This is a genomic window from Bradyrhizobium sp. WSM1417, from assembly GCF_000515415.1.
Taxonomy (GTDB): domain Bacteria; phylum Pseudomonadota; class Alphaproteobacteria; order Rhizobiales; family Xanthobacteraceae; genus Bradyrhizobium.
Map to the genome: position 1 here is coordinate 4,125,574 of NZ_KI911783.1, position 222,949 is coordinate 4,348,522.

The 222,949-nt window shown below is 64.1% G+C and carries 219 protein-coding genes, 1 tRNA gene and 5 pseudogenes (1 of these 225 cut by a window edge); 148 read left to right on the forward strand and 77 right to left on the reverse strand.

The genetic code is table 11. The features are described 5' to 3' along the window. From BRA1417_RS0119615 to BRA1417_RS0119625, 3 genes are all read right to left on the reverse strand, one after another. On the reverse strand, positions 1–298 hold the 5' portion of the coding sequence (locus BRA1417_RS0119615; RefSeq protein ID WP_027517264.1) for a class II glutamine amidotransferase. Its footprint begins 530 nt before the window's first position; only the first 298 of its 828 coding nucleotides appear in the window; it begins with the start codon at positions 296–298; its stop codon lies beyond the left edge, outside the window. Between the two features lie 92 nt (positions 299–390). Further along, on the reverse strand, positions 391–1,017 hold the full coding sequence (locus BRA1417_RS0119620) for an FMN-binding negative transcriptional regulator (protein ID WP_027517265.1): 627 nt from the start codon (positions 1,015–1,017) through the stop codon (positions 391–393). Positions 1,018–1,090: 73 nt separating this feature from the next. Then, on the reverse strand, positions 1,091–2,557 hold the full coding sequence (locus BRA1417_RS0119625; protein ID WP_084462490.1) for a PLP-dependent aminotransferase family protein: 1,467 nt from the start codon (positions 2,555–2,557) through the stop codon (positions 1,091–1,093). Positions 2,558–2,687: 130 nt separating this feature from the next. Between BRA1417_RS0119625 and BRA1417_RS0119630 the strand changes: the two genes are divergently transcribed. The 5 genes and pseudogenes from BRA1417_RS0119630 (at position 2,688) to BRA1417_RS0119650 (ending at position 5,417) form a co-directional block, all read left to right on the forward strand. Next, entirely contained in the window at positions 2,688–3,068 is a 381-nt protein-coding gene (locus tag BRA1417_RS0119630) for a nuclear transport factor 2 family protein (protein ID WP_027517267.1), read from the forward strand. Between the two features lie 261 nt (positions 3,069–3,329). Then, a complete protein-coding gene (locus BRA1417_RS0119635; RefSeq protein WP_027517268.1) occupies positions 3,330–3,803 on the forward strand; it encodes a TerB family tellurite resistance protein in 474 nt (157 codons plus the stop codon). Between the two features lie 2 nt (positions 3,804–3,805). Beyond that, positions 3,806–4,167, forward strand: a pseudogene (locus tag BRA1417_RS0119640) (hypothetical protein). Beyond that, positions 4,164–4,799 (forward strand): TerC family protein, encoded by a 636-nt coding sequence (locus BRA1417_RS0119645; RefSeq protein WP_027517270.1) that lies wholly within the window; start codon positions 4,164–4,166, stop codon positions 4,797–4,799. Before BRA1417_RS0119640 ends, BRA1417_RS0119645 begins: the two are co-directional and overlap by 4 nt. A 33-nt stretch (positions 4,800–4,832) precedes the next feature. After that, positions 4,833–5,417, forward strand: coding sequence for a TIGR00645 family protein (locus tag BRA1417_RS0119650; RefSeq protein ID WP_027517271.1), 585 nt, complete (start codon positions 4,833–4,835; stop codon positions 5,415–5,417). A gap of 36 nt (positions 5,418–5,453) precedes the next feature. Here the strand turns inward: BRA1417_RS0119650 and BRA1417_RS0119655 are convergent, their stop codons facing one another. Both BRA1417_RS0119655 and BRA1417_RS0119660 read right to left on the reverse strand, forming a co-directional pair. After that, on the reverse strand, positions 5,454–6,401 hold the full coding sequence (locus tag BRA1417_RS0119655; protein ID WP_027517272.1) for a helix-turn-helix domain-containing protein: 948 nt from the start codon (positions 6,399–6,401) through the stop codon (positions 5,454–5,456). Between the two features lie 95 nt (positions 6,402–6,496). Beyond that, positions 6,497–7,435: a LysR family transcriptional regulator gene (locus BRA1417_RS0119660; RefSeq protein WP_027517273.1), complete on the reverse strand. Its 939-nt coding sequence runs from the start codon at positions 7,433–7,435 to the stop codon at positions 6,497–6,499. 155 nt (positions 7,436–7,590) lie between these two features. Between BRA1417_RS0119660 and BRA1417_RS0119665 the strand changes: the two genes are divergently transcribed. Then, the gene (locus tag BRA1417_RS0119665; RefSeq protein WP_027517274.1) at positions 7,591–8,166 is read left to right on the forward strand and encodes a hypothetical protein; all 576 of its coding nucleotides are present in this window, start codon (positions 7,591–7,593) and stop codon (positions 8,164–8,166) included. Positions 8,167–8,199: 33 nt separating this feature from the next. Here the strand turns inward: BRA1417_RS0119665 and BRA1417_RS0119670 are convergent, their stop codons facing one another. Further along, positions 8,200–9,282, reverse strand: a complete 1,083-nt coding sequence (locus tag BRA1417_RS0119670; protein ID WP_027517275.1) for a substrate-binding domain-containing protein — start codon at positions 9,280–9,282, stop codon at positions 8,200–8,202. A gap of 113 nt (positions 9,283–9,395) precedes the next feature. Here BRA1417_RS0119670 and BRA1417_RS0119675 point away from each other — a divergent pair, with 113 nt between their 5' ends. Together BRA1417_RS0119675 and BRA1417_RS0119680 are read left to right on the forward strand one after the other, a co-directional pair. Next, the gene (locus tag BRA1417_RS0119675; protein ID WP_027517276.1) at positions 9,396–10,880 is read left to right on the forward strand and encodes an aldehyde dehydrogenase family protein; all 1,485 of its coding nucleotides are present in this window, start codon (positions 9,396–9,398) and stop codon (positions 10,878–10,880) included. A gap of 187 nt (positions 10,881–11,067) precedes the next feature. Next, positions 11,068–11,331, forward strand: a complete 264-nt coding sequence (locus BRA1417_RS0119680; RefSeq protein WP_027517277.1) for a hypothetical protein — start codon at positions 11,068–11,070, stop codon at positions 11,329–11,331. A 7-nt stretch (positions 11,332–11,338) separates the two neighbouring features. Here the strand turns inward: BRA1417_RS0119680 and BRA1417_RS0119685 are convergent, their stop codons facing one another. After that, a complete protein-coding gene (locus tag BRA1417_RS0119685) occupies positions 11,339–12,235 on the reverse strand; it encodes an alpha/beta fold hydrolase (RefSeq protein WP_027517278.1) in 897 nt (298 codons plus the stop codon). A gap of 181 nt (positions 12,236–12,416) precedes the next feature. On the opposite strand from BRA1417_RS0119685, the gene BRA1417_RS0119690 reads away from it, so the two are divergent. The 3 genes from BRA1417_RS0119690 to BRA1417_RS0119700 are packed head-to-tail and all read left to right on the forward strand — an operon-like array spanning position 12,417 to position 15,944. Further along, positions 12,417–13,805, forward strand: coding sequence for a class II 3-deoxy-7-phosphoheptulonate synthase (locus tag BRA1417_RS0119690; RefSeq protein WP_027517279.1), 1,389 nt, complete (start codon positions 12,417–12,419; stop codon positions 13,803–13,805). A 4-nt stretch (positions 13,806–13,809) separates the two neighbouring features. Beyond that, positions 13,810–14,163 (forward strand): diacylglycerol kinase, encoded by a 354-nt coding sequence (locus BRA1417_RS0119695; protein WP_027517280.1) that lies wholly within the window; start codon positions 13,810–13,812, stop codon positions 14,161–14,163. 23 nt (positions 14,164–14,186) lie between these two features. Then, positions 14,187–15,944 carry an NAD+ synthase gene (locus tag BRA1417_RS0119700; RefSeq protein WP_027517281.1) on the forward strand — a complete coding sequence of 586 codons (1,758 nt, stop codon included), beginning with the start codon at positions 14,187–14,189 and terminating at the stop codon, positions 15,942–15,944. A gap of 164 nt (positions 15,945–16,108) precedes the next feature. Here BRA1417_RS0119700 and BRA1417_RS0119705 read toward each other — a convergent pair whose 3' ends face one another. Next, a complete protein-coding gene (locus BRA1417_RS0119705) occupies positions 16,109–17,293 on the reverse strand; it encodes a DUF2865 domain-containing protein (RefSeq protein WP_027517282.1) in 1,185 nt (394 codons plus the stop codon). Positions 17,294–17,423: 130 nt separating this feature from the next. Next, positions 17,424–17,729, reverse strand: a complete 306-nt coding sequence (locus tag BRA1417_RS0119710; RefSeq protein ID WP_007592521.1) for a hypothetical protein — start codon at positions 17,727–17,729, stop codon at positions 17,424–17,426. Positions 17,730–18,021: 292 nt separating this feature from the next. Between BRA1417_RS0119710 and cysS the strand changes: the two genes are divergently transcribed. From cysS to BRA1417_RS0119735, 4 genes are all read left to right on the forward strand, one after another. After that, positions 18,022–19,404 carry a cysteine--tRNA ligase gene (gene cysS / locus BRA1417_RS0119715; protein WP_027517283.1) on the forward strand — a complete coding sequence of 461 codons (1,383 nt, stop codon included), beginning with the start codon at positions 18,022–18,024 and terminating at the stop codon, positions 19,402–19,404. A 115-nt stretch (positions 19,405–19,519) separates the two neighbouring features. Beyond that, positions 19,520–20,029, forward strand: a complete 510-nt coding sequence (locus tag BRA1417_RS0119725; protein WP_027517284.1) for a GNAT family N-acetyltransferase — start codon at positions 19,520–19,522, stop codon at positions 20,027–20,029. Further along, a complete protein-coding gene (gene cimA / locus BRA1417_RS0119730) occupies positions 20,026–21,624 on the forward strand; it encodes a citramalate synthase (protein ID WP_027517285.1) in 1,599 nt (532 codons plus the stop codon). The genes BRA1417_RS0119725 and cimA overlap by 4 nt, the downstream gene beginning before the upstream one ends. Before the next feature lie 124 nt (positions 21,625–21,748). After that, entirely contained in the window at positions 21,749–22,126 is a 378-nt protein-coding gene (locus BRA1417_RS0119735) for a VOC family protein (RefSeq protein ID WP_027517286.1), read from the forward strand. Here the strand turns inward: BRA1417_RS0119735 and BRA1417_RS0119740 are convergent. After that, positions 22,123–22,728, reverse strand: coding sequence for a TIGR00730 family Rossman fold protein (locus tag BRA1417_RS0119740; RefSeq protein WP_018459347.1), 606 nt, complete (start codon positions 22,726–22,728; stop codon positions 22,123–22,125). The genes BRA1417_RS0119735 and BRA1417_RS0119740 overlap by 4 nt on opposite strands. A 202-nt stretch (positions 22,729–22,930) precedes the next feature. Here BRA1417_RS0119740 and BRA1417_RS0119745 point away from each other — a divergent pair, with 202 nt between their 5' ends. The 4 genes from BRA1417_RS0119745 to BRA1417_RS0119760 all read left to right on the forward strand — a co-directional run bounded on the left by BRA1417_RS0119745 (position 22,931) and on the right by BRA1417_RS0119760 (position 27,521). Next, a complete protein-coding gene (locus BRA1417_RS0119745; RefSeq protein WP_027517287.1) occupies positions 22,931–24,886 on the forward strand; it encodes an ABC transporter ATP-binding protein/permease in 1,956 nt (651 codons plus the stop codon). Between the two features lie 77 nt (positions 24,887–24,963). Next, positions 24,964–25,668 carry a phosphatidylserine decarboxylase gene (locus tag BRA1417_RS0119750; RefSeq protein ID WP_256379233.1) on the forward strand — a complete coding sequence of 235 codons (705 nt, stop codon included), beginning with the start codon at positions 24,964–24,966 and terminating at the stop codon, positions 25,666–25,668. 87 nt (positions 25,669–25,755) lie between these two features. Next, positions 25,756–26,634: a phosphatidylcholine/phosphatidylserine synthase gene (locus BRA1417_RS0119755; RefSeq protein ID WP_027517289.1), complete on the forward strand. Its 879-nt coding sequence runs from the start codon at positions 25,756–25,758 to the stop codon at positions 26,632–26,634. Between the two features lie 167 nt (positions 26,635–26,801). Further along, positions 26,802–27,521: an RraA family protein gene (locus BRA1417_RS0119760; RefSeq protein ID WP_027517290.1), complete on the forward strand. Its 720-nt coding sequence runs from the start codon at positions 26,802–26,804 to the stop codon at positions 27,519–27,521. Positions 27,522–27,539: 18 nt separating this feature from the next. Here the strand turns inward: BRA1417_RS0119760 and BRA1417_RS0119765 are convergent, their stop codons facing one another. Next, positions 27,540–27,851 (reverse strand): hypothetical protein, encoded by a 312-nt coding sequence (locus BRA1417_RS0119765; protein ID WP_245286253.1) that lies wholly within the window; start codon positions 27,849–27,851, stop codon positions 27,540–27,542. Positions 27,852–28,169: 318 nt separating this feature from the next. Here BRA1417_RS0119765 and BRA1417_RS0119770 point away from each other — a divergent pair, with 318 nt between their 5' ends. From BRA1417_RS0119770 to BRA1417_RS0119800, 7 genes are all read left to right on the forward strand, one after another. After that, complete coding sequence (locus BRA1417_RS0119770) at positions 28,170–28,943, forward strand: motility protein A (protein WP_027517292.1); 774 nt, start codon at positions 28,170–28,172, stop codon at positions 28,941–28,943. Between the two features lie 23 nt (positions 28,944–28,966). Then, the gene (locus tag BRA1417_RS0119775; RefSeq protein ID WP_007608835.1) at positions 28,967–29,797 is read left to right on the forward strand and encodes a flagellar motor protein MotB; all 831 of its coding nucleotides are present in this window, start codon (positions 28,967–28,969) and stop codon (positions 29,795–29,797) included. Between the two features lie 273 nt (positions 29,798–30,070). Next, positions 30,071–31,969, forward strand: coding sequence for a potassium transporter Kup (locus BRA1417_RS0119780; RefSeq protein WP_027517293.1), 1,899 nt, complete (start codon positions 30,071–30,073; stop codon positions 31,967–31,969). A gap of 141 nt (positions 31,970–32,110) precedes the next feature. Further along, positions 32,111–34,039 carry a potassium transporter Kup gene (locus BRA1417_RS0119785; protein ID WP_027517294.1) on the forward strand — a complete coding sequence of 643 codons (1,929 nt, stop codon included), beginning with the start codon at positions 32,111–32,113 and terminating at the stop codon, positions 34,037–34,039. A 171-nt stretch (positions 34,040–34,210) separates the two neighbouring features. Continuing rightward, the gene (locus BRA1417_RS0119790; protein ID WP_015686918.1) at positions 34,211–34,537 is read left to right on the forward strand and encodes a rhodanese-like domain-containing protein; all 327 of its coding nucleotides are present in this window, start codon (positions 34,211–34,213) and stop codon (positions 34,535–34,537) included. Positions 34,538–34,545: 8 nt separating this feature from the next. Continuing rightward, positions 34,546–35,724: an aminotransferase gene (locus BRA1417_RS0119795; protein ID WP_027517295.1), complete on the forward strand. Its 1,179-nt coding sequence runs from the start codon at positions 34,546–34,548 to the stop codon at positions 35,722–35,724. Positions 35,725–35,727: 3 nt separating this feature from the next. Next, on the forward strand, positions 35,728–36,834 hold the full coding sequence (locus BRA1417_RS0119800) for a polyamine ABC transporter substrate-binding protein (protein WP_027517296.1): 1,107 nt from the start codon (positions 35,728–35,730) through the stop codon (positions 36,832–36,834). 10 nt (positions 36,835–36,844) lie between these two features. On the opposite strand, the gene BRA1417_RS0119805 is transcribed toward BRA1417_RS0119800, so the two are convergent. The 6 genes from BRA1417_RS0119805 to BRA1417_RS0119830 form a co-directional block, all read right to left on the reverse strand. Continuing rightward, complete coding sequence (locus BRA1417_RS0119805) at positions 36,845–37,777, reverse strand: lipid A biosynthesis lauroyl acyltransferase (protein ID WP_027517297.1); 933 nt, start codon at positions 37,775–37,777, stop codon at positions 36,845–36,847. Positions 37,778–37,785: 8 nt separating this feature from the next. After that, positions 37,786–39,063 (reverse strand): beta-ketoacyl-ACP synthase, encoded by a 1,278-nt coding sequence (locus tag BRA1417_RS0119810; protein WP_027517298.1) that lies wholly within the window; start codon positions 39,061–39,063, stop codon positions 37,786–37,788. Between the two features lie 99 nt (positions 39,064–39,162). Beyond that, on the reverse strand, positions 39,163–40,368 hold the full coding sequence (locus BRA1417_RS0119815) for a beta-ketoacyl-ACP synthase (RefSeq protein WP_027517299.1): 1,206 nt from the start codon (positions 40,366–40,368) through the stop codon (positions 39,163–39,165). Continuing rightward, positions 40,365–40,835, reverse strand: a complete 471-nt coding sequence (locus tag BRA1417_RS0119820; RefSeq protein WP_027517300.1) for a 3-hydroxyacyl-ACP dehydratase FabZ family protein — start codon at positions 40,833–40,835, stop codon at positions 40,365–40,367. Before BRA1417_RS0119820 ends, BRA1417_RS0119815 begins: the two co-directional genes overlap by 4 nt. Before the next feature lie 10 nt (positions 40,836–40,845). Continuing rightward, positions 40,846–41,133 (reverse strand): acyl carrier protein, encoded by a 288-nt coding sequence (locus BRA1417_RS0119825; RefSeq protein ID WP_007592476.1) that lies wholly within the window; start codon positions 41,131–41,133, stop codon positions 40,846–40,848. A 209-nt stretch (positions 41,134–41,342) separates the two neighbouring features. Next, positions 41,343–41,684, reverse strand: coding sequence for a hypothetical protein (locus BRA1417_RS0119830; RefSeq protein WP_007592473.1), 342 nt, complete (start codon positions 41,682–41,684; stop codon positions 41,343–41,345). A 270-nt stretch (positions 41,685–41,954) separates the two neighbouring features. Between BRA1417_RS0119830 and BRA1417_RS0119835 the strand changes: the two genes are divergently transcribed. From BRA1417_RS0119835 to BRA1417_RS40605, 3 genes are all read left to right on the forward strand, one after another. Further along, on the forward strand, positions 41,955–42,578 hold the full coding sequence (locus BRA1417_RS0119835; protein WP_027517301.1) for a ParB-like protein: 624 nt from the start codon (positions 41,955–41,957) through the stop codon (positions 42,576–42,578). 149 nt (positions 42,579–42,727) lie between these two features. After that, complete coding sequence (locus BRA1417_RS44850) at positions 42,728–42,871, forward strand: hypothetical protein (RefSeq protein ID WP_007608861.1); 144 nt, start codon at positions 42,728–42,730, stop codon at positions 42,869–42,871. Between the two features lie 122 nt (positions 42,872–42,993). Then, positions 42,994–43,233: a hypothetical protein gene (locus tag BRA1417_RS40605; RefSeq protein ID WP_035968662.1), complete on the forward strand. Its 240-nt coding sequence runs from the start codon at positions 42,994–42,996 to the stop codon at positions 43,231–43,233. 14 nt (positions 43,234–43,247) lie between these two features. On the opposite strand, the gene BRA1417_RS0119850 is transcribed toward BRA1417_RS40605, so the two are convergent. From BRA1417_RS0119850 to BRA1417_RS0119860, 3 genes are all read right to left on the reverse strand, one after another. Then, positions 43,248–44,189: a hypothetical protein gene (locus BRA1417_RS0119850; protein WP_027517302.1), complete on the reverse strand. Its 942-nt coding sequence runs from the start codon at positions 44,187–44,189 to the stop codon at positions 43,248–43,250. A gap of 199 nt (positions 44,190–44,388) precedes the next feature. After that, positions 44,389–44,967 (reverse strand): peroxidase-related enzyme, encoded by a 579-nt coding sequence (locus BRA1417_RS0119855; protein ID WP_027517303.1) that lies wholly within the window; start codon positions 44,965–44,967, stop codon positions 44,389–44,391. Between the two features lie 103 nt (positions 44,968–45,070). Then, a complete protein-coding gene (locus BRA1417_RS0119860) occupies positions 45,071–46,810 on the reverse strand; it encodes an ATP-binding protein (RefSeq protein WP_027517304.1) in 1,740 nt (579 codons plus the stop codon). 439 nt (positions 46,811–47,249) lie between these two features. Between BRA1417_RS0119860 and BRA1417_RS0119865 the strand changes: the two genes are divergently transcribed. Then, positions 47,250–48,212 carry a catechol 2,3-dioxygenase gene (locus BRA1417_RS0119865; RefSeq protein WP_027517305.1) on the forward strand — a complete coding sequence of 321 codons (963 nt, stop codon included), beginning with the start codon at positions 47,250–47,252 and terminating at the stop codon, positions 48,210–48,212. Positions 48,213–48,215: 3 nt separating this feature from the next. Here BRA1417_RS0119865 and BRA1417_RS0119870 read toward each other — a convergent pair whose 3' ends face one another. Both BRA1417_RS0119870 and BRA1417_RS0119875 read right to left on the reverse strand, forming a co-directional pair. Further along, entirely contained in the window at positions 48,216–51,746 is a 3,531-nt protein-coding gene (locus BRA1417_RS0119870; RefSeq protein WP_027517306.1) for a molybdopterin cofactor-binding domain-containing protein, read from the reverse strand. After that, positions 51,746–52,228, reverse strand: a complete 483-nt coding sequence (locus BRA1417_RS0119875) for a (2Fe-2S)-binding protein (protein WP_027517307.1) — start codon at positions 52,226–52,228, stop codon at positions 51,746–51,748. Before BRA1417_RS0119875 ends, BRA1417_RS0119870 begins: the two co-directional genes overlap by 1 nt. Before the next feature lie 281 nt (positions 52,229–52,509). Between BRA1417_RS0119875 and BRA1417_RS0119880 the strand changes: the two genes are divergently transcribed. From BRA1417_RS0119880 to BRA1417_RS0119925, 9 genes are all read left to right on the forward strand, one after another. Beyond that, the gene (locus tag BRA1417_RS0119880; protein ID WP_027517308.1) at positions 52,510–53,967 is read left to right on the forward strand and encodes a hypothetical protein; all 1,458 of its coding nucleotides are present in this window, start codon (positions 52,510–52,512) and stop codon (positions 53,965–53,967) included. Beyond that, positions 53,964–54,860, forward strand: a complete 897-nt coding sequence (locus BRA1417_RS0119885) for a UPF0280 family protein (RefSeq protein ID WP_027517309.1) — start codon at positions 53,964–53,966, stop codon at positions 54,858–54,860. Before BRA1417_RS0119880 ends, BRA1417_RS0119885 begins: the two co-directional genes overlap by 4 nt. A gap of 27 nt (positions 54,861–54,887) precedes the next feature. Beyond that, on the forward strand, positions 54,888–55,472 hold the full coding sequence (locus BRA1417_RS0119890; protein WP_027517310.1) for an amino acid synthesis family protein: 585 nt from the start codon (positions 54,888–54,890) through the stop codon (positions 55,470–55,472). A gap of 25 nt (positions 55,473–55,497) precedes the next feature. Continuing rightward, entirely contained in the window at positions 55,498–56,700 is a 1,203-nt protein-coding gene (locus BRA1417_RS0119895; protein WP_027517311.1) for an ABC transporter substrate-binding protein, read from the forward strand. 149 nt (positions 56,701–56,849) lie between these two features. Further along, entirely contained in the window at positions 56,850–58,739 is a 1,890-nt protein-coding gene (locus BRA1417_RS0119905) for an ABC transporter permease (RefSeq protein WP_027517312.1), read from the forward strand. Then, entirely contained in the window at positions 58,736–59,527 is a 792-nt protein-coding gene (locus BRA1417_RS0119910; protein ID WP_027517313.1) for an ABC transporter ATP-binding protein, read from the forward strand. The genes BRA1417_RS0119905 and BRA1417_RS0119910 overlap by 4 nt, the downstream gene beginning before the upstream one ends. Beyond that, positions 59,524–60,228 carry an ABC transporter ATP-binding protein gene (locus BRA1417_RS0119915; RefSeq protein ID WP_027517314.1) on the forward strand — a complete coding sequence of 235 codons (705 nt, stop codon included), beginning with the start codon at positions 59,524–59,526 and terminating at the stop codon, positions 60,226–60,228. The genes BRA1417_RS0119910 and BRA1417_RS0119915 overlap by 4 nt, the downstream gene beginning before the upstream one ends. A gap of 20 nt (positions 60,229–60,248) precedes the next feature. Beyond that, entirely contained in the window at positions 60,249–60,704 is a 456-nt protein-coding gene (locus BRA1417_RS0119920; protein ID WP_027517315.1) for a MarR family winged helix-turn-helix transcriptional regulator, read from the forward strand. 42 nt (positions 60,705–60,746) lie between these two features. Then, positions 60,747–61,136, forward strand: a complete 390-nt coding sequence (locus BRA1417_RS0119925) for a hypothetical protein (protein WP_027517316.1) — start codon at positions 60,747–60,749, stop codon at positions 61,134–61,136. Positions 61,137–61,141: 5 nt separating this feature from the next. Here BRA1417_RS0119925 and BRA1417_RS0119930 read toward each other — a convergent pair whose 3' ends face one another. Next, the gene (locus BRA1417_RS0119930; RefSeq protein ID WP_027517317.1) at positions 61,142–61,831 is read right to left on the reverse strand and encodes a hypothetical protein; all 690 of its coding nucleotides are present in this window, start codon (positions 61,829–61,831) and stop codon (positions 61,142–61,144) included. A gap of 108 nt (positions 61,832–61,939) precedes the next feature. Next, a complete protein-coding gene (locus tag BRA1417_RS0119935) occupies positions 61,940–63,136 on the reverse strand; it encodes an amidohydrolase family protein (protein ID WP_027517318.1) in 1,197 nt (398 codons plus the stop codon). Between the two features lie 156 nt (positions 63,137–63,292). Here BRA1417_RS0119935 and BRA1417_RS0119940 point away from each other — a divergent pair, with 156 nt between their 5' ends. From BRA1417_RS0119940 to BRA1417_RS0119970, 8 genes and pseudogenes are all read left to right on the forward strand, one after another. Beyond that, positions 63,293–64,066, forward strand: coding sequence for a ferredoxin--NADP reductase (locus tag BRA1417_RS0119940; RefSeq protein ID WP_027517319.1), 774 nt, complete (start codon positions 63,293–63,295; stop codon positions 64,064–64,066). Between the two features lie 106 nt (positions 64,067–64,172). Continuing rightward, the gene (locus tag BRA1417_RS0119945) at positions 64,173–64,499 is read left to right on the forward strand and encodes a hypothetical protein (protein WP_027517320.1); all 327 of its coding nucleotides are present in this window, start codon (positions 64,173–64,175) and stop codon (positions 64,497–64,499) included. A 90-nt stretch (positions 64,500–64,589) separates the two neighbouring features. Continuing rightward, positions 64,590–65,845, forward strand: a pseudogene (locus BRA1417_RS40610) (cytochrome P450). A 133-nt stretch (positions 65,846–65,978) separates the two neighbouring features. Next, positions 65,979–66,161 (forward strand): hypothetical protein, encoded by a 183-nt coding sequence (locus BRA1417_RS0119955; RefSeq protein ID WP_027517321.1) that lies wholly within the window; start codon positions 65,979–65,981, stop codon positions 66,159–66,161. A gap of 9 nt (positions 66,162–66,170) precedes the next feature. After that, positions 66,171–66,371 carry a hypothetical protein gene (locus tag BRA1417_RS42895; RefSeq protein ID WP_007592432.1) on the forward strand — a complete coding sequence of 67 codons (201 nt, stop codon included), beginning with the start codon at positions 66,171–66,173 and terminating at the stop codon, positions 66,369–66,371. Between the two features lie 3 nt (positions 66,372–66,374). After that, positions 66,375–66,602: a hypothetical protein gene (locus tag BRA1417_RS0119960; RefSeq protein WP_027517322.1), complete on the forward strand. Its 228-nt coding sequence runs from the start codon at positions 66,375–66,377 to the stop codon at positions 66,600–66,602. Between the two features lie 15 nt (positions 66,603–66,617). Then, positions 66,618–66,881: a hypothetical protein gene (locus BRA1417_RS0119965; protein WP_027517323.1), complete on the forward strand. Its 264-nt coding sequence runs from the start codon at positions 66,618–66,620 to the stop codon at positions 66,879–66,881. Positions 66,882–66,915: 34 nt separating this feature from the next. Then, complete coding sequence (locus BRA1417_RS0119970) at positions 66,916–67,158, forward strand: hypothetical protein (RefSeq protein ID WP_027517324.1); 243 nt, start codon at positions 66,916–66,918, stop codon at positions 67,156–67,158. Between the two features lie 37 nt (positions 67,159–67,195). Here the strand turns inward: BRA1417_RS0119970 and BRA1417_RS0119975 are convergent, their stop codons facing one another. Further along, the gene (locus BRA1417_RS0119975) at positions 67,196–68,446 is read right to left on the reverse strand and encodes a DUF763 domain-containing protein (protein ID WP_027517325.1); all 1,251 of its coding nucleotides are present in this window, start codon (positions 68,444–68,446) and stop codon (positions 67,196–67,198) included. 127 nt (positions 68,447–68,573) lie between these two features. Here BRA1417_RS0119975 and BRA1417_RS0119980 point away from each other — a divergent pair, with 127 nt between their 5' ends. Then, on the forward strand, positions 68,574–69,722 hold the full coding sequence (locus BRA1417_RS0119980; RefSeq protein ID WP_027517326.1) for a mechanosensitive ion channel family protein: 1,149 nt from the start codon (positions 68,574–68,576) through the stop codon (positions 69,720–69,722). A gap of 1 nt (position 69,723) precedes the next feature. Here the strand turns inward: BRA1417_RS0119980 and BRA1417_RS0119985 are convergent, their stop codons facing one another. Together BRA1417_RS0119985 and BRA1417_RS0119990 are read right to left on the reverse strand one after the other, a co-directional pair. Then, a complete protein-coding gene (locus BRA1417_RS0119985; protein ID WP_027517327.1) occupies positions 69,724–70,524 on the reverse strand; it encodes an ABC transporter substrate-binding protein in 801 nt (266 codons plus the stop codon). A gap of 10 nt (positions 70,525–70,534) precedes the next feature. Beyond that, positions 70,535–71,515: a tripartite tricarboxylate transporter substrate binding protein gene (locus BRA1417_RS0119990; protein WP_027517328.1), complete on the reverse strand. Its 981-nt coding sequence runs from the start codon at positions 71,513–71,515 to the stop codon at positions 70,535–70,537. 116 nt (positions 71,516–71,631) lie between these two features. Here BRA1417_RS0119990 and BRA1417_RS0119995 point away from each other — a divergent pair, with 116 nt between their 5' ends. The 6 genes from BRA1417_RS0119995 to BRA1417_RS0120020 are packed head-to-tail and all read left to right on the forward strand — an operon-like array spanning position 71,632 to position 76,515. Next, positions 71,632–72,339: a TetR/AcrR family transcriptional regulator gene (locus tag BRA1417_RS0119995; RefSeq protein ID WP_027517329.1), complete on the forward strand. Its 708-nt coding sequence runs from the start codon at positions 71,632–71,634 to the stop codon at positions 72,337–72,339. 29 nt (positions 72,340–72,368) lie between these two features. Beyond that, the gene (locus BRA1417_RS0120000) at positions 72,369–73,253 is read left to right on the forward strand and encodes an amidohydrolase (protein WP_027517330.1); all 885 of its coding nucleotides are present in this window, start codon (positions 72,369–72,371) and stop codon (positions 73,251–73,253) included. 51 nt (positions 73,254–73,304) lie between these two features. Next, entirely contained in the window at positions 73,305–74,018 is a 714-nt protein-coding gene (locus BRA1417_RS0120005) for a PIG-L deacetylase family protein (protein ID WP_027517331.1), read from the forward strand. Beyond that, positions 74,015–74,698, forward strand: a complete 684-nt coding sequence (locus BRA1417_RS0120010) for a 4-carboxy-4-hydroxy-2-oxoadipate aldolase/oxaloacetate decarboxylase (protein WP_027517332.1) — start codon at positions 74,015–74,017, stop codon at positions 74,696–74,698. Before BRA1417_RS0120005 ends, BRA1417_RS0120010 begins: the two co-directional genes overlap by 4 nt. A gap of 24 nt (positions 74,699–74,722) precedes the next feature. Then, positions 74,723–75,592 (forward strand): ABC transporter substrate-binding protein, encoded by an 870-nt coding sequence (locus BRA1417_RS0120015; protein ID WP_027517333.1) that lies wholly within the window; start codon positions 74,723–74,725, stop codon positions 75,590–75,592. Then, a complete protein-coding gene (locus BRA1417_RS0120020; protein ID WP_027517334.1) occupies positions 75,592–76,515 on the forward strand; it encodes a DUF1932 domain-containing protein in 924 nt (307 codons plus the stop codon). Before BRA1417_RS0120015 ends, BRA1417_RS0120020 begins: the two co-directional genes overlap by 1 nt. A gap of 12 nt (positions 76,516–76,527) precedes the next feature. Here the strand turns inward: BRA1417_RS0120020 and BRA1417_RS0120025 are convergent, their stop codons facing one another. Together BRA1417_RS0120025 and BRA1417_RS0120030 are read right to left on the reverse strand one after the other, a co-directional pair. Further along, a complete protein-coding gene (locus BRA1417_RS0120025; RefSeq protein ID WP_027517335.1) occupies positions 76,528–76,839 on the reverse strand; it encodes a hypothetical protein in 312 nt (103 codons plus the stop codon). 213 nt (positions 76,840–77,052) lie between these two features. Beyond that, positions 77,053–78,294, reverse strand: coding sequence for an amidohydrolase family protein (locus BRA1417_RS0120030; RefSeq protein WP_027517336.1), 1,242 nt, complete (start codon positions 78,292–78,294; stop codon positions 77,053–77,055). Positions 78,295–78,437: 143 nt separating this feature from the next. On the opposite strand from BRA1417_RS0120030, the gene BRA1417_RS0120035 reads away from it, so the two are divergent. From BRA1417_RS0120035 to BRA1417_RS0120055, 5 genes are all read left to right on the forward strand, one after another. Beyond that, complete coding sequence (locus tag BRA1417_RS0120035) at positions 78,438–78,857, forward strand: nuclear transport factor 2 family protein (RefSeq protein WP_027517337.1); 420 nt, start codon at positions 78,438–78,440, stop codon at positions 78,855–78,857. A gap of 178 nt (positions 78,858–79,035) precedes the next feature. Continuing rightward, positions 79,036–79,944: an amino acid ABC transporter substrate-binding protein gene (locus BRA1417_RS0120040; RefSeq protein ID WP_027517338.1), complete on the forward strand. Its 909-nt coding sequence runs from the start codon at positions 79,036–79,038 to the stop codon at positions 79,942–79,944. 213 nt (positions 79,945–80,157) lie between these two features. Next, positions 80,158–82,209, forward strand: coding sequence for an FUSC family protein (locus BRA1417_RS0120045; protein ID WP_027517339.1), 2,052 nt, complete (start codon positions 80,158–80,160; stop codon positions 82,207–82,209). Then, a complete protein-coding gene (locus tag BRA1417_RS0120050) occupies positions 82,206–82,412 on the forward strand; it encodes a DUF1656 domain-containing protein (RefSeq protein WP_027517340.1) in 207 nt (68 codons plus the stop codon). The genes BRA1417_RS0120045 and BRA1417_RS0120050 overlap by 4 nt, the downstream gene beginning before the upstream one ends. Then, complete coding sequence (locus BRA1417_RS0120055) at positions 82,409–83,275, forward strand: HlyD family secretion protein (RefSeq protein ID WP_027517341.1); 867 nt, start codon at positions 82,409–82,411, stop codon at positions 83,273–83,275. Before BRA1417_RS0120050 ends, BRA1417_RS0120055 begins: the two co-directional genes overlap by 4 nt. Before the next feature lie 21 nt (positions 83,276–83,296). On the opposite strand, the gene BRA1417_RS0120060 is transcribed toward BRA1417_RS0120055, so the two are convergent. Next, a complete protein-coding gene (locus BRA1417_RS0120060) occupies positions 83,297–84,508 on the reverse strand; it encodes an acyl-CoA dehydrogenase family protein (RefSeq protein ID WP_027517342.1) in 1,212 nt (403 codons plus the stop codon). Positions 84,509–84,545: 37 nt separating this feature from the next. Then, positions 84,546–86,171 carry a long-chain fatty acid--CoA ligase gene (locus tag BRA1417_RS0120065; RefSeq protein WP_027517343.1) on the reverse strand — a complete coding sequence of 542 codons (1,626 nt, stop codon included), beginning with the start codon at positions 86,169–86,171 and terminating at the stop codon, positions 84,546–84,548. 178 nt (positions 86,172–86,349) lie between these two features. Here BRA1417_RS0120065 and BRA1417_RS0120070 point away from each other — a divergent pair, with 178 nt between their 5' ends. The 14 genes from BRA1417_RS0120070 (at position 86,350) to BRA1417_RS0120145 (ending at position 98,179) form a co-directional block, all read left to right on the forward strand. Then, entirely contained in the window at positions 86,350–88,203 is a 1,854-nt protein-coding gene (locus BRA1417_RS0120070) for an NAD(P)/FAD-dependent oxidoreductase (RefSeq protein WP_027517344.1), read from the forward strand. Positions 88,204–88,242: 39 nt separating this feature from the next. Then, positions 88,243–89,058: a lytic transglycosylase domain-containing protein gene (locus BRA1417_RS0120075; protein ID WP_027517345.1), complete on the forward strand. Its 816-nt coding sequence runs from the start codon at positions 88,243–88,245 to the stop codon at positions 89,056–89,058. 198 nt (positions 89,059–89,256) lie between these two features. Beyond that, positions 89,257–89,478, forward strand: a complete 222-nt coding sequence (locus tag BRA1417_RS0120080; protein WP_007592399.1) for a hypothetical protein — start codon at positions 89,257–89,259, stop codon at positions 89,476–89,478. Between the two features lie 12 nt (positions 89,479–89,490). Beyond that, a complete protein-coding gene (locus BRA1417_RS0120085) occupies positions 89,491–89,913 on the forward strand; it encodes a hypothetical protein (RefSeq protein ID WP_007592397.1) in 423 nt (140 codons plus the stop codon). 383 nt (positions 89,914–90,296) lie between these two features. Then, on the forward strand, positions 90,297–90,743 hold the full coding sequence (locus BRA1417_RS0120100; protein ID WP_027517346.1) for a MaoC family dehydratase: 447 nt from the start codon (positions 90,297–90,299) through the stop codon (positions 90,741–90,743). A gap of 90 nt (positions 90,744–90,833) precedes the next feature. After that, entirely contained in the window at positions 90,834–91,346 is a 513-nt protein-coding gene (locus BRA1417_RS0120105; RefSeq protein ID WP_027517347.1) for a hypothetical protein, read from the forward strand. Positions 91,347–91,588: 242 nt separating this feature from the next. Beyond that, positions 91,589–92,746 (forward strand): LuxR C-terminal-related transcriptional regulator, encoded by a 1,158-nt coding sequence (locus BRA1417_RS0120110; RefSeq protein WP_027517348.1) that lies wholly within the window; start codon positions 91,589–91,591, stop codon positions 92,744–92,746. 229 nt (positions 92,747–92,975) lie between these two features. Next, entirely contained in the window at positions 92,976–93,947 is a 972-nt protein-coding gene (locus BRA1417_RS0120115) for an AraC family transcriptional regulator (protein WP_027517349.1), read from the forward strand. 82 nt (positions 93,948–94,029) lie between these two features. Then, complete coding sequence (locus BRA1417_RS0120120) at positions 94,030–94,278, forward strand: hypothetical protein (protein WP_027517350.1); 249 nt, start codon at positions 94,030–94,032, stop codon at positions 94,276–94,278. A gap of 151 nt (positions 94,279–94,429) precedes the next feature. Beyond that, on the forward strand, positions 94,430–95,548 hold the full coding sequence (locus BRA1417_RS0120125; RefSeq protein ID WP_027517351.1) for a helix-turn-helix transcriptional regulator: 1,119 nt from the start codon (positions 94,430–94,432) through the stop codon (positions 95,546–95,548). Positions 95,549–95,660: 112 nt separating this feature from the next. Further along, positions 95,661–96,779, forward strand: coding sequence for a helix-turn-helix transcriptional regulator (locus BRA1417_RS0120130; RefSeq protein ID WP_027517352.1), 1,119 nt, complete (start codon positions 95,661–95,663; stop codon positions 96,777–96,779). A gap of 230 nt (positions 96,780–97,009) precedes the next feature. After that, the gene (locus BRA1417_RS42900; protein WP_084462262.1) at positions 97,010–97,267 is read left to right on the forward strand and encodes a hypothetical protein; all 258 of its coding nucleotides are present in this window, start codon (positions 97,010–97,012) and stop codon (positions 97,265–97,267) included. Then, entirely contained in the window at positions 97,260–97,436 is a 177-nt protein-coding gene (locus BRA1417_RS0120140) for a hypothetical protein (protein WP_245286255.1), read from the forward strand. Before BRA1417_RS42900 ends, BRA1417_RS0120140 begins: the two co-directional genes overlap by 8 nt. Before the next feature lie 14 nt (positions 97,437–97,450). Further along, entirely contained in the window at positions 97,451–98,179 is a 729-nt protein-coding gene (locus tag BRA1417_RS0120145; RefSeq protein ID WP_027517354.1) for a sulfite exporter TauE/SafE family protein, read from the forward strand. Here the strand turns inward: BRA1417_RS0120145 and BRA1417_RS0120150 are convergent. Beyond that, complete coding sequence (locus BRA1417_RS0120150; RefSeq protein WP_027517355.1) at positions 98,176–101,364, reverse strand: efflux RND transporter permease subunit; 3,189 nt, start codon at positions 101,362–101,364, stop codon at positions 98,176–98,178. The genes BRA1417_RS0120145 and BRA1417_RS0120150 overlap by 4 nt on opposite strands. Before the next feature lie 148 nt (positions 101,365–101,512). Further along, positions 101,513–102,754, reverse strand: coding sequence for an efflux RND transporter periplasmic adaptor subunit (locus BRA1417_RS0120155; protein ID WP_027517356.1), 1,242 nt, complete (start codon positions 102,752–102,754; stop codon positions 101,513–101,515). Positions 102,755–102,955: 201 nt separating this feature from the next. Between BRA1417_RS0120155 and BRA1417_RS0120160 the strand changes: the two genes are divergently transcribed. After that, complete coding sequence (locus BRA1417_RS0120160) at positions 102,956–103,561, forward strand: TetR/AcrR family transcriptional regulator (RefSeq protein ID WP_027517357.1); 606 nt, start codon at positions 102,956–102,958, stop codon at positions 103,559–103,561. 22 nt (positions 103,562–103,583) lie between these two features. Here the strand turns inward: BRA1417_RS0120160 and BRA1417_RS0120165 are convergent, their stop codons facing one another. Continuing rightward, positions 103,584–105,086: an amidase gene (locus BRA1417_RS0120165; protein WP_156948824.1), complete on the reverse strand. Its 1,503-nt coding sequence runs from the start codon at positions 105,084–105,086 to the stop codon at positions 103,584–103,586. A 263-nt stretch (positions 105,087–105,349) separates the two neighbouring features. Between BRA1417_RS0120165 and rnz the strand changes: the two genes are divergently transcribed. Next, on the forward strand, positions 105,350–106,252 hold the full coding sequence (rnz, locus tag BRA1417_RS0120170; RefSeq protein ID WP_027517359.1) for a ribonuclease Z: 903 nt from the start codon (positions 105,350–105,352) through the stop codon (positions 106,250–106,252). A gap of 60 nt (positions 106,253–106,312) precedes the next feature. Here rnz and BRA1417_RS0120175 read toward each other — a convergent pair. Then, positions 106,313–106,386 (reverse strand) — tRNA-Gln (locus BRA1417_RS0120175). 299 nt (positions 106,387–106,685) lie between these two features. Between BRA1417_RS0120175 and BRA1417_RS0120180 the strand changes: the two genes are divergently transcribed. The 6 genes from BRA1417_RS0120180 to BRA1417_RS0120205 all read left to right on the forward strand — a co-directional run bounded on the left by BRA1417_RS0120180 (position 106,686) and on the right by BRA1417_RS0120205 (position 111,867). After that, positions 106,686–107,048, forward strand: a complete 363-nt coding sequence (locus BRA1417_RS0120180) for a DUF1428 domain-containing protein (RefSeq protein ID WP_027517360.1) — start codon at positions 106,686–106,688, stop codon at positions 107,046–107,048. Positions 107,049–107,229: 181 nt separating this feature from the next. Then, positions 107,230–108,483, forward strand: a complete 1,254-nt coding sequence (locus BRA1417_RS0120185) for an ABC transporter substrate-binding protein (protein WP_027517361.1) — start codon at positions 107,230–107,232, stop codon at positions 108,481–108,483. Between the two features lie 65 nt (positions 108,484–108,548). Beyond that, complete coding sequence (locus BRA1417_RS0120190) at positions 108,549–109,412, forward strand: branched-chain amino acid ABC transporter permease (protein WP_027517362.1); 864 nt, start codon at positions 108,549–108,551, stop codon at positions 109,410–109,412. Positions 109,413–109,425: 13 nt separating this feature from the next. After that, entirely contained in the window at positions 109,426–110,394 is a 969-nt protein-coding gene (locus BRA1417_RS0120195; protein ID WP_027517363.1) for a branched-chain amino acid ABC transporter permease, read from the forward strand. After that, the gene (locus BRA1417_RS0120200; protein ID WP_027517364.1) at positions 110,384–111,151 is read left to right on the forward strand and encodes an ABC transporter ATP-binding protein; all 768 of its coding nucleotides are present in this window, start codon (positions 110,384–110,386) and stop codon (positions 111,149–111,151) included. The genes BRA1417_RS0120195 and BRA1417_RS0120200 overlap by 11 nt, the downstream gene beginning before the upstream one ends. Continuing rightward, positions 111,148–111,867, forward strand: coding sequence for an ABC transporter ATP-binding protein (locus tag BRA1417_RS0120205; RefSeq protein WP_027517365.1), 720 nt, complete (start codon positions 111,148–111,150; stop codon positions 111,865–111,867). Before BRA1417_RS0120200 ends, BRA1417_RS0120205 begins: the two co-directional genes overlap by 4 nt. A gap of 75 nt (positions 111,868–111,942) precedes the next feature. Here BRA1417_RS0120205 and BRA1417_RS0120210 read toward each other — a convergent pair whose 3' ends face one another. The 3 genes from BRA1417_RS0120210 to BRA1417_RS0120220 form a co-directional block, all read right to left on the reverse strand. After that, a complete protein-coding gene (locus BRA1417_RS0120210) occupies positions 111,943–112,515 on the reverse strand; it encodes an invasion associated locus B family protein (protein ID WP_027517366.1) in 573 nt (190 codons plus the stop codon). A 66-nt stretch (positions 112,516–112,581) separates the two neighbouring features. Further along, a complete protein-coding gene (locus BRA1417_RS0120215; protein ID WP_027517367.1) occupies positions 112,582–115,728 on the reverse strand; it encodes an efflux RND transporter permease subunit in 3,147 nt (1,048 codons plus the stop codon). Then, the gene (locus BRA1417_RS0120220; RefSeq protein ID WP_027517368.1) at positions 115,725–116,897 is read right to left on the reverse strand and encodes an efflux RND transporter periplasmic adaptor subunit; all 1,173 of its coding nucleotides are present in this window, start codon (positions 116,895–116,897) and stop codon (positions 115,725–115,727) included. Before BRA1417_RS0120220 ends, BRA1417_RS0120215 begins: the two co-directional genes overlap by 4 nt. Positions 116,898–117,258: 361 nt before the next feature. Here BRA1417_RS0120220 and BRA1417_RS0120225 point away from each other — a divergent pair, with 361 nt between their 5' ends. From BRA1417_RS0120225 to BRA1417_RS0120250, 6 genes are all read left to right on the forward strand, one after another. Beyond that, positions 117,259–117,498 carry a hypothetical protein gene (locus tag BRA1417_RS0120225; RefSeq protein ID WP_027517369.1) on the forward strand — a complete coding sequence of 80 codons (240 nt, stop codon included), beginning with the start codon at positions 117,259–117,261 and terminating at the stop codon, positions 117,496–117,498. A gap of 217 nt (positions 117,499–117,715) precedes the next feature. Then, positions 117,716–120,109, forward strand: coding sequence for a TonB-dependent siderophore receptor (locus BRA1417_RS0120230; protein WP_027517370.1), 2,394 nt, complete (start codon positions 117,716–117,718; stop codon positions 120,107–120,109). Positions 120,110–120,111: 2 nt separating this feature from the next. Continuing rightward, positions 120,112–120,801 carry a Fe2+-dependent dioxygenase gene (locus tag BRA1417_RS0120235; RefSeq protein ID WP_027517371.1) on the forward strand — a complete coding sequence of 230 codons (690 nt, stop codon included), beginning with the start codon at positions 120,112–120,114 and terminating at the stop codon, positions 120,799–120,801. Then, entirely contained in the window at positions 120,798–121,712 is a 915-nt protein-coding gene (gene exbB / locus BRA1417_RS0120240) for a tonB-system energizer ExbB (RefSeq protein ID WP_027517372.1), read from the forward strand. Before BRA1417_RS0120235 ends, exbB begins: the two co-directional genes overlap by 4 nt. Before the next feature lie 3 nt (positions 121,713–121,715). Then, complete coding sequence (exbD, locus tag BRA1417_RS0120245; protein WP_018459254.1) at positions 121,716–122,171, forward strand: TonB system transport protein ExbD; 456 nt, start codon at positions 121,716–121,718, stop codon at positions 122,169–122,171. A gap of 10 nt (positions 122,172–122,181) precedes the next feature. Further along, positions 122,182–122,997: an energy transducer TonB gene (locus tag BRA1417_RS0120250; protein ID WP_027517373.1), complete on the forward strand. Its 816-nt coding sequence runs from the start codon at positions 122,182–122,184 to the stop codon at positions 122,995–122,997. Here the strand turns inward: BRA1417_RS0120250 and BRA1417_RS0120255 are convergent. From BRA1417_RS0120255 to BRA1417_RS0120265, 3 genes are all read right to left on the reverse strand, one after another. After that, the gene (locus BRA1417_RS0120255; RefSeq protein ID WP_027517374.1) at positions 122,985–123,407 is read right to left on the reverse strand and encodes a hypothetical protein; all 423 of its coding nucleotides are present in this window, start codon (positions 123,405–123,407) and stop codon (positions 122,985–122,987) included. The two genes, BRA1417_RS0120250 and BRA1417_RS0120255, sit on opposite strands and share 13 nt — an antisense overlap. A gap of 65 nt (positions 123,408–123,472) precedes the next feature. Then, positions 123,473–124,153: a site-2 protease family protein gene (locus BRA1417_RS0120260; protein ID WP_027517375.1), complete on the reverse strand. Its 681-nt coding sequence runs from the start codon at positions 124,151–124,153 to the stop codon at positions 123,473–123,475. Positions 124,154–124,225: 72 nt separating this feature from the next. Next, positions 124,226–125,092 (reverse strand): LysR substrate-binding domain-containing protein, encoded by an 867-nt coding sequence (locus tag BRA1417_RS0120265; protein WP_027517376.1) that lies wholly within the window; start codon positions 125,090–125,092, stop codon positions 124,226–124,228. Between the two features lie 90 nt (positions 125,093–125,182). On the opposite strand from BRA1417_RS0120265, the gene BRA1417_RS0120270 reads away from it, so the two are divergent. Beyond that, on the forward strand, positions 125,183–126,094 hold the full coding sequence (locus BRA1417_RS0120270) for a DMT family transporter (protein WP_035969432.1): 912 nt from the start codon (positions 125,183–125,185) through the stop codon (positions 126,092–126,094). 2 nt (positions 126,095–126,096) lie between these two features. Here BRA1417_RS0120270 and BRA1417_RS0120275 read toward each other — a convergent pair whose 3' ends face one another. The 5 genes from BRA1417_RS0120275 to BRA1417_RS0120295 form a co-directional block, all read right to left on the reverse strand. Next, a complete protein-coding gene (locus BRA1417_RS0120275; protein ID WP_027517378.1) occupies positions 126,097–126,489 on the reverse strand; it encodes a GFA family protein in 393 nt (130 codons plus the stop codon). 7 nt (positions 126,490–126,496) lie between these two features. Next, positions 126,497–127,243 (reverse strand): SDR family NAD(P)-dependent oxidoreductase, encoded by a 747-nt coding sequence (locus BRA1417_RS0120280; RefSeq protein ID WP_027517379.1) that lies wholly within the window; start codon positions 127,241–127,243, stop codon positions 126,497–126,499. A 27-nt stretch (positions 127,244–127,270) separates the two neighbouring features. Beyond that, entirely contained in the window at positions 127,271–128,002 is a 732-nt protein-coding gene (locus BRA1417_RS0120285; RefSeq protein ID WP_027517380.1) for an SDR family oxidoreductase, read from the reverse strand. 132 nt (positions 128,003–128,134) lie between these two features. Further along, positions 128,135–129,964, reverse strand: coding sequence for an IlvD/Edd family dehydratase (locus BRA1417_RS0120290; protein WP_027517381.1), 1,830 nt, complete (start codon positions 129,962–129,964; stop codon positions 128,135–128,137). 122 nt (positions 129,965–130,086) lie between these two features. Continuing rightward, positions 130,087–131,187, reverse strand: coding sequence for a LacI family DNA-binding transcriptional regulator (locus tag BRA1417_RS0120295; RefSeq protein ID WP_027517382.1), 1,101 nt, complete (start codon positions 131,185–131,187; stop codon positions 130,087–130,089). Between the two features lie 202 nt (positions 131,188–131,389). Between BRA1417_RS0120295 and BRA1417_RS0120300 the strand changes: the two genes are divergently transcribed. From BRA1417_RS0120300 to BRA1417_RS0120370, 14 genes are all read left to right on the forward strand, one after another. After that, the gene (locus BRA1417_RS0120300) at positions 131,390–132,451 is read left to right on the forward strand and encodes an ABC transporter ATP-binding protein (protein ID WP_007592328.1); all 1,062 of its coding nucleotides are present in this window, start codon (positions 131,390–131,392) and stop codon (positions 132,449–132,451) included. 78 nt (positions 132,452–132,529) lie between these two features. After that, complete coding sequence (locus BRA1417_RS0120305; protein WP_027517383.1) at positions 132,530–133,843, forward strand: ABC transporter substrate-binding protein; 1,314 nt, start codon at positions 132,530–132,532, stop codon at positions 133,841–133,843. A gap of 66 nt (positions 133,844–133,909) precedes the next feature. Beyond that, the gene (locus tag BRA1417_RS0120310; protein WP_027517384.1) at positions 133,910–134,857 is read left to right on the forward strand and encodes a carbohydrate ABC transporter permease; all 948 of its coding nucleotides are present in this window, start codon (positions 133,910–133,912) and stop codon (positions 134,855–134,857) included. A gap of 1 nt (position 134,858) precedes the next feature. After that, on the forward strand, positions 134,859–135,734 hold the full coding sequence (locus BRA1417_RS0120315) for a carbohydrate ABC transporter permease (protein ID WP_007592322.1): 876 nt from the start codon (positions 134,859–134,861) through the stop codon (positions 135,732–135,734). A gap of 79 nt (positions 135,735–135,813) precedes the next feature. Further along, positions 135,814–136,800 (forward strand): D-erythronate dehydrogenase, encoded by a 987-nt coding sequence (gene denD, locus BRA1417_RS0120320; RefSeq protein WP_027517385.1) that lies wholly within the window; start codon positions 135,814–135,816, stop codon positions 136,798–136,800. A gap of 23 nt (positions 136,801–136,823) precedes the next feature. Next, positions 136,824–137,804 carry a sugar kinase gene (locus BRA1417_RS0120325; protein WP_027517386.1) on the forward strand — a complete coding sequence of 327 codons (981 nt, stop codon included), beginning with the start codon at positions 136,824–136,826 and terminating at the stop codon, positions 137,802–137,804. Positions 137,805–137,817: 13 nt separating this feature from the next. Further along, entirely contained in the window at positions 137,818–138,468 is a 651-nt protein-coding gene (eda, locus tag BRA1417_RS0120330; RefSeq protein WP_027517387.1) for a bifunctional 4-hydroxy-2-oxoglutarate aldolase/2-dehydro-3-deoxy-phosphogluconate aldolase, read from the forward strand. Between the two features lie 59 nt (positions 138,469–138,527). Continuing rightward, on the forward strand, positions 138,528–139,697 hold the full coding sequence (locus BRA1417_RS0120335) for an acetyl-CoA acetyltransferase (protein WP_027517388.1): 1,170 nt from the start codon (positions 138,528–138,530) through the stop codon (positions 139,695–139,697). A 114-nt stretch (positions 139,698–139,811) separates the two neighbouring features. Beyond that, on the forward strand, positions 139,812–140,018 hold the full coding sequence (locus BRA1417_RS0120340) for a hypothetical protein (RefSeq protein WP_027517389.1): 207 nt from the start codon (positions 139,812–139,814) through the stop codon (positions 140,016–140,018). A 121-nt stretch (positions 140,019–140,139) separates the two neighbouring features. Continuing rightward, positions 140,140–141,363 (forward strand): CaiB/BaiF CoA-transferase family protein, encoded by a 1,224-nt coding sequence (locus BRA1417_RS0120345; protein WP_027517390.1) that lies wholly within the window; start codon positions 140,140–140,142, stop codon positions 141,361–141,363. Beyond that, a complete protein-coding gene (locus BRA1417_RS0120350) occupies positions 141,360–142,496 on the forward strand; it encodes a thiolase family protein (protein ID WP_027517391.1) in 1,137 nt (378 codons plus the stop codon). The genes BRA1417_RS0120345 and BRA1417_RS0120350 overlap by 4 nt, the downstream gene beginning before the upstream one ends. Next, positions 142,493–142,852 carry a Zn-ribbon domain-containing OB-fold protein gene (locus tag BRA1417_RS0120355; RefSeq protein ID WP_027517392.1) on the forward strand — a complete coding sequence of 120 codons (360 nt, stop codon included), beginning with the start codon at positions 142,493–142,495 and terminating at the stop codon, positions 142,850–142,852. Before BRA1417_RS0120350 ends, BRA1417_RS0120355 begins: the two co-directional genes overlap by 4 nt. Positions 142,853–143,399: 547 nt before the next feature. Continuing rightward, entirely contained in the window at positions 143,400–143,927 is a 528-nt protein-coding gene (locus BRA1417_RS0120365) for a carboxymuconolactone decarboxylase family protein (RefSeq protein WP_027517393.1), read from the forward strand. A gap of 26 nt (positions 143,928–143,953) precedes the next feature. Next, positions 143,954–144,256: a nucleoside triphosphate pyrophosphohydrolase family protein gene (locus BRA1417_RS0120370; RefSeq protein ID WP_026233761.1), complete on the forward strand. Its 303-nt coding sequence runs from the start codon at positions 143,954–143,956 to the stop codon at positions 144,254–144,256. A 5-nt stretch (positions 144,257–144,261) separates the two neighbouring features. Here the strand turns inward: BRA1417_RS0120370 and glsA are convergent, their stop codons facing one another. From glsA to BRA1417_RS0120390, 4 genes are all read right to left on the reverse strand, one after another. After that, entirely contained in the window at positions 144,262–146,109 is a 1,848-nt protein-coding gene (gene glsA / locus BRA1417_RS0120375) for a glutaminase A (RefSeq protein ID WP_027517394.1), read from the reverse strand. Between the two features lie 22 nt (positions 146,110–146,131). Continuing rightward, positions 146,132–148,207 carry a TRAP transporter permease gene (locus BRA1417_RS0120380; protein ID WP_027517395.1) on the reverse strand — a complete coding sequence of 692 codons (2,076 nt, stop codon included), beginning with the start codon at positions 148,205–148,207 and terminating at the stop codon, positions 146,132–146,134. A gap of 35 nt (positions 148,208–148,242) precedes the next feature. Then, positions 148,243–149,409: a TAXI family TRAP transporter solute-binding subunit gene (locus tag BRA1417_RS0120385; protein ID WP_027517396.1), complete on the reverse strand. Its 1,167-nt coding sequence runs from the start codon at positions 149,407–149,409 to the stop codon at positions 148,243–148,245. Positions 149,410–149,575: 166 nt separating this feature from the next. After that, positions 149,576–149,797, reverse strand: coding sequence for an acetyl-CoA carboxylase biotin carboxyl carrier protein subunit (locus BRA1417_RS0120390; RefSeq protein ID WP_027517397.1), 222 nt, complete (start codon positions 149,795–149,797; stop codon positions 149,576–149,578). A 94-nt stretch (positions 149,798–149,891) separates the two neighbouring features. Here BRA1417_RS0120390 and BRA1417_RS0120395 point away from each other — a divergent pair, with 94 nt between their 5' ends. The 6 genes from BRA1417_RS0120395 (at position 149,892) to BRA1417_RS44855 (ending at position 158,822) form a co-directional block, all read left to right on the forward strand. Beyond that, positions 149,892–150,866: an IclR family transcriptional regulator gene (locus BRA1417_RS0120395; RefSeq protein ID WP_027517398.1), complete on the forward strand. Its 975-nt coding sequence runs from the start codon at positions 149,892–149,894 to the stop codon at positions 150,864–150,866. Beyond that, positions 150,796–152,355, forward strand: a complete 1,560-nt coding sequence (locus tag BRA1417_RS0120400) for an acyl-CoA carboxylase subunit beta (protein ID WP_027517399.1) — start codon at positions 150,796–150,798, stop codon at positions 152,353–152,355. The genes BRA1417_RS0120395 and BRA1417_RS0120400 overlap by 71 nt, the downstream gene beginning before the upstream one ends. A gap of 420 nt (positions 152,356–152,775) precedes the next feature. Then, positions 152,776–154,473 (forward strand): GMC family oxidoreductase, encoded by a 1,698-nt coding sequence (locus BRA1417_RS0120405; RefSeq protein WP_027517400.1) that lies wholly within the window; start codon positions 152,776–152,778, stop codon positions 154,471–154,473. Positions 154,474–154,736: 263 nt separating this feature from the next. After that, positions 154,737–156,251 carry an ATPase domain-containing protein gene (locus BRA1417_RS0120410; protein ID WP_027517401.1) on the forward strand — a complete coding sequence of 505 codons (1,515 nt, stop codon included), beginning with the start codon at positions 154,737–154,739 and terminating at the stop codon, positions 156,249–156,251. Further along, entirely contained in the window at positions 156,248–157,957 is a 1,710-nt protein-coding gene (locus tag BRA1417_RS0120415; RefSeq protein WP_027517402.1) for a response regulator, read from the forward strand. The genes BRA1417_RS0120410 and BRA1417_RS0120415 overlap by 4 nt, the downstream gene beginning before the upstream one ends. A gap of 301 nt (positions 157,958–158,258) precedes the next feature. Beyond that, on the forward strand, positions 158,259–158,822 hold the full coding sequence (locus BRA1417_RS44855; RefSeq protein WP_027517403.1) for a hypothetical protein: 564 nt from the start codon (positions 158,259–158,261) through the stop codon (positions 158,820–158,822). Positions 158,823–159,040: 218 nt separating this feature from the next. On the opposite strand, the gene BRA1417_RS0120425 is transcribed toward BRA1417_RS44855, so the two are convergent. The 3 genes and pseudogenes from BRA1417_RS0120425 to BRA1417_RS0120435 form a co-directional block, all read right to left on the reverse strand. Continuing rightward, positions 159,041–160,336, reverse strand: coding sequence for an MFS transporter (locus tag BRA1417_RS0120425; protein WP_027517404.1), 1,296 nt, complete (start codon positions 160,334–160,336; stop codon positions 159,041–159,043). 110 nt (positions 160,337–160,446) lie between these two features. Further along, positions 160,447–161,642 (reverse strand): annotated as a pseudogene (locus tag BRA1417_RS40615) (acetyl-CoA C-acyltransferase). Positions 161,643–161,784: 142 nt separating this feature from the next. Further along, complete coding sequence (locus BRA1417_RS0120435; protein ID WP_027517405.1) at positions 161,785–162,555, reverse strand: enoyl-CoA hydratase; 771 nt, start codon at positions 162,553–162,555, stop codon at positions 161,785–161,787. A gap of 148 nt (positions 162,556–162,703) precedes the next feature. Between BRA1417_RS0120435 and BRA1417_RS0120440 the strand changes: the two genes are divergently transcribed. After that, positions 162,704–163,243 carry a PaaI family thioesterase gene (locus BRA1417_RS0120440; RefSeq protein WP_027517406.1) on the forward strand — a complete coding sequence of 180 codons (540 nt, stop codon included), beginning with the start codon at positions 162,704–162,706 and terminating at the stop codon, positions 163,241–163,243. Positions 163,244–163,302: 59 nt separating this feature from the next. Beyond that, positions 163,303–163,923 (forward strand): TetR/AcrR family transcriptional regulator, encoded by a 621-nt coding sequence (locus BRA1417_RS0120445; RefSeq protein ID WP_027517407.1) that lies wholly within the window; start codon positions 163,303–163,305, stop codon positions 163,921–163,923. Between the two features lie 3 nt (positions 163,924–163,926). Here the strand turns inward: BRA1417_RS0120445 and BRA1417_RS0120450 are convergent, their stop codons facing one another. Then, the gene (locus BRA1417_RS0120450) at positions 163,927–164,835 is read right to left on the reverse strand and encodes a LysR family transcriptional regulator (RefSeq protein WP_027517408.1); all 909 of its coding nucleotides are present in this window, start codon (positions 164,833–164,835) and stop codon (positions 163,927–163,929) included. A gap of 101 nt (positions 164,836–164,936) precedes the next feature. Between BRA1417_RS0120450 and BRA1417_RS0120455 the strand changes: the two genes are divergently transcribed. The 8 genes from BRA1417_RS0120455 (at position 164,937) to BRA1417_RS0120490 (ending at position 174,209) form a co-directional block, all read left to right on the forward strand. Further along, the gene (locus BRA1417_RS0120455) at positions 164,937–166,433 is read left to right on the forward strand and encodes a CoA-acylating methylmalonate-semialdehyde dehydrogenase (protein WP_027517409.1); all 1,497 of its coding nucleotides are present in this window, start codon (positions 164,937–164,939) and stop codon (positions 166,431–166,433) included. Between the two features lie 24 nt (positions 166,434–166,457). After that, entirely contained in the window at positions 166,458–167,603 is a 1,146-nt protein-coding gene (locus BRA1417_RS0120460) for an isobutyryl-CoA dehydrogenase (protein ID WP_027517410.1), read from the forward strand. Then, positions 167,600–168,667: an enoyl-CoA hydratase/isomerase family protein gene (locus tag BRA1417_RS0120465; RefSeq protein WP_027517411.1), complete on the forward strand. Its 1,068-nt coding sequence runs from the start codon at positions 167,600–167,602 to the stop codon at positions 168,665–168,667. Before BRA1417_RS0120460 ends, BRA1417_RS0120465 begins: the two co-directional genes overlap by 4 nt. A 30-nt stretch (positions 168,668–168,697) precedes the next feature. Continuing rightward, positions 168,698–169,588 (forward strand): 3-hydroxyisobutyrate dehydrogenase, encoded by an 891-nt coding sequence (mmsB, locus tag BRA1417_RS0120470; protein ID WP_027517412.1) that lies wholly within the window; start codon positions 168,698–168,700, stop codon positions 169,586–169,588. Then, entirely contained in the window at positions 169,588–171,306 is a 1,719-nt protein-coding gene (locus BRA1417_RS0120475; RefSeq protein ID WP_027517413.1) for an AMP-binding protein, read from the forward strand. Before mmsB ends, BRA1417_RS0120475 begins: the two co-directional genes overlap by 1 nt. Next, a complete protein-coding gene (locus tag BRA1417_RS0120480; RefSeq protein WP_027517414.1) occupies positions 171,307–171,786 on the forward strand; it encodes a MaoC family dehydratase in 480 nt (159 codons plus the stop codon). A gap of 282 nt (positions 171,787–172,068) precedes the next feature. Then, entirely contained in the window at positions 172,069–172,986 is a 918-nt protein-coding gene (locus BRA1417_RS0120485) for an SDR family NAD(P)-dependent oxidoreductase (protein ID WP_027517415.1), read from the forward strand. After that, positions 172,983–174,209 carry a TIGR03862 family flavoprotein gene (locus tag BRA1417_RS0120490; protein ID WP_084462265.1) on the forward strand — a complete coding sequence of 409 codons (1,227 nt, stop codon included), beginning with the start codon at positions 172,983–172,985 and terminating at the stop codon, positions 174,207–174,209. Before BRA1417_RS0120485 ends, BRA1417_RS0120490 begins: the two co-directional genes overlap by 4 nt. Positions 174,210–174,220: 11 nt before the next feature. Here BRA1417_RS0120490 and BRA1417_RS0120495 read toward each other — a convergent pair whose 3' ends face one another. After that, positions 174,221–175,435: an MFS transporter gene (locus BRA1417_RS0120495; protein WP_027517417.1), complete on the reverse strand. Its 1,215-nt coding sequence runs from the start codon at positions 175,433–175,435 to the stop codon at positions 174,221–174,223. Positions 175,436–175,526: 91 nt separating this feature from the next. Between BRA1417_RS0120495 and BRA1417_RS0120500 the strand changes: the two genes are divergently transcribed. Next, positions 175,527–176,429, forward strand: a complete 903-nt coding sequence (locus BRA1417_RS0120500) for a LysR family transcriptional regulator (protein ID WP_027517418.1) — start codon at positions 175,527–175,529, stop codon at positions 176,427–176,429. Here the strand turns inward: BRA1417_RS0120500 and BRA1417_RS0120505 are convergent, their stop codons facing one another. From BRA1417_RS0120505 to BRA1417_RS0120515, 3 genes are all read right to left on the reverse strand, one after another. Continuing rightward, entirely contained in the window at positions 176,430–177,509 is a 1,080-nt protein-coding gene (locus tag BRA1417_RS0120505) for a D-TA family PLP-dependent enzyme (protein WP_027517419.1), read from the reverse strand. Between the two features lie 63 nt (positions 177,510–177,572). Further along, positions 177,573–179,378: an ABC-F family ATP-binding cassette domain-containing protein gene (locus BRA1417_RS0120510; protein WP_027517420.1), complete on the reverse strand. Its 1,806-nt coding sequence runs from the start codon at positions 179,376–179,378 to the stop codon at positions 177,573–177,575. 8 nt (positions 179,379–179,386) lie between these two features. Then, entirely contained in the window at positions 179,387–179,884 is a 498-nt protein-coding gene (locus BRA1417_RS0120515) for a YaiI/YqxD family protein (protein ID WP_027517421.1), read from the reverse strand. A 141-nt stretch (positions 179,885–180,025) separates the two neighbouring features. On the opposite strand from BRA1417_RS0120515, the gene BRA1417_RS0120520 reads away from it, so the two are divergent. Continuing rightward, entirely contained in the window at positions 180,026–180,826 is an 801-nt protein-coding gene (locus tag BRA1417_RS0120520) for a hypothetical protein (protein WP_027517422.1), read from the forward strand. A 183-nt stretch (positions 180,827–181,009) separates the two neighbouring features. Here the strand turns inward: BRA1417_RS0120520 and BRA1417_RS0120525 are convergent, their stop codons facing one another. Further along, positions 181,010–183,382 (reverse strand): xanthine dehydrogenase family protein molybdopterin-binding subunit, encoded by a 2,373-nt coding sequence (locus BRA1417_RS0120525; protein WP_027517423.1) that lies wholly within the window; start codon positions 183,380–183,382, stop codon positions 181,010–181,012. Positions 183,383–183,593: 211 nt separating this feature from the next. Between BRA1417_RS0120525 and BRA1417_RS0120530 the strand changes: the two genes are divergently transcribed. Beyond that, positions 183,594–184,661, forward strand: coding sequence for a Ppx/GppA phosphatase family protein (locus tag BRA1417_RS0120530; RefSeq protein ID WP_027517424.1), 1,068 nt, complete (start codon positions 183,594–183,596; stop codon positions 184,659–184,661). Position 184,662: 1 nt separating this feature from the next. Further along, a complete protein-coding gene (locus BRA1417_RS0120535; RefSeq protein ID WP_027517425.1) occupies positions 184,663–185,349 on the forward strand; it encodes an RlmE family RNA methyltransferase in 687 nt (228 codons plus the stop codon). Positions 185,350–185,449: 100 nt separating this feature from the next. Here BRA1417_RS0120535 and BRA1417_RS0120540 read toward each other — a convergent pair whose 3' ends face one another. Next, positions 185,450–186,940 (reverse strand): MFS transporter, encoded by a 1,491-nt coding sequence (locus tag BRA1417_RS0120540; RefSeq protein WP_027517426.1) that lies wholly within the window; start codon positions 186,938–186,940, stop codon positions 185,450–185,452. A 400-nt stretch (positions 186,941–187,340) separates the two neighbouring features. Here BRA1417_RS0120540 and guaB point away from each other — a divergent pair, with 400 nt between their 5' ends. The 4 genes from guaB (at position 187,341) to BRA1417_RS0120560 (ending at position 192,027) form a co-directional block, all read left to right on the forward strand. After that, a complete protein-coding gene (guaB, locus tag BRA1417_RS0120545) occupies positions 187,341–188,831 on the forward strand; it encodes an IMP dehydrogenase (RefSeq protein WP_007609139.1) in 1,491 nt (496 codons plus the stop codon). A gap of 347 nt (positions 188,832–189,178) precedes the next feature. Continuing rightward, the gene (locus BRA1417_RS0120550) at positions 189,179–190,384 is read left to right on the forward strand and encodes an IS30 family transposase (protein WP_027514986.1); all 1,206 of its coding nucleotides are present in this window, start codon (positions 189,179–189,181) and stop codon (positions 190,382–190,384) included. A gap of 175 nt (positions 190,385–190,559) precedes the next feature. After that, complete coding sequence (locus BRA1417_RS0120555) at positions 190,560–191,582, forward strand: NADP-dependent oxidoreductase (RefSeq protein ID WP_027517427.1); 1,023 nt, start codon at positions 190,560–190,562, stop codon at positions 191,580–191,582. Between the two features lie 151 nt (positions 191,583–191,733). Next, positions 191,734–192,027, forward strand: coding sequence for a hypothetical protein (locus BRA1417_RS0120560; RefSeq protein ID WP_084462494.1), 294 nt, complete (start codon positions 191,734–191,736; stop codon positions 192,025–192,027). Positions 192,028–192,074: 47 nt separating this feature from the next. On the opposite strand, the gene BRA1417_RS0120565 is transcribed toward BRA1417_RS0120560, so the two are convergent. Continuing rightward, positions 192,075–192,722, reverse strand: a complete 648-nt coding sequence (locus tag BRA1417_RS0120565) for a hypothetical protein (protein ID WP_027517429.1) — start codon at positions 192,720–192,722, stop codon at positions 192,075–192,077. A gap of 168 nt (positions 192,723–192,890) precedes the next feature. Here BRA1417_RS0120565 and BRA1417_RS0120570 point away from each other — a divergent pair, with 168 nt between their 5' ends. Further along, positions 192,891–193,313: an MAPEG family protein gene (locus BRA1417_RS0120570; protein ID WP_027517430.1), complete on the forward strand. Its 423-nt coding sequence runs from the start codon at positions 192,891–192,893 to the stop codon at positions 193,311–193,313. Positions 193,314–193,347: 34 nt separating this feature from the next. Continuing rightward, positions 193,348–194,646 carry an RsmB/NOP family class I SAM-dependent RNA methyltransferase gene (locus tag BRA1417_RS0120575; protein WP_027517431.1) on the forward strand — a complete coding sequence of 433 codons (1,299 nt, stop codon included), beginning with the start codon at positions 193,348–193,350 and terminating at the stop codon, positions 194,644–194,646. A gap of 114 nt (positions 194,647–194,760) precedes the next feature. Here BRA1417_RS0120575 and BRA1417_RS0120580 read toward each other — a convergent pair whose 3' ends face one another. The 3 genes from BRA1417_RS0120580 to BRA1417_RS0120590 form a co-directional block, all read right to left on the reverse strand. After that, positions 194,761–194,970 (reverse strand): cold-shock protein, encoded by a 210-nt coding sequence (locus BRA1417_RS0120580; protein WP_007592195.1) that lies wholly within the window; start codon positions 194,968–194,970, stop codon positions 194,761–194,763. A gap of 258 nt (positions 194,971–195,228) precedes the next feature. Beyond that, positions 195,229–195,561, reverse strand: coding sequence for a DHCW motif cupin fold protein (locus tag BRA1417_RS0120585; RefSeq protein ID WP_027517432.1), 333 nt, complete (start codon positions 195,559–195,561; stop codon positions 195,229–195,231). Between the two features lie 157 nt (positions 195,562–195,718). Further along, on the reverse strand, positions 195,719–196,090 hold the full coding sequence (locus tag BRA1417_RS0120590; RefSeq protein ID WP_027517433.1) for a nuclear transport factor 2 family protein: 372 nt from the start codon (positions 196,088–196,090) through the stop codon (positions 195,719–195,721). A gap of 148 nt (positions 196,091–196,238) precedes the next feature. On the opposite strand from BRA1417_RS0120590, the gene guaA reads away from it, so the two are divergent. Together guaA and BRA1417_RS0120600 are read left to right on the forward strand one after the other, a co-directional pair. Beyond that, positions 196,239–197,837 (forward strand): glutamine-hydrolyzing GMP synthase, encoded by a 1,599-nt coding sequence (gene guaA, locus BRA1417_RS0120595; protein WP_027517434.1) that lies wholly within the window; start codon positions 196,239–196,241, stop codon positions 197,835–197,837. 17 nt (positions 197,838–197,854) lie between these two features. Further along, a complete protein-coding gene (locus BRA1417_RS0120600; RefSeq protein WP_027517435.1) occupies positions 197,855–198,244 on the forward strand; it encodes a hypothetical protein in 390 nt (129 codons plus the stop codon). Positions 198,245–198,439: 195 nt separating this feature from the next. Here BRA1417_RS0120600 and BRA1417_RS0120605 read toward each other — a convergent pair whose 3' ends face one another. After that, the gene (locus BRA1417_RS0120605) at positions 198,440–199,021 is read right to left on the reverse strand and encodes a DeoR/GlpR family DNA-binding transcription regulator (protein WP_245286367.1); all 582 of its coding nucleotides are present in this window, start codon (positions 199,019–199,021) and stop codon (positions 198,440–198,442) included. A gap of 99 nt (positions 199,022–199,120) precedes the next feature. Next, a pseudogene (locus BRA1417_RS45680) lies at positions 199,121–199,243 on the reverse strand (DeoR family transcriptional regulator); the annotation flags it as partial. Positions 199,244–199,500: 257 nt separating this feature from the next. Here BRA1417_RS45680 and BRA1417_RS0120610 point away from each other — a divergent pair. The 5 genes from BRA1417_RS0120610 to BRA1417_RS0120630 are packed head-to-tail and all read left to right on the forward strand — an operon-like array spanning position 199,501 to position 204,442. Further along, on the forward strand, positions 199,501–200,520 hold the full coding sequence (locus BRA1417_RS0120610) for an ABC transporter ATP-binding protein (protein WP_027517437.1): 1,020 nt from the start codon (positions 199,501–199,503) through the stop codon (positions 200,518–200,520). 57 nt (positions 200,521–200,577) lie between these two features. After that, a complete protein-coding gene (locus BRA1417_RS0120615; RefSeq protein WP_027517438.1) occupies positions 200,578–201,831 on the forward strand; it encodes an ABC transporter substrate-binding protein in 1,254 nt (417 codons plus the stop codon). Between the two features lie 12 nt (positions 201,832–201,843). After that, positions 201,844–202,797 (forward strand): carbohydrate ABC transporter permease, encoded by a 954-nt coding sequence (locus BRA1417_RS0120620; protein ID WP_371259999.1) that lies wholly within the window; start codon positions 201,844–201,846, stop codon positions 202,795–202,797. Next, positions 202,794–203,603 carry a carbohydrate ABC transporter permease gene (locus BRA1417_RS0120625; RefSeq protein WP_027517440.1) on the forward strand — a complete coding sequence of 270 codons (810 nt, stop codon included), beginning with the start codon at positions 202,794–202,796 and terminating at the stop codon, positions 203,601–203,603. Before BRA1417_RS0120620 ends, BRA1417_RS0120625 begins: the two co-directional genes overlap by 4 nt. Next, positions 203,603–204,442, forward strand: coding sequence for an endonuclease/exonuclease/phosphatase family protein (locus BRA1417_RS0120630; RefSeq protein ID WP_027517441.1), 840 nt, complete (start codon positions 203,603–203,605; stop codon positions 204,440–204,442). Before BRA1417_RS0120625 ends, BRA1417_RS0120630 begins: the two co-directional genes overlap by 1 nt. Before the next feature lie 23 nt (positions 204,443–204,465). Here BRA1417_RS0120630 and BRA1417_RS0120635 read toward each other — a convergent pair whose 3' ends face one another. The 5 genes and pseudogenes from BRA1417_RS0120635 to BRA1417_RS0120655 form a co-directional block, all read right to left on the reverse strand. Then, positions 204,466–205,098 carry a class I SAM-dependent methyltransferase gene (locus tag BRA1417_RS0120635; protein WP_027517442.1) on the reverse strand — a complete coding sequence of 211 codons (633 nt, stop codon included), beginning with the start codon at positions 205,096–205,098 and terminating at the stop codon, positions 204,466–204,468. A 40-nt stretch (positions 205,099–205,138) separates the two neighbouring features. Beyond that, positions 205,139–205,518 (reverse strand): annotated as a pseudogene (locus tag BRA1417_RS40620) (nuclear transport factor 2 family protein). 85 nt (positions 205,519–205,603) lie between these two features. After that, positions 205,604–206,203 carry an NAD(P)-binding domain-containing protein gene (locus BRA1417_RS0120645; protein WP_027517443.1) on the reverse strand — a complete coding sequence of 200 codons (600 nt, stop codon included), beginning with the start codon at positions 206,201–206,203 and terminating at the stop codon, positions 205,604–205,606. A gap of 32 nt (positions 206,204–206,235) precedes the next feature. Continuing rightward, positions 206,236–206,988 carry an SDR family NAD(P)-dependent oxidoreductase gene (locus BRA1417_RS0120650; protein ID WP_027517444.1) on the reverse strand — a complete coding sequence of 251 codons (753 nt, stop codon included), beginning with the start codon at positions 206,986–206,988 and terminating at the stop codon, positions 206,236–206,238. Positions 206,989–207,038: 50 nt separating this feature from the next. Continuing rightward, positions 207,039–207,773 (reverse strand): SDR family NAD(P)-dependent oxidoreductase, encoded by a 735-nt coding sequence (locus BRA1417_RS0120655; protein ID WP_027517445.1) that lies wholly within the window; start codon positions 207,771–207,773, stop codon positions 207,039–207,041. Positions 207,774–208,036: 263 nt separating this feature from the next. Between BRA1417_RS0120655 and BRA1417_RS0120660 the strand changes: the two genes are divergently transcribed. From BRA1417_RS0120660 to BRA1417_RS0120670, 3 genes are all read left to right on the forward strand, one after another. Further along, a complete protein-coding gene (locus tag BRA1417_RS0120660) occupies positions 208,037–208,933 on the forward strand; it encodes a LysR family transcriptional regulator (RefSeq protein ID WP_027517446.1) in 897 nt (298 codons plus the stop codon). 106 nt (positions 208,934–209,039) lie between these two features. After that, positions 209,040–209,282: a type II toxin-antitoxin system Phd/YefM family antitoxin gene (locus tag BRA1417_RS0120665; RefSeq protein ID WP_027517447.1), complete on the forward strand. Its 243-nt coding sequence runs from the start codon at positions 209,040–209,042 to the stop codon at positions 209,280–209,282. A 3-nt stretch (positions 209,283–209,285) separates the two neighbouring features. After that, positions 209,286–209,723 (forward strand): type II toxin-antitoxin system VapC family toxin, encoded by a 438-nt coding sequence (locus BRA1417_RS0120670; protein ID WP_027517448.1) that lies wholly within the window; start codon positions 209,286–209,288, stop codon positions 209,721–209,723. A gap of 45 nt (positions 209,724–209,768) precedes the next feature. Here BRA1417_RS0120670 and BRA1417_RS0120675 read toward each other — a convergent pair whose 3' ends face one another. Further along, the gene (locus tag BRA1417_RS0120675; RefSeq protein WP_027517449.1) at positions 209,769–210,674 is read right to left on the reverse strand and encodes a LysR family transcriptional regulator; all 906 of its coding nucleotides are present in this window, start codon (positions 210,672–210,674) and stop codon (positions 209,769–209,771) included. 111 nt (positions 210,675–210,785) lie between these two features. Between BRA1417_RS0120675 and BRA1417_RS0120680 the strand changes: the two genes are divergently transcribed. The 6 genes from BRA1417_RS0120680 (at position 210,786) to BRA1417_RS0120710 (ending at position 215,565) form a co-directional block, all read left to right on the forward strand. Further along, entirely contained in the window at positions 210,786–211,430 is a 645-nt protein-coding gene (locus tag BRA1417_RS0120680) for a DsbA family protein (RefSeq protein ID WP_027517450.1), read from the forward strand. A gap of 72 nt (positions 211,431–211,502) precedes the next feature. Continuing rightward, entirely contained in the window at positions 211,503–212,399 is an 897-nt protein-coding gene (locus tag BRA1417_RS0120685) for an MBL fold metallo-hydrolase (RefSeq protein ID WP_027517451.1), read from the forward strand. 1 nt (position 212,400) lies between these two features. Beyond that, positions 212,401–212,805: a nuclear transport factor 2 family protein gene (locus BRA1417_RS0120690; RefSeq protein ID WP_027517452.1), complete on the forward strand. Its 405-nt coding sequence runs from the start codon at positions 212,401–212,403 to the stop codon at positions 212,803–212,805. Positions 212,806–213,126: 321 nt separating this feature from the next. Further along, on the forward strand, positions 213,127–213,633 hold the full coding sequence (locus BRA1417_RS0120695) for a suppressor of fused domain protein (RefSeq protein ID WP_027517453.1): 507 nt from the start codon (positions 213,127–213,129) through the stop codon (positions 213,631–213,633). Between the two features lie 124 nt (positions 213,634–213,757). After that, positions 213,758–214,639, forward strand: coding sequence for a GyrI-like domain-containing protein (locus BRA1417_RS0120705; RefSeq protein WP_027517454.1), 882 nt, complete (start codon positions 213,758–213,760; stop codon positions 214,637–214,639). 167 nt (positions 214,640–214,806) lie between these two features. Next, positions 214,807–215,565 (forward strand): SDR family oxidoreductase, encoded by a 759-nt coding sequence (locus tag BRA1417_RS0120710; RefSeq protein WP_027517455.1) that lies wholly within the window; start codon positions 214,807–214,809, stop codon positions 215,563–215,565. An 81-nt stretch (positions 215,566–215,646) separates the two neighbouring features. Here the strand turns inward: BRA1417_RS0120710 and BRA1417_RS0120715 are convergent, their stop codons facing one another. Continuing rightward, complete coding sequence (locus BRA1417_RS0120715) at positions 215,647–215,997, reverse strand: ethanolamine utilization protein (protein WP_027517456.1); 351 nt, start codon at positions 215,995–215,997, stop codon at positions 215,647–215,649. A 237-nt stretch (positions 215,998–216,234) separates the two neighbouring features. Between BRA1417_RS0120715 and BRA1417_RS0120720 the strand changes: the two genes are divergently transcribed. Continuing rightward, the gene (locus BRA1417_RS0120720; protein ID WP_027517457.1) at positions 216,235–217,494 is read left to right on the forward strand and encodes a serine hydrolase; all 1,260 of its coding nucleotides are present in this window, start codon (positions 216,235–216,237) and stop codon (positions 217,492–217,494) included. A 6-nt stretch (positions 217,495–217,500) separates the two neighbouring features. Here the strand turns inward: BRA1417_RS0120720 and BRA1417_RS0120725 are convergent, their stop codons facing one another. Next, entirely contained in the window at positions 217,501–219,051 is a 1,551-nt protein-coding gene (locus tag BRA1417_RS0120725) for a carboxylesterase/lipase family protein (protein WP_027517458.1), read from the reverse strand. A gap of 249 nt (positions 219,052–219,300) precedes the next feature. On the opposite strand from BRA1417_RS0120725, the gene BRA1417_RS0120730 reads away from it, so the two are divergent. The 3 genes from BRA1417_RS0120730 to BRA1417_RS0120740 are packed head-to-tail and all read left to right on the forward strand — an operon-like array spanning position 219,301 to position 221,179. Next, positions 219,301–220,098, forward strand: a complete 798-nt coding sequence (locus BRA1417_RS0120730) for a helix-turn-helix domain-containing protein (protein ID WP_027517459.1) — start codon at positions 219,301–219,303, stop codon at positions 220,096–220,098. Positions 220,099–220,154: 56 nt separating this feature from the next. Beyond that, positions 220,155–220,817, forward strand: coding sequence for an SRPBCC family protein (locus tag BRA1417_RS0120735; protein WP_027517460.1), 663 nt, complete (start codon positions 220,155–220,157; stop codon positions 220,815–220,817). Then, positions 220,817–221,179, forward strand: coding sequence for a helix-turn-helix transcriptional regulator (locus BRA1417_RS0120740; RefSeq protein WP_027517461.1), 363 nt, complete (start codon positions 220,817–220,819; stop codon positions 221,177–221,179). Before BRA1417_RS0120735 ends, BRA1417_RS0120740 begins: the two co-directional genes overlap by 1 nt. Positions 221,180–221,216: 37 nt before the next feature. On the opposite strand, the gene BRA1417_RS0120745 is transcribed toward BRA1417_RS0120740, so the two are convergent. From BRA1417_RS0120745 to BRA1417_RS0120755, 3 genes are all read right to left on the reverse strand, one after another. Further along, on the reverse strand, positions 221,217–221,621 hold the full coding sequence (locus BRA1417_RS0120745; protein ID WP_027517462.1) for an MAPEG family protein: 405 nt from the start codon (positions 221,619–221,621) through the stop codon (positions 221,217–221,219). 25 nt (positions 221,622–221,646) lie between these two features. Next, positions 221,647–222,060, reverse strand: a complete 414-nt coding sequence (locus tag BRA1417_RS0120750) for a GFA family protein (protein WP_027517463.1) — start codon at positions 222,058–222,060, stop codon at positions 221,647–221,649. A gap of 110 nt (positions 222,061–222,170) precedes the next feature. Further along, the gene (locus tag BRA1417_RS0120755) at positions 222,171–222,668 is read right to left on the reverse strand and encodes a peptide deformylase (protein WP_027517464.1); all 498 of its coding nucleotides are present in this window, start codon (positions 222,666–222,668) and stop codon (positions 222,171–222,173) included. Positions 222,669–222,949: the final 281 nt, after the last annotated feature.

The following is a 222,949-nucleotide window of genomic DNA, read 5'->3' on the forward strand; positions in this document are numbered from 1 at the left end:
GACAGTTCTGCCGCGTCACCGCCGTGCCGGTGGCGGCGCGCACATGGGCGAAGAACAGATGCGAGCGCAGATGGCGGCAGAGGTAGCGGAGATTCTCGTCCGACCAGGCCGGGCGTGTTTCACGATAAAGACCAGGCTCCGGATGCTCGCCGTACCAGCCGAGACCAAAGCCGTCGCCATTCGAGCCGGCGGTCGACTGGAGCGAGCGGATGCTTTGCGCGATCAGCGAATGCTCGGGCTCGGTGACGTAGGGCTCGAAGGACGTGGTCTCGCCCCGGTATGCGATCCAGCGACACATGGGAATCCTGTCAGGAGATGCTTGCTGAAATGCATCAACGAACCTGACAGGACGATGGTTCCCGACAGCGAGCGTCGGGAACCAAGTGGCCACTACACCGGAACCGGAATCAATGGCGCAACCTCGCGATCATCTGCATTCTCGCTCGCCGCGAGACCTTGCGCGACGCCGACACGGTCGGCCTCGGGACGGTTCTGGCTCATCTTGCGCTTGCCTTCGAACCGGGCGACCGGAATGCGCACGCCGACAATTCCACGCAACTGCGCAGCGATGAAATCCGCAGGGGCATCCGTAACGGCCCAAGGCTTGGCACGCGATCCTTCGTGCCGGTTCGTGAGCCGCGTCACGGCCTCGAGCAGGCGCTCGGGTTCCTGGAAGAATTCGACCGGGCCGTAGGCATGCACCGCGACGTAGTTCCAGGTCGGCACGACCTTTTCGGTTTCCTGCTTGGTCGCGTACCACGACGGCGTCACGTAGGCGTCGGGACCGCTGAAGATTGCCAGCGCATCTCCGATCGGTGGCAGTTTCCATTGCGGGTTGGCTTTCGCCACATGTCCGTACAGCACGCCATGCTCACCTTCGCCCTCGTCGAGAAAGAGCGGCAGCGGCGTGGCGACCGGGCCTTCGGTGGTGGCCGTGACCAGACTGGCGAGGCGGGCGCCGTGAATGGTCGCCCGGATGCTCTCGATGTCGTCCTTGAAGGCGGGAGGGATGTACATGGTCTATCTCCAGTGTTGTCTGGAGATAGCCGGAATCTGGCCTGTAAGAAACTGCCAGTTAGCGTCTATTTGATCAGTCCAGTTCGGCGACGGCCTGCGCGAGAAGCCTGCAGCCGCGCTCGATCTGTGCCACCTCCAGCGCCGAATAGCCCATGACGAGGCCGACTGTCTTGCGCGCTCGGCGAGGTCCGACGAACAGTGCCGAGACAGGATAGATGCCGACGCCCTTTGCATGGGCCGCCTTGATCAACGCGTCCTCATGTTTCCTCGGCAGGTCATCGAACCACGCCACGATGTGCAGGCCGGCGGCGGTGCCCTCGATCCGGACGCGATCCCCGAACCGGCGGCGGAGCGCGTCGAGCAGCGCCCGCTGGCGTTCGGCGTTGCGTCGGCGCACGCGCCTGATGTGGCCGTCATAGGCGCCGCTTTCGAGCATCGACGCGAGTGCGTCCTGCTCGATCAACGGCGTGTGCCGGTCCATGATCTGCTTGGCGGCGGCGAACAGGGATCGCAGGGCGGCGGGCACCACCAGATAGCCGATCCGCAAGGTCGGCGAGAGCGTCTTGGAGACGGTGCCGAGATAGATGACATTGCCGCCGCCTGCCAGCGCGTGCAGGGGCGGGATCGGCTTGGTGTCGTAGCGATACTCGCTGTCGTAATCGTCCTCGATCACGTAGGCGTCGTTTGCCCTGGCCCAGGCGAGCAATTGGTGCCGGCGTCCGATCGGCATGACGCCGCCGAGCGGATATTGGTGCGACGGCGTGACATAGGCGAGGCGGGCTTCGACGCCGTCGAGCCGCGTGGTCTCCAGTCCATCCGCGTCGACGGGAATCGGGATCGTCTCGGCGCCCGTCGCCGCAAAAGTGTGCCGCGCCATCTGATAGCCGGGATCCTCCATCACGAAGCGGTCGCCGGCGTCGAGCAGCAGGCGCGCGCAGATGTCGAGGCCCTGCTGCGAGCCGTTCACGACGACGATCTGATCCACCTCGCAGCGGACGCTGCGCGACCGCCAGAGATAGCCTTGCAGCGCGGTCCGCAGCCGCAGCGCGCCGCAGGGATCGTCATAGGCCAGCCGCTCGGGCTTGCGCGCCATCGCGGCAGTCACGGCCTTCTTCCATGCCAGCACCGGGAAATCCGACGGCGCGAGCTCGCCATAGCGGAAGTTGGCGACGAGCCCGCGCGGCGGCTCGGTCCAGCGCGGCGGGTCCCGAAGCAGCCGCTCGCCGAAGGCCGACAGCCGCACCTTCCGCACCGACGCTCGCGACACTACGCGCGCGTGTCCCCGCTCAACGACGGCGCGGGCCACCCGCGGCCGCGCGCCATGGCGTGTCTCGATGAAGCCCTCGGCGGCGAGCTGTTCGTAGGCGATTGTGACGGTCGAGCGCGCCACGCCCATTTCGCCGGCCAGCGCGCGGGAGGACGGCAGCAACCCGTCGATCCCGTACACCCGCGTCAGGATCTGATCTCTCAAAGCCTCGTAGATCTGGCGCGCGCCCATGCGGTCGGCACGGGGAGCGGGATTGGTCTTCATCTGGATCATCCACATTCCAAGCCGGCATTCGCCCGAGCGGACGATGTCGGAAAATGCGTCTGGCCCCGTTCACCGGGATTGCCTGCACGCCAATCTGAATGGTGTAGCATGAGCGCAGTCGGAACAACGGGAGATCACGATGGATGATCAGGGCAAGCTGGCCGCGCTCCAGCGCCATTGGGACGCTTCGGACGCGAACGATTTCGAGGCCGAGCACGACATCTATCGCGAGGACGCGGTGCTCGACTATCCGCAATCCGGCGAGCGCATCCGCGGTCGCAGCAACATCCAACAGAGCCGGTTCGTGCAGCCGAACACGAAGCGCTTCACGGTTCGGCGCATCGTCGGCGGCAACGATCTCTGGGTGAGCGAATTCGTGCTGACCTATGACGGGGTGCCGTCTTACGTCGTGAGCATCATGGAATTCCGCGACGGTCTGGTGGCGCACGAGACGCAATATTTCGGCGACAAGTTCGAGCCCTCGCCCTCGCGGGCGCATCTTGTCGAGCGGGTGGGGTAACACACGGAACCCGATGCGGCGGCTGGTCGCAGTCTCGTCGTCTTGATTCCGACAGCCCCATCTTTAAGTGTGGGAGGAACAAGAATCCGGGCCCCTCTGGCGAGGACACCGACGCTGTCGGCAAAACCTCGTGATGTCGGATGACCTGTCCCGCGCGAATGCGATGGATCGGCCGATCGTCGGGCCTTCTTGAGAGTCTCTCCGACCCAATCGTCCCCATCGCAGCTCCGTGCGGTCATTTCGCAAGATAAGGGAGCAACGATGTCCGACGCCAAGCATTCAAGTCCGCTCGAAATCGAGATCACGGAGCCGTCCAGCCTGAACGAGCAGGCTGCGGTGGCGCTGGTGATCGTCGGCGCGCTGGTTGCGGTTGCCGACCGCCAAGTTTCGCCGGTCGAACGCGACGAGGTCGTCCGTTTCATCCGGGATCGCAAGCTGGCGCCGCACATATCGGACGACCGGCTCTACGCGATGTTCGACGAGCTTGCCGAACGACTCGAGGAACCGGATTTCGCCAATGTGGTGATCGAGAATTTGCGTCCGGTTTCGGACCTGCCGCTGTCGGCTCATTTGATGGAACTGTCGGAGCGCGTCGCGGCCGCGGACGAGGACGTGCATCCCCACGAAGTGCAGGCGATCAAGCTGTTGCGCCTGCTGACGCTGGTGCTGCCTCGCGCAAAGCAGGTGGCGCCGGGGGCCGTGCCCGCCGAACAGCGCATCGCCGCCGAGGAGTAAGCATGAGCGTAGTTTCGGACGAGGATAAGACAGGGACTGCGGGCGCTACCGGCCAGATGGCTGGCGGTGACCCGCGCCTCGACAAGCTTGTCCATCGCCTGCCGCCGCGCATGGGCGACACCGTCACCTATCTGCTCAAGCCGTCGAGCCGCTGGGTGAGAATCCCTTCGGGCGCGTTGCTCATCGTCGGCGGCGTGCTCTCCTTCCTGCCGGTGCTCGGCGTCTGGATGCTGCCGCTCGGCCTCGCTTTGCTCGCGGAAGACGTGCCCGCGCTGCGATCCTCGCGCGGCAAGGTTTTGGATTGGGTCGAGCGGAAGAAGCCGCAATGGCTCGATCCGTCCGCCCGAAAAATGACCAATCATGACTGAATTCATCACCACCGAAGCGCTGACCGCGCTGCTTCAGGTCGTCCTGATCGACCTCGTGCTCGCCGGCGACAACGCCGTCGTCATCGGCCTTGCCGCAGCCGGTCTGCCGGCCGAACAGCGCCGGCGCGCCATCGTCGTCGGCATCATCGCCGCCACCGCCCTGCGCATCGTCTTTGCCGGCGTCGCGACCCAGCTTCTGCAAGTGATCGGGCTGTTGCTCGCCGGTGGCGTGCTGCTGCTCTGGGTCTGCTGGAAGATGTGGCGGGAGCTGCGCGAGCAGTCCACGCATGCGAACGAGCTCGCGTTCAGCCATGGCGGCAGCAGCGTTGCTCCTGCCTCCCGAAAGACCTTTAGGCAGGCGGCCGTGCAGATCGTCGCTGCCGACGTGTCGATGTCGCTCGACAACGTGCTCGCGGTCGCGGGCGCCGCGCGCGAGCATCCCTACATCCTCGCCTTCGGCCTGTTATTGTCGGTCGCGCTGATGGGCGTCGCCGCCGATTTGCTTGGCCGCGTGCTCCAGAAGCAGCGCTGGATCGGCTATGTTGGCCTCGCCATCATCGTTTACGTCGCCTTCGAGATGATCTATCGCGGATCGCTCGAGCTCGCGCCTGTGATCGCGAGTCTCTGAGGCAACGTGCCTGTCCATCATCCGGAGTGATCAATGACGTCCGAACCCAAAGCACCTTCGGCGGTTTCCGTGCCGGCGCCGCAAATCGGCGCGTTTGCCCAACTCATCTTTGGCTCGCGCTGGCTGCAAGTTCCGCTTTATGTCGGCCTGATCGTCGCGCAGGCCGTTTATGTGCTGCTGTTTCTGAAGGAGCTCTGGCACCTGGTCGTCCACTCGTTCGACGCCAGCGAGCAGCAGATCATGCTGGTCGTGCTCGGGCTGATCGACGTCGTGATGATCTCGAACCTGCTGGTGATGGTGATCGTCGGCGGTTACGAGACCTTCGTCTCGCGCCTGAACCTCAGCGGTCATCCGGATGAGCCGGAATGGCTCAGCCACGTCAATGCCAGCGTGCTCAAGATCAAGCTTGCGATGGCGATCATCGGCATCTCCTCGATCTCGCTGCTCAGGACCTTCATCGAGGCGGGCAATCTCGGCACGACGCGCAGCAATTTCACCGAGAGCGGCGTGATGTGGCAGGTGCTGATCCACCTCACCTTCATCATCTCCGCGATCGGCATCGCCTGGGTCGACCGCCTCGGCGATAGCGGCCAGCGCAAGGGAGCCGGCCACGGCTGAGCGTGACACACGGCCGCTCAAAGACCGAAGCTGCGCTCAGGGACGTCGGCTCCGCGCCAGCGTCTCGGAGGGTGTCTCGCCGAACGCCAATCTGTAGCCGCGCGAGAACTCACCAAGATGCCAGAAGCCGTTGCCGAGCGCTGCGGCCTTGACGCTCATGCCGCCGCCTCCCACCATGAGCTGGATGCGGGCTGACCACAGCCGCTTGAGACGCAGATAGTGGTGCAGGCTCACGCCGTGCACCGCGTGCGCGGCGGTCTGGAGCGTACGCACCGATACGCCGAGCGCAGAGGCGAGGTCGTCACTGTAGAGTGCCTTGCTGCCGGACCACATGACCATCTCGTCGAGGCGCGCGATCAGCTTGCGGTGCTTGGCGAACGATCCGCGTCGCGCAGTCAGCCCGCCTGCCGGCGCCAGGGCGTCGTCGAGGCAGGCGAGCAGCGTCTCCTGGATTGGGCGGTTGAGCGCCTCGAACTGCCGGGGATCGTTGCACGCCGAGGCGAGCGAGAATATCTCCAGGATAGCGGCGCGCAATCGCGCCATCGGATCGTCCTGCGTGCGAACATATGCGAGGCCCGTGTCGAAATCCGTCCAGCCGCGATGACGCATGTCCGAGTTGAAGCGCAGCATCAGGTAAGTGTTGGGATGATGCTCGATCGCGTCTACGGGGGCTTTGCCGCGCATCATGGCAATCGTTGAATTGTCGACCTCGCGGCCGTTGGAGGTGGAGTGAAACGCGAGGGGGACAACGAGGCCGACACCATTGTCCGTGCCGATCTCGGCCTCAAACCGCCGTGCAAAGGAGCGCTGGAGCACGAACAGCCCATCCTGGAGCGGCAGGATGGCGCGAGACAGCGAGAATTCGCGCGGGCGGAGCGGCGTGCTGATGCCGAGGCCGAGCACCTCGTTGGCGCGAAACTCGGCGAAATCCGAGAAGCGCTCGATGCCGAGGATTCGCGAAGGCTTCAGCCGACATAGCGGCATTTCGGGATCCTGGCGTGAGGGATGAGCCGCAAAATACAAACGGTATCAGATGGTCGACCAACGGCCCTATCCCGGAAGACTACTGCGACGCATCATCACGCAACTTTCGGATAGGCCGCGTTCTCCCGCCGCTCGCGCTCGCCCAATTCGCGGACCAGCTCCTGGAGAAAGGATTCCGTGTGGGCGGGCAGGGTGCGCTCGGCGCGAACGTAGATGCCGAGGTCGGACCACACCGGACTGCCGGCGTTGTCGAGCGGCAGGAAGACGAGCCGGCTGTCGCGCGACAGTCGGTCGATGCCGAGCTGGGTCTGGAAGGCGACGCCGACGCCGCGCGCGGCGAGCTCGCGCATCAGGTCGATCGAGTTGGCCTGGATCGCCGGCTCCGGCGTCTCGGACAGCTGTGCGATCAGCGGCTGGAGCAGATGGTAGATCGATAGCTCCGGCAGCGCGTGGATGACTGGAAAGGCGAGACATTGGGTTAGCGTGACCGTCTTGCCGCGCGCCAGCGGATGCTCGCGCGCCACGACCGCGCCGAGGCGAAATCGTTTCAGGGCGACCTGGCGCAGGTCCGGCGGATGCCGCAGCGCCATGGCGATGCCGATGTCGGCCTCGCCGCGGCTCAGGGCCTCCAGTACATCCGACGATCCCTTCACCTCGGTGGTGAAGCTGACGCGCCGGGCGCGGCCACGATGGGAGGCGATCAGGTCCGGCAGCACCGACTCCGTGAGCGACTCGATGCAGGCAATGCTGACGGTGCCGTGCCACGTTCCCGGCAGGGACGCGACGTCCGAGCGGAAGCGGTCGAGGTCCTGGAGCACGTTCATGACGTGCCGGGCCAACATCTCGCCGACCGTCGTCAGCGTCAGGCCGCGCGCATTGCGCTCGAACAACGGTGACCCAACCTCTTGTTCAAGCTTGAGAATCTGGCGGCTTACGGCCGACGAGGCAACGTTCAGCAAACGCGCCGCGGCCCGGATCGAGCCGGTGCGCTGGACGGCGTGGAAGTACTGGATGGCCGGTGAGTGAAAGCGCATGGGACCCCTTGGACTATAGCTGTTGCCGAAACGGCATCAACATGTACGAAATTCTGTGCTTTTCGAGCACGTTCCTCCCACCTAGGTTCGGCGCCGGCTTGGCCGGTCCCGCCGGACTGCCACGCCATGCGCAACGAGGCGCCGGGGGATACGAGGTGGACGAGAACATTGTTTGCGAGGTCGCGCCGGACACGCGCCTGGTCGATCGCCGTCGCGCGGCCACCTATGTCGGCGTGACCGCCGGACGCTTCGAGCAACTGGTGCGCGACAGCGTCGTGCCACCGCCTGTCATGGTGGACAACAAGCGGCGCTGGCCGCTCGCGTTGCTCGACGTTGCGAAGGACGCGGTTGTCGGCAGCAGCATGCCGTGCCTGCCGCAGGTGACGGTCGAGATTGCGCAGGACGCGCGTCCCTGCGAACGGACCCCCGCACCAGCCTCGCACGAACTGCCGGACCAGGCCTGGTTCGAGCAGCGCGCGCGGTTCGTTCAGCGCGTGCGCCGGTCGCTGCTGTCGGGCAACGAGATCCGTCTCTTGCGCGAGTTCAAGCTGCTCAGGCAGAACCAGCTCAGCATGTTCGGCTATTACGGCAGCTTCGAAGCCCTGATGGTGCGCGGCTACATCGTCGAGCTCGCGCGAAAGCCGCCGTCGAGCCGTCCGCTGGTGACGTACCGGCTGACCGCGCAGGGCGAGCAGGTCATCTCTGCGCTGAAGGACGAGCCGGCGATCTGACCGGCGCGGACAAGGCGACGGCATCCTTCGGCATCATCGCACGGCGTGCATCTCCAGAAACGCCTTCACGCCGGTGACGGTGCCCGTGTCCGACGGCACATAGCCGGGTAGCGTAGCGACAGCCGCGCGAAAATCCGCGCTGCGGATGATCTCCAGGATGCGCTGCATCGGCCCGGTGTCCAGGAACGCGCGCTTGCAGACGAAGAAATAATCCTCGGTCAGGAGCCGGATGAAATCGAGGCCGAAATGCCGGGCGGCGGCTTCGACGCCGAAACTCGCATCAGCCATGCCACTCGCGACATAGGCAGCGACCGCGGCGTGGGTGAATTCGATCTGCTGCGCACCGTTGATGCGGCTCTCGTCGATGCCGTTTGCCGCGAGCAGTTGGTCGAACAGAAGCCGCGTGCCGGAATCGTGATCGCGGTTCACGAAGCGGACTTTGGGTCCGGTGAGATCATCAAGCGAAGCGATGCGCAGCGGATTGCCGCGCGCGACCATCAATCCCATTTCGCGTGTGACGAAGCTGATGATGCGATCCTCGCGTGGATCGAGCCATTCGCGCGCAGCCTTGATGCCCTGGGCGCGCAGCGCGCCGTGCGGCAGATGCAGGCCCGAGAGATCGCAGGCGCCCTGCGCCAGCGAGACCAGCGAATGCTGGTTGCTGACATAGCGCAGATCGACGCCGATGCCCGGCTCGCGGTCGAGGAATTCGCGCAGTTTTGCGACCGCAAAGCCGTGGCTGGCATGCACGCGGATCACCGACGGGCGCTGCTCGAGGAATGGCTTGATCTCGCTCGCCAATTCCTGCGCCAGATTTTCGAGCTGAGGTCCGAGCCGGGCCTGCATGCGCTCGCCCGCCCACACCAGCCGCTCGCCGAACGGTGTGAGCTTTGAGCCCTTGCCGCGCTGGGTCTCGACCAGCGGCGTGCCGAAGAACTCCGACCATTGCTCGATCAGATTCCAGACATGGCGATAGGAGAGATGCGCGTCCTTGGCCGCGCTGGTGATCTTCCCGGTTCTCCTGATCTCGTTGAGGACGCCGAGCATGACGATGGCGGTGCGCGGATTGCCCTCGCGGCGAAACCGCCAGACGGCCTCGATCTCGATCTGAAGCATTGATCTTCCTTATGAACTGTACTTCATATGCCGACCGTCCACTTGCAATTCATATCATATTTTACTCCCGCGTAAGGGCGCCTAGTCTGGTATACCAGAATTGGAGGAATATGATGTCTGTTGCATATGACTTTGCCCACTCGCCGGCCACCGAGTTCATGTCCCGGCCACAGCATCTGCTGATCGACGGTCGCCGCGTCCCCGCAAGCTCCGGTCGCACCTTCAAGTCGCTCAATCCGGCCACCGGGCAGGTCATCGCCGTCGTCGCCGAGGGCAACGAGGCCGATGTGGAGTATGCGGTCGCCGCCGCGCGCCGGGCTTTCGAAGGTCCTTGGCGCACGATGCGGGCGTCCGAGCGCGGCCAGATCCTGCTGCGCTGGGCTGACCTGCTGAAGGCTCACGCCGAGGAGATCATCGAACTCGAGTCGATCGATGCCGGCAAGCCGATCGCCGCGACATCGCGGCAGGATTTTCCGGCCGCCGTCGACACGCTGATCTACTACGCCGGTTGGGCCGACAAGATCAGCGGCGACGTCGTGCCCGTGCGCGATGATGCCCTGACCTACACCGTGCGCGAGCCGGTCGGCGTGGTCGCGGCGATCGTGCCGTGGAATTTCCCGCTGATGATCGGGATGTGGAAGCTCGCGCCGGCGCTGGCCTGCGGCTGCACCATTGTGATGAAGCCGGCCGAGCTGACCTCGCTGTCGGCGCTGCGTATCGCCGAGCTCGCGCTCGAAGCCGGCCTGCCGGCGGGCGTCTTCAATGTCGTCACAGGCCCCGGCCGCGTCGTGGGCGACGCGCTGGTCAATCACCCTGATGTCGACAAGGTCACCTTCACCGGGTCTCCCGGTGTCGGGCGGGGAATCATGAAGGGCGCCGCAAGCAACTTCAAGCGCGTCTCGCTCGAGCTGGGCGGCAAGTCGGCCAACGTCATTTTCGACGATGCCGATCTCGAAGCCGCATCGAAAGCTGCGGCTTCCGGCATCTTCTTCAATGCCGGCCAGGTCTGCTCGGCCGGCTCTCGCGTGCTGGTGCAGGAGAAGGTCTATGACGAGGTCGTCGAGCGGCTGGCGGCGCGCGCAAAGTCGCTCCGGATCGGCGACCCGCTCGACCGCAAGACGACGCTCGGCCCCGTCATATCCGAGAAGCAGATGAAATCAGTCCTCGATTACGTCGACATCGGCCGGAAAGAGGGCGCGACCCTTGTCACGGGTGGCGAGAAGGTCGGCGACCGCGGCTACTTCATCAGCCCCGCGGTGTTCGCGAATGTCGCCCACGAGATGCGGATCTCGCAGGAGGAGATCTTTGGGCCCGTCGTCAGCGTCATCAAGTTCAAGGATGAGGCCGACGCTTTGAGGATTGCCAACGGCACGGCTTACAGCCTCGCCGCCGGCGTCTGGAGCCGCGACATCGGCAAGCTGCAGCGCTTCGCCAAGCGGGCGCGCGCGGGCACGGTCTGGATGAACACTTATGGCTATACCGACGTGCGCCTGCCCTGGGGCGGCGAGCGCGACTCCGGCCTCGGCCGCGAGCACGGCACCGCCGCGCTCGACAATTTCACCGAGCCCAAGGCTGTCTGGATGAATCTGGCCGTTTGATACCTCCCGAGCGGCCAAGCCTGGAGCCCGCCTGACCACCCGTGCAGGCGGGCTCATTTTTCGAGATCGATAAAATTGTCTGCATTCCGCTCAGCGGCGGCAAACCCTGCGGACAAGAACTGTGCGGCCTTAAACCCCGGCTTTGGAACCGGCGTGCATCCTGCCTGCAACAGGGTGGGGCATCAGCATGTCAGTTCTCAGGGAGGTCGTCGTCGCGGTCGCGGGAGTCTATGCGCTCCTGTTCGCGTGCGACGCAGTGTTCGGGGTCGGCGAGGCACGCTTCGACGACGCCTATTACAGCGCCAGCTTCTACGCGCCGCGGCCGAAGGAGTTTCGTTTCGCCGGCGATACGCCGCCGGCCGTCCGCGTGAGCGAGGCGTTTGCGCAATTCGCGCCGGGCGAAGCCAAGCCGAACAAGCGCTACTCGTCGCTGACCACGATCCTCCGGTAAGCGCCGTCTACTCTCCCTGGATCCATTCCGCGACGCCACGCCACAATGTATCGCGGTGGTCGGGGCGGAAGAAGCCGAAATGGCCGATCGCCTTCGCGCCGACGTCGGACGGCTTCACGTTGAGCACCTCCGGCTTGATCGCGGTAAATCCGCTCGCGAGCAGCTCGACCGCGGGCCGCGTCGCCCAGGGATCGTCGGAGAAGCAGAGTGTGCGCAGCTCACCCTTGAACCTGGCGAAATTCTCCAGCGCCGGCAGCTTTGAATCGAAGAGATAACGGGGGCTCGAGACCCACTCGGCCCATTGCAGGAAGACGCCCTTGGGCAAATCCTCGCCGATGCCGGCCCAGCCCGGCGCGTAACCGAGCGCGTGGACGAGCGGCACGCCGACAAAATTCATGAAAGCGAAGACACGGTATTTTTCCGGCGACGTCATCAGCCGCCAGGTCGCCGCCTGCGAAGCCACGAACGCGGCGCGCGAAATCTCCGTGTTGTTGGCGATCAGCCCGAGCGCCTGACCGCCAAAGGAGTGGCCGACATAGGTCAAGGGCAGGGTATTGTAGCGCTCGCGCATCCAGTGCACTGCGGCGGTGACGTCGAGCGCGGCCCAGTCCGACATCGAGGCCTTGAAGCCGACCAGCGATTTCGGCTGGTTGTAGCCGACCATCGCCGGCAGCCGGGAGTCGCCGATGCCGCGATAGTCGTAGGTCAGGACCGCGCAGCCGCGATGGGCGAGATAGGAGGCAAAGCCGCGATAGATTTTTCGCGGGACGGCCGTCGCCGAATTGACCAACACGGCATGACGTTTGGTGCCGCGCGGCAAGAATAGCGTACCGCTCAGCGCATACCCGTCGGTCGCCGGGAAGCTGATCTCGTCGATGAAAACGTCGTCCAGTGCCACGTCCATGGGCCGAAGGTATCTTGCCAGTTTCCGAGCCGTTTCCCAGCAAATGCGAATTTGGCTTTCCCCGCAAGGCTTTGCAGTGCCAGATGGATTTACAACTGGCGGCCGGTGGTCAGCCTGTGTATAAGGCGACCCTCGCAACCCACAGATCAGGTTGTGCTTTTTGCTTCACGGAGAGATTGCGATGTCCGAGCGGTGGACGCCCGAATCCTGGCGCAGCAAGCCGGTGCTACAGGTGCCCGATTATCCCGACGCCAAGGCCCTGGCCGACGTCGAGGCGCAGCTTGCGACCTTTCCGCCGCTGGTGTTCGCGGGCGAGGCGCGCAATCTGAAGAAGGCCTTAGCGCGGGTCGCGGCCGGAGAGGCCTTCCTGCTGCAGGGCGGTGACTGCGCCGAGAGCTTTGCCGAGCACGGCGCCAACAATATCCGCGACTTCTTTCGCGTGCTGCTCCAGATGGCGGTGGTGCTGACCTATGCCGGCGCCGTCCCGGTGGTGAAGGTCGGGCGCGTCGCCGGCCAGTTCGCAAAACCGCGGTCCTCGCCGATGGAGAAGATCGACGGTGTTGAGCTGCCGAGCTATCGCGGCGACATCGTCAACGACATCGCCTTCACCAAGCAAGCGCGAATCCCTGATCCGCAGCGCCAGCTGATGGCCTATCGCCAGTCCGCCGCGACCCTGAACCTGCTGCGTGCGTTCGCGACCGGCGGCTACGCCAATCTCGGCAGCGTGCATCAGTGGATGCTCGGCTTCCTGAAGGACAGCCCGCAGTCCCGTCGCTACAAGGAATTGGCCGACCGCATCTCGGACGCGCTCAACTTCATGCGCGCCTGCGGCCTCGATCTCGAGGCCCATCCCGAGCTGCGCGCCACCGATTTCTACACCAGCCACGAGGCGCTGCTGCTCGGCTACGAGCAGGCCATGACCCGCGTCGATTCCACCACCGGCGACTGGTACGCGACCTCGGGTCACATGATCTGGATCGGCGACCGCACCCGCCAGCTCGACCACGGCCATATCGAATATTTCCGGGGCATCAAGAATCCGATCGGGCTCAAATGCGGCCCGTCGCTCAAGCCCGACGAGCTGTTGAAGCTGATCGACGTGCTCAATCCCGATAACGAGCCGGGCCGGCTGACGCTGATCGGCCGCTTCGGCTCCGACAAGATCGGCGAGCACCTGCCGAACATGATCCGCGCCGTGAAGCGCGAGGGCAAAGTGGTGGTCTGGTCGTGCGATCCCATGCACGGCAACACCATCACCTCGACCTCGGGTTACAAGACGCGGCCCTTCGACCGCATCCTGTCCGAGGTGAAGTCGTTCTTCGCGATCCACGCCGCGGAAGGCACTCATGCCGGCGGCGTGCATCTGGAGATGACCGGCCAGGACGTCACCGAGTGCCTCGGCGGCGCTCGCGCGATCACCGACGAGGATCTCAACGACCGCTATCACACGGTCTGTGATCCCCGGCTCAACGCCGAGCAATCCATCGACATGGCTTTCCTGGTCGCAGAACTGCTCAAGCAGGAACGCGCCGGCAAGGTCAGGCCGATGCCGGCCGCAGCGGGGCTCTAAGACCTTGCTGCGGATCTGGAAGGCCACGATCAATTCCCGTAACGGTCTGGCCTTTGCGTTCCGCTCGGAGCAGGCCGTCCGCGAGGAAATTGTTGCGCTTCTCTTGTCGCTGCCGCTCGCGTGGTTTGTCGGCGCGACCGCGATGCGCGCGGTCGAGCTTGTCTGTGCGGTCGCGTTCGTGCTGGTGGTCGAGCTCCTCAATACTTCGATCGAGAAGCTTGCCGACCGGCTGACCATGGATCACGACAAGCAGATCGGACGGGTCAAGGACATGGGCTCGGCCGCGGTCGGTGTTGCGCTCCTGATGGCCGGCGCGTTCTGGATCATCGCCATCATCGAGCGATTGGGTTTCGTTTAGCGACAACATCGGACAAGGCGCATATGACCGAACGTCTCAACGCATTCGCGGTCACGCTCGCCCAGCTCAATCCGACCATGGGCGACATCGACGGCAATGCCGCCAAAGCGCGCGCGGCGCGCGTGCGGGCAGCCGCCGACGGCGCCGATCTCGTGCTGTTTCCGGAATTGTTCATCGCCGGTTATCCGCCGGAAGATCTGGTGCAGAAGCCTTCGTTTCAGGCCGCCTGCCGCGCTGCGATCGAAACGCTGGCGCGCGAGACCGCCGATGGCGGGCCGGCCATGCTGGTCGGCACGCCCTGGGTCGAGGAGGGCAGGCTCTACAATGCCTGCGCGCTGCTCGATGGCGGCCGTATCGCGGGCCTGCGATTCAAATGCAATCTGCCGAACTACGGCGTGTTCGACGAGAAGCGGCTGTTTTCGCGCGGCCCTGCGGCCGGCCCCGTCACCGTGCGCGGCGTGCGCATCGGTGTGCCGATCTGCGAAGACATCTGGCTGGAGGAGTCCGAGGACTACGAGAACGTGGTCGAGACGCTGGCCGAGACCGGCGCCGAGATCATCCTTGTGCCGAACGGATCGCCTTACGCCCGCAACAAGGCTGACGTGCGTTTGTCGGTCGCGGTCGCGCGCGTCACCGAGAGCGGTCTGCCGCTGGTCTATCTCAACCAGGTTTGCGGCCAGGACGAGCTGGTGTTCGACGGTGCTTCCTTCGCGCTCAACGGCGACCTTTCGCTCGCAGCGCAATTGCCGGCGTTCGCGGAGAGCGTCACCACACTGGGCTTCACGAGGAACGGCAACGATTGGCGCTGCTCCGGTCCGATCGCCGCGCAGCCCGAGGGTGACCACGCCGACTACGCCGCCTGCGTGCTGGGTCTCCGGGACTACGTCGCCAAGAATGGCTTTCCCGGCGTGCTGCTCGGCATTTCCGGCGGCATCGACTCTGCCCTCTGCGCAGCGATTGCGGTCGATGCACTGGGTGCTGATCAGGTGCACGGCGTGATGCTGCCTTATCGCTACACTGCGGCAAGCTCGATTGCGGACGCCGGCGAGCTCGCCGGCCATCTCGGCATCCGCTACGAGGTGCTGCCGATCGCGGAAGCGGTGAACGGGTTCGAGACTATCCTGTCCGGCGTCTTCAAGAATCTGCCGCCCGATGTCACCGAGGAGAATCTCCAGGCCCGCACCCGCGGCACGCTGCTGATGGCGATCTCCAACAAGACCGGCCTGATGGTGGTGACCACTGGCAACAAGTCGGAAATGTCGGTCGGCTACGCCACGCTCTACGGCGACATGAACGGTGGCTTCAATCCGATCAAGGACATCTACAAAACGCAGGTGTTTCGGCTGGCAAGCTTGCGCAATTCGTGGAAGCCCGAGGGGGCGCTGGGGCCGGACGGCGAGGTGATCCCGCCCGACATCATCACGCGTCCGCCGACCGCGGAGCTGCGTGAGAACCAGACCGACCAGGATTCGTTGCCCGCTTACGACGTGCTCGATGCCATCCTGGAGCGTCTCATCGAGCGCGAAGAGCCGCTCGACAACATCTTCGCGGCCGGCTTCGACCGTGAGACGGTGACCCGCATCGACCATCTTCTCAACGTCGCCGAATACAAGCGCCGCCAGGCCGCGCCCGGCGTCAAGGTGACGGCCAGGAATTTAGGCCGCGACCGCCGCTATCCCATCACCAACCGTTTTCGCGACAAAGGCGAGCAGCTCGCCGTCCCCGACGAGACGTTGGTGTCGCGTGGCAGCAAAGCCTCAATCGACGCGTTCGAGGGGTGAGGCTGACCAAGGTCGTCGGATGACGGTGTCGTCAACATACGACGCTGTCATCATCCGCGAAGGCGGATGATCCAGTACGCCGCGGCGGACGTTTTCGAAAACAATTGGCACTGCCGAGTACTGGATGCCCGCCTTCGCGGGGCATGACAGTTCTAGGTGGCGACTTACTTCTGCTGTTGCGGCAGGAAGCTTGGCCCGACCGAGCGGATGGGCTTGTTCTCGGACGAGGTCGTCGCGGCGCCGGTATCCGCAGGCGGAGGCGCGACAGGTGCAGTCGCCGTGGTCGGCGCCGCACCCTTCTTGCCATTGGCGGCTGGCGTGCCCTTGTTGAGCTGCCGCTGCTGCATTTTCTTGGCGCTCTCCTCGGTGACGATGATGTCACCCTGCTGCTCGGCCGATGCCTTGTCGTCTGCCGATTTGAGCGCGTCGGCCCAGGTCTGGCCCGCGGCCTTGCAGGAGCAGGACGGGTTGAACTCGCTGCGGAATTTGAACGCGGTCGGCAGCGCGGTGTAGGGCTGGCCGCTGGTGGAGACCGCGGAGTTCATGTCCTCGCCGGGATTGCGATGGGTATAGAGCACGGCTTCGGCGGCCGGGCACAGCGCCTTGCAGGTCTTCTCGTCGTCGGGGAAGCGCGCCGGCACGGTCGCAAACGAGACCGGGAAGTAGGCACCGTCGCAGGTGCGCACGCACACAGTGCGATAGGTGCCTGATTGCGGGCCGAGATCGGACGGCGGCACGCCTTGCGGATTGTTGGGGTTGTTGCCGCCGAACAGATTGCTCAGGAAATTGCCGCCGCCTTGCGACTGCGCGGCGTTGGCATATTGCGGGCCGCAATTGTTCTGCGCCAGCGCTGCCAGCACCGAGCGGCGCTGGTTGTCACGCTCGGGACTGAAGCCGCCGGCGCCGCCGCGCAGGCGTTCGAGATTGCCGGTGATCTGGTCCAGATTGGCGCGCATCTGCTGGATCTGGGTGTTGACCGGACCGCATTGCGCCGACTGGCCGCTGAACAGCGAGAAGAAGCCGGAGGAATCGCAACCCATGCGCTTGGCCTGCATGGTGACGCGGTCGAGCTCGGCCTGCTGCTTGGTCTGGGACTCCTGATAGCGGCGGATCTGGTCTTCGCGCGCGGGATCGCCGCCGCCGCCACGATCGAGCCCGGCGAGCTGGCCTTCCAGGCGCGCGCACATCGGGTTCGGTCCGAAACCGTTCTGGCCGGGCTGAGGCGGCGGTCCCGGCGGGCCGGCCTGTGCGGAAGCACCATTGGCGAGCGCGACCGTGCTCAAGAGCACGGCGCAGGCAAGGATCGAGCGAGCACGGGAGAGAGATAAAAGTTCAGGCATATCCGCCATTCTAGCGAGGTCACGGCCACGCGTGATGTGGGGGGCCGAAGCGCGCCCTCCCATAGCCGCTTCCTGCGGCATCGTCACGTCGTTTCAGAGGCCAGGGATTGGACCTAAGGTATGCCAGTTCCGAGCGAATTCAGCGCTGGCAGGTGATTGCGACATATTCATCGCAATGCCCATGGGAGCAGTTTGCGCCGGATTTGGGGACAGAGCCGGTAATTTCGTCGGGATCGACCCGGCGATAGGCCGAAGCCTGGGCAAAATCGCGTGACTGGCAGTAGGTGCGGGCGACCTGCGCGCCGCATTTGTCGCTTTTGGCCAGGCACTGATCGACGCCGTAGCCGTCCGCCTGGTTGGGGATGATGAAGACGCGGGTCTCAGCGAGAGCGCTGGAAACGACGAGGATGGAGGCGCAGGAAATGAGCGCGAGCAATGATCGCATGAAAACACCGGGGGCAAAAAATAGGAACTGCCAGTTCCAGAATGGGCTGAAATGGTTAAGGATCTGAACCATCTATGCGCGGCGACTGCGCATTGCGGAGATAAAGCGGCATTTTCGCGGCTCTCTTGACGCGGGGCCGCCTCATAGCCCATATGTTCCGTCATGAACGGTCTCCTCGTCATTTGCGCCATTTGCCGCGAGATTACGAGCTAGCGATTCGCTGGCTGGAGCCGTCTTTTCTCAAAACCATTGAGAGCCTTGGACGCCCGGCCAACAGCCGACGGGTATCCTTATGGAATTGCGCCTTTACGATACGCTGAGCCGGGACAAGCGCACCTTCGTGCCGCTCGATGCCAAGGACGTCCGCATGTATGTCTGCGGACCGACCGTCTATGACTTCGCCCATATCGGCAACGCCCGGCCGGTGATCGTGTTCGACGTGCTGTTCCGGCTGCTGCGCCATCTCTACGGCGCGGCGCACGTCAAATATGTCCGCAACATCACCGACGTCGACGACAAGATCAACGACCGCGCCGCGCGTGATTTCCCCGGCCTGCCGCTGAACGAGGCGATCCGGAAAGTCACCGAGCAGACCGGCAAGCAGTTTCACGCCGACGTCGACGCACTCGGTGCGCTGCGGCCGAGCGTCGAGCCGCGCGCCACCGAGCATATCGGCGAGATGCGCGAGATCATCGAGCGGCTGGTTGCCGGCGGCTTTGCCTATGTTGCCGAGGATCATGTGCTGTTCTCGCCGCAGGCGATGAACGCGGCCGATGCCGGGCTGCCGCGCTATGGCGCGCTGTCCAATCGTTCGCTGGACGAGATGGTTGCCGGCGCCCGCGTCGATGTCGCGCCTTACAAGAAAGGCAACACCGACTTCGTGCTGTGGAAGCCGTCCAAGCCCGGCGAGCCGTCATGGCCGTCACCGGCCGGTATCGCCGCGCAGGGGCGCCCGGGCTGGCACGTCGAGTGCTCGGCCATGGCCTGGAAGCATCTCGGCGAGCACTTCGACATCCATGGCGGCGGCATCGATCTCGTGTTTCCGCATCACGAGAACGAGGTCGCGCAAACCTGCTGCGCCTTCCACCAGGAGCGCATGGCGAACTACTGGATGCATAATGGCTTCCTGCAGGTCGAGAGTGAGAAGATGTCGAAATCGCTCGGCAACTTCGTTACGATTCACGAGCTGCTCGCGGACTGGCCGGGCGAAGTGCTGCGCCTGAATATGCTGAAGACGCATTACCGCTCGCCGATCGACTGGACGATGAAATCGCTGGAGGAGAGCGCCAGGACGCTCGACGACTGGTATCGGGTCGCGGCTGACGTCGCGCCCGGCAAGCCGGCCCCGTCAGTGATCGAGCCGCTGCTCGACGACCTCAACACGCCGCTGGCCATCGCGGCGCTGCATGGCCTGCGCGGTGGCGACGTTGGTGCCCTCGCGGGTTCGTTGCGGCTGCTCGGCTTTCTCTCCGAGAGCGCGGCGCAGTGGGAAGGACGCAAGCAGCAGGCGAGCGGCGTCGATGCCAAAGAAGTCGAGCGCCTGATCTCGGAGCGGACGGCGGCGCGTGCGCGCAAGGACTTTGCGGAGTCCGATCGTATCCGCGATCTGCTTGCCGCGATGGGCGTTGCGATCAAGGATTCCAAGGAAGGCACGACGTGGGAGGTCGCACGATGAAGCGGCCCGACACGCCTTTTCCGCGGCACTGGTTCTATTACATCGCGCTGAAAATCCTGCTGCTCGGCGCTGCCGTGGCGCTGGCACTGAAACTCTATGGGATGTGGTGAAGACGATGGCACAAGCACTCCCAAAACCTGGCTTGCGGCCCTTCCTGCCGGAGGACGTGCCGGTTCTCGCCGCGATCTTCACCGCCAGCATCGAAGAGCTGACCGGCGACGACTATAGCGAAGCGCAGCAGCAGGCCTGGATGGCGGCGGCGGAGGACGAAGAGTTCGGCAAGGGGCTCGCCTCCGACCTGACGCTGATCGCAACGCTGGAGGGATCACCGGTGGGCTTTGCCTCGCTGCGCGGCAAGGATCATATCCGCATGCTCTATGTGCATCCGGCCGTAGCAGGGCAGGGCTTGGCGACGATGCTCGTCGATGCGCTGGAAAAGCTTGCGGGCGGCCGCGGCGCCGACAAGCTGACGGTCGACGCCAGCGACAACGCACAGGGCTTTTTCGCGAAGCGCGGCTATGTCGCCATGCAGCGCAACAGCATCACGGTCAACGACGAATGGCTGGCCAACACCACCATGCAGAAGACGCTCGGCAGCAGCCCCGCGTCGGGAGCGCTGCAATGAGCAAGGAGCGCCTCTATCTGTTCGACACCACGCTGCGCGACGGCGCGCAGACCAATGGGGTCGATTTCACGCTGACCGACAAGCAAATCATCGCCCAGATGCTCGATGAACTCGGCATCGACTATGTCGAGGGCGGCTATCCCGGCGCCAATCCGACCGACACCGAGTTCTTCGGCACCAAGCCGAAGTTTTCGCATGCGCGCTTCACCGCCTTCGGCATGACACGGCGGGCGGGGCGCTCGGTCTCCAACGATCCCGGTGTGGCCGGGCTGCTGGAGGCCAGGGCCGACGCGATCTGCTTCGTGGCGAAGGCGTCGGCCTACCAAGTGCGCGTCGCGCTGGAGACGACGAAGGAGGAGAACCTCGCCTCGATCCGCGACAGCGTCGGGGCGGCCAAGGCCGCCGGCCGCGAGGTGATGCTCGACTGCGAGCATTTCTTCGACGGTTACAAGGAGGATTCCAGTTTCGCGCTCGCCTGCGCGAAAGCCGCCTATGAAGCCGGCGCGCGCTGGGTGGTGCTGTGCGACACCAACGGCGGCACCATGCCGAACGAGGTGGAGGCCATCGTTACTGAAGTGACGAAGCACATCCCCGGCGATCATCTCGGCATCCACGCCCATAACGACACCGAGCAGGCGGTGGCGAATTCGCTCGCCGCGGTGCGCGCCGGCGCGCGCCAGATCCAGGGCACGCTGAACGGCCTCGGCGAGCGCTGCGGCAACGCCAATCTCTGCTCGCTGATCCCGACCTTGAAGCTGAAGGCCGCGTTTGCCGACGCCTTCGAGATCGGCGTCACGGCGGAAAAGCTCGCGACCCTGGTCAAGGTGTCGCGCACGCTCGACGACATGCTCAATCGCGTGCCGAACCGGCATGCAGCCTATGTCGGCGAGAGCGCCTTCGTCACCAAGACCGGCATCCATGCCTCCGCCGTGCTGAAGGATCCGCAGACCTACGAGCATGTCTTGCCGGAGCTGGTCGGCAATCATCGCAAGGTGCTGGTATCCGACCAGGCCGGCCGCTCCAACGTCATCGCCGAGCTCGATCGCGCCGGCATCGCCTATGAGAAGAGCGATCCGAAGCTGTCGCGGCTGGTCGAGGAGTTGAAGGAGCGCGAGGCGCAGGGCTACGCCTATGAATCCGCCAACGCCTCGTTCGAGCTGCTGGCGCGGCGCACGCTCGGCAAGGTGCCGCACTATTTCGAGGTCGAGCAGTTCGACGTCAATGTCGAGCAGCGCTACAATTCGCATGGCGAGCGCGTCACCGTGGCGCTGGCGGTGGTCAAGGTCGACGTCGCCGGCGAGCATCTGATCTCGGCGGCCGAAGGCAACGGTCCCGTCAACGCGCTCGACGTCGCGCTGCGCAAGGATCTCGGCAAGTACCAGAAATATATCGAAGGCCTGACGCTGATCGACTATCGCGTGCGTATCCTCAACGGCGGCACCGGCGCGGTCACGCGCGTCCTGATCGAGAGCGAGGACGAGAACGGCGACAGCTGGACCACGGTCGGCGTGTCCCCCAACATCATCGACGCCTCGTTCCAGGCGCTGATGGATTCGGTGATCTACAAGCTGGTGAAGTCCGGCGCGCCGGCGTAGGCGTTGCCACAGATACCGTCATTGCGAGGAGCGAAGCGACGAAGCAATCCAGACTGTCTCCGCAGACACACTCTGGATTGCTTCGCTTCGCTCGCAATGACGAGGAGAGAGGGGAGCGCGACCCATGATCGACCACATCTCTGTCGGCGTCAGCGATCTGCAACGCTCGGCGACATTTTACGAAGCGGCGCTCGGGGCCCTCGGACTCGCGCGCGTCGTCACGCGACCGCGGACGATCGGCTTCGGCAAGGCCTATCCCGAATTCTGGATCAATCTGCGCGAGGGCATGCCGCGCGTGCCGCCGGAGAGCGGCGGGCATATCTGCCTGCGAGCTAAAACGACCGCCGAGGTCGATGCATTTCACTCCGCAGCGCTGTCCGCGGGCGGCGCGTCCGACGGCGCGCCGGGTATCCGCCCGCACGATCGCGTGCGCTATTACGCGGCCTTTGTCGTCGATCCCGATGGTAACCGGATCGAGGCGGTGACGTTTCCTGCGGACTAAAGCTTGCGCGCCATTTCCGGTGCGAGCTGCTTTTCCGCGTCTTCGATCTGCGCCGCAGCCGATTTTAGCTTCGGCAAAATCTCTTCGATCCGATCGGCCTTGAGGATGTCGACCGAAAGCCCGGCGCGGATGAATTCCGTCTGGCGCATGTGCGACAGCAGCGAGAACAGCGGCTCCCAGAAATTATCGATGTTGGCCAGCAGCACCGGCTTGGCGTGACGTCCGAGCTGCTTCCAGGTCAATTGCTCGACCAGCTCTTCCAGCGTGCCGACGCCGCCCGGCAGCGCCACGAAGGCGTCGGAGCGTTCGAACATCAAGCGCTTGCGCTCGTGCATGTCGGGGGTGACGATCATCTCCTGCACGCGGGTCAGCGCGTTTTCGCGCATCCGCAGGAAATCGGGGATGATGCCGGTGACGGTGCCGCCGTGATCGAGTACGGAGGTCGCGACCGAGCCCATCAGGCCGAGCGAGCCACCGCCGTAGACGAGGCGGATGTTGTTCTCGGCGAGCGCCTTGCCGAACGCCTTGGCGCCTTCGGTGAAACGGGGATTGGTTCCTGGGCCGGAGCCGCAATAGACACAGACGGTTTTGATCGTGCTCATTGGTGCCATGATGCATTGCAGCGAAGAGGCGTCAAGCCCAATCGGTGATTCGGGACTTCCGGAAATCTACCGGTAAACGACGGCGAACAATCGAAGATTCGCCATCTGGCGGGGTGCATGGGCAGCGGTAAGGCTCTATATGACAAACGAAAATCCTTAATGGCAACACAGCCCGCATCCGACGGGCTTTTCAGGCTTCTTGATGGACCAAGCTCAATCGCCCGCCGGCCCCAACGTTCCTGATCCCGCCGGGGGGCCGCTGGAGCGGGCCACGCTGATGGGCACGTTGGCGCATCTGTGGCCCTATATCTGGCCGGGCGACCGCTTCGACCTGAAGATGCGCGTGGTCTGGTCGATGGTGCTGCTGCTCGCCGCCAAGCTGATCACGCTGACGGTTCCTTTCAGCTTCAAATGGGCGACCGACGCGCTGACCGGCGCCAACACCGCGCCGGTTCAGGCCGACAATTGGCACCTCTGGGTGATCGCCTCGCCGCTGCTGCTGACCGCCAGCTACGGCGTGATGCGCATTGTGATGGCGGTGCTGACGCAATGGCGCGACGGCATTTTCGCGCGCGTCGCCATGCACGCGGTGCGCAAGCTTGCCACCATCACCTTCATCCACATGCACGAGCTGTCGCTGCGCTTCCACCTGGAGCGCAAGACCGGCGGCCTGACGCGCGTGCTCGAGCGCGGCCGCGAGGGCATCGAGGTCATCGTGCGCATGGTGATCCTGCAGTTGATCCCGACCATCGTCGAGGTCTCGCTGCTGATGGCCGTGCTGCTGTGGCAGTTCGATTGGCGCTACGTGCTCGCGACCCTCGTCACTGTCGCGGTCTACATGTACTACACCTACATCGCGACCGAGTGGCGGATCGGCATCCGCCGCAAGATGAACGATGCCGACACCGAGGCGAACACCAAGGCGATCGACTCGCTGCTCAACTACGAGACCGTCAAATATTTCAGCGCCGAGACCCGTGAGTCGCAGCGCTACGACCGATCGGTCGCGCGTTACGAGGAGTCGAGCGTCCAGGCTTATACTTCGCTTGCCGTGCTCAATACCGGGCAAGCCGTGATCTTCACGCTGGGGCTGACCGCGACCATGCTGATGTGTGCGATCGGCGTGCGCAACGGCACCAACACGGTCGGAGATTTCGTGCTGGTCAACGCCATGATGATCCAGCTCTACCAGCCCTTGAACTTCATGGGCATGGTCTATCGCGAGATCAAACAGGCGATCATCGACATTGAGAAGATGTTCAACGTGCTGGGGCGCGAGGCCGAGATCAAGGATACCCCTGGCGCGAAGCCGCTGGTGGTCTCAGCGGGCAATGTGCGTTTCGAGGACGTGCGCTTTGCCTATGAGCCGTCCCGTCCGATCCTCAAGGGCATCAGCTTCGAGGTGCCGGCTGGCAAGACGGTCGCGATCGTCGGCCCGTCAGGTGCGGGCAAGTCGACCATCTCACGGCTTTTGTTTCGCCTCTACGACATCTCCGGCGGCAAGATCCTGATCGACGGCCAGGACATTCGCGAAGTCACGCAGGCGAGCTTGCGGGCTTCCATCGGCATGGTGCCGCAGGACACCGTGCTGTTCAACGACACCATCCGCTACAACATCCGCTACGGCCGCTGGGACGCCAGCGATGCCGAGGTCGAGCAGGCGGCGCAGCTGGCGCAGATCGATCATTTCATCCGCATGGCGCCGAAAGGTTACGAGACCCAGGTCGGCGAGCGCGGCCTGAAACTGTCCGGTGGTGAAAAACAACGGGTCGCGATCGCGCGCACCGTGTTGAAGGCGCCGCCGATCCTGGTGCTGGACGAGGCGACCTCCGCGCTTGACACCCACACCGAGCACGAAATCCAGGGTGCACTCGAGCGCGTGGCGAAGAATCGCACTTCACTGGTGATCGCCCATCGGCTCTCGACCATCGTCGGCGCCGACGAGATCATCGTGCTGGACCAGGGCCGCATCGCCGAGCGCGGCACCCACGCGAAACTGCTCGCGGAGGGGGGGCTTTATGCCAGCATGTGGAACAGGCAGCGCGAGGCCGAGGCGGCGCGCGAGAAACTGGCCAGGATGGCCGATTCCGGCGAGGCGCCCAACCGGGAGCCACCGCCGGTCGCCGATCTCCTGACCACGCCTGCGGCGGCGGAGTGACCTTGTCTCCGGTCCCAACTCTGGCCTAAACAACACCACCGCGCGGGACGACCTGCGCCATCAACCCTGAGCGGCAGATAGCGATGTCCATTCTCGATTCGATCCAGCGTCAGATCCCGCCGATCCGCAAGGAGGGTTATCCCTTCATCGGTGGCTTCGCGCTGGCTAGCCTCGTCCTGTTCTGGCTGTGGTCGCCGTTGGGGTGGATCGGCACCATCCTGACCGTGTGGTGCGCGCTGTTCTTCCGCGACCCCGTGCGTGTGACCCCGGTGCGCGAGGGGCTCGTGGTGTCGCCCGCCGACGGCCGCGTCTCGATGATCACCATGGCGCTGCCGCCGGCCGAGCTCGGGCTGGGCGACCGGCCGCTGCCGCGCATCTCGGTGTTCATGAGCGTGTTCAACTGCCACGTGAACCGCAGCCCGATCGCGGGCCGGGTGGACCGTATCGCCTACCGCCCCGGCCTGTTCATCAATGCGGAGCTGGACAAGGCGAGCGAGGACAATGAGCGCAACTCGCTGGCGATCACGACGCCGACGGCGCGGATCGGGGTGGTCCAGATCGCAGGGCTCGTCGCCAAGCGCATCGTCTGCTTCGTCAAAGAGGGGCAGGCGATCGGCGCCGGTGAGCGCTTCGGCCTGATCCGCTTCGGCTCGCGGCTCGACGTCTATCTGCCGCTGGGCACTAGGGCGCTGGTCTCGGAAGGCCAGACCGCGATCGCCGGCGAGACGATTCTGGCCGATCTCGCCGGAGACGACCCGAGCCGCGCCTACCGCTCCAATTAACCCAATAAGTCGGCCTGGGGGGGCTTCCGCCGCAATGGCGGAGGGGAACGCGGCTTGCTATATCTCGCCCCAAGGTGAGGACGAGCCATGACGCCCTACGACTCTAGAGATCCTGATGTGCGCCGGCGGCGGTTCCGCCCAATCCCGGTGCGCATGCTGGTGCCCAACGTCATCACGCTCCTGGCGATCTGCGCCGGCCTGACCTCGATCCGGCTCTCGATCGAGGGGCGGATGTCGCTCGCGGTCTACGCCATCGTGTTCGCGGCGGCGCTCGACGGCATCGACGGCCGCATCGCGCGCATGATCAAGGGCCAGTCCAAGTTCGGTGCCGAGCTCGACAGCCTCGCCGACTTCGTCAATTTCGGCGTGGCGCCCGGCCTGATGCTGTATTTCTGGCAGCTGCACGAGCTAGGCAATGCCGGCTGGATTGCCGCCATGGTGTTCGCGATCTCCGGTGGCCTCCGCCTGGCGCGTTTCAATGCCACCATGGACGATCCCAACAAGCCGGCCTTTGCCGCGAACTTCTTCACCGGCGTGCCGGCGCCGGCCGGCGCGATCACGGTGCTGCTGCCGATCTATGTCGCCTTCCTCGATCTCGGCCGGCTGCCTGCGGCGGTGACGGCTGCGTACACGCTGCTGATCGCCTTCCTGATGGTGTCGCGCCTGCCGGTGTTCTCCGGCAAGACCAAGCGCATGCGCGTGCCGCCCGAACTGGTGCTGCCTGCGTTCGTCGCGGTGGTCGTGTTCATCGCGATCCTGATCGCCTATCCTTGGCACGTGCTGTCCATCGGAACGGTGCTGTATCTCCTCGCTTTGCCGCTCGGCTACAAATCCTATCGCGACCAGGCGCGCGCGTTGGAAACCACCGCGCCCGCGGGAGGCGAAGTCTCGTCGCCACCGTCGGCACCGACGCTGGACCTGTCGGAGCCGCCGCGCGACGACGACCGGCCCGACCGCTTGCACTGAGCAGGAAGACATTGAGCAGCAAGGCACCGAGCACCAAGGCACTGAGCACCAAGCCTTGAATATCTGCCATGAGCCGCCCTGAGTTGGGTTGAGACCCGATCTCGGCTATATCGCCTGGTGCCGGCGGCACCGCGCCAACAGCGGCCGCCAATCTGGGAGAGAACGCCGTGACCGATACCGCGACCGGGCCGCTGCCCGCTTCCGTCCTCGAAGCGCTGGGCCGCTATGACACGCCGACGATCTGCAATGCCATGGAGATCGTGGCGCCCGAGCGCCGGCTGATTGGCTACACCACCAAGCCACTGGTCTGCCCATTTCCCGATCTGCCCCCGATCGTCGGCTACGCCCGCACGGTCGCGATCCGCTCGGTGCTGAAAAATTCGCTACCGCCGGAAGAGCAGTCCAAGCGCCGCATCGACTATTACGAATATGTCGGGACCGGCCATGGTCCGCGCATCTCGGTGATCCAGGACATCGACGGTCCCGACGTCGGCTACGGCGCGTTCTGGGGCGAGGTGCAGAGCAACGTGCACAAGGCGCTCGGCTGTCTCGGTGTCGTCACCGACGGTTCGATCCGCGACATCCCGCAATGGGCGCCGGGCTTCCAGGCGCTGGCCGGGTCGATCGGCCCGTCGCATGCCTGGGTGCATGCCGAGAGCTTTGGCGGCGAGGTGCGCGTTGCCGGCATGACCGTCAAGTCGGACGATCTGATCCACGCCGATCTGCACGGCGCCATCGTGATCCCGCGCGATATCGCCGCAAAGCTGCCCGAGGCCGCCGAACTCTGCGGCCGCCGCGAGACGCCGATCCTCGAGATCGCCCGCAGCCCCGACTTCTCGCTGGAGAAGTTGAAGGCTGCGCTGAAGCGTTCGGCGGAGATTCACTAACGGCGGGACCGGAACGATCTACGGTTGCGACGCCGCTCGCAGGCTGCCCTGTTCCGTCAGGAACAAGGCGGCCTGATCCGGCTCGCCGAGCATCGCGGCAGCGCATCCGATCAAGGTGAAGCCGCCGGCAAGATCCCACAGGGTGATATCGTTCGCATTGTCCGGACGTTGGATCAGGCGCGCTGCGATCACGGTCGAGGCCGCCTCGATAAAGAGCAGCACGCTGAACGCCGGCAGGACGAGCCCGGGTTCGAGCACGTGGAGCGCCAGCACTGCGGGAAGCGCGGTGAAAAGACTGAACAGCGTCACCATTGCGATGCCTTCCGCCATGAGGAGCCGGCCCGCTCCAGAATACCAACTGATCGGTCGCCCCCGATGTGGCGCAGGGCCGCAGCCGAAGGGATCGCGCGCGCACGGCCTTGCGTGATGGGTTGCTCGCGAAGCCGTATGGTTAGCAAAATGTTGAAATCCCTGTCGGCACTCGGCAAAAGCCGGCGCCTTTCAGCGCGCTGCGGCCGCCGGGTGCGTCGGCTCAACTTAACCTTTACGCGTCTTTAATCGCGGCTCACTAGGGTTTCCGATGCGGTTCGGGGTTGGGCCGCGCCATCGGCCAGGACGGCCGTTGTTGCGTTCGCGTTGGAGTCTCCCATGGATATCATGACGAGCATCGGGCTCGTGGCGGGCGTTGTCGTCATCGCGACGATGATGCTGCTGGGCGGCGATCTCCACATGTTCATTTCCGAGCATGCGATGATCATCATCTTCGGCGGCTCGACGGCTGCGACCATGATCCGCTTTCCGCTCTCGACACTGATCCACGGCCTGCCGCTCGGCGCCAAGTTTGCCTTCACGATGAGCCGTCTGTCGGCGCATGATCTGGTCGACGAGCTCGCTCGTATTGCCGAGATCGCCCGCAAGCAGGGTCCGGTGGGGCTGGAAAAAGTCGAGACCGACGAGCCGTTCCTCGCCAAGGGCATCCGCTACGTCGCCGACGGCTACGACCTCGATTTCATTCGCGACAATCTCGAGCGCGATCGCGACAATTTCCTGATGCATCTGGACGAAGGCAGCAAGATCTACCGCGCCATCGGCGACTGCGCCCCGGCCTTCGGCATGGTCGGCACGCTGATCGGCATGGTGCAGATGTTCGCCAACATGACCGACCCGTCAAAGCTCGGCCCGTTCATGGCGACCGCGCTGCTCGCGACGCTCTACGGCGCGCTGGTCGCCAACCTGTTCTGTATCCCGATCGCCGACAAGCTGCATGGCAAGCTCCTGGACGAAGAGACCAACCGCACGCTGATCATCGACGGCATCCTGATGATCCGCGACTCCAAGAGCCCGACGCTGGTTCGCGAAATGCTGCTGGCCTATCTACCCGAGAAGCACCGCCACGCTGAAGGCGAGCCGGTTCCGGCCTGAGGCCGCGCGCCGGGATTTGAGACATGGCCAAGAAGAAGCGAGGCGATTCACACGGAGGCGGTCACGGCTGGTTCGTGACCTTCGCGGACTTGATGGGCCTGATGATGAGCTTCTTCGTGATGCTCGTCGCGTTTTCGACCCAGGATGCCAACAAGCTGAAGGTCGTCGCAGGCTCCATGCGCGACGCCTTTGGTGTCCAGACCGAAGCGCGCTATTCCGGCATCGTCGAGTCCGACGGTCTGCCGACCCGTCCACGGCTGAAGAACGTCGATCACATTCAGCCTGAGGACTCCTCCAACACGCCTACGCCGGACCAGGAGGATCGTGACCGCACGTCGGGCGCGAAGATCAAGGTCGACCGCAATTTTGCGCTGGCGGCGGCCTCGCTGCGCCAGGCGTTGCAGGACATGCCGGAACTGACCGAGATGTCCAAGCACATCATGTTCGAGGAGACCAAGCAGGGCCTCAACCTCGAGATCGTGGACCAGGACGGCCGCTCGATGTTCGCCGACGGCTCCAAAGTGCCCTATGACCGCACCCGGCGCCTGATCGAGAAGCTCGCTGTCCCGCTCAAGGCGACGCCGCTGCGCGTTTCCATCGCCGGCCACACCGCGGCTGGATTCGTGCCGACCCGCAGCGACTACGGCGCCTTCGACCTGTCGGCCGACCGCGCCAACGCCGTGCGTCAGATCCTCGAACGCGAGGGCCTGCCGGGCGCCCATGTCTTTGCCGTCTCCGGCAAGGCGGACACCCAGCCGCTGTTTCCGGACGATCCCTCGCTCGCGGCCAACCGGCGGGTGACCATCACCCTGATGCGCGAAGATCCGCCGCTGCCGCCGAATCTGAAGCCGTAGGACACACTCGAGCGAAGCGGACCCTGTTTCGTGCGAAGAAAGTGCGACAAAACAAGGATATAGAGCCAACTCCGCTTCAATCGGGGATGGAAAGGCTCAGGGCTCTTGTGCCACCATCTTACCTGAGGCATGTCGTCGCGTGGGCAACGACCGTTGCTGCGCCGTCACAGCATCTGCCCCGGCGCCTGCTATGGTGATGTGCCGATTGACAGGGGCGCCGGAACCGTCAAAAGGCGCCGGATCAATTCTCGGGCAAAAGCGTTCCAGTTTCATATGACGGCGAGCATCACATCGACCGAAGCTCCGGACGGACCGGTCAGCTCGGGTTTCTGGGGCCTGACGCTCGGGAGCATCGGCGTCGTTTTCGGCGACATCGGCACGTCGCCGCTCTACGCATTCCACGAGGCAGTCAGGGGCGCGGCCCACGGTCAGCCGGTCTCGCGGGTCATGGTGCTCGGCGTGCTCTCGCTGATCCTCTGGGCGCTGCTGATCGTCGTCACCGCCAAATACGTTCTGCTGCTGCTGCGCGCCGACAACAACGGGGAGGGCGGCACGCTTTCCCTCATGGCGCTCGGTCAGCGCGCGCTCGGGCGGCGGAGCTGGTTCCTGACGGCGCTTGGCGTGGTCGGCGCCTCCATGTTCATCGGCGATTCCATGATCACGCCGGCGATCTCGGTGCTGTCGGCGGTCGAGGGTCTGAAGCTCGCAACACCCGCCTTCGAGCACTATGTCGTTCCCCTGACCGTTCTCATCCTGGCGCTGCTGTTCGCGGTCCAGAGCAAGGGGACCGCGCTGGTCGCCTCGGCTTTCGGGCCGGTGATGGTCGTCTGGTTCACCGTCCTTGCCGTGTTGGGCGCCGTTCACATCGCCGACGATCCGTCGGTGCTGGCAGCGATCAATCCCTATTACGCGCTGCAATTCCTGCTGTCGCACGGCACGATCGGCCTGGTGACGCTGGGCGCGGTGTTCCTCGCGGTAACCGGCGGTGAGGCGCTCTACGCAGATCTCGGCCATTTCGGCCGCAAGCCGATCCAGTCAGCCTGGATGTTCTTCGTGCTGCCTGCGCTCCTGATCAACTATTTCGGGCAAGGCGCACTGGTGCTGTCCGATCCCAGCGCGATCGAACACTCCTTCTATCGCATGGTGCCCGAGCATTTCGTGCTGCCGCTGGTCGGACTTGCGACCGCGGCGACCGTGATCGCGAGCCAGGCGGTGATCACCGGGGCCTATTCGCTGGTCTATCAGGCTGTGCAGCTCGGCCTCCTGCCGCGCTTCGAGGTGCGCTTTACCTCGGAAACTCATGCCGGCCAGATTTATCTGCCGCGTGTAAACCGGCTGCTCCTGATCGGTGTGATGCTGTTGGTGCTGTTATTCCACACCCCCAGCAACCTGGCTTCGGCCTACGGCATTGCGGTCTCCACCACCATGGTCGCCGACGGCATCATGGGCTTCATCGTGATCTGGAAATTGTGGAACTGGCGCGCCGCGACGGCCGCAGCCGTGATCCTGCCCTTCGTCGTGGTCGACATCAGCTTCTTCAGCGCGAATCTTCTGAAGCTGCTCGAAGGCGCCTGGGTGCCGCTGCTGTTCGGCGTGATCATGGCCGGGACAATCTGGACTTGGCGGCGAGGGTCCGGGATCCTGATCCAGAAAACGCGCCGCATCGAGGTGCCGCTGGACGATCTGATCCGGAGCCTGGAGAAGCGGCCGCCGCACATCGTCAAGGGCACCGCGGTGTTCCTGACCAGTGATCCCTCCTTCGTGCCGACCGCGCTGCTGCACAATCTCAAGCACAACAAAGTGCTGCACGAGCACAACGTGGTCCTGACCATCGAGACCGCGCATACGCCGCGGGTCGATCTGTCGGAGCGTTTCCGGATGGAGAAGATCAGCGACAAGTTCTTCAAGGTCCGCCTGCGCTTCGGCTACATGGAGCAGCCCAACGTGCCCAAGGCGCTCGCGATCGCGCGCAAGCAGGGCTGGCAGTTCGACATCATGTCGACCTCGTTCTTCGTGTCGCGGCGCTCGCTGAAGGCGTCGGCGCAGTCGGGCATGCCGCTTTGGCAGGACCATTTGTTCATAGCGCTGAGCCGGTCCGCCAACGACGCCACCGACTATTTCCAGATTCCCACCGGGCGGGTGGTTGAAGTCGGAACTCAGGTCACCATCTAAGCAGCGACTGGCGGAGCCATGCAAAATTGCATGCCAAAGCCCCGAAATCGGGCTAGGCTATGCCAGTAGCGCAGGCCTATAAGCCGCGCGCCCTTCTGCCGTTGTGCAGTGAAGCATTTTTAGAGGCCATCAGGCTCTCCCATGACAAGTGATGTAGCGATTTCCGCCCCGGAAACGGCGGCGGCCAATGGGCATGGCGATGCCCACACCACCGCCGGCTTCGGTGCGCTGACACTCGGCAGCATCGGCGTCGTCTACGGCGATATCGGCACCAGCCCGCTCTACGCGTTCCGCGAGGCGGTCATGGCGGCTTCTGGCGCGGAGGGGCTGCCGACGCCGGCGGCCGTGCTCGGCGTGCTCTCCCTGATCCTGTGGGCGCTCATCATCGTGGTGACGCTCAAATACGTCGTGATCCTGCTCCGTGCCGACAACAATGGCGAGGGCGGCACGCTGGCGCTGATGGCGCTGGCCCAGCGCGCAGTCGGCACCCGTGGAACAACCATCGTCCTGCTCGGCATCATTTCCGGCGCCCTATTCTACGGTGACGCCGTGATCACGCCGGCGCTCTCGGTGCTGTCGGCGATTGAAGGCATGAAGGACGTCACCCTGCACTTCGAGCCCTACATCGTACCGCTGACCGTGATCATCCTGGTCGGTCTGTTTGCCGTGCAGTCCCGTGGCACCGCTCGCGTCGCCGCCTTCTTCGGGCCGATCATGTGCGTCTGGTTCGCTGTGATCGCGATCGCGGCGATCCACCCGATCATCGAGCAGCCGCAGGTGCTGTTCGCGCTGAACCCGCTCTACGCCGTGTCCTTCATGATCCACCACGGCATCATCGGCTTCGTGACGCTCGGCGCGGTGTTCCTGGCGGTCACCGGTGCCGAGGCGCTCTATGCCGACCTCGGCCATTTCGGCAAGCGGCCGATCCAGACCGCCTGGCTGTTCATCGTGGTGCCGTCGCTGGCATTGAACTATCTGGGGCAGGGCGCCCTCGTGCTCGGCGATCCCGGCGCGATCGTCAGCCCGTTCTTCCAGCTCTTCCCGCAAGGTTTTTTCCGCGGCTGCATGGTCGTGCTGGCGACCGCCGCAACGGTCATCGCGAGCCAGGCGGTCATCACCGGTGCCTATTCGCTGACGCGTCAGGCGATCCAGCTCGGTCTGTTGCCGCGCTTTGAAATTCGCCATACGTCTGAAGCCCATTCGGGCCAGATCTTCATCCCGCGCATCAACCAGCTCCTGCTGGTCGCGGTGGTCCTGCTGGTGCTCTTGTTCCGCTCCTCCAGCGCGCTGGCCTCGGCCTACGGCATCTCCGTCACCGGGACCATGGTCGTCACGGCAATGATGGGCTTCGTGGTGATCTGGAAGGTCTGGCGGTGGTCGCCGTTCACGGCTGCCGCCCTGATCGCGCCGTTCCTGTTCCTCGACCTCACCTTCCTGGCCGCCAATCTGCTCAAGGTGTTCGAGGGCGGCTGGGTGCCACTGGCACTCGGCGCGCTCATGATCATCCTGATGTACACGTGGCGGCGCGGCAGCCGGCTGCTGTTCGAGAAGTCGCGCAAGCTCGAATTCCCGCTCGCCGACCTCGTCGCGATGTTGGAGAAGCGGCCGCCGCAGCGCGTGCCCGGCACGGCCGTGTTCCTGACCAGCGATCCCCTCAGCGCGCCAACCGCGCTGATGCATAGTCTGAAGCACTACAAGGTGCTGCACGAGAAGAACGTCATCCTCACCATCGAGACCGCACAGACCCCGCGTATCGATCCGGCCGAGCGGGTGAAGCTGGAGCAGATCTCGCCGACCTTCTCCAAGGTGACGCTGAAGTTCGGCTTCATGGAATCGCCCAACGTGCCGAAGGCGCTGGCGATCGCCCGCAAGCTCGGCTGGCAGTTCGACATCATGTCGACCTCGTTCTTCCTGTCGCGGAGGGCGCTCAAACCAGCCGCCCATTCCGGCATGCCGCGCTGGCAGGACCGGCTGTTCATCTCGCTCAGCCGTTCCGCCAACGATGCCACCGACTATTTCCAGATCCCCTCTGGCCGGGTCGTCGAGGTCGGCACCCAGGTCACCATCTGAAGTGAGGATATGATCCTCCTTTTGCAGGTCGCGCTTCAAGTCGCTGCGATTTAGCTTTAACTTGCGCAAGGCAGCTCAAGCCTTTGTAGCGCTTGATTTTCGTCGGCCGAGAGGCGAGGTTGCCGCCCGCCGGGATCGCCCCGGCAGCGGCCCGCGACGTTGGAGGATGATGTGGCAAATCAAGTACAGGATCTGACCCCGGACGAGGTCTCCAAGGGTGTCGCGGAAGGGCGCTATCTCCTCGTCGACGTGCGCGAGCCGAACGAGGTCGAGGCCGAGGCCTATCCCTACGGCGTGGTCGTGCCGCTCTCGACCTTCGATCCCAAAGCGATCCCCGATCCCGCCGGCAAGGAGGTCGTGTTCGCCTGCCGCTCGGGCAAGCGTTCGGTGACGGCCTCGCTGGCGGCGCAGGCCGCGGGCCTGCCTTACGACAAGCATCTGGCCGGCGGCATGCTGGGCTGGAAGGCGGCGGGTCTTCCCAGCAAGGTCGGCGGCTGACCCCGCCGATGTCCAAGAGCTCGTCCCTCAACAAGGTCTTCGCGGACCTTCCCGTCACCATCTTCGAGGCGATGTCGCAGGCCGCGCGCGACAATGCCGCCATCAATCTCGGCCAGGGCTTTCCCGATGATCCCGGGCCCGAGGACATCCGCCGCGCCGCGGCCGAGGCCTCACTGAACGGCTACAACCAGTACCCGTCGATGATGGGTCTGCCGGAACTGCGCCAGGCGATCGCGACCCATTACGGCCACTGGCACGGCCTCGAGCTCGATCCGATGAGCGAGGTGATGGTGACCTCCGGCGGCACCGAGGCCCTGACCTCGGCCATCCTCGCCGTCGTCCAGCCGGGTGACGAGGTGGTGTGCTTCCAGCCGGTGTACGATTCCTACCTGCCGATCATCCGCCAGGCCGGCGGCATTCCGCGCCTGGTCCGGCTCGAGCCGCCGCATTGGCGGCTGAATCAGGACATGCTGAAAAGCGTCTTCAATTCAAAGACCAAGGCGGTGCTCTTCAACAATCCCCTGAATCCGTCCGCGGTGGTGTTTCCGCGCGAGGACCTCGAGCTTTTGGCGCGCTACTGCCAGGAGTTCGACGTCATCGCGATCTGCGACGAGGTCTGGGAGCACGTCACCTTCGACGAGCACAAGCACATTCCGCTGATCACCATCCCCGGCATGCGCGACCGCACCATCAAGGTCGGCTCGGCCGGCAAGATATTCTCGTTGACGGGCTGGAAGATCGGCTTCGTCTGCGCCGCGCCGCCGCTGCTGCGCGTTGCCGCCAAGGTGCACCAGTTCCTGACCTTCACCACCGCGCCGAACCTCCAGGCGGCCGTCGCCTACGGGCTCGGTAAGCCGGACGAGTATTTCCTGTCGATGCGCAAGGACCTGGCGCGGAGCAGGGACCGCCTCGCCAAGGGACTGGAGAGCCTCGGCTTCCCGGTGCTGAAGTCGCAGGGTACCTACTTCCTGACCGTCGACCTGTCCCCGCTCGGGCTGAACGAGAGCGACACCGAGTTCTGCTGGCGGATTGTGAAGGACTACAAGGTCGCGGCAATCCCGGTGTCGGCCTTCTACGAGCAGGACCCTGTGACCTCGGTGGTGCGCTTCTGTTTTGCCAAGAAGGACGAGACGCTCGACACCGCGCTGGAGCGGCTGTCCGACGCGGTGCGCGGGCGCAAGAGGTAGGGGATGACGAACGTCGGCCGCTTTGGTTTTGGCCTCGCGATCGCCGCCGCGCTGACGTTGCTCTCCGCCCCCGCAGGGGCCGAGGAGCGGGTCGTCAATTTCTACAACTGGTCAAACTACGTGGCGCCCGACGTCCTCGAGGCCTTCACCAAGGAGACCGGCATCAAGGTGGTCTACGACACCTTTGACGCCAACGAGACGCTGGAGACGCGCCTGATGGCCGGCAAGTCCGGCTATGACGTCGTGGTGCCCACCGCCTATTTCCTCCAGCGCCAGATCAAGGCCAACATCTTCCAGAAGCTCGACAAGTCGAAGCTGCCGAACCTGGCCAATGCCTGGTCAGTGGTGACCGAACGTCTCGCGATCTACGACCCCGGCAATGTCTACGCCGCCAATTACATGTGGGGCACGACGGGCATCGGCTACAACGTCGCCAAGCTGAAGCAGATTCTCGGAGCGGATGCGAAGATCGATAGCTGGGACATTGTGTTCAAGCCGGAGAACCTTGCCAAGTTCAAGGATTGCGGCGTCCACATGCTGGATTCCGCCGACGACATCTTTCCGGCGGCGTTGAACTATCTCGGGCTCGATCCGAACTCGACCAAGCAGGCCGACCTCGAGAAGGCCGCCGACGTCGTCGCCAAGGTGCGGCCCTCCGTGCGCAAGTTTCATTCGTCCGAATATCTAAGCGCGCTCGCGACCGGCGAGATCTGCTTCGTGGTCGGCTGGTCCGGCGACATCATGCAGGCCCGCGCCCGCGCTGCCGAAGTCAAGAGTGGCATCGAGATCGGCTACGCCATCCCGAAGGAGGGCGCGCAGATGTTCTTCGACAATCTCGCGATCCCGGCGGATGCGAGGAACGTCAAGGAAGCCTACGAGCTGATCAACTATCTCTACCGTCCGGACGTGGCCGCCAAGAATACGGATTTTCTGTCCTACGCCAACGGCAACCTCGCCAGCCAGAAGCTGGTCGATCCGAAAATTTTGAACGACAAGAACATCTATCCGGACGAGGCCACGCTCGCAAAGCTGTTCGTCATCACGGCGCGCGAGCCGGCGACGCAGCGGGTCATCAACCGGCTGTGGACGAAGGTGAAGACGGGACGGTAAGGCCTGTCCGCTACCGCCACCTGCGGTGCAGCCACAGCCACTGCTCGGGATGCTCGCGGACCCAGCCTTCCACCACGCTGGTGATCGCCTGCGTGGTGCCCTGGACGTCGATCTTGCCGTCGGCGTCGCGCACCGGCTGGACCTCTTCGGTGATCTCGGCGGTGAAGCGGCCGCCGGGCAGGCGGATGACGCGCACGCCGTGGATGGGGCATTCGACCTGGCGCAATAGGCGCGCCAGCATCGGATTGGCGCGGGTCTTGCGGCCGAAGAAGGTGACCTCGACGCCGCCGGTCAGATACTGGTCGATCAGCATCGCGACGTGCTTGCCGTCCTTGAGTGCCTGCGCGAGCCGCAGCGGCGCGTCGCGCCCCGCGGGGATCAGCGTGCCCATGTTGACCTGGCGCATCTCCTGGATGATGCGGTCGGCGGAGGCGATATTCGGGCGACGGTAGAGGATCGCCGCATCGAGCCCGTGTGCGACGGCGGCGAGCGCCGGCAATTCCCAATTGGCCAGATGCGCCGCGAAGATCAGCGCCGGCTTGCCGTCGTCGCGGATGCGGTCGAACAGCTCGATGCTGCGGCTGGGCAGGTCGATCCGACTGGTTTCCGGATGATCGCGGTCGTAATCCCACACGTGATCCATATGGGCGAATTCGGCGCCGACGCGACCGAGATTGTCCCAGACGCCCATCAGGATGGATTCGATTTCCTCGGGCGACTTGTCCGGAAAGGCGGCGGTGAGGTTGGCGCGGCCGATGCGGTGCTCGCGAAGGCGGGGCCCGATCAGCCGGGTGACGCGTGCGAAAAAGTCCGAGGTCTTGGCCGGATCGAAATAACGCGTGGTGCGCAACATGCCGACAGTGGCGGCGCCGATCAGGCCTCCACCGATCGACTTGGCCGTCTCCCGCGCGCGGGCCTTCGTCCTCGAAGGAAGCAGCGCCATGCGTCCGGTCAGGCCGGTTCGCGGGTCAGGATCAGCGAGGCGTTCTGGCCGCCGAAGCCGAACGAGTTCGACATCACCGCGGTGACGCGGGCATCACGTGCCTTGTTGCCGACGACGTCGAACAGGATCGTGGGATCCGGATTGTCATAGTTGATCGTCGGCGGGATGCGCTGATGCTCCAGCGTCAGCAGCGAGAAGATCGCCTCGACCGCGCCGGCGGCCGAGATGGTGTGGCCGACCATCGACTTGTTGGAGGTGACCGGAATCTTCGAGACGAGATCGCCGAACACGGCCGATGTCGTATTGTATTCCATCTTGTCGTTCTCGGGCGTCGCGGTGCCGTGCGCGTTGATGTGGTCGATCTGGTCCGGCGTCATGCCGGCATCGGCCAGCGTCTTGTTCATGCAGCCGATGATCGGCTTGCCGTCGGGGGACGAGCGGGTGCGATGGAAGGAATCGGTGAGCTCACCGCAGCCGGCGATCACGCCGAGAATTTTTGCGCCGCGCGCGGTGGCGGCTTCATAGCTTTCGAGCACCAGCGCACCTGCGCCTTCGGCCATGACAAAACCGTCGCGGTTTTTGGAGAAGGGACGGGAGGCCGCCTGCGGCGGGTCGTTCTGGGTCGACAGCGCCGAGAGCAGCGAGAAGCGCACCAGCGCCTCCGGATTCACTGTGCCGTCGGTCGCCACGCACAGCGCGGCATCGGTTTCGCCGCGGCGGATCGCCTCGACGCCGAGCTGGATCGAAGTCGCGCCCGAAGCGCAGGCCGTGGACAAGGAGATCGGCGAGCCCTTGGTGCCGAAGGTCTCGGCGAGGTAGGCCGCGACCGAACCGAACATGAATCTGTGGTGATAGGCGCTGTACTTGCCGCCGCCGGAGATGCGCAGCAGATCGTCGTAGTTGAAGTCGAGCTTACCGACGGCGCGGCCGAGCTCGCGGCGCTGCGGCCATTCGACTTCGACAGGTGCGACCGCGAGGAAGAGAGGACCCGGGAAATCCGCCTTGGTCCCGATGCCGGCCTGGTCCAGCGCCTCCTGCGTCACCAGTTCGGCCATCCGCTCGGACAGGCCGGTGGAGGAGAACGGATCGACGCTGACGAAATCCACCGTGCCGGCCATCGTCGTTTTCAGGCCGTCGACCGGAAAGCGGGTGATGGTGCGGATGCCGGATTCGCCGGCGACGAGCTTCGCCCAATTGTCGGTCTTGCCGTTGCCGAGCGAGGTCATGATGCCCATGCCGGTGACGACGACGACGGGACGCCCGAGTTTGTCGCGTGGTGCAGTCATGTCGATCCCCGCTTGAGCTGGAGCATGATCCGAAAAAGCGTGACGCGATTTTCCGAGAAGATCATGCCCAAACAATAACCTGCCAAAGCGCAGCGCGCTTTAGCTTACTGCCTCGACCAGCGCCATGCCTTCGCCGCGCCAGTGTCCGGCCCCCACCACCACAATCTGGGTGGGCGCTCCCTGCATTTCAATCTCGGTGCCCGTGGAATCGTTCGGCGGAAACAGCGCGCCGCGCGAGATCGACAGCGCGGCGAGTGCGATGCCGAGCGGGAATTGCGTCTCCATGGTGTGGCCGAACATCGTGCCGGTCGAGCGCACCGGGAACTCGGCGTGGCCCTTCAGGAAGCCGCGCTCTTCCGATGTCGCCGGCTCAGCGCCGGTCGCACCGGATATGATCGCGCCCTTGCCGTCGCGCTTGGGCAACTTTGCCCAAAGCTTCTCCAGCGTCGCGGCCATATCGCCGGGGGTCTTGCGCCGGGCAAGGTCGGCAACGACGCTCGACAGCTTCGCGAATGGCTTTGCGCCGCGTGCTTCCGCATGCGCCTTCGACTCCAGCACCAGAAACGCGCCAGCCGAGCCGAGGGCGAAGCCGGCGTGGTCCCTGCGCGCCCACACGGGAGCGAACTTGTCCTTGAGGTTGAAGTCGCCGAATTCGTAGAGGACCATCAGGTCCTTGCGCTCGCCGTTGTGCGAGCCGCCGATCAACGCGATGTCGCTCTCGCCGGAGGCGATGCGCGACAATGCAATGCGCGCGGCATCGGCGCCGGCAACCTCTTCACCCATGAAGGTGCGCGAGGTGCCGCCAATGCCGTGCACGATGGCGATGTTGCCGGCGAGCAGGTTGGAGAGCTGGGCCAGGAACAGCGTCGGCCTGAGATCACTCATCAGCCGCTCGTTGAGGAAGCCGGGCGCGTTGGCACCCTTAGCCTCGGCCGTGAGCACGCCGGTGTCGACGTTGAGATCGCGCTCGCCGCCGCCGGCGGCGACCACCATGTCGATCTTCGACAGGATGTCCTTGTTGCCCTTGATCCCGGCGGAATCGAGCGCAAGCCCGGCCGCATAGGTGCCGATGCGCTGCCAGGCTTCCATCTGGCGCTGGTCGCCCTTCTTCGGGATCTGGCTGTCGAAGGTAACAGGCATCAAGGGGTGCACGATGTAGGGCGCAAAGCCCTTCTCGTCGACATTGATGCGCTTCTCCTGAAGCGCGGCCCAGTTGGCGTCCAAGCCCTCGCCGAGTGAGGTGGCGAGGCCAATGCCGGTGATCCAGACTTCCGTCTGGGCGGGCTTCGAAGCAGTCTCGGTCATGACGATACGGCCTGTTGCGGAAAGCCGACGCGCTCGGCGACCTTCGCCATGTATCCGCGCATGTCCGCGTTGGGGAAGGGGATCAGGGTGAAGGTGAGCGCCGAATTCGCGCGCAGCTTGCCGCCGACCTTAATCTTGGCCTCGGTCATGGCATAGCCCGAGCCCTCGTGGACGAGGCTCGCTTCGATGCTCATGAGATCCCCAGGGTACACCGAGCCGCGGACCTTGGCCTCCTTCACGGCGGCCAGGATCGGCATGCGCTCGAATTTGAGCACGCCAAGCTGAAGCCAGCCTGAGGCCTGCGCCATCGATTCGATCAGGAGCACGCCTGGCATCAGGGGATAGCCCGGGAAGTGCCCCTCGAAGATGGTGCTCTCCATCGGGACCTGAGCCTCGACGACAATCGTCTTCGCGTCGACGTTGAGGTCGACGACGCGATCTATCATGTGGAAGTATTCGAGTTGCATGACCGCGCGCTTAGGCGCTCGCGCCCTTGGCCGCAACCAGTTCGTCGATGCGGGCGCACAGGTTTTTCAGCACGAAATACTGCTCGGTGGTGGCTTTGCCGTCGTTGACCTCCTGGGTCCACTTTTCCAGCGGCAGCTTGATACCGAACTGCTTGTCGATCGCGAACGCGATGTCCAGGAAATCGAGGCTGTCGATGCCGAGGTCATCGATGGCATGGCTATCCGGCGTGATCGTGTCGCGCGGGATGTCGCAGGTTTCAGCGATGATCGTAGCGACCTGATCGAATGTGGAGGACATCACTAAGCCTTTGATATATTGCAGATGTTTGTCAGATTTTCCAGAGTGGAACGGTGGGTGGGCATCGCGCCCCGATGACGCCCTCAACCCCCCTCTGGCCGGGTCGAAAGCCCGTATATCGGAGCGCCGCCCTGAGTTCAATGGAGCCGGCGGGTGTGGGGGCAGGGCTGGGGACGCCCGGCTGAGCCGCTTCGGCCGAAGGACCGTCGCTAGATGTGCGGCGTCGTGATCTTGACGCAGTCGCGGCGGCCCATCAGCACGCAATCCTGGGTCCGGCGCAGGTCGGCGATGCTCACCGCGAGCCAGATCCCGATCGCGGTCAGTGCGATGGTGAAGGCCAGCGCCGCAATGTTGGCGAGCATGCGATGGCGGAAATCGTCCGGTTCAGTGCGGGGCTGCTCGTAGCGCGACAGGTCGAGTGGCTCGGGCGCGACGCGCAATTGCTGCACGCTACCGTTGCCGCGGTAGCCCGTTGGGGAAGGCGAGGTGCGCGGCCTGAACTGGAGCACCCGGTGCTCGTCATCCGAGCTTATGGGCCGCTGGGTTGTCATGGTGCAGGGATCACTCCGAAGCAGCAATTTTTAGATAGCATACGTGGTGAACACGTTGCAGAAAATCTTCTCAACGCGCACGTGCATTGCGCGTTCGCACTATCTTGCAGGGTTGCGAACGAAGGACCGTGGAACCGTGGCCCTTCCGGGCCTGCAGAGGGTGCAATGCAGTAATCTCGGCCCAGCCGAATGCATTGCCGGCGCAATGCCCATGGCATAGTCCAGGGAACCTGATCACGCAGCTGCAACCATGTGAAGGGCTCTCCAACCATGACCAATACGCGCGAACCGAGAGTGCATCCGGTGTCGATCCTGTCGCTGCGGCCGACACAGATGACGGTCGGGATGCGCGAGGTCAAGGAGAAGCGCAAGCGCTGGCGCGAGCACGACAAGAAAAAGCAGGCCGATTTGCTCGGCAAGCATATGATCCCCGTCGTGCATGGCCCTGACGAGCGCTATTACGTGATCGACCATCATCACCTCGGTCGCGCGCTGCATGACGAGGGCGTCAAGGAGGTGCTGGTCACCATCGTCGGCGACCTCAGGATGGTCGAGCGCGAAGCGTTCTGGGGCGTGATGGACAACAAGCGCTGGGTTTACCCCTACGACGTCAAGGGCGAACGGCGACCGTTCCGCGATTTGCCGAAATCCGTCGTCGATCTCAAGGACGATCCCTTCCGGAGCCTTGCCGGCGAGCTGCGCCGCATGGGCGGCTTCGCCAAGGACACCACGCCGTTCTCCGAATTCCTGTGGGCCGATTATCTGCGCCGAAAGCTGTCGCGCAAGGCTGTGGATGCCAATTTCGACAAGGCGCTCGAGAAGGCGATGTCCTCAGCCAAGAGCAGGGACGCGATCTATCTGCCTGGCTGGTGCGGTCCGGCTGACGATGATTAGGCGCAAAGCTCACGTCAGTACGGCATGCGGCTCCGCAAACCGGATCTGATCACAGCCTCTTGAGCGAAACCATCTTCTGTCCGCGCGAAGCAGTGCTGAAACAAAGCCGTGCCATGTGTTGAAGTGTCGAGCTCACACAGGAGGCCGAAATGCGCCGTTTGGTTTTCGCCGTTGCCCTGCTCGTGGTCGCTTCAGCCGGGATATCGGCATCGTTTGCCGCAGTTCACCATGCCAAGACGTTGACGTTTTCAGAGCGCTTTGCCCCGGCGCTCGAGTTGATGGCGAAGCGCTAGTCCAGCGGCATGGTGCTGCGCAGCCGCTGGGAATGCAGTTGCGATAAACCTGCTGCCCAACGGCGTCGCGCGCTTGACGTATCGCAAACAGGTTTTGATGCCGGCCGCTAAGGTCCGCCGGCATGACCGCTGAACCAGCCTTGCGCATCCGCGTCACCAGGTGGCTCCAGATCATGCCATCTGGAGACATGATGATGAGCCTGATTCTTCGCATTGTGTTTGTGTTCGCCGGAGCTGTCACCGCTCTGTTCGTCGCGCGTGACGCCCTGAACTTCACGATCATCCAAACTTTCGTCGCCGTCCTGCTGATGACCGCCGTGGTGGCTCTCGGGACCCTTTGGAGCCTGCGGCGCAGGGCATGAGCGAGGCCGTCAGTTCAACCAGCAGCGTCGCGATCGATTTTGCGCAGCCGCACAAAGGCGGCCCAGGCCTGCGGATAATCCTTGTCCGTGGGATCAATCGTAAGTAGCGCGCGGCATGCTTCCTTGATCTCCTCAGGCGAAGGACGCTTGGCCGGAACCCCGGATGATTTGGCGTCTTCCCAGCGAGCCTCGACATCTCTTGCAAAAGCCAGGGCCTCCGCGCTGGTCCGCTTCTGCGCCGATTTCGCCAGCGGATCGTCCGAGCGGAAATTCGGCCATGCGGCCGGCGGCTGGTCGACACGCCACGTCAGTTCATCTGCTTGTCGTACCTCCACGCCCGAACTCGAATGTTGCGCTGCTGGCGCCCATCCTGCCCCTGCTGAGGCTGCCGAACCCGACGAGCCGGCCGATCTCCGCGGGACCGCCGAACCTGGCGCCACCGCCGCTGTCTGTCCGGCGAGCTGGCCAAGCTGCTGTTCCATCGTTCCGCCGCTGGACTTGGGGATGATTTTTTCGACGGTCTTGATCATCGACAGCGCGCCTGGCGATATCAGCGTGTTCTGGTCGGCAATTTTGTCGTCGGCCGCGCTTGGGCAGGGCCTGTAAGGAGAGCGCTGCGACGTCATCCGGCCGTCGTCGTCGATACGGGCAAAATCGATCGCGATGGTGTAAACGAACGCGGCCTCGACATACTGCCTCTCCTTGTCCATCGCTTTTACGGAGCCGCATACGTATCTTGCCTGGTCTACATCAATCGTTCGCAGGCCGTTGAAGTGAGCTGAATTCGGCGCAATGAGGACGCGCAACACGGCAGCCCGCGCCTTGCCATGCTCCGATTCAAACATGCTCCATATCTCGTCCGCGTCGACGATCTCGGGCTGATAGTTCCACGCGTATCCGGCCGCGAAGAACGCCGTGCCAATACAGGTCGCGACAACAAATGCCCGCACGTTCATGAGAAGCCCCTCGACAGGCACGACTCATCAGCGTCTCCGGTGACGGAAACTGCGCAAGTTGTGCCAAAGCGTTTGTGCTAGTTGAGGGTGAGATTCTTAATAAAACGTATGCGATTGCAAAAACGTATAGTTCCCGTCAGACGGGAACTTTCCACTGCGTTCGTCGGCTACGCGTTCCTTCCGCGTTCGCGGCAGTCGGTCATTTCTTCGGCACCCGTCCCATCAGATAGAATTCGTCATTCGGCCGCATGCCGGTGAAATTCGCCAGCCGGTTCGACAGCGCGAAGAAGGCGGCGATTGCGGCGATGTCCCAGATGTCGTCGTCGCTGAAGCCGTGCGGCGCGAGCGCGGTGAAATCATCCTCGGAAATCCGCTGCGCATCGGCCGAGACCTTCATCGCGAAATCGAGCATCGCCTTTTGCCGCGGCGTGATGTCGGCCTTGCGGTAGTTCGTGGCGATCTGGTCGGCGATCAGCGGGTTCTTGGCGCGGATACGCAGGATCGCGCCATGCGCAATCACGCAATACTGGCACTGATTGGCTGCCGATGTCGCGACCACGATCATCTCGCGCTCGGCCTTGGTGAGGCCGCCCTCCTTCTCCATCAGCGCGTCGTGATAGGCGAAGAAAGCGCGGAACTCGTCCGGGCGGTAGGCGAGGGTCAAGAACACGTTCGGCACGAAGCCGCTCTTCTCCTGCACGGCGAGGAGACGCGTGCGGATGTCGTCAGGGAGCGCATCGAGGGCGGGAGCGGCGAAGCGTTGCGCGGGCTTTGTCATGGGCATGGATTCCGGCTTGGGGCCGGCAACCATAGTCGATGCCGGCGCCATGCTCAACGTGACGCCAGGCTCGCAATGCCGGAGCTGGAAAACGAGCCTTGCTCTACCGCAGCGGCTTCTTCAGCAGCGAGAAGCGGTCCGGATCCAGCCCCATCGACGGTTGCAGCAGCGGGGCTTCGACATTGGAGAGCGTCTTCGCGGGCGGCGCCGAGAATACCGGATCGTTCGGCACGTCGCGCTGCGAGGTGGCACCGCGCCAGCGCTCGAGCACGGCGCCGACGAAATGCATGTCGTGACCGGAGGTGACGGACGGCACGCTGCTGATGGTGGCTTCGCCGCGCGGCAATTGATGCGGCGGCACCTCCTTGAAGCGCAGCCGCGTCGGCAGTGCGACACCTTCGCCGAATGCCAGCACTTCGCGGGTGCCGAGCGAGGGCACGAACGAAAGCAGATTCGCGGCCGCATCCGAAACCGCGGCGCGCAGCAGCGCCTGGTCGCGCTCGTTGGCTAGACGCATCGTGAACAGCGTGTTGCACTGGGAGATGATGGTTGCATCGAGCTCGGCCGGACGCTGGGTGATGAGGCCGAGATAGACGCCGTATTTGCGGCCTTCCTTGGCGATGCGCGACACCGCCTTGCGGGTCGGCCCGAAGCCGACATTGCGATCGGCGGAGGCGTAGCGGTGAGCCTCTTCGCAGACGAACAGCATCGGCGAAACGCCGTCGCTCCATAGGCCGAAGTCGAAGGCCATGCGGCAGAGCACCGAGACGACGGAATCGATGACTTCGGCCGGGAAGCCGGCGAGCTGCATCACCGTCATCGGCTTGCCGTTGGCCGGCAGGCGGAACAGATGGCTGATCACCTCGGCCATGGTGTCACCGCCGACATTGGCGTTGTCGAACATGAAGGCGTAGCGCGGGTCGTTGCGGACCGCCTCGATGCGGGAGATCAGCTTGTGATAGATGATGCGCGAGGAGCGGTTCTCGAGCTTGCCCATGCGCTCGTCGATCAACGACATCAGATCGACCAGGCGATAGGGCACCGGCGTATCGACGGTGTAGCCGATCTGCTTGGGATCGATGCGCTTCAGGCCAATGCGGTCGGCGTTCTGGTACTGGGTGTAGACGCCCTTGGCGAGCGGAATGACCTCGGCGAGGACGTCGAGCTCCTCGGGCACGCCGGCGCGGCCACCGAACAGCACGTCGACGATTTCCTCGAAATTGAACAGCCAGAACGGCAGTTTCAGATTGCGCGGGTTGAGCACCAGCGCGCGTTCGCCGAAGCAGCGGCCATATTCGTTGTGCACATCGAGTAGGAAGATGCGCAGGTTCGGGCGTGCCTTGAGGATCTCGTTGAGCAGCAGCGACACACCGGTCGATTTGCCAACGCCGGTGGATCCCAGCACCGCAAAGTGTTTGGAGAGCATTTCCTCGATGTCGACATAGGCGACGACGGAGCTGTCCTGCTGAAGGAAGCCGACATTGATCTGGTCGGAACCGGTGGGCGCGTAGATCGTGCGCAGCTCCTGGCTCGTGATCAGGTCGACGGAATCGCCGATGGTCGGATAGTTGGTGACGCCGCGCTGGAATTTGGCCTTGCCGGTGGCGTTGAGAATTTCGCCGAGAAGGTCGACCGAGGCGATGGCGATCAAATTGTCGTTGCTCGAGAGGTTCTCGCAGGACACCTCGGTGATCATGGCGACGATGACCGAGCTGGCGCAGCGGATACTGACGAAGCGGCCGACGGTTGCCCGCACTTCCGAGACCGGCATCCGGCTTTCAGCCAGCAGCCCGACCCGGGCGAGCGATCCGCGAACCGAAATCACGCGTCCAAAGGATGTCACGATGAATGAACCTGGCAAGAGCAACGGGTTGCCCGGACTATGCACGGCCGTCGCTGGACAAACGGTTAAGCGGCAGGCGCCGGCGCTTCGTTAAATCTGCGACAATTCGGGTGCGAGGTTTGTTCCGAATGCATACTCCCTGGCAGAAGCGGCCGGAAAATGCTGCTTTTTCCCGGCCGACGGGCCCTGGGAGTACTTAAGGAAGATTTTACCATTCGGGCAGTCGGTCCGCGGTTCCGGACGGTTGGTCATCCTGGACGGCCCGTCATTCGCTCTCGGGGGCGATCTTTGGTTTGTTGACGGGACCTAATTATTTGTACATTGGTACAAATAAAACCGGCGGCCTTGTGCCGCCCCGCCGGCGCGTGAGCGGGTTGCCGCTTGCGCCAGATCGCGGGATCCGGTCCAGCGGATCGCAAGCCACGTCTTGGAGGACACCATGCAACCCGAACCGATCCTCGATCTCGCTCATCTTGGCCACATGGAGCTGTTGACACCGAAGCCGGACGAGAGCCTGAAATTCTTCGTCGACGTCATGGGCATGACCGTCAGCGGACAAAAGGGCGAGTCGGTTTATTTGCGCGGCTGGGACGATTACGAGCGCTATTCGCTCAAACTGACGGCCTCGAAGACGTCAGGCATGGAGCACATGGCGCTGCGCGCGCGCAGCCAACAGGCGCTCGAGCGCCGCGTCGCGGCGCTTAAGGGGTCCGGCTTCGACATCGGCTGGATCGACGGCGACATGGGGCAGGGGCCGACCTTCCGCTGCCGTGATCCCGACGGCCACATCGTCGAGCTCTATTACGAGACCGAATGGTATCAGGCGCCGCCGGAGTTGAAGCCGGCGTTGAAGAACCAGGCGCAGCGCTTTCCCGCGCGCGGCGTCAATGTCCGCCGCCTCGACCACCTCAATTGCCTCGCCGTCGACATCAAGGCCAACCGCGAGTTCTTCGAGAACTATCTCGGCTGCCGGCTCACCGAGCAGATCGTGCTCAACGACGGCCGCGAAGCGGCGATGTGGCTGACGGTGTCCAACAAGAGCTACGACTTTGCCTACTCGCTCGACCATTCCGGCACGCCCGGCCGCTTCCACCACGTCACTTACGCGCTCGACAGCCGCGAAGAGATCTTGCGCGCCGCCGACATCTTCCTGGAGAACGGCATCCACATCGAGACCGGCCCGCACAAGCACGCGATCCAGCAGACCTTCTTCCTCTACGTCTACGAGCCCGGCGGAAATCGCGTCGAAGTCGCCAATGCCGGCGCGCGCCTCATCCTTGCGCCCGACTGGAAGCCGATCGTGTGGACGGAAGAGGAACGCAAGAAGGGGCAGGCCTGGGGCCTGAAGACGATCGAGTCGTTTCACACGCACGGCACGCCGCCGGTGGAGCACAAGAGGTAGCGCTTAGTTCGCGGCGGCTCTCACACGCGCAATCGTCTCCTTCACGTCGATCCATGCGGGCCTGTCCGGGGCGAACTGCTTGCGCAGGAACGTGACGAGTTCCTCGATCTGTGCATCGCTCATGCTTTTCTTGAAGGCCGGCATGTAGCCGAGATCGCTCGACACCGGCTCGGCGATGCCGTGCAGGACGATTTGCACGAGATTGTCCGATGTCGCGCTGTGCAGATTGCTGTTGAGTGCCAGCGAGGGCCGGCTGCCGAACAGCGGCAGGCCGCCGACCTCGTGGCAGACGGCGCAGGCGCCCTGATAGAGCCGCGCGCCGGTGGAGGACGCCATCGTGACTTGCGTTGAAGCTTCGAGCTTCAGGGCGACCGTATCCTGTGCTTTCCCGTTGGTCGCGCTGTCATTGAACGAGTTGAGATAGACGGCCATGGCGCGGATGTCCTGGTCGGGCAGGGCATTGAGGTCCCTGACAACAGGCGCCATCGGACCTGCGGCGACGCCATGGTATCGCGAGTGGCCGGTGCGCAAATAGACGAAAAGCTCGTCCTCGCTCCATGGGACCGGCGCGTGCGAGAGTGAGGTCAGCGGCGGCGCCTCCCAGCCCTCGGCAAAGCCGCCGGCGAGATAGGCGCCACGCTGCTCGGCGCCGAGTGCGTTGCGCGGCGAATGGCAGGCGCTGCAATGGCCGAGGCCTTCGACCAGATAAGCGCCGCGATTCCAGACTTCGGATTTGGCGGGATCGGGCTTGAACTCGCGTGCCTGGTGGAACAGCGCATTCCATCCGGCAAGTAGCGGGCGGAAATTGAACGGGAAGGCGAGCGTATTCGCAGGCTGCGTCGCGCGCACCGACGGCTGCGCCATCAGGTAGGCGTAAAGCGCCTGCATGTCGGCATCGCCAGTCTTCGAAAAGTGCGTGTAGGGAAAGGCGGGATAGAGCTGCCGTCCGTCGCGATGAAGCCCGTCGCGCATCGCGCGCTCGAACGCGGGATAGGACCAGGCGCCGATTCCGGTTTCGACATCTGGCGTGATGTTGGTCGCGTAGATCGTGCCGAACGGCGTCTCCAGGGCGCGGCCACCGGCGTTGAGCGCTCCGCCGGTCATGGTGTGGCACTCCGCGCAATTGCCGAGTGCGGCCAGTTGTTGCCCGCGCGCGATGGTCGCTGCGGAATAGACTGATGGATCGGGTCGGGTGATCGGCGCGATGGCGCGGCCAGGCAAAAGCGCCGTACCGATGCCGATCGCCGCGGTGCAGACGGCCGCGATCGTCGCGAAGATGCCGGCGCGTTTGGCGAAGGGATTTTCCCAGATGCGGGATGGCTGTGGCGTAGCGGGAGCCGGCAACGCCTGCGGCGTGGCCGGCGCGCCGCGGTGCAGCCCCTTGAGGATACGCTCGGGCGTGAACGGCGGCTCGCGAAAGCGCACGCCGGTGGCGTCGAAAATCGCGTTCGCAATCGCAGCCGCGCTCGGGAACGAGGCGGATTCGCCGACGCCGAGCGGCGGCTGGTCCGGCCGAGGCAGCAACAACACGTCGATCTTGGGCACGTCAGGGAACGGGATGATCGGATAGGCGCCCCATTCCCGCGCCGCGACTGCACCGCGGTCGAACGAGACCTCCTCCATCAGCGCGCGGCTGGTGGACTGGATGACATTGCCATGGATCTGGTGGCGCACCCCGTCCGGGTTGATCATCAATCCGGAATCCTGCCCGGCGACCACGCGCGTCACGCTGACCTCGCCGGTCGCCTTGTTCACGGCAACGTCGGTGACCCAGGCCGACCACGCCGCGCCATAGCCGGGGAATTTGCTGTGGACGTAGAGCGCATAGGCAAAGCCGCGCCCATGCACGATCTCGCCGTCTTTCTCTTGTCGCACCGGCCGCGGCGTCCAGCCCGCACGCTCGGCGACCGCATGGACGAGATCGACGGCGCGCTGATCCCTCAGGTAACGCAGGCGATATTCGATCGGGTCGACGCCGGCCTCGGTCGCGGCCTCGTCGATATAGGATTCATGCGCAAAGGTGTTCGGCAGGGCCGAGACGCCGCGAAACCAGGACGCGCGCACGATCGGCGCCATGTCGTGGGCGACGACGCGCATGTGGTCGTAATCGTAAGGCGGGATCGCAGTGCGGTCGCCCATCTGGAGGACGTCCGGCTTCGGCGATATCCGCCCCGTCAGCAACAGCGCCAAAGTCGGGGCGGCATTCGACGGATAGCGCGTGGCGAGATCGTAGGCGGCGACGTCGCCCTTCGCGTCCAGGCCGCCATTGACGTCGATGAGCTGCGCGGCGCCTTTGGGCTCCCAGGCGTGCTCCTGCTCGCGCGTCAGCTGCACGCGCACGGGCCGGCCGACAGCGCGCGAGAGCAACAGCGCGTCCGCGGTGACATCGTCGGCGCAGTTGCGACCGTAACAGCCGGCGGCCTCCAACCTGATCACCTCGATCTCGCTCTCGGGACGCTCGATCAGCAGCGCCAGGTCTGCGCGCAACACGTGCGGATTTTGCGTGCCCGACCAGACGCGGATGTTGCCGTCCTGGAAGTCGGCGACCGCGCAGGACGGGCCGATCGAGGCATGCATCTGATATGGCCAGACGTAAGTGCGCCGCATCGGCTTTGCCGCGCCGGCAATGGCAGCATCGACGTCGCCCTTGTCGATCAGCGTGCGCGGCGTCGATGGATTGGCGCGCAGCGCGTTCTCGACGTCGGCGAGATCGGTCAGTTCAGGCGTCGGTCGCCAGCTCACCGCAAGCTGCTCCGCCGCGCGGATCGCGTTCTCCTCGCGCTCCGCGACGATTCCGACGAAATCGCCGATGCGCACGACGGCTATGATGCCGGGAATGCCGCGCACCGAGGATTCATCGACCGAAATCAGGCTGGTGCCGACGAACGGGCCGGCGTCGACGCCGGCATAGGGCGGTCGCACCACGCGGCCGTGCAGCATGCCGGGCATACGGATGTCGTGCACGAAGGTCAGCTCACCCGTGGCCTTGGCCGGCAGGTCGACGCGGGGCATCGATTGGCCGACAATGGCGTAATCGCTGACCGGCTTGACGGCGATGTCGTCGGCAAGCTCGAGACGAATGGTCTCTCCGCCGATCAACTCGCCATAGCTGACGCTGCGATTGTCGTGCCCGCGCACGAGGCCGTCTTCGATTCTGAGATCGGCTGCCGGCAGCTCCAGGCGCTCGGCCGCACGTGCGATCAGGAAGTGTCGCGCCTGCGCGGCGGCCTTGCGCAGGGGATTGGCGGTGATCTGGATGGTCTCGCTCGCGATCGTAGCGCCCTGGTTCGGCACCGTTGCGGTGTCGCCGAGCACCACGACCACGCGGGCAAAGGAGACGTCGAGCTCTTCAGCAACGATCTGGCCAAGCGCCGTGCGGATGCCGGTGCCGAGATCGACATGACCATTGTAGGCGGTGACTGAACCGTCCGCGGTGATGCGGACGAAGGTCTCGGATGTGCACTCGTGCACGGTGCGGACGACGACGAGCGAGCCGGATTGCAGCTCAGCTCCGTTCGGATGCGGGGAGGCCATCAATCACCGGCCTCGGCGAGCTGACCAGACGCACGCATCACGGCGCGAAGGATTTCGATATGCGTGCCGCAGCGACAGAGATTGTAGCGCAGCGCCGCCAGCGCCTCCTGTTCGGTGGGCCGCGGGTTGATCGCAAGCAGCGCCTTGGTGGTCATGATCATGCCGTTGAGGCAATAGCCGCATTGCGCGGCTTGTTCGTCGATGAAGGCCTGCTGCACCGCATCCGGCTTGGCGCGGGTGCCGAGCCCTTCAAGCGTCACGATGTCGCGGCCGGCGCAGCCACCGATCGGAATGACGCAGGAGCGCGCCGCCGCACCATCGATCAGGACAGTGCAGGTGCCGCATTCACCGAGGCCGCAACCGTATTTCGGACCGTTGAGCGCGAGATCGTTGCGCAGCACGTAGAGCAGCGGCGTGTCTCGCGCCGCAGTGATCTCGTGGATCCTGCCGTTCACGGTGATGCGGATCGGTGTCTGCGTCATCCTCGTTCCCAAATCGACTCGTTGAGCGCCGCGGCCAAAGCTTCGCGAATTCCAAGCCCGCTCAAAATCTACGTTGCGACGATACCGTTTGTACACAAACGTGCAAGCCGTGCATGCCGCAGTGCAGCGCGAATGCCTTCTTTGTGGACAGAGCGGATAGGCAAATGAGGTTTTATGCGGCAGGCGTATGTTTTGCGCCGCACCGCCGCTTGACAGTCATCGGGAGGGCGCGCAACATCGTTCGTGTACAAATGATAACTGCACTGTCGGCTGGCTTTGACATGGTGACTGAACCTACGACCGCCGCCATCGACAAGATCCGCTGCGATGCGTGTCCGGTGATGTGCTACATCAAGCCGGGCGCGGCGGGCGCCTGCGACCGCTACGCCAATCACGAGGGCAAGCTCGTCCGCGTCGATCCGCATGTGATCCTGGAGCGCACCGTGTCGCATGGCGGCAAGCTCGTTCCGTTCAGCCGCACCGAAGATTGGGACGGCAAGATCGTCCACGAGCCTTCAACCTTTGTGACGGCGATCGGCGCGGGCACGACCTATCCCGACTACAAGCCGGCGCCGTTCATCGTCTCCGCTGAGGTCGACGGCGTCGACATGGTGACTGTCGTCACCGAGGGCATCTTCTCCTATTGCGGCATCAAGGTGAAGATCGACACCGACCGTTATCTGGGGCCGGAGACGGCGACCGTCCGTGCGCAAGGCGAGGCGGTCGGTCACGTCACCACCAGCGAATACGGTTCGCAGATGCTATCGCTCGGCGGCGTGCATCATCTGACCGGCGGCTCCAAGAAGGAAGGCCGCGTCACCTGCGACGCGCTGATGGACCTCGCAAATTGCAAGGCGGTCGAACTCACCATCGACGGCGGCGCGAGCGTGGTGGTGCAGGCCGGCCAGCCGCCGATCGTCAACGGCATAAAAGAAGAGCGCATGCGCGTCGGCTGCGGCTCGGCGACGATCGGCATGTTCGCCAAGCAATGGCACGGCAAGGTCGACGAGGTTGTCGTGGTCGACGACCACATCACCGGCGTGCTCTCGGAGCACCAGGCCGGCAAGCTGCTCGATATCGCCGACACCGGCATCAAGATGAAGGGGCGCCGCTCGACGCCCGGCCGCTATTTCCAGGTCGCCGATCCCGGCACGGGTTGGGGCGGCACCAATATCTCCGATCCGCTCGCAATCCTGGGACCGTTCGACGCCAAGGAAGCCAGGGCCGGCCTCTCCATGCTGATGGTCTCCACGACCGGCGAACATTCGTCCTATTACGTGCTCAATGAGGCCCTGAAGCCGGTCGAGACCGAGATGCCTGATGATCTGAAGTTCTCGGTCGAGCGTATTCAGGAGAATTGCGAGCCGGCGCTGTGTACGGTGCTGTTCATGGCGGGCGCCGGTGGTTCCTTGCGGGCGGGCGTGACCGACAATCCGGTGCGGCTGACGCGCTCGGTCAAGGATGCGCTGACGCGCGTCACCAGTGGCGGCGCGCCGGTCTATGTCTGGCCAGGCGGCGGCATCACCTACATGGTGGACGTGACGCAGATGCCGGCGGGGGCATTCGGTTACGTGCCGACGCCAGCGCTGGTCGCGCCGATAGAATTCACGATGAAGCTGTCGGACTATGCGGCGCTCGGTGGGCACATGGATTATGTCAAGCCGCTCTCCGAGGTCCAGCGCGGCGACGATGTCCGCCAATTGCCCTGGCAGAACCCGATTCCGGGACCTCGGGCATGACAAGGCTCCCGCAAATCGCGTTGCTGTCTGATGGCCGGCGGCTGCATTTGCAGGATGGACCGATTGATTTGGTCGTCGAAGCGACGGGGGCGGCCGACGCAGTGCGTGCGGCCTATGAGGCTGCCACCCGGCGCTTCACGGGGTTACTCGACGAACTCTGCGCGGAACTGCCGGAGCTGCGGACTGCCGTCGAGGGCCGGACCTCGTTGAGAGGCGTTGTGGCGCGTCGCATGCACGCCGCCGTGGCGCCCTATGCCGCTGATGGCTTCATCACGCCGATGGCCGCTGTGGCCGGCAGCGTGGCGGAGGAGGTGTTGGGCGCGATGCTGGGCGCGGCATCGCTCGATCGGACCTATGTCAACAATGGCGGCGACATCGCCCTGCATCTCGGCGACGGCCAGCATTTTTCGGTCGGCCTGATGGACCGGCCCGATGGCGACGGGGTGATGCGGACAATCAGGGTGGACGCCGATGATCCCGTGCGCGGCATCGCGACCAGTGGGCGGCACGGCCGCAGCTTTTCGCTCGGCATTGCCGATGCGGTGACCGTGTTGGCCGGAACGGCGTCGCAAGCCGATGCCGCCGCGACGATCGTTGCGAATGCCGTCGATCTGCCGGGGCACCCCGCCATCATCCGAAAGCCAGCGAGCGAGCTTCAGCCCGACAGCGATCTCGGCGCGCGGCTCGTGACCCGCAACATTGGTGGATTGTCGCAGAACGAGATCTCGACCGCGCTCGAATCTGGCGCGGAATGTGCACGGCAATTATTCGATCGCGGATTGATCGAGGGTGCCGTGTTGCAGCTTTGTGGTGATATGCTTGTCATCGGGACCAAGGATATTGAACGGCAACGATCGCGCCCGCTTGTACAAGAGAACGCGGTTCATGCCTGAACAGGGAAGCGGCTTGAGGAAACAATCATGAGCGCGATCATCCGCAAGATCGTCACCGTTGTCGAAGAGACGCAGATGGAGATGGGCCGCCAGGTCTCGCCGCCGACGCGGCGTGCGGCGGCAATCGCCGTGATCGAGAATCCGTTTGCCGGAAAGTATGTCGAGGATCTCTCGCCGCTGATCGCGATTGGCGAGGAGCTCGGCGAGCTGCTCTCGAAGCGCGCGGTGGCGGCGCTGGGCATCGAAGGATCGAAGGCTCAGAGCTATGGCAAGGCCGCGGCGGTCGGCGAGAACGGCGAGCTGGAGCATGCCGCTGCCATCCTTCACCCGAAAATGGGCGCGCCAGTGCGCAAAGTGCTGAGCAAGGGCGCTGCGTTGATCCCGTCGTCGAAGAAGCGCAGTGGACCCGGCACGACGCTGGACATTCCGCTGGGCCACAAGGATGCAGCCTTCGTGCGCAGTCATTTCGACGGCATGGAAGTGCAGATCAACGACGCGCCGCGCGCCAACGAAATCATGGTCGCGGTCGCCGTGACCGACAGCGGCCGTCCTTTGCCGCGCGTCGGCGGGCTGACGGCTGCGGAGATCAAGGGCGAAGACGGACTGCGTTAATCTTTTCAGAAAAGTGGAGGTTGGGATGCGAGCAAAGAATTATTTCGCCGGCGCGGCATTTGCGCTGTTGGCGAGCGGCATGGCTCATTCGGCCCTGGCGCAGGATATCAAGATCGGCGAAATCAACAGTTATTCGTTGCTGCCGGCGTTCACCGAGCCCTATCGCAAGGGCTGGCAGCTCGCGGTCGAAGAGATCAATGCGGCCGGCGGCATCAACGGCAAGAAGCTCATCGTCGTCTCCAAGGACGACGGCGGCAAGCCGGCGGATGCGCAGACCGCGGCCAACGAACTGGTGTCGAGCGAGGGCGTGGCGATGCTGACGGGTACGTTCCTGTCGAACATCGGCCTTGCGGTCAGCGACTTCGCCAACCAGAAGAAGGTGTTCTTCCTGGCGGCCGAGCCGCTGACGGACGCCATCACCTGGTCCAAGGGCAACAAGTACACCTTCCGACTGCGTCCTTCGAACTACATGCAGGCGGCGATGCTGGTGGAAGCAGCCAGCAAGCTGCCGGCAAAGCGCTGGGCGACAATCGCGCCGAACTATGAATACGGCCAGTCGGCGGTCGCCGTGTTCAAGAAGCTGATGTCGGAAAAGCGGCCCGACATCCAGTGGGTCGACGAGCAGTGGCCGCCGCAGGGCAAGATCGACGCCGGTCCGGTGGTGCAGGCGGTTGCCGCGGCCAATCCCGAAGCGATCCTCAACGTCACCTTCGGCGCGGATCTCGTCAAGCTCGTGCGTGAAGGCAACACCCGCGGTCTGTTCAAGGGACGCGAGGTCGTCTCGTTCCTGACCGGCGAGCCCGAATATCTCGACCCGCTCAAGGAGGAGACGCCCGAGGGCTGGATCGTCACCGGCTATCCCTGGTACTCGATCAAGACGCCCGAGCACGACGCGTTCCTGAAGGCCTATCAAGCCAAGTACAACGACTATCCGCGGCTCGGCTCGATCGTCGGCTACCAGACCATCAAGTCCGCAGCGGCGATCCTGGCGAAGGCGAACTCCACCGATCCGGAGAAGCTGATTGCTGCCGCGGAGGGCCTGTCGATGCCGTCGCCGTTCGGCGAGATCACCTTCCGCAAGATCGATCACCAGTCCACGCTGGGTGCCTATGTCGGCAAGACCGCGCTGAAGGATGGCAAGGGCGTGATGGTGGACTCGTCTTACAAGAAGGGCGCGGACTATCTGCCAAGTGACGCCGAAGTCGAGAAGCTGCGTCCGAAGGATTGATGCAAGGAGACCGGGGCCTCGTGGTCGAGACGCGCGGCGCTGCCGCGCTCCTCACCATGAGGTCCCCGGACCTCATCCTGAGGAGGCGCGTAGCGCCGTCTCGAAGGATGAAGCCCAATACTGAGATTTATGCTTAACCCGGACCGCAGATGGCCTTTTACGTCGTACAGTTTCTGACCGGTCTCGCCAGCGCAGCGTCGCTGTTCCTGGTGGCGTCGGGCCTGTCGATCATCTTTGGCGTGACGCGGATCGTGAATTTTGCGCACGGTGCCTTCTACATGATCGGTGCCTATATCGCCTTCACGCTGACGGAACGCCTATCGGGGACGTTCGGCTTCTGGGGCGGGATCGTCATCGCAGCGCTTGCCGTGGCAGTGATCGGCGTCATTGTCGAGATGGTGATGCTCCGGCGCATCTATCACGCGCCCGAGCTGTTCCAGCTGCTTGCGACCTTCGGCCTGACCTTGATGGTCGAGGACCTCGTCGTCCTGATCTGGGGGCCAGACGATCTCGTCGGGCGCCGTGCGCCTGGCTTCAAGGGCGCGATCGACTTCTTCGGCCAGAACATTCCGAGCTATGATTTGTTCCTGATCGTGCTCAGCCCCGTCGTGCTCGGCATTCTCTGGCTCTTGTTCCAGCGCACGCGCTGGGGCGTGCTAGTGCGCGCAGCGACGCAAGACCGCGACATGGTGGCGGCGCTCGGCGTCAATCAGAAATGGCTGTTCACGAGCGTGTTTGCGGTCGGTGTTTTCCTCGCCGCCCTCGGCGGTGCGCTCCAGATCCCACGCGACGCCGTGCACCATGCGATGGATCTGCGCATCATCGTCGAGGTCTTCGTCGTCGTGGTGATCGGAGGCCTCGGCAGCATCATCGGCGCTTTCGTCGCGGCGGTGCTGGTCTCCGAGCTCAACGCCTTCGGCATCCTGATCTTTCCAAAAATCTCCATCATCCTGGTCTTCCTGGTGATGGCGGCGGTGCTGATCGTGCGGCCATGGGGTCTGTTCGGCAGGCCCGAGGCGCCGGCACGCAAGACACCGGGCCTCACCGTCAACCCCTGGCGACCGCTGACGTCGAATGAGCGGTTGGCTGCGCTTGCAACGCTCGTCATCGCGGCGACGCTGCCGCTGTTTGCCGGCAATTATGCATTGACCGTCGGCTCGGAGATCGCGATCTCCGTGATCTTCGCCGTCAGCCTGCACTTCCTGATGTCGGTCGGCGGGCTCGCCTCCTTCGGCCATGCCGCCTATTTCGGGCTGGGCGCTTACGGAGTCGCTTTCCTCGCCAAGATGGCGGGACTGCCGATGATCGTCTGCCTGTTGCTCGGGCCGCTGCTCGGCTGCATGGGCGCTGCCGTGTTCGGCTTCTTCGCAGTGCAGCTCTCCGGTGTGTATTTCGCGATGTTGACGCTCGCCTTCGCGCAGATCGTCTGGTCGATCGCGTTCCAGTGGGTGAGCGTCACCGGCGGCGACAACGGCATCCTGGGCGTCTGGCCCGCGAGCTGGGCGGCGAGCCCATCGCATTTCTATTGGCTGTCGCTCGGCGTTGCGGCGCTCGTGACGATCGCGTTGCGGGCCATGGTGTTCTCGCCGTTCGGTTATGCGCTGAGGGCGACGCGCGACTCGCTGCTGCGCAGCGAAGCGGTCGGCATCAACGCCAAGCGCATCCAGTGGACGGCCTTCGTGATCGCGGGCACGACCGCCGGCATCGGCGGCGCGCTGTTCGCCTACCTCAAGGGCAGCGTCTTCCCGGACAATCTCGGCATCTCGCTCTCGGTCGATGCGCTGGTCATGGTCCTGCTCGGCGGCGTCGAGACGGTGTCGGGCGCGGTGATCGGCGCCATCGTCTACAAGGCCTTGAACATCTGGCTGGTCAGCCAGACCGACCTGTCGAAACTCGTGCTCGGCGGCTTCATCGTTCTCATCGTCGTCGTCTTCCCCAAGGGCATCGTCGGCATGCTGGAGATGCTGGCGCAGCGTCGCAGGAAGGCATCGCCGCCGGGGTCCCCCTTGCTTGCCAAGCCGATTGAGTCCGCCGAATGAGCGTCGCCCCCCCACTTCTCGCGGTCGAAGGACTGACCAAATCCTATGGCGGCGTTCACGCCGTGCGCGGCGTCTCGTTCTCGCTGCGATCAGGCGAGATCCTGGCGTTGATCGGACCGAACGGTGCGGGCAAGAGCACCTGTTTCGACATGCTCAACGGCCAGAACAGGCCTGATAGCGGCCACGTCCGCCTGCTCGGCGAGGACACAACCGGCAGGAAGCCGCGCGAGATCTGGCGGATGGGCGTGGGCCGCACCTTCCAGATCACCGCGACTTTTGCGACCATGACGGTGCGCGAGAACGTGCAGGTCGCGCTGATCTCGCACGGCAAGCAATTGTACAATGTTTGGGGCTCGGCGCCGAACTTCGACCGTGCCGAGGCCGGGCGACTGCTCGAGCTGGTCGGCATGGGTGGCTATGCGGATCGCCCCTGTGGCGAGCTTGCCTATGGCGATCTCAAGCGGCTCGAGCTCGCCGTCGCGCTCGCCAACCAGCCAAAGCTGCTGCTGATGGACGAGCCGACCGCCGGCATGGCGCCGCGCGAGCGCGTCGATTTGATGCGGCTGACCGCGCAGATCGCTCGGGAAAAATCGATCGGCGTTCTCTTCACCGAGCACGACATGGACGTGGTGTTCGAGCACGCCGATCGCATCATCGTGCTCAACCGCGGCACGTTGATCGCCGAGGGCTCGCCCGCCGAGGTCCGCGGCAATCCGCAGGTACAGGCGGTCTACCTCGGCGAGGGCCTGCTTTACGATGCCGGCCATCGCGAGGGAGCATCGGCATGAAGCTCACGGTCGAGGGGCTCAATAGTCATTACGGCCCGGCCCATATCCTGTTCGACATCGGATTCGAAGTCGGCGAGGGGGAAGTCGTGGCGTTGCTCGGTCGCAACGGCGCCGGCAAGTCGACGACGTTCCGCTCGATCGTCGGGCTCGTCGCGCAGCGCTCGGGGCGGATCATGTTCGAAGGCAAGGACGTCTCGGCACGTCCCACACATGAGATCGTGCGGGATGGGCTTGGTTACGTGCCAGAGGAGCGGCGTATCTTCACCGATCTGACGGTGGAAGAGAATCTCGAGGTCGGCCGCCAGCCGAAGCGCCCGAACGCGCCGCACTGGACCCGTGACAAGCTGTTTTCGCTGTTCCCTAACCTCGGCGAGATGAAAAATCGTCCGGGCGGGCGCATGAGCGGCGGCGAGCAGCAGATGCTCACCATCGCACGCACGCTGATGGGCAATCCGTCGCTGGTGCTGCTGGACGAGCCCTCGGAGGGCCTGTCGCCGAAGATCGTGGAGCAGATGGTCGATGCCATCCTGACCATGAAGAAGGAGGGCGTCAGCATCGTCGTCTCCGAGCAGAATCTGCACTTTGCGCGGCTGATCTCCGATCGCGCCTATATCATCGAGCGCGGCCGCATCTGTTTCGGCGGCACCATGGCCGAGCTCGACGCGCGTCCGGATATCCGCGACGCACATCTGTCGTTGTGAAGGCAAAGGGTATCGAGCGGATGGCGAGAAGCGTCGCAGCGAAGAAAAGCGTCAAACCGGCAAAGCCGCCTTACGTGCTCGATGAGCAGGTTGGCTTCATCCTTCGCCAGGTCTGGCAGCGCCACAGCGCGATCTTCTCTCGCGAGATCGGCACCAATATCACGCCGACGCAATGGGCAGCGCTATCGAAGCTCGCCGAGGCCGGGCCATGCTCGCAGAACCAGCTCGGGCGCCTCACGGCGATGGATGTGGCGACCATCAAGGGCGTGATCGATCGTTTGACGGCGCGCGGCCTGACCGAGACCAGCCAGGATCCGGAGGACGGACGGCGGCTTCTGGTCAGCCTGACGCGCGCGGGGCAGCAACTGGCGGAAAAGGTCGCGCCGAATGCGCTCGCGATCACGCGGGAGACGCTGGCGCCGCTCGAGGCAAGGGAGCGCGAGATGCTGATGGCGCTATTGAACAAGCTGCGGTGAGGCGCGACTAACCTCGATGAAGGTCTTGTCGAGGTTCTTGATATGAGAGCGGCCATGCGGTTTGCGCTGGCTCTGAGTATGAGTGCGATGCTGGCGGGCCGGTGTGCTCCCGCCCTGGCGGCGGAAGCCTATGAGGGGTTCTGGGCGTCAACCAAGAAGGATTGCCGCGACCAGGACAGCGCCAACCGCATGAGCATCGAGGGCGGCAACCGCCTCTATTGGTACGAGACCAGGTGCCGCGCCAGCGAGATCACGGCCGACGGGCACCTGAGCTGGAAAATGAAGCTCGCCTGCGAAGGCGAGGGCGAGAAGTATCGTTCCAGTCCCCGGGTTTCCATTGCCGCGGATGGCAAGCTGGTGATGGACAACAGCCCGGTCGGGCAGGGCAAGCGCCAGACCTATGTGCGTTGTGAGATCGCAAAACCGCGGTGACGCCCTTACATCTTCCCTGGCCATTTGGCGCGATAGCGGATTTCGCTGCCGTCGGCGAGCCGTCGCCACGTTCCGAACTCCGGCGTATGCGGAGCCCAGGCCGTCAGTCCGATCGGGTACACTCGGCTGGGCTGTCCCTGGATGTTGACGGCGAGCTGGCGGTGCGAGGTTCGGAACGCCAGTTCGACTTCGCCTGCGATAACGGGCTGATCGCCGTCACGATGGAAGCCGGCCGGGTTCAATTCGCCCGGCATACTGTTGAGGTCGGTCTGCAATTCGATAGTGATGTCTTGCGCTGATTTCGGCACCGTTGCGCCGGCCGGAAGGCGAACCTCGAACACGAGCAGGGGAGTGGCGCCGTTCCGGTTGAGCCAGGGTGTGGCCGTCATGTACGCGACGCCCATGTAAGTGGCCGCAGCGGCAACGCAGAGCAGGGCGACGACGCCGAGCGACTTCAGGCTGTTGCGCGCGAGACTGCTATTGCTTGCATCCGCGCCGGAACGCGTCACCAGCCAGCTGGCAAGCACCACGCCAGCGATCGCGCCGACGGGTGAGTAGACGAACAGTGCCAACAGGCCAGACGTGATCGGATCCGCCCGGTTGCCCAGATCGAGCACTGAAAACAGCACAAAGGTCGCGACATAACCTCCGACCGCACCGGTAACGCCGGCAGCAATCCGCGACGAATTCTTCATGTCTGCCTCGACGCCCCGCAATGAACTGCCTGTGTTAGACGCAGCAGGCTGGCGACTTGTTCAATGCTTTCAGGTGACCGCGCAGAGCGGCGAGCCGCTCCGGCTGCGTCACTTCGCCACCACCTCGGGCACCCTGCCGGCCGGTGGGGTGTTGCGGCTACGCTGGGTGCGCACGATCCCGTCGATGATAGTCATGCCGATGCCGGGCAGGTCGCCGAGCTGCACGCTGTCCAAAATATTCTTGCCGGCCGAGTGCTGCGCCTTGTCCATGACGACGAAGTCGGCGGAACGGCCAACTTCGATCAGGCCGCAATCCAATTCGCGCATCCGCGCCGTGTTGCCGGTGGCCAGGCAAAACGCGACCTCTGCCGGCAGGTCGCCAAGCGAGGACAGCATCGAGACCATCCTGAGAATGCCGAGCGGCTGCACGCCGGAGCCGGCCGGCGCATCGGTGCCGAGGATGACGCGGTGCAGATCGCCCATCTCGCGCGCGATGCGCAACGTGAACAGCGCCGAGCGCTCATTGCCATTGTGCACGAGCTCGAGGCCGCGCTTGCAGCCCTCGCAGATGCAGCGGATCTGATCGTCTGGAAGCGCGGTGTGGCCGCCGTTGATGTGGCCAACCACGTCGGTGTCGGCCTCCAGCACCACGTCCTTGTCGATCAATCCGGAGCCGGGGATCGAGGGTCCGCCGGTGTGGATCGTGCTCTGGATGCCGTATTTGCGGGCCCAGCCAACCATTTTTCGCGCGGTCGGGCCGTCCTTGACGCCGCCCAGGCCCACTTCGCCGAGCAGCTTGACGCCGGCTGCGGCCAGCTCCTTGAAGTCCTCCTCGACCATCTCGCATTCGATCACAGGCGCGCCGGCGTGAACCTTCACGCCGCCGGGCCGCAGATTCCAGAATGCGCGCTGGGTGAAGATGGCCATCGCCTTCAACCCGACGACGTCGCGCGGGCGGCCGGGCATGTGCACCTCGCCGGCGGAAATCATCGTGGTGACGCCGCCATGCAAATTGCTGTCGATCCAGCCGATCTGGTTCTGGCGCGGCGTCCAGTCGCCCGCAACAGGGTGGACATGGCTGTCGATCAAGCCGGGTGCCACCGCGGTGCCGTTGGCCTCGACGATGGTGGTCGCGCCTTCGGTGTTGAGGTCCTTGAAGCGGCCGATCGCGGTGATCTTGCCGTTCTCGGCGACGATGGTGTCGCCGTCCAGGATCGGCTTTTCCAGCGCGCCGGACAGGATCAGGCCGATATTGCGGATCACGAGCTTCGAGGGTCCGGTGGCCTGGGGTGCGTCATGCGCCATGGAATGGGTCCTTGTCCTTAACTGCAACGCTTCCGATCTTGGGCAGCCTTGACCGCGGGATCAAGCCAGATTATTCATTAGTATACAAATGATCGTGTACAAACGACGCATAGCTGCCGCCTTGAAAACCGCCACGACGTGCCACGGAAGGGTGAGATGAGCAATTTCAATCAGGAAGCCGTTTTGAGCGTCCACCACTGGACCGACACGCTGTTCTCCTTCAAGACCACCCGCAGCCCGACCTTCCGCTTCCGCAACGGCGAGTTCACCATGATCGGGCTCAAGGTCGGCGAGAAGCCGCTGCTGCGGGCCTATAGCGTCGCCAGCGCCAATTACGAGGACACGCTGGAGTTCTTCTCGATCAAGGTGCCGGACGGCCCGCTCACCTCACGGCTCCAGCATCTGAAGGAAGGCGACGAGATCATCGTCAGCCGCAAGGCCACCGGCACGCTGGTCATCGACAATCTGGAGGACGGCCGCAACCTCTACCTCATCGGCACCGGTACGGGCCTTGCGCCGTTCCTGAGCGTGATCAAGGACCCCGAAACCTACGAGCGGTTCGAGAAGGTCGTGCTGCTGCACGGTTGCCGGCACGTCAAGGAGCTCGCCTATGGCGAGATGATCACCGAGACGCTGCCCACGGACGAGCTGATCGGCGAGTACATCCGCAACCAGTTGATCTACTATCCGACCGTGACGCGCGATCCCTTCCGCAATCGCGGCCGCATCACCGACCTCATCACCTCGGGCAAGCTGTTTTCCGATATCGGCCTGCCGGCGCTGGAAGCCGCCCACGACCGCGTCATGATCTGCGGCAGCCCGGCGCTGGTGGCGGACACCCGCGTGCTCCTCGGCGAGCGGGGGCTTGTCGAGGGTAATCACGGCGAGCCGGCCCAATTCGTGGTCGAAAAGGCCTTCGCCGAGCGCTAGGCCCGGAACTCCCACGCAATAAGACCGTATTTTCGCCGCCCGGCGCCCGTTGCGGCGCCGATTCGGCACGCGATACACTGTGGGAACGAATCAGCGGAGTTCCCACATGGTTGCGGACAGCGACAGCAACATCGCCTGGCACCGGGTTCAGTTGAAGAAGAACCGCGCCGAGTTGAAGGCGCTCGAGACCGCGCGCTTCACGATGGGCGAGATCGCATCTTCGAAACGGAACGGCCAGACCCAGAAGGCGGTCGGGGAACTCAAGCGCAAGATCGTGCAATCCGAGCGCGTGATCGCCGATCACGACAAGCGCACGCGCCGTCCGCTCACCACCGACCTGCGAAGCCTCAGCAACGGCAGCTGGAGCAATTGGGACGCTTACACCAACCAGCAGCAGCGCAAGATCGGCCCGCGTTCGCCCGGGCGGGGGTAGGCACTCAGCTCATCGCGCCGCTTCCGGGCCCTTGCGGACCGTCGCGTGCGCACCATCTGGTTGAGGCGCCACCAGCCACTCGGTGATCCCATGACACCGCGCCTCGATTTCGCCAGCGAGGCCTTCTTTCGCGATCCGCCCAAGGCGATCGCAATGTTGCGCATGTCCGGTCCTGTGGTCGCGATCCGATTTCCTCTCGTCGGCGATGTCTGGATCACCACGACCCACGAGGCCACGGCACAGGTCCTGAAGGACGGCACCAATTTCACGCTGCGCAAGGAGGATGGCGACGTCGCAGGTTTGCGCTGGTGGATGCCGAACTACGTCAGAACCATCGCCAACAACATGCTGACGATGGACGAGCCGGACCACACAAGGCTGCGCAGCATCGTGGACGAGGCCTTCCGCCGCCGCGCGATCGTCGCGATGGAGCCGCGGATCCGCGCCATCGCGGACGGTCTCGCCGACGAGCTGTTCCTGGCAGGAAGCCCGGCCGATCTCGTCCAGCGCTATGCCCGCATCCTGCCGCTCGCGGTGATCTCCGAGCTGCTTGGGTTGCCGTTGGCCGATCGCCCTCGCTTCATCGCCTGGGCCAATACGATGTCCTCGCTCACGAACGTCGCCAGCTTCTTCCGCCTGCTGTTCGCGTTCCGCAAGATGCGAGCCTACCTCGAACGGCGGTTGCAGATTGCGCGCGTGCGGGGCGGCGACGGCTTGATCGCGGAGCTGGTCCAGGTCGAGCGCGAGGGCGGCCAGATCACGCCGGACGAAATGGTGTCGATGGTGTTCCTGCTGCTCGCGGCGGGCTCCGAGACCACCACGCATCTCATCAGCGGTTCCGTCTACGAGCTCCTCAGAAATCCTGGCGTCCGCGACTGGCTGGCACAGGACTGGAGCCGCGTCGGGCTTGCGGTGGAGGAATTCCTGCGCTTCGTGTCGCCGGTGCAGTTCTCCAAGCCGCGCTATGTGAGGCGGGATATCGAGCTCGCGGGCGTGCGTCTCAAGAAGGGCGATCGCGTCATGGTGATGCTCGCCGCGGCGAACATGGACCCGGCGGCGCATGATCGTCCCGACAGCCTCGATCTCGCGCGCAAGCCGAACCGTCACATTTCCTTCGGAACGGGAATCCATTTCTGCCTCGGTCATCAACTTGCCCGGATCGAGGCAGCGTGTGCCTTGCAAGCGCTGTTGTGCGATGGCCGAAACTTGGTTTTGCTGTGGACGTGTCTCAGATCCACTGGCGCAAGCGACCGGGCATGCGTGCGATCGCGAACCTCCCCGTTGTGCCCGACGGCCACGGAGCAGCTGGATCAATGATGGTTCGTTCCCAGCCAGCGGCCTGCTGAGACTTACACGCTTGCGGAATTTCTCTGGACTCGTCGGTAGGAACGGCATGCCGTTGCTCTAGTTGTTTTTGCGACATCGAAAGCCGGATGAGTTCCTCCGGTCGATGTCGTGTCAACAACAGGAGACAGCATCATGACCGGCAAGATGCCACCTGTTCCCGCCGAGAACCAAAGCCCGAAGGGAACCGGCGACAGCAAGCAAGTGTCCTCGACTGCCCCGCACGGCCAGCAGCGTGCGCAAAATCCAGACCAGCTAGGGCAGCAGGGCAACATCAAGCAGAACACCACCAACCAAGGCTATCAGCAAGATCGCTGAGGAGGCGGCATGTCGACATCCACCAAGACACCGAACAGCATCCGTCAGGGCGGACCTGGCGCATCGCATGAGAATGCGAAGGCACCGCTCGAAGTGAAGAAGCCACCGGCGGACGACCCGCAGCGCAACCACAGCCGCGTCTCTGGCGGGGGTGGCGAGCACGATTCACACCACAGACATGACGAGGCCGGAAAAGGCGGAGGCAGGTGAGACATGACCAACAAGCAACCCAAACTCTACGCACCGACCGAAAAGGATTTGCACGAAAATCCCATGATTGGCGGATCGAAAGGCGCAACGATGGCCGGTATCTCGCCTGACGACCTCGAGGACGCCCTGGGCGAGAACACGATCGAAGGCGATGTCGAGAACGACGTGAACGCCGCTGGCGGCATCGACAAGGACGTCGCGCGCAGCGGCGCGCGCCGACGAGACCGATAGCTCCGGAGGACGAGCATGCAAGGCAAGAAGACCCACGAGCAACAGGTTCGCATCCTCGAGCGCAAGCCCGATGTTCCAGGCGCGCGAGAGCTTGACCAGGCGATCGGCCACAATCCGGAGGACACGGCCGTCCATCGCGCGCGACCTGAGGCGCGGCAGAGTGAATTTCCGGTGAGCCGGGGCGGCCTCAACCAGGAAAGCGACCACAACAAGCACAACGATTCCGGCCAAAGCGGACACAAGCCCCCGAAACCGACGCCGGCACAGCAGAAGCACTGAGCTTCACAGGCGATCAAAGCAAGAGGAGAAAAAGATGCCAGGTGGTCATGGCAGCAAGACGCATTTCAGATCGGGCATGCACGGCAAGGGCGACGGCACCGGTGCCATGACGGACGTGCCCAAGGACAAGATCGGCGACAACATGGTCCTGTCCAACCGCGACAAGAAGCAGCATTCGGACATTCGCGGCATGGACGGCAAGTCGATCCAGACCGACCAATATCAGGACCACTCGGCCAACCGGCTCGACGAGGAGCCGGGCACCGACGAGACCTGAGAGAGGCGTTCCTCCCGACCAACTCGCGGATCGGTGTTCAGCCGGTCCGCTTTTTTGTCGATGCCAGGTCGCGTTCCCAGCCGAACACTGAGCGGCCGTCGAGATCGGGTGAGGCGGCACGCTCTCCGGCGATATAGGATTCAACCGATGGCCCGCGCGCGGTGCGCTCCAGCCGCCGCGCCTGGTCGTCGAGGCGCTTGACGGCTTGCATCTCTTCCTCGCGTCCGAGCTTTGCGTTCTGGATGGCCCCTTTCAGCACGCGAATGGTTTCGTCATAGACCTTGATTGGAACAGGGTAGGGATGCCGGTCCTTGCCGCCGTGGGCGAGCGAGAAGCGGGCGGGATCGTTGAAGCGGTAGGGCGCGCCGTGCACGACTTCGGCGACCATCGCCAGGGAACGCACGGTGCGCGCGCCGACGCCGGGCGTCAGCAGCAGCTCCGGAAAGTCGACCGGGCCGCGCTCGGCCGCGGCCGCGAGTGTGCCGTGCAGGCGGCGCGCGAACACATCCTTCGGCCGAACGTCGTGATGCGCGGGCATGATCAGGTGCGGCAGCATTCTCTGCGCGGGCTCTGGCGCAGTCCCGGTCAGCCGCTCGAATTCGGAAAGGATGCGATCCGGGCCGAGATCGCTCAGCAGTTCGAGCTGCGCGCTCCGCGAGAGATCGGCGCGATGGTCGGTGAGATTGACGATCTCGCCTTGCAGCGGTCCGTCGATCGCGCTGTGCGGCGCGTCGACAAAACTCTTCAGGGCCTCGGAATGCCAGTGATAACGGCGGGCCTGTCGCTTGTCGCCGTTCATGCCCTGCTGCACCACGGTCCATTTGGCGTCGGCAGTGACGAAGAAGCCGTGCAGGTAAAGGTCAAAGCCGTCCTGGACCGCGGCGCTGTCAACCTTCGCAACGAGGCGACTCGCACGCGTGAGCTTTGCGCCGTCGAAGCCGACGCGGTCGCCGAGCTGCATCAGTTCGTCCGGGGTCTTGCGCGAGTGCTGGCCACGCCCGCCGCAGACGTAAATTCCGAGCTCATCTTGCAGCGGGCCCAAACCCCGCTTCAGCGCGCCAATCACCGACGTCGTGATGCCCGAGGAGTGCCAGTCCATCCCCATCACAGCCCCGAATGACTGGAACCAGAATGGATGCGAGAGCCGCTGAAGGAATGCATCCCGTCCGTAGTGATGCACGATCGCCTGCGTGACGATCGCGCCGAGCGACGACATGCGGGTCGCCAGCCAGGGTGGAACCCGGCCGGTGTGAAGGGGAAGGTCGGCGCTGCCGGTCCGTCGAGTCATGATGACCAGAAATAGCGCAGTTCGGCGATGATTGCACCAGAGGGGATGCTGCATTGCACTGAGCGGGGGAGCGAACCACGCTGCGACGCGTTGAACGGCAAGCGCGAATGCAAATGCGGGGACTTTAATGAATCGGCAGACCCTTTTGGCCGACATCGACAGGATGTTCGGGTGGATACCATCGTGGTTCGTCGGCCTCTGTCTCGTCGCTGGCGCGATCCTGATTGCCCTGTCGATCTATCGCCTCTCGGTTTGGCTGTTCAACCGCGCCTTCCGAACCCGTCTCCCGCTCGTGAGCGTGTTCATCGAGCGCACGGCTGGCCCCGCTCAGCTGGCCCTCAGCCTTGCCGCCGTAGCATTGGTGCTGCCGCTCGCGCCGCTGGACGACGCTTTCCGCACGCCGCTGACGCGCCTGTTCGTCGTCGCCTTCATCGCGCTGATCGGCTGGATCTCGATCCGGATCGTGGATATGAGCGCGGCACGGTATCTCCTGAACTTTCGCGACGTCACCGAGAATTTCGTCGCGCGCAAGCACGTCACCCAGGTCCGCGTCTTCAAGCGTGTCACCGATATCATCATCGTCATCATCACGGTGTCGACCGCGCTGATGACATTCGACTCGGTCAGGCAATACGGCGTTAGCCTGTTTGCCTCCGCCGGTGCCGCGGGTATCATCGTTGGTCTTGCCGCCCGACCGCTGCTGAGCAACCTGATCGCGGGCATGCAGATCGCGATCACCCAGCCGATCCGCATCGAGGATGCCGTCATCATCGAGAACGAGTGGGGCTGGGTGGAGGACATCGCCTCAACCTATGTCGTGATCCGGCTGTGGGACTGGCGCCGCATGGTGGTACCGCTGTCCTATTTCATCGAAAAGCCATTCCAGAACTGGACCCGCGACACCGCGTCCCTGATCGGCGTGATTGCGTTCCATGTCGATTATCGTGCCGACGTGCCGCGGATCCGGCGCTGGCTGGAAGAAGCAGTGAAGGAGTCCAAGCTCTGGGACGGCGAGGTGGTCAATCTCCAGGTAATCGACGCGGATGCTCGCACCATCGAACTTCGCGCCCTCGTCAGCGCCAGGAACGCGCCGCAGTCCTGGGACCTTCGCTGCGAGATGAGAGAGAAGCTCATCGCCTTCATCCGCGACGAGATGCCGGAAGCGCTGCCGCGCGAGCGCGCGATCCTGATCCCGTCGGGAGGAGGCGACGATGACGCCGATTTCGTGCGGCGTCCCGCGCCGCCGGAGAAGATGCGGGCGAGCGCACGCAATTGACCTACTTGTGCGTCGCCTTCGTAGCGCCGCGCAAGCCTGCCTGCTGCTGGATCGAGTCCAGCGCGCCGGACGACTGCTCTTCAGTGACGAATCGGTTGAGCAGTGGCAGGGCCGCCTTGCGTCCTTTGGGGATAGCGATGGCCATATGCTCCAGGCCCCAATTGCCGTCGAGGATCCGCGCGCCCGGCATCTGATCGGACATCTCAAACAGTGTGGGCTTGTTGGTCGCGTAGAGATCGATCTCGCCGCGGCCGAACATGGCGACGGCAACCTTGACGCTTTCGGCGGGAACGATGGTCGCGTTCTTGAACTTGGCCGGCAGCGTACGCTCGGAGGTCGAGCCTTTGGTGACGCCGATCTTGACGCCTGGTTTGTCGATATCCTCGACCTTACCGATCGACGAGTTCGCCGGCACGAAATAGCCGAGCTCGATCGCCAGCACGGGCTGGCTGAAGCTGACCTCGGTAGCGCGAGCCGGCGTGGCATTGGTCACGGTGAAATCGACCTGGCCGTCATGGATCGCGGCGACGATGTCGGCGACGCGTTGGAACTTGACGTAATCGACGTTTACGCCGAGCCGTTTTGCAAGCTCGCCGCCGAGATCGTAAGCGAGTCCGTGCGGCTTGCCGGTTGCATCCGTCACCATCGAGGTCGGGCTGCCCGGATAGACACCGACGCGTAACATGCCACTCGGCGCCAGCAGCTTTGCTTCGCCGTCGGCATGCGCTGGCGCCCCAAAGAAGCTGATGACTACCGCCGCGAGCAGGGCGGCGCGCGAAAGCCGCGCGGAGGAGGTCCTCATGTGAAGAGCCTCACTGCGCTCGGATGTCGGCAGCCTTCAGCACCGGCTCCCATTTGGTCGCCTCGGCATGCATGTAGGCGTCGAAATCCTTGGACGAAGAGCCCACTGGAGTTGCGCCGATCTTGCCGAGCGTCGACAGCACGTTCGGGTCCTGCAGCGCCGCCTTTAGATCAGTTTCGAGCTTCGCCACGATCTCTGGCGGCATTTTCGCCGGGCCGAGAACGCCCCACCAGACCGAGACGTCGTAGCCCGGCACGCCCGACTCGGCGACGGTCGGAACATTGGGCAGGGTCTTGGAGCGTTCGGCCGAGGTCACCGCGAGCGCGCGCACCGGGCCGCCTTCGATCTGGCCGATGGCTTCGGCAAGCGGATTGATGCTGAGCGGGATGTCGCCGGCGATCACGGCAGTCAGCGCGGGGGCGCCGCCTTTGTAGGGGATCGCGACGATCTTGGTGCCCGACATGTATTTCAACAGCTCACCGGCGAGATGCGCCGAGGTGCCGTTACCGGACATGCCGTAGGAGAGCTTGTCAGGGTCCTTCTTCGCCGCAGCGAGGAGATCGCCGAGCGTCTTGTAGGGGCTGTCCTTGGCGACGACGATCGCGAGCGGTGAGGAGGCGACCTCGGTGATCGCGGTAAAATCCCTAAACGTATCGTAGGGTACGCTCGGATAAATGAACTGATTGAGGGGATGACCGCTCGCGACCAGGATCAGCGTGTAGCCGTCGGGGGCGGCTTGTGTCAGTGCCTGCGAGGCGACGATGCCGCCGGCGCCGGGGCGGTTGTCGATCACCGGCTGCTGGCCCCAGGTCTTCGCCAATGCCTGTCCGAGCGTGCGCGCGAGCACGTCGACCGCGCCGCCGGCCGCGTAGGGCACCAGGATGTGGACCGGCTTGCTCGGATAGCTGTCGGCGGCCTGCGCGGCGCCGCCCGCCAGCAGCAGGCCGGCACCCAGAATCAAGCTGCCGATCTTCTTGTTCAAACCCAGCATTTTCCAGCACTCCTTGCGGGCGTCTGCGCGCGAACCGTCGCTCTTTCCAGCCGTCCGGACGCTGCCCATGGTTCTTGTTGACGAGACCTTATCTTTTGTACGATAGTACAAATCGCATGATACGCAACCCCGCCAGCAAGGAAACGGCCCGCAAGCCGAACATGCGCGAGGCTATCCTCGCCGCGGCCGAGGAGCTGTTCGCCACCAACGGCTTCAACGCCGTGTCGGTGCGCGATATTGCACAGGCTGCGGGCGCCAATCCCGGTAGCGTCACCTATCATTTCAAGACCAAGGACGGCCTGCTGCTGGAGATCTACCGGCGTCATTGCGGCCCGATGAATTTGCGCCGTTCCGAGCTGCTCGCGGCCGCCAAACGCGTGCGCGATCTCCAGGACCGGCTCGAAGCGGTGGTGCGGGCCTATGTCGTGCCGGCCTTCACCTCGGGCAGTGATCTTGCCGGCGGCGGGGCGCGGTTCACGCGGCTGCGCGCGGTGATGTCCGCGGAGGGCAATGAGGTCGCGCGAAAGATCATCGCACAGACTTTTGACGACACTAGCCACGCCTTCATCGATGCTGTTCACGAAAGCCTGCCGCACGTTCCGCGCACCGATATCGTCTGGCGCAGCCACTTCCTGCTTGGCGCACTCTATTATTCGCTGGTGACGCCGGATCGCGTCTCGCGCCTGTCGCGCGGCGAGGCCGACGGCAGCGATGCCGCCAGCGCCATCGAGCAATTGGTGCAAGCCACCGTGGCCGCGTTCCAGGCGCCGGCGCTGGATCAGGCGCCAGCACGGCGACGACCGGTCGTCGGCAGCAAGACTTGAAGACGCGGTCCCGTTCGGCGGTTTATCTGATGGCAATGATGTACACGCCGACCATTCCGCCGCCTAACCCGAACACGCGCACGCCGAAGTTCAAGCTGCCGAAGCTGGCATGCGATGCGCATTGCCACATCTTCGGGCCCGGCGCGAAATACCCTTACGCGCCGGACCGTTCTTACACGCCGCCGGATGCGCCGCTCGAGGATTTCCGCGCGCTACATGCCAAGCTCGGCGTCGGACGTGCCGTCATCGTCAATGCCAGTGTGCATGGCACCGACAATACAGTGGCGCTCGACGCCATCGCGCAGAGCAACGGCGCCTACCGTGCGGTTGCCAATATCGACGACACCATCACCGAGCGCGGGCTTCGCGTGCTGCACGAGGGCGGCTTCCGCGGCTGCCGCTTCAATTTCGTCCGCCATCTTGGCGGCGTTCCCGACAAGCGTGCGTTCGACCGCATCGTCGCGATGGTCGCGCCGCTCGGCTGGCACATCGACCTGCATTTCGACGCGATCGACCTGCCTGAATATGCGGACATGCTGACAAGGCTGCCGCTGAGCTACACGATCGACCATATGGGACGTGTGAAGGCGTCCGAAGGACTCGATCAGCTTCCGTTCAAGATCCTGATCGAGCTGATGCAGCGCGACGAGAAGTGCTGGGTCAAGATCTGCGGCTCAGAGCGGGTGTCCTCTAGCGGTCCTCCGTTCATCGACGCCGTGCCGTTCGCGCGAAAGATCGTCGAGACCGCGCCCGACCGGGTCATCTGGGGCACCGATTGGCCGCATCCCAACGTCAAGGCGATGCCGAACGACGGCGATCTCGTCGACCTGATCCCGCTGTTCGCGCCGGAGCCGGAGTATCAGCAGAAGATCCTCGTCGATAATCCGGCGCGCCTGTTCGAGTTCGAGGAATGACGGTGTCCGTGATCGATAAATTGCTCATCAAGGAAAGAGGGGAATAAGCCCATGAAAACAGGTCTCGTGATCACGGCCCATCCGGGCGATTTCGTCTGGCGCGCCGGCGGCGCCATCGCGCTGCATGCGAAGAAGGGCTATCGCATGAAGATCGTCTGCATGTCGTTCGGTGAGCGCGGCGAGAGCCAGTTCGCCTGGAAGGAGAAGGGCGCGACGCTGGAATCGGTCAAGGCCGGCCGCAAGGACGAGGCGGAGCGGGCGGCCAAGCTGCTCGGCGCCGAGATCGAGTTCTTCGACTGCGGCGACTACCCGCTGAAGCTGACCGAGGCGCATTTCGACCGGATGGTCGACATCTACCGCGAGCTCAATCCGAGCTTTGTGCTGACGCACGCGCTGGAGGATCCCTATAATTTCGACCATCCGAACGCGGCGCATTTCGCACAGGAAACCCGCGTGGTCGCGCAGGCCATGGGCCACAAGCCCGGCGCGCAGTACAAATATTCGGCGCCGCCGGTGTTCCTGTTCGAGCCGCACCAGCCGGAGCAATGCAATTACAAGCCGGACCTGCTCCTCAAGATCGACGAGGTCTGGAAGGAGAAGTACGAGGCGTTCCAGATCCTTGCCGCGCAGAAGCATCTATGGGGCTATTACGAGCGCGTCGCGCTCAATCGCGGCATCCAGGGCAGCCGCAACACCGGTGTGCCGATGACGTATGGCGAGGCCTATCAGCGCTTGTTTCCGACGGTAGCGGAGGAGCTGGCATGAAGCCCGTCGTCGTTCGCAACATCAAGCGTGCCGATCCCGCCGGGATGGCGGAGTACGGCGTCTCGACCGTGCACGAGGCTTATGGCCGCATCGGCCTGATGAAGCCTTATCTGCGGCCGGTCTGGCCGGGTGCGGCGATCGCCGGCCCCGCCGTCACCGTGCTGGCGCAGCCGGGCGACAACTGGATGATCCATGTCGCGGTCGAGCAGTGCAAGAAGGGCGACATTCTCGTCGTCGGTTGCACCACCGACAACACCGACGGCATGTTCGGCGAGCTGCTCGCAACCTCACTGCAGGCGCGCGGCGTGCAGGGGCTGATTATCGATGCCGGCTGCCGCGACGTCAGGGCGCTGCACGAGATGAACTTTCCGGTGTGGTCGCGCGCGGTCTCAGCCAAGGGGACGGTGAAGGCGACGCTCGGCTCGGTCAATGTCCCCGTGGTCTGCGCCGGCGTCAACGTCGATCCCGGCGACATCATCGTGGCCGATGACGACGGCGTCGTGGTGGTGACGAAGCGCTACGCGGCCGAGGTCGCCGAGAAGGCAAAGAAGCGCAACGCGGACGAAGGCGGCAAGCGCAAGCGGCTGGCTTCGGGCGAGCTGGGCCTCGACATGTACAGCATGCGCGAGGCCTTGGCGAAGGCCGGGCTCGTCTATGTCGACAATCCCGAGGACGTCTGAAGAGAAGAGAAGCGGAGCGGGCCGATGGATCGTCTCAGGCTGAAGGCCGTGCTCGGCAGTCACCCCCATGTCCAGGCGGTGAAGAGCGGCGAGCTCCGCTCCGACCTGTTCGATCTCGATTTCATCGAGTACACGCCGACCAACACCGCGTTCAAGCCGATGGTGCGCGAGCAGGCCTTCGACGTCTGCGAGATGGCGATCGTCACCTATCTCATGGCGAAGGCGCATGGCAAGCCGCTGGTGCTGCTGCCTGCCACCATGCTCGGCCGCTTTCAGCATTCCTATGCGCTCTATAATCCGGAACGGGGGACGCTCGGGCCGTCCGATCTCGAAGGCAAGCGCGTCGGCATCCGCTCGTTCACGACCACCACCGGAGCCTGGATCAGGGGCATCCTCGCCAACGACTACGGCGTCAATCTCGACAACATCCGCTGGGTCACCTTCGAGGACCCGCATGTCGCCGAATATGTCGACACCACCGAGCGCGCGCCGAAGGACAAGAAGATCCTCCAGATGCTGCTCGACGGCGAGCTCGACGCCGTCCTTGGCGAGACCTCGACCGATCCCAAGCTGAAGACGCTATTCCCCGATCCGGCCGCGGAAGCCGCCAATTGGTACGCCCGTCGCGGCGTCGTGCCCGTCAACCATCTCGTAGTGGTGACCGAGCGGCTCGCAAGATCGCATCGCGACGTGGTCGCGGGCGTCTATGATCTGCTGAAGCGGAACAAGACGCTGATGGGGCCTGCGGCGGCGCCCGATCTCGTTCCGTTCGGGATCGAGGCGAACAGGAAGCCGCTGGAGCTGATCGTCGACTACGCCTTCCAGCAGGCGCTGATCCCGCGCCGCTATGCTGTCGAGGAGCTGTTCGACGAGACAACGCGAGGACTGAACTGATGGCGGGCGATCCCAAGCGATGGCAGGTCGGACTGATCGGTTACGGCGAAGTCGGCAGGATCCTGGCCGAGGATTTGCGCCAGCAGAACATCAAGGTCTCAGCCTATGACATCAAGCTCGGAGGCGAGCAGGGCGGTTCACTGCAGGAGCATGCTAAAAAATTCGGTGTCGGGCTCGCAGCCTCGCATACTGAGCTGACCGCCAAATCCGATTTCATCATCTCCGCGGTCACCGCGAGCCAGGCCGTGCCGGTGGCAAAGGCCTGCGCGGCCGCGATCAATCAGGGCACCTGGTTCCTGGATTTCAATTCGGCGTCTCCCGGCGCCAAGCAGCGCGCCGCCGCGCTGGTCGACGGCGCCGCTGGACGCTATGTCGAGGGCGCGGTCATGACGTCGGTGCCGCCTTATCGCATCAAGGTGCCGCTGCTGCTCGGCGGTCCCGGCGCCAGGGAGCTGGAGCCGCTCTTGAACGCGATGGGGTTTGCGGCCAGGGTTGCGAGCGACAAGCTCGGTGTTTCATCGGCGGTGAAGATGTGTCGCAGCATCATGATCAAGGGCCTGGAGGCCATGGTCATCGAAAGCTTTACCACCGCGCGCGCCTATGGCGTCGAGGATGCGGTACTGGCTTCGCTGGCGGAAACCTTTCCCACGATCGATTGGGAGAAGCAGGGTGCTTATTTCTTCCAGCGCGTGATCGAGCATGGCCGCCGCCGCGCCGAGGAAGTACGCGAGGTCGCCGAGACCGTGCGTGAAGCGGGGCTGACGCCGTGGTCCGCGCAGGCGACCGCCGAGCGGCAGGCCTGGGTGGCGGACCTCGCCGATGAGGGCCTGTTCGGAACGAAAGGCACCGAGGAGTTCGCCCGCAGCGCTGATTGGCGTACCGAGGCGGATCGAATCCTGGCGAAGATCAATCGCGAGAAATAAAGCGGCTCCTGCTCAGGACTTTGCCATGCGACAGCCAGTGAACTCGTCGCGGATGCGTTCGATCAACGCCATCAGGTCTTCGGCCTTGCGGTCCAGTCGATCGTTCGCGGCTTCGGTCCGGAATTCTGCGCGGATCGATCGAATACACTTGTCGGCGGTATCGAGCGTCAGGAGCATGCGCGTCAGGTCATCCTGGGTCTGGACGCCCGCCAGATCGAGGTCCGACAGGACGTGCCCGATGCCGTCGAGCCGCTTCACGGCGGTGTCGCTGGGCGTTCTCGCTCGATCGGATTGATGGTCGATGCCGCTGAATGCGCCGAACATGTCGATGCTTCCTCGTTGAATGCAGACATCAGTGCAGGTCCTACTATGACCGGCACCGCGGGACTTGCAATGCGCGCAGCTATCGAGAATCAGCAAGAATCTACTATCCGGTATTCTACCGGATTCGGATTTGCGGAACGATGAGCGGTAACATCGAACGGAAGCTGCTCGGAAATCAGCCGTCCTTCAATGCAGATATGCATCGAGAGCGGATCAGCAGCCGGGGCTGAACAGAGTGGGCCGTTGACGCGCAAAAGTCCGCCGGCCGCTCTTGAAGCCCATCACGATATCCGGCAGCTCGGCGATGGCGAAGCGGCTGTCTTGCGTGTCGAGCACGATGAGATCGGCGGGGTTTCCAACCTCGATGCCGTAATCCCTGAGGTTCATCAGCCGCGCCGGCAGCTCGGTCACGAGATCAAGGCAGGTATCGAAGTCGTTGACCTGGGCATGCGCGACGTTGGCGTAGAAATTCGCCATTCGTAGCAGTGAGGCGTCGCCGAATGGCGTGAAGGGATTGAGCACGTTGTTGGTCGCGATCGAGCACACCACGCCGTCGCCGGCGAGCTTGTGGCAGAGCGTCAGTCCGCGTGGCGTGTTGTGGGTCGCCTCGCGCCCCATCAGATAGAGATCGGTTGCCGGCAGCACGGTGACGGCAACGCCGGCCTTCACCAGCTGCGCGGTGGCGGCCCTCAGCCGCTCCGGTGGCAGTGCGGAGAGTTTCGTGGCATGGCCGATTGCCACGCGCCCCCCGTAGTTGCGCCGCTCGGTGTGCCGGCAGACCTCGTCGAGGTGCCACCAGGAGGGATCGAGATCGAAATCGAGATGGAGATCGACGTCCACGTCGAACACCTCGGCGAGGTCGAAGATGCGTGCGAGATGGGCGTTCGGGTCCGTGTCCGTATAGGGACAGCCGCCGATCACCTCGCCGCCGTCACGCAGCGCCTGGATCAGAAGCTCCTCGCTGCCGGGATCGTTGGTGAGGCCTTCCTGCGGAAAGACACAGAGCGACAGGTCGATCGCCCATGCATAGTCACGCTTCAGCGCCTTCACCGCCTCGAAGCCGCGCAAGCCGATGCGCGGATCGATCTCGACATGGGTGCGCATGCGCGTCGTGCCGTGCACGATGGCACGTTCGAGCACCCGGGCGCCGCGCGCGTAGACGTCCTCGACCGAGAAATCCTTCTTCATCCCGGAGACGGCGCGGATCGCTTCGGAGACGCTGCCGTGATCATGCCCGCAGCGGCCGAGCAGGCAGGCCTTGTCGAGATGGATGTGGCTGTCGACGAAGCCGGGCAGGGCGAGACGCCCGCCGACATCGACCTCGACGGCCTCGCAGGCGAGCGTCGGTTCGATGGCGGTGATCCGGCCGCGCGTGACGCCGATGTCCATCGGGTCGGCGGCACCACGCAGCAAGGCGTTGCGAAAGATGATGTCAAAGGCGGATCGGGCGGTCATGGCTCTTGCGGAAGGAATTTAGTGCATTCGGCCGCGTTTGGCGGCTCCAGATTGTCGGCAGTGTAGCGACGGAAATGTTCAAAATATATGCACGTATTCCCCGAGAGTGGCGTTAGTATTCCGCAAGCCCGGGAGAATGAGCCATGTCCGCTGCCGCAAAAGCCGAAGCCGGTCCGTCGTTCGACGCCGAGATCGTTGAAGCCTATCTCACGGCGTCGATGATCCCCGATCCGGACGCCGCGGCGGCCTATATGGCGCCGGGCACGGTGATCACCTTTACCGGCGGGCGCGAGTTCGATCATCCGCGGGGCCCGACCGGGTTCAACGCCAAGCGCTACCGCTGGGTCAAGAAGAAGATGGATCGGTTCGACGTCTGCCCCGGCGACGACGAGACCGTGGTCTATAGCGTCGGCACGCTTTACGGCGAATGGATGGATGGGACCGCGTTCGAGGGCAACCGCTACGTCGACCGCTTCGTGGTGCGGAATGGCCGGATCACCAAGATGGACGTCTGGAACGACAGCGCCGAGCGGATCCTGGTCCAGCGCGGCATCGACGCGTAACAGCCATCCTGGCGCTTGAGGCGCCTCGACTCCAGGCGGACAAAGGGCCGGTCACCATATCGCAAGCCGCCATAGCTGATAGATGCAAGCTCGTGTGGCGGCTGCCGCGCGCCTGCGCTATCAACGGTGCGATTGCTGCGCCCGGCATGGAGGCGCGAGCCTCCTTGAGGAGTTCCCGATGCGTTTACCCACTGTTGTCCTGGCCCTCACATGCCTTGCAACTGCCGCCTCCGCCGAAGACCTGTCGGGTACGCTTCAAAAGGTCAAAGAGACCAAGAAGATCACGCTGGGCTATCAAGAGGCCTCGGTCCCATTCAGCTATCTCGACGGCAACCAGAAGCCGGTCGGCTTTGCCATTGATATCTGCCTCAGGATCGTGGATGCCGTGAAGAAGCAGCTCGGTATGCCCGACGTCGCGGTGGACACGCTCGCCGTGACGTCGTCGAACCGGATTCCGCTGATGGTCAACGGGACGCTCGACCTGCATTGCTCAGCGACCACCAACAATGCCGATCGCCAGAAGCAGGTCGCCTTCACCAACACGCACTTCCTCAGCGCAACGCGATTTGCGGCCAAGAAAGCCGCAAAGATCAACACCATCGACGATCTCAAGGGCAAGGCGGTGACGGCGGTGGCCGGCTCGGTCAACCTGACGCAGCTCGCCAAGGTCAACACGGAGCGCAATCTCGGCATCAATGTGATGCCGGCCAAGGACCAGGCCGAAGCCTTCCTGCTGCTGGAAACCGATCGCGCCCAGGCCTACGCGCTCGACGACGTGCAGCTCGCGGTCGCGATCGCGCGCTCGAAAGAACCTCAGCTCTTCATGATCAGCGAGGAGACGTTCTCGAAGCCGGAGCCTTACGGGATCATGCTGCGGCGGGAGGACGCGCCGTTCAAGGCGCTCGCCGATCGCGCGACTGCAGAGCTATACGCGAGCCAGGAGATTGAGGTCCTCTACAAGAAGTGGCTGGAATCGCCGACGCCGCCGAACGGCCTCAACTACAACGTCCCGATGTCGGGCGCCTTGCGCAACGCCTTCAAGAAGCCGAGCTCCAGCTTCGATCCGGATGTGTACGTCGTGAACTGAGCGAGGGCTGTCGCCGCCGGAGGCGGGTCGCGCGCAAGCGGTCCGCCGAGATGTCAGTAGGCCGTCGGGAACCCTCGCCGCGCCAGGGTCCGGCCGGGGCGGGCCAGCCTGCTGCATGATATCGGCCCCGAGGAACTTGCGGTCACCTTCGCGACTCTCCAGCGCATAGAACGGTGGGCAAGCCGCTAAGACCGACGCCGAAACGAAATAGCCATGCGCGCAAATGAACCCTTCCTGGTCCGCCACGCGGACCTGATTTTCGCTTTGAAGACGTTCGCCGCTTCGATCCTGGCGCTCGTCATCGCGCTGGCAATGGATCTGCCGCGGCCTTATTGGGCGATGGCGACCGTATACATCACCTCGCAGCCGCTGGCGGGCGCGACCAGTTCGAAGGCGTTCTTCCGCGTGATGGGCACGCTGGTCGGCGCGATCACGACGGTGGCGCTGGTCCCAAACCTGATCGATGCACCCGAGCTGCTGTGCCTCGCGATCGCGCTCTGGGTCGGGCTCTGTCTTTATCTCTCGCTGCTCGATGGCACACCACGCAGCTACGTCTTCATGCTGGCCGGGTACACGGTGGCGCTGATCGGCTTTCCTTCGGTGTCCGAGCCGGGCGCCATTTTCGAGACCGCGGTGGCGAGGCTCGAGGAAATCTCGCTCGGCATCATCTGCGCAAGCCTGGTTTCGACCATCGTCTTTCCTCGCAGCGTCGCGCCGGCTGTTGCCAATCGGATCGAGAATTGGGTGGCGGACGCGCAGCGCCTAAGTCAAGTCGTCCTGCTGCGCCACGGGACGAACGAAACCCGCCGCGGCAAGCGCATCAAGCTTGCGACCGACGTCGTCGAAATAGACACGCTCTCCACCCATCTTGCTTATGATCGGTTGACCGACCCTAATGCCGTCGTCGGATTGGGTGAAATCCGGCTTCGCATGCTGATGCTTTTGCCGGTGATCGCTTCGCTCGAGGACCGGCTCGCCGCGCTGGGCGAGGAGGCGTTGCGGCGGCAACCCGAGCTGAGGCGGCTCCTGGAAGATCTCGCGGGATGGATCACCGGCGACGCCAACGCACGGCAGCCGGCCGAGCGAATTCGCGCCATGATTGCACGGCAGCAGGCGGTCCTAGACGACAGCGCGTCCTGGGAGCGGATCATCGTCACCAGCCTGTTGTCGCGGCTGCGCGAGCTGGTCGACCTCTCGCGCGATTGCCGCGCCCTGACGGAAGCGATCGCCGAGAACCGGAACGTCTCGACCCTCGACCTGGATTTCCAATCCGAAGCAGGTGCCGCGCCGGTGCGCCATAGGGATCGCGGCCTTGCCCTGTGGTCGGCTGCCGGCGCGTCGGCGGCCATCCTGATCTGCTGCGCGTTCTGGATCGGCACCGGCTGGCCGGACGGCGCGTCGGCGCCGATGATGGCGGCCGTCGCCTGTTCGTTCTTCGCCGCGCAGGACGAGCCCGCGCGCTTCATCCGCAGTTTTGGCCTGTGGTCCCTGGTCGCCATTGTCGTCGTGGCGATCTACCTTTTTGCGCTGGTGCCCGCGATCTCGCATCTCGAGGTTTTGGTCGCCGCGCTCGCGCCAACGTTCCTCTTCTATGGCTTCCTGATCGCACGGCCCGCAACGACCGGAACCGGCATGGCCCTCGCGGCCAACACGGCGACGCTGCTGGCGCTGCAATCGACCTACAGCGCGGATTTCGCGTCCTACGCAAATTCCGCTGTCGCCTTCTTCGTCGGTGTCATCATTGCCGAGCTGGTGACGCGGATCGCGCGTGGGGTGGGGGCGGAGTGGATCGCCAACCGCCTCGTGCTGTCGAACTGGACGGCGCTCGCGGTCGCCGCCGAACGGCGCGGCAAGCGGGATCGCGCGGAGTTCGCGGGCCTGATGCTGCACCGGCTCGGCCTTCTGGTGCAGCGCATCGCGTTTCTCTCCGAGAGTGACCGCCGCGACGCCGAGAGCCTGGTCCAGCTTCGTATCGGAATCAACATCATCGATCTGCGGCGCGCCCGCTACGGGCTTGCGGTATCCACCATTGCCGTGATCGACGACATGCTCGATCAGCTCGCCATCGCCTGCCGCAGATATGCGGGTGATGGAATGCCGGCCGAACTTCTGACAAGCGTCGATCGGGCACTGGCCCGGGCGGTGAAGGATCCCAACGGAAAGGCGCGCGAGGACGCCCTGGTCGGCCTCGTGGGCATAAGGCGCGGCCTGTTTCCGGACGCACCGGCCTATCGGCCGCGGGCAGGCGAGAGTGTTGCGGCATGAGATACGTGATCGATATCTACGGTGTGCTCGTGCCAGCGCTGCTGTTGTGGATCATCATCGCCTACGCGCTGAGTGCTCTGCTGCGCCGCTTCATGCAGCGCTTTGATCTTTACCGGCTGGTCTGGCACCGCGCGCTGTTCGATTTCGCGATCTACGTCTGCATTCTCGGCGTTGTCGTCTATCTCTCGGAGTATCTTGCATGAAAGGGAATGTTGCCTGGCTCGGGCGCCTCGCGTTGACGCTCCTTGCCGTTGTCGCCGCGCTCGCCGTCGGCCGCGAGCTCTGGGTCTATTACATGGAGCAGCCATGGACCCGCGACGGCCGGGTGCGCGCCGACGTGGTGCAGGTCGCGCCCGATGTGTCGGGCTTCGTGACCGAAGTGTTGGTCAAGGACAACCAGAAGGTCCATCGCGGTGACGTCCTGTTCAAGATCGACCGCGAGCGTTTTGCGCTAGCGCTGCGGCAGGCCGATGCGTCGGTGGCCGGTCATCAGGCTACGCTCGATCAGGCCAATGCCGATTTGAAGCGCTATAGCGCGCTGACGACCGACGCCGTGTCGCAGCAGAAACAGGAGCAGGTGCTGGCCACCCAGCTCCAGGCCAAGGCGGCTTTCGATGCGGCCGTTGCCGACCGCGCGGTCGCCCAGCTCAATCTCGATCGCAGCGAGGTGCATGCCTCCGTGAACGGCGTGATCACCAACATGGATCTGCGTCCCGGCGCCTATGTCACGGCCGGGAAAGGCGTGATGGCGCTGGTCGACAGCGATACGCTGCATGTGGAAGGCTATTTCGAGGAGACGAAACTCGCGCGCATTCGTATCGGTGGCAAGGTGCAGGTCCGCCTGATGGGCGAGAAGGTGACGCTTTCAGGCCATGTCGAGAGCATTGCCGCCGGCATCGAGGACCGCGACCGCGTCGAGGGCGCCAGCCTCCTTGCCAACGTCAACCCGACCTTCAGTTGGGTGCGCCTCGCCCAGCGCGTGCCGGTACGCATCGCGCTGGATCATGTGCCTGACGGAATGTCGCTGGTGGCCGGGCGTTCGGCGACGGTGGAGGTGCTGAACTAGAAGCGATTGGCATCGCCCGATTCAAGCATTCGAATATTTCTTCAGCTCGAACCGCGCGATCTGGTTCCTGTGGACCTCGTCCGGGCCGTCGGCGAGACGCAGCAAGCGCGCGGTGGCGTAGGCTTGCGTCAATCCAAAGTCGTTCGACGTGCCGCCGCCGCCATGGGCCTGGATCGCCCAGTCGATGATTTGGCAGGCCATGTTGGGCACGGCGACCTTGATCATCGCGATCTCGGCTTTCGCCACCTTATTGCCGACTGTGTCCATCGCGTAGGCAGCGTTGAGCGTCAGCAGCCGGGCCTGCTCGATCATGATGCGGGCTTCTGCGATGCGTTCCTGCGTCACCGTCTGCTCGGAGACCGGCTTGCCGAAGGCGACGCGGCTGCGCACCCTCCGGCACATCTTCTCCAGCGTGCGTTCGGAGAGCCCGATCAGCCGCATGCAGTGGTGGATACGGCCGGGACCGAGGCGTCCTTGCGCGATCTCGAAACCGCGGCCCTCGCCGAGCAGCATGTTTTCCTTGGGGACCCGCACATTGGTGAAGACGACCTCGGAGGCACGGTCGGGCACGCCGTAGAATCCGAATACGGGCAGGGGACGCTTGACCTCGACGCCCGCTGTGTCCATCGGCACCAGGATCATGGATTGCTGCTTGTGGCGGTCCGCGTTGTCAGGATCGGTCTTGCCCATGAAGATGCAGATCTTGCAGCGCGGATCGGTCGCGTTGGTGGTGTACCATTTGCGGCCATTGATGACATAATGGTCGCCCTCGCGAACGATCAAGCTTTCGATGTTGGTTGCATCGGATGAGGCGACGGCAGGCTCGGTCATGGCGAAGCAGGAGCGGATTTCGCCTGCGAGCAGCGGCTTCAGCCAGCGCTCCTTGTCCTTCTCCGTGCCAAAGCGCTCCAGCACCTCCATATTGCCGGTGTCGGGCGCGGAGCAGTTGAAGACTTCGGGCGCGAGATGCGAGCGGCCCATGACCTCGCAGAGCGGGGCATATTCGAGATTGGTCAGGCCTGCACCGTGGCCGGAGTCCGGCAGGAACAGATTCCAGAGGCCTTCGGCGCGCGCCAGCGGCTTCAGCTCCTCGACGACCGGATAGACCTTCCAAGGCCCCAGCTCCTCCGCCTCGCGATAAAAGCGGTCCTCGTTCGGATAGATGTGCCGGTCCATGAAACTTTCGAGCTTGCGCTTGAGCTCGACGACTTTGGGCGACATCGGGTAGAGCATCTTTGTCTCCTTGATCGATGGACCATCCCGCGGCGGCTCAGGCCACGCGATACTCTCTGAATTTCTCGCGCAACGCTGATTTGAGCACCTTGCCGGTGCCGGTCATCGGGAACTCGTCCATGAACTCAACGGCGTCGGGCATCCACCAGCTCGCGATCTTCGGGCGCATGTACTCGAGCAGCGTCTTGCCGTCGACGGTCCCGCCCTTCTTGCGGACGACGAGGAGCAGGGGCCGCTCCTGCCATTTCTCATGGTTGATCGCGACCACGGCGGCTTGCAGCACATCAGGGTGAGACAGGGCGACGTCCTCGAGCTGGATCGAGGAGATCCATTCGCCGCCGGACTTGATCACGTCCTTGGAGCGGTCGGTCAGCGTGACGTGGCCCTGGGGATCGATCACGGCCATGTCGCCGGTGATCAGCCAGCCGTCGCGGTCCAGGCCTTCGTCGAGTTTCATGTAGCCGGACGCAACCCACGGTCCCCGCGCGCGCAGATGGCCGACGCTCTTGCCGTCGCGCGGCAGCTCGTTACCGCCGTCGTCGACGATGCGCAAGGCGGTGCCGAAACAGGCGCGGCCGGACACCTGGCGGCGGTCGAACTTCTCTTTGTCGTCGAGATGCTCGGAGCCCGGCCGCAGGCCAGGCATCGAGCAGCCGAGGGCTTCAGTCATGCCCCAGGCCTGGACGTAGTCGATGTCATACTCGCGCTTGAGCTTCTCGACCATCGCGCGCGGCGGCGCCGAGCCTGACGACAATGTTGCACGAAGCGTCGAGAACCTGTTGCCGGTGCGTCCGAGCCAGTCGAGCAGGATCAGCCAGAAGCTCGGCACGCCCGCGGACAGCGTCACCTTCTCGCCTTCGAGCAGCTCGTAGAGCTTGTCGGGCTCGTAATTGCGGCCGGGCAGCACCAGCTTCGAGCCGGTATAGGGCGCCGTGAACGGCATGTTCCAGCCGTTGCCGTGGAACAGCGGCGCCATCGGCATCATCACCTCGCGTACGCCTTCCAGGTGCCCGGGCAGGAAGTCGAAATTGCAGGAGACCATGGTCTGCAGGATCGCGGCGCGGTGCGAATAGATCACGCCCTTCGGATTGCCCGTCGTGCCGGAGGTGTAGCAGATCGTGGATGCCGATTTTTCGTCGAACTCCGGCCAGGCGAAGCCGGCGTCGTTCTCGTTGTCCAGAAGCTCCTCGTAGCAATGCACGTTGGCAAGCTTGGTCTCGGGCATCCGCTCGCGCGAGGACATCACGACATAGGCTTCGATCGATTTGAGCTGCGGCGCGATTGCCTCCACGATCGGCAGCGTGGCGCGGTCGATGAACAGCAGCCGGTCCTCGGCGTGATTGACGATGTAGACGAGCTGTTCGGGGAATAGCCGCGGGTTGATGGTGTGCAGCACATAGCCCATGCCCGGCGCGGCGTAGAACATTTCGAAATGCCGGTGCGTATTCCATGCCAGCGTGCCGACGCGGTCACCGGGCATCATGCCGAACCTCTTGAGCGCCAACGCCATGCGCTTGATGCGCGGATGGGCGTCCGCATAGGTGTAGCGATGGATGTCGCCCTCGATCTCGCGGGCGACGACCTCGGCCTCGCCGTGATAATCGGCGGCATACTGGATCAGGCCGCTGATCAGGAGCGGCATGTCCATCATCAATCCTTGCATCGTCTCCTCCGGACCGCCATGTCGTTGCATGACGTACGCTTGTGATGTGCGCTTGAGGTTAGCGGAACGCCACGCGACGTTCACGCCAAAAAGCGAGGGACGTGATTGCATGCATCACTTTTTCAGGGCTAAGTGATGCGAGCTGCCGGCGAGGCAGTGCCCGCCGGGGAGGAAACGGATGTCAGCGGAAAGACACAAGACCGGTACAGCCGGCGAATCTACACTCGACATTGACGCACTCCGTGCGCGCTATCGCGACGAGCGCGACCGCCGCCTGCGCACCGAAGGCAAGGCGCAATATGTCGAAGTGACCGGCGAGTTCGGCCGCTATCTCGACGACCCCTGGGCCAATTCCGGGTTTGCGCGCGAGGCTGTCAGCGAACAGACCGAGGTGCTCATCGTCGGCGGCGGCTTCGGCGGCCTTCTGTGTGGCGCGCGACTGCGCGCGGCCGGCATCGATGATTTTCGGCTCGTGGAAAAGGCCGCCGATTTCGGCGGCACCTGGTACTGGAATCGCTACCCTGGCGCGGCCTGCGATACCGAGAGCTACATCTACCTGCCATTGCTGGAAGAGACCGGCTATATGCCGGTGCGGAAATATGCGCGAGCACCCGAGATCTACGAACATTCGCGCCGCATCGGCCGTCACTTCAGCCTCTATGAGCGCGCGCTGTTTCAGACCGTCATCACGCGCATGGAATGGCGGGAGCAGGAGGCGCGCTGGCTGGTCGAGACCGATCGCGGTGATTGCATCCGCGCGCGCTTCGTCATCCTTGCTGGAGGCCCGCTGAGCCGTCCGAAGCTGCCGGGCATTCCCGGTATCGAAAGCTTCAAGGGACACAGTTTCCACACCAGCCGCTGGGATTACGCCTACACTGGCGGCACGGCCGAAGGTGATCTTAGTGGTCTTGGCGACAAACGCGTCGGGATCATCGGCACCGGTGCCACCGCCGTGCAATGCGCGCCGCATCTCGGCCGCTCCGCCAAGGAGCTCTACGTCTTCCAGCGTACGCCGTCGGCGATCGGCGTGCGCGACGACCGCCCGACGGATCAGAGCTGGGCGCAGGGGCTCAGGCCTGGCTGGCAGCGCGAACGCATGGACAATTTCACCGCCGTCATCTCGGGCGAGCCATTCGAACAGGATCTGGTGCAGGACGGCTGGACCGGCCTGCTCGGCGAGATCCTGCTGGCGCCGCGCCGCCAGCCCCAGCCGGTGACCTCGATCGAGGAGGCGCTCAAGGTCATCGAGCAGGCCGATGATCGCAAGATGGAAGAGATCCGAGCGCGCGTCGATGCGATCGTCAAGGACGAGGCGACGGCTTCGGCGTTAAAGCCCTGGTACAAGGCCTTCTGCAAGCGGCCGTGTTTCCACGACGAATATCTCGACACCTTCAATCGCCCCAACGTGCATCTCGTCGACACCAGGGGACAGGGCGTCGATCGCATCACCGAGAATGCCGTCGTGGTCGACGGCCATGCCTACGAACTCGACTGCCTGATCTATGCCAGCGGTTTCGAAGTCGGTACCGATTACGCCCGTCGCATGGGCTTTGAGGTGTACGGCCGTGATGGCGTCAGCCTGTCCGAGCGCTGGCGCGACGGCGTCAAGACGATGCATGGCTTCTACAGCCGCGGCTTCCCGAATTGCTTCCTGATCGTCATGGTCCAGGCCGGCCAGAGCGCCAACTTCCCGCACATCATCGACGAGCAGTCGCAGCACATCGCCTACGTGATCGCCGAAGCGCGCAAGCGCAAGGCGCGAACCCTCGAGCCGACGCTGGCGGCCGAAAACGCCTGGGTCGAGGAGGTGGTCAAAGCCGCGCTCGGCCGCCAGACCTATCTCGCCGAATGCACGCCCGGCTACTACAACAATGAAGGCGTGTTCGATCCGATCGCGGCGAGAAACAGCCAGTATTGGCGCGGGCCGGTGGCATTCCTGCGGCTGCTCGACAAGTGGCGCAAGGAGGGCGGGTTGGATGGACTGGAACTGTCGTATGATCACGCCTTGGAGTCGGCGCCTTCGTCCGGGTAAGCTCGGGCATTGGATCGCGCCAGAGAGAGGACATTGGACATGATCAGGGGCAGAACTGTAGGGGCGGTTTTTGGGGCGATGACGCTGCTCAGCTGCCTGGCGCCCGCCGCTCACGCCGCGCAATGCGGCAGTTCGCCGGCCGGCTTCGAGACCTGGAAGCGCGAGTTCAGCGCGGAGGCGCAGGGCAAGGGCGTTGGCCAGACCGCGCTCTCGGCGCTGATGCAGACCAATTACGCGAGTGCCACCATCGCGGCCGACCGCGGGCAGCGCAGCTTCTCGCTGTCGCTCGACCAGTTCCTCGCAAAGCGCGGCGCCACCACCATCGTTGCCAAGGGTCGCCAGCTCAAGCAGTCGCAAGCCGCCTTGTTTGCCTCGATCCAGCAGCGCTATGGCGTCCCGCCGGGGCCGCTGATCGCGATCTGGGGCATGGAGACCGGGTTCGGCAGCCAGCGGGGCAACCAGAACATGCTCTCCTCGATCGCGACGCTTGCCTATGACTGCCGCCGTCCCGAATTCTTCACGGATCAGCTCTATTCGGCGCTGAAGCTGATCGATCGCGGCACGCTGTCGGGGGCAACCCGCGGCTCGATGCACGGCGAAGTCGGCCAGACCCAGTTCATGCCCAAGAACATCCTGGCCTATGGCACCGGCAATCTCGAAGTTGCCGCCAATGCGCTGAACTCGACGGCGAATTTCCTCAAGGCCCATGGCTGGCGCGCAGGAGCCGGTTACCAGCCGGGCGAGCCGAATTTCGCCGCCATCGAGGCCTGGAATGCCGCCGGCGTCTATCAGAAGGCGATCGCCCTGATGGGACGGCAGATCGACGAGGGCGGAGGAACGGCCGCCTCGCGCTGACCGGAGCCCGCCGCGTCGAGCGGGGCTCTTGATTCTTGTTTTGACGCGTTTTCTTTGTGCGAACCGGCATCCACTTCGCTTGAAAACACTCTGGCTCAGCAAGGCGTGATGCGCCGACAAGAGAAAGTTCTTGTCATCAGGAACCGACGGCACGAGGTTTGGCTTGATCGGAAAGGGCTGGGCATGAGGAGACTCAACATGGCAACCCAGATCGTGATGGACCAGACTGGCGACACGCGCCACGAGTTTGATCCTGGCAATGCCGAAGCGCTGGCGCGGGCCGAACGGCGCTTTCGGGAGCTGACCGGAGCGGGCTTCACCGCCGCGCTGCGAACCGGACCTGGCGAAGTCACCCGGATCCGATCGTTCGACCCGACCGCGCAGGAAACGCTGTTCTATCCCCGCCTGGTCGGCGGTTGATCTGAGCTGCTCATGATCGCGGCGGTCTGGCTCCGCGCGCCGGCGCGTGCGCGTCTGCATGCGCTACGCGAACTCTATCGGCGCTTCTTCGGCGAGAACACGCCGGATGCCCGCGGTCGCCGGCTCCTGGCCGAATGGCTGTCGCCGGCGCAGCGCGCCCAATTTGAGCAGTACCGGCATTTCGATGTCGTCGGCTGCGATACCGGCAAGACCTATCGCATCCATTATGGCACCGCCGCCAATGTCCATGAGATCGACGCGGCCGGAAATGCGACGATGGGGTGGTGCTTTGTCCCGTCAGGCTTTCTCGTTCCCGGCGACGTGATGCTCGCACAGAAGATCGCGCTCGAGACCGACGAGCGGGGAGCTCTCGCGCTCGCCAACAGGTTTCCGCCGGCAACGCATTCTGAACATTTCTACCGGCGGCCGTTCTAGGGCAAGGCCGTCAGTGCAAGGCTATCAGTAATGGGTGGTGCGATAGGCATCCACCGCGTGCGCTGCAAAAACGCCGACGCTGCAAAGCGCGAGCAAGGCCGAGATCAGCTCGATCATAGCTCACCCTCCTGCGGCGGCAGGGCGACGAGGTGCTGACAGCAGGAATAATCCCAGATCAGGTCGAGGAAGAATTGCATGGTGGCCGTCCCTGTATGATTTTGACAACCAGATAACCGACCATCTGTTTCAGGCGTGTTTCGTCGCATCTGGAAACGGGTTTCTTGGGGAACCCCGGGCTGGTTTGTGCGCTGCGGAGCCGCTACATCCCGCTTTTGCTCAATCCCATTAGCCGCGAGGCGGCACATCGCATGCGAGGCGAAATCATGGCGCGGGTCGAGTGGTTCGACGATCTCACCATTGGAATGCAGTTCAAATCCCCCGAAGTTCACGTCACCGAGGCCGACATCAAGCGGTTCGCGGCCGAGTTCGATCCGCAGCCGATGCATCTGGACCACGAAGCCGCCAAGCAGACCCTGTTCAGGGGGCTCGCTGCCTCGGGATGGCACACCGCCGCGATTGCCATGAGCCTCGCGATCCAGACCCGCCCCTTCGGCCCGCATCCGCTGATCGGTGCCGGCGTCGACGGTCTGCGCTGGACCATCCCGGTACGGCCCGATGACCGTCTGCATCTGGTCGGGGAGATCATGAGCCTGACGCCATCGAAGTCGAAGCCCCAGGGCATCGCATTGGTGAAATGGACGATGTTCAACCAGAACGGCGAGGAGGTTTACACCTTCACCCCGATCGCCATCGTGCCGCGGCGGGAGTAGGGCAGGGCCGGCGCCCTAAGCCCCCCGAAGCCCTTGCGGGTCACCGGCAGAGGTGGTCATCTCGGTCCGGGGAACACGCTGGAGGCTGACATGAAACGATCTCTTCTCGCCGCCGGGTTGCTGGCCGGCGCCTTGAGCGCATTCGCTTTAACCGCAAGGCCGGTGCAGGCGCAACAATCCAAGGTCGGCGATTGGACCATCGAAAAGCGCACGCAGGACGCCCATTGCAATGCGAGCCGCGGCTACAAGGACAGGGAAGACGAGAACCGGGACTACGTCATCGTCATCACCTATTCCGAGAAGGCTATCGTCATCGTCATGATCTATGACGGCTGGGAGTGGGACAAGGTCGGCGAGATCCTCCGGGCCGATGTCGGCACCGATGACGCCGATATCATGAAGAAGGCGAAGTGGGAGGTCATGGACAAGACCACCGTGCGCGGCATCTTCGAATACGATCAGTCCATGATGGACCGGCTGTCCAAGGCCAAGCGTCTCTCGCTCGATTTCGAGGACGATGACGACGACAGCATCGAGATGCAGGTGCCGCGTGCCGGTGAAGCGTTGGCGGCGCTGAAATTCTGCGAGGAGAATCGCAAGTAAATTGCCGGAACCGGATGCGATGCCGGCGGGATCGGTGGCGACAGGCTTCTGCAGCGCGCGCGGCGCCTGACGCAGCGCACACGTGACTCATCGCACACAGTCCGCGCGCTGTTCGCATTTAGCCTAGTCTTTGGCGAAAACGTCCAAGCCGCATCCTGCGGTTGACGTTACGCAAGGACGATGTTCGATATTCCAGCATTTCGTCGTAACGTTTTCTCCGCGTCGGTTGCGTCGTCCGGCCGATGACAATCCTCCACGCAAATCGGTTCTCGTCCCTCGTCGGCGAGATCTACGACGCGGCGGTCGATCCCGCGCTGCGCAGCGGGGTGCTGGAACAGGTTTCGCATTTCGTCGGCGGATGTGCCGCGACCATCCTGTCCAGGGACAGAGCCAGGCTCTCGATCGAGATCCATGAGCATTTCGGCACCGACTCCCGCTTCCGCCAGCTCTATCGCGACCGATATGTGGAGCTTGACCCTCTGCTCGATCGTCATCTCACGCTCGCGGCGGAACAGACGATCGGCGTCGCCGACATCATGCCTCATGCGGATTTCCTGACAACGAGCTTCTATCGTGAGTGGGTGGAACCGCAAGGAGCGATAGACCTTGCAACCGTCGCGCTCGAGACGTCGGCCACGCGCACCACGATCCTGCAGGTGTTGCGGCACCGGTCGCACGGACTCGTCGACGAGCCGATGCGTGAGCGCATGCGGCTGCTTGCTCCGCACCTCCAGCGCGCCAGGATCATGGGCCGGCAGATCAGGGGACGCTCGCATACCGTGGACGACCTTGCCGATATCTTGGATGGGCTGAGCACGGCGATCTGCCTGCTCGACGCAGATGGCCGCGTCGTGCATTCCAACGCAGCATGCCGCGGGCTGTTCGCGGATGCCAGCCTGCTCGCAATGGTCGGCGACCGGATCGTGGGCCGCAACACCCAGACCGACAAAATATTCCGCGGCCTGTGCGAAATCGATTCAGGCAGCGAAACTCGTTCCGCTGCCCGCCGCCAGATCGAGCTTGCGACATCAGTTGATGGACAGCACTATCTGCTGCACGCTTTTCCCTTGAAGCGCGATCGAATTCCATCGCGAGATGCTGCAGCGACCGTGCTGTTCGTTCAGAAAGCCTCGGCGGCGACATGGCTCGCAGCCGATGCGATCGCTGCGGCCTTCAGGCTGACACCCTCAGAACTGCGCGTATTGATGGCCATTATCGAGATTGGCGGCGTTCCCGACATCGCTGCAAAGCTCGGCATCGCTGAAACGACCGTGAAGACACATCTCGGCCGCCTGTTCGAGAAGACCGGTGCCGGCAGGCAGGCCGACTTGGTCAAGATCGCAACCGGCTTCGCCGTTCCATTCGCGCGTCCAATGTACGGTGGTGACGACGCCGTGTGATCCATTTCACATGGCTCGCCGATATTTGCCGCAATCTCAATCCATTGTGATGAGCCGAGCTCCCGCGTCCTCCGAATGCAGGACGCGAGTCATTTGATACTTTCGTATATCGCGTTGCAGAAAAGTGAAGAGCAGCAAGCGCCGCGAAGCGATGCCGCGACGGCGTCGAACGCGAGTGTGAGGAAACGACAGCGCACGGCCGGACCTGCTCGTCGGTTGGAGGATTGCAGTGAGCCAGTTTGATTTTTCCGTTATCAACGTTTCAACGAACGAAATTCCCGAAAACGAGCGTATCCCGCTGCTTCGCGATTTCTACTGTCGCGGGGTGTTGAAGGCGGAGGTCGAGGTGAGGGAAGGAAAGCCGTTCGCGGCGAGCTTCACCTCCCACGTGTTGCCGGAAGCCCAATTGCTGATGGGAGGATTGTGCGGAGCGCGGGTCATTCGCACCAAGCACCTGGTTGCCGACGGCGACGACAGTCTGGCCCTGATCGTGAATCGATCTGGCGTGCTTGGGATATCCGAGCGAGGACACGATCTGAGCCTTCGTGCAGGAGAGGCAGTCCTGACGAGCGCGGAGGACGTCACGACGTTCGAACGATTGTCGCTGGGCAGCTGCTTCTCGCTGCGCGTGCCGAGACGCGTGCTGGCGCCGATGATCGTGGATGTCGATGACGCCGTGATGCGGGTGATGCCGGAGAGCTCGACGGGACTTCGATTGCTGGTCGATTACGCAGTGACGCTGGTGCGGGAAAATGCGTTCGCGATGCCCAATTTGCGCAAGCTCGGGGTCGGGCATCTGCACGATCTTCTGGCAGTCGTTCTCGGTGCCACCAACGAGTCGCGGGAGCTGGCCGGGCGGCGCGGCGTCAAGGCGGCACGGCTGCAGAAGGCCAAAGTCTCCATCGCCAACAATTGCTGGCGGCAGGACCTGTCGGTCGCCACGGTCGCCCAGGAGCTCGGCGTGACGCCGCGTTATCTCCAGCGCCTGTTCGAGGCCGACGGCAAGACGTTCTCGTCCTTCCTGATCGAACAACGCGTCAAGCGTGCCCATCGCATGTTGCGCGAACCCGGATACGCCGAGCGGACGGTGAGCTCGATCGCCTACGATGTCGGCTTCGGCGATCTCTCCTATTTCAACCGCTGCTTCCGTCGAACTTATGGCGCCACGCCCAGTGACGTCCGGGGCCGCGAGATGTCGTGACCGCGCGCGATTGAATGTCAGGTCAAATGCCGATTGGAGACGGCACGGGCGTGCGCCGCCCGCAGTTGGAGTGTTGTGTTGCATGCGCCGTTTTTTCTTTGATCTTATGCTCGGCAATGTCGTGAAGATCGATCCGGGTGGTATGGTGTTCGAATGCCCAGAAGCGACATTCGTGGTGGCCAACGAGATGGCAAGCCACCTGTTCGTCTGGCGCGACGATTTGCGCGGCCGCGATGCCTGCATCCGGGTCAGAGACACCGACGGGCGGGAGATCTATCGCGCCGCGGTCTGGTCGGAGAATGTGGAGAAGGTCGGCTGGGACGAGGCGTGAGCGTCCCGCTCCGGTATCGCAACTCCGCATCAGTAGCGCCCGAAACGGATATCCGTTCGTTGCCCGGCCGGCGCCTCATCCGATCGGAGGATGCTGCATGCTGTGGTTGTGGTATGCTTGGTGATATTGATCACACAGGCCATTTATAGCCATGCACGGACCACGGAAACTGCCCGATCTGGTCGAGGCCATCTACGATGCCGGGCTCGATCCCTCGCTGTGGAATAACGTCGTCACCGGCATCCGCGACTTTGTCGGCGGCCAGGCCTGCGGGCTGTTTTCCAAGGACTCGATCAGCAAATTCGGCGTCACGCACTATTATTGCGGGGCGGACCCGCACTACATCCGGCTCTATTCCGAGACGCATTCGAAATTCGATCCGCTGACGGTCCTGCCGCCGCATGGCCAGATCGTCAGCATTCCGGATCTCGTCAATTTCGATGAATATCGGCGAGGACGCTTTTACCAGGAATGGATGCGGCCGCAGGGTTGCAGCGATGCGGCCAACGTCGTGCTCGAGAATTCGAATGCGAACTGCCCCGTGATGATGACGGTGCTGTCGGGCCGCCGGATGGTGGATCCGGTGATGAAGCACCGCCTCTCGCTGGTCGTCCCGCACGCCAGCCGCGCGTTGCTGATCAACCGGGCCATGACATCGCAACTGACGCTGGCGACGGCGCTGGCGGAGGTCCTGGACAATCTTGCCTGCGGCATCTTCCTGCTCGATGGTTTCTGCCGGGTGGTGCACGCGAATTCCGCGGGGCACAACATGCTTGCGGCCGACGATCTAGTTCGGTCCGTTGCGGGGCAATTGGTGACCAGCAGCGCGGAGGCCAATCTGACGCTGCGGGAAGCGTTCGCGACCCGCAATGAAATTACCCTGCTTGCCACAAAGGGGCATGCGTTTTCGCTGCTTTCGCCTTCGGGCGAGCGCTACGTCGCGCATATCCTGCCGCTGTCGTCCGTCCTGCGGGGTGGCAGCGAGCGGGTGGTCGATGCCGTCGGTGCGCTGCTCCTGCGCAAGGTATCGCTCGGCGGACAGTCCTACGGCGAATTGATCGCGCGGACCTTCGATCTCACGCCGGCCGAGCTGCGCGTGTTCCTGTCGATCGTCGAGATTGGCGGCGTCCCGGAGACGGCGGTCGCGCTCGGTATCGCGGAAACGACGGCGAAGACGCATCTGCATCGCGTGTTCGCCAAGACGGGCGTTTCGCGTCAGGCCGATCTCGTCAAGCTTGCGGCAGGATTCTCCAATCCGCTCGTCAACTAGACCGTCGATTTTGCCTTCACGATTGAACCTTTCGCTCCCGCGAAAGACTCACGGAAGCCGCCAGGCATGAAGAACATGTCGCCATCTCCATGTGTCAGTATTGGCTCTTCCGATGCCCCGACCTCCAAAGCCGTCCGAGTTGATCGAGACTATCTATGACGCGGGTCTCCACCCGGAGTTGTGGAGCGAGGTCGTTGTCAAACTCAATGCCTTCATCGGCAGCCAGGCCTGTGGTCTGATTTCGAAGGACCCGGTCAGCAAATCGGGCGCGACGCATTATTACTGCGGAGTCGATCCGCACTACATTCAGCTCTATGCGGAGACCTACTCCCGGTATGACCCGCTCGCTCGGCTTCCGCGCTATGGCGAGGTGCGGAACATCCCCGATCTCGTGGATTTCGACGAATATCGCCGCGGCCGCTTCTACCAGGAATGGCTGCGCCCCCAAGGCTGCGTTGACGTCGCCAACGTGGTGCTGGAGCAGTCGAAGTCGTCCTGTCCGATGCTGATGACGGTGATCCCGGGCAGGGGGATGCTCGACACCGAGCAACGGGCGCGGATGCAGTTCCTGGTTCCGCATGCGAGCCGGGCGTTGCTGATCAACCGGGCGATCGAACGGAAGCAGCAGCACGCGATCGCGCTCGCCGACGTCGTGGACCAACTGAATGCCGGTGTCATCTTGCTCGATTCGACCTGTCATATCGTCCACAGCAATCCAGCCGCGGAGACGATCCTGGCCGCCGATGATGTCCTGCGGTCTGTCTCGGGCCGGTTGGTGGCAAGATCCTCCGCCGCAAATTCGGCGCTGCGCGACATTTTCCGTGACACAAGCGAGGTCGCGTTGGCGGTATCTTCGGGACGGAAAATTCCGCTGATCTCGCATGACGGTTCCTACTACGTCGCGCACGTCATTGCGCTGCCGTCACTGCAGCGTGAGGAGACGGCCGAGCGCAGTTCGGCTGTGGGAGCCTTGTTCATCTGGAAAGCGGAACTCGACGGCCGCTCATGTGCCGGCCTCATCGACCGCACTTTCGAACTCACGCCTGCGGAACTGAGAGTCTTGCAGTCGATCGTCGATGTCGGCGGTGTGCCGGAGACGGCGATTGCGCTCGGTATCGCGGAGACGACGGTGAAGACGCATCTGCATCGGGTGTTCGCCAAGACCGGCGTTTCTCGTCAAGCCGATCTCGTCAAGCTCGCAGCTGGATTCTCTAATCCGCTCGTGCATTGAGGCGCGTTCAAAAACGCAAGCGAGTCGCTGCAGCTCGCAATAGGTTCAATCATAAGCATCATTAGAAAGTTATCGCACGTCGTTCGATCGAATGACGCGATTTTCTGCGCTCTATTCTACTGAACATCACACGGTCTGTTGTTCGACGTATCGGGCATTTGTGTGAAGCAATTCACTGCAGGCGGAAGTGGATCCCGTCAACCTCTCGAACAGGTTGAGAGGAGATTGTCATGCGAACGGCGTCACCGGTTTTGGCAGGCAGGTTCCGCGATATCGTCGCCCGCATAGGCGCGGTGCTCCGCGCGCAGCGGGAAATCGACGCGCAGCGCGTGTTGCAACGCTATCGGCATCTGCTGGAGCAGCCGCACGAAACATTCCGTTTGAATGAAATCATTCCGGTCAGCAACGAAGAGGATATTGCAGAAAATGCCCACGGATCTGATGGGTGCGAGCGCGCCGCCGGGCACCCCAAATTCGAACGTGCATAACGTCAACATCGTCGCGATCGCGCTGACCGCGGCGCTCGTCACGCTCCAACTGGTCGGCCTCGCGATGCTGGAGCGATCGCACGCTTACGCGCATCCGTCGGTTCCACTCGTGCCGGTCGTTTGCACCGAGAGAGCCGATATCCCTGTCTCGCAAATTCCCTACGACTGACCGGAGGGCGGATTGTGCCTGATGTCACGACTCTGATGCTGCTCAGCGTTGCCGTGTTCGCCGGCGCCTTCGTCTCCGGGCTCTCGGGATTTGCCTTCTCGGCGGTGGCGGGCGCCATCCTGCTCCGGGTGTTTCAGCCGCTCGAAGCCGTGCCGCTGATGATGGCGTGCAGCATCGGCGTGCAGGCCACCAATCTGTGGGCGCTTCGACGCAATATCCGCTGGGAAGGCAGCCTGCTACTGATCGTCGGCGGCTTGATCGGAGTTCCCATCGCGGTATCGCTGCTCCAGAGCACCGATACGCATCTGCTCCGGCGCGGCTTCGGCATCATCGTTGCACTCTATGCGGCCTACATGTTGCTCCGGCCGACGTTGGTGACGGCCGGCGAGGCGGTCGGGCGGCATTGGGTTGCCTTGATCGGGTTCGGGGGAGGGCTGGTCGGCGGGCTGACCGCGATGCCCGGCGCGATCCCGACGATCTGGTGCGACATGCGCGGCATGCCCAAGAGCGAGCAGCGCGGCCTGGTGCAGCCGTTCATCGCCGCGATGCAGCTGTTCGCCATCGCGCTGCTGGTCGGACATCACGATCTGTCGTCGAAAGTCTTCGTCGATCTCGCGGTCAGCCTGCCGGCGCTGTTCGCAGGCTCCGCGCTCGGCGTGATCGCCTTCCACAGGGTCAACGAGGCGGTCTTTCGCAAGACCGTGCTCGTTTTGTTGTTGCTGTCGGGGATTTCCCTGATCTAGTGCCCGACGGGTTGCACCGGCGCCGCGCTGGTGTCGCTAGCGTGATGCGTCAGCGGCTTCATGCCGGTGACGGTCCGCAGCAGCACATAAAACACCGGCGTCAGGAACAGGCCGAATACGGTGACGCCGATCATGCCGGAGAACACGGCGACGCCCATGGCGCGCCGCATCTCCGAGCCTGCGCCGGTGGATAACACCAGCGGCAAGACGCCCATGATGAACGCCATCGACGTCATCAGGATCGGGCGCAGCCGTAAGCGGCTCGCCTCGATCGCGGCCCGGATCGGCGTGCGTCCGGCAAATTCGAGCTCACGCGCGAATTCGACGATCAGGATCGCGTTCTTGGCCGAGAGTCCCACCAGCACGATCAAGCCGATCTGGGTGAAGACGTTGTTGTCGCCCTTTGAGATCCAGACGCCGAACATCGCAGCCAACAGACCCATCGGCACGATCATGAGGATCGAGAGCGGCAAGGTCAGGCTTTCATAGAGTGCGGCCAGCACCAGGAACACCAGCAGGATCGCCAGCGGGAACACCCAGAGGCCGGAATTGCCGGCGATGAACTCCTGATAGGTCAGGTCGGTCCATTCGAAGGCGAAGCCGGGCGGCAATGTCTCCGCCGCGATCCGCGTCGCGACCTCCTGTGCCTGGCCGGAGGAAAAGCCGGGCGCAGCCGCCGCGTTGATGTCGGAGGACAGGAAGCCGTTGTAGCGGATCGCGCGCTCGGGGCCCGCGCTCTGGCGGATCGTGAGCAACGCCGACAGCGGGACCATGTCGCCGGAGGACGAGCGCACCTTCAACTGCCTGATGTCGTCGGCACGCGCGCGGAAGGGCGCGTCGGCCTGCACGTAAACGGAATAGGTGCGGCCAAACTTGTTGAAGTCGTTGACGTAGTAGGAACCGAGATAGATCTGGAGCGTGTTGAACACCTCCGTCACGGGGACGCCGAGCTGGAGCGCCTTGGTGCGGTCGATATCGGCAAAGAGCTGGGGCACGTTGACCTGGAAGCTCGAGAACACGCCGGCGATCTCCGGTGCCTTCTGCATCGCCGCCATGAACGCATTCGTCGCCTGGTTCAGCGCCTCATAGCCGAGGCCGGCGCGATCCTCGATCTGCAGCTTGAAGCCGCCGATGGTGCCGAGACCGTTGACCGGCGGCGGCGGGAACATGGCGATGAAGGCCTCCTGAATCCCGGAGTATTTCTTGTTGAGGTCGGCCGCGATTGCATTGCCGCTCAGCGCGGGGCTCTTGCGCTCGTCGAACGGCTTCAGCGTTGAGAACACGATGCCGGCGTTGGAGGAGTTGGTGAAGCCCGAGATCGACAGGCCCGGGAATGCAACTGAGCTCTCGACACCGGGCTGGGTCAGCGCGATGTCGCTCATCTTGCGGATGACGTCTTCGGTGCGGTCCAGCGTTGCGCCATCAGGCAGTCGTGAGAACCCGACCAGATACTGCTTGTCCTGACCCGGCACGAAGCCGCTCGGGACCTGCTGGAACAGGAAGGCGGTGAGGCCGACCAGGACCACGTAGAGGCCCATGACGGCCGCCTTGCCCGAGATCACCTTGGTGACGGTGCCGCTGTAATTCTCCGACGAGCGTGTGAACACCTTGTTGAAGCCGCGGAAGAACCAGCCGAGGCCCTTTTCCATGATGATCGTCAGCCGGTCCTTCGGCTCGTTGTGTCCCTTGAGCAGCAGGGCCGACAACGCCGGCGACAGCGTCAGCGAGTTGACGGCCGAGATCACGGTCGAAATCGCGATCGTCAGCGCGAACTGCTTGTAGAATTGCCCGGTGAGGCCGGAGATGAAGGCGAGCGGCACGAACACGGCGATCAGAACCATGGCGATCGCGATGATCGGCCCCGACACCTCGCGCATCGCCTGGTAGGTCGCATCGCGCGGCGACAGCCCGCCCTCGATGTTGCGCTCGACGTTCTCGACCACGACGATGGCGTCGTCGACCACGATGCCGATCGCAAGCACCAGGCCGAACAGGCTGAGCGCGTTGATGGAGAAGCCGAAGACGTGCATCACCGCGAAGGTGCCGACGATCGACACGGGCACCGCCAGCAGCGGAATGATCGACGCGCGCCAGGTCTGCAGGAACAGGATCACCACCAGCACCACCAGCGCGATCGCCTCCAGCAGCGTGTGGATCACGGCCTCGATCGACGAGCGGACGAATTGGGTCGGGTCGTAGACGATCTGGTAGGACACGCCTTCCGGCATGTTCTTCTTGATTTCGGCCATGGTGGCGCGAACGTGGTCGGAGATCTCGAGCGCATTGGAGCCGGGCGCCTGGAAAATCGGGATCGCCACCGCCTGCTTGTTGTCGAGCAGCGAACGCAGGCCGTATTGCGAGGCGCCGAGCTCGATGCGTGCGACGTCGCGCAGCCGCACCACCTCGCCACGCGTGCCGGTCTTGACCACGATGTCGCCGAACTGCTCCTCGTTCGCAAGCCGTCCCTCGGCGTTGACGGACAGTTGCAGGTCGATGCCCTTGACGTTCGGGGAGGAGCCGACCACGCCGGCGGCGGCTTCGACGTTCTGCGCCTGGATCGACTTGACGATATCGCTCGCCGTGAGACCGTGCTCGGCGGCCTTCTGCGGATCGACCCACACCCGCATCGAATAGTCGCCGGCGCCATAGAGTTGAACGTCGCCGACGCCGTCGATCCGCGCCAGCCGGTCCTTGACGTTGAGCACGGCGTAGTTGCGTAAATACGTCATGTCGTAGCGATTGTTCGGCGACAGCAGATGCACGACCATGGTGAGATCGGGCGAGGACTTCTTGGTGATGATGCCGAGCTGACGCACCACGGCGGGGAGGCGCGGCTCGGCCTGCTGCACGCGGTTCTGCACCAGTTGCGTCGCCTTGTCAGGATCGGTGCCGAGCCGGAACGTCACCGTCAGCGTCATCGCGCCGTCGGTGGTCGCCTGGCTCGACATGTAGAGCATGTTTTCGACGCCGTTGATCTGCTCCTCGATCGGCGTTGCCACCGTTTCCGCGATCACCTTCGGATTGGCGCCCGGATAGGTCGCGCGCACCACCACCGAGGGCGGCACGACGTCGGGATATTCCGAGATCGGCATCGCGAACAGCGAGATCAGGCCCGCGAGAAAGATCAGGACCGACAGCACGCCGGCGAAAATCGGACGATCGATGAAGAATTTTGAGAGATTCATAGCCTTGCCCCTGCGCGAGAGACGACTCTCCCGTCATTCCGGGGTGCAGACAAAGCCGCGAACCCGGAAGCCAGAAGTATGTCTAGGTAGTTCAACGATTTCGACATTCCGGTTCGCGCTGCCCGCGCGCTCCGGCATGGCGGAGACGCTAACGCTGCACGACGTCCTGATTGCTGTGGTTGGATGCCTGCTGCGGCCCGCGCGCGCCCATTGCCGCGATCTCCGTCTTGAGCAGGGCACCCGGGCGCACGCGCTGGAGGCCGTTGACGATGATGCGGTCGCCGGTCTTCAGCCCCGCCGTCACGATACGCAACCCGTCCACCGAGCCACCGAGCGTGATCGACCGGTAGACCGCGCGGCTGTCGTCGCCGACCGCCATCACGAACTTCTTGTCCTGATCGGTACCGATCGCGCGCTCGTCGATCATGACCAGCGATTGCTGCTTGGGTTGGCCCATGCGCACGCGGGCGAACTGACCGGGGATGAGACGCCCGTCCTCGTTGTCGAACACCGCGCGGACACGGATGGTGCCGCTCTGGCCGTTGACCTGGTTGTCGATGAGCTGGATGTGCCCCTTCGCGGAGAGACCGCCGGAGGTCGCCATCGCGACCGGGATCTGGTCGAGATTGCCGCGCTTGCCGGAGTCCTCGGAAATCGAGTTCAACGCCCGCACCACCAGCTCTTCATCCGCATCGAATGACGCATAGATCGGATTGACCGAGACCAGTGAGGTCAGCACCGGAGAGGCGGTGCCGGCGGCGACGAGATTGCCGACGGTGACTTCGATCTTGCCGACGCGGCCGTCCACGGGCGCACGGACCTCGGTGTAATCGAGATTGAGTTTTGCGGTCTGGAGAGTCGCCTCGGCCGCCTTCACGTTGGCGATGGCCTCGCGGTTGGCGTTGTCGCGCTGGTCGTAGTCGCGCCGCGTGACCACCGCGTTGCCCACCAGTTGCGCGCCGCGCTCGAGCTCATTCTGCGTGAACACGACGCGCGCTTTCGCAGCTTCGAGCTGGGCCGCGGCCTTGTCGACCTCGGCCGCGTAGGGCGCCGGGTCGATCTTGAACAGGACGTCGCCTGCCTTCACCAGCGCACCTTCGGTGAAGTTGGCCGACAGGATCGCACCGGCCACGCGCGGGCGAAGCTCGACGCGTTGGATCGCCTCGAGCCGGCCGGAGAAATCGTCCCACAGCACCGTCTGCTTTGGTTCGATCAGCGCGACAGTGACGGGGACAGCTTGCTCGGCCGCGGCGGTCGCAGTCGCCTGCGCGGCACGAAAGTAATGGCCGGTCGCGATCGAGCCGGCTACGGCGAGAGCGCCCACGATGGCGACGCCGCCGAGAAGGCGGCGGACACGGCCAGGGCGAGAGGTATTTTGGGAGGGGGGCATTTGCGCGCTCCAGATATGTAGTGTTCACTACAGATGTGGAGCTGGATACCGCAGCGCAAGATACTTATGTACCGTCCGCTAAGAAAATTGTAGCCGCTTACCGCAAGAGTTAGCAAGTGGAAGAGAAAATAAAGCGAGAACAAAGAGATAGGATCTGGCGTTAGGTTGAGAGACGACGCCGATTTCGAGGAGAACAGGCACATGGGCATGGGACGCCCCCGCGAATTCGACGCCGAAACGGCGTTGGACCAGGCGATGGAAGTGTTTTGGCGCCATGGCTATGAGGGTGCCACGATCGCTCAGTTGACCGAGGCCATGGGGATCAATCCGCCCAGCCTCTATGCCTGTTTCGGCAACAAGGAAGGGCTGCTGAAGGCCGCACTCGACCGCTACACCAAATTGCGCAACGTCTGGATGGACGAGGTGGTGGCGGCACCCACCGCCCGCGACGTCGCCGAGCGGATGCTGATGGGCATCGCCGACAAGCAAACTGATCCGGCCAACCCGCCGGGCTGCCTGCTCGTGCAGGGCGGCATTGCGTGCGGCACCGGATCAGAGAGCGTCCCTTTTGAACTCGCCGCCCGCCGCGCCGAGAACGAAGATCAGCTCCGCGATCGCTTCATTCGCGCAAGGTCCGAAGGCGATCTCAAGGAGAGCGCCGACCCCGCGGCACTCGCACGCTATGTCTCAGCGGTATCCGTCGGTATGGGCGTGATGGCGTCTTCGGGCTCGGACCGCGAAGCGTTGCAGCAGGTCGCGAGTGTCGCCGTGCAGGCGGTCGAGGCGCAATCGACTGAAAGAACCTGACGACCGTTGCCGCCTTCCTCTATCATCTCACCGATTGCGTGGCAGCCAGCGACGGCGGCGGGACGAAGCCGCCGAACGCGTGTTCGATCAATCCGGCGAGCGCAATCGTGGTGTGGTCCTCGAGATAAGGCCCGATGATCTGGACGCCGATCGGCAGGCCCGATGGCGTGCGCTCGATCGGAACGGCGGTCGCAGGCAGTCCGCAGGTCGAAGCGGGGTCTGCCCAGATGAAGCATGCATCGGCATAGTTGTAGAGCTGTCCGTCGATATCGAGTTGCCGCGCGTCGAACGGCTCGGACTGGTCCTGTGGAAACGCCGGCCCGGCCGCGGCCGGATAGATCACTGCGTCGAAATCTCGGAACAGCTCCTGCCACCGTTGTTGCAGCCGCAAGCGCGCCGCATCGGTCGCCAGCCAGTCGCGATGGACCATCGCCCAGCCGCGCGCGCGCTCGGCCTGCAGGCTGTGATCGTCGGGCGAAAGTGCCGCGGCAACTCCTTGCGCCTCTACGAGCGCGGCTGATGTCAGGCGTGGACTTCGCGCCGCGTTGAGCAGCTTCATGTAGAGCCGCGCGGATTCGGCGAGGTCGGGCAGCGACGCACTCGAGCGCGAAACCCGCGCGCCTGATCGTTCGAGCCGTTCCGCCAACCGCCCGATGGCGGAACGCACGGCATCGCCTGTCGGCATCAACGGATGCGTATCGATCACGAGAATCCTGAAATCCCTGAGCTGGTCGTGGCGCGGGGCCGGCAACGCAAGACGATAGCCGATCCCGTCGCGCGTCTCGTCGGGGCCGGCGATCACGTCGAGGGCGAGCGCGAGGTCCGAGGCGGTGCGCGTCATCGGCCCGACGACGGCCAGATCGCCCTGGCCAGGCACAGGCGGCGCCGGCGGCAGGCTGTATCCGCGCAGCGGGACCAGGCCGAGGCTCGGCTTGTGTCCGAACACACCGCAGAAATGCGCAGGTACCCGGATCGAGCCGCCGATGTCCGAGCCGATCGAGAGCGGTCCGAACCCTGCGGCCAGCGCCGCGCCCGATCCGCCTGAGGAGCCGCCGGGCGATCGGCCGAGATCCCATGGATTGTTCGTCGTCCCGTGGATCTCATTGTAGCTCTGGAAATCCCGCAGACCGATCGGGATGTTGGTCTTGCCGATGATGACAGCGCCCGCCGCCTTCAACCGCGAGACGACGAGGGCGTCCTCCGCCGGCTGGAAATCCCTGAAATGCGGAAAGCCCCATGTCGTCGGCAGGCCGGCGACGTTGAACGGTTCTTTCAACGTCACGGGGATGCCGAGCAATGGCTGCCGCTCGCCGCGGCCAAGCGCGGCATCGGCGGCGCGTGCGGCCTCTCTTGCCCGATCGAAATCGCGAACGACGACGGCATTGATTCGCCCGTCCAGCGCCTCGATGCGCGCGATCGTATGCTCGATCAACTCCGACGCAGAAACCTTGCGCGCGTGCAGGGCGCTCAGCAGTGTGCTGATCGAACCGTAGTCCCAGTCAGTGGCGGTCGATCCGGACGGCATCACGATCTCCATTGTCTTGCATCGCCGCGTCGATGTCGCTCGGCTGCAAATCGATCCGAGTATCGAGCATGCAATTTGGCAGATGTAATGAGGAGGCCGCGCAACGGGAACCAGATCTGTCCGCCGGTCGGGGGCCGAAGGCGGCGTCGGCCGCCAGATCGCGGGATACGCGCTTCTTGCCGCGGTCTATGCGCGATCGATCGGCTCTGTACGCGCTGCTGCTCACGTGGCATTGGGGCGGTGAAGCCTGGATACTGACGAGCATGTTCGCCCTGACATTCCTTGGGACTTCGGCCAGCGTTCCGTCGGCGGAGCGCAACCATCCCGCTCTCCTGGTGGAGGCTGCGGGCAAGCGCGTCCTCATCGATTGCGGCGAGGGCACGCAGCGCCAGTTGCTGCGCAGCGGCGCGGGCTTTCGACGGCTTGACCGCATCCTGCTGACGCATGCCCATCTCGATCACGTGCTCGGCATCCCCGGTCTTTTCTCGACGCTTGGGTTGCGCCAGCAATCGGACGCGATGACCGTCCATGGAGGCCAGGGCACGCTCGACATCGTCATCCGCATGCTTGCCGGCCTGTGGGGCGCGGGCAGGGCGCCGATCCCTGTGGAGTTCGCGCCGCTGACTGAAGGACAGGTTATCGACGCCGGCGACTTTACAATCGATTGCTTCTCGGTCCGCCACCGCGACACCGACAGCTTTGGTTTTTGCTTCCAGAGTCCGGCACGCCGCCATCTTGAGCGGGAGCGCCTCGCCGAGCTCGGTGTTCCCGATGGGCCGATGCGTGGAGAACTGGCCGCGGGACGACCGGTCGTGATCGCCGGCCGTACGATCGATCCGGAAGACGTTCTGGGGCCGCCGAGCGGCGGCAGGAAGTTCGTGGTAATCGGCGACACCGAAACCACCGACGGGCTATCCAAACATGTCGTCGACGCCGATCTGCTGGTGGTCGAGGCGACCTTCCTCGATCGCGACGCTGCGACCGCGCGGGACTATGGCCACCTCACCGCCCGCGAGGCGGCTTCATTTGCCGCCGCGAACAACGTCGGGCAACTCGTGCTGAATCACATGTCGGGGCGCTATCGCGACGAAGAGCTCCTGGCCGAAGCAACGGTGATTTTTCCATACACGAGGATCGCCACCGACTTCGATCGCATCGTGATTTAGCAGCACCGCTCAAAGAGTACGCAACCTCTGACGGTCTGATTGTGAGCTGCTTACCTGGAGTGGCTGGGGAACTAGGATTCGAACCTAGACAAACAGAGTCAGAGTCTGTTGTGCTACCGTTACACCATTCCCCAACGGAATAGCCGAACAAATTCAAAGACTTCTTGATTTGTCCGGCTGTGGCCGATGGCGCTTATCGCGCAAATCACGGCTCAGGCGTGGAGGGTTTCTACCCGCTCGGCTGTGGGCTGGCAAGCGCTGCGACGCAGGGGCGTTTTGCGGTCCAATGGGGACGTGCGGGCCGTGGGATCGCAGGCTCCAGCGGCGCGCCGCGGCGGCGCGCGACCGTTTGCCTCATCCGAAAATCGCGCTTCCTGGTCGGATCGTCAGGCGCCGCATCGTCCTTCGGAGACACAACCCAAGGAGATCCGTGATGCCCTATGTCGATGGTTTTGTGCTGGCCGTGCCGAAGGACAACATCGAGGCCTACAAGGCGCTAGCGCAATCCGCCTGCGCGATCTGGATGGAGCACGGCGCGCTCGACTATGTCGAATGCATCGGCGACGACGTGCCCTATGGCGAGCTCACGTCGTTTCCGCGTGCCGTGATGGCGAAGGAGGGCGAGATCGTGGTGTTCTCCTGGATCGTCTATCGCGACCGGGAGACCCGCGACGCCGTCAACAAGAAGGTGATGTCGGACCCGCGGCTGAAGTTGGACGGCATGCCGTTTGACGGCAAGCGCATGATCTATGGCGGCTTCACGACGCTGCTAAGGGCGAGCGACCCCGTGGGGTGAGGGCGCTGACCCAGCCCACACGTCGGTGCTTGTCCGTGCAACATCGTGGCAAGCCGTTTCACTTGCCGGTGCCGGGCCAGCATGCCATCCTCTCATCGCCAGGCATAAACAAACGGAAGTGGGCGCTTAGCCGAGCTTCCAAAAAATCTGGTTGGGGAAACCCTTTGGGAGGTTTGATTTCATGAGATTGAAGCACGTCACCGGGCTGCTTTGCGCGGCCGCGATGTCCGCTGCGCTCGCTTCAGCCGCGCAGGCCCAGGACAAGGTCGTCAAGATCGGCGCGATCCTGCCGATGTCGGGCGGCACCGCCTCGATCGGGGCGCACGCCAAGGCGGCGCTCGAGGTCGCCATGGACATCATCAACAACGCACATCCCGAGCTCGGCACTCTGCCGCTGGCCAAGAACGCAGGCCTTGCGAGCCTCGGCGGCGCCAAGATCGAGATCGTGTTCGCCGACAACCAGGGCAACCCGGCGACAGGCCAGAACCAGGCGCTGCGCCTGATCACGGAAGACAAGGTAGCCGCCGTGTTCGGCTCGTATCAGTCCGGCGTCACGCTGACCTCGAGCGCGATCGCCGAAAAATACGGCATTCCCTTCCTGAACTCCGAGTCGGTCGCCGCCAATCTCACAGAGCGCGGCTTCAAATGGTTCTTCCGCACCACGCCGATCGCCACCGACTTCGCCAAGGCCTATGTCGATTTCCTCGCCGACATCAAGGCGCAAGGCGCCAAGACCGATGCAATCGCGCTGGTTCACGACAACACCGAATACGGCACCTCGGTCGCCAACACGATCAGCGCCGCCTTCAAGGAGAAGGGCCAGGCCATCGCAGTCGACGTCGCTTATCCCGTCAATGCGACCGATGTTCAGGGCCAGGTGCTCCAGCTCAAGGACAAGAAGCCCGACGTGATCATCATGATCAGCTACACGTCGGATGCGATACTGTTCGCCAAGACCATGCAGTCGCTTGACTACAAGCCGGCGGTGCTTTTGGCCGACGACGCCGGCTATTCCGATCCCTCCTTCATCAAGGCGGTCGGCAAGATATCGCAAGGCGTCTTCAACCGTTCGTCATGGTCGGTGGGGCCGGCCGGCTCACCATCAGCCATCATCGCCGATCTGTACAAGAAAAAGAGCGGCGAGGAGATGGACGACACCGTCGGCCGTCAGATGCAGGGCTTCTTCGTGCTGGCCGACGCGATCGACCGCGCCGGCTCGACCGATCCGGCGAAGATCCAGGCCGCGTTGAAGGCGACCGATCTGAAGCCCGAGCAATTGATGATGGGCTACAAGGGCGTGAAGTTCGACGACAAGGGCCAGAATATCCTCGCCTCCGGGCTCATTATCCAGCTCCAGGACGGCGAGAACTACACCGCGGTATGGCCGAAGGCCAACGCCGCGAAGGCGCCGGTGCTGCCCTACAAGGGCTGGTGAGATTTGAAGGCGGGGCTGCGCGCCCCGCCATTCCCGAGATGGTTTGATCAGAGCAACGCTGGCTCATGTCCTTTGTCCTCGTGCAGGTGATTGTCGGCGGGCTTCTGCTTGGCGCAGTCTATGCCCTGTTTTCCTCAGGCCTCACGCTGGTGTGGGGCATGATGAACATCGTCAATTTCGCGCATGGCGATTTCGTCATGCTCGGCATGTACGTCGCCTATGTCGTCTACACGCTGTTGGGAGGAGGGCCGATCCTCGGCGCGCTGCTGGCGACGCTGGTGCTCGCGACCGTCGGGGTCGTGGTCTATTTCACCCTGATCCGCGACATCATGAAGGGACCGATGCTGGCGCAGATCCTCGGCACTTTCGGGCTTGCGCTGTTGCTGCGTTATTCCGTGTTCTGGTGGTTCGGGGCTAATTTCCTGTCGATGCCTCCGAACATCGTGGGCGGCACTTATGCGTTCGCGGGCCTGCGCATCGAGGCCTCGCGGCTGCTTGCCGGCGTGGTTGCGCTGCTCGTCACGCTCGGGCTGCATCTGCTGCTGACGCGGACCTCGCTCGGCTCGAAGATGCTGGCGGTGGCGGAGGATCAAACAGCGGCCCAGCTCATGGGTATCCGTCCCGACAGCATGCAGGCAATCGCCTGGGCGATTGCGGCGGGCGCCACCGGGCTTGCTGGCGCGCTGATCGCGAACTTCTTCTACATCGTGCCGACCGTCGGCGAGACGCTGGGCATCGTCGCCTTCGTCACGGTATCGCTCGGCGGTTTTGGCAGCGTGCCAGGCGCCCTCGTCGCGGGCCTGCTGATCGGCGTGATCGAGTCCCTGTCGGGCTATCTGATTGGCGCGATCTACAAGGACATCGTCGTCTATGTCCTGTTCCTGCTTTTCCTCTGGTTCCGGCCGCAGGGCCTGATGGGCAAGACCTGATGAGAAAGCTGTGATGCGGCGCTTGATCTGGCTCTCGGTCGTCGTAGCGTTTGCGATCGCCTATCCGCTCCTGCTGTCCTCGCCGTTCCAGCAGCGCCTGGGCGCGCTGGTGCTGCTTTATGCGATTGCGGCGTCCGCATGGAATATCGTCGGCGGCTATGCCGGCCAGGTCTCGGTCGGCCACGTCGTTTTCTTTGGCTGCGGTGCTTATGCCGCGATGGGATCCTACGCAAAGTTCGGCCTGTCGCCCCTGTTCGGCATTCCCGGCGGGATCGTGCTCGCCGTGGCCCTGGCCGCGATCATCGGCGTGCCGACGCTGCGTCTGTCGGGCCATTATTTCAGCATGGCGACCATCGCCGTTGCCGAGACGATGCGGCTGATCGTGACCAACACCGATTGGCTCGGTGCGGCGGTCGGGCTCTCCGGGCCGACCGTGCCGCGCAGCATCTTCGATCTCTCGTTCCTATCGTCACTGCCGTATTATTATCTCTTCCTCGCAATCCTCGTGATCACGCTGTTGATCACCTGGTGGATGACCAACAGCCGCATGGGATTTTACCTGCGCGCGATTAAGGATTCCGAGCGCGCGGCGCGCTCGCTCGGCGCACCCGCCAGCCGCACCAAGCTCTACGCCTACATGCTGAGCGCGGCGCTGACGAGCGTCGCCGGCGCGCTCTATGCCATGATGTTCGGCTTCGTCGATCCCGAGTCGGGGTTCGGCATCCTGATCTCGGTGAAAATCCTGATCATGGCGGCGCTGGGCGGAGCAGGACTTTTGTTCGGGCCCCTCGTCGGTGCCGCGATCCTGGTGCCGCTGGAGGAGATCTCGAACAGTTGGCTCGGCGGCAAGGGCGCCGGACTCACCTTCGTGCTCTATGGCGCGATCATCGTGGTGATCGCGCGCTTCCAGCCGGGTGGCTTGCTTAGCCTGTTCACGCGGCGCAGCAAGCAAAAGGACACGGGAGCTGGCCATGCTCCTTGAGGCACGCGAAATTACAAAGGCGTTCGGCAGCTTCAAAGCGGTGGACGATGCCTCCGTGACTTTGGAGCAGGGCGACATCCTCGGCCTGATCGGCCCGAACGGTGCGGGCAAGTCCACCTTCTTCAATTGCCTGACTGGCGATCTCAAGACCACTTCTGGCCGCGTCCTGTTCGAGGGCCGTGACATCACCGACTTCACGCCGGAACTGCGCGCCGGGCTTGGGCTCGCCCGTACCTTCCAGGTGCCGCAGACCTTTGAGGGCATGACGGTGCTGGAGAACGTCATGATCGGCGCGTTCCTGCGCACCTCGCATCGCAAGGACGCCGAGGCCAAGGCGCGCGCGGTGCTCGAGCGCGTCGGCATGATCAGGCTTGCGGATGCGCCGGCGCGCTCGCTCGGCACGCCGGGCCGCAAGCGGCTGGAGATCGCGCGGGCGCTTGCGACCGAGCCGAAGGTGCTTCTGCTCGACGAAGCCATGGCCGGCCTCAACGCCCATGAGGTGAGGCTCGCCATCGACCTCGTGCGCGACATCCATCGTTCCGGCATCACGCTCGTGATCGTCGAGCACATCATGGAAGTAATCATGTCGCTCGCCAGCCGCGTGATGGTGTTCCACCAAGGCAAGGAGATCGCCCGCGGCTCGCCGCGCGAGGTGACATCCAACCCGGCGGTGATCGAGGCCTATCTCGGCAAGCGTGCAGCCAAGGCGGCTGCCGGCCACACGCCGGTCGAGCTGATGGGCGGGCCGGACCTATGAGCGGGCCGTTGCTGCGGATCGAGCACCTCGAGGTGCGCTATGGCGATCTCATCGGCGTATCCGACGTCTCGCTGGAGGTTCCCGAAGGCAGCGTGGTCGCGCTGCTCGGCTCCAATGGCGGCGGCAAGACCACGACGCTGAACGCGATCGCCGGCCTCATTCCCGTGCATTCCGGGTCGATTCACTTTCGCGACGAGAACATCGCCGGCGAGAAGGCGTTTGCGATTGTGCGCAAGGGGCTGGCGCTGTCGCCGGAAGGCTGGCGGCTGTTCGTGCAGCAGAGCGTCGAGAACAATTTGCTGCTCGGCGCAACGCCGCTGCGCGACAGGTCGCGTCAGGCCACGCTGCTCGAACGCGTCTACGAGATCTTTCCGCGCCTGAAGGAACGCCGCAACCAGCGTGCCGGCACCATGTCTGGTGGCGAACGGCAGATGCTCGCGGTCGGGCGCGCGCTGATGAGCGACCCGAAGCTGTTGATGCTGGATGAACCCTCGCTCGGGCTCGCGCCGGCGGTGGTCGAGTCCATGTACGAGACCTTCGGCCGCCTGCATCGCGAGGGCCTGACCATCCTGCTCGCCGAGCAGTCGATCGAGCTCGCACTGGAGGTCTCGGATTTCGCCACGGTGCTCCAGGTCGGCAAGAGCGTGCTGTCAGGCACAGCGGCGGCGCTCGCGGAGGACCCGCAGGTGCAGAAGGCTTATCTGGGCGTGGACTGACCGGCGTCCGCCTGGAGGCGCCCGGTATCGGCGGCAGGCTGGAGATGGATCTGCCGCAGTAACGGCGAGGCGTCGCTACTTGATCTTGTCGTAGGCGGCCGCGAAATCGCCCAGCGGCATCGGGATCGCGATCGTTTCCTTGGCCATGTTCTGGAAGGAGACCTTCAACTGCTTGCCCGACCGCAAGGTCGCAAGCAGGTCCGGTGCGATCGGCGTCGAGGCGTAGCAGCCGCGGTTCTCGCAGGTCTGGATCTGGAGATCGACCGTCTTGCCCTCGTCGACCTGGAGCTTGGCGCCGATGGGAAGGTTGAGGCCGAGCGGCAATTGCAGCAGCGCCACCGGTGTGCGGGTGTCGGGCGCGATGCGGATGTTGATCAGGACGATGGTCTGACCGGTCTTGGTCAGCACCGCGTTCTGCTCCATCGCGCATTCGAGCGGCGCGTCGCGGCTGACGCTGGTACAGCGCACGACCCAGCCGGGCTGCTGCGCCGCAGCGCCGTCAGCCTGCGGCTGCGTCGGAGCCGGCGCGGGCTGTGCCGCCGGGGCAGAGGGAGCTGCGTTCTTCTTGGCGCCTTGCTGGGCATGCGCGGCACCCGCCGACACCAGGACAGCGACTGCTATGGCGACAAGTCTGGATTGCATGGGCATGGCAAGACCGCGTTGACGTGAACCGAGGGCCTCGCTGTAACGTCGTGAGGCGTGCGCTGCAAGCGGCTACTCGGCAGCTTCCTTAACGGTGCCGTGCTCGACCGTCTCGTCGCCTTCGCCGTCACCCTTACGGCCCCAGCCCGAGAACCAGTTGTTGAGCTCGTCGAGATAGAGATAGACGACCGGGGTGGTGAACAGCGTCAGCGCCTGGCTGACGATCAGACCGCCGACCATGGCGTAGCCGAGCGGCTGGCGAATCTCGGCGCCGGTGCCGTGGCCGAGCATCAGCGGCACGCCGCCGAGCAGGGCAGCCATCGTCGTCATCATGATCGGACGGAAGCGCAACAGCGCTGCCTGCCGGATCGATTCCGCCGGCGTCTTGTGCTCGTCGCGCTCCGCGGCGATGGCGAAGTCCACCATCATGATGCCGTTCTTCTTCACGATGCCGATCAGCAGAATGACTCCGATCAAGGCAATGAGGCTGAACTCGAAGCCTGCCGCCATCAGGATCGCGAGCGCGCCGACGCCGGCCGAGGGCAGGGTCGACAGGATCGTGATCGGATGGATGTAGCTCTCGTAGAGGATGCCGAGGATCAGATAGACCACGACCAGTGCCGCGAGGATGAGGAGCGGCACAGTGCCGAGCGACTGCTGGAACGCCTGTGCCGTGCCCTGGAAGCTCGAATTGAGCGTCGGCGGCGCGCCGAGATCGGCCATCGCCTTCTGCACGGCCTCCGTGGCCTGGCCGAGCGCGACGCCCTGAGCGAGGTTGAAGCTGATCGTGATCGCCGGGAACTGGCCCTGGTGGCTGATTGAGAGCGGGCGAACCGGATCGGTGCTCCAGGTCGCGAAGGTCGACAGCGGCACCTGGTCGCCGGTCAGCGGAGATTTCAGGTAGAGCTTGTTCAGGCTCTCGAGGCTGCCCTGCATCTCCGGCAGGATCTCGAGGATCACCTTGTAGGTGTTGAGCTGGGTGAAATACTGCGTGACCTGGCGCTGTCCGAAGGCGTCGTACAGCGTGTCGTCGATCAGCTGCGGCTGGATGCCGTAGCGTGCAGCGGTGTCGCGGTTGATCTTGAGCTGAACCGTGGTGCCCTGGGTCTGCTGGTCGGTCGCGACGTCGCGCAGTTGCGGCAGCGTCTGCATCTTGGCGAGGATCTTTGGGGCCCAGCCGTTGAGCTCGGCGAGATCGGCGTCCTGCAACGTGAACTCGAACTGCGTGCGCGTCGGCCTGCCGCCGAGCCGGACGTCCTGGGCCGCCTGCATGTAGAGGCGGGCACCGGATACCTTTTCGAGTTTGGGACGCAGCCGCGCGATGATCTGCTGCGCCGAGGCATTGCGGACGCTGAGCGGCTTCAGCGTGATGAACATGTTGCCGTTGTTGCCGGCGCGGCCGCTGCCGCCGATGTTCATCGCGATCGTTGCCACGTCGGGATCGTCCATCACGATCTTGCCGAGTTCGACCTGGCGGCGCTGCATCTCAGCGAACGAGATGTCCTGGGAGGCTTCCGAGGTCGCGGTGATCAGGCCGACGTCCTGCTGCGGGAAGAACCCCTTCGGGATCAGGACGAACAGATAGATCGACAGCGCAAGCGTCGCGAAGAAGATCGTAAGCGTCGTGCGCCGCCAGGCCAGGGCATGGTCGAGCCCCCATTCATAGCCGCGCAGCATCGCATCGAAGCCGCGCTCGCTCCACTGGTAGAACCTGCCGTGGGTGACCTCGCCATGGGCGCGCAGGAAGCGCGAGGCCATCATCGGCGTCAGGGTCAGCGACACGAACATCGAGACGAAGATCGTCATCGCCAGCACGACGGCGAATTCGCGGAACAGGCGCCCGATGATGCCGCCCATCAGCAGCAGCGGAATCAGCACTGCGACCAGCGAGATGCTGATCGACACGATGGTGAAGCCGATTTCCTTGGAGCCCTTGAAGGCGGCCGCCATCGGCGATTCGCCTTCCTCGATGTAGCGCGTGATGTTCTCCAGCATCACGATGGCGTCGTCGACGACGAATCCGACCGCGATGGTGAGGGCCATCAGCGACAGATTGTCGAGCGAATAGCCGACGACCCACATCAAGGCGCAGGCGCCCAGCAACGCCAGCGGCACCGTGATGGTGGGAATGACGGTTGCCCAGAAACTGCGCAGGAAAATGAAGATGACCATGACCACCAGCGCAATGGTCAGCAGCAGCGTGAACTGGACGTCCTCGACCGCCGCGCGGATCGTCGTGGTGCGGTCGCTGATGAGCTCGATCTTGATCGCGGGCGGGATCGCGGCGACGAGGCGAGGCAGGGTGGCCTTGATCCGGTCGACGGTCTCGATGACGTTGGCGCCCGGCTGCTTGAATATCACCAGGAACACGCCGCGCTTGCCGTTGGCCCAGGCCGCCTGCTTGGCGTCCTCGGCGCCGCTGACCGCTTGGCCGACATCGCGGATTCGCAAGGGACCTCCATTGCGATAAGCGATGATGACGTCGTTCCAGTCCTTGGCCTGCGTGAGCTGGTCGTTGGCGTAGATCGTGTAGGCGCGCTTCGGACCGTCGATGTTGCCCTTGGGGCTGTCGACGGTGGTGATCGCGATCTGGCTGCGCACGTCCTCCATCGACAGGCCCTTAGCGACGAGTTTCGCCGGGTCGATCTGGATGCGGATGGACGGTTTCTGCTGGCCGCCGATGAAGACCTGGGCGACGCCTGAGAGCTGGCTGATCTGCTGGGCGAGCTGGGCGTCGACCGCGTCGCTGACGCTGGTCAGCGGCAACGTGTCGGAGGTCGCCGACAGCAGCAGGATCGGCGCGTCGGCCGGGTTGACCTTGCGGTAGGTTGGTGGCGAGGGCAGGTTCTTCGGCAGCTGACCGCTCGCGGCGTTGATGGCGCCCTGCACGTCGTTGGCGGCGCCGTCGATGCTGCGGTTGAGGTCGAACTGGATGGTGATCGACGCGGTGCCCAGATAGCTCGTCGACGTCATCTGGGCGATGCCCGGGATCTGGGCGAATTGCCGTTCGAGCGGCTGGGCCACCGACGAGGCCATGGTCTCGGGGCTGCCGCCCGGCAGATTGGCGGTGATCTGGATGGTTGGGAAGTCTACCTGCGGCAATGGCGCGACCGGCAGCAGGGGATAGGCGACCAGACCAACGAAGAGAATGCCGGCCATCAGCAGCGATGTGCCGATGGGATAACGGATGAAAGGTGCCGAAATCCCGCCCGCGTTCATTCCTGTCGAACCTTGTTCTGGGCCGGATCGGTACTCGCCACGGCCGTCGAGACGAGGCTTCCCGGTTGGACCTTGAATTGGCCGCCGGTGATCACTTGCTGCCCGGGCGTCAGACCTTCGTCGACGACCGAACGTCCGTCGATGGCGTAGCTGACCATGATCTTGTGCAGTTCGGCCTTGTTGTCCTGATTGACCGTATAGGCGTAGAGGCCGTTGGTGGAATGCTGGACCGCGTCATCCGGGACAACAGTCGCATCCTTCAGGGTGCGCACCAGCAGGCGCGTCGACACCGATTGTCCGGGCCACAGCGCGTGGTCCTTGTTGTCGAACACCGCCTTGAGCCGGATCGTGCCGCTGCTGGTGTCGACCTGGTTGTTGATGACCGCGAGCTTGCCCTCGGCCAGCGTCTTCTTGCCGTCGGTGGTGAAGGCGATCACCCTGAGCGCGCCGGCCTTCTGGCCCTCGCTGATATAGGGCAGCTGATCTTCCGGCGCGGTGAAGATCACCGAGATCGGCTCGACCTGCGAGATCGTGACGATGCCGGTCTGCGTCGAGGAATTGACGATGTTGCCGACGTCGACCTGGCGCAGGCCAGCGACGCCGGTGATCGGCGCCTTGACCAGGGTGTAGTCGAGCTGGGTCTGCGCGTTGGAGATCGCGGCGTCGTCGGCGGCGATCTGCGCGGTGAGCTGCGCGACGGTGGAGCGTTGGGTGTCGACCCGCTGTGCGGTGGCGAATTCGCCGAGCTTCATGGCGCGCTGGAGCTCGAGATTGGCGTTGGCCAGATTTGCCTCGTCCTGGGCCTTCTTGGCCTTGGCCTGGTCGAGCGTGGCCTGATAGGGGCGGGGATCGATCGAGGCGAGGAGCTCGCCCTCCTTGACGATCTGGCCTTCGGTGAAGGCGATCTTGTCGATCTGGCCATCCACCCGGGTCCGGACTTGGACGGTGTTGAAGCCCGCAACCGTGCCGAGACCGGTCAGGTAAACCGGGAAATCCACTTTCTGAACCGGCGAAACGCTCACGGGGACGGCGGGCGGACGCTGCGGCCCCTTCTGTGCGGTCTGGGCTTTTCCTGCGTCGGGCGAGCCGAATTTCTGCCAACCATAGTAACCCGCGGAGGCCACGGCCGCGATGATCAGAATCCAGAGGATCGGCCGGGACTTTTTCATATCGTCTCGTGTCGGCTCTTATGCCTTAAGCTACGAATTGTGAGGCAATCATAGGGTTCCAGCGCGCTTGTATAATACACGCCAAGTTCCAGTGTAAACAGCACTATCGGTTGAGAATCCTAAACAATTGGAAAGCTTTGCACCGCTTAGGCAGCTCCGTGTCACTACGGTGTGCAGTGCTGCATTCTCCCGCCACGAACGATCTGCGAGCAAATCTTGTGCAATGCTCGACAGCGGTGTGCTCTGGACAGAGCGGCGCCGCGCATCGGCCGCAAGAACGGTTCTAAATCGTGCGGAGGCCGTTTCGGTTGTCAGGAAAACCGGCATCGGCCATATCGGCGCTCCACAACGGGAGCGCAGCATGGACGAACTGAACGGCAAGCTGATCGCGTGTCAAATCCTGATCACGGGACTGATCGCGCGCGTCGCCAACGAGCAGCGCGATCCCTTGCGCTTTCTCACCGACTTCCGCGACGAGATCAGATCCGTCGTCGGCGGCGTCAACATTGCGGGCATGGACAACAGCGATCGCGTGCGCGCGGTGGCGCAGAAGACCGTCGATGAATTGTTCTCGCTGATGAAGCCGCCAAGCAGCGATTGAGGATGCGCGCGCGACCGCCGATCTCGCGCTCTCTTTAGAACAAATCCAATCTCGATTTAGAACGATTTCAAACTGCAGTTTAGAATCGCTTTGATCTGGACTTATTCAAGGGTTCTCGCGGCTTACTCGCATTGACCCGCTATTTTACGGCCGATACCAACACTCCAATCGCTCATCGAAGTGAATGAGCGAGCAGGAATATGGGGCGTGTTTGGTAATGGGGCAGGTGGTCGCACCGAAGTCGTTGCGTTCGGTCGCAGCATTCGATGAAAAGTTCACGGGCGTTTCCGGCAAGAAGGTCTCCGCTGTCGCGGGCCTGATTGCAGCAGCATCGGTGTCGAGCGGCGCGGAGGCGCAGCAGTCGAACCTGCCGCCGGTAACGGTCGATGCGCCGGTCGCGCGTCCGCGCCCGGTGGCTGCGAAGCCGACGGCGGATCAGGTCCGCGCGCGCAATGCGCTTCGCCGCGCTGCGCAACGGCAGCAGGCGGCGCAGCAGACGGCTCCCACCGCGCCGTCCGGCGAAGTCGACCGCAATCCGTATTCCGATCCGGCGGCGCCCTACAAGATCGACCACGTCCAGGCCTCCGGCAAGTTTCCCGAGCCGATGCTGAACACGCCGAAGACCATCACCGTGCTCAGCAAGGAAGTGCTCGAGGACAAGAACGCCACGACGCTGAAGGAGATCGGGCGCTCCACCGCCGGCGTGACGCTGGGATCGGGGGAAGGCGGCAACGCGTTCGGGGATCGCTTCTTCATCCGCGGCTTCGATGCGAGGAACGACGTCTTCATCGACGGTATCCGTGATCCCGCGGTCTCGATCCGCGAGAACTTCTTCACCGAGCAGATCGAGATCCTGCGCGGCCCGGCGTCGTCCTACGCCGGCCGCGGCACCGCCGGCGGCGCCATCAACATCGTCACCAAGCAGGCGGGCGACGTCAATTTCAAGCGGATGGATACTGAGTTCGGCACCGACAGGACCAAGCGTGTCACGCTCGACGTCAACCAAGTCATCGATCCGACCTTCTCGGTGCGCGTAGGCGGCCTGTTCCAGGACGCCAACGTCGCCGGCCGCAATTACATCACCGACGATCGCTGGGGTTCGTTCATCTCGACCAAGTACACCCCGACCAACGACATCAAGATCACGACGAACTACGTCCACACCGATCTCAGCGGCTACCCGGATTTCGGCGTGCCTTTTTACAGGCAGGGCAATGTCCCGGCGACATCGGCGGGCATTCCGCGCGGAAACTGGTACGGCTTCCTCAACCGCGACTTCCAGACGGCGCGGCAGGATTTCGGCACCGGCACGATCGAGTACAAGGTCAACGATGCCATTACGCTGACCAGCAAGGTGCGCGGCGAGCACTCGCTGCTGAATTATATCGGCACGCTGCCGCAGAACCCGATCACGACCAGCCCCAATCCGTTGCTCTGGACCACGACGGCGAGCGCGCAGAGCCGCTACCAGAATGTCGATGTGTGGGCCAACCAGAACGAGGCCACGTTCAAGCTAAACACCGGCGGGGTCAAGCACACGGCAGTGTTCGGCGTGGAATATGCCAACGAGAACATCTCGATCGACCGTTACACTGGCCTCTCGTCGGAACTGTTCGGCGGCGGCTCGACCAGCAACGGAGCGGTCACGGGGGTCAATGTCTACTCCCCGCAGTACACCTACATTCCTTTCAGCAACACGCCGTCGCTGGTTGGAAATCCGACGCGCTACGGTGTCAACACCAGCAGCGTCTACGTCATGGACACTGCGAACTGGCAGGACGCCGTCATTGTGAACGGCGGCGTGCGCTACGACGGCTACAGCCAGAGCTCGTCGACCAACGCGGCCTATCTGAAGCAGAACGCCGATCTCGTTAATTACAACGTCGGCGCGGTCTACAAGCCGATGTCGATCGGCAGCCTGTATGCAGCCTATGCGACCTCGGCCAATCCGTTCGGATCGGAGCTTGATGCGACCGCGACCGATTACGGTGGTGTTCCGCCCAACACGGCCGTTTTGCTCGGACCCGAGCGTAACAAGGCGATCGAGCTCGGCACCAAATGGGAGCTCGCCGATCGCCACCTTTTGGTGACCGGTGCGCTGTTCCAGACGACCAAGGACAACGCGCGCGAGACCGTCAACGGCCTGCTGACCTCGGGCGCTGCCTACAGGATCCAGGGCATCGACATCGAGGCCGAGGGCAGGCTCACCGACCGCTGGAGCATTTTTGGCGGGCTGGTGCTGATGCAGTCGAAGGTCACGCAGAGCGGCGTTGCCGCGAATCTGGGTCTGCAGCTCGCCAACATTGCCCACCAGTCGTTCAGCATGTTGACCAAGTACAAGTTCGACGGCGGCTGGGAACTCGGCGGGCAGGCGGTCTACCGCTCGAAGGTCTATGGCGGCACGTTCGCGGCCAACACCAACGAGTTGCCGAGCTATTGGCGTTTCGACGCATTCCTCGAGAAGAAGATCGACCAGAACTGGACCATGAAGTTCTACGCCCAGAACCTGACGAACAAGCTCTATTACGATTCGTTCTATCGCAGTGCCGTGCCCTTCGTGGCGGTCGCGCCAGGGCGGGCGTTCTACCTCGTGACGACGGCGAAGTTCTGATCATGTTGACGTGCCTGCCTGGCGTTCTGAGCAAGGATGATGTGGCGGATTTCCGCCGCATCATGGACGCCAGCGAATGGGAAGACGGGCGCTCCACCGCCGGCTCGCAGTCGGCGATGGTCAAGCGCAACGAGCAATTGTCACCGGACAGCGAGGTCGCGCGCAAGCTCGGCAACCGCATCATTTCGGCGCTGACCTCGAACCCGCGCTTCATCGCGGCCGCGATCCCGCTCCAGATCTTCCCGCCGCTGTTCAACCGCTATGCGGCCAGCAGCGGCCACCATTTCGGCCTGCACGTCGACAATGCGATCCGCGGAGACCGCCTGACCGGCCTTCGCATCCGCACAGACCTCTCGGTCACGCTGTTCCTGGCCGAGCCGGAGGAGTACGACGGTGGCGAACTTGTGATCGAGGACAGCTACGGTTCGCACGAAGTCAAGTTGCAAGCCGGGGACTGCGTGCTCTATCCCTCGACCAGCCTCCATCTGGTCACCCCGGTGACGAGGGGAACGCGGGTTGCGTCTTTCTTCTGGCTTCAGAGCATGATACGGGACGATCAAGCCCGGAGCATGATCTTTGACCTCGACACCGCGATACAGGCGCTGGTGGAACGGCTCGGGCGTGACGATCCCGAAACGGTCAAATTGACGGGTATCTATCACAACCTCATTCGCTACTGGGCCGAAGTATGAAGATCATGTCCTTCCAAGCAAGCCTTGCCGCGGCTCTGGTGCTGGCGGCCGCCTGGCTTGCATCCCCTGTTTCCGCCCAGACACAGGCCACGCCCGCGGCACCGGTCCAGTCGACGGCCCAGCCGTCCCCGGTCAGCCCGGCCCCGGTTGTTGCTCCGCCTGCGGCTCCCCAAGCTGTCGCGCCCGCAAAGTCCGATACGGCAGCCGTCATTGCGCCCGCCATGAAGGAACTGTCGCCCTGGGTGATGTTCATGTCGGCGGACATCATCGTGAAGGCGGTGATGATCGGGCTCGCCTTTGCATCGCTGATGACCTGGACGGTGCTGATAGCCAAGTCGATCGAATTGTCGATCGCCGCGACCAAGCTTCGTTCGGCGCTGAAGAAGATCGCAGAGGCGCGCTCGCTCGCGGAAGCGCAGATGGCGCTCGGCTCCAAAGCGGGCATCCTGCCGTCCTTCCTGGCGGCGGCGCTGCGGGAGGCGCGGATGTCGGCCGGCCTCTCCAGCGACACCGGCATCAAGGAGCGGGCGGCTTCGAGCTTCTCCGAGATCATGCGCGCGGAGGCGCGGCGCATCCGCGTCGGCATGGGCGTGCTCGCGACCATCGGCTCGACCTCGCCCTTCGTCGGCCTGTTCGGCACGGTGTGGGGCATCATGAACAGCTTCATCGGCATCTCGAAGTCGCAGACCACGAACCTCGCCGTCGTCGCACCCGGCATCGCCGAGGCGCTGCTCGCCACCGCGATCGGCCTGGTCGCCGCCATTCCCGCCGTCATCATCTACAACTACTTCTCGCGCGTGACGAAGAGCTACCTGGAACTCGTCAGCCGTGCCTCGGGCGCGGCGGGGCGGTTGCTCTCGCGCGATCTCGACCGCAGCCACGGCAGCGTGCATTCGCGCGCGGCGGAGTGAACCATGGGCGTCTCGCTCGCAGACAATGATGACGACGACGATTTCGGCGAAACGCATGAAATCAACGTCACGCCGTTCATCGACGTCATCCTGGTGCTGCTGATCATCTTCATGGTCGCAGCGCCGCTCTCGACCGTCGACCTGCCGATCGATCTGCCGACGTCGAGCGCGACGCCGCAGAAGAAGCCGGACAAGCCGACCTATCTCAGCATCAAGCCCGATTTGACTCTTGCCATCGGAGAGAACCCGGTGCATCGCGCCGAGTTGATCGGCACGCTCGACGGGCTGTCCGACATGAGCAAGGACAAGTACGTCTTCCTGCGCGCCGACCGCTCGGTGCCGTATGGCGAGTTGATGGGCGTCATGGAGCTGTTGCGCTCAGGCGGCTATTCGCGGGTGAAGCTGGTTGCGCTGGAAGGCGCTCCGGGGGCGCCTGCGGCAGGCGCCGCTCAGCCTTAGAGGCCCCGCGATGTCGGACGAGTCCAGACCAGCCCGGACGCTTTGGATTTTGGCGGCTCTGGCGGCGCTCGCGCTCCATCTGGGTGGTGCCGCGCTCGCGCTGGCGCACCTGCGAGCCGATGACGGTGACGACGGCCTCGGCGCGGCCGGCGCGGAGTTCGCTGTCGAGATGGCCTCGCCGAAGGCGCCTGACACCGATCTTCCGCCGGGACCGGATAGCGAAGCGATGCAGGAGCAGCAGGCGCTTCCCGAGCAAAAGGCCGAGACCAAGGAAACCGAACTTCCAAAGGATCAGTCACAACAGGTCGACGATCCCGATCGGGTCGTCACCGAGAACATCTCCAAGAAGCCGCAGGACGAGGATCCGAAGATTGCGGCGGTCGAAACGCCCGCTGCGGAGGCCTCGCCGAAGTCCGTTGCGACGGCGCGGCAGACGCTCGACGAGGACGCGCGCGAGGCCGAGAAGGCGCTGGCTCCTGTGCTGGGCATCGGCAAGGACATCTTGAAGATAACGGCCGACTGGAACCGCAAGATTAGCGCGCACCTTACGGCCCACAAGGTCAATCCGGAGGGCAAGGAGCCCAACAATCAGAAGGTCAAGGTCAGCTTCGCGATCAACCGACGGGGTAACGTGCTTTCAGTCGACGTTGTCGAGTCGTCCGGGGATGCAGCTTACGATGCGGCGGCGATCTCGATTGTCCGCAAATCCGATCCCATCCCGCAGCCGCCCGCCAGCCTGACCGACGACCGGTTCGAGCGCACCGTCGACATCATCTTCACGCCGCCGGACGCAAAGAAAAAGAAGAAGTCGGCTCAGCGCCAGTAGAGCCGGATCCCGACATAGACCACGACCAGGCAGGCGAAGATCAGGGCCACAGGGAGCGGCCGTTTCTGGGTCGCGCCCGCGGTCGCTGCCCCGAAGAAACTGGCCTTCTTCGGTTTCGGGTCTGGGCGGCGGAAAGCGGTAACATTGTCCGCCGCCGGTTCGGCCGCCCGGGGGCGGACGTCAGGCGGGGTTCCCGCGCCGCCCATCTCGGCATAGTAGGCCTTGTAGATGGCGCCGATGGTGGCCTCGGTAGCCTCGCCCTCGTTCATCTGCGCCTGCAGGTTCTTGTAGCTCGCGAGGAATTCCTGCGCCCCCGGAGGCAGCGCAGACGACCCGTTGAGCTTGGCCATCATCTTCCAGGTGGCGAAATCGGCGCGGGCGCGGGTGTCGGCGCGTCGCGCGATCAGCATATCGGCAGCTTTGACCAAGTCGGCCTCGAGCCCTTCGGCTTGTGTTCGGGTGTGTCGCTGTTCAACTACGCATTGCCGGTCAGGAAGAGAACAGCCTGAATCACATAACCGGTCAACGTTCGCAGTATTGCTGAAATAACATCAAGATTTAGACCGAACTGGGAGCCCGCCAGCGGTAGCAGGATCAGCAGACCGATCAGGATCAGCATCCCGAACGGCTCGAGCCGCGCCAGCGGCATGGCGAGCGGCCGGGGCAGCAGCCCGACCGCGACGCGTCCGCCGTCGAGCGGCGGGATCGGCATCATGTTGAACACCGCCAGCACCGCGTTGATCAGCAGTGCGTTCTTGAGATTGTCGAAGATCCATTGCGCCGAGTTGGCCGGAGCCCAGGAGAGGGCGTGCAGGGCAAGAGCCGCGGCCAGCGCCAGCAGGATGTTGGTGGCGGGCCCGGCCAGCGCCACCCATACCATGCCGAGCCTGGGGTCGTTGAGCTTGCGGAAATTCACCGGCACAGGCTTGGCATAGCCAAACAGGAACGGCGAATGCGCGAACAGCAGCATCGCCGGCAATATCACCGTTCCGAACGGGTCGATGTGGCGAAGCGGGTTGAAGCTGACACGGCCCAGCTGCCATGCGGTGTCGTCACCGAGACGATATGCGACGAAGGCGTGCGCAGCCTCGTGGAAGGTGATGGCGAGCACCAGCGGCAGCACCCACACCGAGAGGTCATACAAAGAAACATTCACGGCTCGTCCGTCCCGGTTTGCCTGCGGTCTTGCAGCCGACCCAGCCAACCGGTGGTGCAGCAACCATTCACCTCAACATAGGGTGGCCGGTTCCGAAATGCCACGCCGCAAATAATCCGCCAGCAGTGCGCCGGCCCGCGACAGGTTGCGCGCGCAATGGAGGCGGATGTCCGCCGCCGGCAGCGGCGGCAGGCCGTCGCGCTCCGACAGGACGTGCAGGCGAGGGGGCAGAGTGCCGGCTTTCACGACCGTGATCGCGAGGCCCTCCGCTGCGATCGCCTCCACCGCGGCAAGGGTGCGGCTGACAAAGGCGAGCCGCCAGGGGCGGCCGGCGGCATCGAGGGCCTCCGCGGCCCATTGCCGGAACAGGCAGCCCGGCGGGTAGAGCGCGACGGGCAGCGTGTCCTGTGCCTGTGCCGGATACGATCTGGCCGCGACCCACACCGCCTGCTCGCGTCGCAATAGCTCACCATCGCCGCATCCTTCGGGATGCATGGCGATGACGAGGTCATAGGCGTCGCCGAGTCGCGCCGGCATCGTCGCGGTCAGCCCGGTCTCGATCTCGATCCGGATCTCCGGATGGCATTTGGCAAAATGCGCCAGCAGGGGCGGAATGACGATCGTGCCGTAATCGTCCATCACGCCAAGGCGGACCACGGCTTCGCGCCGGCCCGTGCGAAGCACGTCGACCGCCTCCGCATTGAGGTCGAGAAGCCGCTTCGCATAGACGCGGAACTCGTGACCTGTGGCGCTCAGTGCCGCGCCCTCCCTCGTGCGGTGAAACAGCCGGACGCCGAGCTGCCCTTCGAGACGCCTGATCTGGACGCTCACCGCCGACTGGGTGCGGTTGAGCACGTGGGCTGCGCGCGTGAACGAGCGATGCTCGGCAACTGCGAGAAAGGCCTTCAGCAGATCGGGATCTAGGACGGGTGCGGTCATGACGAAAACTTATCCCAGCATGACGGAAATTCCATTCCCTGTTTCGGCGCCCCTCGTATGCTGCCCCTGGAGCTCATGGAGGGGGGAAGCGTGGGCGAGATTTTCGGCGTATTCGCCGCCATCCTGTCGAGTGCACTCGGTGGCACCTCGATCGGCGCCACGCGCTACCTCGTCAGCGCGATCGATCCGCTGGCGATCGGCTCGTTCCGGTTCGGGATCGGCTTTCTCCTGCTGTTGCCCCTGACGCTGCTGCGCAGCGACCGCTGGCCGGGGCGAGGGGACTGGGCCGCCGCGGTCGGGCTCGGCTTCCTGTTCTTTGCTCTGTTCCCAATTCTGTTCAATGCATCCTTGATCTTCACGACCGCCGCGCGCGGCGCGCTCGCTTTGTCGACGCTGCCGCTGTTGTCGCTCGTGATCGGGGCTGCGCTTGGCGCCGAGGCTCTGACCTGGCGCAAATCGATGGGCGTCATGATTGCGACGTCTGGCGTTGCCGTAGCGCTCCTCTCCGATCTGACCTCGGCGCCGCCTGGCGCCTGGCGCGGCGATCTCCTGATGATGGCGGCGGCGCTGTGCATGGCGCTCTACGGCATCTGGTCGAAGCCGCTGATCCGGCGCTCCAGCCCGCTTGCCTTCACGGCCATGAGCATGGCGGTGGGCGCGGCCTGCCTCATCCTGCTCTCATATGCCCGCGACAGCTTTGCGCCTGTCGCCGGCTTCGGCGCGCCGCAATGGCTGGCCGCATTCTATCTCGGCGCCTTCGGCGCGGCGCTGACCTTCTATCTCTGGGCTTTCGCGCTGGAGCGGACGACGCCGACGCGTGTTGCGATCTCGGTGACGGTCAATCCGATCACCGCGTCGCTGGTCGGCGCCTGGTTGCTGAACGAGCCGTTGCGCTGGAATCTGGCGGCGGGCATCGTCGCGGTGTTCGCCGGGATCTGGATCGCGACGACGACGCGCAAGCGTGCCCGGGCGTCGAGCGCGTCTGCGTCAGGCCAAGCCTGACGTCACGCCGGAATTGTTCCCGGATATTGTGTCAGCCCGTCGTCGAGCTTCAGCCAGGCGAGCTTCTCCGAGACCCAGATGTGCTCGGTCGGCGCAAAGGCGTTGCGATCGTCGAAGGTCGCCAGCGCGACGCCAGCCAGTGTGCCATTGCGCCGCCAGGCGAACAGCCGCGTGCCGCACCGCTTGCAGAACACGCGGTCGATGTGCTCGGACGACGCATAGCGGTCGGTGTCGCCCTCGATGGTCAGTGCGCGCTGATCGAACTGCGCCCGGACGAAAAAAGGCGAGCCCATCGCTTTCTGGCATATGCGGCAATGGCAGACGCGAACGTTGAGCGGCTCACCTTCCGCCTTGAACCGCACCGCGCCGCACAGGCATCCGCCTTCTCTGACCATGGTGTCCTCAATAGGTTGCGCGTCCCCCGGAAATATCAAACACCGCGCCGGTGGAGAAGGCACAATCCTCGGATGCGAGCCAGGCCGCCATCGCGGCGAGCTCTTCCACCAGCACGAAGCGGCCTTTTGGAATCTTCGACAGCATGAAGTCGATATGCTGCTGCGTCATCTGGTCGAAGATCGCGGTCTTCGCAGCCGCGGGCGTCACCGCGTTGACGAGGATGTCATGTGCCGCCAGTTCCTTGCCGAGCGACTTCGTCAGCGCGATCAGGCCGGCCTTGGACGCCGAATAGTGCGAGGCGTTGGGATTGCCTTCCTTGCCGGCGATCGAGGCGATGTTGACGATGCGCCCGTATTTTTGCTTGAGCATCGCGGGCACGATCGCCTTGCAGACGATGAAGGGGCCGTCGAGGTTGATGCGCAGAACTTTCCGCCATTCCTCGAGATCGGTCTCCCAGACCGGCTTGTTGACCCCGGCGATTCCGGCATTGTTGACGAGGATGTCGATGTTGCCGAAGGCAGCAAGCGTCGCGTCGCGCGCCTGCTCGACGGCCGCGGTATCGGTGACGTCGACCTTGAAGACGCGGGCGTTATCGCCGATTTCCTTTGCCGTCTTCTCGGCGAGGGCTGCATCAAAATCCCAGATCGCGACCTTGGCGCCGGAGGCGACGAAGCGCTGAACGATGGCGCGGCCAAAGCCCTGCGCGCCGCCGGTGACGATGGCGACACGGTCGTTGAGATCGATCTTGTTCATGCTGGATGCCTTCTGGATGCCTTGGCGTCAGAGCATGTAGCCGCCGTCGACGACGAGGTCGACGCCGGTGGTGAAGGCGCTCTCGTCACTGCCGAGATAGACCGCCATGGACGCGATCTCGTCGGCGGTGCCGAGCCGGCCCATCTTCTGGCGGGAGACGAACATCTCCTTGCCCTGCGGCCCTTGCGCCGCGGCGCGGTCGAGCATCGAAGGCGTCTCGACGGTGCCGGGGCAGATGCTGTTGCAGCGGATGCCCTTGGTGATGAAGTCGAGCGCGACCGCGCGCGTCAGCAGCGACACCGCGGCCTTCGAGGAGCTGTAGACGTAGCGGTTGGCCGGCGGCCGCAGCGCCGCGCAGGAGGAGATGTTGACGATACTGCCGCCGCCGCCCGCGAGCATGTCCGGCAGGAAGGCCCTGATGGTCCGGTGCATCGACTTGACGTTGAGGTCGAACGAGAAATCAAAATCCTCTTCCGAACACTCGAGAATGGTGCCGTGATGCACGAAGCCCGCCGCGTTGAGCAGGATGTCGACCTTGCCGACGCGCTTGGCGAAGGCGTTGACGTCGGCGGTGTTGCGAACGTCGAGCTTCGCGGTTTCGGCGATACCTTCCTTGGCCAGGCTCGCGATGCCGCTCTCGTTGATGTCGGTGGCGACGACGGTCGCGCCTTCACGCGCGAATGCGACGGCGCATGCGCGTCCGATGCCTGCCGCTGCAGCCGTGATGACGGCGCGCTTTCCCTTGAGGCGGTCTGCCATTTTTTCTTCTCCCTTGCCTGAAAGTTCTATTGGATCGTCATTGCGAGAAGCACTTGCGACGAAGCAATCCAGACTGTCTCCGCGGAGATAGCTCTGGATTGCTTCGCTGCGCTCGCAATGACGGTGTGGCTATCAGTGATTATCCCGCGCCACACCAAAGCTGCCGGCGACGTTCTGGTAGCGCGTGGCGAGCTCCATGCAGGCGCCGGTCGCGTGCTGGCCGACCGTGTTGCGATAAAGCTCCTGCCACGGCGTCTGGTTCGGCGGATGCTTGAAGCCGCCATTGGCCTTGAGCTCGGCGTGGCGCTTCTTCACCTCGTCGTCGGAGATCAGAATGTTGGCGCTGCCCTTGTTCAGATCGACGCGCACCTTGTCGCCGTTCCTGAGGATCGCGAGCCCGCCATTGGCGGCGGCTTCCGGCGAAGCATTGAGGATCGAAGGCGAGCCCGAGGTGCCCGACTGCCGGCCGTCGCCGATGCAGGGCAGGGACATGATGCCACGTTTGATCAGCGCCGCAGGCGGCTGCATGTTCACGACCTCGGCGCCGCCGGGATAGCCGATCGGGCCGGTGCCGCGGATGAACAGCACGCAGCGCTCGTCGATCTCGAGCGAGGGATCGTCGATCCGCTCGTGATAGTCCTCAGGCCCCTCGAACACGACGGCGCGGCCCTCGAAGGCATTGAGATCGGTCGGATTGCTGAGATAGCGGTCGCGAAATTCCTTGGAGATCACGCTGGTCTTCATGATCGCGGAATCGAACAGATTGCCGCGCAGCACCAGGAACCCGGCGTCCTTCACCAGCGGCTTGTCGTAAGACCAGATCACGTCGTTGTCAGGCTTTGGCGCATTGGCGCAGTTCTCGCCGATGCCGCGGCCGTTGACCGTGACAGCGTTCTCGTGGATCCGGTTGTGCTTCATCAATTCGCGCACCACGGCCGGCACGCCGCCGGCGCGGTGGAATTCCTCGCCGAGATAGAAGCCGGCCGGCTGCATGTTGACCAGGAGCGGCACGTCGTGGCCGACCTTCTGCCAATCGTCGATCGAGAGCTCGACGCCGATGTGGCGCGCCAGCGCGTTGATGTGGATCGGCGCGTTGGTCGAGCCGCCGATCGCCGAATTGATCACGATGCAGTTCTCGAACGCCTCGCGGGTCAGGATGTCCGAAGGCTTGAGGTCTTCCCAGACCATGTCGACGATGCGTTTTCCTGTCTCGTAGGCGATCTGGCCGCGCTCGCGATAGGGGGCGGGGATCGCCGCGCAGCCCGGCAGCGAGAAGCCGAGCGCTTCCGCAAGCCCGTTCATGGTCGAGGCGGTGCCCATGGTGTTGCAATGGCCGACCGAGGGCGCCGATGACGCCACGATCTCCATGAACTCTTCATAGTCGATCTCGCCGGCGGCGAGCCGCTCGCGCGATTTCCAGACGATGGTGCCGGAGCCGGTGCGCTCGCCATTGTGCCAGCCGTTCAGCATCGGCCCGCCCGACAGCACGATCGCGGGCAGGTTGACGGTCGCCGCCGCCATCATGCAGGCAGGCGTGGTCTTGTCGCAGCCGGTGGTCAGCACTACGCCGTCGAGCGGATAGCCATAGAGGATTTCGACGAGGCCGAGATAAGCGAGGTTGCGGTCGAGCGCCGCGGTCGGGCGCTTGCCGGTCTCTTGGATCGGATGGGTCGGGAATTCCATCGCAATGCCGCCGGCCTCGCGGATGCCTTCGCGGACGCGATGGGCAAGCTCGATATGGTGGCGGTTGCAGGGGGAGAGGTCGTTGCCGGTCTGCGCGATGCCGATGATCGGCTTGCCGGACTGGAGCTCGGCGCGGGTGAGACCGTAGTTCAAATAGCGCTCCATATAGAGCGCGGTCATGCCCGGATTATGCGGATTGTTGAACCATTCCTGCGAGCGGAGGTGGCGGCGAGCGCCGTTGCCGGCGGGGGCATGCCCATTGGTTGGTTTTTTTGTCATTGGTTTCTCCTGCAATGCAAACGCACTGGCGTCCGTTTTAGGGTATCGGCTTGTGCGATGCCCAACGGCGCGAGCGACGATTTGCCTGCCCGCTGGCGGGTCGTTTCCTCACAAATCCGATACTAATCATGGCCGCTTGGTAACGCTACCATTTTGTTCGCAGCGCCCGTGCCTGAAGTGGCTGGCCAGTTGTCCGACCGCCGGGCCAACGAGCTTTGCCGCTCGATCACCTTGAAGCCGAGATCGAGCACCGGATGCTCCGGGCGCCGTCCGTCGATCGCATCGATCAGCATGCTGGCGGCCGTGTTACCCATCTCGTAGCGGTTGGTGCGCACGCTCGTGAGAGTCGGGACGGCGGAGGCCATGAATTCGAGATCGTTGAAGCCGACAATCGCGATCTGTTCGGGGACCGCGATCTCGCGGCGCTTGCATTCGAACAGCACACCCAGCGCGAGGTCGTCATTGGCGCAGAACACCGCGTCCATGCCGGGCTCCCGCGCCAGGAGATCGGTGAACAGGGCGCCGCCGAGCGTCACCGAGGTCGGTGTCGCCGTCGTCACGACGAGGCGTTGCTCGAACAGCCCTGCGTCCTTCATGGCCGAGACGTACCCGTCGAGCCGCCGCTGCACCCGCGGATCCATCCGCGCGCCGACGAAGCCAATCTTGCGGTGACCTTGTGCAAACAGATGCGCAACTGCGGCACGGGCTGCTTCATAGTGCGAAAAGCCGATCATCATGTCGATCGGATTGGGCCCGATCTCCATGATTTGCACGATTGGGCAGTCGGCGGCATCGAGCATCGCGCGCGATTCCGTGGTCTGGTCGATGCCGGTGACAATCAGCCCGGCGGGCTTCTGCGCAAGAAACAGGCGCAGCAGCTTCTCCTCCTGGAGGATACTGTAGCGTGTGTTGGACAGCTGGATCGAGTAATGGCTGTTTTCGGAGGCGTCGTAGATGCCGCGCAGCACGTCGGAGAACACATTATTGGTTAGTGACGGAATCAAGACACCGATCACCTCGGTGCGTTGCGAGGCCAACGCGCGTGCCGCCAGGTTCGGCACATAGCCGAGCTCCCTGGCCGCGCTCTCGACCCGGGTCCGCTTGGCGACCGACAGCGCCTCGGGATTGCGGAAGAAGCGGGACGCCGTGATCGGGCTGACGCCGGCAAGCTCGGCGACTTCCGCCAGCCGGATTTTGCCTGACTTGGTGCGGTTTCGACCCATTTGCTGCTCATAACACACTCACTGTCGCAAACAAAGGAACGTTGACAGCGCTACCAGCACGGACTAACCAAAGACAAATTGCCAAAACCGCACAAACTGCCGACAATGTCGCCCGCCAAGGTTGGGCTTCGTTCGGTGAAGTCTGAAAAAACAAGACGGTCGCGGCGCGAGAGGCGTCGTGGACTTTCGAGGAGGGAGCTAGATGTCGTCTGTGCAAATCCGCGACGTGCGGAAATCGTTCGGCAATTTTGAAGTACTGCACGGCGTTTCGATTCCGATCGAGGACGGCCAGTTCGTCGTCCTGGTTGGCCCCTCCGGCTGCGGCAAGTCGACGCTTCTGCGCATGCTCGCCGGTCTCGAGAACATCACCTCAGGCACGATTTCGATTGGCGACCGCGTCGTCAACAATGTCCAGCCCAAGGAGCGGGACATTGCGATGGTGTTCCAGAATTACGCGCTCTATCCGCATATGACGGTCGGCGAGAACATGGGGTTCTCGATGAAGCTGCGGGGCGAGAGCACCGAAGAGATCAACAAGCGCGTCAAGCGCGCCGCCGAAATCCTGGCCCTGTCGCCGCTGCTCGAACGGTATCCGCGCCAGCTCTCCGGCGGTCAGCGCCAGCGCGTCGCCATGGGCCGCGCCATCGTGCGCGATCCGCAGGTGTTCCTGTTCGACGAGCCCTTATCGAACCTCGACGCCAAGCTGCGCGTCGCGATGCGCACCGAGATCAAGGAATTGCACCAGCGGCTGAAGACCACGACCGTCTACGTCACCCACGATCAGATCGAGGCCATGACCATGGCCGACAAGATCGTCGTCATGCATGACGGCATCGTCGAGCAGATGGGTACGCCGCTCGAGCTCTACGACAAGCCCGAGAACCAGTTCGTCGCCGGCTTTATCGGCTCGCCGTCCATGAACTTCCTGAAGGGTCATGTGCGCGTCAACGGCGTTGCGACCTTCGAGGGGCCGAATGGCGTCAAGCTGCCGCTCAGGAACGCGCCGGCGGCGTCCGACGGCCGTCCTGTCGTTTACGGCGTGCGTCCCGAGCATTTCACCATCGCGGACGACGGCGCCGATGCCGAGATCGTGGTGGTCGAACCGACCGGCTCGGAAACCCAGGTATTTGCGAAGCTCGGCGGTGAGCAGGTCGTCGCAGTCTTCCGCGAACGTCACCAGTTCAACCCGGGTGACAAGGTTAAGCTGAAGCCCGATCCCTCCGTGATTCATCTGTTCGACGAGGCGACGGGCAAACGCGTGTAGCGACGCCGAAGAACTGCCCAAGCAGAACTGCCCAATACGAGACGACCCAATACAAATATAAAATTTAGGGAGAGAACGATGAGCGATTTCGACAGGCGAAGTGTGCTTAAAGTCGGTCTGGGCGGCGCGGCGCTGCTGGCCGGCCCGGGCATCGTGCCGGTGCGCGCGGCGGAGTGGACCAACACGCCCGAGCCGAACGCTTCCATCCGCGTCTTGCGCTGGAAGCAGTTCATTCAGGCCGAGTTCGACAAATTCGCCGAGCAGACCAAGGCGTTCTCCGAGAAGACCGGCGTCAAGATCAAGCTCGAGGCCGAGAGTTGGGAGGACATCCGCCCGAAAGCCGCGGTCGCCGCCAATGTCGGCGCCGGTCCCGACCTGATCATCGGCACGCTCGATGATCCCCACAAGTTCCCGGAAAAGCTGATCGACATGACTGACGTCGCCGACTATCTCGGCGCGCAGTATGGCGGCTGGTATCCGGTTGCTGAACGCTACGGCAAGAAGGGCAACAGCTGGATCGCCATTCCGCAGGGCGCGACCGGCGGCTGCCTGAACTACCGCGTCAGCCACGTGAAGGCCGCCGGCTTCGATGAATTCCCCAAGGACACTGCCGGCTTCCTCAAGCTCTGCCAGGCGCTGAAGAAGAACAACACGCCGGCCGGCTTCGCGCTCGGCCACGCCACGGGCGACGCCAACGGCTGGTGCCAGTGGGCGCTGTGGGCCTTCGGCGGCAAGGTCGTCAACGACAAGAACGAGGTCGTGATCGACTCGCCGGAGACGATCGCCGCGCTCGAATACGTCAAGCAGCTCTACGAGACCTTCATCCCCGGCGTGCTGTCGTGGAATGACTCGAACAATAACAAGGCGTTCCTCAACGGCGAGCTCAGCCTGACGCTGAACGGCATCTCGATCTGGACGGTCGGAAAGAACTCGACCGATCCGAAGCAGCAGGAAATCGCCAAGGACATGAACCACGCGCCGATGCCGATCGGTCCCGTGGGCGTGTCGACCGAGCAGCAGAACGTGCTCGTCTATTACGGCTACAAGCACTCGAAGTATCCGAAGGCGGTCAAGGAATACATCAAGTTCATGATGGACAAGGCGAACTACGACGCCTGGGAGGTCTCCTCCAACGGCTACGTGTCGCCGCCGCTTCCGGCCTACAACGACAACCCGGTGTGGACGTCGGATCCGAAGATCACGCCGTATCGCGACTGCCTGAAGCGCTGCCGCGACAACGGCTATGCCGGCGATCTCGGCTATGCCTCCGCCGCTGTCATGGGCGACTTCGTCGTCGTCGACATGTTCGCGGAAGCCGCGTCAGGCTCCGTGACGCCGAAGGCGGCAGCCGCACGCGCGGCCGAGCGCGCCAAGCGCTACTACCAGGTCTGATCAGCGCCAATCTACGCGGCGTCCGGTTCGCTGGACGCCGCAACTTTTCGTCGAGGGGAATCCGACATGGCAGTTATGGCCGAGTCCACTGTCGCGCAGGTCAAGCGCAGCAGCTTGTGGACCAGAGCATTCGAGAGCCGGAATTTCCTCGGCGCGATGTTCATGGTGCCGGCGATCGCCATCCTCATCCTGTTTCTGGCTTACCCGCTGGCGCTGGGCTTCTGGCTCGGCATGACCGACACCAAGATCGGTGGCGCCGGGCGCTACATCGGCTTCCAGAATTTCGTCTCGCTGTCGAAGGACTCGGTGTTCTGGCTGTCGGTGTTCAACACCATCTTCTACACGGTCGCCGCCAGCGCGGTGAAATTCGCCATCGGCCTCTATTTGGCGCTGCTGCTCAACGAACGGCTACCGATGAAGTCGATGGTCCGCGCCATCGTCCTGTTGCCCTTCGTCGTGCCCACGGTGCTCTCTGCGATTGCGTTCTGGTGGATCTATGACAGCCAGTTCTCGATCATCTCCTGGGTGTTGATCAAGGCCGGCCTGATCACACGCTATATCGATTTCCTTGGCGATCCCTGGAATGCGCGCTGGTCGGTCGTCGCCGCCAATATCTGGCGCGGCGTGCCCTTCGTGGCGATCACGCTGCTGGCGGGATTACAGACCATCTCGCCCTCGCTCTATGAGGCCGCCAATCTCGACGGCGCCACCAATCTGCAGCGCTTCCGCCACATCACGCTGCCGATGCTGTCGCCGATCATCGCGGTCGTGATGACGTTCTCGGTGCTGATGACCTTCACCGACTTCCAGCTCATCTACACCATCACGCGGGGTGGGCCGATCAACTCCACCCATCTGATGGCGACGCTGTCGTTCCAGCGCGCCATCACCGGCGGCAATCTGGGCGAGGGCGCGGCGATCTCGAACGCCATGATTCCGTTCCTGGTCGCGGCGATCCTGCTCAGCTTCTTTGGGCTTCAGCGTTCCCGGTGGCAGCAGGGCGGGAGGGACTGACATGACCACTGCAGACGACCAAAGCGTCGGAATGGACTACCTCGAGAGCTTCCCGCGGAAGTTTTTTCGGGTCTACCTTCCGCTCGGCCTGATCATCTTCTTCCTGCTATTCCCGTTCTACTGGATGGCGGTCGCGACGTTCAAGCCGGACGCGGAAATGTACGACTACGAAAAGTACAATCCGTTCTGGATCGTGCACCCGACGCTGGAGCACATCAAGAAGCTGTTCTTCGACACCGACTATCCGCTCTGGATGTGGAACACCGTGATCGTCTCGGTGTCGTCGACCTTCATCTCCCTGTTCGCCAGCGTCTGCGCCGCCTACGCGATCGAGCGCTTGCGCTACAAGGGCTCGCGCTATGTCGGCCTTGCGATCTTCCTCGGCTATCTCGTGCCGCCCTCGATCCTGTTCATCCCGCTGGCGGCGATCGTGTTTCAGCTCGGCCTGTTCGACGGCAATCTGGCGCTGATCCTGACCTATCCGACCTTCCTGATCCCGTTCTGCACCTGGCTGCTGATGGGCTATTTCCGCACCATCCCCTATGAGCTGGAGGAGTGTGCGCTGATCGACGGGGCGACGCGGCTGCAGATTCTGATGAAGATCACGCTGCCGCTTTCGCTGCCGGGCGTGATCTCGGCGGGCATCTTCGCCTTCACCTTGTCCTGGAACGAGTTCATCTACGCGCTGACCTTCATCTCCTCGTCCGAGAACAAGACGATCCCCGTCGGCGCGATCACCGAGCTCGTCAATGGCGACGTCTACCATTGGGGTGCGCTGATGGCGGCGGCTCTGACCGGCTCGGTTCCCGTAGTTATCCTTTATTCCTTCTTCGTGGAGTACTATGTGTCGGCGATGACCGGCGCCGTGAAGGAATGATCGCGGGGCCTGCCTTGAGAGCGCGCCAGGACGAATCGCCGAAATCGGCGCGTTCCGGCCAATAAAAAGGAGTAGGCTCTTGCACATTCTGGTTCTTGGCGCCGCCGGCATGGTTGGCCGCAAATTGTGTGAACGGCTGTTGCGCGACGGCCGGCTCGGCAAGAGCGACATCACCAAGCTGACCATGCATGACGTGGTCGAGCCGAAGGCGCCGGAAAAGGCCGGTTTTGCCGTCGAGACCGTGTCGAGCGATTTCGCCGTGCCGGGTGCGGCCGAAAAGCTGATCGCCGGCCGTCCGGACGTGATCTTTCATCTCGCCGCGATCGTCTCGGGCGAAGCCGAGCTCGATTTCGACAAGGGCTACCGCATCAATCTCGACGGCACGCGGATGCTGCTCGATGCCGTCAGGCTCGCCGGCGGCGGCTACAAGCCGCGCGTGGTGTTCACGTCCTCGATCGCCGTGTTCGGCGCGCCGTTCCCTGATGCGATCGGCGACGAATTCTTCCACACGCCGCTTCTGAGCTACGGTACGCAGAAGGCGATCGGCGAATTGCTGCTGGCCGACTATTCCCGCCGCGGCTTCCTCGACGGCATCGGCATCCGCCTGCCGACCATCTGCATTCGGCCCGGCCTGCCCAACAAGGCGGCATCGGGCTTCTTCTCCAACATCCTGCGCGAGCCGCTGGCCGGCAAGGAAGTGGTCCTTCCCGTGTCCGAGGACGTCCGCCATTGGCATGCCACGCCGCGCTCCGCCGTCGGCTTCCTGCTGCATGCCGGCACCATGGACCTCGCCGCGGTGGGGCCGCGCCGTAATTTGACCATGCCGGGCCTGTCGGCGACGGTTGGCGAGCAGATCGCTGCGCTGAAACGCGTTGCCGGCGACAAGGTCGCCGCCCGCATCAAGCGGGAGCCCGATCCTTTCATCGTCGGCATCGTCGGCGGCTGGCCGCGCAACTTCAATGCAAAGCGGTCGCTCGAGCTCGGCTTCACCACCGCCGAGAAGACTTTCGACGACATCATCCGCATTCACATCGAAGACGAGCTCGGCGGCAATTTCGTCGCGTGATCTCTGACTGAGCGGGTAAAGTGATGGCGAGCGTTGCTTGCATCGGCGAATGCATGGTCGAGCTCCGGCAGGCCCAGGGTGGACAATCCGCCGGACATTCCAGCGGGCAGGGTGGCGGCCTCTACTCGCGTGGATTCGGCGGCGACACTCTCAACACGGCCGTGTACCTCGCGCGGCTCGAGGTCAAGGTCGATTATTTCACCGCGCTTGGCGACGATGCCCTGAGCGATGAGATGATCGCGGCCTGGACTGCGGAGGGCGTCGGCACGAGGCGCGTCGCACGGCTGCCGGGCAAGCTGCCCGGCCTCTACATGATCCAGCTGGATGCGAAGGGCGAGCGCCAGTTCTTCCACTGGCGCGACAGTGCGGCGGCGCGCCAGCTGATGAATCTGCCTGAGACGGACGATCTCCTCAACTCCCTGATGAGCTACGACATCGTTTATCTCTCCGCGATCACGCTCTCGATCTACGACGCGGCCGGGCGCGAGCGCCTGTTCGCGGCGATCAAGCGCGCGCGCCTGCTCGGCACCCGCTTCGTGTTCGACACCAATTTCCGTGCGCGCGGATGGCCGGATCGCGACGTCGCGCGCGAGGTGTTTTCAGCGGCCTTCGCGGCCGCCGACATCGTGCTGACCTCGACCGAGGATCTGCTCGCTCTCTATCCCGGCGAAAGCCGCGAGCAGTTGATGGCGCGCATCCCGAGCCCTGAGCTGGTGTTCCGGCTCGCCGAGCCGGTCAGCCTGCTGCGTTTTCCCGGGGGGCCCTACGAGGTCCGCGCCGAGCCCATGACCAAGCCCGTGGTCGACACCACCGCGGCCGGCGACAGCTTTGCGGCGGCCTATATCGCGGCGCGGCTCGCCGGTTCCGACCCGGTCGAGGCCGCCCAGGCCGGGCACCGCCTCGCCAGCCTCGTGATCTGCTATTCCGGCGCCATCATTCCGGGGTATGCCATGCCGCCGAAGAAACGGCACCGGCCGGCGACGACGCGTCAAGCGACCAAGTGAAACGAAAGCCAAGATGACCACGACTGCCCAACAGAACCACCTTGTCGCGCTGTTCAAGGCCGCGACGGTCATTCCCGTCCTCACCATCGAGCGTATCCAGGATGCGGTGCCGCTGGCGCGTGCGCTGGTGGCCGGCGGCGTCCGCACGCTGGAGGTGACCATGCGGACCCCTGTTGCGATCGAGGCGGCGAGGGCGATGATGGCCGAGGTGCCCGAAGCGGTGGTCGGCATCGGCACGATTCTCAATCCGGCCGACTTCACCCGTGTCGAGAAGCTCGGCGTCGCCTTCGGCATCAGTCCGGGCTTGACCCCGGACCTGTTGAAGGCCGCCACCCATAGTTCCTTGCCGTTTGCGCCGGGTATCGCCACCGCGTCCGAGCTGATGATGGCGCTGTCCTACGGCTTCGACGTCGCAAAATTTTTCCCGGCCGAGCAGGCCGGCGGCATCAAGGGCCTGCGCTCGTTGGGTGGGCCGTTCCCGAACGTGCGGTTCTGCCCGACCGGCGGCGTCGGCGAGGCCAATGCGGCAACCTGGCTCGCGGAGCCCAATGTGGTCGCGGTCGGCGGTTCCTGGCTGTGCCCGACGGCGGAGATCAGGGCCGGGAACTGGGCCGGCATAACTGCCATCTGCCAGCGTACCCTCCAGGCCCTTAAACCTACGTGAAGTCTTGCCATCCCTGGGCTAAGACTTAGGTCAGCAAGAGACCGCCAGGGAGAAAGACCATGACCGCCAGCATCGTCGGATGGGCGCATACGCCGTTCGGCAAGTTCGACACCGAGACCGTGGAAAGCCTTGTGGTGAAGGTCGCCAATGAGGCGCTGGCGGATGCCGGCATTTCGGCCGGCGATGTCGACGAGATCGTGCTCGGCCATTTCAACGCCGGCTTCTCGCCCCAGGATTTTACCGCCTCGCTGGTGCTCCAGGCCGACCCGAAGCTGCGCTTCAAGCCGGCGACCCGGGTCGAGAACGCCTGCGCCACCGGCTCCGCCGCCGTCCATCAGGGCGTGCGCGCGATCGCGGCCGGCGCGGCCAGGATTGTCCTCGTCGTCGGCGTAGAACAGATGACGCGCACGCCAGGGCCGGAAATCGGCAAGAACCTGCTCAAAGCGTCCTATCTGCCTGAGGACGGCGACACCGTCGGCGGCTTCGCCGGCGTGTTCGGCAAGATCGCCAGCTCCTATTTCCAGAAATACGGCGACCAGTCCGATGCACTGGCGCTGATCGCGGCCAAGAACCACAAGAACGGCGTCGCCAATCCCTTCGCCCAGATGCGCAAGGACTTTGGCTTCGAGTTCTGCCGCGCCGAGAGCGAGAAGAACCCCTACGTTGCCGGCCCCCTGAAGCGTACCGACTGCTCGCTGGTCTCGGACGGTGCCGCTGCCCTGGTGCTGGCCGATGCGGAAACCGCCAAGGGCATGAGCAAGTCGATCGGCTTCCGCGCCACCGCGCACGCCCAGGATTTCCTGCCGATGTCCAAGCGCGACATCCTCCAGTTCGAGGGCTGTACGGTCGCCTGGCAGCGCGCGCTGGAGAAGGCGGGCGTTACACTTGCCGATCTCTCCTTCGTCGAGACCCATGACTGCTTCACAGTCGCCGAGCTGATCGAGTACGAAGCGATGGGCCTGACGCCGAGGGGGCAGGGCGCCCGCGCCATCAAGGAAGGCTGGACGCTCAAGGATGGCAAGCTGCCGGTCAATCCGTCCGGCGGCCTGAAGGCCAAGGGCCATCCGATCGGCGCCACCGGCGTCTCCATGCACGTGATGACCGCGATGCAGCTCGCCGGCCAAGCGCCCGAGGGCATGCAGCTCAAGAATGCAAAACTCGGCGGCATCTTCAACATGGGCGGTGCGGCGGTTGCCAACTACGTCTCCGTGCTGGAGCCGCTGAAGTAAGGCTGCACGGTGGGCAAGGCGCGAAGCGCCGTGCCCACTTCTTATCTTGCGCTAGATCATGGTGGGCCCGCCGGGGGCCCTTAAAGCTCATGATCGATTTGCAGGGGATGCATCATGAGCAATGACTACGAAGATTCGCTGTCGATGGACGCACTCAACGATCGCATCGCGATTCTCGAGGACAATATCCGCCAGCTCATCGAGCAGGCCGCGGCCGCCTCGGGTGAGCAGAACGAGTCGCGGATCGCGGACCGCATCAACCAGCAGAACGAGGAGCTCGACCGTCTCCTCAAGATTCGTGAATCCCGTCAGAAGAAATAGCGGCCCTTCGCCGCCGGCGCATGCGGCCATACGCCGGCCGCCCTTGCGCACGCGACGCCGCTGCCGTTAGCTGGACCGAAATCGCAGGGCTCATCTGAGCCCGCGCAATCGGGAGCGAACGATGGGACCGCTGAAGGGCATCAAGGTCGTCGACATGACCACCGTGCTGATGGGTCCCTATGCGACCCAGATGCTCGGCGACTACGGCGCAGACGTCATCAAGGTGGAATCTCTGGACGGCGACGTCACCCGCCTGATCGGTCCGATGCGGCACGCCGGCATGGGCCCGGTGTTCCTCAACACCAACCGCAGCAAGCGCTCGATCTGCCTCGACCTGAAGAAGCCCGCCGGCCGCGAGGCCGTGCTGCGCTTGCTGAAAGACGCCGACGTTCTCGTCTACAACGTCCGCCCGCAGGCGATGGCACGGCTTCAGCTGGGCTATGACGTTGTTGCCAAGATCAATCCGCGTCTGGTCTATGCCGGCGTGTTCGGCTTCGGCCAGGACGGGCCGTATGCTGCAAAGCCCGCTTATGACGATCTGATCCAGGGCGCCACCGCGCTCCCGGCCCTGATGGCGCAGACCGGTGACGGCGTGCCGCGCTATGTGCCGAACGCACTGGTCGATCGCATCGTAGGTTTGACCGCCGTCGGCGCGATCTGCGCCAGCCTCGTGCACCGCGACCGCACCGGACGTGGCCAACGCGTCGACATCCCGATGTTCGAGACCATGGCCGGCTTCGTCATGGGCGACCACATGGGCGGGCTCACCTACGAGCCCCCGCTCGACAAGGGCGGTTATGCCCGCCACCTCTCGCGCGACCGCCGGCCCTACAAGACGTCAGACGGCTATCTCAGCGTCATCGTCTACAACGACAAGCAGTGGGACAACTTCTTCAAGGCGACCGGACGCGACGATCTGCGTGCCGACGCGAAATTCGCGAGCTTCGCCGGCCGCGCCGCCAATATCGACGTCGTCTATGCCGAGCTCGCGCGCATCTTCGAGACGCGTTCCACAACGGAATGGATCGACCTGCTCACCAAGGCCGACGTGCCTGTGATGCCGATGCACGACCTCGCCTCGATGCTGCACGATGAGCATCTGGAGGCGACCAACTTTTTCCCAGTGGTGAACCATCCAACCGAAGGGCCGATCCGGAGCATGAGGGTGACGGCGACCTGGTCCGAGACCGAAGCCGAACCGGTGCGGCTCGCGCCGCAGCTCAACGAGCACGGCGCGGAAATCCTGCGTGAGGTCGGCTATGCCGCCGACGAGATCGACGCCATGGTCCGCGATGGCGTCACCCGTTCGCCGCCCCGGAATGACGATGCGCAGGTGCGCCCGTGAGCTTCATCACCGGCGTCGGCCTCACGCCTTTCGGCAGGCACGAAGGCTCGTCCTCGCTCGACCTGATGAGCAAGGCCGCGCAGTCCGCGCTCGACGACGCCGGGCTCGAGCGCGCCGAGATCGACGGCATCCTCTGCGGCTATTCCACCGTCTCGCCGCACATCATGCTGGCGACCGTCTTCGCCGAGCATTTTGGCATCCGGCCCGCTTACGCCCACGCCGTCCAGGTCGGCGGCGCCACCGGGCTCGCGATGACCATGCTCGCCCATCATCTCGTCGAAGCACGCGTCGCCCGCAATGTGCTCGTCGTCGCCGGCGAGAACCGCCTCACCGGGCAGAGCCGCGATGCCTCGATCCAGGCGCTGGCGCAGGTCGGTCATCCCGACTACGAGATGCCGCTCGGCCCGACCATTCCCGCCTATTACGGCCTCGTCGCCAACAGATACATGCACGAATACGGCGTGACGGAAGAAGACCTCGCCGAATTCGCGGTGCTCATGCGCGCCCACGCCTGCACCCATCCCGGCGCCCAATTCCGCGATCCCATCACTGTTGGCGACGTCATGGCCTCCAAGCCGGTGGCGATGCCGCTGAAGCTGCTCGATTGCTGCCCGGTGTCCGACGGCGGCGCCGCCTTCGTCATCAGCCGCGAGCGGACCGGAGTGGACGGCGTGCGCATTCGCGGCTGTGCCCAGGCCCATACCCATCAGCACGTCACTGCAGCACCCGCCCTAAGTGAACTCGGCGCCGAAATCTCCGTCGCCCGCGCCAGGGAGGCCACCGGCCTCGCGATTTCCGACGTGCGCTACGCCGCGATCTACGACAGCTTTACGATCACCCTTGCAATGCTGCTGGAAGACCTCGGTCTCGCTGGCCGCGGCGAGGCAGCCGCGCGCGTGCGCGCCGGCCATTTCAGCCGCGACGGCGCGATGCCGCTGAACACCCATGGCGGCCTGCTTAGCTACGGCCATTGCGGCGTCGGCGGCGCCATGGCGCATCTGGTCGAGGCCCATCTGCAGATGATGGGACGGGCCGCGAATCGTCAGGTGCGCGACGCCTCGATCGCGCTGCTGCACGGCGACGGCGGCGTGCTGTCGTCTCACGTCAGCATGTTCCTGGAGCGGGTGCGATGAGCGAGCGTCTAGCCGACTGGACCCAAGGTGAGCAGGTCGTCATCTTTCAGACCTGCACCTCATGCGGTCATGTGCAGTATTTCCACCGCGCCTTCTGCGCTGCCTGCGGCGCGTCCGATCCGCGCGCGCAGCGCGCCAGCGGCAAGGGCAGGGTCTACGCGACGTCGCTGGTCTGCCGCGCCGCCACGCCCGAGACGCGCGCGCACGTGCCCTACAACATCCTGCTGGTCGATTGCGCCGAGGGTTTTCGCATGATGGCGCATGGTGAGAATGATCTCGTCATCGGCGATGAGGTCAGCGCGAGCTTCAAACGGTTCGCCGGCAAGCTGGTGCCGTTCTTCGCCAAAGACGGATAGTGAAATTGGATGTAGCCCCGATTGCGCTGCTCTCCATCTGCGCTACTGCAGCAACGCAAGCGGTGGGATCCGTCATTCGGGGGCGGTCCTGAGAGACCGAGCCTGGAACGGGAATTCTGGGCCTGGCCTGTGCGAGGGCCACCCCGGAATGACGAAAGCTCCTACGCGCCTTAACTAACGCCCGTAGAACAGGATGCTGGCGATGACGAGCATCGCCATCACCGCCAGCATATGCGCGAACGCTTCCGAGGCCGCCCCCTTGGTGGCTTCCTTCATGCCGTTTTCTCCCTAGACTTGGGCGTGACTCATCGATGCGCGGTTAGCGCCCAACGGCCAATTGTTTTTACTCGGAACACCCCTTGCGAGTATCCGCCGCGATCAAGTCCCCACGCGGCGAATATCGACTGTACCAAGGTCGTTCAGCAATGCGGCGGCATTTTGACTCGATGTTGTTGCTCCTGCGGACGCGCAAGAATACAGTTTCGTGGAACTTTCGCCGCTAACGACAAAAAGCATCAAAGGCCTAGGGAAAAACTTCAGGAAAATCATGGCCCGTATCAACTACAGCGACCCGTCCAAGGCATCCGACCGCACCCGCGAGATCCTCGACAAGAACCGCAATGCCAACATCTTCCGGATGATGTCGCATTCGCCGAGCTACTTCGAGCAGTACTGCCGGCTCGGCGGCGCCATCCGTCACAAGGGCGAGCTCGATCCGATCGTGCGCGAACTCGCGATCACCCGCACCGGCATTTTGTGCGAGGCGCCGTACGAGATCGTCGCGCACAAGCGCATCGGCAAGAATGTCGGCGTCACCGACGAGCAGAACGAAGCGCTCGAGAACTGGCAGGCCGCGAGCTGTTTCGACGAGACGCAACGCGCCGCACTCGCCTTCACCGACGAGATTGTGAAGCTGAACAAGCCGACGGATGCGACCTTCAAGGCGATCTCATCGAAACTGACGCCGGCCGCGCTCGTCGAGCTGCAGCTCTCGGTTGGCTTCTACATCATGACGTCGAAATTTCTGGAGACCTTTGAGATCGACCTTCAGCCGGTCACCGAGGTGGTAGGCTGATCGAGCAATTGCTGTGAGGGACGCTCATGACGATCGATGAATATGCCGCCTGGGCTGCAACGATTGCGAAAGTCGATGAGCGTCCGTCCAACGAACGGCTGTCCTATCTCGGGCTCGGCCTCGCCGGCGAATCCGGCGAAGTCGCCGACCACATCAAGAAGCTGCTCCGCGATGACTGGCTCGACCAGGCGGGCCTCGTCGAAGAGCTAGGTGATGTCATCTATTACTGGGCATGCCTGTGCGTGGCGACCGGCCAGCAGCCATCCGAGCTGCTCAAGACCAGTGCCGCCAAGATCAAGCGGCGGATCAGCGAGGCGGCGAGCCGCTAGGCCGCTCAGGTCGACGTCAGGATATCCACCCTGGCGTTGGCGACGATCAGGCGATCGGCGAGAAGCTGCGCAAGATTGCGCATGATGCGTTCGCTGGCGTGCGGGTGCTGCTTGCGGAAGCGTTCGAACGCTTTCAGAGGCGCCTCGAACGCGGTCGCCGCCATATCCGCGAACACGTCGGCGGAGCGAGTGGTCTCGATCAACGCCATCTCGCCGAACGCCATGCCGGCGGTGAGTGTTGCGAGCCGTACGCCGTCGGGCAGGGTGACATGCACCGCGCCGCTGCGCAGGAAGAAAAGGGAATCGGCTGCGGCGCCCGTGGTGAGGATTTTCGCGCCAGACTGATAGGTCCGGATCGTGCAGATCGAGGCGAGGTCGGTCAGCTCTTCCTCGCTCATGCCGGCCAGCAGCGGCTGCTCGGCAAGCTCGGTGGTCTCGTGGAAATCGATCGAGCCTCCGTACCGATAGATGATCTGGTCTTCGGCCCATTCGATCGCGGTGTCGAGCAAATAGAAGTCGCGGACGTTCTTCAGCTCGGCGGTCCATTCCCGCAGGCTGTCCCATTCCTTGGAGGCACGCCTGACGCCTGACAGCACGACGGTCACATTCAGCACCGCGAGTTCCTCGAACGCTTCGGCCACCAACCGCGCTCCGGCGCGTGTGGTGGAGGTGACGCGGTGGAGATCGAAGACCACGAATTGCGGCCGCGGCCGCCCCGCAAGCCGGCGCGAGACATAGTCGACCGCCGACAGCGACAGCGTGCCGACCAGCTCGATGATCCTCACCTCCTGCTCGTGGGCTGCGAGAATATCGCGTTCCTGCGGGCGGCGCACGCGCCGCGACGGGCTCTTGCCGATGTCGTAATCGGCGATGACGGCGTTGCGTGCGTCGTCGCTGCGGTTGAGCATATGCAGATCGTAATGCGAGGACAGCGCCTCGCAGACCTTGATGCCGCGCACGCTGTTGCCGTGCTTGTCGAGTCTTGGCGAATAGCTGCCGAGCCCGAGGCGAGCGGGGAGGGCGGCGAGAATTCCGCCGCCGACGCCGCTCTTGGCGGGGATGCCGATCCGGTAGATCCATTCGCCGGCATAGTCGTACATGCCGGACGACGTCATCACCGAGAGTGTGCGCGAGATCGCGTAGGGGGTCAGCACCTGCTCGCCGGTGACGGGGTTGACGCCGCGGTTGGCGAGCGTTGCCGCCATCACCGCGATGTCGCGCGCGGTGACCAGCACCGCGCATTGCCGGAAATAGACGTCGAGCACTGCGGCGACATCGTCCGAGATCACCGCATTGGTCTTGAGGAGATAGCCGATGGCGCGGTTGCGGTCGCCGGTCTGGCTTTCGGAAACGTAGACGGACTCGTCGACGGCGAGGTCGCGGCCGGCAAAACGACTGAGCGCGAGGCGAATGTGCTCGAAAGCGTCCGGACCCTTGCTGTCGTGGATCAGCCCGGTGCAGGCGATCGCGCCGGCATTGACCATCGGGTTGAATGGATGGTTCTCCGAATTGAGCCGGATCGAGTTGAAAGGATCGCCGGAGGGCTCGACGCCGATCGCGCTCTCCACCCTGTTTGCGCCGAGCAGGTCCAGCGCCAGTGCGAACACGAACGGCTTTGACATCGACTGGATGGTGAAGGGCACCCTGGAGTCGCCGACCTCGTAGACATGACCGTCCAGGGTCGCGAGGCTGATGCCAAAACAGGCAGGATCGGCCTTGCTTAGCTCGGGAATGTAGTCGGCGACCGCGCCCGAGGTCTCCGCCGAGAATTCGTTGAGGCAATTGTCAAGAAACCGCAGCAAAGGCGGCTTCGAGCGGGTCCAGGCGGTGGCGAGAGGCGAAAGCGGTTTCATCGCCTCTCTTTGTGCAACGCAATCAGGGCACGCGCAACCCGTCCGGCACCAGGGTCTGCCGCCGGACCAGCAGCAGGGCGAGCAAAACCGTGGGGACGAGGATGGCGAGGCCGAGCGCCGTCACCTGCATCTGCGACAGCGGCATGATGCCGCCGCCTGGGGTGGCCACCACGAACCCGCCGAGCACCAGCAGCACGCGGATCGGCCATTCCAGCGCGCCGGCGCCGCGGAGATCGCCGACGAAGGGCTGGTAACCCTGGATGCCGCCGCAGATGAACAGCGTGCCGAACGCCGCGAGCGCCATCAGCCCGAGACCCGCGAGATAGGGGCTCGGCCCCTGCAGCACCAGCGCGGGATTGAGCACGAAGAAGAACGGGATGAAATAGATGATGCTACCGACCCACATCGATTCCCAGCCCGTCTTCATCGCCGGCGAGCCGGCAATGCCTGCGGCCGCGAACGAGGCGATCGCGACCGGCGGGGTGATTGACGACAGCATGCCCCAGTAGAAGATGAACATGTGCACGGCCATCCTGTTCAGCCCGAGCTTCTCCAGCGCCGGCGCGACCAGGATGGCGAGGAAGATGTAGCAGGCCGTCGTGGTCAGCCCGAGCCCGAGGATCAGGCTGGTCAGGGCGCACATGCCGAGCAGGAGGAACGGATTGTCACCGGCGATGCGCAGCAAGTCGTTGGCGAGGCTCGACACCACGCCGGTCATCGAGAAGGCGCCGATCAGCAGGCCGCAGCCGGCGAGGATGCCGACGAGCTCGACGAAGGTGCGCCCGTTGACCTCGAGGAATTTGCCGATCGTCGCGACAGTCCAGCGCGTGTCCTTCGAGAACAGCTGGTTGAGGACCAGAAGCAGGGCGGTGGCGTAGAACGGCGCATGGCTCTCGCGCTTGAAGTAGAGCAGCATCACGATCAGCAGCGCGATCACGAAGACGTAGTACCAGCCGTCCTTGATCGTATCCATGACCCGCGGCAGCTCCGCGCGCGGAATGCCCTTCAGCCCGTGTCGCGCGGCGTAGGAATCGACCTGCATGAACAGGCCGATGTAGTAGAGCACCGCCGGAATGATCGCCGCGAGCGCGACATCGGCGTAGCTGACATTGAGGAATTGCGCGATCACGAAGGCGGTCGCGCCCATCACCGGCGGCGCCAGCACCGCGCCGGTCGAGGCACAGGCCTCGATCGCGCCGGCATAGGAGGCCCTAAAGCCGCTCTTCTTCATCACCGGAATGGTCATGGTGCCGGCGGTGAGCACGTTGGAGATGATCGAGCCCGACATCATGCCGAGCAGGCCGCTGGCGAAGATGCAGACCTTTGCCGCTCCGCCGCGGAAGGTACCGCACAGCGCGAAAGCGAGATTGATGAAGAACTTTCCGGCGCCGGTCATCATCAGCGCGGTGCCGAACACCAGGAATCCGATCACGGTGTCGGCAAACGCCTGGATGGGAATGCCGAGCAGGCTCTCGCCCGACAGCACGTGATAGGCGGTCGCCTGCTCCAGCGTCGACTGCGTGCCGCGGAACGGACCTAACCAACTGGATTCCGCGAACAGCGGATAGACGGTGAAGGGGAGCACGCTCAGTAGCAGGCTCCAGCCGCCGGTCCGGCGCAGCGCCTCCATCAGCATCACCCACATCACGAGACCCGCGGCTGTCACGCTGTTCGGCGCGCCGCCGAATTCCCAGCCGGCCTCCGCGGCCCTGCGCACGTTCGACATCAACACAAGCGCTGCGGCAAAAGTCACGACGAAGCAGAGAAGGTCATACCAGGGAATGCGGTCGAGCGGCGCGCGCGCGGTTCCCGGGAAGATCAGGAACGTGAACGGCAGCATCAGCGCGATCAGGAGATAGAAGTACTCCGTGTTGAGCTGGGTGTAGCCGACGAAGAAGCGCAGCGAGAATTGCTGGTTGATGCAGAGCAGGATGGTCGCGGCGGTCGCGACGACGAGCATCCAGCGCCACGCGCCGGGCAAGCTTCGGACGCGCGTGACCTCCGCTTCCTGCATGTTGCCGGCGGCGCCATGCGGATCGTCGAACACGATCCGCTTGGCCTCGTCCTGCGCGGCGGTGGAGTCTGAAGCAGACGACATGATCGACCCCGCGCGTGGGCAATAAACGCTGAGAATTAATCCTCGAACCCGTTCGGCATGTCGGCCTTCGCAAGGGCTGTGGCACGCGCCTTCATCCAGCCGTCGAGGAACGCCTTGTCATCCGCAGGCGGGTTGGACTTTCCGTAGTCGGTCCACGCGGCGCCAAGCACCTCTTGCCGCTTGATCAGTCTGTTGTTGTGCGCGTCCTGCGCGTCGCTCCATTGCCCGGCTTCCTTCAGGGCCTTCACCGCGCCGGGATGCACCGGCACCACCCAGTTCTTGGTCTGGCGATCGGCCGCAAGCCCGCCGGCGCCGGGCGCGGAGTCCTTGTAGGAATCGTAGTTCACGATCATCGCCTTGGTGATCGCATAGACCTGGTCGGGGGCTTGCGAGGCGTAGGCGACGAAAATCGGGTAGGGATAGTTGCCGAGCTCGATCGGCTTGTCCGGCGAGATGCCGGCGCCGCAGGTCGCGGTCTGCGGGAAAAAGAACGAGCCGACCTTCTGCATCCGCGCCCAGCCTTCCTTGTCCTTGGCGGGCAGCGGCGGCCAGACCAGGCCGCGCGGCGAGGTCTCGGCTTCCTTGGCGGGGCCGGTGATGGTGGTGCCGAAGGCCGCGTCGGTGTCGTTGTTGATCAGGCCCTTCCACATCGCGCCGTAGCTTGCGAACTCGACGATCTTGACGTCCTTCTGCGTCAGGCCGGCGAAGGCGAGCACCGCGAGCGAGTTCTGGTTCAGCGCCGGCGAGCCGACGACGAATCCGATGCGCTTGCCCTTGAGATCCTTCAGCTCCTTCACGCCTGTATCCGCAGCTACGCCGAGCGTGCCGCAATTGCAGTCGACGGATGAGAGCAGGATCTGGAGCGGTTGCGGACCCCATTCCCTGGAGCCGAATTCGAACACGCCTTCCTGAGCGAAATAGGTCCCCGATCCCATCGCCGCGGAGACCGCACGCTTGGCGCGCAGCGGCGCCAGACGCGCGACGTCGTTGCCTGCGGGGAGCACGCGCACGTCGGTTGAGTATTTGTCCTTCATCATCTTGCCGACGCCGACCGCGATGTTGAAGCCGGCGGTGCCGGTGTCATAGGCGGTGAACGTCAATGTCGCCGGCAGCTTGATGTCTTCGGCGAATGCATAGCTTGTAGACACAAAAGAAAGGCCCGCCACCAAGGCAGGCGCGAGCATGACCAGCCCACGACGCATGTTTCCCTCCAATGATCCTCGCGTTTGGTGCGACGATTTTCTTTCTTTGTTTGAAACAGGTTTTGTTTGAAACGGATCATGTCATCGCGATCAGGCGATGGCAACGCCGTACCGCAAACGCAGCAATGAGGCTGACAGATTGTCGCGGAAACGACGGTTAATGCAGTCAGTTCGCCACGATCGCGATCGCCTGTCCCTCGGCAACGACGTCGTCGAGCTTCACAAGAAGCGATGTGATCTCGCCGCTCACAGGAGAAAGCACAGGGATCTCCATCTTCATCGCTTCGACCACCACAATCTCATCACCATCCGCAACGGTTCCTCCAACTTGCACGGGAGTTGAGCAGATGCGACCCGCGACCTCCGTGACGATCTTAATTTCTGGCATGCCATCGCCTTTTTGTTGTGGTCGCAAAATGCCTGAGGTAGTTTCTTCTGCAAGCGAAATTTAATTCCGCATAGCGGAACAAGCGGTAGGGATCATGGGACGACGTTCGGAGCGGTTGAGTAGACAAGGTGCGCTCGCCGGCGATGCCGGTGAGGGGGATGTCATCCAGGTGGTGTCGCGCGCGTTCGACGTGTTGCGATGCTTCGAGGGCCACGATAGCAGGCTCGGCAATCTCGAGATTTCAAATCGCTGCGGCCTACCACGCTCGACGGTGTCGCGGCTCACGCACACGCTGACGCGGATGGGGCAGCTGGTCTATCTGCCGCGCGATCAGAAATATCGCATCGGGCCGAGCGCGGTGGCGATGAGCGCCTCGATGATGAAGGGCGCGCAGCTGCGCAGCATGATCCGTCAGCGGCTCCAGGAAGTCGCCGAGCAATTGCCCGGCACGGTCGGCTTCGTGGTCCCCGATCGCTTCCATCTGGTCTATCTCCAGTTCGCGCGCTCGGCCTCGGCACTCGGCCTACACGAGGGCACCGGCAGCCGCATCTCGATGGCCTCGACTGCTGCGGGCGCAGCCTACACCGCGGCATTGGCGCCCGAGGTCGGCGATGCTTTCATCACGGACATGGAGCGGGAAGCTCCCGAGGCTGCGAAGATCCTGCGGCCCCGCATCGAGGCCAACCGGCAGTCGCTGCATGAGCGCGGCTATGTCGTGGCCTGTGGCTTGTGGAGCCCGCATATCAACGGGCTCGCGGTGCCGATCTGGTCGCCGCAGTATCAGACGTTTGTGGTGATCACGATCGGTCTTCTGTCGTCGATGTATGACGAGCAGCGCTTGCATGCCGAAGTCGCGCCGCTGATGCTCGCGCTCGGCCGCTCGCTCGGCAGCCTGATGGACGGCGCGGAGGGCGACGTATTCAACGCCCGCATCCCGCGTAAACCAGTTGCCATGGCCGTCCATAACAATAACAAGCCGATCAATTCGGAGGGAGTGAATGAACTGGAAGCCGGAACTCGACGAGCTCGCCCGGCGCGAAGCCTTCGCGCGGGAGATGGGCGGCGTTGACAAGGTCAAGCGTCAGCATGACCAGGGCCGACTGACTGTTCGGGAACGTATCGACAGACTGACCGACAAGGGCAGCTTTCACGAGATCGGTGCCGTCTCCGGCGTCGGCGAGTACGATTCCAGCGGCGAGTTGCAGAAATTGACGCCGGCGAACTGCGTGTTCGGCCGTGCCCGCGTCGAAGGCCGCACCGTCGTCGTGGTCGGCGACGATTTCACCGTGCGCGGCGGCTCGGCGGACGCGTCCATCTCCGCAAAACCGCTAATGGCGGAGGAGATGGCGCATGATCTCCGCCTGCCCATCGTCCGCATCATCGAAGGCTCGGGCGGCGGCGGCTCGGTCAAGACGATCGAGACCAAGGGCGCGGCGAACTTGCCGGGTGGCATCGGCGGCACACGCTGGTATCGCTTCACCACCGAGAATTTGTCGCGCGTGCCCGTGGTCGCGCTCGGCCTCGGCTCGGTCGCGGGGCTCGGTGCCGCGCGTCTTGCCGCCAGCCACTATTCCATCATGACCCGGAAGTCCGCGATGTTCGTCGCAGGTCCGCCGGTGGTGAAGGCGCTGGGGCAGGACCTCTCGAAGGAAGAGCTCGGCGGCGCCGACATCCAGACCCGCGCCGGCGCGGTCGATCATGCCGTCGACACCGAGGAGGAGGCCTTTGCCTGCGCGCGGCGATTCCTGTCTTATCTGCCGTCGTCGGTTGACGGGCTGGCGCCGACTTTGCCCTGCACCGACAATCCGGAGCGCACCGAAGAGGCGCTGATGAACGCGGTGCCACGCAATCGCAAGCAGGTCTACAAGATACGGCCGATCGTCGAAGCGGTCGTGGACAAGGGCTCGTTCTTCGAGGTCGGCAAGAATTTCGGGAAGCCGATCATTGTCGGCCTCGCCCGGCTCGAGGGCAGGGCTGTGATGGTGCTTGCCAGTGACAGCTTTCACTATGGCGGCTCCTGGACCGCGGATGCCTGCCAAAAGGTGGTGCGCTGGGTCGACTTCGCAGAGACCTTCCATTTGCCAATCGTCTATCTCATGGACTGCCCCGGCTTCATGATCGGGCTCGATGCGGAGAAGGCGGGCACCATCCGCCATGGCGTTCGCGCCATGGCCGCGGTCAACCAGACCACGGTACCCTGGTGCACGGTGATCCTGCGCAATGCCTTCGGCGTCGCCGGCGTGGTGCATCAGCCCGCCGACCGCTTCTCGATCCGCTACGCCTGGCCGTCGGCCTATTGGGGCTCGCTCCCGCTCGAAGGCGGCATCGAAGCCGCTTACCGCGCGGATATCGACGCGGCCGAGGACAAGGCGGAGAAACTGAAAGAGATCGAGAACCGCCTCAACAAACTGCGCTCGCCGTTCCGCTCGGCCGAAAAATTCTGGGTGGAGGAGATCATCGACCCAAGGAAGACGCGGTCGCTGCTGTGCGAATTCGCGCGGCTCGCGGAGCCATTGCGAAAGCCGGGCCCGTCGGGGAATTTTTCGATCAGGCCGTAGCTTCAGCCGTCACTGCGAGCCGCTGATGCCGACCTCAGCCCCACTGCAGTTGGGCAAAATTGATCTATCGCAACGCCACGCGTCCGATTGTCTGCAAGCGTCTCGTTCGAAACGAGGGAGAGACGCCATGACAAATGCGGGTAACGCGCTGCTTTGGACAGCCATATTTTTCTGCCTGTCGTTCGCTTCAATTTTTGTAGTCTGGTTTGCCGAGCGTTTGCGGGCCGGCTTCGTGAGGAAGCCGTAAAGCCTCCCAGGTTCGGTAGCTCGTCAGTTGCTGACCCGACGATGGGTGCCTGTCGATAGGGCGCCTTCGATGTTGCCGGTGTCTGTGCTCCGCTTTGCCGCGGCAGTGATGACGTGACCTCAAAACAATTACGCGCTACGCTTCCCGGGCAAGAACAAGAGGAAGCGGCAATCGTGTACGACTTCATTATCGTGGGCGGCGGCTCGGCGGGGTCCGTGCTGGCCCACCGGCTCTCCGCGAGGAGCGCCAACAAGGTCCTGCTCTGCGAGGCTGGACAGGACACACCGCCCGGCGACGAGCCGGCCGAGATCAGGGACAGCTATCCGGGCACGGCCTATTTCGATCCGCGCTTCCACTGGACCGAGCTCAAGGTCACGACGCAGATCGTCAGCCACAACAATCCAAACGAAGGACGTCCGCCCTTACGCAAATACGAGCAGGCACGCGTGCTTGGCGGCGGCTCTTCGATCAACGGCCAGATGGCCAACCGCGGCGCGCCGACCGACTACGACGAATGGGACGCGCGCGGCGCTGCGGGGTGGAGCTGGAACGACGTGCTGCCCTTCTTCAAGAAGGTCGAGCGCGACCTCGATTTCGACGGTCCCTACCACGGCAAGGACGGCCGCATTCCGGTCCGCCGAATCCCCAGGGAGCACTGGACGCGACATTCGCAGGCGTTCGCGCAAGCCTTCCAGCAGGCCGGACATCAGTTCCTGCCGGACCAGAATGGCGAGTTCGTCGATGGGTTTTTCCCGGTGACGCACTCGAACCAGGCCGAGCAACGCGTCTCGGCTGCCATGGGCTATCTGGATCGCGACACGCGCAAGCGCGCCAACCTCACGATCTCCACCAACACGCAAGTCAGAGAATTGCTGTTCGAAGCCACGCGGTGCGTCGGCGTGAAGGCTGTGGTCGACGGGCGGGAGCAGGAATTCCGCGCCCACGAGATCATTCTCTCCAGCGGCGCCATCCATTCGCCGGCGCATCTGTTGCGCGCCGGCATTGGCCCGGTCGGTCACCTCAAGGACATGGGCATTCCCGTGCTGATGGGGCTACAGGGCGTCGGCCAGCGCCTGATGGATCATCCCTCGATCTCGCTGTCGTCCTTTGTCCGCCGCGGAGCGCGGATGAACGAGCACACCAGGCGCCACATGCAGCTTGGCCTGCGTTACTCGTCCGGGCTCGAAGGCGTACCGAAAGGCGACATGTTCGTCGTCCTGCTCAGCAAATCAGCCTGGCACGCTGTCGGTGAGCAGATCGGATCGCTGCTGACATTCGTCAACAAGACCTATTCCGAGACCGGACAGGTCAAGCTTGCCTCGCGCGATCCGGCAGTCGAGCCGATCGTCGAGTTTAACCTGTTGTCCGACCGGCGCGACCTTGATCGCCTGATGAGCGGTTTCCGCAAGATGGCGGCCGTCCAGATGAGCGACGTCGTCAGGGCCGTGACGGACAAGCCGTTCCCGGCCTCCTATACCGACCGTGTACGCAAGATCGGGGTGGTCAACACCAAGAATCGGATTCTGACCAAGATCGCCGCGGCCCTGATGGACGGGCCGGCGGCGCTGCGCCACTACATGATCGACAATTTCGTGGTCGAGGGCTTCAACTTCGACGACGTCATCAACGACGACGAGGCGCTGGAAGCCTTCGTGCGCAAGGCCACCATCGGCGTGTGGCACGCCTCCTGCTCGTGCCGCATGGGCCGGGCCGACGACCCGATGGCGGTGGTCGATCCAGAGGGGCGGGTCAAGGGCGTGCAGGGCCTGCGCGTCGTCGATGCCTCGATCTTCCCGGTGGTGCCGTGCGCCAACACCAATTTTCCGGTCCTGATGTCGGCGGAGAAGATAGCGGCCGCGATGATGCAGTGAGCCGGTGCGGCTTTTGGGCTAGCGAACTGTCTTGTCGATGACCGTCTAGGACCGCCAGTCAGACCGCAAAAGCTAAAGCGGGGGCCCGGAACGGTTCCGCGGCAGGCGGTCTGGCGGACATGCGTCCGGGGGCGGAACTTGGAACCCGGTTTGGGCGTTCTTTGCCAGATTTCGCCTTACGGCTGGGCCGGGCCGCTGACCGCGCGTCCCATCTCGGGGCCGGCCGGAGCGCACTGTCGGCTACGGAGCTTCACGGGGGTTCAATGACCAATTCATCAAGCCGGGCGCAAACCAGCGACCCCGGAGAGTTGCCCAGGATTTCGACCGGCAGTGACGGCCTCGACGACATCCTGTACGGCGGGCTCGATCCCAATCGCATGTACCTCTACGAGGGTCGGCCCGGCTCGGGCAAGACCACGATGGCGCTGCAATTCCTGCTCGAGGGCGCCCGCTGTGGTGAACGCGTGCTCTATATCTCCTTGTCGGAAACCAAGCGTGAGCTGACGCTGGTTGCACAGCGGCACGGCTGGTCGCTGCACGGCGTCGACATCTTCGAACTGGTGCCGCCGGAGACGACGCTCGACCCGGAGCGCGAGCTCACCGTCTTCCACCCCGCCGAAATGGAGCTGAGCGAAACCACGGGTCTGATATTCAAGGAGGTCGAACGGATCAATCCCGCGCGCGTGGTGCTGGACAGCCTGTCCGAGCTGCGCCTCCTTGCGCAGAACCCGCTGCGGTACCGGCGCCAGGTTCTGGCCCTGAAGCACTTTTTCACCAACCGCAATTGCACGGTCATCCTCCTCGACGATCTCTCGTCCTCCCAGGACGATCTGCAGCTCCATTCGATCGCGCATGGCGTCGTGATGCTCGAACAGCTCGCCATTGATTATGGAGCGGAGCGCCGGCGGCTTCGCGTGATCAAGATGCGCGGCATTCGATTTCGCGGCGGCTTTCACGATTTCACGATCGAGGCGGGAGGGGTGCGGATATTCCCCCGTCTGGTCGCGGCGGAACATCACACCTCGTTTATCGGTGAGTTGACGCCCAGCGGCAATGCGCAACTCGACCAGCTCCTCGGGGGAGGGCTCGAGCGCGGCACCAGTGCGCTGCTTTTGGGCGCCGCCGGTGTCGGCAAATCTTCCCTCGCGCTGACCTATGCGATCGCGTCGGCGGATCGCGGTGAGCATGCGGTGTTCTTTGCCTTCGATGAAGGTCGCGGCACCGTGGAGGCCCGGGCTCGAACGCTGGGCCTGCCCCTTGAAGCCCATCTGCAATCGGGACTCATCCGATTTAAACAGATCGATCCCGCCGAGATGTCCCCCGGCGAGTTCGCCGCCAATGTGCGCAACAGCGTCGAACAGGATAACGCCCGCATTGTTATCATCGACAGTCTGAACGGCTACCTCAACGCAATGCCGGATGAGCGATTTCTCATCCTCCAGATGCATGAGCTCCTGAGCTATCTCGGGCAGAAAGGCGTACTGACCGTCCTGATCCTCGCTCAGCATGGGCTGGTCGGTCCGATGGAGACGGCTCTCGATATCAGCTATTTGAGTGATGCCGTGCTCATGCTGCGCTATTTCGAAGTCGGGGGAACGGTGCGGCGTGCTCTCTCGGTCGTGAAGAAGCGTAGCGGCAATCATGAAAATTCCATCCGCGAGTTTCGTCTTGGCAGTGCCGGCATTACGGTAGGTCCGCCACTGACCGGGTTCAGCGGCATCTTTTCCGGGAATCCGCGCTACTCGGGCACGGAGATGCCGGAAGGGCTGCCGGAATGAGCGCCGACCGCGATCATTGCGTTCTCGTGTTTGCTCCGATCGGCCGCGATGGACCGGCATCAGTCGAGCTTTTCCGTAATTCGAATCTCCTGGCAATCAATTGTCGCGGTCTCCCTGAACTGGTCAGCGAGATGTCGGCGGGCGTGGGCGCGGTGCTTCTCGCCGAGGAGGGCTTGTTCGGGAAGGATACCCAGCCGCTGGCACATTGGATCGAGAGGCAGCCGCCCTGGTCCGACCTGCCCTTTGTCATTCTCACCAGCCACCGGGAGCAGCCGGCGGTGGTTGCCTGGCGCCGCAGCATCGTCGAGACGCTTCGCAACGTTTCGCTGCTCGAGCGCCCGGTTCAGCCGATCACGCTGACGAGCGCAATTCAATCCGCAATGCGGGCCCGCCGGCGGCAATATGAAATTCGAACCTTGCTGCAGGCGCGCGAGCGGACGGCCCAGGAGCTTGAGAAGCTGGTGGTCGAGCGCACGCGCGCGCTCGAGGAGGCCAACAAGCATCTGCGGGCGGAAATGGAAGAGCGTGCCCGCGTCGAGGAGACACTTCGTCAGGCCCAGAAGATCGAAGCCATCGGGCAGTTGACCGGCGGAGTAGCTCACGACTTCAATAATCTGCTGATGGTAATCTCCGGTGGATTGGACATGCTCGACCGGCAGACGGATCCTGATCGGCGGCGTCGTCTGTTGGAAGGAATGGTTCAGGCGGCGCAGCGTGGTGCCGGCCTGACCAGGCAGCTTCTGGCTTTTTCACGGCGGCAGAAGCTCCGGCCCGAGGCCGTCGACATCCCAGCGCAGATCGGCGGCATGCGCGAATTGCTCGATCGGAGCCTGAGAGGCGACGTTCACGTCGAGTTCGATTTTCCGGAGGGGCTTTGGCCGGTGGAGGTCGATCCGGGAGAGCTCGAACTGGTCATTCTCAACTTGGCGGTCAACGCCCGCGATGCGATGCCGAACGGTGGTACGATCGTTGTCCGCGGCGAGAACCTGGCCGGCCTGGCCGAGGACGAGATCGCGGGCGATTACGTTCGTCTGTCCGTGATTGATAGAGGTGTTGGAATGAGCCCCGATATCCTGGCGCGGGTCTTCGAACCGTTTTTCACGACCAAGGATGTCGGGAAAGGGTCGGGCCTGGGGCTTGCGCAGGTCCACGGATTTGCGACGCAATCACGCGGAATGGTTCGAATAAACTCGATTGTCGACGAGGGCACCAGCATCGAGCTCTATTTGCCGCGATCCAGGAATATCCCTTCGGGTGAACGGCATCTCATCGACCTGAACAGGGCTCGACCCAAGAAGGCCAATCAGGGCCGAATCCTCCTCGTCGAAGACGACGACGAGGTCGCCGCGCTGGTCAGCGAGATGCTTGCGCAGCTCGGTTACCAGGTCACGCGCGCGGCCAGTGCCGCGGCGGCTCTCGGTGCCCTAGCGGACGGCCGCTCCGTCGATCTGGTGTTTTCCGACATCATGATGCCGGGCGGCATGAACGGTGTCGAACTCGCGCGCGAGATCCAGCGACGGCGAAGTGATATCCCGGTCTTGCTGACGAGCGGATATGCCGAAGCCGCGGTCCACGACGCCGAAATGGCCGGGATCCGGATCCTGTCGAAACCCTACCACATTGACGAGCTCGCCGCAGCGCTCAGTGCTGCAAAATCGGACTTTGCGATAGCCGCAGGAGCGGGTTTGGCGACGACTCGGGGCTGACCACGCGCGCAAAAATCACTGCCCGGGTTTATGGCTCGACGGGCACCCTGCGCAATTGCGCGCTCGGGCCGGTCGACCGCCCGTCGCTGAGCGGCGCGTGCACATGCGATCGCGTCTCAGTTGCGACGACACGCGTTCGTTCTCTGCGAGTTATCCATCTCCGCCGCTACGTCTGGCTATGAGGACTGCAGAAATCGGTCCGCAAATGAAGCCACTTTCGGCCGCTCTTTTAGCCCATTTCAGCCAAACTGTTATTGGTTTCTCATTGCCGGGGCAGGGATCTTCAATTTGGAGCCCTGCAATGTTCAAGGCGGTTCTTTCTGCGTGTCTCTTGGTTGCCCTCAGCTCCGTCGCTTCCGAAGCACGGACTTATCGCATTCATCAAGTACCTGAATGCAACGTAACGATGCCCTGCGACTTCTCGTATGCGCAAACGCGTCGTGAGCGGACTTCCCGGTCCCCACTGAATCCCAGGGCCTCGCTACAAGCCTATCGCGCGACGCAATTGACAGTGACCGACGCGGGCGGCACCCCGACGACGAGCATCTCCGGCGCCCGCATCGTCGGCAGTCGTCCGGCAGGGTGTCCTTCCTCCTTCTGCGGCTGCGGCGCGGCACTGCGCGTGTTCGGCCGTATCGTGCCGGAATTGAATCTTGCGGCCAATTGGCTGCGCTTCCCGCGGACATCACCCGCACCGGGAATGGTCGCAGCGCGACATGGACACGTGTTCGTCCTCGAGCAGCACCTCGAAGGGGACACCTGGATGGTGTACGACGCCAACTCGGGCGGACACGCGACGCGAATGCATGCGCGTTCGTTGCGTGGCTATACGATCGTCAACCCGCGCGGGGGTTCCGTCGCCTGAGAGGCCAGCCGACATAATTGCGACGCATGAACATCCGCAAGGCGTCTGTTGACGGCTACGGCAGGTTCGCCTTGCTGATTTTCGATCTGCGACGGCTGGTCGCGCTTTATTCAGGTACGTCTTCCGCCAATCGAGCGGCACCCCGAACCCCAACGACCCGCCTCGTGTCGGGCGGATCGGTGACGCCGCACTCTACGGCGTCACCGCACCATCAGATACTAAGCCATCGCGGCTTGCGGCTTTGGCTTCGGTTGCCTCGACAGCGTCAGCACGATCAGCGCGGCGAACACGCAGAGCGCGCCGGCGATGAAGAAGGCGGGCAAGTAGCTCTGATAGACCGTCCGCGAGAAACCGGCGCCGAAAGCGGCGGTGCCCGCGCCGAGCTGGTGCCCGGCAAAGATCCAGCCGAACACCAGATTGGCGCGCTCGGGTCCGAATTTCTGCGCGGTGAGGCGCACCGTGGGCGGCACGGTTGCGATCCAGTCGAGCCCATAGAACATCGCGAAGATCGAGAGCCCGTAGAACGAGAAATCGCTGAAGGGGAGGAAGATCAGCGAGAGCCCGCGCAGGCCGTAGTACCAGAACAGGAGGTAGCGGTTGTCGTAGCGGTCCGACAGCCAGCCCGACATGATGGTGCCGAAGAAGTCGAAGATGCCCATGGCTGCCAGCAGGCCCGCGGCCTGCACCTGCGGGATGCCGAAATCGAGGCACATCGGAATCAGATGCACCTGCACGAGGCCATTGGTGGATGCGCCGCAGACGAAGAACGTCGCAAACAGGACCCAGAACGCGCTGCTCTTCGAGGCGTCGCGCAGCGTGCCGAGTGCGACGCCGGTGATCGAGCCATGGCTGGCGGGCGGCGCGGGCAGGGGTGTGGTGCCTTCGTCGCCGAACGGGCGCAGGCCCAGATCGCTCGGACGGTCGCGCATCGCGAGCAGGACCGCGAGGGCGGAAACACCAAGCGCGATGCAGACGAAGCCGAGCGCTAGCCGCCAGCCGAAACGTTCGGTGAGGCTTGCCAGCAGCGGCAGGAACACGAGCTGGCCGGTGGCGACGCTCGCGGTCATGATGCCGACGACGAGGCCGCGCCGCGCTGCGAACCAGCGCGTCGCGATGGTGGCGCCCAGCACCAGCGCAGTCATGCCAGTGCCGATCCCGATCACGACGCCCCACAGCGCGACGAGCTGCCAGACCTCTGTCATGCCCAGCGAGAGCACCAGCGCCGAGACGACGATGAGCTGCGCGGTCAGCGTGACGTTGCGCAGGCCGTACCGGTTGAGCAGGGCTGCCGCAAACGGCGCCATCAGCCCGAACAGGATGAAGCGGATCGACAGCGCGGAGGAGATCTCCGCCGTGCTCCAGCCGAACTCCTTCTGAAGCGGAACGATGAACACGCCGGGCGCGCCGACCGTGCCGGCGCTGATCAGCGCGGTGAGGAAGGTCACGCCGACCATCACCCAGCCGTAGTGGATATTGCGGCGGCCGAGTGCTGCCGCGAGCCAGTTCGAGATCATTGGGCCTCAATCTTGGTGGGCAGGATTTGAAACACCTGCGCGAGTTTCCAGAATGGCACGAGACGCGTCTGTCTGAAATGACAGAGTTCCCTCATTTCCGGACTTTCAGGTCAATGGGACAAACGCTCCACCGCGATCGCTGTGGCTTCGCCACCGCCAATGCAGAGCGCCGCCACGCCACGCTTGAGGTTTCGCGCCTCGAGCGCATGCAGCAGCGTTACGATCAGCCGTGCGCCGGTGGCGCCGATGGGATGGCCGAGCGCGCACGCGCCGCCGTTGATGTTGAGCTTCTCGCGGGGAATGCCGAGATCGCGCTGCGCCGCCATCGCCACCACGGCGAAGGCTTCGTTGATCTCGAACAGGTCGACGTCGTCGGCGCTCCAGCCGACCTTGTCGAGCAGCTTGCGGATCGCCGGGATCGGGGCCGTGGTGAACCATTGCGGCTCTTGGCTATGGGTGGCGTGGCCCCTGATCTCAGCCAGAGCCGGCAGGCCGCTGCGATCGGCGAGCGAGCGCTCGTCAGCACCAGCGCAGCGGCGCCGTCGGCGTTGGCGGAGGAGGCCGCCGGCGTGATGGTGCCGTTGGCGCGGAACGCCGGCTTCAGCCCGGGGATCTTTGCGGGATCGACCTTCAGCGGATGCTCGTCGTTGGCGACGATGCGGGGGCCGGCCTTCTCGCTCAGCGTGATCGGCGCAATCTCGGCCTTGAACGCGCCGCCCTCGACCGCCTTGCGCGCGCGGTTCAACGTTTCCATCGCGAAGGCGTCCTGGTCCTTGCGGGTGAACTGGTAGGCTTCGGCGGTGGCCTCGCCGAAATCGCCCATGGAGCGGCCGGTCTCGTAGGCGTCTTCGAGCCCGTCCATCATCATGTGGTCGATGATGCGGTCATGGCCGGCGCGATAGCCGCCACGCGCCTTGGCGAGCAGATACGGCGCGTTGCTCATGCTCTCCATGCCGCCGGAGACGACGATCTTGGCCGAGCCGGCGCGGATGATGTCGTGCGCCAGCATGGTCGCTTTCATGCCGGAGCCGCAGACCTTGTTGACGGTGGTGGCGCCGGTAGCGTCGGGCAGGCCGGCGGCACGCGCAGCCTGGCGCGCCGGGGCTTGGCCCTGGCCCGCGGGAAGGACGCAGCCCATAAAGACCTCGTCGACCTTCTCCGGCGCAAGCTTGGCACGCTCAAGTGCCGCGCCGATCACGTGCGAACCGAGCTTGTGTGCTGGGAGCGGCGACAGCTCGCCCATGAAGCGGCCGAGCGGGCTACGGACGGCGGAGACGATGACGACGGGATCGGCGGCTTCGGCCATGGGGGAGGCTCCCTACGATGTCGGATATGTAAGATTATGATCATCATATGATGCGGCGCAAAAAATGCAACTGCGTCTGGCATGAGAAAATCTTGTGGTTCGCATGAGATTTGGTCGTGCGAACGGGGAAGGTTGAGAGCGCCTACCGCTTCCGATTCACAAACGCGCCCATCAGCCGCGTCGGCTCGTCAGTCAGGAACGACTCGCCGAACACTTTGACGCTCACATTCACCGACTCCGTCAGCGGCAGCTCCTCCCATTGCCGCAGCAGCGCTTTCTGCGACCGCAGCGCCTCGGGGCCGCATTCGAGCAGCGCTTTCACGAGGTGCTCGACCTCGGCATCGAGCCCACCTTCGGGCGCGATCTTGTCTACCAGTCCCCACGCCAGAGCCGTCGGCGCGTCGATGTTCTCAGCGGTCATCACCAGCCAGCGCGCGCGAGCCCAGCCGATCAGGCGCGGCAGCAGCGCGGCATGGATCACTGAGGGAATGCCGACCCGTACCTCCGGCATGCCGAAATGCGCGTCATGCGCCGCGATGCGGAAATCGCAGGCGGCCGCGACTTCGAGTCCGCCGCCGAGGCACCAGCCGGGCATGCGCGCGATCATCGGGGCCGGGAAGGCGCGCACGGCCTCGCAGAGGTCGCGCAGGCGGCTGATGAAAGCCTCGGCGGACTTCTGGTCGAGCCTGGCCATCTCCTTGATGTCGGCGCCGCCGATCATGCTCTTCTCGCTCTGGCCGCGCAGCACCGCGACCCGGATGCTGCGGTCGGACGAGAGCTGCTGCAAGCCTTCGCGCACCGCATCGGTGACGGGCGAGCCCAAAATGTTCAGCGAGCCGGCATTGCAGATCGCGACATGAACGACGCCGCGCGCATCGCGCGTCACGCCGCAGTGGTTGTTGAGCATTTCCATGATGAGATCTCTGAGTTTCGTGGACGTGCGATTACGCCGGTCGGGATCACTTCCGGGCCGAAACGCATTGCTTGTCAAGCGGGCGGCAGGGAGTTGCCAGCGCGAAGTCCGCAGCATAGTATGATGGAAATCATACCAAGAGGCCACGATGACCAGCAACGATCAACTCGACCTGTTTTCGCCTGCGGGGCGGCGTGAGCGGGTGGTGGAGTGGCAGGTGCCTGCGCCGGTTGCGAAAGTGGCGATGGGTCTGTCAGGCATGGATGCGATGCTGGGCATCCGCGACGGACGGTTACCGCCGCCCCCCTTTGCCAAGTTGATTGGCTTCGTCATGGCCGTGGTCGAGCCGGGCCGGATCGTCATGGAACTCGAGCCGCGCGAGGATCTCGAAAACACTATAGGCCTCCTGCACGGAGCCACAGCCGCCGCGCTGCTCGACACCGCCATGGGGTGTGCGATCTCCACCCGGCTGGAGCCCGGGCAGGGCTCCGTCACCCTCGATCTGAAAATGACCTTCCTGCGTCCGCTCTCGGTCCGGTCCGGGTTGGTCGCCGCTGAAGGCAAGGTGATCAAGCTGGGACGCCAGACCAGCTACACCGAGGGCTTCGTCCGCGACGGTAAGGGGGCGCTTGCGGTGCACGCGACGGCAACCTTTTCCATGATCGGCAACAATTTTACCGGGAATTAATGCGCCGTCCGGCCGATATCCATGTTATTAGATGACCTCCGACATCCAATGAGTTCCGCATGCGCTATTCCCGGGAACACAAGCAGGAAACCCACGACCGCATCGTGAAGAAGGCCTCCGTGCGGCTGCGCGAAAAGGGCGCCCACGGCATCGGTGTCGCCGACCTCATGAAGGAAGCGGGCCTGACACATGGCGGCTTCTACGCCCATTTCGATTCGCGCGAGGCGCTGGTGATCGAGGCGTTTGACTACGCCATGGATCGCTCGATGGAACACTGGCGCAAGCAATCCGATCAGGTCGCGCCGGAGAAGCAGCTCAGTCAGATCGTCGAGACCTATCTCTCCACGGTGCATCGCGACAATCCCGGTCACGGTTGCTCGATCCCCGCTCTTGGCGCCGAGATCGCCCGCGAGAGCCCGAAGACGCGAAAGGCCTTTGCCGGCAAGCTCGACGAGATGATCGAGATGATCACGGACTTCATCCCGAATCTGCCGCGCAAGGCTGCGCGCAAGCAGGCGATCGCGACGCTGGCGACCATGGCCGGCACCATGCTGCTCGCGCGCATCGCCGGCTCGAGCGAACTGTCGGACGAGGTGCTGAAGACGGGCAAGGACAGCGCGCTGGATGGCGCGCGCCGCGAGCCGAAGGTAACGGCGGCGAAAAAGCCGAAGCAGGGTTAGGCTTCACAGCCCAGCAAACAGCGCCCGCTCGCGCTCCACGATCTCGGAGATGTAGTCCGCCACCGCGCGGATCCGCGCGAGATCCTTGCTGTCGGCGTGCATCAGCATCCAGAAGGTGCGGGTGATCGACACCTCTTCCGCCAGCACCGCAATCAGCTGTGGATAGTCGGTCGCCATGAAGTGCGGCAGGACGGCAATACCGAAGCCGGCGAGCGTGGCGTTGAGTTGCGCGATCAGATTGGCGCTGCGCAAGCGTGCGGAGATCTTCGGCGATACTTGCGGCAGATAGTCGAGCTCGGGCGTGAACAAGAGCTCCTCGATATAGCCGACGAATCGATGCTGCGGCAGCACCTCTCGCGAGGTGATTTTCGGGAAGCGGTCGAGATAGGCGGGCGCGGCATAGAGTCCGAGCCGGTAGTCGAGCAGCTTGCGGCCGACGATACGGCCTTCCTTCGGCATGGTCAGGCTGATGGCGATATCGGCCTCGCGCTTGGAGAGGCTGAACAGCCTTGCGGTGGCCACAAGTTGCAAATCGAGATCGGGATACCGGTCGGCGAACTGAGCGAGCCGCGGCGCCAGGAACGCGGTGCCAAATCCGTCTGGCGCGCCGATCCGCACCGTGCCGGTCAGCCGCGCCACGGAGCCACCGACCTGCTCCTGGTTGGCAACGATGGTCGATTCCATGGCTTCCGCGCTGTCGGCGACGCGCTGGCCGGCCTCTGTCAGCAGGTAGCCGGTCTTGCGCCGGTCAAACAGCTTGGCCGAGAGGTGCTTCTCCAGCCGGTCGACGCGGCGAATGACGGTAGCATGGTCGACGCCGAGCTGTTTTGCCGCAGCCGAAACCGAGCCGCCCCGCACGATGGCCAGCACGAAGCGGAAGTCGTCCCAGTCGATAGCGCCTTGATCCAGCATTTTCGCACATCTATGGTGCATTATCTCAGACTTGAATCCTATAAAATGCAGGTCGATAGGATTTGTCAAAGCGTTCAAGCTCGCCTCAAGGAGACTATTCCATGCGTTCAGTCGGACATTTCATTGGTGGCAAGGAGGTCAAGGGCACCTCGGGCCGCACCGCCGACGTTTTCGAGCCGATGACCGGTGACGTCCAGGCCAAGGTGGCGCTGGCGTCCAAGGCCGAGGTCCGCGCCGCCGTGGAGAACGCCCGCGCCGCGCAGCCGGAATGGGCCGCGACCAACCCGCAGCGCCGCGCCCGCGTCATGATGAAATTCGTCGAGCTGGTGCAGCGCGACTACGACAAGCTCGCCGAGCTGCTCGCCCGCGAGCACGGCAAGACCGTTCCTGACGCCAAGGGCGACATCCAGCGCGGCCTCGAAGTCGCCGAATTCGCCTGCGGCATTCCGCATCTGATGAAGGGCGAATACACCGAAGGCGCCGGCCCCGGCATCGACATCTACTCGATGCGCCAGGCGCTCGGTGTCGTCGCCGGCATCACGCCGTTCAATTTCCCGGCGATGATCCCGATGTGGAAGTTCGCGCCCGCAATTGCCTGCGGCAACGCCTTCATCCTGAAGCCGTCGGAGCGTGATCCCGGCGTGCCGATGATGCTTGCCGAGCTGATGATCGAGGCGGGCCTGCCGGCCGGCATCCTCAATGTCGTCAACGGCGACAAGGAAGCGGTCGACGCTATCCTCGACGATCGCGATATCAAGGCCGTCGGCTTTGTCGGCTCCACGCCGATCGCGCAGTACATCTATGAGCGCGCAGCCCAAACCGGCAAGCGCTGCCAGTGTTTTGGCGGCGCCAAGAACCACGCCATCATCATGCCCGACGCCGATATGGACCAGGCGGTCGACGCACTGATCGGCGCCGGCTACGGCTCGGCCGGCGAACGTTGCATGGCGGTCTCCGTCGCCGTTCCCGTCGGCAAGTCCACTGCCGACCGTTTGATGGAAAAGCTGGTCCCGCGCGTGGAGAGCCTCAAGATCGGCACCTCGATCGATCCATCCGCCGATTACGGTCCGCTTGTGACGCGCGAGGCGGTCGAGAAGGTCAAGGGCTATATCGACATCGGCATCAAGGAAGGCGCGACGCTCGCCGTCGACGGCCGCGGTTTCAAGATGCAGGGCTACGAGAACGGCTTCTATCTCGGCGGTTCGCTGTTCGACAATGTCACCAAGGACATGCGGATCTACAAGGAAGAGATTTTTGGCCCCGTGCTCTCGGTCGTGCGCGCGCACGATTACAAGGAAGCGCTGGCGCTGCCGTCGGAGCATGATTACGGCAACGGCGTCGCGATCTTCACCCGCGACGGCGATGCCGCGCGCGACTTCGCGGCCAAGGTCAATGTCGGCATGGTCGGCATCAACGTGCCGATCCCGGTGCCCATCGCCTATTACACTTTCGGCGGCTGGAAGAAGTCCGGCTTCGGCGATCTCAACCAGCACGGCCCGGATTCGGTGCGCTTCTACACCAAGACCAAGACGGTGACCTCGCGCTGGCCGTCCGGCGTCAAGGAAGGCGCGGAGTTCTCGATCCCGCTGATGAAGTAACACTCGTTGGAGCGAAGCTAACAGATGCAGTTCGCTCTGAACGAGGATCAGATCGCGGTTCGCGACATGGCGTTGGCGTTTGCGGCGGAAAAGATCGCGCCGCACGCGCTGCGCTGGGACGAGGAGAAGCATTTTCCGGTCGAGGTGATGCGCGAGGCCGCCACGCTCGGCATGGGCGGCATCTACATCCGTGACGATGTCGGCGGCTCCGCGATGTCGCGGTTCGACGCGGCGCTGATCTTCGAGGCGCTGGCGACGGGTTGTCCGACCACCTCGGCCTTCATCTCCATCCACAACATGGCGTCCTGGATGATCGATGCCTACGGCAGCGACACCCAGCGCCACACATGGTTGCCCAAGCTCTGCACCATGGAGCTGATTGCGAGCTACTGCCTCACCGAGCCGGGCGCCGGCTCGGACGCGGCAGCGCTCCGCACCCGCGCCGTGCGCGACGGCGAGCATTACGTGCTCAACGGCCAGAAGCAGTTCATCTCCGGCGCCGGCGGCACCGATCTGCTGGTCGCGATGGTCCGCACCGGCGGTGACGGTCCCGGCGGCATCTCGACGCTCGTGATCGACGGCAAGACGCCGGGCGTCTCGTTCGGCGCCAATGAGCGCAAGATGGGCTGGAACGCGCAGCCGACCCGCGCCGTGATCTTCGAGAACGCGCGCGTGCCGGTCGCCAATCGCTTGAGCGAGGAGGGCGTCGGCTTCAAGATCGCGATGGCTGGTCTCGACGGCGGCCGCCTTAACATCACGGCCTGCTCGCTCGGCGGCGCGCAGACCGCACTCGACAAGGCGCGCGCCTACATGAAGGAGCGCAAGGCGTTTGGAAAACGCCTCGACGAATTCCAGGCGCTGCAGTTTAAGCTGGCTGACATGGCGATCGAGTTAGAAGCTGCGCGCACCTTCTTATGGCGGGCAGCGGCTGCACTCGACCGGAAAGATCCGGACGCCACAATGCTCTGCGCGATGGCCAAACGCTTCGGCACCGACGTCGGATTCGAGGTCGCCAACCAGTCGCTCCAGCTTCATGGCGGCTACGGCTATCTCAGCGAATACGGCATCGAGAAGATCGTGCGCGATTTGCGCGTGCACCAGATTCTCGAAGGCACCAATGAAATCATGCGGCTGATCGTGGCGCGCAAATTGATCGAGGGCGCCCGATGAGTGGAGCGGAGGAGGGCGATCTGGTCGCGCGGATCGAGGGCTCGGCCGGCATTATCAGGCTCAACCGCCCCAAGGCAATCAACGCCATCACGCTGGAGATGTTTCGCGACATCGACAGGGCGCTCGACCGCTTTCAGGCCGATCCAGCCGTTGCCGTGATCGTGCTGGAAGGTGCCGGCGAGCGCGGCCTGTGCGCCGGCGGCGACATCCGCGCGCTCTGGGAAAGCTCGAAGGTCGACGGCGACCTCGGCAAGATCCTGTGGCGGGAAGAGTACATCCTCAACGCGCGGATCAAGAAATTCCCAAAACCCTATGTTGCCTTCATGGACGGCATTGTGATGGGGGGCGGCGTCGGGCTCTCGGCCCATGCGAGCCATCGCATCGTCACCGACCGCACCAGGCTCGCCATGCCTGAGGTCGGGCTCGGTTTCTTCCCCGATGTTGGCGGCACCTATCTGTTGTCACGCGCGCCGGGCGAGATTGGCACCTATTTTGGCCTCACCGGCCAGATCATGAACGGCCCCGATGCGATTCACGCGAAGTTTGCCGACGCAGTGGTTCCGGCCGCCAAATGGCCCGAGTTGCGCGACGCGCTGATCAAGGTTCGCCAGGGCGTCACCGCGGCCGATGTCAGCACGCTCATCGACGGTTTTGCGACCGGGGAGACAGCGGGGCCGGTCGCCGCAAAGGAGCCGGCGATCGACGCATTGTTCGGCTTCGACCGCATGGAAGACATCTTTGCCGCGCTCAAGCGCGACGGTTCCGAGTTCGCGCTCGAGACGTTGAAGACGCTCAACGAAAAATCGCCGCGCGGCTTGGTGGTGACACTCAAGCTGCTGCGGCTCGCGCGCACCGCGTCGAGCCTGGAAGAATGCCTAGTGCGCGAATATCGCGCTGCGCTGGAAGTCTTCCGCAGCGACGATTTTCGCGAAGGTGTGCGTGCCGCCGTGATCGACAAGGACCGCAATCCGACCTGGTCGCCGTCGCGGATCGAGGACGTCACGCCGGACATGCTGGCGCAGTATCTCGCCGAGATCGGCGCCGACGAATTGAAGTTCAACTAATCAACGAAACGTTCAGCGGAGGAAACGAAGATGGCCACGATCGCATTTATCGGTCTCGGCAACATGGGCGGCCCCATGGCCGCCAATCTGGTCAAGGCCGGCCACAAGGTCGTCGCTTTCGACCTCGCCGAGGCCTCCCGCAACCAAGCCAAGACCGATGGCGCCGGCATCGCCGAGAGCGCCGCAGGCGCCGTGAAAGGCGCCGATGTGGTCGTCACCATGCTGCCGGCCGGCAAGCATGTGCTCGGCGTGTGGGGCGAGGTCGTTCCTGTCATGACCAAGAGCGCGCTGATCATCGACTCCTCCACCATCGACGTCGAGAGCGCGCGCCAGGCGCATACGCTGGCGGCCAGGCACGGAGTGCTTTCGGTCGACGCGCCGGTCTCCGGTGGCACTGGCGGCGCCAAGGGTGCGACGCTCACCTTCATGTGCGGCGGCGAGGACAACGCGTTCGCAGCGGCAAAGCCCGTGCTGGAGAACATGGGCAAGAAGATCGTGCATTGCGGCGGCGCCGGCGCGGGCCAGGCGGCAAAAATCTGCAACAACATGATCCTCGGAATTTCCATGATCGCGGTGAGCGAGGCGTTTGCGTTGGCCGAGAAGCTCGGGCTCTCGCACCAGGCGCTGTTCGACGTCGCTTCGACCTCGTCCGGCCAGTGCTGGTCGCTGACGACCTATTGCCCGGTGCCCGGGCCGGTGCCGACCTCGCCCGCCAACAACGACTACAAGCCGGGCTTTGCTTCCGCACTGATGGTGAAGGATCTGACGCTGGCGCAGGACGCCGCCAAGGCCGCCGGCGCGGCGACGCCGCTCGGCAAGCATGCGCAGGAGATCTATCGGTCATTCGACGCAGCCGGCCAGGGCGGGGTGGATTTTTCCGGAATTATCAAGCACGTTAGGAGTCTAGCCGGGAAAGCTTGATGACGACATTTCAGGAAGCGCGCGCGTTTCTGCTTCACAACCGCACGGACTACGAGACAGCGGTCAAGGACTTCCGCTGGCCGGATCCGGTTCCCTTCAACTGGGCCCTCGACTGGTTCGACGCCGAGCTGGCGGCGAATGTGGACAGCAAGGATCGTCCTGCGCTCTGGATCGTCGATGCCGCGCAGGACCGGCAGACCAAGCTCTCGTTCGGGGCGTTGTCGCGCCGCTCCAACCAGGTCGCGAACTTCCTTCGTGCACAGGGCTTGAAGCGCGGCGATCATCTCCTGCTGCTGCTCGGCAATGTCGTTCCGCTGTGGGAGACCATGCTGGCCGCGATCAAGCTCGGCGTCGTCGTGATTCCCGCAACGACGCTACTGACCGCCGACGAGCTGCGCGACCGGCTCGATCGCGGCCAGGCGAAAGCGGTGGTGGCAGCGCAGGACCAGGTTGCGAAGTTCGCAAGTCTTGGCGCCGACAATATTGTCCGCATCGTCGTGGGCGAGGCCTCCGATGGCTGGCTTTCCTATGATGAGGCGGCAAAGGCGTCGGAGAGCTTTGCAGCCGACGGTCCGACCAACGCCGATGACCCCATGCTGCTCTATTTCACCTCGGGCACGACCGCAAAACCAAAACTGGTGCGGCACAGCCAGCGCAGTTATCCCGTCGGCCATCTCTCGACCATGTACTGGATCGGGCTGCAGCCGGGCGATGTCCATCTCAATATCTCTTCGCCCGGCTGGGCCAAGCACGCCTGGAGCTGCTTCTTCGCGCCGTGGAATGCGGGCGCAACCGTCTTTGTGGTCAACCAGCCGCGCTTCGACGCCAAGGGCCTGCTTGCCACGATCGGCCGCTGCGGCGTCACCACGCTGTGCGCGCCGCCGACGGTATGGCGGCTGTTCATCCAGGAGAACTTGGCGTCGTTCAAGGTGGTCTTGCGCGAGGTCTGTGGTGCCGGCGAACCGCTTAATCCGGAAGTGATCGACCAGGTGCAGGCCGCCTGGGGCCTCACCATCCGCGACGGTTACGGGCAGACCGAAACGACGGCGCTCGCTGGCAACTCGCCGGGGCAAAAGATCAAGGTCGGCTCGATGGGCCGGCCGCTGCCGGGCTATCGCGTGCAGGTCAGCGATGCCGATGGTCATCCGGCCAAGGAGGGCGAGGTGGCTCTGGTGCTCGGCGAAAACCGCCCCGCCGGCCTGATGCAGGGCTATCAGGGCGACAACGGTGGGCTGTCCGGCGCCGAAGGCGAGCTCTATCGCAGCGGCGACGTCGTGTTTAAGGACGATGATGGCTATCTCACCTTCGTCGGGCGGTCCGACGACGTGTTCAAATCCTCCGACTATCGCATCAGCCCGTTCGAGCTCGAGAGCGTGTTGCTCGAGCATGAGCTCGTCGCAGAAGCCGCGGTCGTGCCGAGCCCCGATCCGATCCGGCTCGCGATTCCCAAGGCTTTCGTTCTGCTGACATCCGGCGCGGAGCGCTCGCCGGAAACCGCGCTCTCCATCTTCAGGCATCTGCACACGCGCCTTGCGCCGTTCAAGCGCATCCGCCGCCTCGAAATCGTCGCGGAGCTGCCGAAGACGATCTCGGGAAAGATCCGCCGCGTTCAGCTCAGACGTCTCGAGCGCGACGACGACCGCAACGATCCCCTGCGCGGCCGGGAATTCCGCGAAGAGGATTTTCCGGAGCTGCCGAAAACACGGAGCGAGACCTAAGTGAACGAAGTGTGGAAGAAGCCGCCGATTACGCTTCAGGCCTATCAGGCAATGGTCGGCAAGGAGATTGGCGTGTCGTCGTGGCACCTGGTCGATCAGCCCCGCATCGATACCTATGCCGACGTGATCGAGGATCACCAGTTCATTCACGTCGACCCGGAGCGTGCGAAGAAGGAGACGGCGTTCGGCACCACCATCGCGCACGGCTTCCTCACGATGTCGCTGCTGTCCATCATGTCCTACGAGGTGATGCCCGTCATCGCGGGCACCACGATGGGGGTCAATTACGGTTTCGACAAGTTGCGTTTCATCTCGCCGGTGCGTTCGGGAAAACGCGTTCGCGGCCGTTTCGTGCTGGCGGAAGCCAAGCTGCGCAAGCCGAATGAATTGCAGTCGCGCACCAACGTCACCGTGGAAATCGAAGGCGAGGACAAGCCCGCGCTGGTCGCGGACTGGCTAGGGTTGATCTATTTCGCCTGAGTGGACCGTCGCTGCCGGGCTTGACCCGGCAACCCATCGCTGCTCAAAAGCTGTCCAAATCGGTGCGCTCGAACCCTCTCCCCTTGTGGGAGAGGGTGCCTCGCGGAACGCGAGGCGGGGGTGAGGGGTCTCTCTCCGCGAGCACATCCGTTGCGAGAGACCCCTCATCCGGCGCCGTAGCCAACGCTACGCGTTGGCGTTTTAACCAGGAACGGCGGCCGTTGGCCGCCTACGCCACCTTCTCCCACAAGGGGAGAAGGAAGAAGAAGCAGGAACTGCACAATGGCAATCAGGTTCGACGGACGCGTCGCCATCGTCACCGGCGCGGGCAATGGTCTGGGGCGCGCACATGCGCTCGGCTTGGCCAGCCGCGGCGCCAAAGTCGTGGTCAACGATTTCGGTGGCGCGCGCGACGGCAGCGGCGGCTCGCTCTCGCCAGCGGAGGCCGTGGTCGAGGAGATCCGTAAAGCGGGCGGCACCGCGATGGCCGACGGCGCCGACGTCTCCAATTTCGAGCAGGTCACCGCGATGGTCGAGCGCGCCACCAAGGAGTGGGGCAGCGTGGACCTCTTGTGTGCCAATGCCGGTATTTTGCGCGACAAGTCGTTCGGCAAGATGGAAGCGGCCGATTTCCAGAAGGTGCTCGACGTGCACCTCGTCGGCACCTTCTATTGCTGCAAGGCGGCGTGGGCCGGCATGCGTGATCGCAACTACGGCCGGATCGTGCTGACGACGTCGTCCTCCGGCCTCTACGGCAATTTCGGCCAAGCCAATTATGGTGCGGCCAAATCCGGCATGGTCGGCCTGATGAACGTGCTGGCCGAAGAGGGCCGCAAGGCCGACATCCGCGTCAACATCATCTCGCCGACGGCGGCAACCCGCATGACGGAAGAGCTGCTGCCGCCGCAGGCGCTGCAGTTGATGAAGCCGAACGCGATCACGCCCGCGGTCGAGTACATGCTGAGCGAGGACGCGCCGACCCGCACCATCATGGGCGCTGGCGCCGGCTCGTTCGCGGTGATCAAGATCGTCGAGAGCGAGGGCATCAACCTGCCGGAGTCCGACTGGACCCCGGATGCGGTCGCGGCGCATTTCGCGGAGATCAGCGACATGTCGAAGGCGAAGGCGCTGCAGGGGGCTTTCGAGCAGACGCAGAAATACGTCGCCCAGGCCGCTGCGCGCGCCGGGGTAAAACTCTGACAGCCGTCGCCATCATCGGCGCCGGCCCCGCCGGTCTGATGGCGGCCGAAGTGCTCGTGCAGGGTGGTGCTCGCGTCACCGTCTACGACGCAATGCCGTCCGCGGGCCGCAAATTCCTGATGGCCGGCCGCGGCGGCCTCAATCTCACCCACAGCGAACCGCTGCCGCAGTTCATGGCGCGCTACCGCGACGCGGCGCCAAGATTGCAGGCCGCGATCGAAGCGTTTCCGCCTGACGCGCTGCGCGCCTGGAGCGAGGCGCTGGGCGAGCCGACTTTTGTCGGCTCCAGCGGGCGTGTGTTTCCGAAGGCGTTCAAGGCCTCGCCCTTGCTGCGGGCCTGGCTACGACGCCTCGATGCTGCCGGCGTGCGCTTTGCCTTTCGCCAGCGCTGGATGGGCTGGGACGGAGAAGGACGACTGGTCTTTGACACATCCGGCAGTGGCGCCACGATCGCAGCGGACGCGACAGTGCTGGCACTCGGCGGCGCCAGCTGGCCGCGACTAGGCTCCGATGGCGGCTGGACGACGATCCTGGCCGACAAAGGCGTTGCGATCTCGCCGCTGCGGCCGGCGAACTCCGGCTTCACCGTCGACTGGTCGGAAATCTTCCGCACACGCTTCGAAGGCCAGCCGCTCAAGGGCATCACGCTGTCCTTCGGCCCGCAGCGCGTGCGCGGCGAGGCCATGATCACAAGCGGCGGGATCGAGGGCGGGGCGATCTATGCGCTGTCGGCCGACTTGCGCGAGGCGATCGCGGCGAACGGCGAAGCGGTCCTGCAGGTCGCGTTGCGGCCGGATGTCGATCATGGCGAACTCGTCAAGCGCCTGTCCGCCTCGCGCGGCAAGCAATCCTTCTCCAACTTCTTGCGCAAGGCTGCGCAGCTGTCGCCGGTCGGGGTCGGGCTGCTGCAGGAGGCCGCCATTGGTGCCGGGCAGTCGTTGTCGGCAATATCGGCTGAGCGATTGGCGGAGCTCATCAACGCCGTGCCGGTCACGCTCATAGGCGTCGCGCCGATCGCGCGCGCGATCTCCAGCGCCGGCGGGATTTCCTTCGATGAACTCGACTCGGATTTCATGATCCGCAAGCTGCCGGGTGTGTTCGCAGCCGGTGAGATGCTGGACTGGGAGGCGCCGACGGGCGGCTATCTGCTCCAGGCTTCGTTCGCGACGGGGGCTGCTGCGGGCAGGGGTGTGTTGCGGCGGCTCGCCCAACTGTCGTCCTGACCGTCTCTTCATTACGTCCCGGTCCGGGTTGCGAGATCGGTGAGGAGGCCGAGCGCGCCGAAGCTTGCCGCCACTGCGCAGACCATCGTCCAGCCCCCGTAGCTCCAGGCTAGCGATGCCGCCGCCGCGCCGACGCCACCGCCAATAAAGAACAGCGCGACGAACAGGCCGTTCATGCGACCGCGGGCCTCAGGGCGCAACAGATTGATCGCGCGGCGGCCCAGCGTCTGGTCGGTGGTGATGCCGACGTCGAGCAGGATTGTGCCGAGGCTCAGGACCAGCAGACTGGTGATCCGGGATTCCAGCATGCTCGCCCAGGCGCAGAGCGCGAGCGAGCCGATGATGAGCAGATGGGCGGCAAAGAACATCGGCCGCGCCCGGCCCTTGTCGCCCCAGCGGCCGGCCATCGGTGTCGCCGCGGCGCCCGCGACGCCGATGAGCGCGAACGCCGCAACTCCCTTGGCGTCGAGCTCGAACGGCACCTCCGGCAGCCGCAGCGCGACCGCCGACCAGAACGCTGTGAAGGAAGCCATGACAAGCGATGCGGTCCAGGCCCGCACGCGCAGCACGGGCTCTTCGCGCAGCAGTCTTGGGAAGGACAGCAGTAACTCAGTGTAGCTCGCGCGTGCCGTCGGTCGAAGGGTTGGAAGGTAACGGGCGAGTGCGCCGGCAAGCAGGGCCATCAAAGCGGCCGAGACGACATAGTAGGCACGCCAGCTCCAGAGATCTGCAATCAGGCTCGCCGCAGGTCGTGACAACAGGATGCCGATCATCAATCCGCCCATCACCTCGCCGATGGCCTGGCCGCGGCGATCCGGTGCCACCATGGATGCGACCAGCGGAACCATCATCTGGATCGCCGCGCAGCAGGCGCCGAGGATGAAGTTGGCGAGCAGCAGGAGCGAGGGCGTCGGCGCGAGGGCCGTCGCGAGAGCGGCGAGGATCGCGCAGCCGAGTGTGCGGAGGATGACAAGCCGGTTCTCGACGAGATCGACCAGAGGTACGAGCAGCAGCAGGCCGAGCGCATAGCCCAGCAAGGTCAGCGTGCTGATCAGCCCCGCCTGCCACGCCGGCATGGACATTGACCGGCCGATCAAGCCGAGCAGGATCTGCGGCGCGAACAAATTGGTGACGACGACACCGGCGGTGATCGCGCCGAGCCAGATCAGCGGCCGCTCGGCGAGCTGGTTTCGGGACGCAGGCCTGGTGGTTTCGGAGACAGTCATGGGACCTCGCAGCTGTGGCGCGGGACCCTTTAAGCGGGGGCATCAATATGCTACAATTCAAATAAGGCTATAAAGAATATGCGGGTTTGTTATGAATACCCATGACCTTGTCGCTTTCGTCGCCGTGGTCGAGACCGGATCGATTGTCGCAGCGTCGGCGCGTCTCAATCTCACCCAGCCTGGCGTGACCCGACGTATCCAGAATCTCGAGGAGATGCTGGGGGCGCAGCTTCTGGATCGGCTCTCGAAGCCGCTGAAGCCGACGGCAGCGGGGCACGAGGCCTATGAGCAGGGCAGGCGCCTGCTCAGGATGCTGGACGATCTCAAGTCGGGTGTCGCCAACGACGGAATGGTCCGCGGCGAGTTCAGGCTCGGCCTGACGCCGTTTCTCTCGGAAGCGGGTTTGACCGCACCGCTCGATGCAGTGCGTGCCGAATTTCCCGCGCTGGCGGTGCGGGTGGTCTCGGGTTGGTCGCCGAACCAGCTCGAGCGTGTCTGCCGCAACGAGCTCGATGCTGCCGCGATTTGTCTACCCGACGGCGCGGTGCCGCCCGCCGATCTCGCGGCCGACGATCTCGGCGCGCAGCCCGTCGTCTTCGTCGTCGCACGCGAGATGAAGATCCCGCGCACGGTCGATCTGGAACGGTTGTCCCAACTGTCGTGGGTGATCAACCAGGACGGTTGTGGATTTCGCGATACGCTGAAGCGAAGATTCGATGCCTCGCATCTGCCGTTCAACATCGCAGTCGAGGCGCTGGACAGTGAGCTTCGCCTGTCGCTGGTGTCGCGCGGCCTCGGCGTCGGGCTGGTCACCCCGATCGCCCTGAAACGCAGCGCGTTCCGCGACAGGCTCAAGCCGGTCGCTGCGCGCGACTTCAAACCCGCCGTCCGCGCATGGGTGGTGCATCGCGCCCCCGCCGGTCGGGTGGAGCGGCCGATCAAGCTCTTCCGCGATGGACTGGTCCGGGAACTCCAGGCGCTGATCGGGGGCTAGCTACCGCAGCTTGCCCCGCGCCGCCACCGGCAGCGTGCCGATGATCTCGTCGCCGCGCACCATCACCACTTCGTCCATCATGTTGACGACGACGCAGACGTGATTGGGCACGATGCGGACGACGTCGCCGACATTGGGCCGGGTGTTGCTGCGGGAGAGGTCGAGGAAGCCGTGCTCCTCGGCGAAGCGTGCGATCCTCGCTTCGGGATGCTCCAGGATGAGGCCGTGGCCGTCGAGGCCGCCGGTGTCGGTCGTCAGCGTCTTCGAGCCCGCGTCCAGGATGCCGCGCTCGGGCGCGGCGCGGCTCACCACCGTCGAATAGATGTGAAGCGCGCAGTCGTCCCAGGTGGCGGAGCCGGCGGCGACCTGCATGCGGTCGTTGTAGATATAGGTGCCGAAGCGATGCTCGGTGCCGCCCTTGAGCTTGCCGAGATTCTTCAGGTTCGGCGTCCCGCCGGTCGAGACGATCTTTGCATCCAGCCCGTGCGCGCGCACGCCGGCCAGAGCTTCGTCGTAGAATTTTTGCGCATCCGCCCAGCCAGTCTCGGTCGGATACATCATGAAGCCGGCGAATTGCAGGCCCTTGGATGCGGCAATCTCCTGCGCCAGGGCAATCGCCTCCGCTGGTGTCTCGACGCCGGCGCGCTTGCGGCCGGTATCGCATTCGACGACGACCGACAGCGGTCGGCCGGAAGCCGCGGCGGCCTTGGGCAGGCCGGCAACGATGGTCGAATTGTCGGCGGCGACCGTCATGTTCGCCTTCGCCTGCAGCGCCCCTAACCGCGCCATCTTCTCCTCGCCGAGCAGATTGTAGCTGATCAGGATGTCGTCGATCCCGGCATTGGCCATGATCTCGGCTTCACCGAGCTTTTGGCAGGTGATGCCCTTGGCACCGGCAGCGATCTGCATCTTCGCAATGGTCGGGTTCTTGTGCGTCTTGATGTGGGGCCGGTTGGCGATCCCGGCGTCATCGCAGGCCTTCTGAATCCGGATGATGTTGCGCTCGACCTTGTCCATGTCGATGACGGCGCAGGGCGTGCCGTACTCACGGGCGATCTTGGCGGCGAGGGTCGTTGTCATGGAAGTCTCTGAGTTGGCGCGCATTCCGTTTGCAAAAGCGGTGCCCACTTTTGCGAATGCGCGCTAGGCCTGTTCAATCTCTTCGCGCCGCACTTCGAGCTCCAGCCATTTGTCTTCGGCCTCCGCCAGCTCCTTTTGCGCCTTCGTCAGAGCATCGGAGGCCTGATCGAAGCGTTTGCGATCCTTGCGGAAGAGATCCGGATCGTCAAGGAAGCGCTGCTGCTTGGCGATCTCGGCCTGCAGCTTGGCGATGGTCTTGGGCAGCGTCTCCAGCGCGTGTTGCTCGTTGAAGGTCAACCGTCGTCTCGCGACGCCGGAAGGCGCGACGGATCGCTGCTCTCTCGTCTCTTCGACGGCCTTCGCTGTCGCGCGCTTCACGTCGGCGCCGCGCTGGGCCAGCATGTCGGTATAGCCGCCGGCATATTCGAGCCAGCGTCCGTTGCCCTCGGGCACGATCACGGACGTCACGACGCGGTCGAGAAAATCGCGATCGTGACTGATCAGAATCACGGTGCCCTCGTAGTCGCTGAGCATTTCCTCGAGGACGTCGAGGGTCTCGAGGTCGAGGTCGTTGGTCGGCTCGTCCAGCACCAGGAGGTTGGAGGGCTTCGCCAGCGCGCGCGCCAGCATCAGCCGGCCGCGCTCACCGCCCGACAGCACCTCCAGCGGCGTGCGCATCTGTTCCTGGGCGAACAGGAAGTCTTTCATGTAGCTGACGACATGCTTCGGTTTGCCGCCGACCATGACGTGGTCGCCCCGGCCGCCGGTGAGCGCCTCGGCCAGCGTCGTCTTCGGATCGAGACTTTCACGATGCTGGTCGAGCGTTGCCATCTCGATGTTGGCGCCGAGCCGTATGCTGCCGCTGTCCGGCGCGCTGCCGCCGGTCAGCATCTCGATCAGCGTGGTCTTGCCGGCGCCGTTCGGGCCGACGATGCCGATGCGATCACCGCGCTGGACGCGGATCGAGAATCCGTCGACGATCTTTCGCTCGCCATAGGACCGGCTGATATTCTTGGCCTCGATGACGAGCTTGCCGGATTTGTCGGCTTCGGCAGCCGCGAGGTTGGCGTTTCCCGTCGCGCCGCGATGGGTGCGGCGCTGGTCGCGCAGCGCGTGGAGGTTCCCCAGCCGCTTGACGTTGCGTTTGCGGCGGCCCGAGACGCCGTAGCGCAACCAGTGCTCTTCGTTGACGATCTTGCGGTCGAGCTTGTGCTGGTCGCGCTCTTCCTCCGCGAGCACCTCGTCGCGCCAGGCCTCGAAGGCACTGAAGCCCCGGTCGATCTGCCGGATCTGGCCGCGGTCGAGCCAGGCGGTGCTGCGCGAGAGATTGCCGAGGAAGCGCCGATCGTGGCTGATGATCACCAGCGCGCAGCGGCGGCTCTCCAATTCGCTCTCCAGCCATTCGATGGTCGGAAGATCCAGATGGTTGGTCGGCTCGTCCAGCAGCAGGATATCGGGCGAGGGCGCCAGCACGCGCGCCAGCGCGGCGCGGCGCGCTTCGCCACCGGAGACGTGCGCCGGATCTTCTTCGCCGCTGAGACCGAGCTGCTCGACCAGATAGCGCGCCTGATAGTGGTCGTCGCCGGCATTGAGGCCGGCCTCGACATAGGCGAGCGTGGTGGAGAAACCGGAAAAGTCCGGCTCCTGCGGCAGGTAGCGGATGGTGGCGCCGGGCTGCACGAAACGGCTGCCGCCATCCGGTTCGACCAGGCCGGCGGCGATCTTGAGCAGCGTCGATTTACCGGAACCGTTGCGGCCGATCAGGCAGACGCGCTCGCCGGTTGAAACCGACAGTTCGACGCCCGCCAGCAGCGGTGTGCCGCCGAAGGTCAGCTTGATATCGCGCAGTTGAATCAGCGGTGGCGCCATGCGGTGTCTCAGTCCTGTCTTGTTGCGGCCTGGTCGGCGCGGCGGCGCTGGATGCGGCGGATGGTCTGGTCGAGCGTCGACAGAAACGTCGAGCGGTCGCGCGGTGAATATGATTTCGGACCGCCGGTGACTTCGCCGGCCGAGCGCAAATCGGTCATCAGGTTTCGGACCGCCAGCGTCATCCCGATCGATTCCTCGCTGAACGCCTTGCCGTTGGACGCGATCACATCGGCGCCGGCCTTCACGCAGCGGCTCGCGAGCGGAATATCCGAGGTAATGACGATATCGCCGGGCCCGGCGCGTTCCGCGATCCAGTCATCGGCCGCGTCCATGCCCGCGCCGGCGGCGACCCGCTCGATCAGCGGATCCTGGGGCACGCGGATGAAATTGCCCGCGACCACGCTCACGGGCAGGCCGTGCCTGCCGGCGACGCGATAGATCTCGTCCTTCACCGGACAGGCGTCGGCGTCGACATAGATGCGGGTGGTGTTTTGAGGGTTCGTCATTGTCCGTAGATGGGGCTTGCGAAGCGGTTCCGCAGCAGCCGCGTGGTACCCCATTCGGGCCGCAAAGGCGAGGGGATTGACCCCGGTTCCTCAGAGCCTACGATCGGCCCGAAACAACAAGAATTTGGGGAAAGCCAAGCCATGCCGAACCGGCTCGAAACCTATCGCGTCGAGGCCTACAACACGGCCAAGCAATCCGAAAACAAGATGCATGACGACAATGTGGCGCGCCGCTTCGGCTTTTCCGGCGGGCTGGTCCCCGGCGTCGACGTCTTCGCCTACATGATGCATGTGCCGGTGGCGCGCTGGGGCCGCGATTTCCTGTCGCGCGGGCTGATCGAGGCGCGTTTCATCAAGCCGGTCTATGACGGCGAGACCGCCGACGTCGATGCGACCGAGCACAACGGCCTGCTCACCATCGAGGTGTTCAGCCGCACCGAGCTCTGCGCGACGGGGACGGCGTCGCTGCCGGCGACTGCGACTTTGGCGTCGTTGAGCGACTATGTCGAGGTCCCCGCGGTTGCCGAGCGCAAACCGGTCAACCCGGCAACCTTCGAGACCGGCAAATGGCTCGGCACGACGCCGCGCCGCTGGGCCGGGCAGGATGCCGCCGACTATCTCGCCGACATCCGCGAGACCGATCCGATCTTCGCGCGCGAGGGGCTCGGCCATCCCGGCCTGATCCAGCGCGTTATGAACCGCGTGCTGGTGGACAACACGATCCTCGGCCCCTGGATCCATGTCGGCAGCCGCATGCAATTGTTGTCAGCCGCACGCGTCGGTGACGAGATCACCGCGCGGGCCAAAGTCACCGCGAACTACGAGAAGAAGGGCCACCGCTTCGTCGAGCTCGACGCGCTGGTGGTCGCCAACGGCACGACGCCGCTTGCGCGTTGCCAGCACACCGCGATCTACCAGCCGCGCGAGCAGGCGGCGGCGTAGGGGTTGGCTGAGCTGTAGCTCTCTCGCCAAATTCGGAGTCATGCCCCGCGAAGGCGGGGCATCCAGTACGCCGCGGCTCATCTGTGAATCACGACTGCCTCGGAGTACTGGATCGCCCGGTCAAGCCGGGCGATGACAGTTGTGCGTGTGGAGGCGCCGAGTGACCACCTCCGAAAACGTCCCCTACGCCGCTTTCTCCTTCGCATCCTGAATCGCGCGCCACACGCGCTCCGGGGTCAGCGGCATGTCGATGTGCTTGATGCCGTAGTCGGAGAGCGCGTCGATGACCGCGTTCACGACTGTTGACAGGCTGCCGGCGCAGCCGGCTTCGCCGCAGCCTTTGCTGCCGAGCGGATTGGTCGTGGCCGGCACCGGGTGGTCGCCGACTGTCATGTTCGGAACGTCCTCGGCGCGCGGCAGTGCGTAGTCCATCAGCGAGCCCGTGATCGGCTGGCCGCTCTCGTCGTAACGGACGTGCTCCATGAGAGCCTGGCCGATGCCCTGGACGACGCCGCCATGGAGCTGGCCCGCGACCAGCAGCGGGTTGATCACCGTGCCGAAATCATTGACCGCGCTGTAGCGCACGATCTGCACGACGCCGGTCTCAGGGTCGATCTCGACCTCGGCGACATGGCAGCCGTTCGGGAAGGCCGACGGCACCGGTTCGCTGGTGTGATCGACGTCGAGGCTGTCGGGCACGCCCTCAGGCATCTTGCTGTCGTGCAGGCGCTTGGCGAGCTCCATGATGTCGATGCTGCGGTCGGTGCCGGCGATCGTAAAGCTGCCGCCTTCGAATTCGATGTCGGCTTCGGATGCCTCCAGCATATGCGCGGCGGCGCGCTTGCCCTTTTCGATCACGAGCTTGGCGGCACCCACGATCGCCATTCCGGTCGCGGTGATCGAGCGCGAGCCGCCGGTGCCATTGCCGGTGTGGACGATATCGCTGTCGCCCTGCACCAGCTTGACGCTGTCGAAGGGGACGCCGAGCTGCTGGCAGAGCACTTGCGCGAATGCGGATGCGTGGCCCTGACCGTAATCGAGCGTGCCGGTGATGAGCTGCACCGAGCCGTCGGGATCGAACACGATCTTGCCGAGCTCGACGCCGGGAGGTGCGGTCACCTCCAGATAGGAGCCGACGGCGATACCACGCAGCTTGCCGGACTTCTTGCTCTCCTTCTTGCGCTTGGCAAAATTCTCGTGGTCGGAGATTTCGAGCGCCTTGTTGAAGACTGCCTGGAAGTCGCCGCTGTCATAGGTGACGCCGGAGGACGCGGCGAATGGCATCTGGTTCTGCTTGATGAAGTTGCGCTTGCGCAAGGTCAGCCGGTTGATGCCCATCTCGTCGGCGGCGCGGTCGATCAGCCGCTCCATGTAGTAGTTCGCCTCGGGCCGGCCGGCGCCGCGATAGGCGCCCATCAGCGTGGTGTTGGTCAGCACCGTCTTGATGTCGACGGCCATCAGCGGCGTGCGATAGACGCTGGAAAAGTTCTTGCTGGTGTTGAGCGAGAGCGGACTGGGCGCGACGCCGGTGATGTAGGCACCGAGATTGCCGTAGCCCGAGAGTTTTGCGGCGAGGAAATGCCCCTCGGCGTCCAGCGCGAGTTCGGCGTGAATTTTCTGCGCGCGGCCGTGGCTGTCGGACAAGAAGCTGGTCGAGCGTTCGTCCAGCCATTTCACCGGCCGTCCCAATTCCTTGGCCGCGTACAGGATGCACATGTACTCGGGATAGTTGACGTTCTTCATGCCGAAGGAGCCGCCGACATTGGCGGTGAGGATGCGCACCTTCTCGTTCGGCACCTTCAGGTTCTTGGCGAGATTGGCGCGGTTGCCGGCGACGCCCTGGGTCGGCATCTGGATGGTGTAGCGCTCGGTCTTCTTGTCGTAGGAGGCAAGGCCGACGCGCGGCTCCATCGAGACCACGGCGACGCGGGTGTTCTCGATGTCGACCTTGGTCACGTGAGCGGCGCTGGCGAAGGCGGCGTTGACCTTCTCGATGTCGCCATAGTGGTAGTCGAGCGCGACATTGTTCGGGATGTGGTCGTAGAGCTGCGGCGCGCCGGGTTTTGCGGCTTGCTCGGGATCGGTCACCGCCGGCAGCGGCTCGATATCGAGCTCGACCGCCTCGGCCGCGTCGCGCGCCTGGGCCAGCGTCTCCGCCACCACGAAGGCGACGGGATCGCCGACGAAGCGGACCTTGTCGGTTGCGAGCGGCTGACGGTTGGTCTGCAGCAGGGGCGAGCCGTCGCGGCTTTTCAGCGGCAGGCCGCAGGTGAAGGGGCCGTAGCCGGCCGCATCGAGGTCTTTGCCGGTCCACACCCCGAGCACGCCCGGCATCGCCCTGGCGGCATCGATGTTGATGCCGCGAATGACGCCGTGGGCATGGGTCGAGCGGACGATCGCGGCATGGGCCTGGCCCGGCAGGTTGAAATCGTCGGTGTAGCGGCCCTTGCCGCGCACCAGCGTGTCGTCCTCCTTGCGGCGGACCGGCTGGCCGACGCCATATTTTTGCAGTGCAATAGCGTTTTCGAGCGTGGAGGATTTGGTGTGTTCTTGCATGGAATTGACCTGAAAAGCCGGCAAATGCGCGGTTTGGGGGGCGCCTGGGAGACCGGACCCCTCAAAAATAACCCACCGGCCCGTTCACGACAACGCACGAATGGGCATGGTCCCATGTGATGCGTTGTTGCGCAGGATTGGCGCGCTGCTAAGGTTTCAGGCGAAAAAGCAATTCCAGATCGGCCCAACCGGCCGCGGAAAGACAGTTTGTATGAATGACCACACGCGGCTCCGCGACGGCCTTGCGCCGCACGGTGAGCTGGGGTCGATGGCGGCGGCGTTCGCCACTGAACCGGCCGTCGGCGCGCAAGCGCCGGGAACCGGCGTCTACGCGGCGCTCGACCTCGGCACCAACAATTGCAGGCTCCTGATCGCCTGTCCGACCCACGACGGCTTTCGGGTGGTCGATTCCTTCTCGCGCATCATCCGGCTCGGCGAGGGCGTCTCGGCAACCGGGTGCATCAGCGAGGCCGCGATCGAGCGCGCCATCGTGGCGCTCGGCATCTGCCGCGACAAGATCAACCTGCGCAAGGCGCGGCGGCTGCGGCTGATCGCCACCGAAGCCTGCCGCGCCGCCTCGAATGCCGAAGGCTTTCGCAGCCGCGTCGCTGCCGAGACCGGGATCGAGCTCGAGGTGATCGACCGCGAGACCGAGGCGGCGCTTGCCGTGCTCGGCTGCTCGCCGCTGGTCGATCCCAGGGGGCGCGGCGCAATCCTGTTCGACATCGGCGGCGGCTCGACCGAACTGGTACGGATCGAGCGCGACGCCGCAAATCCGGAGCCGCGCATCAAAGCCTGGATGTCGATCCCGTTCGGTGTGGTCACCCTTGCCGAGCAGTTCGGGGGCCGCGACGTCACGCCAGAGATCTACGCCGCGATGGAGCGCGAGGTCGCCCATCACATCGCGCCGTTCGCCGAACAGCATGGCGGCGATCTCGCCGACATGCATCTGCTCGGCACCTCAGGCACTGTGACGACGCTCGCCGGCATCCATCTCAATCTCGCGCGCTACGACCGCCGCCGCATTGACAGCGTCTGGATGAACGATACCGATGTGACCGCGACCATCACCAAGCTGCTCGGCATGAGCTACGAGGAGCGCGCCGCGAACAGCTGCATCAGCGTCGAGCGCGCCGATCTCGTGCTGGCCGGCTGCGCCATCCTCGACGCGATCCGCCGCGCCTTTCCGCTGCCACGCCTGCGCGTCGCCGACCGGGGCCTACGCGAAGGCATGCTGGTCGAGATGATGCGCGAAGACGGCGCGCTCAGGAGCTGGTGAGATGGCCAAGGACACCACCGGCCGCTTGCACGTCCAGGTCAAGACCCACGGCAAGCGCAAATTGTCGTCGAAGCTCTGGCTCGAGCGGCAGCTCAACGACCCCTATGTGGTGAAGGCGAAGGCGCTGGGCTATCGCTCGCGCGCCGCGTTCAAGCTGCTCGAGATCGACGACAAATACCGGCTGCTCAAGCACGGCATGGCAGTGGTCGATCTCGGTGCCGCCCCGGGGGGCTGGAGCCAGATCGCCGCCAAGCGTGTCGGCTCGGTCGACGGCAAGGGTAAGGTCATCGCGATCGACCTGCTGGAAATCCCCGAGATTGCCGGGGTCGAGTTCGCGCAGCTCGACTTCATGGACAATGACGCGCCGGACAAGCTCAAGGCGATGCTCGATGGCGGCGCCGACATCGTGATGTCCGACATGGCTGCCAACACCACCGGTCACCGCAAGACCGACCAACTTCGCATCGTCGGCCTGATCGAGACCGCCGCCGCGTTCGCCTGCGATGTGCTGAAGCCGGGCGGGACCTTCCTGGCAAAGGCGTTCCAGAGCGGCGCCGACGCCGAGCTGCTCGCCCAGCTCAAGCGCGATTTCGCCACGGTGCGTCACGTCAAGCCGGCCGCGAGCCGTGCGGATTCCTCGGAGCGCTATGTGCTGGCGACGGGATTTCGAGGCGGGGCGACGCAGTAGCCGCGAATTCCGTCATTGCGAGGAGCCCTTGCGACGAAGCAATCCAGACTGTCTCCGCGGAGGGATTCTGGATTGCTTCGCTCCGCTCGCAATGACGTGACTACCCCAGCCGCTGATCCCGCACGTCCTGCGTATCCTCGGTTGCGGCCTTGACGGCCGCCTTGGCCGCGCCCTTGCCGGCACCCTTGCGGCTTGCGATCTCCACGGCCTTGCGGCCGGAGACTTCGTGGCCGGCATCGGCGGGCATCTGCCAGAAGAACCAGCTCGACGCCGCCGAGGTCAGGGCGACCACGATGAAGGCCGGCGCAAACACACTGGCGTTGAGCTCGCTGACGTGGCTGAGCCACATCGTCGTCTCCACGGACGCAGCGCCGACGGCAACGCCGGCCGAGACCGCGAGCTGCTGGTTGACGCTGACGAGCGTGGTGGCGCGGCTCATCTGCGCGTGCTCGACCTCGGCATAGGCAACCGTGTTGATCGCGGTGAACTCGAGCGAACGGAAGAAGCCGCCAACCACCAGGATGATCATGATGATCAGCAGCGGCGTCGTCACGGTGAAGAGGGCACAGGCGGCCAGGAAAACTGCACTGATGATCGCGTTCGCCGTCATCAGGTTGCGAAAGCCGAAGGCGCGGATGATGCGTGCGGCCAGCGCCTTCATGCCCATGGCGCCGAGCGAGGAGCCAAACGTGACGAGGCCGGACTTGAACGGCGAGAGGCCGAAGCCGATCTGCATCAGCAATGGCAACAGGAATGGCAGCGCGCCGATGCCGAGCCGAAACATGAAGCCGCCGAGAACGGCCGCGCGCAGTGTCGGCAGCCTCAGCAGCGTGAAGTCCAGCACTGGCGACCCCGTTCGCCGCGCGTGAAGGACATACAGTGTCATCGAGATCGATCCGCCGACGACCAGGGCGGCGACCGTGCTCCATGGCAGCAGATTGAGTCCGGCGACCGACAGCCCGAAGGCGATGCCGGCGAGCCCGAGGCCCGCGAGCACCATGCCGTAGAGGTCGAACGGCTCTCGTTCCTCGCTCTTGATAGGATCGATGAAGCGCAAGGCCATGAAGATGCCGAGCAGCCCGATCGGGATGTTGATCAGGAAGATCCAGTGCCACGACGCATAGGTGGTGATGAAGCCGCCGAGCGGCGGCCCGATCACGGGTCCGATCAGGGCAGGAACCGTCACCCACGCCATGGCATTGACCAGCGCGCTCTTGTCGACCGATCGCAACAGCACGAGGCGCCCGACCGGCGTCATCATCGCCCCGCCCATGCCTTGCAGGATGCGCGCGAATACGAAATCGGTGACCGATGTCGAGAGCGCGCAGCCGACCGAGCCGACCATGAACACGCCGACGGCAATCGCAAACACCATGCGCGCGCCGAAACGGTCGGCGGTCCAGCCGCTCGCCGGAATGAACACGGCAAGCGACAGCAGATACGAGGTGATCGCGAGCTTGAGCGTCAGTGGGCTGGTGCCGATGTCGGCCGCGATCGCGGGCAGCGACGTGGCGATCACCGTCGAATCCATGTTCTCCATGAAGAGAGCAGTGGCCACGATCAGCGGAATGATGCGTTGCTTGTCGACCATGACGGATTGGTAATGGAAATCAGAAGGAAGGGCGAGAATTGCGGCTTATCACCGCCACTGGGCCGCGACCATTGCGGATCGACGCATGGCACCTAAATCCTGCGTGACCCCAGGGTGGGGTGCGTCCTGCGTCGGAGAACGTGATGATCTGCCGGCACAGGAGGGGCGTGGACGCCGTCCGCCGGCACGAGCTGACGCCGGTTATCCCGGCTGAACTTGCCTAAAAAGCCTGTGCATGGCTGGCCGGCGGTCCGAATTGCTTTGATTCGTCGCCCGCCCGTGCTATCGACCCGCGTCAACCCCACCGATGGGCTCCGATTCTCCGGCGTTGCCGCAAGGTACGCCGAGGGCGGCGCTCATCCATAGCTATTTGCGGCAGGGCCGCGGAAGGAGTTGGCACATGGCCACGGTGCAACAAGGCATTCGCGAAGCCCTCACGTTCGACGACGTGCTGCTGAAGCCGGGCCTGTCGGACGTCATGCCGGGCGAGGTCGACATCCGCTCTCGCGTCACCCGTGCCATTCCGCTCAACATCCCGATCATGGCCTCCGCCATGGACACGGTCACCGAAGCCCGCATGGCGATCGCCATGGCGCAGGCCGGCGGCATCGGCGTCATTCACCGCAATTTCGATCCCGAGGGACAGGCCGCCCAGGTGCGGCAGGTCAAGCGCTACGAGTCGGGCATGGTGGTGAACCCGCTCACCATCAGCCCCGACGCCACGCTGGACGACGCGCTCAAGCTGATGAGCGATCACGGCATCTCCGGCATTCCCGTCGTCACCGGTGCGGGCAAGTCCACGCCGGGCAAGCTGGTCGGCATTCTCACCAACCGCGACGTCCGCTTCGCCACCGACCGCCAGCAAAAAATCTCCGAACTGATGACGCATGAAGGTCTCGTCACGGTGCGCGAGAATGTCAGCCAGGACGAGGCGCGGCGGATGCTGCATCAACACCGCATCGAGAAGCTGCTCGTGGTCGACGAGCAATATCGCTGCGTCGGTCTGGTCACCGTGAAGGACATGGAGAAGGCGGTCGCCCATCCGCTGGCCTGCAAGGACGCACAGGGCCGTCTGCGCGTCGCCGCCGCCACCACGGTCGGTGATAGCGGCTTCGAGCGCACCGAGCGGCTGATCGACGCCGGCGTCGATCTCGTCGTGGTCGACACCGCGCACGGCCATTCCCGTCACGTGCTCCATGCGGTCAACCGCATCAAGCGTCTCTCCAACTCGGTGCAGGTCGTTGCCGGCAACGTCGCGACCTCGGAGGGTGCGCAGGCGCTGATCGATGCGGGCGCGGACTGCATCAAGGTCGGCATCGGCCCGGGCTCGATCTGCACCACGCGCATCGTCGCCGGCGTCGGCGTTCCCCAGCTCACCGCGATCATGGATGCGGTCGAGGCGGCGAAGAAGTCCGACATCCCCGTGATCGCCGACGGCGGTATCAAGTTTTCCGGCGACCTCGCGAAAGCGCTCGCTGCCGGTGCCGACATCGCGATGGTCGGCTCACTGCTCGCCGGCACCGACGAGACGCCCGGCGAAGTGTTCTTGTGGCAGGGCCGCTCCTACAAGGCCTATCGCGGCATGGGTTCGGTCGGCGCGATGGCGCGCGGCTCGGCCGACCGCTACTTCCAGCAGGACATCAAGGACACGCTCAAGCTCGTGCCCGAAGGCATCGAAGGCCAGGTGCCTTACAAGGGCCCGGTCGGCAACGTCATGCACCAGCTCGCCGGCGGCCTGCGCGCCGCGATGGGCTATGTTGGTGCAAAGGACATGAAGGACCTGCACGACAAGGCCCAGTTCGTGCGCATCACCGGCGCGGGCCTGCGCGAAAGCCACGTCCACGACGTCACCATCACGCGCGAGGCGCCGAACTATCCGGGCGGGGGTTAGTTTCCGCTCTCGCCGCTCGGCTGCGCGTTGTTTTTCGCGCGCTAGACTAGCCTCGCATCCGCTGTCATGCCCCGGCTTGACCGGGGCATCCAGCACGCCGCGGCCTCTCGGCTCAATCACGACCGCCTCTGGAATACTGGGCGGATTCAATGGGTCGTCGCAACACTTCAGCAAGGGAGGTTGCGATGAGGCACGGTGTTCGAGCGGGTCGAGCTCAAAAGGCCCTACGAGAGGGTTATAAGCCTTTCTGGTCTGCAATTGCCTCGGGGCGGTCAAGCGAGGATGCTGCGGTGGAGGCCGGGGTATCTCCTGCGGTCGGAGTCCGCTGGTTCCGGAGGGCGGGCGGTATGCCGCCGACACATTTATCGCAATCGTCAAAACCTGCATCGGGGCGTTACCTCTCGTTCGCTGAGCGCGAGGAGATCGCCATTTTGCGCGCGCAGGGTCATGGGGTGCGAGCGATCGCTCGTCAACTCGATCGCCCTCCATGCACGATCTCTCGTGAGCTCCGGCGCAATGTGGCGCGGCGCCACGGCGCTCCAGAGTACCGAGCGACCACGGCACAATGGCACGCTGATCGGTCCGCCCGACGGTCCAAGCTGGCGAAGTTGGCAATCAATCCGGCCCTGAGGGATTATGTGCAGGGCAGGCTTGCCGGTATGATCGCCAAACCGGACGGAGAGCTCCTCGCCGGCCCGAACGTCGTGTGGAAGGGACGCCGGGCTGTGCATCGGCAACACCGCCGCTGGGCGAGGGCATGGAGCCCGGAACAGATTTCTCGGCGACTTCGGTTGGATTTTCCCCAGGATGAGACGATGCGCATCAGTCACGAAGCGATCTATCAGGCGCTTTATGTGCAGGGTCGAGGGGCTTTGCATCGCGAACTGACGGCCTGTTTGCGCACCGGGCGGGCCTTGCGGATGCCGAGAGTACGCGCCCGTAGGGGCAGAAGCTTCATTTCTTCTGAGGTCATGATCAGTCAACGTCCGGCGGAGGTCGCCGATCGAGCTGTGCCGGGCCACTGGGAAGGTGACCTCATTATCGGGCTTGGAAATTCTGCGATCGGCACCTTGGTGGAGCGCTCGACCCGCTTTACCATTCTGCTGCATCTGCCGCGCATGACGGGCCAGGAGCAGGAAACTCGCGTGAAGAATGGACCTGCACTCGCCGGGCACGGCGCTGAGGCAGTGCGCGACGCCATTACCCGGGCAATCGTCACCATGCCCGAGCAACTGCGTCGGTCGCTGACCTGGGATCAGGGAGCTGAGCTGGCTCAGCATGCGCGTCTGAGGATCGACGCTGGCGTGCAGGTCTATTTCTGCGACCCTCACAGCCCTTGGCAGCGCGGGACCAACGAGAACACGAATGGGTTGCTGCGCCAGTACTTCCCAAAAGGGACCGATCTCAGCATGCACAATGCTGGTGACCTCGAGGCCGTGGCTCACGCACTCAATACCAGGCCCAGGAAAACCCTTGGCTGGAAAACACCGGCGGAAACTCTCGACCAATTGCTACGAGTGCGCGATACACAGCGTGTTGCGACGAACGGTTGATTCCGCCCTGGATGCCCAGGTCAAGCCGGGGCATGACAGCGAGTGTGTCGCGTGCGCGTGCCAAAAGCTCGTCATTGCGAGGAGCACTTGCGACGAAGCAATCCAGTCCTTTTGTGTTGACGAAACTGGATTGCTTCGCTTCGCTCGCAACGACAGAAAATTGGAGGAAGCCATCATGTCCCAAGGCAAACGCATCGTTCTCGCCGCGCGTCCCGTCGGCGAGCCAAAGCCGTCCGATTTCCGCGTCGAGGAATTCGCCGTGCCGACGCCTGCCGCAGGTGAAGTCCTGCTGCGCACGATCTGGCTCTCGCTCGATCCCTATATGCGCGGGCGCATGAGCGACGGTCCGTCCTACGCGACGCCGGTGCCCGTCGGTGGCGTGATGGAAGCCGGGACGGTCTGCGAGGTCGCAGCCTCCAACAATCCGAACTTCGCAAAGGGCGACATCGTGCTCTCGCGCGCGGGTTGGCAGACGCATGCGATCTCCGACGGCAAGGGGCTGAACAAGATCGATCCGAAGCTCGCGCCGATCTCGACGGCCGTCGGCGTGCTGGGCATGCCCGGCATGACCGCCTACACGGGCCTGCTCGATATCGGCAAGCCGCAAGCAGGCGAGACCGTCGTCGTCGCCGGTGCCTCCGGTGCGGTCGGTTCGGCCGTGGGACAGATCGCGAAGATCAAGGGCGCACGCGCGGTTGGAATCGCCGGCGGCAAGGACAAATGCGATTACGTCGTGAAGGAGCTCGGCTTCGATGCCTGCATCGATCACCGCGATCCCGATCTGGCGTCGAAGCTGAAGGACGCCTGCCCGAAGGGCATCGACGTCTATTTCGAGAATGTCGGCGGCGCCGTGTTCGAGGCGGTGTTCCCGCTCCTCAACGCGTTCGCGCGCGTGCCGGTCTGCGGCCTGATCGCCCATTACAACGACACTGAAGCGAAGCCGCCGAAATGGGCCGCCAGCATGATGCGCGCGACCCTGACCAAGCGGCTGACCTTCCGCGGCTTCATCGTCTCCGACTTCGCCTCCCGCCATGGCGACTTCCTGCGCGACATGTCCGGCTGGGTCCGCGAGGGCAAGGTCAAGTACAAGGAGTTCGTCACCGAGGGCCTGGAGAGCGCGCCCGAAGCCTTCATGGGACTTCTGAAGGGGGCCAATTTCGGCAAGCAGCTGGTGCGGGTCGGGCCGGACAAGGCTTGACCGGCCGCTCTCGGCCCCCTGGGCGGCCGGGTATGGTTAACAAAGAGTGACCGATCGGCCACACCCGCCCGTAAAAGCCGCAGGTGTGACCGTCGGTTCATTGACGTACACGCGAAGGCATTGAATCATTGCGCATATTTCAGGTGCGATGATGTTAGAGCTTGTTGTTTTCTGCGTAATCCTTGTGGCCGCCGGTTATTGGGCGACGATGTTTGTCATGGGACGTCGCGACGACGTGATTCATGGCAAGTTCATTCACACCGAGGACGCCGGCGCGTTGGCGCAATCCGCGATACCCACGCCTATGCCGCCGTTCCCCAAGCGTCCGGTCAAAGCCACGCGGCCGGCCAATGCGCCTGCCAACACCGGGGCCAAACCGGTGAACAGCGACGCGCTGCAGTCCTTGCTTGCCGCGATCCAGCAGGATCTCAAAAGCGTCGCTTGAGCAGCGAGGCCAATACTCGCCGCCCATCTTGCGGCGATCGAACAAAGTTAAAGCACGCGATAGCGGATCATGTAGGCGTCCTGCGGCGCGACCGGGCTCGCCAGTGGCGAGGCGATGCGGTCGGCGAGGTGCCACGGGCCGAACTGAGGGCCGAATCGGTCGGAGCGATGCGGCTCGGCGGGCAGGCGGAGGCGGAATTCGAAGGTGCCCTTGCCGGGCAGGTTCACGACCAGCACGCGGTCCGCGGTGCGGTGGTTGAGCCCCACCGCGCCACGCAGGACGGAGCGGCCATCACCGAGCTCCCGCACGCCCTCGACCAGTGCCAGCGTCTGGTTTCGGTCGGTATGCAGCTCGATCTGGGTGTCGGACGCCGCCGCCAAGGTCTCCTTGGGCATGCGGATCTCGAACTCGACCGCGGGTTTTGACGGATTGAGGCCGAGGTAGGCCAGCGCGGCATGGCGCATGTCGTAGGCGGCAAAAGCGAACAGAGCGAGGGCGGCGAGCGCAGCGAGGCCATGCCTGAGGACATCGCGCCAGGTCCGATAGCTCATTCGGAAGTAGACCGTCATCGCCAGCGCCACCGCAAGCGCCGTCGCGATGCCTGCGAGCGCCGACATCAGGATGCCGAACTGGCCGTCGGCGGACTCGGTCAAAGCGCCGGTCAGGCTGCCGATCTGGCTCAAGAGGGTGTTCATGGCGGTCTCTCGCCTTGCGCCCACGAGGGGCCAAAATCGCTTTAACTGTCGACAGTTGGTCGCCTCATCGGGAACGCCGGTTCAACTCGTTGATTGTCAGGACCAGCGGTGACCGCTAATGGACGCTAACTGTGCCTTCCGCCGGATGGGACAATCCCGGGAATTCCGATGTCCGTTCAAATGGTTTTGCTGCCGGTCTTCGTGCAGGTCGGTCTCACCTTCGCACTCCTGATCGCCATGGCGACGGGACGCCGGCGCGCGCTCGTCTCCGGCGAGACCAAGAGCCGTGACATTGCGTTGGGCGAGCCCAACTGGCCCAAGGGGGCCACACAATTCGCCAATTGCTACCGCAACCAGTTCGAGCTGCCGGTGCTGCTCTATGTCCTGATCGCGCTGGCGCTCCCGTTGCGCCACGCCGATCTCTTCATCGTGCTGATGTCCTGGGTGTTCGTGGTGACGCGCTTCGTCCATGCCGGAATTTTCGTCTCCTCCAACAATCTCGGACGCCGCTCCACGATCTGGCTCGCCGGCGTGGTCGTCTTGCTCGCGATGTGGATCTACTTCGCGCTGAAAATGCTGTTGCTGATCTAGGCGCTACTCGCCGATCCTGATCTGAAAGATTCAAATGACTCCCGCTGCCCGGCTGTCCGCAGCCATCGAACTGATCGACACTATCGAGAAAGACCGCGTCCCCGCGGCCAAGGCGCTGAAGGAATGGGGCACCGCGCACCGCTTCGCCGGCTCCGGCGACCGCGCCGCCATTGCCGGCCTCGTCTGGGACGTGCTGCGCCGCTATGCCTCGAGCGCGTACCTGATGGATTCGGACACCGCGCGGGCGCGGCTGATTGGCATGCTTCGCCTCGAGCGCAACATGGATGTGGCGACGATGGCCGCGCTGTTCGACGGCAGCCGCTTTGCCCCCGCGCCGTTGACCGAGGCCGAGCAGGCCGCGCTCGCCTCGCGGTCGCTTCAAGGTGCCCCGGCCGCGATCGCCGGCGACTATCCGGAATGGCTGGATCCGTATTTGGCAAAAGCCTTCGGCGAAGAGCGGGTCGCGGAGGCAGCCGCAATGGCGAGCCGGGCGCCGCTCGACCTGCGCGTCAACACGCTAAAATCCAATCGCGACAAGGTGCTGGGGGCGCTTGCTCATCTTCATGCGAAACCGACGCAGTGGTCCGCAACCGGCCTGCGCATCGAGCTTTCGGCCGATGCGCGCAACCCCGGTATCCAGGCCGAAGAGGATTTCATCAAGGGCGCCATTGAAGTGCAGGATGAGGGGTCGCAGCTTGCGGCGGCCCTGACCGCGGCAAAACCCGGCGAGCAGGTGATCGATCTCTGTGCGGGAGCCGGCGGCAAGACGCTGGCGCTGGCCGCGATGATGCAGGGCAAGGGCCGGCTGATCGCGACCGACAGCGACAAGCGGCAACTTGCGCCCATTCACGAACGCCTGTCCCGCGCCGGCGTCCACAATGCCGATGTGCGCACACCCAAGGGCGAGGCCGATCCGCTGGCCGAGATCAGCGCCACCGCCGACCTCGTCGTGATCGACGCGCCCTGCACGGGAACAGGAACCTGGCGCCGCAACCCCGATGCCAAATGGCGCATGCGCCCGGGCGCGCTGGAGATTCGGTTACGAGACCAGACTGCGGTGCTCGATCGCGCGGTGCCGCTGGTCAAGGCCGGCGGCCGCATCGCCTACATCACCTGCTCGGTGCTTTCAGAGGAGAACGGCGAGCAGGTGAGGGCGTTCACCAGCCGGCATCCCGAGTTCGCGGTGGTGCCGCCGGAGCAGACCGCGAGCGTGCTCTGGGACAAGGCGGAGGAGTTTGCGCAAGCCGCGCTGCAATCGCCGGAAGGCTGGCTGATGACGCCGCGGCGGACCGGGACGGACGGGTTCTTCGTCTCGGTCTTGAAGAAGGCATAGCCCACCCCGTCACCGCGGCCCCAAAACAAAAACCCCGCGAACCGGAACCCGGTCGCGGGGCTTTCTAACTTGACGTTCTGCCGGTACGTCCGTGGTCAGAACGGGGCGCGGCTATTAGCCGACGCGGAGATTGTCAGCCGAGGACTTGCCGCTGCGACGATCGGCGACGATGTCGAACGAGACCTTCTGGCCCTCGTTGAGGGTCGACAGGCCAGCGCGCTCGACGGCGCTGATGTGCACGAACACGTCCTTGTCGCCGTCATCCGGCTGAATGAAACCAAAACCCTTTTGATTGTTGAACCACTTCACGGTGCCCATAGCCATGGGAATTTCCTTTGCTTAAGAAGTTAACACGCGGACCGGTACGCACTATTGCGCCCATAATCCTGATCAGTCGATGTTGGAGAAATCATCTGAAGCGTGCGCGCCCGTCAGCAACGAAGCGAAGCGGCCCAGTCGTTCGGCCAAGTATCGATGATCACAATATAGCGAGATTTTGGGGCCACTTCAAGGCACCACCCGCCGCTCGGGATGTCGCCGAATTTTGCTATTTTGCGGTGCAAATTAACCCTCCCGGGGCGCTCAATCGACGATAAACAGCGTCGCCCCCGTCACTGTGGAGGACCGGTGCGCGGCGTCGCCGAAATCCGAGACCTGGTAGCTCATCCCCGCCGTGAGCTTGAACTTGCGCCCGTCGCGCAGCTCGCTGTCGAGCTCGCCCTGCAGCACGTAGAGCACGTGGCCGCGGTCGCACCAATGGTCGGCGAGATAGCCCGGCGAATACTCGACCATCCGCACCCGGAGATCGCCGATGTCGAGCGTGCGCCACTGGGCCTGCCCGGTCTCGCCGGGATGGATGGTCGGCTCGACCTTGCTCCAGTCGGTGACGGTGAAGGGGGAGGTGGGGAGCTTCATCTGGAATCCTGTGTCAGAGCCGGCGCCGGTGTTGTTAGCGTACGTTCGCGCCACAGTCTCCGTCATTGCGAGGAGCCCTTGCGACGAAGCAATCCAGACTATCCCCGCGGACACAATTCTGGCTTGCTTCGCTACGCTCGCAATGACGGGGGACAGGCTAGTGCACCGGATGATTCGCCGATCCCTGCACGATCTTTCCGGCCGCATTCACCCGCAGATATTCGCAGATCTTCTTCCCGCGCTCGTTCTCGTAGAACACCACGACACTATCCGGGCTGACGAACACATCGATCACCGTGAAATGCAGGTTCGGCAACAGGGCGAGCGCCTTGCCCCAATAGGCGCGCAACGCATCCTTGCCGCGCACGGTGCCGCTTTCATCGAAGCCCATCGCCGGGATGCGGTCCGAGGTCATCACGACGTCCTCGTCATAGAGCGAGAGCACGCGTTCGAGGTCGCGCGCGTTCCAGGCCTCGACCCAGGTGCGGCCGAGCGCGGCGAGATTCGACGGCTGGTGATGGTGTGGCATGACGTTCTCCCTGTTCGGCCCTTGGTGAGTAACGGGCCATATTAGGTCAATAATACTTACCTATATCGATTTGTCCATGCCCAAAGAAGAATGTGGGCGCGCGGCCCGCGCGGTTGCGGGAAAAGTCCCCGTCGCGTATTTGCTTGCCATGACAGCAGCACAGACCGACCGCTCCGCGTCGACGCCCTCCGTGGCCTCGGCGCATGACAAGATTCTCATCGTCGACTTCGGCAGCCAGGTGACGCAGCTCATTGCGCGTCGCGTGCGCGAGGACGGCGTCTATTGCGAGATCGTCCCGTTCAACAAGGCCGAACAAGCTTTCAACGAGATGAAGCCGAAGGCGGTGATTCTCTCCGGCGGCCCTGAATCGGTGCATGAGGCGGGCTCGCCCCGCGCCCCGCAAGCGATCTTCGATTCCGGCGTGCCGGTGATGGGCATCTGCTACGGCCAGATGGCCATGGCGGAGCAGCTGGGCGGCACCGTCGAGGGCGGCCATCACCGCGAGTTCGGCCGCGCCGATGTCGAGGTCAAGGCGCCGAGCAAGCTGTTTGAGGACGTCTGGTCGCCAGGCGGCAAGAACCAGGTCTGGATGAGCCATGGCGACCGCATCACCAAGATGCCGCCGGGCTTCTCGGTGGCTGGCACGTCGCCGAACGCGCCGTTCGCGATCATCCAGGACGAGACGCGCAAATATTACGGCCTGATGTTCCACCCCGAAGTGGTGCACACGCCCGACGGCGCCAAACTGATCCGCAATTTCGTCCGCAAGATCGCCGGTCTTTCCGGCGACTGGACCATGCGCGCCTTCCGCGAGGAGGAGATCGCCAAGATCCGCGCCCAGGTCGGCAAGGGCAGGGTGCTCTGCGGCCTGTCCGGCGGCGTCGATTCCGCGGTCGCGGCTGTGCTGATCCACGAAGCGATCGGCGAGCAGCTCACCTGCGTGTTCGTCGATCACGGCATGCTGCGTCTCGATGAAGCCAAGACCGTGGTCGACCTGTTCCGCCACCACTACAACATCCCGCTCGTGCACGTGGATGCCTCGAAGCAATTCTTGGGCGAGCTCGAAGGCGTCACCGATCCCGAAACCAAGCGCAAGACCATCGGCCGCCTCTTCATCGAGGTGTTCGAGGCGGAGGCCAAGAAGATCGGCGGCGCCGACTTCCTGGCGCAAGGCACGCTCTACCCCGACGTGATCGAGAGCGTCTCCTTTACCGGCGGCCCCTCGGTGACGATCAAGTCGCACCACAATGTCGGCGGTCTCCCCGAGCGCATGAACATGAAGCTGGTCGAGCCCCTGCGCGAGCTGTTCAAGGACGAGGTGCGCAAGCTCGGCCGCGAGCTCGGCCTGCCCGAAATCTTCGTCGGCCGCCACCCGTTCCCGGGCCCCGGCCTTGCCATCCGCTGCCCCGGCGACATCACGCGCGACAAGCTCGACATCCTGCGCAAGGCCGACGCCGTCTACATCGACCAGATCCGCAAGCACGGCCTCTACGACGACATCTGGCAGGCCTTCGCCGTGCTGCTGCCCGTGAAGACCGTCGGCGTCATGGGCGACGGCCGCACCTACGACTTCGTCGTGGGCCTGCGCGCCGTCACCTCCACCGACGGCATGACCGCGGACTTCTACCAGTTCGACATGAAGTTTCTCGGCGAGACCGCCACGCGCATCATCAACGAGGTGAAGGGCGTGAACCGGGTGGTGTACGACGTGACGAGCAAGCCGCCTGGGACGATTGAGTGGGAGTAGTTTTTAAAGACCGAGGCATGCTGATGCGCGCCGCGTTGAAAGTGGTGCTGGCCGCAATATTTGTCATGCCGGCTGCGGCGGCTCTGGCGAAGTCTCCGGACTGCGCGAGTTGGCCCACCAACATGGCCCTCGTGCACCTCAAGAACGCCGGCCTGATTGATATCCCATCGGTGATCGAGGCGCAGACCAAGGCCGTTCGTCTCGCATCCGAAAAGATCGGCAAAGACCTCTACCAGCAGGTTCACGACATCACCTTTCACACCAAGGATGGCAAGACGATCGAGGTCATCACGAAAAACCAGGCATCAAGCGAGGAATGCTCGATGAGCGGCGTCGACGTCTATGTGGTCGCGAAGAAAATCGGCGGGTCGGCAGAGCTGCCATCTGACGGCACGACCAAAAAGTGATCCGGCCGCATCGAAAGCTCAAGAACCAGGGTGGAATGACGATTGATCCAAATCGGATCGAGCCCTGGCATCGCGTCATGAACGCCGAACAACGAATTGAGAAGTTGGAAGCAGCGCTTGGGACCAGCTTGCCCGTGGCGTATCGCGCCTTCCTGTGGTCACATAGGAAGAGCCGTCTCGTCCAGTTCAGGCGGGTTAATTTCGCGCAGGCTGCGTGGCTGCGGCACGCGCGGCATCCGATGTATGAATGCGCTCGGCAAATTTGGCGCCGACCGGTATAAAGGCCGGTGGCAGCGGCCCGTCGGTGAATAGGTGGTTACAATCGGCGAGATGTCCGCCGCGCACCGTGGCGTTGCGGCCGAATTTTGTCGTGTCGGCGACCAGCACGGCGGTGCGCGAATTGGCAACGATGGATTGCCGCGCCAGGACTTCGTCGATGTGAAAGTCGAGCAGCGCGCCGTCCTGATCGACGCCTCCGACGCCGAATATCCCGTAATCGGCTCGATAACCTGCAAAAAAGCGCGCCGCCGCTTCGCCCACGATATCCCGATCGAGAGAACGGAGCGTGCCGCCCGCGATGGTGATTTCGACGTCGGGATTTTGTGCGAACGCCGCGGCCACATTCAGATTGTTGGTGATCACGCGCAGATCCTGACGGCGGGATAGCGCCTGCGCGACATATTCAGGTGTTGTACCCAGCCCGATCATAAGCGACGCCCCGTCGGGAATGAAGCTCGCAGTCGCGTGTGCGATGCGCCGTTTGGCGTCGGCGTTCAATCCCTGTCTGCTTCCATAAGCGAGATTCTGGTTTTGAACGGGCAGGCTGACGCCGCCGTGCATTCGCCGGAGTAGCCCTTGATCGCAGAGCCCGTTGACTACGCGGCGAATGGTCTGCTGGGTGACGTCAAAACGCGTTGCAAGCTGCTCGATCGAGGCGAATCCTTCGTCGCGCACGATCTCCAGTATGTAGGCCTGACGTGACGAGACTGTCTTGAGCATGGGCTGTCCGTTCGAAGCAAACTATCATCCGAACGTTTATGGCGCAATTTTCTGTTTCATATGCTGCTCCAATATGTTCATATGAACAAAATAGCTCGCTGCGCCGGTGAACGTTGCGTGGCCATCGGGAGGGACGGCATGGATCGGTCTGCTCATGGCGACCAGCTTTGGGCTGCTCCGCGCGCGCAGGATGCTGCGAGCATGCCGAGCGATGTCTGCGCGCGGCGCAGAGCTCTGCAACTGAGAGCGAACGGGCCATGTCAGCGATCACGCTGAGTCATGTCTCCAAGTTCTGGGGCGCGATGCGCGCCGTCGATGACGTCAGTCTGACGGCGGACGAGGGCTCGCTGCTGGTGCTGCTGGGACCGTCCGGCTGCGGCAAGTCGACCACGCTGCGGCTGATCGCCGGCCTTGAGGATGCTGACGCCGGTACGATCGCCATCGGCGGCGTCGACGTGACCCATCTGACTCCGGCACAACGGAAGATCTCCATGGTCTTCCAGTCGTACGCGCTGTTTCCGCATTTGAGTGTAGCCGAGAACATCGTCTTCGGCCTGCGTGTGCGGCGCGTGTCGCGCGCCGAACGAGACGAACGGCTCCGGCGTGTGGCCGAGATCGTTGGCCTTGCGCAGCTGCTTGAACGCAAGCCGTCGCAGCTGTCCGGCGGCCAGCGCCAGCGGGTCGCACTGGGACGAGCCATCATCGCGGAAGCGCGGGTCTGCCTCATGGACGAGCCGCTTTCAAATCTGGACGCCAAGCTGCGGCATGAGATGCGGACGGAGATCCGTACCCTGCAACAGCGGCTCGGAATGACGATGGTCTACGTGACCCACGACCAGACCGAAGCCATGACGATGGCGGATCGCGTCGTGCTGATGCGCGATGGTCGTATCGAGCAGAATGGCACACCGGAGGAGCTGTATAACCGGCCGGCGACGGCGTTCACGGCGCGGTTCATCGGCACGCCGCCGATGAACCTGTTGCGCCAGGGCGATCATCTCATCGGCATCCGGCCGGAGCATATCCGCATCGTGTCGGGCGGAGACCATTTTGCGCACGTCAGGGCGATCGAGCATCTTGGGGCCGACAGCATCGTTCTGTGCGAGGTCGATGGTCAGCCGATCTCAGTGCGGCTCGAAGGTTTCAGCAAGGTTCGGCCAGGCGAGGATGTCCGGATCGCGTGGGAACCCGGGTTCGAGCATTGGTTCGATTCGAATTCGGAAGCTCGCTTGGAGACCATCGTCACAGAGGGCCAGCGGGCGATCACCGGTCGATAGCAGCGCTGTTTCAAACGCAGTAACGAAGGAGACTGTCCCATGTTTGCGCGACGAACGATGTTGATGGCAGCGGCACTTGCCGTACTCTCGATGGCTGCACGCCCGGCCGCCGCGGTGGATCTGACCATGTACTATCCGGTCGCGGTCGGTGGTCCCGTCACCAAGATCATCGACGACATGGTCTCGCGCTTCGAGAAGGACAATCCCGACATCAAGATGACGGCGGTCTATGCCGGCAACTACACCGATACGATGACCAAGGCGATGACCGCCATGAAGGGCGGGCAGCCGCCGCAACTGTCGGTGTTGCTGTCGACCGACGTGTTCACGCTGATGGACGAGAACGCCATCGTGCCGTTTGACGATCTCGTCGGGGACAAGGCCTGGTTCAAGGAGTTCTATCCGGCGTTCATGGCGAACGGGCAGATCGACGGCAAAACCTGGAGCGTGCCGTTTCAGCGTTCGACCATCGTGCTTTATTGGAACAAGGACGCCTTCAAGGAGGCGGGGCTCGATCCCGAGAAGGCGCCGGCGTCGTGGGACGAAATGGTCGAGATCTCGAAGAAGCTGGTCAAGAAGGATGGCGGCAACACGACACGCTGGGGCATCGAAATTCCCTCGACCGGTTATGCCTACTGGATGCTGCAGGCGCTGGCGATCGAGAACGGCCAGAAGATGATGAACGAGCCCGGCAACGAGGTCTATCTGACCGCTCCCAAGACGGTCGCCGCCCTCGAGTACTGGGTCGACCTGTCGCGCAAGCACAACGTCGCCCCGGCCGGCAGCATCGATTGGGCGACGCTGCGCAACGATTTTCTCGAAGGCAAGACGGCGATGATGTGGCACACCACCGGCAATCTGACGGCGGTCAAGGACGCCGCGAAATTCCAGTTCGGGGTGGCCATGCTGCCGGCCAGGGAGCGGCGCGGATCACCGACCGGCGGCGGCAATTTCTACATCTTCAAGAGTGCGTCTCCCGACCAGCAGAAGGCCGCCGTCAAGTTCATTCGATGGATGACGGCTCCGGAACGCGCGGCGGAATGGAGCATGAAGACCGGCTACGTGGCGGTGTCGCCGGCCGCCTACAAGACGCCGGCGATGGAGGCCTACGCAAAGGGCTTCCCGCAGGCCACAGTTGCGCGCGATCAGTTGGAGCATGCGGTGCCGGAGCTCTCCGTCCATGAGAACGGCCGCATCTACAAGTTTGTCGGCGATGCCGTGCAGGCTGCGATCACGGGCGCGCAGAAGCCGCAGGAGGCGTTGGCTGCCGCGCAGCAACAGTCCGACCGCGTCTTGCGCGCCTACAAATAGGGACGTGGCGGGATGGCGCGCCGCCGCCATCCCGCCGGCTCACAGATGTCCGACTCCATCGCCTCGTCGTCAATTGCCCCGCGCCGCGTCCGATCGCAGGCGTGGTGGAACACCGTGAACGCCTGGCTGCTGCTGTTGCCGGCGGCCGTCCTGCTGATCGCATTCACGCACTTTCCGATTCTGGCGACGATCCGGCATTCGCTGTTCGTCACGCGCCGGAATGGCACGGAGGCCTTCGTCGGGCTTGACAGCTATCGGTCCATGGCGGCCGATCCGATCTTCTGGAAGGCGCTGGTCAATAATTTCTGGCTCGCGCTCGGCACGATCCCCACCTCGATCGCCCTGGCTCTGGTGATGGCGATCTGGGTCAATCGCAACATGCGCGGCCGCGGCTTTCTGCGACTGGCCTACTTCACGCCGACCGTGCTGCCGATGATCGCCGTCGCCAACATCTGGCTGTTCTTCTACACGCCGGACTATGGGCTGCTCGATCAGTTGCGCGGCCTTTTCGGTCTCGGTGGCTGGAACTGGCTGGGCGATCCCTCGACGGTGATGAGCTGTCTGGTCGTGATGGTGATCTGGAAGGAGGCCGGCTTCTTCATGATCTTCTACCTGGCGGCGCTGCAGCAGCTCTCGCCGGACCTCGAGGAGGCCGCTTCCATCGAAGGCGCGAGCCGGTGGTACACGTTTCGCCGGATCACGTTCCCGCTGCTGATGCCGACCACGCTGTTCGTGGCGATCAACGCAGTCATCAACTCCTTCAAGTTGGTGGACCATCTGGTCATCATGACCAAAGGAGGTCCCAATAACGCCAGCACGCTGCTGCTCTACTACATTTATGAAGTTGCCTTCACCTTCCAGGATTCCTCTTACGCGGCAACACTGACGGTCGTGCTTCTGATGCTGCTGAGCTCGGTTGCGCTGATCAAGTTCGGTTATCTCGATCGTAGGATCCACTATCAATGAAAGGCCGGACGCGCCCCATTGAAGCCGTCGCAGCATGGCTCCTGGCTTTGATCTGGCTCGCCCCACTGGCCTACGCCTTCTGGAGCGCGCTGCATCCGGCCGCCTACGCCACGTCGTTCAGCCTGTCCGCGCCCTGGACGCTGGAGAATTTTGCCCGGGCCTGGAACCAGGCGCCGTTCGCCCGGTACTATCTCAACACGGTCGTGCTGGTGACACTAATCCTGGTCGGTCAGCTCATCCTGTCGACGCTGGCGGCCTACGCCTTTGCGCGCTTCAGGTTCAGGGGCAGCGGCATCGCTTTCGCCCTCGTTCTGCTCCAGCTGATGATCATGCCCGACGTCCTGATCGTCGAGAACTACCGCGCGATCTCAGGGTTGGGATTGCTCGATACGATCCCTGCGATCGCGCTGCCCTATCTCGCGAGCGCCTTCGGCATCTTCCTGCTGCGGCAGACTTTCAAGGGTGTGCCCCAGGAGTTGGTCGAAGCCGCCCGGGTCGAGGGAGCGGGTCCGCTCGGAATCCTGTGGCGGGTCTATGTCCCGCTGGCTCGCCCGACCTACGTCGCCTTTGGCCTCGTCTCCGTCAGCTATCACTGGAACAATTTCCTGTGGCCGTTGATCGTCACGAATTCGGTGGAAGCGCGGCCGCTCACGGTGGGGCTTGCCGTGTTCGGCGCGCCTGAAACCGGCGTGGATTGGTCAGTGATCACGGCGGCAACGGTGATGACGATGGCGCCGCTGCTGATCGCGTTTCTGCTGTTCCAGCGTCAGTTCGTCCAGTCGTTCATGCGTGCAGGCATCCGGTAATGAGACTTCTCACCTGGAACATACAGTGCGGAAAAGGCTGCGACGGCGTGACCGATCTGGCGAGGATCGTTGCCGTCGCCCGGCAGACGCTCGACGCGGACGTGTTCTGTTTCCAGGAGGTGAGCGCGAATTTCCCGAGATTTGGTGATGGAGCGGATCAGAGCGTACAGCTTGCAGCCCTGTTGCCCGGCTACTCCGCAATATTCCGACCTGCAATCGAAACTGTCGATCGTGATGGCAACCTCCATCGCTTCGGCAACATGACGCTGTCGCGGCTGCCGGTGCTGCAGATTGCCAACCACCTGCTGCCATGGCCGGGTGCAGCCACGGTGCGCAGCATGCGCCGTCACGCCCTGGAGGTGACGGTTCAGGCCTCGTTTGGCGCGATCCGCGTCGTCAACACGCATCTCGAGTTTCATTCGGCCGTCCAGCGCGAGGCCCAGATCGCGCGGCTGCTGGATTTGCAGGAGGAGGCGTCGATGAGCCCGAAGCAGGCCGGCTCACGGCACGATGAGCCGTATGGAAGTCAGACCGTCGCTGCGTCGAGCCTGCTGTGTGGCGATTTCAATTTTGACGTTGCCGACCCTCAGCACGCATTGATTGCTCGATCCGGCCGGCCTGGCCTGACGTATCGGGATGCATGGACCGCCAATCGTCCCGGCCGAGCGCGTGCGCCGACTTGCGGAATCTACGACCGCGCGCAGTGGGCCGACGGGCCCGACTGCCGCGACTTCATTTTCGTGACGGAAAATTTGACCGGCTACCTTCGCAGCATCGAGGTCAACGAAGCGACTGATGCTTCCGATCACCAGCCCATTGCAATCAAACTGTCGGAATAGACTGACGTCGGCCCCGGGACCCGTCACGGCTTCACGAACCGATAGGCGAAGCGATCGGTCTTGCCCTTGATGGCGGGATCGAACACCTTGATCGTGTGCGGGTCGTCCTTGTTTGCGAGCAGGATGCTTTCGGCATCCAGCACGAAGCCGGCCGCCTCCACCTCCTTGCGAACGGATGCAGGCTCGATCCGATGCAGCGATTGGGCCTCGCTCGTGCCCGTCCCGAGCGCGGCGGCGTGGTCGACGATGACGTAGCACCCGCCGGGCTTCAGCCGCTCGTAGACGGCGCGATTGAACTGGGCCGCCGTCGCGCCCCTGGCCTCGATCAGCGCGGTGTGGAGATCGTGGTAGAACAGGTGCAGCCACAGGACGTCAGCTGCTTGCGTGGCCTGCGGCATCGCCACAAGATCCGCCGAGACGGCTTCGACGTTCTCTCGACCCGGCTCCCTTGCAAGCGCCCGCATGAGTCCGAGCGGATCGTTCTTGAAGTGGGCCACTTCGGCCGGCACGAAGCTGTCAACCCGCCCTTCGCCTCCCACGATCTCGGAGAAGAGACGGGTCCAGTCGCCGTCCCCTGGGTAAACGTCGATCACGGTGGAGCCCGCGTTTACGCGCGCGAACCGGATCAACTCGGCTAGCTTGGATTGGTCGTACATCGGAACTCCTTTAGGCTCGGGCATTCGATGCGCGCGCGGCTCATGCCAGTGCCTGCGTGTCGACGTACTCCCGGATGTTCGTCAGTTTGCCGTTGCGAACGGTGATGGCGAAGACCCAGTCGTCCCTAAACGTCTTGTTCGTGGCTTTGATCTTTCCCGTCGCGAAGCCGACGACCAGGACCCGGTCTCCTTGCGCGACGAACTCGCGGGGTTCCGTGGACGTTTCGATCGATCTGGATGCCGTCTCCAGCAGATCCGTCACCCCATCGCGCCCGCGATGCGTGCCGGCCAGCGGCCAGTCCTCGCCGGGGATGATCCACCGATGTCTTCAGTGACCAGCGCCAGCAGAGCCTCGCTGTCGCCGCATCCGATCGCGGCGAAGAAGTCTTTCATCGTCTGGACGTTCTTGTCGGTGCTCATAGTCATTTCTCCATGTCACTCGGATCGGATCGCGCGCGATCCGATCCCGTGTGTCGTATCCCCAAGAGTGGGGACGTCGTGTTCGTCAGTCGAACTTGACCAGATCCTTGAAGATCAGGTGGCCCCAGCTGTTTCCGCGCGCCTGCACAAGCAGCCCGCCTTCCGAAAGCCCGCCGAGTTTGATCGGCGCGAAGCCGAGAGTTTCCGCAAGCGCGACAATTTCCGCTGCCGCAGCGTCGTCATCGCTCGCCAGGAACACGACTCTCCTGCCACCATGGACGGCCGGATCCTGGGCAAGGGCGGCAGCACCCAAATGGTTGAAGCCCTTGACCAGTCGAGCCCCAGTGAAGGCCTGCGCGACGGCTTTGGAGGAAGGTTGTCCTCCCAGTTTCTCAGGGGGCACGCCGAAGGCATTGGTCACGTCGACGATGGTCTTGCCCTGCCAGCTGGGCAGCGCCTTCGCGACATCCTGGTGCGACTCGAAACGGACCGCCAAAAAGATGATGTCTGCCTCGACGGCGTCCGCCAGCATTTTGGGAATGATCGTGGGTCCGATTGCGGCCGCGGCGGATGCAAAGCTTTCCGGGTCGCGCGTGGTTGCAACGGATACTTCGATGCCATTGCGGGCAAACGCCCTGGCCAGGGCCTGGCCGATATGGCCGAAGCCGATGATTGCGTAGCTCATGATGTTTCTCCGATCTTGTGTCGATGGCGCGGTCAGACCTGCGCCATGCCGCCATCGACGGCGAGATCCACGCCGGTGATGTAGGAACTTTCATCGGAGGCGAGGAACGTGACGGCAGCCGCGATTTCCTCCGGCTTGCCCCTGCGACCCATCGGGACCTGTGAAGCAAATCCGGCGGCGGCTTGCTCGGCTTGCTCGCGGGTCAGGCCCGTCGTCGTCTCCAAAGCGGGGGTCTCCGTTGGCCCGGGGCTCATCGTATTGACGCGGATCTTGCGGTCTTTCAGCTCCAGCGTCCAAGCGCGCGAGAAGCTGCGCACCGCCGCCTTGCTCGCGGCGTAGACGCTGAATCCTGGCAGCCCCTTCACGTTCGACACCGAAGAGTTCAGGATGATCGAACCGCCGTCCCTGAAGAGGGGGAGGGCCTTCTGCACCGTAAAGAACAGCCCCTTCACGTTCACATCGAAGGTCTGGTCGAAATGGGCCTCGGTCGCTAGCGCGAGCTGCGCGATCGTCCCCGCGCCCGCGTTCGCGAAGAGAATGTCGATGTGACCGTGTTTCTCTTTCACGACGGCATAGAGCCGGTCCAGATCTTCCAGGCGCGACACGTCGCCGATGACCGTCGTCACGTTTCTCTCGATGACGGCTGCGGCGTCCTTCAGCTCTTTCTCGCGTCGTCCGGTGATGACGACATGCGCACCTTCGTCCACGAAGCGCTTGGCTGTGGCCAATCCGATCCCGCTGCTGCCGCCGGTGATGATTGCGATCTTGCCTTCGAGTTTTTTCATGATCTTTTCTCTCTGGTTGTGTGTGGGCCAGGCGCGAGACCGCGCCCGGGTCAGAGCTGCGCCAGGCCGCCGTCGACGGCGACTTCGCTGGCGGTCATGAAGCTGCTGTCCGACGACGCGAGAAAGGCAGCCACGGCCCCGATCTCCGAGGGATCGGCCATGCGCTGGAGCGGAGTCATCGCGGCGAAGACCTTCTGGCCTTCCTCGCCCAACGCTTCCTTCGCGAGTTCGGTCGCGGTCGCCCCGGGCGACAGCACGTTGACGCGGATGCCGCTGCCCTTCAGGTCCTCCGCCCAGGTCCGCGCGAGGTTGCGCACGGCCGCCTTGCTGGCGCTGTAGGCGCTCATGGCCGGGGCGCCCGTGGTGCCCGCGCTCGATCCGGTCAGGATGATCGAACCGCCCCGGCGCATCAGCGGCAGCGCTTTCTGCACCGTGAAGATCGTACCCTTCACATTGGTGTCGAAGGTTTCGTCGATGTGTGCGGTGGTGATCTTGCCGAGTGCAACCTGGCTTCCCGCTCCGGCATTGGCGAAGACGATGTCGAGGGCTCCGCGCTCGGCCTTCACCGCCGCGTAGAGTTGATCGAGGTCCGCCTCATCCGAGACCGAGCCCTTCACCGCGCGGGCATTGGGTCCGAGGGCGGCAACAGCCGCGTCGAGCGCTTGCTGCCGGCGGCCGAAGATGAAGACGAAGGCGCCGTCCTCGATGAAGCGCTTTGCCGCGGCGCGGCCGATGCCGGTCGCGCCACCCGTGATGACTGCAACCTTGCCGTCAAGCTTTCCCATAATTTCTCCTGTCGTGGTGTCGGGCAGCATCTGCCTCCGAGGACCACGAGATAGGTCCGGCGGCGTCAGGCGTTGAGTGCGGAAGCGTGCACATCGGTGGTGCGAAATCGAACCGGGCGGGCGACTGACGCCAGCGGCGACGAGCGGTGTCCGCCGTTCGGAATGGGCCTGCTGGCCGGAACGGGCTATGATGACCGCCCGGACTGCGGTACGAGGCGTTGGATAGGGCTTGGAAGGCGCACCGCGCGGTGCGGGATCGCACCATGATCGACTGGGACGACGTTCGCTACTTTCTGGCCGTCGCGCGCGGAGGCTCGGTGCGGGCGGCCGCCGAGCAACTCGGTGTGAACCACGCGACCGTGCTGCGACGCATCGCCCAGCTCGAGGAACGCCTCGGGGTCCAGATGTTCGAAAAGCTGCCTTCGGGCTACCGGCTGACGGCGGCGGGCGAGGAGGTCCTCGAATTCGCCGAACAGATGGAAGCCTCGTCACACCAGCTCGAGACGCGCGTGTTCGGGCGCGATCAGAGCGTGCGCGGGCGTCTGCGGGTGACGCTGGCGCCGCCGATGGCGACACATTTGCTGATGCCTGATTTCGCCGATTTCGCGCGTCTGCATCCCGACATCGAGATGGATATCCTGTCGTTCGGCGAACTTGCAAACCTGACCAACCGGGAGGCCGACGTCGCGATCCGCGTCGTCTACGACCGCAAAACCCTGCCGCAAAATCTTCACGGCACGAAGGGACCGGAGCTGTTCGGCGGCGTCTACATGTCGCGCGACAGACTAGCCGCGTGGCGTGCCGGCGCGCCTGATCCCATCCGCTGGATCGTCATCAGCATTCACGGCATCCCGGATTGGGCCAGCGCGGGTGAGGTCCGCACCACGGGCGTTCCATTCAGGGTCACGGACGCCGGGGCGCAGATCATTGCGGTCCGGCAAGGGGTCGGCATCACGACGCTGCCGTGCTTCGTTGGCGATGCCGACCCATTACTGGTGAGGGTGCCGGGCACCGAGTTGCACATGTACGGAACGGTCTGGCTTCTCACGCAGGGCGAGACACGCAAGACCAAGCGCGTGCGGCTGTTCACGGAGTTCGTATCCCGCAGGCTTGCCGCGTATGCGCCGCTTCTCGCGGGGCTGTCGGCGGCGCGCGACTGAGGCGCGACGGGTCGCTCCATTCGGATGCCGTCCGGTGGTCGGCTGGAAATGTCTTGAAATGCAAGCCGTCCCCCTATATGACTACTGTAGTCATATTGGAGGGCCGATGCGAGAGATTCAGCTTCGTGATGCAAAGGCCAACCTCTCCGCGGTCGTCGATGAAGCGGTCGATGGCAAGCCCGCGATCATCACGCGTCACGGTAAAAAGCAGGCGGTGGTCTTGAGCTACGAGGAGTGGCGGCGTCTGGCGCAGGTGCCGAGCTTCGGGCGCCTGCTGATGGCGGCCCCCGTGAGGGCCGGCGATGTGCCGACGCGTAATCGCGCCAAGCTGCGCAAGACCGACTTCTGAGACGTGTACCTCGTCGATACCAATGTCATATCTGCCGTCTCGCCGAACCGGCCGACGCCTGCGGCACTCGTCGAGTGGATGGATGCGCAATCCGCCTCCTTGTTCTTGTCCGTCGTGACGATTGCGGAGGTTGAGGACGGAATAGCCAAATTGCGACGCGAGAAAGCCAGGCGCAGGAGTAGAGATTTGGCTCAATGGCTGGAAGCCGTGCTGCACCTGTATGAGGATCGAATCCTGGCATTCGATACCCCCACTGCGCGGATCGCCGGACAATTGTCCGACCGCGCGCGAGGGCAGGGGCATTCTCCGGGATTTGCCGATATCATGATTGCCGCAACTGCGCGTCAGCACTCGTTGACCGTCTTGTCACGCAACGCGAGGCATTTCCTGCCGCTTGGCGTACCCGTGCATGACCCCTTCGGCGAGCTGCCGCCGTCCTGATCATCGCGCGGGCATATGGAGGGCGGCCGCCAATTGGCTCCCCAGCTAATCAGCCCCATCCGAACCCGCCCGTCGCTGAGCCGCAATCAACATCTCCACGAACGCGGTCACCTTGGGCGGACGGAAGCGGGCCGCGGGGTAGACCGTGTGGATGCCGCCAGATGGCAGTTGCCATTGCGGCAGGATGTGAATGAGGCGCCCCGCCGCGAGATCGTCGGCCACCAGGAAATCCGGCAGCACCGAAAGGCCGCCGCCGGCGAGCACGGCCGCGAGCACGCCCGGCGTCGTGTCGATGGCAATGCTGGCTTGCAGGCGCACGGCGCGTCGATCGAGATCGCCGCGCGAGAACTGCCACAGCAGCGGCTCGCGCAGCGCCATGTTGGCGACGAACGGAAGCGTCGCGAGATCGTCGGGATCGCGCGCGGCGGCGATCCGATCCGTGAAGGCGGGAGCGCCGACCAGACATTGCCGGAACGATCCGATCTTGCGCGCCTGCAGGCTGGAATCGACCAGCCAGCCGACACGGATCGCCATGTCGATCTGGCCTGAGGCGAGATCGACCGTCTGATCTTCGAGCGTCAACTCCACGCGGCAGTTGGGATAGCGTGCCGCGTAGGCGGTGACGACGGCGACGACGACGGCCGTGCCGTAATCGTTGGGCGCCGTGATCCGCAATGTGCCGGTCGGCGCGGCAGCGGCCTGGGCGAGTTCGTCGAAGGCGTCCTCCGCTTCGCGCAGGATCATGACGCAGCGCGCATGAAACATGCGGCCCGCCTCGGTCGGATGGACCCGGCGCGTCGTGCGCACCAGAAGGCTGGTGCCGAGATCGCGCTCCAGCTGCGCCACCTGCTGGCTCACCACGGCCTTGGTGATGCCGAGCCGTTCGGCGGCCCGCGTGAACGATCCGGTGTCCACGACCGCTGCGAAATAGGCCAGTCGATTCAGGTTCATCGGCTCTGTCCGGTCAGATCTAATTGTCAGGCAATAACATACATTTTGTCTATTTTGTTGATATTTATCTATCAATTCGCACGTGCCACATTGCGGTCCAAGGAGATCGCCATGTCCGCGCCCATTCAAATCACCTACCTGTTCGATCCGCTCTGCGGCTGGTGCTACGGCGCCTCCACGCTGCTGGAACGGCTCGTCGCTCGACCGGATTTCGCTGTCGAACTTGCGCCGACAGGTCTGTTCGCCGGCGAGGGCGCGCGTCCGATGGACGATGGTTTTGCGGCCTACGCCTGGAGCAACGACCAGCGGATTTTGCGTCTGAGCGGCCAGCCGTTCAGCGAAGCCTATCGCCGCGATGTGCTGGGTGACCGCACGCGCCTGTTCGATTCCGGCCCGGCGACTCTGGCGCTCACCGCTGTCGCGCTCACGGTGCCTGATCGGGAGTTCGCGGCGCTGAAGGCCTTCCAGCTCGTCCGCTATGTCGAAGGCCGCGACAGCACCGAGATGTCCGTTCTGTCGGATGTGCTCTGCGCGATGAATTTGCCGGAGGTTGCCGCCCGCCTGGCGAGCCCCGACGCCGTATTGATCGCCGCGTATCGCGCGCGTCTCGAGGCTGCGCGTGCCGAGATGCGCCGGTTCGGCGCCAACGGCGTCCCGGCCCTGATCGTAGGCGCAGGCAATGATCGCCGCCTTGTGCAGGCAAGTGCGCTGCTCGGCAGCCTGGACGTCCTCGTCGACGGACTGAAGGCGGCCTGAGCGCAGCGATCAACACAGACCGGACCATCCAGCTTTCATTTCGTGATCCCAGACCAGCACCAGGAGACCAACATGCCGACAAGGAGAACCATCATGAAAACCACTCTCGCCGCGGGCGCCGCAGCAGTCTTCGCACCCGCAGGCCTCGGCCATGCCGCCGGCGGGCTAGCCTGGAAGCATTTTCCAGCCGGACAAAACGGCTTCTTCCGGGCTCCCGTTCTGGTGTCCGGGCCGAGCGAGGCCGTGCTGATCGATGGCGGCTTCACGCTGTCCGACGGCAAGGCTGTCGCAGACGCCATCAAGGCCACTGGCAAGAAGCTCACCACCATCTATATCAGCCAGTCGGACCCGGATTATTATTTCAGCCTCGGCGCGATCAAGGCTGTCTTCCCCGAGGCCCGCGTGCTCGCGGCGCCCGCAACATTGGCCGCCATTAACGCCAGTGTCGAAAAGAAGCTTGCCGTCTGGGGCCCGCAGCTCAAGGCGAACGGCCCGCAGGTGCTTGCCGATGTGGTCATTCCCGAAGCGTTCGACGGCAAGGCGCTCAGCGTGGACGGCGAGACCATCGAGATCGTCAGCGCGGACGGCCTGGTCAACCGGCGCTATCTGTTCGTGCCGTCGCTCAACGCGGTGTTCGGCGGCGTGCTGATCTTCTCGGGCGTCCATGTCTGGACCGCCGACACGCCGACCAAGGAGCAGCGTGCCGCCTGGATCGCCAATCTCGAAAAGATCGCGGCGCGCAAGCCGGCGATCGTCGTGCCCGGCCATTTGTCGGTGGATGCGAAGACCGACCTGTCGGGTGTCGAGCACACCATCGCCTACCTCAAGGCGTTCGACGAGGAGCTCGCGAAGGCCAAGGATTCCGCCACGCTCAAGGCGGCGATGGAAGCGCGCTTTCCCGGCCTCGGCATGGGCGTTGCGCTCGACATCGGCGCCAAGGTCGCCACCGGCGAGATGAAGTGGGGTTGAGATGGGGGCGAACCTCGACCTGATCCGCGCCACCTATGAGGGATCCTCGTCGGAAGAGAACGGCCGCAACTTGCTGGCCGCTCTCGCTCCCGATGCCGCATGGACCGAAGCGGAAGGGTTTCCTTATGCGGGCACTTATATCGGACCCGACGCGATCATATCAGGCGTGTTCCGGCGTCTCGCCACCGAATGGACCGGCTACCGCGCCGATGTTCACACCTATCTCGAAGACGGCGATCGCGTCGCCGCCTTCGGTGTCTACTCCGGGACCTACAAGGCAACGGGCAAATCCATGCGCGCCAATTTCGCGCATCTCTATCTGCTGAAGGACGGCAAGATCGCCAGCATGACGCAATATGTCGACACCGCGATGGTGCAGAAGGCGCTGGAGCCTGCTGGCCTGTAACAGCGGTATGATGTCGGAATCTAGGAGAGGGGAGCCCGCCACATGCGGGCTCCCCTTTTTCGCTCCGGCGCCTGCTAGATCTTGATGGAATTATGCGCGGCCGAGGAAGTCCACCGCGCGCGTGAACGAGGTCGTGGATATGACCACCGGCCTCGTCTATACCGAGGTCCCACGACAGGCCGGAGCGGCAATCGTATGGTCACAGTCATCGCGGTGAAGACTGCCGACGACCTTGGAGTTTTGACGTGAGGAGCCATGGTGGTTTCGGAAGACAACAAATCTCTCGCCCGCTACTTGAGAGATGTTACGCAGGGCTCGCCGATGGTTACGAAATATTGGGATGACGCCCACGTCTGCGACGTCGATATCATGATCATCAAGAACGTCCCGGCAGGAGGCGTTTCCACCTATGCCAGCCTCGCGCTCTCTGACGCCAAGACAGGCCTGACGTCCGGCGGCAAGGCTCTGGGCGTCGAGATCCTGCTGGCTCTGGCGACGGAATGCGCCGAGGGCGCCAACATGATCGCGACCTGCGCTTTCAGCATCAAGAAGGGCGAAATCACACCCTTGCCCGGCGTCGTCATTCCGCGAGCCCTGGAACTGTATGGCGAAGGGCGTGACATGAAGCACGCCATGCTGATTTCTCCGTTCTTGTGGGAGCTGGAAACACAGTCCTTCTCGGCCAAATCCGTCGTCTGGCTGCAGGTGCTGCCTATTTCCGACGCCGAGCGGGACTACGTGCTGGCGAACGGGCCCGAAGCGCTGGAGGATCTGTTCCAGGACCGACAGATCGACGTGTTCGACATCGATCGTCCCAGCGCTCTTTGATACTTGATCGCCGGCATCCTCGTGGACGCCTGCGCCGTGCCCTGGGATGCCTGCCAAACCGCAAGATCGGTCGAGCATGTCATGGCCGTCAGCGACTAGATGGAGCCGCCACGGAGGAGGGACGATGAAGGCGGCGCTGCAAAACTATCGGGACCGGATGCGACGGGTGCTTGATCATATCGACCGGCATCTCGACGGTGATCTGGATCTGGACACGGTGAGTGCTGTTGCGGCTTTCTCAAAATTTCATTTCCACCGGCAGTTCTCGGCAACCTTCGGATTATCAGTGCATCGCTATGTCCAGCTGGCCCGCATGAAGCGCGCTTCGCATCAGCTGGCCTTTATGGACGCCCTTGATGTCACGGAGATTGCGATGGATGCCGGTTACGACGCGCCTGACGCCTTCGCCCGTGCCTTTCGGCAACGGTTCGGGCAATCGCCGTCGTCGTTCCGGAAGTCTCCCGACTGGGAGCCGTGGCTTGCGGCCTTCGGGCCTCTCGACAACGCCAGGAGCAAGCTCATGCAGCAAACGTTTACCAATGACGACGTGACGATCCGCGATGTTCAACCCACCAAGGTGGCGATCATGGAGCATCGCGGCGACCCGGCGACGCTTCCCGCCACGATCCAGCGCTTCATCGCGTGGCGCAAGGCGGCGAACCTGCACCCCAGGACAAGTCCGACCTTCACGGTCTGGCGCTCCGAGCGGCGTCCTGCCTCGCCGGCCGAGTACAGCACGGACCTCTGCGTCGGGACCGACCAGCTGATCGCGGCCAACGGCGAAGAGATCAAGGCCGGCGAGATCCCCGGCGGACGCTGCGCGGTGCTGCGCGTCGTCGGCTACACCGACAATCTCGAGCCGGCCGCGCTCTTTCTTTATCGCGACTGGCTTCCTGCCAGCGGCGAAGAAGCGCGCGACTTCCCGATCTATTGCCAGCGGCTGAGCTTGTTTCCGGAGGTGCCGGAGCACGAGACGGTCGCGGACGTTTTCTTGCCGCTGAAGTAGCGTTTGCTGACGGCGGCCTGTCACTCCGATCACGGAAACCGGCAGGCCGCCATTGGCGGAGCAATACCGCCACGATGTGATCCCGCGTTCAACTCGGGAAACGGGTGGCAGCTCGCTGGTGCCTGATGTCTTGTTCGGCTCCTTTTTGACATCAGGAGAGTTTCGCGGTGGAACTGGCAAACAAGACGATCATCATAACCGGCGCCAGCAGCGGCATCGGTGCTGCCGCAGCATCATTGTTCGCGTCCGAAGGCGCCGATGTGGTGCTCGGGGCGCGTCGCGGCCCCGAGCTGCAGGCCGTTGTTGCAAGCATCAAGAGCGCCGGAGGGCGCGCGACTTTTCTCGCGGGCGACGTTCGGGACACCGGCTATGCAGCCCGCCTTGTCGCGCACGCCGTCACGACCTTCGGAAAGCTTGACGGCGCTTTCGACAATGCCGGCATCGTCGGCGACATGATGCCGGTCCCCGAGATGAAATTCGAAAACTGGACCGATGTGCTTGCGGTGAATCTCACCTCGGCGTTCCTCAGCGCAAAGGCGCAGATCCCGGCGCTGCGCAAGCAGGGCGGTGGCTCCATCGTCTTTACCTCGTCCTTCGTTGGCTTCAGCAACGGTGGCTTGCCGGGAATGGCGGCGTACGCAGCTGCGAAGGCAGGACTGATCGGTCTGGCTCAATCGCTGGGCGCCGAGCATGCGGCCGAAGGCATTCGCGTCAACGCGCTTCTGCCTGGAGGGACCATCACTCCGGCGGCAGGCGAGGGAAATCCCGACGCCCTGAATTTCATCGCCGGGCTTCATCCGATGAAGCGGATGGCCAGTCCCAAGGAGATCGCGCAGGCGGCGGTTTTTCTCCTGAGCGACCGGGCATCGTTCATGACGGGCAGCCCCATGACGGTTGACGGCGGCATGTCGGTCCGCCTGACCTGACGACTCGGGCTCGATCGACGGGGCTCTGCGCCGTCGATCGGACCAACTGATAGCGAGGTGCGCGGTGCGCGAAGGCCTGCCTCACCCGCGCGCCTCCTGCCAGTGCGGATAGGTGACATAGGCGGTGACGGCGCCTTGCTCATGCGAGCGAATGGTGACCTGCGTGCCCTTGGGCATGTGGACGATCTCGCCCGGACCGGCGGTCACAGTGCCGGCGTTGCTCGACACCGAGAGCGTCCCTTCGAGTACGACCATCACGTCGTCGACAGCGATTGTCTCGTCGAGGATCTGGTTCGGCGCGTAGCGGCCGTAGCCGATGGTGATCGGCGCGCCATCACGCTGGTCGATCACATTGCCGACGAATATGTCGCCATCCTGGCCCGGCGAACGCTCGAGCGTTGCGTCAGAGATAGCAAACTTGCGAACTTGCATGAGATGTCTTCCGTCTTTTCAAAGTTGGCGGGTTGAGGACGATAGAAGCCCCAGGCAAGTGTTTTGTTCAGCGCGCCTTGCGGGACCGTTTGACGCAGATGGCGCGACGATGGGTGGCGCGCAGGAGACGGTTGGTGACCAGCGCGCGGCGACGGTCACCTCGGCGCAAACACTGGATGTTCGCCACTCATCTCCATGATACGAAATCCCTCTCGTCGCTTCCGGAGCCCAATATTCATGTCCGCCGCCATCACCCCGAGTCAGCCCCCCGCAACCGCCGCTGAAACCGATCCCGAAACACTCGGCTGGATGAAGGGCTTCCCGCCACCGGAAAACCGCACCATCAGTTTCCAGGACGGCTCGTTCCGCAGCTTCCCCGAGCTGCGCTGGGCATGGAGCAACATCCGCCAGCTGGTGCCGACCGTGAACGTCTGGCGCGGGGCGGGGCCTGCATCGGTGCTGCCGCGGCAAGAGCATGACATCGGCGCGTCGGCCTCGACCACCATGGACGGTCGGCCCATGACGTTCGCGAAGATGCTCGAGGAAACCTATGCCGACGGGGTCGTCGTGCTGCATCGGGGCAGGCTGATCTATGAGCGCTATTTCGGCGCGTTGAAGCCGCACAAGCCGCATATTGCGATGTCAGTGACGAAGTCGTTCACGGGCGTGCTCGCCGGCATTCTGGTCGCCGAGGGAAAGATCGATCCGCAGGCGCCCGTCACGGACCATGTTCCGGAGCTGAAGGCGAGCGCGTTCGGCGATGCGCGCGTGCACGAGGTCATGGATATGACCACCGGGCTCGAATACACCGAAGTCTACACCGACAAGAACTCGCATGTGTGGGGACTGCGGCGCGCCAACGGCATGGCGCCGATTCCGCCCGACTATGACGGTGCGACCACCATCTTCGATTTCCTGGTCGCGCAGAAGAAGCAGGGCGAGCACGGCAAGGCCTTCGCCTACAAGACCGTCAACACCGACGTGCTGGCCTGGATCATCCGGCGCGTCAGCGGCATGAACTTGTCCGATCTGCTCTCCGAGCGCATCTGGCAGCCGATGGGTGCGGAGGAAGACGCGCATTATCACGTCGACCGCATCGGCACCGAAAGCGGTGGGGGCGGTCTCTCGACAACACTGCGCGATCTCGCCCGCTTCGGCGAGACCATGCGCAATCACGGCCGCTTCAACGGCCGGCAGATCGTGCCTTCATCTGTCGTCGAGGACATCGCGCGCGGCGGCGATCCCGAGAAATTCAAGCCCGCCGGTTACATCACGCTACCCGGTGCCTCCTATCGCAATCAATGGTGGGTCACGCACAATGCCCACGGCGCCTATATGGCGCGCGGTGTTCACGGGCAGGGCATCTATATCGATCCCAAGGCCGAGATGGTGATCGCGCGCTACGCCTCGCACCCCGCAGCGGGCAACGCCGCCAACGATCCCGTGACGCTGCCGGCCTACATGGCGCTGGCGAAGCAGCTGATGGCGGGCGGGTGAGCGCGCCTATCGCAGCTCCCGCCAGCGCATCGGCAGAATGCCGTCCTGCCTGAAACTGTCGAGGAAGCGAAAGCGGGCGGCTTGCGGATTGGGGCCGGCTTCGATCGTTGTGCCCAGGATCTGCATGAATTCGTTCTCGTCATAGGCGGGCCAGGGTGGCAGGCCTGATCCGTTGGGATCGCCATGCGCTGCGAAGTTCACCCAATACGCCATCATGGTCCGCGCCAGAGCGCGGTCCTCTTCGGCCGGTGGCGCCGAGCTGCCGATTACCTGTTGCGGCGTCAGGGTTCCGAACACAAACGGGATTTCAGTGACGTGCGAGGCGATCGGCGTGTAGTGCGAGGTATGGTTGAAGTGATAGCCGTAGACCGGCGCGCGTCCCCCGCGCCGATGCAGACGCAGCCACTGCCAGCATTGCTCGCCGACCACGATGTCGCCCGTGAGCGCGGACGCGGACGCCTTGGCCTCCGCGTCGGTCGCGGCGGGGTAGACCTTCAGGAAATCGGCCATGCGCTCCTTGCCGAACATCGCCTCGGCCGCGGCGAGAAAGGCTTGCACCGATTGATCGGGGAGTGACTGCGAGCGGAAAGGAAATTCCTCGGCGGCATTCCAGCCCGCCAGCAGCGGGATGTGCATCTGTTCGCCGCGCAGGAAGCGCCGTGCGGGCACGTCAGGCACGACATGACCATCGATACTCGGCGAGAAGGCCGTCACGACCGGGCTGGTCCTGAAACTCCACGGCGCGGCTGCATTCAGCCGATCGGCCGGCAGCTTGCGCAAAGCTGCGATGGACGCGTTGCCCTGTTGCCGGGCAAAAGCCAGACCACGCGCGCGGGCTTCTTCAAAGCCCTGGAGCGGGCCGTGCTTGCCATCCCAGAACGCGCCGCTCTGTCCCATGGCCTTGTGAAACAGTCCGTGCGCGAGCGGCGAGGCCATCAGGATGCCGACGGCCATGGCGCCGGCGGATTCGCCGAGCACGGTGACGTTATCGGGGTCGCCGCCAAAGCCGGCGATGTTGGCCTTGACCCAGCGCAGCGCCATCAGCTGATCCTGCAGGCCGTAATTGCCTGACGGCGCCTCCGCATCGAGATCGGGATGGGCGAGGAAGCCGAGGATGCCGAGGCGATAATTGAAGCTGACGACGACGACACCTTTTGCTGCTAGCCGGCCGCCATCGGTTGCGGGATTCGCTGAGGAGCCGAACTGAAAGCCGCCGCCGTGAATCCACACCATCACGGGCCGCGTCTCGTCGGCGTGCTTTGCCGCGGTCCAGACATTGAGATAGAGGCAATCCTCGTCACGCGGTCCCGGCCGCTGGTCGTTTTCGAGCGCCGATAGACATCCCGCGCCGAACACGAGCGCATCGCGCACGCCATCCCAGGGGGCCGGCGGCTGCGGTGCGCACCAACGCAGAGGCCCGACCGGCGGTGCTGCGTAGGGAATGCCTTTGAATGCGATCACGCCGCTTGCATCGCGCGGGCTGCCACGCACGAAGCCTGCTTGTGTGCGGACCACACGTTGCAGTCCGCCGGCTGTCGCACTCGTGAAACCATGCATCGTCACATCTCCAGGGCAATCGCACACAGAGCTTGGCCTTCATGGTTCGAGACGCCCGCCTGAGAGCGGGCTCCTCACCATGAGGATTTGCGATTGCGCCGCGAACGAGACCTCATCCTGAGGAGCCCACCGAAGCGGGCGTCTCGAAGGATGGCCACAGCGAAACCGCTTGCCACGCCGAGATCCTATCGACATTCGCCTCCGCTCGATTTAGATATTCCGCCAATCGATTGCTAAAAACAGGAAAGCATGCGACAGCCGCTCCGTTTTCCATGGCCTGATCTCGATGTCGATGACGTCTCCGCGCCCGTCATCGCCGTGCGCGTTGACGTGATCGGGACCAAGGGCGAGGTGGCCGATCACAGGCACCGCAAGGGGCAACTTGTCTTTGCGCTGGGCGGCGCTGTCACCTGTCGCGTTCCCACCGGTCTGTGGATGGTGCCGCCGCATTGCGCGGTGTGGATTCCAGGAGGCCTGCAGCACAGCAACCTTGCGACGGAAAACGCCCGGCTGTTTTTCGTCTACATCGAGCCTGATCTCGTGGACCTGCCGGATCGGTGCTGCACGCTTTCGATCTCCCCACTGCTGCGTGAATTAATCGTCGAGCTAGCCGATCAGATCGCGGATGACGATGCCAGGGTGGACCTTCTGGCGAGCGTCCTTCTGCGCGAGCTTCCCCGCATGCCGGTTCAGCAGCTCCATCTGCCGCTCTCGCCCGAGCCGCGCTTGAAGAAGATTGCCGCAGCGCTGGCGAAAAACCCTTCCGATCGCAGGACGCTGGCCGAATGGGCCGATCGCGTCGCGCTGAGCGAGAGCAGCCTCGCGCGTCTGGTCATTAGGGAGACGGGGCTGAGCTTCGGGCGCTGGCGCCAGCAATTGCATCTGATCGTCGCCTTGCGGGAGCTGACGTCCGGCGCGAGCGTGCAACAGGTGTCCGCCGATCTCGGCTACGACTCCGTCGCGGCCTTCATCACCATGTTCAAGAAGGCGCTCGGGAAACCGCCCGGGAAATATCTGAGCGGCATCTCTCCCAAATATAACGGTTGACTTATATTAGCTTCGACCGATATTCATCCTGATACGAAACGACAGGAGCACGCGATATGGAGATAGACGTCGCCAGGGTATTGGGGCTGGTTACGCGCTCGGTGAGGAATTTCGAGAAGGACGGGAAAGCGGCCAGTGCGGTGACACTGACTCGGCTTTACGAGACCAGCGTCGACGATCTCTGGGACGCAGTGACCAGCCCGCAACGCATTCCGCGCTGGTTCTTGCCGGTCGAGGGAGATCTCCGGCTCGGCGGAAAGTACCAGCTCAAGGGGAATGCCGGCGGGACCATCACGGCATGTACGCCGCCGACCCATTTTGCAGCGACATGGGAATTCGGCGGAGCGATGAGCTGGATCGATGTCAAGTTGACGGCGGAACGATCCCAAGCGCGGTTGACGCTTGAGCACACCGCAATCATCGAAGATCATTGGGAGCAGTTCGGTCCAGGGGCGGTCGGCATCGGCTGGGACCTCGCCATTGCGGGGCTGGAGCGATATGTTGCGACCGGGGCGTCGGTTGACCATAAGACGGCCGAGGCATGGATGGGCTCTCCCGCGGGTAAGGAATTCATGACAAGCAGCGGCGAGAATTGGCGCGCGGCGCACGTCGCAAGCGGCGTGGATCCTGTCTCCGCGAAGCAGCGGTCCGACCGCACCATCGCTTTCTATCGCGGCGAGACGCTGCCCGACGTCGCGCATCCGGGCACAGGAAGCTGATGCAAATCTTCGAGGTCCTCGCCGACCCTGTTCGCCGTCGCATTCTCGAGCTGCTTGCGCCCGGCGAGATGGCGTCCGGCGAGGTCGTCGAAGTGATCGGAGCGGAGTTCGGGATCACGCAGGCAGCCGTGTCGCAGCACCTCAAGGTGCTGCGCGAGAGCGGCTTCGCGACCGTCCGGGCGGAGGCGCAAAGGCGGCTCTACTCGGTCGACGTCGCTGGACTTCGCGCGGTGGACGCGTGGATCGGCCAGTTCAGGAGTTTCTGGGAGCCGAAGCTGGACGCGCTGGCGACGGAAATCGTGCGCGGCAAACGCGAGCGTCGTAACGCGCCAATGACCAAGCGGAGCGGGAAGCGGGCGTGAAGGCATCGCGGCAACGGCCACGTAGCATCGCGCCGCTTTAGTGAGGCACGAAAGCCGCTGCCAAAACAGCAAGCATGCCAAAGCTGGCGAGATTCCAGAACAGCGAGCGGACGAGCGGTATGCCGGATAGGTACAGCGCGGTGTAGGCGATGCGTCCGCCAAGATAGGCGATCGATCCCCAATAAGTCAGCTCAGTGTGAACGCCTGCGGAGTGAGAGATGAGGATCGCGGCGGCAAAGAACGGAAACGTCTCCATGTAGTTGCGGAAATTTCGGTTGAGGCGGCCGGGGATGGGCTTGAGCGGCGGCATCTCGGTGTCACGCGGGCTCGCAGCCCATCTGAGGCCGTGCTGCAGGTTCGCGGCTTGCGCGGCGGCGACAAGCTGTACGAAGCCCCAGACGATTGCGGCGGCCAGCATCGACAGCTCGAAGCTCATCGCCATTGGCTGTCCCCCAATCTGCAAGAAATCAGCGCGATCCCGGGTGCCATTCCGGGAGTTTGGGAATCTCGGGATCGAGGTGATCCCAGGCATATCCGCGCGAGCAGAACAGCACGACGGATGGTTTGAACGTGCTGGCGTCGTCAAGCGTGCCGACATAGATGCCGATGAACTCCGGCTTCTCGTCCGGCTTGTTATAGATCGGCGAGCCGCAGTTTGGACAGAATCCCTTGCGTTTGACCGCGCCGCTGTCGGCAGTGCGCTCGATTTCGCGCACCTCGCCTGTCACCGAGACTGCGCTGCGCGCGAACACGAAGATTGAGCTGTGGCCGCTGCCGGTGTCGCGCTGACAGTCGCTGCACTGGCATTGGAAGCCGCGGATCGGCGCGGACGCGATGGTGTAACAAACCGCGCCACAGGCGCAGCGACCTGAATATGTCATTCGTGTCCCTCCCGACGGGGCCGACCGTTCCAATCATATCAGGCTGGTTTGACTTCTCCATATCGAACAGCCGGCGCGATTTCACACAAGTCCGATCTTCGTCGGTACGCTCACCCGCGCGACATCTTCTCGAACTTCTTCACCAGCCGCTCCCGCTTCAGCCGCGACAGCCGCTGGATCCAGAACGTCCCATCGAGCTGGTCGATCTCGTGCTGGTGGCAGACGGCACGCAAGGCTTCCGACTCTTCAGTGTGCATCTCGCCGTCGATATCCTGATAGCTGATCCGCACGCGGGCGTGGCGCTGGACGTCGTCGGTGACGCCGGGCATCGAGACGCTGCCTTCGCGATGCAGGATCATCTCGGGTGAGGCCCATTCGATCTCCGGATTGACGTAGATCTGCGCACCCTCCTTGGCGTCGAGCTCGAGCACGACGACGCGCAAGGGCACGCCGATATGCGGCGCCGTGATGCCGATGCCGGGCGCGGCGCGCATGGTCTCGCGCAGATCATTTGCAAGCTCACGGAGCGCATCGTCGAACGCGGTGACAGGGTGGGCCGGCATCGCGAGGCGGCGGTCGGGATAGCGGACGATGGGGCGGATGGTCATGCAGGCTCCTGGCCGGAACCCTCGCGGACGAGGAGACGGCTAATCGGCTGCGCAAGGGAAGACGATCAAGAGCGGCGGGATGATGCCATCATGCAGGTGTTTTGCCCGACGAGTCAAACGGCGAGTCTTTCTTCGCACGGCAAAGAGCTGCGTTGTAAGTCCTTGATCCCAAAGCGCCCGGCTACTGTGCATGGGGTTGTTTTCGCCTTTTTTGCTTGGCAGGTCACAAAAGCGTGCCGCAAAAACTTGCGTCGGCCTGTCGGCCCACCATGTTCCCAATC

Coding starts and splice junctions, on each gene's coding strand:
- BRA1417_RS0119620 (WP_027517265.1), bottom strand. CDS start 1,017: ATGTACATCCCTCCCGCCTTCAAGGACGACATCGAGAGCATCCGGGCG.
- BRA1417_RS0119625 (WP_084462490.1), bottom strand. CDS start 2,557: ATGATCCAGATGAAGACCAATCCCGCTCCCCGTGCCGACCGCATGGGC.
- BRA1417_RS0119630 (WP_027517267.1), top strand. CDS start 2,688: ATGGATGATCAGGGCAAGCTGGCCGCGCTCCAGCGCCATTGGGACGCT.
- BRA1417_RS0119635 (WP_027517268.1), top strand. CDS start 3,330: ATGTCCGACGCCAAGCATTCAAGTCCGCTCGAAATCGAGATCACGGAG.
- BRA1417_RS0119645 (WP_027517270.1), top strand. CDS start 4,164: ATGACTGAATTCATCACCACCGAAGCGCTGACCGCGCTGCTTCAGGTC.
- BRA1417_RS0119650 (WP_027517271.1), top strand. CDS start 4,833: ATGACGTCCGAACCCAAAGCACCTTCGGCGGTTTCCGTGCCGGCGCCG.
- BRA1417_RS0119655 (WP_027517272.1), bottom strand. CDS start 6,401: ATGCCGCTATGTCGGCTGAAGCCTTCGCGAATCCTCGGCATCGAGCGC.
- BRA1417_RS0119660 (WP_027517273.1), bottom strand. CDS start 7,435: ATGCGCTTTCACTCACCGGCCATCCAGTACTTCCACGCCGTCCAGCGC.
- BRA1417_RS0119670 (WP_027517275.1), bottom strand. CDS start 9,282: ATGCTTCAGATCGAGATCGAGGCCGTCTGGCGGTTTCGCCGCGAGGGC.
- BRA1417_RS0119675 (WP_027517276.1), top strand. CDS start 9,396: ATGTCTGTTGCATATGACTTTGCCCACTCGCCGGCCACCGAGTTCATG.
- BRA1417_RS0119680 (WP_027517277.1), top strand. CDS start 11,068: ATGTCAGTTCTCAGGGAGGTCGTCGTCGCGGTCGCGGGAGTCTATGCG.
- BRA1417_RS0119685 (WP_027517278.1), bottom strand. CDS start 12,235: ATGGACGTGGCACTGGACGACGTTTTCATCGACGAGATCAGCTTCCCG.
- BRA1417_RS0119690 (WP_027517279.1), top strand. CDS start 12,417: ATGTCCGAGCGGTGGACGCCCGAATCCTGGCGCAGCAAGCCGGTGCTA.
- BRA1417_RS0119700 (WP_027517281.1), top strand. CDS start 14,187: ATGACCGAACGTCTCAACGCATTCGCGGTCACGCTCGCCCAGCTCAAT.
- BRA1417_RS0119705 (WP_027517282.1), bottom strand. CDS start 17,293: ATGGCGGATATGCCTGAACTTTTATCTCTCTCCCGTGCTCGCTCGATC.
- BRA1417_RS0119710 (WP_007592521.1), bottom strand. CDS start 17,729: ATGCGATCATTGCTCGCGCTCATTTCCTGCGCCTCCATCCTCGTCGTT.
- cysS (WP_027517283.1), top strand. CDS start 18,022: ATGGAATTGCGCCTTTACGATACGCTGAGCCGGGACAAGCGCACCTTC.
- BRA1417_RS0119725 (WP_027517284.1), top strand. CDS start 19,520: ATGGCACAAGCACTCCCAAAACCTGGCTTGCGGCCCTTCCTGCCGGAG.
- cimA (WP_027517285.1), top strand. CDS start 20,026: ATGAGCAAGGAGCGCCTCTATCTGTTCGACACCACGCTGCGCGACGGC.
- BRA1417_RS0119735 (WP_027517286.1), top strand. CDS start 21,749: ATGATCGACCACATCTCTGTCGGCGTCAGCGATCTGCAACGCTCGGCG.
- BRA1417_RS0119740 (WP_018459347.1), bottom strand. CDS start 22,728: ATGAGCACGATCAAAACCGTCTGTGTCTATTGCGGCTCCGGCCCAGGA.
- BRA1417_RS0119745 (WP_027517287.1), top strand. CDS start 22,931: ATGGACCAAGCTCAATCGCCCGCCGGCCCCAACGTTCCTGATCCCGCC.
- BRA1417_RS0119755 (WP_027517289.1), top strand. CDS start 25,756: ATGACGCCCTACGACTCTAGAGATCCTGATGTGCGCCGGCGGCGGTTC.
- BRA1417_RS0119765 (WP_245286253.1), bottom strand. CDS start 27,851: ATGGCGGAAGGCATCGCAATGGTGACGCTGTTCAGTCTTTTCACCGCG.
- BRA1417_RS0119770 (WP_027517292.1), top strand. CDS start 28,170: ATGGATATCATGACGAGCATCGGGCTCGTGGCGGGCGTTGTCGTCATC.
- BRA1417_RS0119775 (WP_007608835.1), top strand. CDS start 28,967: ATGGCCAAGAAGAAGCGAGGCGATTCACACGGAGGCGGTCACGGCTGG.
- BRA1417_RS0119780 (WP_027517293.1), top strand. CDS start 30,071: ATGACGGCGAGCATCACATCGACCGAAGCTCCGGACGGACCGGTCAGC.
- BRA1417_RS0119785 (WP_027517294.1), top strand. CDS start 32,111: ATGACAAGTGATGTAGCGATTTCCGCCCCGGAAACGGCGGCGGCCAAT.
- BRA1417_RS0119795 (WP_027517295.1), top strand. CDS start 34,546: ATGTCCAAGAGCTCGTCCCTCAACAAGGTCTTCGCGGACCTTCCCGTC.
- BRA1417_RS0119800 (WP_027517296.1), top strand. CDS start 35,728: ATGACGAACGTCGGCCGCTTTGGTTTTGGCCTCGCGATCGCCGCCGCG.
- BRA1417_RS0119805 (WP_027517297.1), bottom strand. CDS start 37,777: ATGGCGCTGCTTCCTTCGAGGACGAAGGCCCGCGCGCGGGAGACGGCC.
- BRA1417_RS0119810 (WP_027517298.1), bottom strand. CDS start 39,063: ATGACTGCACCACGCGACAAACTCGGGCGTCCCGTCGTCGTCGTCACC.
- BRA1417_RS0119815 (WP_027517299.1), bottom strand. CDS start 40,368: ATGACCGAGACTGCTTCGAAGCCCGCCCAGACGGAAGTCTGGATCACC.
- BRA1417_RS0119820 (WP_027517300.1), bottom strand. CDS start 40,835: ATGCAACTCGAATACTTCCACATGATAGATCGCGTCGTCGACCTCAAC.
- BRA1417_RS0119825 (WP_007592476.1), bottom strand. CDS start 41,133: ATGTCCTCCACATTCGATCAGGTCGCTACGATCATCGCTGAAACCTGC.
- BRA1417_RS0119830 (WP_007592473.1), bottom strand. CDS start 41,684: ATGACAACCCAGCGGCCCATAAGCTCGGATGACGAGCACCGGGTGCTC.
- BRA1417_RS0119835 (WP_027517301.1), top strand. CDS start 41,955: ATGACCAATACGCGCGAACCGAGAGTGCATCCGGTGTCGATCCTGTCG.
- BRA1417_RS44850 (WP_007608861.1), top strand. CDS start 42,728: ATGCGCCGTTTGGTTTTCGCCGTTGCCCTGCTCGTGGTCGCTTCAGCC.
- BRA1417_RS40605 (WP_035968662.1), top strand. CDS start 42,994: ATGACCGCTGAACCAGCCTTGCGCATCCGCGTCACCAGGTGGCTCCAG.
- BRA1417_RS0119850 (WP_027517302.1), bottom strand. CDS start 44,189: ATGAACGTGCGGGCATTTGTTGTCGCGACCTGTATTGGCACGGCGTTC.
- BRA1417_RS0119855 (WP_027517303.1), bottom strand. CDS start 44,967: ATGACAAAGCCCGCGCAACGCTTCGCCGCTCCCGCCCTCGATGCGCTC.
- BRA1417_RS0119865 (WP_027517305.1), top strand. CDS start 47,250: ATGCAACCCGAACCGATCCTCGATCTCGCTCATCTTGGCCACATGGAG.
- BRA1417_RS0119870 (WP_027517306.1), bottom strand. CDS start 51,746: ATGGCCTCCCCGCATCCGAACGGAGCTGAGCTGCAATCCGGCTCGCTC.
- BRA1417_RS0119875 (WP_027517307.1), bottom strand. CDS start 52,228: ATGACGCAGACACCGATCCGCATCACCGTGAACGGCAGGATCCACGAG.
- BRA1417_RS0119880 (WP_027517308.1), top strand. CDS start 52,510: ATGGTGACTGAACCTACGACCGCCGCCATCGACAAGATCCGCTGCGAT.
- BRA1417_RS0119885 (WP_027517309.1), top strand. CDS start 53,964: ATGACAAGGCTCCCGCAAATCGCGTTGCTGTCTGATGGCCGGCGGCTG.
- BRA1417_RS0119890 (WP_027517310.1), top strand. CDS start 54,888: ATGAGCGCGATCATCCGCAAGATCGTCACCGTTGTCGAAGAGACGCAG.
- BRA1417_RS0119895 (WP_027517311.1), top strand. CDS start 55,498: ATGCGAGCAAAGAATTATTTCGCCGGCGCGGCATTTGCGCTGTTGGCG.
- BRA1417_RS0119905 (WP_027517312.1), top strand. CDS start 56,850: ATGGCCTTTTACGTCGTACAGTTTCTGACCGGTCTCGCCAGCGCAGCG.
- BRA1417_RS0119910 (WP_027517313.1), top strand. CDS start 58,736: ATGAGCGTCGCCCCCCCACTTCTCGCGGTCGAAGGACTGACCAAATCC.
- BRA1417_RS0119915 (WP_027517314.1), top strand. CDS start 59,524: ATGAAGCTCACGGTCGAGGGGCTCAATAGTCATTACGGCCCGGCCCAT.
- BRA1417_RS0119920 (WP_027517315.1), top strand. CDS start 60,249: ATGGCGAGAAGCGTCGCAGCGAAGAAAAGCGTCAAACCGGCAAAGCCG.
- BRA1417_RS0119925 (WP_027517316.1), top strand. CDS start 60,747: ATGAGAGCGGCCATGCGGTTTGCGCTGGCTCTGAGTATGAGTGCGATG.
- BRA1417_RS0119930 (WP_027517317.1), bottom strand. CDS start 61,831: ATGAAGAATTCGTCGCGGATTGCTGCCGGCGTTACCGGTGCGGTCGGA.
- BRA1417_RS0119935 (WP_027517318.1), bottom strand. CDS start 63,136: ATGGCGCATGACGCACCCCAGGCCACCGGACCCTCGAAGCTCGTGATC.
- BRA1417_RS0119940 (WP_027517319.1), top strand. CDS start 63,293: ATGAGCAATTTCAATCAGGAAGCCGTTTTGAGCGTCCACCACTGGACC.
- BRA1417_RS0119945 (WP_027517320.1), top strand. CDS start 64,173: ATGGTTGCGGACAGCGACAGCAACATCGCCTGGCACCGGGTTCAGTTG.
- BRA1417_RS0119955 (WP_027517321.1), top strand. CDS start 65,979: ATGACCGGCAAGATGCCACCTGTTCCCGCCGAGAACCAAAGCCCGAAG.
- BRA1417_RS42895 (WP_007592432.1), top strand. CDS start 66,171: ATGTCGACATCCACCAAGACACCGAACAGCATCCGTCAGGGCGGACCT.
- BRA1417_RS0119960 (WP_027517322.1), top strand. CDS start 66,375: ATGACCAACAAGCAACCCAAACTCTACGCACCGACCGAAAAGGATTTG.
- BRA1417_RS0119965 (WP_027517323.1), top strand. CDS start 66,618: ATGCAAGGCAAGAAGACCCACGAGCAACAGGTTCGCATCCTCGAGCGC.
- BRA1417_RS0119970 (WP_027517324.1), top strand. CDS start 66,916: ATGCCAGGTGGTCATGGCAGCAAGACGCATTTCAGATCGGGCATGCAC.
- BRA1417_RS0119975 (WP_027517325.1), bottom strand. CDS start 68,446: ATGACTCGACGGACCGGCAGCGCCGACCTTCCCCTTCACACCGGCCGG.
- BRA1417_RS0119980 (WP_027517326.1), top strand. CDS start 68,574: ATGAATCGGCAGACCCTTTTGGCCGACATCGACAGGATGTTCGGGTGG.
- BRA1417_RS0119985 (WP_027517327.1), bottom strand. CDS start 70,524: ATGAGGACCTCCTCCGCGCGGCTTTCGCGCGCCGCCCTGCTCGCGGCG.
- BRA1417_RS0119990 (WP_027517328.1), bottom strand. CDS start 71,515: ATGCTGGGTTTGAACAAGAAGATCGGCAGCTTGATTCTGGGTGCCGGC.
- BRA1417_RS0119995 (WP_027517329.1), top strand. CDS start 71,632: ATGATACGCAACCCCGCCAGCAAGGAAACGGCCCGCAAGCCGAACATG.
- BRA1417_RS0120000 (WP_027517330.1), top strand. CDS start 72,369: ATGGCAATGATGTACACGCCGACCATTCCGCCGCCTAACCCGAACACG.
- BRA1417_RS0120005 (WP_027517331.1), top strand. CDS start 73,305: ATGAAAACAGGTCTCGTGATCACGGCCCATCCGGGCGATTTCGTCTGG.
- BRA1417_RS0120010 (WP_027517332.1), top strand. CDS start 74,015: ATGAAGCCCGTCGTCGTTCGCAACATCAAGCGTGCCGATCCCGCCGGG.
- BRA1417_RS0120015 (WP_027517333.1), top strand. CDS start 74,723: ATGGATCGTCTCAGGCTGAAGGCCGTGCTCGGCAGTCACCCCCATGTC.
- BRA1417_RS0120020 (WP_027517334.1), top strand. CDS start 75,592: ATGGCGGGCGATCCCAAGCGATGGCAGGTCGGACTGATCGGTTACGGC.
- BRA1417_RS0120025 (WP_027517335.1), bottom strand. CDS start 76,839: ATGTTCGGCGCATTCAGCGGCATCGACCATCAATCCGATCGAGCGAGA.
- BRA1417_RS0120030 (WP_027517336.1), bottom strand. CDS start 78,294: ATGACCGCCCGATCCGCCTTTGACATCATCTTTCGCAACGCCTTGCTG.
- BRA1417_RS0120035 (WP_027517337.1), top strand. CDS start 78,438: ATGTCCGCTGCCGCAAAAGCCGAAGCCGGTCCGTCGTTCGACGCCGAG.
- BRA1417_RS0120040 (WP_027517338.1), top strand. CDS start 79,036: ATGCGTTTACCCACTGTTGTCCTGGCCCTCACATGCCTTGCAACTGCC.
- BRA1417_RS0120045 (WP_027517339.1), top strand. CDS start 80,158: ATGCGCGCAAATGAACCCTTCCTGGTCCGCCACGCGGACCTGATTTTC.
- BRA1417_RS0120050 (WP_027517340.1), top strand. CDS start 82,206: ATGAGATACGTGATCGATATCTACGGTGTGCTCGTGCCAGCGCTGCTG.
- BRA1417_RS0120055 (WP_027517341.1), top strand. CDS start 82,409: ATGAAAGGGAATGTTGCCTGGCTCGGGCGCCTCGCGTTGACGCTCCTT.
- BRA1417_RS0120060 (WP_027517342.1), bottom strand. CDS start 84,508: ATGCTCTACCCGATGTCGCCCAAAGTCGTCGAGCTCAAGCGCAAGCTC.
- BRA1417_RS0120065 (WP_027517343.1), bottom strand. CDS start 86,171: ATGCAAGGATTGATGATGGACATGCCGCTCCTGATCAGCGGCCTGATC.
- BRA1417_RS0120070 (WP_027517344.1), top strand. CDS start 86,350: ATGTCAGCGGAAAGACACAAGACCGGTACAGCCGGCGAATCTACACTC.
- BRA1417_RS0120075 (WP_027517345.1), top strand. CDS start 88,243: ATGATCAGGGGCAGAACTGTAGGGGCGGTTTTTGGGGCGATGACGCTG.
- BRA1417_RS0120080 (WP_007592399.1), top strand. CDS start 89,257: ATGGCAACCCAGATCGTGATGGACCAGACTGGCGACACGCGCCACGAG.
- BRA1417_RS0120085 (WP_007592397.1), top strand. CDS start 89,491: ATGATCGCGGCGGTCTGGCTCCGCGCGCCGGCGCGTGCGCGTCTGCAT.
- BRA1417_RS0120100 (WP_027517346.1), top strand. CDS start 90,297: ATGGCGCGGGTCGAGTGGTTCGACGATCTCACCATTGGAATGCAGTTC.
- BRA1417_RS0120105 (WP_027517347.1), top strand. CDS start 90,834: ATGAAACGATCTCTTCTCGCCGCCGGGTTGCTGGCCGGCGCCTTGAGC.
- BRA1417_RS0120110 (WP_027517348.1), top strand. CDS start 91,589: ATGACAATCCTCCACGCAAATCGGTTCTCGTCCCTCGTCGGCGAGATC.
- BRA1417_RS0120120 (WP_027517350.1), top strand. CDS start 94,030: ATGCGCCGTTTTTTCTTTGATCTTATGCTCGGCAATGTCGTGAAGATC.
- BRA1417_RS0120125 (WP_027517351.1), top strand. CDS start 94,430: ATGCACGGACCACGGAAACTGCCCGATCTGGTCGAGGCCATCTACGAT.
- BRA1417_RS0120130 (WP_027517352.1), top strand. CDS start 95,661: ATGCCCCGACCTCCAAAGCCGTCCGAGTTGATCGAGACTATCTATGAC.
- BRA1417_RS42900 (WP_084462262.1), top strand. CDS start 97,010: ATGCGAACGGCGTCACCGGTTTTGGCAGGCAGGTTCCGCGATATCGTC.
- BRA1417_RS0120150 (WP_027517355.1), bottom strand. CDS start 101,364: ATGAATCTCTCAAAATTCTTCATCGATCGTCCGATTTTCGCCGGCGTG.
- BRA1417_RS0120155 (WP_027517356.1), bottom strand. CDS start 102,754: ATGCCCCCCTCCCAAAATACCTCTCGCCCTGGCCGTGTCCGCCGCCTT.
- BRA1417_RS0120160 (WP_027517357.1), top strand. CDS start 102,956: ATGGGCATGGGACGCCCCCGCGAATTCGACGCCGAAACGGCGTTGGAC.
- BRA1417_RS0120165 (WP_156948824.1), bottom strand. CDS start 105,086: ATGCCGTCCGGATCGACCGCCACTGACTGGGACTACGGTTCGATCAGC.
- rnz (WP_027517359.1), top strand. CDS start 105,350: ATGTTCGCCCTGACATTCCTTGGGACTTCGGCCAGCGTTCCGTCGGCG.
- BRA1417_RS0120180 (WP_027517360.1), top strand. CDS start 106,686: ATGCCCTATGTCGATGGTTTTGTGCTGGCCGTGCCGAAGGACAACATC.
- BRA1417_RS0120185 (WP_027517361.1), top strand. CDS start 107,230: ATGAGATTGAAGCACGTCACCGGGCTGCTTTGCGCGGCCGCGATGTCC.
- BRA1417_RS0120190 (WP_027517362.1), top strand. CDS start 108,549: ATGTCCTTTGTCCTCGTGCAGGTGATTGTCGGCGGGCTTCTGCTTGGC.
- BRA1417_RS0120195 (WP_027517363.1), top strand. CDS start 109,426: ATGCGGCGCTTGATCTGGCTCTCGGTCGTCGTAGCGTTTGCGATCGCC.
- BRA1417_RS0120200 (WP_027517364.1), top strand. CDS start 110,384: ATGCTCCTTGAGGCACGCGAAATTACAAAGGCGTTCGGCAGCTTCAAA.
- BRA1417_RS0120205 (WP_027517365.1), top strand. CDS start 111,148: ATGAGCGGGCCGTTGCTGCGGATCGAGCACCTCGAGGTGCGCTATGGC.
- BRA1417_RS0120210 (WP_027517366.1), bottom strand. CDS start 112,515: ATGCCCATGCAATCCAGACTTGTCGCCATAGCAGTCGCTGTCCTGGTG.
- BRA1417_RS0120215 (WP_027517367.1), bottom strand. CDS start 115,728: ATGAACGCGGGCGGGATTTCGGCACCTTTCATCCGTTATCCCATCGGC.
- BRA1417_RS0120220 (WP_027517368.1), bottom strand. CDS start 116,897: ATGAAAAAGTCCCGGCCGATCCTCTGGATTCTGATCATCGCGGCCGTG.
- BRA1417_RS0120225 (WP_027517369.1), top strand. CDS start 117,259: ATGGACGAACTGAACGGCAAGCTGATCGCGTGTCAAATCCTGATCACG.
- BRA1417_RS0120230 (WP_027517370.1), top strand. CDS start 117,716: ATGGGGCAGGTGGTCGCACCGAAGTCGTTGCGTTCGGTCGCAGCATTC.
- BRA1417_RS0120235 (WP_027517371.1), top strand. CDS start 120,112: ATGTTGACGTGCCTGCCTGGCGTTCTGAGCAAGGATGATGTGGCGGAT.
- exbB (WP_027517372.1), top strand. CDS start 120,798: ATGAAGATCATGTCCTTCCAAGCAAGCCTTGCCGCGGCTCTGGTGCTG.
- exbD (WP_018459254.1), top strand. CDS start 121,716: ATGGGCGTCTCGCTCGCAGACAATGATGACGACGACGATTTCGGCGAA.
- BRA1417_RS0120250 (WP_027517373.1), top strand. CDS start 122,182: ATGTCGGACGAGTCCAGACCAGCCCGGACGCTTTGGATTTTGGCGGCT.
- BRA1417_RS0120255 (WP_027517374.1), bottom strand. CDS start 123,407: ATGCTGATCGCGCGACGCGCCGACACCCGCGCCCGCGCCGATTTCGCC.
- BRA1417_RS0120265 (WP_027517376.1), bottom strand. CDS start 125,092: ATGACCGCACCCGTCCTAGATCCCGATCTGCTGAAGGCCTTTCTCGCA.
- BRA1417_RS0120275 (WP_027517378.1), bottom strand. CDS start 126,489: ATGGTCAGAGAAGGCGGATGCCTGTGCGGCGCGGTGCGGTTCAAGGCG.
- BRA1417_RS0120280 (WP_027517379.1), bottom strand. CDS start 127,243: ATGAACAAGATCGATCTCAACGACCGTGTCGCCATCGTCACCGGCGGC.
- BRA1417_RS0120285 (WP_027517380.1), bottom strand. CDS start 128,002: ATGGCAGACCGCCTCAAGGGAAAGCGCGCCGTCATCACGGCTGCAGCG.
- BRA1417_RS0120290 (WP_027517381.1), bottom strand. CDS start 129,964: ATGACAAAAAAACCAACCAATGGGCATGCCCCCGCCGGCAACGGCGCT.
- BRA1417_RS0120295 (WP_027517382.1), bottom strand. CDS start 131,187: ATGGGTCGAAACCGCACCAAGTCAGGCAAAATCCGGCTGGCGGAAGTC.
- BRA1417_RS0120300 (WP_007592328.1), top strand. CDS start 131,390: ATGTCGTCTGTGCAAATCCGCGACGTGCGGAAATCGTTCGGCAATTTT.
- BRA1417_RS0120305 (WP_027517383.1), top strand. CDS start 132,530: ATGAGCGATTTCGACAGGCGAAGTGTGCTTAAAGTCGGTCTGGGCGGC.
- BRA1417_RS0120310 (WP_027517384.1), top strand. CDS start 133,910: ATGGCAGTTATGGCCGAGTCCACTGTCGCGCAGGTCAAGCGCAGCAGC.
- BRA1417_RS0120315 (WP_007592322.1), top strand. CDS start 134,859: ATGACCACTGCAGACGACCAAAGCGTCGGAATGGACTACCTCGAGAGC.
- BRA1417_RS0120325 (WP_027517386.1), top strand. CDS start 136,824: ATGGCGAGCGTTGCTTGCATCGGCGAATGCATGGTCGAGCTCCGGCAG.
- eda (WP_027517387.1), top strand. CDS start 137,818: ATGACCACGACTGCCCAACAGAACCACCTTGTCGCGCTGTTCAAGGCC.
- BRA1417_RS0120335 (WP_027517388.1), top strand. CDS start 138,528: ATGACCGCCAGCATCGTCGGATGGGCGCATACGCCGTTCGGCAAGTTC.
- BRA1417_RS0120340 (WP_027517389.1), top strand. CDS start 139,812: ATGAGCAATGACTACGAAGATTCGCTGTCGATGGACGCACTCAACGAT.
- BRA1417_RS0120345 (WP_027517390.1), top strand. CDS start 140,140: ATGGGACCGCTGAAGGGCATCAAGGTCGTCGACATGACCACCGTGCTG.
- BRA1417_RS0120355 (WP_027517392.1), top strand. CDS start 142,493: ATGAGCGAGCGTCTAGCCGACTGGACCCAAGGTGAGCAGGTCGTCATC.
- BRA1417_RS0120365 (WP_027517393.1), top strand. CDS start 143,400: ATGGCCCGTATCAACTACAGCGACCCGTCCAAGGCATCCGACCGCACC.
- BRA1417_RS0120370 (WP_026233761.1), top strand. CDS start 143,954: ATGACGATCGATGAATATGCCGCCTGGGCTGCAACGATTGCGAAAGTC.
- glsA (WP_027517394.1), bottom strand. CDS start 146,109: ATGAAACCGCTTTCGCCTCTCGCCACCGCCTGGACCCGCTCGAAGCCG.
- BRA1417_RS0120380 (WP_027517395.1), bottom strand. CDS start 148,207: ATGTCGTCTGCTTCAGACTCCACCGCCGCGCAGGACGAGGCCAAGCGG.
- BRA1417_RS0120385 (WP_027517396.1), bottom strand. CDS start 149,409: ATGCGTCGTGGGCTGGTCATGCTCGCGCCTGCCTTGGTGGCGGGCCTT.
- BRA1417_RS0120390 (WP_027517397.1), bottom strand. CDS start 149,797: ATGCCAGAAATTAAGATCGTCACGGAGGTCGCGGGTCGCATCTGCTCA.
- BRA1417_RS0120395 (WP_027517398.1), top strand. CDS start 149,892: ATGGGACGACGTTCGGAGCGGTTGAGTAGACAAGGTGCGCTCGCCGGC.
- BRA1417_RS0120400 (WP_027517399.1), top strand. CDS start 150,796: ATGAACTGGAAGCCGGAACTCGACGAGCTCGCCCGGCGCGAAGCCTTC.
- BRA1417_RS0120410 (WP_027517401.1), top strand. CDS start 154,737: ATGACCAATTCATCAAGCCGGGCGCAAACCAGCGACCCCGGAGAGTTG.
- BRA1417_RS0120415 (WP_027517402.1), top strand. CDS start 156,248: ATGAGCGCCGACCGCGATCATTGCGTTCTCGTGTTTGCTCCGATCGGC.
- BRA1417_RS44855 (WP_027517403.1), top strand. CDS start 158,259: ATGTTCAAGGCGGTTCTTTCTGCGTGTCTCTTGGTTGCCCTCAGCTCC.
- BRA1417_RS0120425 (WP_027517404.1), bottom strand. CDS start 160,336: ATGATCTCGAACTGGCTCGCGGCAGCACTCGGCCGCCGCAATATCCAC.
- BRA1417_RS0120435 (WP_027517405.1), bottom strand. CDS start 162,555: ATGGAAATGCTCAACAACCACTGCGGCGTGACGCGCGATGCGCGCGGC.
- BRA1417_RS0120440 (WP_027517406.1), top strand. CDS start 162,704: ATGACCAGCAACGATCAACTCGACCTGTTTTCGCCTGCGGGGCGGCGT.
- BRA1417_RS0120445 (WP_027517407.1), top strand. CDS start 163,303: ATGCGCTATTCCCGGGAACACAAGCAGGAAACCCACGACCGCATCGTG.
- BRA1417_RS0120450 (WP_027517408.1), bottom strand. CDS start 164,835: ATGCTGGATCAAGGCGCTATCGACTGGGACGACTTCCGCTTCGTGCTG.
- BRA1417_RS0120455 (WP_027517409.1), top strand. CDS start 164,937: ATGCGTTCAGTCGGACATTTCATTGGTGGCAAGGAGGTCAAGGGCACC.
- BRA1417_RS0120460 (WP_027517410.1), top strand. CDS start 166,458: ATGCAGTTCGCTCTGAACGAGGATCAGATCGCGGTTCGCGACATGGCG.
- BRA1417_RS0120465 (WP_027517411.1), top strand. CDS start 167,600: ATGAGTGGAGCGGAGGAGGGCGATCTGGTCGCGCGGATCGAGGGCTCG.
- mmsB (WP_027517412.1), top strand. CDS start 168,698: ATGGCCACGATCGCATTTATCGGTCTCGGCAACATGGGCGGCCCCATG.
- BRA1417_RS0120475 (WP_027517413.1), top strand. CDS start 169,588: ATGACGACATTTCAGGAAGCGCGCGCGTTTCTGCTTCACAACCGCACG.
- BRA1417_RS0120485 (WP_027517415.1), top strand. CDS start 172,069: ATGGCAATCAGGTTCGACGGACGCGTCGCCATCGTCACCGGCGCGGGC.
- BRA1417_RS0120495 (WP_027517417.1), bottom strand. CDS start 175,435: ATGACTGTCTCCGAAACCACCAGGCCTGCGTCCCGAAACCAGCTCGCC.
- BRA1417_RS0120500 (WP_027517418.1), top strand. CDS start 175,527: ATGAATACCCATGACCTTGTCGCTTTCGTCGCCGTGGTCGAGACCGGA.
- BRA1417_RS0120505 (WP_027517419.1), bottom strand. CDS start 177,509: ATGACAACGACCCTCGCCGCCAAGATCGCCCGTGAGTACGGCACGCCC.
- BRA1417_RS0120510 (WP_027517420.1), bottom strand. CDS start 179,378: ATGGCGCCACCGCTGATTCAACTGCGCGATATCAAGCTGACCTTCGGC.
- BRA1417_RS0120515 (WP_027517421.1), bottom strand. CDS start 179,884: ATGACGAACCCTCAAAACACCACCCGCATCTATGTCGACGCCGACGCC.
- BRA1417_RS0120520 (WP_027517422.1), top strand. CDS start 180,026: ATGCCGAACCGGCTCGAAACCTATCGCGTCGAGGCCTACAACACGGCC.
- BRA1417_RS0120525 (WP_027517423.1), bottom strand. CDS start 183,382: ATGCAAGAACACACCAAATCCTCCACGCTCGAAAACGCTATTGCACTG.
- BRA1417_RS0120530 (WP_027517424.1), top strand. CDS start 183,594: ATGAATGACCACACGCGGCTCCGCGACGGCCTTGCGCCGCACGGTGAG.
- BRA1417_RS0120535 (WP_027517425.1), top strand. CDS start 184,663: ATGGCCAAGGACACCACCGGCCGCTTGCACGTCCAGGTCAAGACCCAC.
- BRA1417_RS0120540 (WP_027517426.1), bottom strand. CDS start 186,940: ATGGTCGACAAGCAACGCATCATTCCGCTGATCGTGGCCACTGCTCTC.
- guaB (WP_007609139.1), top strand. CDS start 187,341: ATGGCCACGGTGCAACAAGGCATTCGCGAAGCCCTCACGTTCGACGAC.
- BRA1417_RS0120550 (WP_027514986.1), top strand. CDS start 189,179: ATGCCGCCGACACATTTATCGCAATCGTCAAAACCTGCATCGGGGCGT.
- BRA1417_RS0120555 (WP_027517427.1), top strand. CDS start 190,560: ATGTCCCAAGGCAAACGCATCGTTCTCGCCGCGCGTCCCGTCGGCGAG.
- BRA1417_RS0120560 (WP_084462494.1), top strand. CDS start 191,734: ATGTTAGAGCTTGTTGTTTTCTGCGTAATCCTTGTGGCCGCCGGTTAT.
- BRA1417_RS0120565 (WP_027517429.1), bottom strand. CDS start 192,722: ATGAACACCCTCTTGAGCCAGATCGGCAGCCTGACCGGCGCTTTGACC.
- BRA1417_RS0120570 (WP_027517430.1), top strand. CDS start 192,891: ATGTCCGTTCAAATGGTTTTGCTGCCGGTCTTCGTGCAGGTCGGTCTC.
- BRA1417_RS0120575 (WP_027517431.1), top strand. CDS start 193,348: ATGACTCCCGCTGCCCGGCTGTCCGCAGCCATCGAACTGATCGACACT.
- BRA1417_RS0120580 (WP_007592195.1), bottom strand. CDS start 194,970: ATGGCTATGGGCACCGTGAAGTGGTTCAACAATCAAAAGGGTTTTGGT.
- BRA1417_RS0120585 (WP_027517432.1), bottom strand. CDS start 195,561: ATGAAGCTCCCCACCTCCCCCTTCACCGTCACCGACTGGAGCAAGGTC.
- BRA1417_RS0120590 (WP_027517433.1), bottom strand. CDS start 196,090: ATGCCACACCATCACCAGCCGTCGAATCTCGCCGCGCTCGGCCGCACC.
- guaA (WP_027517434.1), top strand. CDS start 196,239: ATGACAGCAGCACAGACCGACCGCTCCGCGTCGACGCCCTCCGTGGCC.
- BRA1417_RS0120600 (WP_027517435.1), top strand. CDS start 197,855: ATGCTGATGCGCGCCGCGTTGAAAGTGGTGCTGGCCGCAATATTTGTC.
- BRA1417_RS0120610 (WP_027517437.1), top strand. CDS start 199,501: ATGTCAGCGATCACGCTGAGTCATGTCTCCAAGTTCTGGGGCGCGATG.
- BRA1417_RS0120615 (WP_027517438.1), top strand. CDS start 200,578: ATGTTGATGGCAGCGGCACTTGCCGTACTCTCGATGGCTGCACGCCCG.
- BRA1417_RS0120620 (WP_371259999.1), top strand. CDS start 201,844: ATGGCGCGCCGCCGCCATCCCGCCGGCTCACAGATGTCCGACTCCATC.
- BRA1417_RS0120625 (WP_027517440.1), top strand. CDS start 202,794: ATGAAAGGCCGGACGCGCCCCATTGAAGCCGTCGCAGCATGGCTCCTG.
- BRA1417_RS0120630 (WP_027517441.1), top strand. CDS start 203,603: ATGAGACTTCTCACCTGGAACATACAGTGCGGAAAAGGCTGCGACGGC.
- BRA1417_RS0120635 (WP_027517442.1), bottom strand. CDS start 205,098: ATGTACGACCAATCCAAGCTAGCCGAGTTGATCCGGTTCGCGCGCGTA.
- BRA1417_RS0120645 (WP_027517443.1), bottom strand. CDS start 206,203: ATGAGCTACGCAATCATCGGCTTCGGCCATATCGGCCAGGCCCTGGCC.
- BRA1417_RS0120650 (WP_027517444.1), bottom strand. CDS start 206,988: ATGAAAAAACTCGAAGGCAAGATCGCAATCATCACCGGCGGCAGCAGC.
- BRA1417_RS0120655 (WP_027517445.1), bottom strand. CDS start 207,773: ATGGGAAAGCTTGACGGCAAGGTTGCAGTCATCACGGGTGGCGCGACC.
- BRA1417_RS0120660 (WP_027517446.1), top strand. CDS start 208,037: ATGATCGACTGGGACGACGTTCGCTACTTTCTGGCCGTCGCGCGCGGA.
- BRA1417_RS0120665 (WP_027517447.1), top strand. CDS start 209,040: ATGCGAGAGATTCAGCTTCGTGATGCAAAGGCCAACCTCTCCGCGGTC.
- BRA1417_RS0120675 (WP_027517449.1), bottom strand. CDS start 210,674: ATGAACCTGAATCGACTGGCCTATTTCGCAGCGGTCGTGGACACCGGA.
- BRA1417_RS0120680 (WP_027517450.1), top strand. CDS start 210,786: ATGTCCGCGCCCATTCAAATCACCTACCTGTTCGATCCGCTCTGCGGC.
- BRA1417_RS0120685 (WP_027517451.1), top strand. CDS start 211,503: ATGCCGACAAGGAGAACCATCATGAAAACCACTCTCGCCGCGGGCGCC.
- BRA1417_RS0120690 (WP_027517452.1), top strand. CDS start 212,401: ATGGGGGCGAACCTCGACCTGATCCGCGCCACCTATGAGGGATCCTCG.
- BRA1417_RS0120695 (WP_027517453.1), top strand. CDS start 213,127: ATGGTTACGAAATATTGGGATGACGCCCACGTCTGCGACGTCGATATC.
- BRA1417_RS0120705 (WP_027517454.1), top strand. CDS start 213,758: ATGAAGGCGGCGCTGCAAAACTATCGGGACCGGATGCGACGGGTGCTT.
- BRA1417_RS0120715 (WP_027517456.1), bottom strand. CDS start 215,997: ATGCAAGTTCGCAAGTTTGCTATCTCTGACGCAACGCTCGAGCGTTCG.
- BRA1417_RS0120720 (WP_027517457.1), top strand. CDS start 216,235: ATGTCCGCCGCCATCACCCCGAGTCAGCCCCCCGCAACCGCCGCTGAA.
- BRA1417_RS0120725 (WP_027517458.1), bottom strand. CDS start 219,051: ATGCATGGTTTCACGAGTGCGACAGCCGGCGGACTGCAACGTGTGGTC.
- BRA1417_RS0120730 (WP_027517459.1), top strand. CDS start 219,301: ATGCGACAGCCGCTCCGTTTTCCATGGCCTGATCTCGATGTCGATGAC.
- BRA1417_RS0120735 (WP_027517460.1), top strand. CDS start 220,155: ATGGAGATAGACGTCGCCAGGGTATTGGGGCTGGTTACGCGCTCGGTG.
- BRA1417_RS0120740 (WP_027517461.1), top strand. CDS start 220,817: ATGCAAATCTTCGAGGTCCTCGCCGACCCTGTTCGCCGTCGCATTCTC.
- BRA1417_RS0120745 (WP_027517462.1), bottom strand. CDS start 221,621: ATGGCGATGAGCTTCGAGCTGTCGATGCTGGCCGCCGCAATCGTCTGG.
- BRA1417_RS0120750 (WP_027517463.1), bottom strand. CDS start 222,060: ATGACATATTCAGGTCGCTGCGCCTGTGGCGCGGTTTGTTACACCATC.
- BRA1417_RS0120755 (WP_027517464.1), bottom strand. CDS start 222,668: ATGACCATCCGCCCCATCGTCCGCTATCCCGACCGCCGCCTCGCGATG.